The organism is Agrobacterium genomosp. 2 str. CFBP 5494, from assembly GCF_900013495.1.
Taxonomy (GTDB): Bacteria; Pseudomonadota; Alphaproteobacteria; order Rhizobiales; family Rhizobiaceae; genus Agrobacterium; species Agrobacterium pusense.
The window spans coordinates 1,080,690-1,311,375 of the sequence record NZ_LT009719.1 but is presented as its reverse complement, the minus strand read 5'-3'; the positions used below and the strand labels follow the sequence as shown (position 1 = coordinate 1,311,375).

Below are 230,686 nucleotides of genomic sequence, written 5' to 3'. Positions count from 1 at the left end.
TCAAAAAGGCCGCCTAAACAAAAAGCCCCGGAGCGGATCGCTGCCGGGGCCTTTTTTAGGAACGTGAAAACGTCAGGCGGAAAGCTTGGCGAGAATTTCTTCCGACACTTCGAAGTTCGAATAGACGTTCTGCACGTCGTCATCGTCTTCGAGGTTGTCGATGAGTTTCATCAGCGACTGTGCCTTTTCTTCATCTACCGGTACCGTGTTCTGCGGCTTCCAGATGGCCTTGACGCTTTCGGCTTCGCCCAGCACGCCTTCCAGCGCCTTGGACACCTCGTTCATCGCTTCGAAACCGCAGATGATGATGTGCCCGTCTTCGGAAGATTCAACATCGTCCGCACCGGCCTCGATGGCCGCTTCCATCACCTTGTCTGCATCGCCGACTTCCGCCTTGTAGGAAATCTCGCCGACACGGTCGAAGGAGAAGGAGACCGATCCGGTTTCACCCAGCGCACCACCAGCCTTGGTGAAGATGGATCGTACATTGGAGGCAGTGCGGTTACGGTTGTCGGTAAGCGCCTCGACGATGACGGCGACGCCGCCAGGGCCGTAGCCTTCGTAGCGGACCTCATCATAGTTCTCGCCTTCGGCACCCGCAGCCTTCTTGATGGCACGTTCGATATTGTCTTTCGGCATGGACTGGGCCTTGGCGTTCTGGATGGCCAGACGCAGGCGCGGGTTCATGTTCGGGTCGGGCATGCCCGTCTTGGCCGCAACGGTGATTTCGCGCGCAAGCTTGGAAAACATTTTGGACCGCACGGAGTCCTGCTTGCCCTTGCGGTGCATGATGTTCTTGAACTGTGAATGACCAGCCATGGAAAACCTGATTTATCGTAATTTGGAGATTGCGGGCCTTATAAGTGCGATAGGCTCATCGTTCAAGCCCGCAGGCGCTTTCTCTTGCCGCAACAACAGAAGGAACTGATTTATCCGCTCTTCGTTCTGATCATGAACGCGACGGAGAAGGCCATCTTGTCCACTCCGCCGCAGCCCCAAACCGGAAGGAGAAGACATATGGTCAGCCTGACTGAAGCAAGAGAAGCCCCGGCCCGCCAGCTCTGGGACGAGATCAATTCCGTCCATGCCGGCATGCTCGGCCTTGAGGGCCTGCACAGTCACATGCAGCCTATGGCGCCCCACGCTGACCCCAAGACCAACACGATCTGGTTTTTTTCCAAAAAAGACACGGATCTGGTAAAATCGCTCAAATCCGGATCCCGTGCGCATTTCTGCCTTGTGGGGAAGGATCATGATTATCACGCCTGCCTTTCGGGCGTACTCGAAGCGCGCGATGACAAATCAAAGATCGACGAATACTGGAATTCAGTCACCGCCGCCTGGTACGAGCACGGCAAGAGCGATCCGCAACTGACCATGCTGGCGTTGCATGTCGATGATGCCGATATCTGGGCTTCGACGGACAGTACGCTGAAATTCGGCTGGGAAATCGCCAAGGCAAACATGTCGGATGACAAGACGCCCGACGTCGGCGTTCGCCAGCACCTCACCTTCGCCTGAGAACCCGCTCCCCGAGCCTTTCCCCGCCCGTCGCCATTTACATGCCTTTCGGCACCAGTATCTGCGGCTGGCGAGGAAGGTTTCTCATCGAGACCCGGATGACCGGATCGCTTGCATAGGCGATAGCGAAATTTTCGCCAAACATGGTCAGAAACTGCTCCAGCGGCGGGCCGGTGCGATGCATCGGCAGGATCAGCGCAGAGCGCAGGCGCTTGACCACCCTGCTCATGCTGTCGGCCCCCATGGTCAGACCACCATCGACAGGCACCATCAACACATCCAGGCGGCCGATCTCGGCATAATGCGTGTCCGTCAACTCATGATGCAGATGGCCGAGATGGCCAATACACAGCCCGGCAACCTCGAAGATGAAGATGGAATTGCCGTTTTCCTGAAAAGACTCATAATCTCCCCAGCGGTTGCGGATGTCGGTTGAGACATTGCGGATGTAAACGTCGCCCACGAGCACCTTGTGCTCGGCTTTTTCTCCCGGCGTATCGCTCCAGCCATGCAGCACATATTGAATGGCCGGGTCCGGATTGAGGGTGAAATGTGTTGAATGCGCCCGGTTCATGGTCACCACCGTCGGCATGACGGGAGGGCGATAGACGCCGTTATAATCCGTGGCAATCGTTACCCCGCCGGGACTTTCGATCAGGTAGGTGGAGTGGCCGATGAAGCTGATTTTCACCTCTTCCTTCGCCGTGGCCTGAGCCAACTGAACATTGCGCGCATCGAAGCGCGCGAACATCACGCCCGGAATGGCGCTGGCGATCGCCTGGCACTGGCTGACGGGAGGACGGCTCGCCGACTGGGAAAAGGCCGCTCCCGAACAGGCGATCAGTCCTGTTACTGCAAGCATTAGCACGCGCAACATCATGCCACTCCCCTGAACTTGCGAAGCTGAGAGGATGGGACAGGTTTTGCCGAGCGTCCAGTTACATCAGCAACTGAAGGCTAGCACTCTCGTCATTGTGAACGCTTCGGCGGGATCAAACCCAGAAGGAAGGCAGCGTTTCCGAAAGTCGTGGCCCGATGCGCAGTGGCGCAATTTTTTCCGCAAGCCCAGTCCGGTCGGAAATCTCCACCCCGACACCGCAGATCGTGGCAGGCCCGCTCGCTGCCTCAAAGCGGCCCTTCGGCATCTTGGAGATAAAGCGGTTGATCGGCTCTTCCTTGTCCATTCCGAGTGAACTGTCATAATCGCCGCACATGCCCGCATCCGACATGTAGGCGGTTCCGCCGTTCAATATCTGTGCGTCAGCCGTCGGAACATGGGTGTGGGTGCCGACGACGAAGCTTGCACGGCCATCCACGAAATGTCCGAAGCACTGTTTCTCGCTGGTCGCCTCGGCGTGAAAATCGAAGATGATGGCATCCGCCTGCTCCTTCAGCGGGCAGGCAGCAAGAATGCTTTCCGCCGACTTGAAGGGGTCGTCCAGCTCCGGATGCATGAAGACCCGCCCCATGATGTTGGCGACCAATATGCGTGCGCCGTTGCGTGCATAAAAAATGCCCGAGCCCTTGCCCGGCGTACCCTCGGGGTAATTGGCGGGCCGCAGGAACTGGTCATGGCGCTCGCAGAAGGAAACCGCCTCTTTCTGATCCCAGACGTGATTGCCGGTGGTGACAACATCGGCACCGGCATTGATGGTCTCGAGATAGATATCCTCGGTGATACCGAAACCACCAGCAGCGTTCTCACCGTTGACGATGACGAAATCCAGCTTCAGATCGGAAATCAGCCCCGGCAATCGCTCCCAGACAGCCGTGCGTCCGGTCTTGCCAACCATGTCTCCGAGAAAAAGAAGCCTCATTCACCCGCCCCGATCTTGCGCATGTTTCGATATTTCGTCCCCTCTAACGGGTAATCCATCTTTTAAAAAGTGCTAAAGCGCCTTTTGCTCACTATCGGAGATCGACAACGGGGCTGAAAACCAGCGCAGACCGCTTTCTGTCAGAATGGCGTGAAGCGAGACATCGTGCGGTTCCGCGGGGATGTCTGCCACTTCCTGGCAGTCAAAGGCGACACCGATGAGAACGGGCTGCTTGCCCTTGGCGTGCAACCGCGCGATGGCGCGGTCATAATGGCCTGCGCCATAACCAACCCGTTGCCCGTGTCCGTCGAAGACGGACAGAGGTACGAGCAGTATATCGGGATCGAGAAGCTCCGCATCCTCACCCGGACCGGTCGTGCCGAAGCCGGTCTTCACCAGCGGCGTATCCCTCTCGAAAGCCCTGAAGACAATGGTTTCACGATCCAGCACAACGGGAAGGACGAGACGTCCACCCCTTGCCCGCAACGCTTCCATCAGCGGACGGGTATCCGCCTCCGAGCGGATCGGCATGAAGCCGGAGATGACGGTCCCCGGCACAAGGGGAATATCCCCGGCACCGTGGGCGGTAATGAACCGGCTCTTCTCGTGCCGTTCCGCCAGTGTCAGAGCATCTCGCGCGGCGAGCCGTTCGCCGCGCAACCTTGCTTTTTCGGCAACGTCACCGGGCATCAGGCGGCCCGGCTCACGAGAACCTTGTCGATGCGGTGACCATCAAGGTCGATGACCTCGAAACGCCAGCCGTTGCGGGTTACATGTTCACCCAGTTCCGGCAGGCGACGGAACTCGTCCAGGACAAGTCCGGCGACGGTCTCGAACTCGGCGTCCTCATTGATCTGGAAGCCCATGCGATAAGCGAACTCATCGGCAGGCATCCAGCCGGCAACGAGGAACGAACCGTCCTCGCGCTCGACCATGGCCGGCTCTTCGTCGTCATCTTCCTGAAAGGCACCGGTAATGGCCTCCAGCACGTCGCCGGAGCTGATGATACCTTCGAAATGGCCGTACTCGTCATAAACGAGGACCATGTGCACGGTGGAGCGACGCAGCGACTGGATGACGTCAACGGCGCTCGTCAGGTCGGACACGACGGGCACCTCGCGCAGAAGCTCACGAATGTTGAGCTCCTTGCCGGAGGCCAGCGCATCAAAGGCGTCCTTGGCGAAAAGCACGCCAAGAATTTCGTCGGACGCGCCGTTGCGCACCGGCAGACGCGAACGCTGCGTCCCGCGAAGCTGCTCGCGGATTTCTTCGGCGCTGTCTTCGATATCGACCACTTCCACGTCGCGACGCGGCGTCATCAGGCCGCGCGCGTTGCGGTCAGCAAGGCGCATGACGCTGGTGATCATCGCCGATTCTTCGGTCTCGATCACGCCGGCGCTATGGGCTTCGGCCAGGACAGTGCGAATTTCATCGTCGGTAACCGACGCGTTGGATTCGCCACTATGGCCGAGAAGCGCCAGAATGGCCTTACCCGACCGGTCGAGCAGCCACACCAGCGGCGCGCCGACCTTGGACAGTAGCATCATGGTAGGCGCAACACGCGCGGCAATCTTTTCAGGGTCGCGCAACGCAATCTGCTTTGGCACCAGTTCGCCGACGATCAGTGACAGGTAAGTAATGGCGACGACGACCGAGCCGACGCCAATTGCATCGGCCGCACGGTCAGGAACACCCTGCTCCAGAAGCCACGCCGTAAAGCGGGCACCGAGCGTGGCGCCGGAAAATGCGCCCGAGAGGACGCCGACCAGCGTGATGCCGATCTGCACTGTAGAAAGAAAGCGTCCGGGGTTTTCGGAAAGGCTGAGCGCCTGTGTGGCGCCCTTGCTGCCTTGCGTGGCAAGCACCTTTAGCCTCGCCGGTCTGGAGGAGACAACGGCAAGCTCGGACATGGCAAGCACACCGTTCAATACGGTGAGCAGGACCACGATCATAATTTCAGTAAACAAGTTTAGCTCTTTGGGCTGTTGAACGGCACGTCGCGGTTTTGGCCGCAGCGCCCCTTTTTAAAGGGCATGACAGACATACCAATCCGGATAATAGGGAATTGTTCCGCCATTGCAATGACAGGAATATAAAAAAGCCGTGCCCGGCAGTTATGAAAAATGACTGTCGACTATATCGAGGGTACAGGGAAGCATCGGAATTGTCCCGAAACTTCAAGCGCGTTCCACGGCGACCGATGGAGATTTACGATCCTGGGTGCCTACAAAAGTAGGTGGGCACCGTGTGTCCAGCCCCACGGGACTGGCCAGGGACAGCTCCCTTTGGATCGAGTATGGCCCCAGGGATTGTGGTTCCTGTCGAGAAGCGCAGAACGCATTCAAGATATAGGACGGATCGGGAAAAACCGCCAGAGGCGCAGAGCGAAATTTTATCGCTTCGGATTCCGGATGATCAGTGTGCCGCCGGTTTTGGGCGGTCCAGCAATTTTTCGGTAATGCCGTTCAGCCGGTCGGCCAGATCGCCGATGGCAAGCGCCACCATCTCATCCGACTTCGCCTTGTGCTCGGCCATGCCATCGCGATTGCGGGAGAGGGATGCGACCTCACCTTCCAGCTTCTCGATCTTGCGATTGAGCTCGGAAAGCTCGTCCATCACCATGATACCGGCCATCACAGTTAGCCTCAGGTCGCCGATTTCTCCGAACTGGCTCTTTAGATGCCCCACATACCGGTCGAAACGGGTGGCAAGGTCGGTCAGGTGGTCTTCCTGGCCTGCTTCGCACGCCATGCGATAGGCCTTTCCGTCGATCATAACAGTAACTTGCGCCATGATACCGCTCCTATCGATCCAGCACCGCGCGGATCGTCTCCATGGCCGTCACCAGCCGGCGCGAAACCTCGCGATTGACTTCTTCAAGACGGTTAGCGCGAAACTCGGCCTGGTCCAGTTCCTGCGCCAGTCTGGCGCGGTCTACATGGACGCGCTTCACCTCGTTATCGATCTCGCCGGTCTCTCTCTGCCGCTCGATACGCATATCGATGGCATTTTCGAGATTTGTGATGGCAGCATTCAGCTCCGTCAGCGCAGATTGTAAGGTCTTCTCAGCCGACATCGTTTTTTCCAACTCGCACGCCACCGGCCGAATCGTCCGGTTTCAGGCCATTTAAACGCTAACGAGGTTATTACCCGATTTACCATCCCGTCAATCAAACCAGTGCATTGTGGCGTTTTGCTCTGTGGATGAACGAAGAAACCGGGCCGGGCGGGACACGAAATCCGTTCCAGCCCCCGCTTTGCGAAACGATTTTTATCGACCGCAGAACCGCAATTGCCCGTCGATTTATTGACTTGCCTGCCTCACCTGCTATGGATCAACCCGCTTTTTGGATAGTTGCGTAAAACTATCTCCTTTCACCCGGAAACAGACGGAAAAGCCATGATTTCTCGCGACAAACACAACCGGATGGCAAATGCGATCCGCTTTCTTGCCATGGATGCAGTGGAGAAGGCCAATTCAGGCCATCCCGGTCTGCCGATGGGCGCCGCTGATGTCGCCACCGTTCTCTTCACCCGTTATCTGAAATTCGATCCCAAGGCGCCGCTCTGGCCGGATCGCGACCGTTTCGTGCTGTCGGCAGGTCATGGTTCGATGCTTCTTTACTCGCTGCTCTATCTTACGGGCTACGAGGACATGACGATCGACGAGATCAAGCGTTTCCGTCAATTCGGTTCCAAGACCGCCGGCCATCCTGAATATGGCCACGCCACCGGCATCGAAACGACCACCGGTCCGCTCGGCCAGGGCATCGCCAACGCCGTGGGCATGGCAATCGCCGAACGCAAGCTGGAAGAGGAGTTCGGCTCCGACCTGCAGAGCCACTTCACTTATGTACTGTGCGGCGACGGCTGCCTCATGGAAGGCATCAGCCACGAAGCCATCGCGCTTGCCGGCCATTTGAAGCTTAACAAGCTCGTTCTCTTCTGGGATGACAACAACATCACCATCGACGGCGAAGTTGGCCTCTCCGACAGCACCGATCAGATTGCCCGTTTCCAGGCGGTTCACTGGAACACCATCCGTGTTGACGGCCATGATCCGGATGCGATCGCCGCTGCCATCGAAGCCGCACAGAAATCGGACCGCCCGACCTTCATCGCCTGCAAGACCGTCATCGGTTTCGGCGCGCCCAACAAGCAGGGCACCCATAAGGTTCACGGCAACCCGCTCGGCGCAGAAGAAATCGCTGCGGCCCGCAAGAGCCTGAACTGGGAAGCCGAAGCTTTCGTCATTCCGGAAGACGTGCTGGATTCATGGCGTCTTGCCGGTCTGCGCTCCACCAAGACGCGTCAGGACTGGGAAGCCCGCCTCGAAGCCGCTGAAGCCGGCAAGAAAGCCGAGTTCAAGCGCCGCTTCGCCGGCGACCTGACGGGCAATTTCGATAGCTCGATCGATGCTTTCAAGAAGAAGATCATCGAGAACAACCCGACCGTTGCGACCCGCAAGGCCTCGGAAGACTCGCTCGAAGTCATTAACGGCGTGCTGCCGGAAATGATCGGCGGTTCTGCCGACCTGACGCCGTCCAACAACACCAAGACCAGCCAGATGAAGTCCATCACGCCGACGGACTTCTCCGGCCGTTACCTGCACTACGGCATCCGCGAACACGGCATGGCTGCTGCCATGAACGGCATCGCACTGCATGGCGGTCTCATTCCTTATGCGGGCGGCTTCCTGATCTTCTCGGACTACTGCCGTCCGTCGATCCGTCTTGCCGCGCTCATGGGCATCCGTGTCGTCCACGTTCTGACGCATGATTCCATCGGCGTTGGTGAAGACGGCCCGACCCACCAGCCGGTGGAGCAGATCGCTGCCCTTCGCGCCATTCCGAACCTGCTCGTCTTCCGCCCGGCGGATGAGACCGAGACGGCGGAATGCTGGCAGCTGGCGCTGGAACAGAAGCATCGTCCGTCTGCGCTGGCCCTAACCCGCCAGAACCTTGCACCTTCGCGCAAGGAATATGAAGAGAAGAACCTGTCTGCTTACGGCGCCTACGAACTCGTTTCCGCCAGCGACGCCAAGGTTTCGATCTTCGCTTCCGGTTCGGAGGTCGAAGTGGCTCTGAAAGCGGCCGCAACGCTGAAGGACAAGGGCGTATCCGCCCGCGTCGTTTCCGTTCCCTGCTTCGAACTCTTCAAGGAACAGCCGGAAACCTATCGCAACGCCATCATCGGCAAGGCTCCGGTCAAGATCGCGGTGGAAGCCGCCATCCGCCAGGGCTGGGATTATTTCATCGGTAACGATGGCGCTTTCGTCGGCATGCACTCCTTTGGAGCGTCCGCGCCGGCGAAGGATCTCTTCAAGCACTTCGGTATCACGGCAGAAGCTGTCGTCGCCGCAGTCGAGGCAAAACTTGCGTAAGGGCTTCCCAAGCCCTCACCATTCAGCAAAGACCAAGCCCATTCTTGATCGGGAGACTGTAAATGACTGTAAAAGTTGCCATTAACGGCTTCGGCCGCATCGGCCGCAATGTTTTGCGCGCCATCGTCGAATCCGGCCGCACCGATATCGAAGTCGTCGCCATCAACGACCTCGGCCCGGTTGAAACCAACGCTCACCTGCTGCGCTACGATTCGATCCACGGCAAGTTCCCGGCCGACGTCAAGGTCGAAGGCGACACCATCATCGTTGGCGGTGGCAAGCCGATCAAGGTGACGGCCGTTCGCGACCCGGCAACGCTGCCGCACAAGGAACTGGGCGTCGATATCGCGCTTGAGTGCACCGGCATCTTCACGGCCCGCGACAAGGCTGCTGCCCATCTGACGGCCGGCGCCAAGCGCGTCATCGTTTCGGCTCCCGCTGACGGCGCCGACCTCACCGTCGTCTTCGGTGTCAACCATGACCAGCTGACGAAGGATCACCTCGTCATCTCCAACGCATCCTGCACCACCAACTGCCTCGTGCCGGTCGTGAAGGTTCTCGATGACGCCGTTGGCATCGATCATGGCTTCATGACCACGATCCACTCCTACACCGGCGACCAGCCGACGCTGGACACCATGCACAAGGATCTGTACCGCGCCCGCGCCGCAGCCCTGTCCATGATCCCGACCTCGACAGGCGCCGCAAAGGCTGTTGGCCTCGTCCTGCCACACCTCAAGGGCAAGCTTGACGGCACGTCGATCCGCGTTCCGACCCCGAACGTGTCGGTCGTCGACTTCAAGTTCGTGGCCAAGAAGAGCACGACGGTTGCCGAAATCAACGCAGCCATCAAGGCGGCTTCCGACGGCCAGCTGAAGGGCATCCTCGGCTATACCGACGAGCCGCTGGTTTCCCGCGATTTCAACCACGACAGCCACTCGTCGATCTTCGCCAATGACCAGACCAAGGTCATGGAAGGCAACTTCGTGCGCGTCCTGTCCTGGTACGACAACGAGTGGGGCTTCTCCAACCGCATGTCGGATACGGCTGTCGCCTTCGCGAAGACCATCTAACGAATACCCATCAGTCGATGCATTCCGGCGGGAGCGATCCCGCCGGATTTTTTATTCCCGGTTTTCCTCTACAGTGCCGCCATGTTTTCAATTTCCTGCCTTTGTCTGGTCCATTTTGAAACGGACAAGGGACTCAGGGATAACGGTCGTGCGCAATGCACTTCGGCCCTGCCGCATCTTTCGATACACCCCGCCTTGCGTTACCTTTCAACGCCGCCGACCGAGCGCTGACAGACCGCAACCCGTGGCGCATTGACTGCGAACGTGCAGAGCAATCATTGCGGTGGCCAGCGCGGCGTGAAAGAGGCGGTGGACGTGGAATCATTTTATCTGTTGTTGCTGGTGGCAACTGTTCTTGTCCTCGTCGCCGCCTTCTCGAGCCTCATCGCCTACCGCTTCGGCGCGCCGCTGCTGCTGCTTTTCCTTGTGATTGGACTTGCGGCGGGTGTGGACGGACTCGGTATCGAATTCACCAACAACCCTCTCGCCTATATGCTCGGTTCGCTGGTACTTGCCGTCATCCTGTTCGACTCCGGGTTTGGCACGTCGATCCAGTCTTTCCGGCTTTCCGCGGCACCGGCAACGGCGCTTGCCACGGTCGGCGTTATTCTCACATCCGTCTTTTTCGCGGGCGCAGCCGCCCTCCTGCTCGGGCTCTCCTGGCTAGAGGGCCTGCTGCTCGGCGCCATCGTCGCCTCCACCGATGCGGCAGCGGTGTTTTTCCTGCTGCGCATCGGCGGCATCCACATCCGCGATCAGGTGCGCTCCACGCTGGAGGTCGAATCCGGCACCAACGATCCAATGGCCATCTTCCTCACAGTCGCCCTGGTCGAGATCATCGCCAAAGGACAGGGCCTGGCCGGTATCGACAGCGGTTTTCTGCTGCTTTTTGTTGAGGAAATGGGCCTCGGTGTGATCGTCGGCGTGCTGGGCGGTCTCATGATCGCCGCCGTGGTCAACCGTTTTGCCGCCGATCGCGGGCTGGCGCCGATCTTTGTGCTTGCGCTGGCGCTGCTCGTGTTTTCCTTCACCGGCACGATTGGCGGCAGCGGCTTTCTGGCGGTCTATGTCGCCGGCATTGTCGCCGGCAATCGCAGGATCTTCGCCAAGGAAACGATCCGTCGCTTCCACGAAGGGCTGACGTGGCTGGCACAGATTATCATGTTCCTGATGCTCGGCCTGCTTGCCACGCCGTCGCAGTTTCCTGCAATCGCAATTCCAGCCATCCTGCTGGCGCTGTTCCTGATCTTCGTCGCCCGTCCGCTCGCGGTCTGGCTCAGCCTCATGCCGTTTAACTACACCCAACAGGAAACCTCTTTCGTCGCCTGGGTGGGCCTGCGCGGCGCCGTCTCCATCCTGCTTGCCATCATGCCCATCCTCGGCGGACTTGATGACGCCCAGATCTATTTCAATGCCGCCTTCATCATCGTGCTGGTATCGCTCCTCGTGCAGGGCTGGACCATCAAACCGGTGGCAACAAGGCTGGGGCTGATCGTGCCGCCGCGCATGGGCGAGGTGGACAAGCTGGAGGTTGACCTTCCCGGCACGGCCAATCACGAACTGATTTCCTACCGCGTGGCAAAGGGCAGCGCCATCCTGCAGGGCGAGCGCATTCCCCGCTGGGCGATGCCTTCGCTGGTGGTGCGTGACGGCAAATCGATTCGCTACCAATATGCCGGGCGGCTGCGTGAAAATGATCTTGTCTATCTCTTCATCGCCCCCGGTTATTCCCGCCTGATCGACCGGCTCTTCGCGAGCGCCCTGCCCGTCGCCGATGACGACGCCGATTTCTTCGGCACCTTCGCGATCTCTCCCGCCCGGCCGGCGAAGGAGCTTGATGCCGCCTATGGTCCCGGCCTGCTTGCGCCAGCAGAACAGGCAATGAGCATCGCAGAACTCATCGAGACACGTCTTGCCGGACGGGCCGATTATGCCGACCGCGTGCGCCTCGGCTCCATCGTCCTGATCGTGCGGACTTTGGACGAACATGAGGCGATAGCTGGTGTCGGAATTTCGCTGGAGCCGGTCGAACCGGCTACCACCCTGCCGATCTTCATCAGCTTCTCGGAAATTTTCAAACGGGTGCGCGACTATCTGGCGCAGCGGCGTCAGTCGCGTTCCACCGCTACCGCACAAGACGTGGTCGCACCTTCAAACACCGTGAGAGAAAATGAAGCCTGACCGGCTTGCGTCGGCAATCAGGCATAGTATGGTCCCTGCCGAACTCGCAACAAATCAGGATCGACCTATGCCCGCTTTCAAGACCATCGATGACCTCAACGACATTGCCGGAAAGCGCGTTCTCGTCCGCGTTGATCTCAACGTGCCGGTCGCGGATGGCAAAGTTACGGACAAGACCCGTATCGAGCGGGTCGCGCCGACCATTCTGGAACTTTCTAAGAAGGGCGCAAAGGTTATTCTGCTTGCCCATTTTGGCCGTCCGAAGGGCGAACCCGTGGCTGACATGTCGCTTTCCCAGATCGTACCAGCAGTTGAGGAGGTGCTGGACCATGCCGTCTCGTTCGCGTCCGACTGCATCGGCGCGCCGGCGGCGAAGGCCGTTGCGAAACTGAACGACGGCGACATCCTGCTTCTGGAAAACACGCGCTTCCACAAGGGCGAAGAAAAGAACGATCCCACCTTCGTCGAGGCTCTGGCGGCCAATGGCGATATCTATGTCAATGACGCCTTCTCCGCCGCGCATCGCGCCCACGCCTCCACCGAGGGCCTCGCCCGCCACCTGCCCGCCTATGCCGGCCGCACCATGCAGGCAGAGCTTGAGGCTCTGGAAAAGGGCCTCGGCCAGCCGGTGCGTCCCGTCGTCGCCATCGTCGGCGGCGCGAAGGTTTCAAGCAAAATCGATCTTCTGATGAACCTCGTGAAGAAGGTCGATGCCCTCGTCATCGGCGGCGGCATGGCCAACACCTTCCTCGCCGCCCGTGGCGCCCAGGTTGGAAAATCGCTCTGCGAGCACGATCTGGCCGAAACCGCAAAGCAGATCATGATCGAGGCCGCGACTTCCGGCTGTGCCATCGTGCTGCCGGAAGACGGGGTCGTTGCCCGCGAATTCAAGGCCGGTGCGGCCAGTGAAACGGTCGACATCAATGCCATTCCCGCTGACGCCATGGTGCTCGATGTCGGCCCGAAGTCGGTTGAAAGCATCAAGGCCTGGATTTCACGCGCGGAAACGCTGGTCTGGAACGGGCCGCTCGGCGCCTTCGAAATAGAACCCTTCGATGCAGCCACCGTGGCTGCCGCAAAACATGCCGCCGAATGCACGAAGGCCGGCAAGCTCGTCTCCGTCGCAGGCGGCGGCGACACCGTGGCCGCGCTCAACCATGCCGGCGTTTCCGAGGATTTCTCCTATGTTTCGACCGCCGGCGGCGCCTTCCTTGAATGGATGGAAGGCAAGGAACTGCCGGGCGTTGCCATCCTGACCGCCGCCAAGTAAACTTATCTCACTTGCCTGACACGAGGCCGGACAAGCGATGCTTGTCCGGCCTCGTCTTTTGGTAAGTGCACGCGGGAGGAAAAGTTTCAAACGATTGAAATCATTTCAATCGTTTCAATGAGTTAGCGTGCCATTTCCCTGCCCTGGAACTTCTGTTATCGGAAATTTATTGTGCCTTGGGAGAATAGCAAATGACCGAACGTCTCGAAGACATCGCAATCAAAATGGTCGCCGACGGCAAGGGCCTGCTCGCCGCCGACGAATCCACGGGAACGATCAAAAAGCGTTTCGACAGCATCAATCTGGAGTCCACCGAGACCGCCCGCCGCGACTATCGCGAGATGCTGTTCCGTTCCGACGACGCCATGAAGAAATATATCTCCGGCGTCATTCTCTATGAAGAGACCCTGTTCCAGAAGGCTGCCGACGGCACACCTTTCGTTGATATCATCAAGGCGGCTGGCAGCCTGCCGGGCATCAAGGTGGATATCGGCGCCAAGCCGATGGCCTTCCACCCGCATGAATTCATTACCGAAGGCCTCGACGGTCTTTATGAGCGCCTGCGCAAGTACCACGAAGCCGGTGCGCGCTTCGCCAAGTGGCGTGGCGTCATCACCATCGGTGAACAGCGCCCGAGCTGGGGTTCGATCAAGGCAAACTCCCAGTCGCTCGCCCGTTATGCCGCTCTCTGCCAGCAGGCGGATATCGTGCCGATCGTTGAGCCTGAAGTCCTGATGGACGGCGAGCCGGGCACGCACGACATCGACCGCTGCGCGGAAGTCACGCAATGGGTTCTGCAGACCGTCTTCGCGGACCTCTTCGACGCCCGCGTGAACCTCGAAGGCATGATCCTCAAGCCGAACATGATCATCGACGGCAAGAAGGCCCGCAAGGCTTCCGTCGAGGAAGTGGCGGAAAAGACCGTGAAGGTCCTGAAGGCGACCGTACCTTCCGCCGTTCCGGGCATTGCCTTCCTTTCCGGCGGCCAGTCCTCCGAAGAGGCAACGGCGCATCTCTCCGCCATGAATTCCGGCTATGACCTGCCCTGGTCTCTCACCTACTCCTACGGCCGCGCGCTTCAGGATACGGCCCTCAAGACCTGGGGCGGCAAGCAGGAGAATGTCGCTGCCGGCCAGCGCGCCTTCACGCACCGCGCCGCCATGAACAGTCTGGCGGCCAAGGGCAACTGGAAGCAGGAACTCGAAAAGGCAGCCTGAGGCTTCGCTCCAGAGCTTTGGTGAATGAAAGCCGCCTCCCGGGGCGGCTTTTTCTTATGGGCGCAGAAGCAGCGTTACCGACCAGATGACAAAGGCGGTAACCGCTATCTTCCAGCAATCGCCCCGTTTCTTCAGCCCCGGCAGGCCGAGCGGCCGGATAATCTGGACGGCCATGGCCAGCAGTAAAAAAAGGCCGATCGCCTTCGTCATTTATTGAGCCTTTTCTTTATTTCTGCATCGTCACAGGCTGGACATTTTTACCGTTCACCAGAAGAGTGCAACTCATTCGGGTAACTCCCGTTGTATGACCTGTCCGACCGTCCGTCCGAACGCATGAGAGTGTTGTCATGAGCAGAAATCTTCTACCCGTATTCGCTCTTTTATCCAGCACTCTGTTTCTCTTTCTCGGCAACGGTCTTCAGGGCCTCGTGCTGCCAGTGCGTGGCTCGGCAGAAGGTTACTCCAACGAGATCCTCGGTTTCCTCGGAACCTCTTGGGCTGCGGGCTTCGTTGTCGGTTGTTTTGTCGCGCCGGCCATCGTGCGCCGTGCCGGCCATGTGCGGGCTTTTGCGTCTTTCGTCGCATTGGTATGCCTGACCGTGCTCATGACCGGTCTCATCGTTGATGACGTCTGGTGGATTACGCTGCGTGCGCTTACCGGCTTCTGCACCGCCGGCACCTCAATGATCATCGAAAGCTGGCTGAACGAGCGCGCCACGAACGAAAGCCGCGGCATGATCTTTTCGTTCTATATCGCCATCACGCTTCTGGGTGTCGTGGCAGGACAGATGATCGTGCCGATGGGAGATATCAGCAATACTTCGCTGTTCATGATCTGCGGCATCATTTATTGCATCGCCATTCTGCCGGCAACGCTTTCAAAGGCGGCCAGTCCACAGCCTTTGCAGAAGGTGAAACTGGATTTGCCGGCGCTCTATCGCAACTCCCCGGTCTCCTTCGTCGGCATTTTGATGATCGGCATCGCCAACGGTGCGTACGGCACGCTCGGCGCCGTCTTCGGTGCCCGGGCAGGCCTGGATCCGACCATGATCGCCATCATGGTGTCCGTCACGATTTTCGTCGGCGCATTGGCGCAGTTCCCGGCGGGTCGCCTTTCGGACAGGATAGACCGTCGTTACGTGCTGGCCGGCCTCGCGGGGCTTGGCGCCGTCGCGGGACTTGCGGTCGCAGCCGTGCAGCCGCATCACGTCTACGTTCTAATTCCGATGATCGCCGTTTACGGTGCAGCCGCCAATGCGCTCTATCCCATAGCCGTGGCGCACGCCAACGACTTTGCGGCGTCCGAGGATTTCGTCAAGGTTTCAGGCGGGTTGCTGTTGCTTTACGGCGTCGGCACCATTATCGGACCGACGCTCGGCGGCGCTGTCATGACCTATTCCGGGCCCTATGCGCTGTTTCTGGTCACAGCCGTCGCCCATATTTTGATTACTGCCTATGCCATTATCAGAAGCCGCAGGCGCGCCGCGCTTTCAACCGACGAGAAGGACAATTTCTCGACGATGATGCCGACGACGCCTTCGCCGCTGGTGACACCGGAGAGTATTGCGCTTGACCCGCGCGCGCCGCAATATCCTGGCGAGGATGGGGACTACGTGGAAAAAGGAGCAGGCATATGAGCCTCTTTGACGACGACCGCCCGCAAAAACCCGCTGCACACCAGATTGGCAGCGATCTCAGCCTCCTCTCCGTGGACGAACTGGACAGCCGGATCGAGCTTCTCCAGGCCGAAATCACCCGACTCGAAGAGGAAAGAAAGCGGAAATCCGCGGGAAGACAGGCGGCGGAGAATCTTTTCCGATCCTGATGCGCGGTGACCAATAAACCCGGCCCGCACGTGCCTAACGGCAGAATCGGTTAAACGTACGTTGCAAAATAAGAGGTTTTGGGTCAGTCTTTCGTTTACCATTAACCAAAAATTAAGCTTTCTGAGAGATTACTATACATGTCCAGTTCTTCTGGATTTCAGGCATCTTCTCCATTCGGCGAATTGGTCTGATTTTTCTCCCTGTTTTACCTTGAGAGCCGCTTTCGCGGCTCTTTTTTTGCCGCCGCCGGCTTCGGTAAAACTGTGGGTATTAACCCTTCTTTAATAATTGCCTTGCGCATTTCAGGTAAAGATACCATCCTGAAAACACTAAAGGCCGGAACAAAATATCCGGATCGTCGTTGCCTGACAGTGTGGTTCGTGAGCAGGGATTTAAAGAAATGTCGGAACAGGTTTTAAATACCATAAGCTTTGCGGGGCGCGCGGCTGCTTCCAACCAGTTCAAGACCCTCTATACCGAAGGCATGACCCTGGTGGAGGAAACTGCAAGCTATCTCGACGGCGCCGGCCGGGCCGCCTCGAAAGTTTTGCCGCGCATGGCCTCAGTGCTTTATGCCGCGGAATCGATGCGCCTCACGACTCGCCTGATGCAGATGGCCTCCTGGCTGCTTCTCCAGCGCGCCGTCAACAACGGTGAAATGACCCGCGATCAGGTTTTGAGCGAGAAGAATAAGGTTCGCCTCGACAGCTTCAACGTCGACCGCAACGCGCCCGGCTGGAACGACCTGCCGGAGTCCTTCCGCGATCTTATCGAGCGCTCGCTGCGTCTCCAGAACCGTATCGCCCTGCTCGACCGCGAAATCTATCGCCCCTCCGAAGCCGCGAAGGTGCCGGACAATGAGAACAGCGTTCAGGCGCAGCTCAACCTTCTGCGCACGGCTTTCTCGATCAACTGAGAAAACACCACATTGAGTGGACAATTTGAAAGCAGGCTCACCGGCCTGCTTTTTTTGTTTCAGCGGTCATGCGCGTAGATGACGTCGCCAAAACAGCGCAACAAAAAAGCCCGGTAAAACCGGGCTTTTTTAACATCCGTCCGCAAGGGAATCAGAGGCCGAGGCCGCCGAAACGCTTGTTGAACTTGGAAACGCGACCACCGCGGTCCATAAGCTGCTGGTTGCCGCCCGTCCATGCCGGATGGGACTTGGGGTCGATTTCAAGGTTCATGACGGCGCCTTCCGAACCCCAGGTAGAGCGGGTTTCGTATTCGGTGCCATCGGTCATGACCACCTTGATCGTGTGATAATCGGGATGGATATCAGCCTTCATGACAATCTTCCTGGTTAAGTGACGTGCGGTCCATTTGCCGCAATTGCGTCAACTGAGCCAATTCAATAAATGAAGCCATAGTCCAGATGGGCTATGGCTTCCCAATTCGATGCGGAGCCTATACATGAAGGTCGCCGAGATAACAAGAGCCTGCTATCCCCTTGTGAAAGGAGATGGCTGCCGGGCAGGAATTTTACCGCAGACCGGAAATTCGCCCGCAAAAGGCCGAAAAATGGCGAAGAACGAGGAGCATAGAGGACGTGGCAGACATCGAACAGCATAAAGCGGTGAAACAGAGAAGCCTGAAACCGCTCCTTGGCCTGTTTCCTTATCTCAGGCGTTATCGTCGCTTGATGGCTGCGGCTCTTTTTGCACTTGTTCTGTCTTCCGCCACGACTCTCGCCTTGCCGCTCGCCGTTCGCCGCATCATCGATCACGGTTTTCAGACGCCTGATGGCGGTATGATCAACAGCTACTTCGCCATGCTTTTGGCCATTGCGGTTGTTCTCGCGCTCGCCAGCGCCATGCGTTATTATTATGTCATGACGATCGGCGAGAGGGTCGTCGCCGATCTTCGCCGCGATGTGTTCGCCCATCTCACCACGCTGTCACAGCAATTCTTCGATGCCAACCGCTCAGGCGAGCTCACCTCGCGACTGACGGCCGACACGGTGCAGATCCGCTCCGCATTCGGCTCATCTGCGTCGGTGGCGTTGCGCAACATCATCATGTGCTGCGGCGCCGTGGCGATGATGATCTATACCAGCCCCGGTCTTTCCGGACTCGCGCTGCTGGCCATTCCCTTTATCGTTTTTCCCCTGATTGCCTTCGGGCGCTCGGTTCGCGCCCGCTCCCGTACGACACAAGACACATTGGCCAACTCCGCCGCTTATGCTTCCGAGACGATTGCGGCGAGCCGCACCGTACAGTCCTTCAATGCCGAGACGCTGGCGAATGCCCGTTATGGCGCTTCGGTGGAAGCGGCCTATCAGGGCGCACGCGCCGCCATCGGCGCACGCTCCATCCTCACCGCCGTCGCCATCACGCTCGTCTTCGGCAGCGTTGTCGGCATTCTCTGGTATGGGGCGCAAAGCGTCCTGTCCGGTAGCATGACCGCGGGAACGCTCGGTCAGTTCGTGCTTTATTCGGTCATCGCGGCCAGCGGCCTTGGCCAGCTCTCGGAAGTCTGGGGAGAACTGGCGCAGGCCGGCGGCGCGGCGGAACGGCTGTCCGAACTGCTGGACGAGCGCTCGCCGGTTCTCGATCCCGTCGCGCCCGTCACTCTGCCCCAGCCACCGCGTGGCGAAGCCGCATTCGAGAATGTCGATTTTGTCTACCCGCTCGCGGCAGGACGGGCGATCGTCTCCGGCCTCTCCTTCAAAGTCAGTGCCGGCGAAACCGTCGCCATCGTCGGACCCTCCGGTGCGGGCAAGAGCACGGTCTTTTCGCTGCTGATGCGATTTTACGATCCGCAGCAGGGCCGTATCACCATTGACGGCGCTGATATCCGCGACGTCAAGCTCGCCGATCTGCGGGCGCGTCTATCCATCGTCCCGCAGGATGTGGCGATATTCGCCTCCTCCATCCATGACAATATCGCCTTTGGACGGCCTGACGCGACACGGGAAGAAGTGCGCGCCGCCGCCATCGCCGCGCAGGCCGACAGCTTCATCGAACGCCTTACCGACGGATATGACACCCAGGTGGGAGAGCGCGGCGTGACGCTTTCCGGCGGGCAGCGCCAGCGCATCGCCATTGCCCGCGCCATCCTGCGCAACGCACCTATCCTGCTTTTGGACGAGGCCACCTCGGCGCTCGACGCGGAAAGCGAGACACTGGTACAGAAGGCTCTCGATGAGCTCATGAGCAGCCGCACCACCATTGTCATCGCCCACCGCCTTGCCACCGTTCTCAAAGCCGACCGCATTCTGGTGATGGATGAAGGCCGCATCATCGAGGAAGGCACGCATCAGAGTCTCATTCGCCAGAACGGTCTCTATGCCCGGCTCGCCCGTCTGCAATTCCAGACGGGGCCCGAAGAACTGCGCGCACAGGCCTGAGTTACGTCAGCACGCTGCGCCCCGCAACGCGCCCGGAAAACAGGCATCCTCCAAGGAAAGTGCCTTCAAGCGCGTTATATCCATGCATGCCGCCACCGCCGAAACCAGCCACCTCGCCAGCGGCATAAAGCCCCGGCACCGGCTCACCGCCGGCGTCCAGCACCCTCGCCTCAAGGTCGGTGTGCAGGCCACCCAGGGTCTTGCGCGTCAGCACATGCAAACGCACGGCAATCAAAGGCCCCATGGCAGGATCGAGCAGGCGATGCGGTTTCGCCGTTCGCATCAGCCGGTCACCGAGGTAACGGCGCGCACCGTGGATCGCCGTTACCTGCGTATCCTTGCTAAAGCCGTTTTCAATCTCACGGTCGCGCGCTTCGATCTGCCGGCGGATGTGGTTAGTGTCCAGACGATCATTTCCGGCGATGGCGTTCATCGCAGGCACCAATTCTTCCAGCGTATCACGAACGGCGAAATCCTCGCCCCGTTCCATGAAAGCCCGCACGGGTCCAGGCGGCTCCTTTCCCAACCTTTTCAGCAACAGGCGCATATTCTTGCCCGTCAGATCAGGATTCTGCTCCGAACCTGAAAGCGCGAACTCCTTCTTGATGATCGCTTTGGTCAGAATGAACCAACTGTAACCGCTGCCACGTTCACCCAGCATCTTCAGTGTGCCAAGCGTATCAAAGCCAGGCATGGCCGGCGCATGAAGCCGGTCACCATTCGCATCGCACCAGAAGGACGAAGGACCAGGCAGAATGCGTATGCCGTGACCTGGCCAGATCGGGTCGTGGTTTTTGACACCCTCGGTGTAATGCCACATGCGGTCACGGTTGATGACCCCGCCACCCGCCGCCTCGGTGATGGCGATCATGCGGCCGTCCACATGCGCCGGCACACCGCAAACCATGTTTTGCGGCGGCTGGCCCAGTCGTTCCACGGGCCAGTTGCGCCGCACCAGCTCCTGATTTCCGCCGATGCCGCCGGAACTGACAATGACCGCAGCAGCGGAAATACTGAATTCGCCCTGCTCTTCCCGGCTGCTCTCCTCTCCGCGTTGCACCGGATCGCTTGCAAGAACCGCGCCTGAAACGCCGGTCACCCCGCCATCAGCGATATCCAGCCGATCAACCCGGTGGCGGAAGTGGAAGGATAGTCGCCCATCTGCCGCGATAAGCTTTGCCTTTTTAACAAAGGGAGCAAGCACCCCGGGGCCTGTGCCCCAGGTGACATGGAAGCGTGGAACAGAATTGCCATGGCCATCGGCCAAACCGCCGCCACGCTCGGCCCAGCCGACAACGGGAAACCAGCGCATACCCATGCGGTACAGCCATTTCCGCTTCTCACTGGCAGCAAAATCGAGATAGGCCTCTGCCCAGCGACGCGGCCAGTGATCTTCCGGGCGATCAAAACCGGCCGAACCGAACCAGTCCTGCCTCGCAAGGTCGAGACTGTCTCGCACGCGCATCCGACGTTGTTCTGGGCTATCGATGAAAAACAGGCCGCCAAGCGACCAGAAGGCCTGTCCGCCCAGGTTCCGCTCACCCTCCTGATCAACCACGCAGACGCTGAGACCTCGCTCGGCAGCCTCCGTTGCCGCAACCAGCCCGGCAAGCCCCGCCCCGACAACGATCACATCATAGCGTTCCATCAGCCCCTCCCAGATATGACGGAATTACTTTTACGCGAACGTAAGTTTACTTTCGCCGGAAGGCAACCGCCCAGATGCGGTCCGCGATTTCAGCGCTCGGTCAGCTTGAGTTCGATACGGCGGTTCTGCTGCCGTGCCTCCGGTGAGTCACCTTCTGCAATCGGCTGATATTCTCCAAAGCCGGCAGCGACCAGACGGTTTGCCGGCACGCCCTTGGAGATCAGGAACTTCACAACCGAAGTGGCACGGGCCGAGGAGAGTTCCCAATTGTCGCGGTAGCGGCCGGAGCCGGACAGCTGGACATTATCCGTATGGCCATCGACGCGCAGGACCCAGTTGATCTCCGCCGGGATTTCCTTTGCGAGATCAAGCAGCGCGGTTGCGAGCTTCGCCATTTCCGCTTGCCCTTCCGGATTGAGTTCATTGCCGCCGGAAGGGAAGAGCACTTCGGATTGGAAGACAAATCGGTCGCCGACGATGCGGATGTTTTCACGATCGGACAGAATTTCGCGCAACCGCCCGAAGAAGTCGGACCGATAGCGGTTCAGTTCCTGCACCCGCTGCGCCAGCGCGACATTGAGGCGGCGGCCGAGATCGGCGATCTTGACCTGAGAAGAGGCATCCTTGGCTTCCGAGGCCTGCAGCGCGGCTTCGACTGAGGCAATCTGCGCCCTCAGTGCCGCAATCTGCTGGTTGAGCAACTCGATCTGCGCGGAGGCGCGGGAATTGGCCTGCCGTTGCTCGTCCAGTTCACCGGTGAGACTGCCGATACGGGCGTTGGCGCTGGCATTGTTGCCCGAGCCGGCGTCGAGCAGTGCCTGCAGCCGCGACCGTTCATTCTCAGACGCGGCAAGAGTGGATTGCAGGTTCGCCAAGGCGTCCTCTACATCCTGCTTGTTGCCCTTTTCCATGGCCAGAAGTTCGGTCAATTCGGCAATCTGGCTGTTGAGACGCGTCAGCACCTCGTCCTTGCCGGTAATCTCACGCGACAGCACGAATTGCGCGAGCACGAAGACCGTCAGCAAAAACATGATGGCCATCAGCAGCGTCGACAGCGCATCGACGAAGCCCGGCCAATAATCCACACCCCTGTCGCGGCGGCGGTTGCGCGCAAGCGCCATGGCTATTCGCTCCCGTTATCGTGCCGGGTGCGTCCGGAAGACTTCGTATCGCTGTCAATCCGCGCCGAAAGCCGGTCGAGCGTGCGGCGGAGCGATTTGGATTCCTCCTGTTGCGCCTCGATCCAGTCGCGCAACATCTGCTGTTCGCTGCGCATGTTCTTGACCAGACCCTGAATGCCTTCGGCAAGACTGGTCATGGCCGCGAGCGAACGCTCGGTGCTCACCACGGCCCCTGCGTCGCCCCGGGACTCCCTTGGGGCGTCCGTCGTATCCGTCACCGAGGAAAGCCAGTTTTCGAGCTGGGTGTAGAAACGGTTCTGGGCGCGGCCGGCCTGAAGATCGAGAAAACCGAGAATCAGCGAACCGGAGAGACCAAGCAGTGACGAGGAAAAGGCCGTTCCCATACCCGCCAGCGGCGCGGTGAGACCGGCCTTAAGCGAACCGAGAATATCATTGCTGTCACCGGCGCTTGGGTCGAGAGACTGGATGACGTTGCTGATGGCGCCAATGGTGCCGATAAGGCCCCAGAAGGTGCCGAGCAGGCCGAGAAATACCAGCAAGCCGACGAGATAACGCGAAGTATCACGCGTCTCGTCGAGGCGCGTTGCGATGGAATCGAGGATCGTGCGTTGCGTAACGGCAGAAAGGCGGACTTCACCGCGATTGCCGATCAGCGTGCTCATCGGCGCAAGCAGTTTGGGCGCGCGACCGACCTTTTCGACGCTGCCGGCGGCACGAAAGGCGTTGAACCAGCGGACTTCCGAACGCAGGCTCATCGTCTGCGTAAACACCAGAATGATGCCGATGGCGAGCACGCCGAGAATGAAGCCGTTGAGCCCCGGATTGGTCATGAAGGCGGTGTGCGCCTGCCGATAGAGAATCGCTGCCAGAAAGCCGACGAGGATCAGAAACAGAACCATAGTCCAGAGAAACGGTGTGGGGCTGGACAGCTTGTGGCTGTATTCCCGTGTGGTCACCGGTTTCTCGACGCCAAGATCGAGCAGCTCCGAATCCGCCATAACGTTCGCATTCCCTTTGGTCAGCTATCCAGCGGAAGCTATTTGAAAATTGCGACGATTTGAAGCGAAAAGCCGGTCTTTCGTCACAGGCCTTTCACGAAAAAAGGCACGGAGCCGGGCGAGGGAAAACAAAAACGCCCGGCGAACATTCGCCGGGCATCGAAAACTTGCAGAAAACGGCAGGTTTTCTGCTGAAAACCAATCAGCGGCCCGGAATAGGGCGGTTGGCCACCTCAACGAGCGCCTTGTGGATATATTCGTTGCCTGCAGCAACGGAACTGCTGCCGAAGATATCCGTGCCGCCCTTGATGTCGGAGGCGAAACCACCGGCTTCCCGAATCAGCACGAGGCCGGCCGCCATGTCCCATGGCGAAAGATCGGCTTCCCAGTAACCGTCGAGACGGCCAGCGGCGACATAGGCGAGATCGAGCGACGCCGCACCCATGCGACGGATGCCTGCAGCCTCCCCCATGACGTGACGGAGCTCGACCAGGAACTTGCCGTGGTTGCCGCGGCCGAGATGCGGCACGCCGCAGCCGATGACGCAATCCGTCAGCGCCTTGCGCGCGGCAACGCGGATGCGGCGATCGTTGAGGAACGCGCCGCCGCCACGCTCGGCGGTGTAGAGTTCGTCGGTGGCAGGATTGAAGATCACACCGGCGACGACTTCGCCGTTACGCTCAAGCGCGATGGAAACCGCAAAATGCGGAATGCCGTGCAGGAAGTTGGTTGTGCCATCAAGCGGATCGACGATCCAGCGATGTGCACCATCGGTTCCCTTTTCCTCGCCGCCTTCTTCACCCAGGAAATCATAGGTCGGGCGCGCCTTCATCAGCTCCTCGCGCACGATCTTCTCGGCCTTCAGATCCGCCTGCGAAACGAAGTCGCTCGGTCCCTTGACCGAGACCTGCAGGTTCTGCACTTCACCGAAGTCACGCGACAAAGACTTACCCGCCTTGATGGCGGCCTGAACCATGACATTGAGAAGGGCTGAACGGGCCATCGATGTTTTTTCCTGGAAAGCTTGCGAACCGCCCGGAAGCTCACCGGGCAGGCACGTCATTATTTTCTTGAATTGAAAGTTTGCGGTTCAAGACCACAAAACGCGCGGAAATTCAAGGTAAAAAGCCCATGGGTCAACCCCGGTCAGGGAACGCAACCCTTCCATTAGGTCGGACGGAAACGATTTGCGGCCTCGATCGCCTTCTTCTGCTGCTCGTCATTGATGCCGAGATAGAAGTCCTCGAGAGACGGATCCTTCAATCCGGCGCGGCGGGAAAGCACGTACCATTTGGCTGCCTCAACCGGATCAGGCCGGGTACCGAGTGCCTGAATATAGAGATGCGCAACCTTGTTCTGCGCCACGACATTACCGCGCTGTGCTGCGCCATAGAGCCAGCGGAAGCCTTCGTCGAGATTACGCTCGCCACCAAATCCGTTGACCAGCCAGATACCGAGATCGACCTGTGCAGTGTCATAGCCGGCCTTTGCGGCGCGCATCAACCAGTCGCGCGCCTTTGCCTTTTTCTCGGCCGGCACATCCTTCAAGGACCAGTAAATTTGCGATACCGCATATTGCGCATCGGCAATGCCCTGTTCGGCGGATTTTTCATAGAAGGGCAAAGCCATCAGCAGACCCTTGGCGCCCGGATTTTCCGAAACCAATATCTGGCCCCAGTTGAACTGGGCAGAGGCGTTGCCGGCTTCCGCTGCACGACGCATGAAATCATCGGCCTTCGCCTTGTCGCGCGTAACGAATTTTCCTTCCATCAGGATAAGGGCAAATTTGAACATGGCGACGGGATCGCCGCCCTGTGCGGCCTGCTGATACCAGAACGCGGCTGTTTTCTCGTCACGCGCAATGCCAAGTCCGCGCGACATCATTTCCGCCACCAGCGTCTGGGCGGGTGCGTCACCGTTCTGCGCGCGGTTCAGCGCCTTATCAAGCGCCTGCACATATTCGCCGCGCTGGAAATGGCCATAGGCCTCATCCACCCGGCCCTTGAATTCCTTCTCAGGCGGCAGTGCCGGCAGATCCGCACCCATGCGCTGATAGACGTTCACGCCGGCTGAAGGCTGCAAGTCCTTCTGCTCTTCGGATTGCACCCTGCCCTGACGGGTCGGCTGAGCCTCATTTTCCAGCTGTCGGGAAAGCGCATTGTTTTCACTCTGCGGCCCGGATTGAGCAAGAGCGACACCCGCCGACGCGCCGAAAGCAAACGCCAGCAGCGAAACTGAGAGGCAGAAATGAAGCGAGCGCATGATCATCGCCTGTATCAACCGTCAAACCGTGGCGCTTTTTCGTCAAGCAAAGCGTTGATTTCAGAAACGGCCTGGGCGGCGCCACCGACATTATCGAAAACACCGCTGCGCATAGCCACGAACTCCACGCCCGTCTCCGCCACGGCAACCACGGACGAGAGGTCCGTGCCGCCCATGACAATGGCGGGGATTTCGATCATCGACGCCCACCACTCACCGAGCGCCAGGTTCTTGGGATGCGCCTCGGGCTTGATGTCGCCTTCGAGCTTCCCGAAAAACACGTAATCCGGATTGGCCTCGCCCTGCTCCAGCGCCTTGTGGCGGTCATCGGCATTTCCGCCGCCGACGATCAGTTTTGGGGTGAATTTTTCCACAGCCTCCGAAAGCGCCTCGGCGTTACCGACCACATGCAGCCCGTCCGCCTTCACCCGGCCGGCGACACGGCTGTCACCGGCAATGAGCGCTGCGGCACCCGACGCCTGGACGAGGGGTACGATCAGTTCGGCGCGTTTCTGGAAAGCGGCGTCATCCAGACCGTATTGCGGAATGATGACCGAAGCGACATCGCCTCCCCGCAGCGCGGCTTCCACATCTGCCGCCTGCTTTTGCGCATCGTCCGATTGCGGGACGATCAGGACAAGGCGGCAACGGTCTTCAACAATGCTCATCGTTTCGTCCATTTCAGGCAGACGACGCTTCCGGCGCGATCTGCACTCGTTTTCATATGACAAATCCGATAAACCGGACCGGCGAAAGGATCAACCATACATCCATGCTGACCGATTTTCATTTTTATCTCGTCGCCATTCCCGCAGTGGTTCTCGTCGGCCTTTCCAAAGGGGGACTGGGCGGCGCGCTGGCGCTGATGGGCGTGCCACTGATGGCGCTTGCCGTATCGCCCGTACAGGCGGCGGCGATATTCCTGCCGATCCTGATCGTCATGGATATTGTCGCGCTCTTCGCCTGGCGGCACCACAACCATCGCCAGACGCTCCTTGTCATGCTGCCGGGGGCTATCGCCGGCATTGCGCTCGGCTGGGCAACTTCGAGCATGATCTCCGCAGATGCCATGCGTCTCGTCGTCGCCTCGGTCACGATCCTGTTCGTGTTGCGTTACTTTTATGAGAGTTTCAAAAGCCGCAACGGTCAGGAAATTCCGGCAAAACCGCAAAGGCCGGCCGCCGCCACGCTCTGGTCCAGCCTGTCCGGTTATGCGAGTTTCGTGGCCCATGCGGGTGGACCGCCCTTCCAGATCTACGTTCTGCCGCTGAAACTCGACCCGAAGACCTATACCGGCATGAGCGTGCGCTTCTTCGCCATCATGAATGTGATCAAGCTCATACCCTATTTCGCACTTGGCGCGCTCGACGCCACCAACCTCAAGACATCGGCAAGTCTGCTGCCCGTCGCGATGCTGGCGACGCTGGCCGGTGCAAGAGTGGTGAAATACCTTAAACCATCCGTGTTTTACCCGCTGATGTATGCAATGGCGTTGATTGCGGCACTGAAACTGCTGTGGGACGGACTGCCGTTCTAATACGGCAATGAAAAAGCTCTGGCAGCAGGTTTTCGCCGCCAGAGCTCGAAAGGGTCACACCGCCGACCCCTCATTCATCGAGGGCCAGCGATCTGCCATAAATCAATGTCTTGTGGAGGCTTTGAGCCTCTGGAGTTCATCCTTCAGGCGCAGTTTACGACGTTTAAGGTCCGCGATCTCTCTATCGTCAGACGACGGGGAAGCAAGAATACTTTCGAGCTCCTCCTCCAGAGCACCGTGTTTCTTTTCGAGCGATGCAATATGAGCCTGAATGGTCATGCGGCACGTCCTTCCTTTTTGAACCTACCTCCAGCTCTCCATCGCTGGAGTTTCAGGTTTGCGACGACAATGTGACACGGATCGGTCGGCTTGTCGAAGGCGAAATGAAGGCAATAAGTGGGCAATTTGGTCGCAACGGATAACTTCCCGTTACCGCGATTTGATGATAGAGGCTCGTGAACGATCACATACGCGCCGGAGGCTATCCGGCTGGCATAAAATGGGGATGACAAGATGCCCGATCAGGACCAGGCGGACATCAGGCTCACGCTGGCGCGGCTGCGCCAAGAGCATGAGGATTACGACGCGGCGATCAATGCGATGATCCAGACCAGCTGCGACGCGCTGCGGATACAACGCATGAAAAAGAAGAAGCTGGCCGTCAAGGACAAGATGACCCAGCTGGAAGATCAGGTCATTCCCGATATCATCGCCTGAGCCCGGAGACATTACGTGACAGCAGAAACGCCCCCCGTCGCCATCATCATGGGCAGCCAGTCCGACTGGGAGACCATGAAGAACGCCGCCGACACGCTGGATGCGCTCGACATCGAATACGAAGCCCGCATCATTTCCGCCCATCGCACCCCTGACCGGCTTTACGATTTCGCCAACGGCGCGAAAGACGAAGGCTTCAAGGTCATTATTGCGGGCGCCGGCGGCGCTGCCCATCTGCCGGGCATGACAGCTGCCATGACGCCGCTTCCGGTCTTCGGCGTTCCGGTCCAATCGAAGACCATGTCCGGTCAGGACAGCCTCTATTCCATCGTGCAGATGCCCGCCGGCATCCCTGTCGGCACGCTCGCCATCGGCAAGGCCGGCGCGATCAATGCGGCCCTTCTCGCGGCCGCGGTGCTGGCGCTTGGCGATGAAGACCTTGCCGATCGTCTGGACGCCTGGCGTGCGCGCCAGTCGGCGGCTGTCGCGGAATACCCCATGGACAGCGCCCAGTGACGACACACGACATGGCAAAGACAACCAACCTCACCATCGGCATCATCGGTGGCGGGCAACTCGGCCGCATGCTGGCGATGGCCGCGGCGCGTCTCAACCATCGTACCATCGTGCTGGAGCCGCAGGCGGATTGTCCCGCGGCACAGGCCTGCAACGACCAGATCGTGGCAGCATATGATGACGAAAACGCACTTGCGCAACTCGCAAGCCGCTGTGATGTCGTGACCTACGAATTCGAGAACGTGCCCGTTGCCGCAGCAGAAAAACTCAGCGCCTCGGTTCCCGTTTATCCGCCGGCACAGGCGCTCAGCGCCTCACAGGATCGCTTGACGGAAAAACGCTTCCTCAACGATTGCGGCATTCCTACCGCCGATTTCCGCGCCGTGGATAGCCAGGAAGAGCTGGAAGCCGCGCTGGCCGCCTTTGGCGGCAAAGGTGTGCTGAAAACCCGTCGCATGGGTTATGACGGCAAGGGCCAGCGCCTCTTCCGGGGTGGCGAAGACCTCGCGGGCGCGTTTGCAGCGCTTGGCGGCGTGCCGCTGATTCTTGAAAGCTTCATCGCCTTCGAACGCGAAATTTCGATCATCGCCGCCCGTTTCCGGGACGGGACCGTGACCTGTTACGATCCGGCCGAGAACGTTCATCTGAACGGCATCCTGCACACATCCACCGTGCCGGCCGCACTTTCGGATGCCGCAAGGGGTATTGCCGTGAAATCGGCGGAAAAGCTCCTGGCGGCTCTGGATTACGTCGGCGTTATCGGCATTGAGTTTTTCGTCCTGCCGGATGGATCGCTGGTCGCTAATGAAATGGCGCCCCGCGTACACAATACTGGCCACTGGACGGAGGCGGCCTGTGTGATCTCGCAATTCGAACAGCATATCCGAGCCGTATCGGGCCTTAACCCCGGCAACACGGATCGCCATTCCGACTGCATCATGACTAATCTGATCGGCGACGACATCAACGATGTACCGGCATGGCTGTCGAAAAAAGATTGTCTCGTGCACCTCTACGGCAAGACGGAAGCACGGCCGGGCCGCAAGATGGGCCACGTGACGCAGCTTCTGCACACAGGAAAAGCCTAGTCTTTTAAGGCAAAGACGCGGGCAAGTGTTGACAGGCAGGGCTCAAACAGGTATCTGCCTGCCAACCGAAAAGAGCGCGCCCCGTTGCGCGCTTTTGATTGTTTGAATAGCACGGCACAAACCGTGCAAAACTGCGGACCAGTAAAATGAAGATCAAGAATTCGCTTAAAGCGCTTAAGGCCCGTCATCGCGATAACCGCCTGGTTCGCCGCAAGGGCCGCGTCTACATCATCAACAAGCAGAACCCGCGCTTCAAGGCTCGTCAGGGCTGATTGACTGCGACTGCGGTTCGCGATCAGATCGCGGATCACTTTGTTGACAGACCAGAAGTTTGCATTTGATATTGGGCGCAGTCGGGTTAAGCTTTAACCCATGCGCCCAAATCGTTTTTGCACCGCTCTCATTATTGCTCAGGGCTTCATGGTCTCAAGCCTCGCGTTTGCGGGAACGGCTGCTGTTGCCCAAGCGGCAGACGGAAAGCCAGCTGTTGCTGTCGAATCGGCGCCATCACCCGCCAAGACAATCGACACGCTTTTCGCTTCGCTGAAAAAGGAACGGAATGCGGTCAAGGCGCGCAGCATCGTCAACCAGATCGCCTCCGAATGGAATGATTCCGGCAGCGCAACGATCAATCTCCTGATGCAATGGGCAGGCGAAGCTGCCGACGAAAAGCGCAACGCCGCCGCTTATGATTTTCTCGACCAGGTTGTTTTGCTCGATCCCGACTATGTGCAGGCGCCCTATCGCCGCGCGATGGTCCATTTCGCCGATGGCGACACCCGCAAGGCAATGGCGGATATCAACCTGACGCTGGAAAAAGAGCCGCGCTATTTACCTGCGCTTGCAAGCCTGGCCAACATCCTCGAAGCCTCCGGCCGCGACGAGCTGGCGCTGAAAGCCTGGGAGCGTTATCTGGCGCTTTATCCTGCAGACAAGGATGCCCGCAAGGAAGCCATCGACCTTTCAGAAAAGCTGGCTGGCACGCGCGGCTGATGTCGAGGGCAGTTTAAACAAAAATCGCCGCAGAAGCGGCGATTTTTCCATTGAGGCATTTTCAGCCGATCATTCCATGCCGAGCGCGGCCATATAAGTCTGAAGAATCGTTTCTTCCTCGATGCGCTCATTGGCATCCTTCTTGCGCAGGCGGATGATGGTGCGGATGGCCTTGGTATCGTACCCACGCCCCTTCGCTTCGCCCATGACATCCTTGATATCACCCTGAATAGCAGCCTTTTCTTCTTCGAGGCGCTCGACGCGCTCGATGAACTGACGCAGTTCGGCGGCGGCGACGGTTTCGGTGGTGCTGGTTTCGTCCATCATATCATCCTTCATTGGCGGCCCGCAGGTGGGCCTTGTTCATTCAAACTGGCAAGGCGTTCGCCGGTCGCTGCCAGCAGGCAGCAAAATTCAGGCCTGTGAACTGCCCACTGAAAGGCGTCCCGTCAAGTCGATTCCGTCGGTGAAGACTTATTCCTTGGGCCGGTTCTGCTCGAAAGCGGCTTTCTGGTCGCCACTCGCTTCGCCCTGGTATTTCTCTTTCCAGTCCTCATAGGGCATGCCGTAGACGATTTCCCGGGATTTTTCCTTGCTGAGCGAAACACCCGCTTCCTCGGCCGCTTCACGGTACCAGTTGGAAAGGCAGTTGCGGCAGAAGCCCGCGAGATTCATCAGGTCGATGTTCTGCACATCGTGGCGTTCGCGAAGATGTTTGACGAGACGCCGGAATGCGGCCGCCTCAAACTCGATCTGCCCGTTGTCGTTCTCATTTGTCATGGCGAAACTCCAGGCTCAATAGGGGCCGGTGCGGGAAGCGAACAGCTGATATTCATGCAGAACCGGATCGTCATTCATTGCGGCAAAAATGGGAGCGAGCCGGTCTGACCATTCGGCGATCCCCTCCTCGTTCCCGATCAGATCCTGCCTGACCTCCAGAAGTGCGTGCGGTATACCCTTCGCCATACAATGACGATACATGGTATCGCCCTTGAGTGCTCCGTCATAGGGTTCGTTGTCGCCGACGAGAATGTCGCCGGTAGCGCGCAGATGCGCCAGCAGCGGATCGACCGCGCGATGATCCGTATCCCACAGAACCGCCGCATGCCATGGCCTCGGCGTTTCCTTCCAGAACGGTGTATAGGAATGCAGTGACAGGACGAGCGGCGCTTCTTCCGAGGCCTCGGCCACACGGGTCAGCACGCTGTCCACGGCATTGTGATAAGGCCGATGAAAAGTCTCGATCCGCTTTTGCCATTCCTCGTCGGAAATCGGATGGTTTCCGGGGATGATCGCTCCGTCCGAGATTTTCATGATGAGAGTTGGATCATCCTCACCACGATTCGGATCGATCAGCAGCCGCGAGAAACGCCCGAGCACCGCCGGCACGCCAAGGCGCGCAGCCAGCGAGCGCGTTAGCCCCTCTATACCGATATCAAATGCGATGTGGCGATGAAAAGCGGTTTGCGGAAGACCAAGATTGCCGTAGTGTGCCGGCAGAAGGTTCATGGCGTGGTCTGCCAGCAGAACCATGCCTTTGTCATAATCGCCTTCTATGATTTCATAGGGTATGAAGTCGTTCATCGATGATTTTTCTGGGGCAGCATTGAGGAGAGAAACTTGATGGCATGGCTTGAGGCCGGGCGCAAGTTACGGCGGAAGAACAGCCATCTACCTTATCGCACTCACGATCCCACGAACAATATAATCGATTAAACTCGCGTTGACTTTCTTGGGCGGCCACGCCAAGAAGTGTGTTCATTATAACCATGGAATCCGGATGGAAGCCGTGACTCAGTCATCTCTCGCTCGTCCCCGCCACATCAGGCACCTCGCCCGTCTTTTTTCCATAGCGGCATTGTTTCTGACCCCTTTCATGATCGCGGCGCCCGCGTATGCGGATTTTCGCGTCTGCAACAGCACGCAGAATCTCGTGGGGGTCGCAATTGGCTATCGGGCACAGGAGGGCTGGGTCAGCGAAGGCTGGTGGCAGGTCCCCGCCTCGACCTGCGCGACGCTGATCGAAGGTGAACTGCAGTCACGTTATTATTATCTCTATGCCGAGGATGCCGCTCATGGCGGCCGCTGGACCGGTGACGTCAACATGTGCGTGGCGGAAAACGAGTTCAAGATCACCGGTGTGGATGATTGTTATGCCCGCAGCTTCCAGAGAATGGGTTTCAAGGAATATGACACGGGCAGACAGGGCAGCTGGATGGTCCAGCTTTCCGATACGCCAGGCACACAGGGAAATCAAAACTGATGAAGCGTAACCGCAAAGTCAAAATTCTTGCAACTCTCGGCCCTGCCTCCTCTGATGAGGCCATGATCGAAAAGCTGCATCTCGCCGGCGCGGATCTTTTCCGGATCAACATGAGCCATGCGAGCCACGACCTGATGCGGACGCTCATTCAGCGCATCCGTTCGGTCGAGAGCCGCAACGGCCGCCCCATCGGCATTCTGGCCGACCTGCAGGGTCCCAAGCTGCGCGTCGGAAAATTTGCGGAAGGCAAGGTCGAGCTCGTACCTGGCCAGACCTTCACCCTTGATAACAACGACGCACCTGGCGACAACACCCGCGTTTTCCTGCCGCACCCCGAAATTCTCGAGGCGGTCAAACCGGGCCATCGCCTGCTGATCGATGACGGCAAGCTGCATCTGCGCGCTGAAAAGAGCGACGGCAAGAGCATCGTCACCACGGTCATTTCCGGCACGCGCATTTCCGACCGCAAGGGTATCAGCCTGCCCGACACTCTGCTCGGCGTCGGCGTTCTCACCGACAAGGACCGCGTCGACCTCGATGCCGTGCTGGAAACCAACGAGGTAGACTGGGTCGCGCTTTCCTTCGTCCAGCGTCCTGAGGACCTGGCTGAAGTGCGCAAGATCGCACGCGGCCGCGTCGGCCTTATGTCCAAGATCGAAAAGCCGCAGGCGGTCGAGCGCATCGAAGAAATCATCGAGCTTTCTGACGCCCTGATGGTTGCCCGTGGCGACCTTGGCGTCGAAATGCCGCTGGAAGCCGTTCCCGGCATTCAGAAGCAGCTGACCCGCGCCTGCCGCCGCGCAGGCAAGCCGGTCGTGGTTGCCACGCAGATGCTCGAATCGATGATAACAGCGCCTGTACCGACCCGCGCTGAAGTGTCCGACGTCGCCACCGCCGTCTTCGAAGGCGCTGACGCGATCATGCTCTCTGCCGAGTCTGCCTCTGGCGATTATCCGGTCGAAGCCGTTTCCACCATGGCCTCCATCGCAAGCACCGTGGAACAGGATCCGCATTATTCCAACATCATCTACGCGCAGCGCGCCCAGCCGGAACCGACAGGCGCCGATGCGATTTCGCTGGCCGCCCGCCAGATTGCCGAAACCCTGAAGCTTGCGGCGATCGTCACCTACACATCTTCGGGCACGACAGGTCTGCGCGCGTCGCGTGAGCGGCCGCAGGTTCCGATCATCGCCCTTTCGCCGATCATCCAGACCGCACGCCGACTGTCGGTTGTCTGGGGTCTGCACTGCGTCGTCACCGGCGACGCCAGCGATCTGGACGACATGGTGAACCGCGCTTGTCGCATCGTCGTTTCCGAAGGCTTCGGCAAGCCGGGTGACCGTATCATCATCTCCGCCGGCGTTCCGCTCGGCACACCCGGCGCGACCAACATGGTGCGTATTGCCTATATCGGCTCGGACGGCCAGAGCGGCGTCTGACGGACAGATATCAGGAACAAAAAAACCCGCCGTCACCGGCGGGTTTTTTATTGGCCTCTCGGGCCGCATTGGCAATGAAGGCTCAGTGCATCTTGACCGGCGTGCTGAAGCGGCTCGATTCGATGGCGACCGCGCCCGGCTTGAAGCTTGCCGACGTCGCGGAAGCCGACATATCGTGGCTCAGCATGCGGTTGGCGACAACCCGCGGCGCCTTGACCGAACGCCCGGTCGTGCCCTTGTTCTGATTGAGCGCCCAATCCGAAATCAGGTCCTGTGTCAGACGCCCGCCGCCGACCATGGCCTGGTGGGAAACCGCAGCATCCTGCTTGCTCGGGCGTGCGCCCTTGGTCGGCAGGCCGGCAGTGAGACCGCTATTGATGGCAGGTTTCAGATCAAAAGCGTCACCGAAGCCGGGCTGTGGTTCTGCCTTGGCCGTTTCAGCAGGTGCGACCGTGACCTTGTGATTGACGGCAGCCGGGAAAGGAGCGGCTGTCGGCGTGACGGCTGACTGAACCTGCGACCGGGCAGCCTGACCGCTCTGTTCCAGAGCTGCGACCACCGTTGGTGAAAGGGTGTCCTGCTGCGTCTCGGCGAGGTCGTCTTCACCCTCCGGATCGGCATTCGCGGCCGCCAGCAGGGCTTCCGCAACAGCCGGACGGTTGGCGGGGACCGGAACAGAGGCCAGTTCGCCCGTTGCTGCGGGCGTTGCGCCTTCAGCGGAAGCGGTGAGAACAGAACCCTCGGCATCCCCCTTCATGCCACGCGGCCCGAGAAGCGTCGGCACCGGAACTGAAACCTCGGCGAGATCGGCAAATTGCTGACGCTCGGCAGGCGCGGATGTGGGCGTCGGTGTGGTCGCTGCCTGCAGCGCATCCTGGGCTGCGTTACGCGCCGGCGAATAAAGCGCGGTCGCAAGGCCGGTATTGGCAGGCGGCTGGTTGCCGAATGCGGGACGGGCCGTGGGCAACGGGGCATCGGTCACACCCGGAAGTGCCTGGGCCGAAGCAACGGCGATTGTCGGTTCGGGCTCAGGAGCCGCCTGCTGCGGAGCTGCCGGGCGAGCAACCGCCGGACGTTCGGCGGGCTCGGGCGCTGCGATGCTATCGGGATCTTCATCCTCGTCACCGCCGCCAAACAGGGCCTGCAACAGGGTCTTGCGCTTGCCGCCGCCCGAAGAGGCCGGACCGGCACCGGCACTGGAAGCAACTTGAATGGAAGAGGAACTGACGCGCTTCTTGTAATCGGCAAGCGCCTGCTCATAACCGGGAAGCGGCTTGCCATCGGAAGGAAGATGCAGCGTATTGCCATTCGGGAAGATGCGGACAAGTTCCTGGCGGCTCATGCGCGGCCAGGCACGAACGCCGCCGACATCCATATGCACGAAAGGAGATCCCGATGTCGGATAGAAACCGACGCCGCCGATCTGCATCTGCATGCCGATCTCGCGAAGCCGGGAAAGTTTCACGCCGGGGATATAAAAGTCCATGGCCTTGCCCAGCATGTGCTGGCTCTTCTCTGCGACACCCTTGGTGCGCGTGCGCAGAAGACCATTGGTTTCAGGCGAGCGGAAAGCCGACACGACGTTGATATAATCGGTGGCACCGCTGCGGCGATAGACTTCCCAGACGAGATCGAAAAGGCGCGGGTCCATGCGTGTCGGCTGGTTGCGACGCCAGTCGCGCAGGAACCGGTTCAGCTCCTGCAGACCCTTCTGGTCATATTTTCCATTGCGCTTGAAGGTGATGACCGCCTTCTCGCGTGTGTGGATATAATACAGCTTGAGACTGCGCGTTTCGGCGGCGGCTTCCGTCGCCGAAACACCAACGAAAGGCATTGCGGCGAGCATCAGGCAGGCAAAGGTGACAGCGCGTGCCGACAGCTTCGTGCATATATCCTTGATCAAGCCGCGCGCCATCTTGCCTGAAAGCGCGTTATTCCGATGCAGATATGGCAATTCGATCCCCGCCTGGAAGACAATTTCTGTCACATTGCCTCAAATGAACGTCAAATACGGTGACACGATGGCAAAATTGCCACACACATACAACCTTCCTCTATATAGTGAATCAGCCACTAACAAGAGGTTTATAGACGGTAAGCGGATATCCTTGCTCAGAAGTTAACGAATTTTACGATCTGCCCTCGAATAAGTGCCTTGCGCGATCATGCGACGTCTCGAAGCGGATCATCGGGATCGATGCCGTAATCCTTCAGCTTGCGATAAAGTGTCGAGCGGCCGATGCCGAGCTTTCTGGCGACCTGACTCATCTGCCCGCGATAGAAACGCAGGGCGAAACGAATAAGCTCTTCTTCGATCTCCGCCAGCTTGCGGATGTTGCCCGTCTCATCCGTGCTGGAGATCAGGCTTCCTCCCCGGTAGATGGTGGTGGAAACATCGGCCGGTTCATCCGTGACGACATGGTTTTCGACGGCTGGTGTTGGCGGCGAATAGGCTGCGAGCTTCAGTGACGATCCGGATGGCGAGCGGATGACATCCTCTGCGTCATCGCCTGTCGAGAATTCCGGCAGTTGCAGCGCGATCTGCGGAAAATCGGCATCCGACAGTTCCCCGCCCTGCGACAGCACGACGGCGCGGAAGACGGCATTTTCAAGCTGGCGAATATTGCCGGGCCAGTCATAAGCGGTCAGCAGCGCCAGCGCGCTGGCATCCAGGCCGACGGGATTGGGCAGCTTCTGCTCCGCGGAAAAACGTTCGGCAAACACCCGTGCGAGGTGGGGGATATCTTCCTTCCGGCGACGCAAGGCGGGAATGGTAATCGGAAAGACGTTGAGGCGATAATAAAGATCCTCGCGGAAGCGGCCTTCCTTGACCTCCTCGATGAGATTCTTGTTGGTGGCCGAGATCAGCCGCACATTTACTTTCTGCACCCGAGCGGAACCGACGGTTTCTATTTCGCCTTGCTGGACGGCGCGCAGCAGCTTGACCTGCACATCCAGCGGCAGATCGCCGATCTCGTCCAGGAACAGCGTGCCACCATCCGCTTCCATGAATTTGCCGACGTGCTTTTCCGTCGCGCCGGTGAAGGCGCCCTTCTCGTGACCGAAAAGAATGCTTTCCACGAGATTATGGGGAATAGCGCCGCAATTGACTGTAATAAAGGGCTTGTTCGCCCGGTCGCCGGCGGACTGGATGGCCCGGGCGACCATTTCCTTGCCCACGCCCGACTCACCCTCAAGCACCACGGGAATGCTGGACTGGGCGGCGCGCTGCGCCAGTTCGATCACCCTCAGCATTGCGGGGCTTGCGGAAACGATATCGGTAAAATTCACTGCATTGCTCCGTCCGCGCCTGCCCGTGCGGGCCTTTGCCTCTCTTCTGTCGAGCTTGAGCGCATTGGAGATGGCGGCGCCGATCCTTTCCGGTGAGACCGGCTTGACGACGAAATCGAAGGCGCCGGCGCGCATTGCCTGCACCACCGTATCGATGCCGCCCTGCCCCGTCTGGACGATGACCGGAACGTCGACGCCCAGTTCACCAACGGCTTTCAGAAAACCGAGACCATCCATCTCCGGCATCATGAGATCGAGGACGACGACATTTATTTCACCGCTATATTGCTTGAGGAGCTCCAGGCCGGCCTTGCCGTTCTCGGCAAGCAGGGCCAGGTGCCCATAACGTTCCACCGCATTTTTGAGCAGGCGGCGCTGGACGGGATCGTCGTCTATCACAAGAACATGCGCGGTCATTTTTGGCTCCGGTTTCCGGTTTATGGACCTGCGTCATGCGGTCCCTTGTGCCGCACTCTGGCACGGGAGACTTGAACATCCAGTTTTGAGAATTGCTTGCATTTTATCCATTGCCGCGGGAAACAAAGGCCCCATATGCTGCGCAAAGCATAATCAGAAGGACATATCCGATGACCCTCAACCAACCCGTTCCGCAGCCTGTCTTCGCCCTCGCCGAAACAGCCGCCCCAGTGCTCGGCGACCTGCCCGGCTGGAAGCTTTCGGACCTTTATCCGTCGGGAGATTCGGCCGAATACAGGGGTGACCTGGAGAAAGCGGCGTCGATGGCGGCTGCTTTCGAGCAGAAATGGAAGGGCAAGCTTGAGGCCGCCGCAAAGGCGACGGGCGAAAAGGGCATCGGCGCGGCGCTGAAGGAATATGAAGCGCTGGACGATCTTATCGGCCGCATCGGCTCTTTTGCCGGTCTCACCTATTTTTCCGACACATCCAATCCGGCAAACGGCAAACTCTACGGCGACGCCCAGGCGAAACTGACGGATATTTCCTCCCACCTCCTGTTCTTCACGCTCGAACTCAACCGCATCGACGACGCCGCGATGGACGCCTGCATGGCGAATGATGCAGCTGCAGGGCATTACCGCCCCTGGCTCGTGGATTTGCGCAAGGACAAGCCGCACCAGCTCGATGATCAGCTCGAACAGCTTTTCCTTGAAAAATCGATGACCAGCGCGGCGGCGTTCAACCGCCTCTTCGACGAGACGATGGCAGATCTGCGTTTCGACATAGACGGTGCAAGCCTGCCGCTGGAAGTGACGCTCAACATGCTTCAGGAGCCGGAACCGGAAACCCGAAAGAAGGCGGCGGAAGCGTTGAGCGCCACCTTCAAGGCCAATCTGCGAGTCTTCTCGCTCATCACCAACACGCTCGCCAAGGACAAGGATATTTCCGACCGCTGGCGCAAATTCGAGGATATTGCCGATAGCCGCCATCTGGCGAACCGCGTCGAGCGCGAGGTTGTCGATGCGCTTGCGGCGGCAGTCAAAAAAGCCTATCCGCGCCTTTCACATCGCTATTACGCCATGAAGGCGAAGTGGCTGGGCATGGAGCAGATGAATTATTGGGACCGCAACGCGCCCCTTCCCGATACGTCGAACACGATCATTTCGTGGGATGAGGCAAAGGATACCGTACTTTCCGCCTATGGCGACTTCGCGCCGGAAATGGCCGATATTGCCCGCCGCTTCTTCGATGAAGAATGGATCGACGCCCCTGCCCGCCCCGGCAAGGCGCCGGGTGCCTTCGCACATCCCACCGTGCCCTCGGCCCATCCCTATGTGCTGGTCAACTATCTCGGCAAACCACGCGACGTGATGACGCTTGCCCATGAGCTTGGCCATGGCGTGCATCAGGTTCTGGCCGGCGAACAGGGGGCCCTGATGTGCGCGACGCCTCTCACTCTGGCTGAAACGGCCTCGGTGTTCGGGGAAATGCTGACCTTCCGCAAACTGCTCGATGACACGAAGGATGTTCGGGAACGCAAGGCCATGCTCGCCCGCAAGGTCGAGGACATGATCAATACGGTCGTGCGCCAGATTGCTTTTTATGAATTCGAGCGCAAGCTTCACACTGCGCGCAAGCAGGGTGAACTGACCTCCGAGCAGATCGGCGACTTGTGGCTTTCCGTTCAGGCCGAGAGCCTGGGTCCGGCGATCCGGATTTCCGAAGGCTATGAAACCTGGTGGACCTACATCCCCCATTTCATCCACTCGCCCTTCTATGTGTACGCCTATGCCTTTGGCGATTGCCTGGTAAACTCGCTTTATGCGGTTTACCAGAAGGCCGAGTCGGGCTTTCAGGAGAAGTATTTCGAGCTTCTGAGGGCGGGCGGCACCAAGCACCATTCGGAACTCCTGAAGCCCTTCGGCCTTGATGCGACCGATCCCTCCTTCTGGGACAAGGGGCTTTCGATGATCGAGGGGCTGATCGACGAGTTGGAAGCGCTGGATAACAGGCAGGCTTAATCTCATCCACCGGCAGGGCTATCCTGTTCCGGATAAGCTTTGCCGGTTGATGGTGCCGGCACAGGATGCCGGTCATCAATTTCGGACGACGAGCACAGGCCATGAAACGCAAACCCGCCGATCTGACCTTGAGGGAAACGCTGCGCTGGGAGCAACAGACCGGCTTTCAGCGCATTGACCAGCATATCCGCCGGCTGCTGCGCTCTGCCGACGCGCTCGGTTTCCGTGCCCCGGCCAATGCGGTTCAGGCGCTGGAAAAGGCGGTGGGCGGCGACAAGCCGCTCTGCGTCAGGCTGGTGATGAACTACAAGGGGGAACTGGACATCGAAACCACCGCGTTCGAGCCCCTGCGACAGGATACGGTCTGGCGGGTTCGTATCGCCCGGAACGTCAAACTCGATTCCACTGATACCTTCTATCGCCATAAGTCCTCGCGCCGCGAACCCTATGACGCCGCCCGTGCTGAATTTTCAGCCGGAGAGGCCGACGAGGTACTGCTGCTCAACGAACGCGGCGAATTGTGCGAGGGATCATCGACCAGCATTTTCGTGGAAATGCCAGATGGGCAATTGCTAACGCCGCCGCTCGACAGCGGCATTCTGCCGGGCGTGCTGCGCGCCGATCTGATCCGCGAACGCAAGGCGCGTGGACAGGCACTGAGGCCGGAAGACATTGCCGGCCGCAGGCTCTTCGTCGGCAATTCGCTGCATGGGCTGGTTGCGGCGGAACTCATCTAAACCGTTACCGCCAGAAGCCGGTCGCGGCCCTTCTCCTTGGCCGCATAAAGGGCCTGATCGGCACGCGTGAAAATATCGTCCGCGCTTTCCGCCGTCCGATAGGCCGTCATGCCGGCCGAGCAGCTGTAGGAAAAATCCGGAAAATCCGCGAGAGGTCGCGAAAGCCGAACTCGCTGCAGCAGCCGCTCTACAATGTCCCGCCCCTCGGCAAGAGACGTTCTCGGCAGGACGAGCATGAATTCTTCACCACCGATCCTGCCGAAACAATCGACCCTGCGGATGACGGAATGGGCGACGCCGACAAAATCGCGCAGCACCGCGTCACCGCACTTATGACCGAAACGATCATTGATCTGCTTGAAAAAATCGATATCGAGCGTGCAAAGGCAAAAAGAGGCCTCCAGCCCCTTTGAGACCTGCTCGACCTGCAACGCCAGCTTGGCGAAGACGAAGCGACGGTTCGCCGTTCCCGTGAGTTCGTCCGTCTGGGAGGCGCGTACGGCCAGATCCCTGTCCTGCCTCAGCGTTCTGTAACCCTGGCGCAATTCGGTGACATCGCTTGCAACGCACAGCATCCAGCCATCCTGCTGCACCGTTTCCGTCATCCAGAACCAGCGGCCGTCATACATGTCCATCTCAAAGGCGCGGTAAGGCAGCTTGCCGCGACGGGACTGCGCCGACAGCAGCCATCCCTCGAAATCATTGTTGCGAATGACGACACCGGTCCGCAGCCGGTGGTTCAGCCACATGATATCCGCCCAGGTCGGAAAATCATCTTCGGCAAGCCTGAAGCTCTCCCGAAACGACGGATTGGCATGCCGCAACCGATCGTCGGAATCATAGAGGGCGATCAAAACGGGGGTGGCACTCTGAAGCGCTGTTACACGCGCGAAAAGATCACTCAACAGCCAACTCCTGTGATGGAGAAATCCCTCCTCCATCATCCGGTCAAGCCCCCCGAGCCTTGGTCGATGGCGAAAAGAAGAGTTCAATTATAGACGCGCCCTCCAAAATGCGAAGAGGCAGAATGAAGGGAAGAGAAGCTGAACCGACCTTGCGGGCAGCACCGTCATATGTCCGTCATCTGCCTGCCCTTTATTGTGGCACGCTTTTGTGATCTAGCTTACTTATTGGCTGAAAAAGGAAAATTGACGAATGACGGACGCAAACCACCCGATTTATGGCGATATCGATGGCCCAATCATCATGATCGGCTTCGGCTCCATCGGGCGCGGCACTCTTCCGTTGATCGAACGTCATTTCAATTTCGACCGGACCCGCCTCGTCGTCATCGATCCGCGCGCAGACATCGCCCCGTTTCTGGCCGAGAAGGGCATCCGTCATATCCAGACACACCTGACAAAGGAGAACTATAAGGAGGTTCTCAAGCCGCTTCTTAAAGGCGTGCGGGGTCAAGGTTTCTGCGTCAACCTTTCCGTGGATGCCGCATCCGTCGATCTCATGCGGATTTGCCGTAAACACGGCATGCTCTACATCGACACCGTCGTGGAGCCATGGCCCGGCTTTTATTTCGATGCCGATGCCGACAATGCCGCGAGAACGAATTATTCGCTGCGCGAGACCATGCTCAAGGAAAAGGCGCGCAGACCCGGCGGCACGACGGCCGTTTCGACCTGCGGCGCCAATCCGGGCATGGTCTCGTGGTTCGTGAAACAGGCACTCGTCAATCTCGCAAAGGATATCGGCGTCGACATCGAGGAGCCGCAGTCCCATGACCGGGAAGGCTGGGCGAAACTGATGGAGCGGCTTGGCGTCAAGGGTGTTCACGTGGCTGAACGCGACACCCAGCGGGCGAAAGAACCCAAGCCCTTCGGCGCTTTCTGGAACACGTGGTCCGTCGAAGGTTTTATCGCGGAAGGTTTTCAGCCGGCAGAGCTCGGCTGGGGAACGCATGAGAACTGGATGCCGAAAAACGCAAAAAAACAGAAGAAGGGCAGCAAGGCAGCGATCTATCTCGATCAGCCGGGCGCCAACACAAGAGTACGCACATGGTGCCCGGGCCTTGGGCCGCAATATGGATTTCTCGTCACGCACAATGAGGCGATTTCGATTTCGGATTATTTCACCGTCCGCAACGAAGGTGGCGACGTGACATACCGACCCACCTGTCATTATGCCTACCATCCCTGCAACGACGCGATTCTCTCCCTGCATGAACTCTTCGGCAATGGCGGCATTCCTCAGCCGGTTCAGCATGTGCTGGGCGAAGACGAGCTTGTCGATGGCGCCGACGAGCTGGGCGTCCTGCTCTATGGTCACGAAAAAAACGCCTATTGGTATGGCTCCCGGCTCAGCCTGCAAGAGGCGCGGTCGCTTGCCCCGAACCAGAACGCGACCGGACTGCAGGTCAGTTCGGCGGTGCTGGCCGGCATGGTCTGGGCGCTCGAAAATCCTCAGGTCGGCATCGTCGAAGCCGACGAGATGGACTATCGCCGCTGCCTTGAAGTGCAGCGCCCCTATCTCGGCCCGGTCGAGGGTCATTATACCGACTGGACACCGCTTGATGGTCGTCCCGGCCTGTTCCCCGAAAATCTCGACAAGTCCGATCCCTGGCAGTTCCGCAACATCCTCGTGCGCTGATGGAAGAGTCTCATATTTGCCACGCCGGGACTTTCCTGAATGACCTCAGGAACCGGGGAGAGCGAACAACGTTGCCTTGAAATAAAGAACGCTTCACGGCATGGTCGAAGCAAGAAGCTTTTATCGAATCGCAGGAGAACAGGCTCATGAACTTCAAGACAAGCGCGGCTTTGCTTTCAGCCGCCATCGCGGTGTCTTCATGCGTCGCGCCGGGTCCATCGCAGCAAACCTCGATGGCGCCGTCCCTGTCCCGCGGGCCGGCTGTCGACGGCCGCTGGATCGACCGCAACGGCATCGTATCGACCTTCCAGAACGGCGCCTTCTCCACCCGGTCGACCGACACCAACACGCTGCTGGCCTCCGGCACCTATGTCACCATTTCGCCGACGCTTTACGAAATCAATATGACGTCGCTGGTGCGCAACACGCAGTCGCGCGTCAACTGCGCCCTCGTCTCCCCGTCACAATTGAACTGCACGACGGACACAAACAGCCAGTTCTCGCTCACGCGTCAGGGCTGATAATATCACCTATTCAATAAGATAAACCCCTCAGACGCACGCCTTTGGCGTGCGTTTTTCTTTATTGCCTACCTGTCATAATTTCGCTTGCGGCGACTGCCGCTAAATGGAAACATCCGGTTTTCGAAAGACTGACATGTTTTCGGACTAAAGAATGAGCGCGGTCGGAGAATGATCAACCGGCCAGGGCTTCCGCTTTGAACAGGAGAGAGGGACCATGAAGAAAATTTTGGGACTGGGCATGCTGAGCGTTTCGGCGATAACGCTTTCCGCCGGCGCGGCTCTGGCCGATTACGAGCTCAACATTCTTCACATCAACGATTTTCACTCCCGTATCGAATCGATCAACAAATTCGACTCGACCTGCTCTGCGGAAGAGGAAGGCAAGAATGAATGCTTCGGCGGTGCCGCGCGCCTGCTGACAGCGATCAACCAGACAAGGGATGCCCTGAAGGCCGGGGGAAAAAACGTCCTGCTGCTCAATGCCGGCGATAATTTCCAGGGCTCACTGTTCTACACCACCTACAAGGGCACGGTGGAAGCGGAAATGCTGAATGCCATGAAGTTCGACGCGATGACCGTCGGCAACCATGAATTCGACGATAGCGAGGACGGGCTCGCCGGCTTCCTCGACAAGGTTCAATTCCCCGTCGTAACCGCCAACGTGGTGGCCACCGCCGCCTCTAAAATCGGCGACCGGGTAAAGCCGTCCATCGTGCTCGAGGTCGGCGGACAGAAAATCGGTATCGTCGGCGCCGTTGCCAACGATACGGCCGAACTGGCAACACCTGGTCCCAACATCACCATTGCCGAAGATGTCGCGAAAATTAGCGAACAGGTACAGAAGCTGAAGCAGGACGGCGTCGATAAGATCATCGCGCTCACCCATGTCGGCTACCCGCGCGATCTGGAATTCATCGCCAAAATTCCCGATGTCGATGTTGTGGTTGGCGGCCATTCGCATACGCTGCTGTCGAACACCGACCAGAAAGCCGAAGGCCCTTATCCGACGCTCGTTGACAATCCCGGCGGCTACAAGGTTCCTGTCGTGCAGGCCGGCCAGTACAGCAAATATCTTGGCGACCTCAAAGTCGTCTTCGACGACAACGGCGTGGTGAAGGAAAGCAAGGGAGACCCGATCCTCGTCGATTCCTCCTTCAAGCCCGATGAAGCCACGCTGAAGCGTATCGATGAACTGAAGGCGCCGATCGAAGCCCTGAAAGCCAAGGTGGTCGGCACTTCTGAGGGCCCGATCGAGGGCGACCGCAAGATTTGCCGCGTGAAGGAATGCTCGATGGGCAATCTGGTGGCCGACGCAACGCTGGCCCGTGTCAAGGATCAGGGCGTCACCATCGCTTTTGCAAATAGCGGCGGCCTGCGTTCCTCCATCGATGGCGGCGATGTCTCCATGGGTGAAGTGTTGACGGTTCTGCCGTTCCAGAACACCGTCGCAACCTTCCAGCTCAAGGGCGAGGATATTCGTGCCGCCCTCGAAAACGGCGTCAGCCAGATTGATGACGGTGCGGGCCGCTTCATGCAGGTTTCCGGCATGAAATATTCCTTCGACCGCTCGAAGCCGGCCGGCAGCCGCGTCGTTTCCGTCGAAGTCAAGGAAGGCGATGCCTTCGTGCCTCTCGATCCCGCCAAGACCTATATCGTGGCGGCCAATAACTACGTGCGGACCGGGGGTGACGGCTTCAAGGTTTTTGTGACCAAAGCCATCAACGCTTATGATTTCGGCCCCAATCTCGAGGAGGCCGTTGCGGCCTATATTACCGCCAACAGCCCCTATAGGCCCTATACGGATGGCCGCATCGCCGAAGTGACGCCCGCAGGTTACGTCGCCCCGGCGAAGCCCGCAGCACCCGCGCCGGCAGCGACGACAGCCGCTCCGGCCGCCACGCCGGCACCCGCGCCTGCAGCCCCTGCCACCCCCGCACCGCCCACAACGACGCCTGCTGCAGCTGCTGCAGCCGCCAGCAAATATGTGGTGGAAAAAGGCGATTCGCTCTGGAAAATTGCTGCGGAGAAATATGGCGACGGCGCGCTCTGGCAGAGAATTGCCAAGGCAAACACGCTGAAGCATCCGAACCACATCGAAATCGGCGAGGAGCTGGAACTGCCGGCTCAATAAGCGGGGCTGCAGCAGACAGGGCAATATGCCGCAGACACGAAGCCGGCCCTCGGATTTCTGGGCCGGCTTCTTTTTTATAATGAAAAACAGTTACTTACGAGAATAATTTTGCCGCCTGAAGGCATGTGCCTGCCGGAATGGCGGAAATAGCCGGTGGCGGTGGTTTAATCCTGAAGAATTTCGTCTAGAACACGATGAACAAAGTAACGCCACGGGCGTATAGCTCGGGCACGTCCGGCCAAACTTCATTGCTGTTTGCGTTGGGGTCAATAAACAGACGATGGAACGTTTCCAGCCTTTATCCGGGGCGGAGCGTCCCTCGCACAACCAGTTCGAGTTTCAGGGTATCATTCATGGTGACAGAACTATCCGCACTCCCCGCGAACCATCCCCGTGTCGCATTTGGCAAGGTGGGCGTGCTGCTCGTCAATCTCGGCACGCCCGATGGTACGGATTATTGGCCGATGCGCCGTTATCTGGCGGAGTTCCTGAGCGACAAGCGCGTGATCGAATGGTCGCGCCTCTACTGGTACCCGATCCTTTACGGCATTGTCCTCAACAAGCGCCCGCAGAAGGTTGGCAAGGCCTACGAGGAAATCTGGAACCACGAGCGCAATGAAAGCTACCTGCGAACATATACGCGCAGCCAGGGCGAGTTGATGGCGCAGGCATTGAAGGATTTGCCCAACGTGGTTGTGGACTGGGCAATGCGTTACGGGCAGCCTTCCATCGCCTCGAAGATCGACGCGCTTAAAGAACAGGGCTGCAAAAAAATCCTGCTTTTTCCGCTTTATCCGCAATATGCCGCGTCCACCACGGCGACCGTGAACGACAAGGCGTTTGAACATCTGATGAAACTGCGCTGGCAGCCGGCGATCCGCACCGTGCCGCCCTATCATGACGATCCCGCCTATATCGAGGCGCTCGCCGCCTCCGTCAAAAACCATCTGGCGACGCTGGACTGGGAGCCGGAGATGCTGATCACCTCCTTCCACGGCATTCCGCAATCCTATTTCAAAAAGGGCGACCCCTATTATTGCCATTGCCAGAAAACCGCCCGTCTGCTGCGGGAGGCTCTGGGCTTGACGGAAAAGAACTTCATGATCACGTTCCAGTCCCGTTTCGGACCGGAAGAGTGGCTTCAGCCCTATACCGACAAGACCGTGGAAAAACTCGCCTCGGAAGGCATCAAACGTATAGCCGTGATGAATCCCGGCTTCGTATCGGATTGTCTTGAGACCCTGGAGGAAATTGCCGGTGAAGCCGGAGAAATCTTCCTGCATAATGGCGGCGAGAAATTCACCCACATCCCATGCCTGAATGACAGTGCCGAGGGCATGACCGTTCTCGAAAAGGTTGTGCGGCGGGAGTTGCAAGGCTGGGTGTAATCTTGCCATAACGATACGGGGGTAAACCCTGATCATGATGTGCTGGAGGGTAAAGTGATGATCGCATTGGGCGGTTTCGACATCGTCGTCTTGGCAGCCGTGGTTCTGGTCATTCTGGTGCTGTTTGCCGGCATCAAGACCGTGCCGCAGGGATACCGCTATACGGTGGAACGTTTCGGGCGCTATACGCGCACGCTCGAGCCTGGCCTGAACCTCATCGTACCCTTCTTCGAGCGCATCGGCGCCCGCATGAACGTGATGGAGCAGGTGCTCGACATCGCCACACAGGAAGTCATCACCCGCGACAATGCCAGCGTTTCCGCCGATGCGGTGGCGTTTTATCAGGTTCTGAATGCGGCGCAGGCTGCCTATCAGATCGCCAATCTGGAAAACGCCATCCAGAACCTTACCATGACCAATATCCGCTCGGTCATGGGTTCGATGGACCTCGATGAATTGCTGTCGAACCGAGACGCCATCAACGACCGCCTTCTGCGCGTGGTGGATGAGGCCGTGGGACCTTGGGGCATCAAGGTCACCCGCATTGAAATCAAGGATATCGCGCCGCCGAAGGATCTCGTCGATTCCATGGCGCGGCAGATGAAGGCGGAGCGCGAAAAACGCGCGCAGGTGCTGGAGGCGGAAGGCGCCCGCAATGCCCAGATTTTGCGCGCGGAAGGCGCAAAACAATCCGCTATTCTGGAAGCGGAAGGCCAGCGCGAAGCAGCGTTCCGCGACGCCGAAGCGCGCGAACGTCTCGCCGAGGCCGAAGCCAACGCCACCCGGATGGTGTCGGAAGCCATTGCTGCTGGCAATGTCCATGCCATCAACTATTTCGTTGCTCAAAAATACACTGAAGCACTTGCCGAGATCGGCACAGCCAAGAATGCCAAGATCGTGCTGATGCCGATGGAGGCCTCGGCGCTGATCGGCTCTCTCGGCGGTATCGGCACGATTGCGAAAGAGGTCTTCGGCAACGACGGAGACGCGCCCACTGCTCCCGCCGCCCCCGCATCCTCCCGCTCCGTGCCGCCGACACGGGCTTCGGGCCAGACGATTAACGTCACGGCTCCCGGCAATCCCTTCGGTTCTTCCTCGGAGAAGTGACGATGCTGCAAGGGCTTGCCACGGAACTTGGACCATGGAGCTGGTGGATCGTCGCTTTCGTGCTGCTCGCTGCCGAACTCATCGCCCCCGGCGTCTTTCTGATCTGGATCGGCCTTGCCGCACTGGTCATCGGTGCGCTCTCCCTGCTCCTTTGGCAAACAGCGTTTTGGGCGTGGCAATTGCAGTTAGTGATGTTTGCCGCGCTCTCCGTCGTTTTCGCTCTGCTCGGCCGGAAATACTTCGGCAGAAACCGGGCGACAAGCGACGAGCCCTTCCTCAACCAGCGAGAGGCAAGCCTTGTCGGCCGCACATCGACGCTTCAGGAACCGATTGTCGAAGGGCGGGGCCGTATCAGGCTGGACGATACCTGGTGGCCGGTCAACGGTGAAGACCTGCCGGCGGGAACCCGGGTGAAGATCGCTTCCGCCCGGGGACGAACGCTGACAGTCGAGCCGTTAGAGCGATAGGTTTCAGGATCAGCCTTCTCAGGATCGGCTGGCCTCAGGCCACGCCGATTCTCAGCAGATCGTGGAAATGCACCAGTCCTATCGGCCGGTTATCGTCATCGACCACGATCAATGCGCCGATGTGGAATTTTTCGAGCGTTGCCAGCGCACCCGTTGCCAGGACCGATTTTTTGACCGTCTTGGGCGTCCGGGTCATGATATCGTCCACAGTCAATTCGGCAAGATTGCGCGACAGGTTGCGCGCCATGTCCCCCTCGGTGACGATGCCGCACAGACGCCCGTCCTCATCGAGAACGCCGACGCAGCCGAAATGCTTGCGGGAGAGAACACCCACGGCTTCCGGCATGGCCGTTCCCCTTTTGACCAGCGGCACACGATCGCCGGTATGCATTATGTCGCTGACCAGCGTGAGACTGGCGCCCAGCTTGCCGCCGGGGTGAAATACCTTGAAATCGCCGGCCGTAAAATTGCGCGCTTCCAGCAGCGCAACAGCAAGGGCATCACCAAGTGCAAGCTGCATCAATGTGGAGGTTGTGGGCGCAAGGCCAAGCGGGCAGGCTTCCTGCTCATTGGGAACCAGCAATACGATATCGGAAGCCTTCGCCAGAGATGATGTCTCGGAACAGGTGAGCGCGATCAGCGGAATGGAAAAGCGGCGCGAATAATTGATAATGCTGCGCAATTCGGCACTTTCCCCACCCTTGGAGATGGCGAGAACCACGTCGTCGCCGCCGATCATGCCCAGATCGCCGTGATTGGCCTCCGCCGCATGGACAAAAAATGCCGGCGTTCCAGTGGACGCAAAGGTGGCCGCCAGCTTCGCACCTATATGCCCGCTTTTGCCCACACCGGTTATGATGAGACGGCCGTTCGACTGGCCGATTGTTTCGATCGCCTTGCAGAAGGGGACCGAGAGACCGTCTCGCAGAGCCGTCTCGAGGGCGGCAAGGCCCGCCCGCTCCATCGAAATCGTCCGTACGGCGGATTCGATGGCATTGTCTTCGACCAAGTTGACGGCGCGCGTAATCATGGCCGACTGTTACTCTTTCAGCCGGAATAAGTCCACTCCCTGCCGGAAACCGCCTGCTTCAGTGGCGCAGATCCGGCGGAGAAATTTCCTCCATGGTTCCCAGCCGCTTAAAGGGAATGTTTTCTTCATCGACGAGATATCGGCCAGCGGTCCTCACCCAGGAAACCGAACCGTCGGTGCGGCGCACGGCATATTCCTGATTGTAGAAGCTCGCATCCTTCAGGGTGTTCAAGGCGGTCTCTATAACCCGATTCCGATGATCCAGATCCACTTTTTCGAGTATCTGGAAAATACTGATGCCCTGCATTGCCTGTCTTAGTGGAATTCCGAGTAGTTCAGCGCACACTTCATCCAAATAGAAGCGGTCATTGGTAATATCCCAACAATAGAAACCGACCTGTTTGATATTCAAAACGGCTTTCATGAAACTACACCGTCACACAAAATAAAATTCAATACGATTTGCCGGGCAATGGAAGGTCAACTTTCGTTAATCATAGGGCGATTCCGTGCCAAATTGAAACGTTTTAATCTTTTCATATTAGGAATTTGCATTTGCGAACAGCCCCGCTGCCGCCAGCTCTGACCGGTGCGCGCAGGTAACGGGAGTGGACGGTACTCCAGGACGCCTCCCCGTGACACCAGGAAATTCCGGCGATCTTTATCAACTGTTAACCATAAAAAACCTATTGTTAAAGCGATGTTAAAACTTGCGTCGACTGTTTGGTCCCTGGTTTGTCCATGTCGTTTCGTCGGCCTTTCTGACTGGGGCCTGCGGCAATGTATTGGCGGACTGTCGGTCCGGCATTCGGCCCATTCGCCGGGTGAAAAGGAATGACTGTGAAGGGCACCGCCACACGTCTGCCGACGTCGCGGAAAGCAGCAACCCTGCTGCTCGCCTGCACGCTTTTTTACCACCACGAAGATGCTTCTGCACAGACGGCGACTGCCGCCCCGGCAATGCCGGGCGCCGCTACCACGACCGATGGCATTGGCTCCGCCGCTCCCGCACCGACCCCCGGGACAATGGCGGGTACGGCCCAGGCCACAACGGCACCTGTACCCACGCCCCAACTCTGGCGTCCCTCAAATAATCCTGGTGACGCGATTTCCGAGCAGCAGGACGAAGCGGGGCAGCCCTATGCCGACGCAGACAACCCCTATGAGCCGACCGTGGACGGGGGCGAAAACCCACGCGTTGTTACCGAACCCGGACAGACTCCGGGAATTCGGCTGGGCACCCTTCTGCTCAGGCCTTCGATCAGTCAGACCATCAACACGGAAAAACAGAGAAATACGGGTGGTCCCTCGCGACGAAACTATCTGACGACAGGCATACGCGGAACGCTCACCAGCGACTGGTCCCGCCATGCTTTGACCGTCACCGGAGACGGCGCGTGGGAGAAAAACTTCGGTGATAAGGACGGAGAAGAACCAAGGGCGCGGATAGAGGCCGATCTGCGTCTTGACCTCGGATCAGAAACAACCGCCAACCTCAAGGCCGGTTACGAATTCAGCCGTGAAGACACGACCGATCCCAATGCCTTGACCGGCGCCGCCGTGCAGGGTGGCGAACACCGTTTCAGCGCCGGAGCATCGATAGAGCGGGATTTCGGCAAGCTGCGAGGTCTGGCCGCGCTTGACCTGTCCCGTACGGTGTATACCGACGCGAAGGGTCTCGATGGCCGGCCGATCAGCCTCAGTGACCGTGACCAGAATGGTGCGAATCTGCGCGGACGCCTCGGCTATGAGCTGTCACCAGCGCTGATCCCCTTCCTCGAACTGAACGCCGGCACAACGAAATATGACAGCCGCCTCGACAATTCCGGTTATGCCCGTTCATCCAATGCCTATGGGGCGAAGATTGGGGCAGAGGTCGATCTCGGCGAAAAGACCCGTGGCGAAGCCGCCATCGGTTATCTGCGCAAACAATATGACGATGATCGCCTTGCGTCGATCGGCGCGTTGACGCTGGACGGCGAACTTAACTGGTCACCCCAGCGCGGCACGAATGTCAATCTTGGCCTGCGCACGACAATAGAGGATTTCGCCGGCGGCCCGCAGGGCGGATGGGTTTCCTATCGCCTGGATGCCGGGCTGACCCACGAATTGCGCAGCAATCTGGTAGCGCGATTGACCGGCCAAATCGTGCATCGCACATTCCCCTCCTCCGATACGGAGGACGCCGTGGAATATACGGCGGGAGCCGGCCTGACCTGGGGTCTCAACCGTTATCTCGATCTGACTGCCGATGTCAGCTACCAGTGGACACCGGTTTATGACAGCAGCGAACTTCGCGTCGGTGCAGGGCTTGTCCTGAAGCGATAAGCGCCAAATAAAAATCCCGGCGCGAAGGCCGGGATTTTGTCATCTATTCTCTGGTCTCTCACTTCAGCCCGTCGATCAGGGCCTTGATCGGCTCTTCGATTGCCGGACGGATATCGCCGCGCTCGAGAGCGAAAGCGACATTGGCCAGAATGAAGCCATCCTTGGCGCCGCAATCGAAGGTCTGACCGCGGAAATGATAGCCTGCAAACTCTTGCGACTTGGCAAGCGTCAGCATGCCGTCCGTCAACTGGATTTCATTACCGGCGCCACGCTCCTGATTTTCGAGAATATCGAAAATCTCGGGCTGAAGAATATAGCGACCGTTAATGTAGAAATTCGAAGGCGCTGTACCCTTTGCAGGCTTTTCAACCATTTCGGTGATCTTGAAACCCTCACCCACGGTCTCGCCAACGCCGACGATACCATATTTATGCGTCTGGTCGGGAGCGCATTCCTGCACGGCGATGACGTTGCCCTGGGTCTGGTCGTAAAGTTCGACCATGCCCTTCAGGCAGCTTTTCTGTGAATGCATGATCATGTCAGGCAAAAGCACGGCGAAGGGCTCGTCGCCGACGATATCACGGGCGCACCAGACCGCATGGCCCAGGCCGAGCGGCACCTGCTGGCGCGTGAAGCTTGCGGTGCCTGCCTTGGGCAGAAGGCCAGCCAGCAGTGTCAGCTCGGCATTCTTGTTGCGCTCGCGCAGCATTTGTTCAAGTTCAAATTGAATATCAAAATAATCTTCGATCACCGCCTTGCCGCGGCCGGTGACAAATACAAAATGCTCGATACCCGCTTCTGCCGCTTCATCGACGACGTACTGAATAACCGGCTTATCTACGACGGTGAGCATTTCCTTTGGAACTGCTTTGGTTGCGGGCAGAAAGCGCGTGCCGAGACCTGCGACGGGAAATACGGCCTTCCGAATTTTCTTATGTTCTACCACATATTCCTCCTGAGAGATAACACTTGATCACAATCCCCGCACGCTGTTGTTATTTCAAAAACAACAACGTTTTGTAAAGGGTGACGCTACCATCTATTAATGGTAAAGAATTTGTTGACGTTCTTTTGTTATCCATGATGACGCCCGATGCGTTTTCGCAATCGAAATGACATTCGAGAGAACGAAAGACAGACGATGACAAAGATGATCCTTTCAGATGTCCGCAAATTCGGCTGCATGGTGGCTGCTGGCCTCGTAATCTCACTGGCGCCGGTTTCGGCCCGCGCCGATGCGGGATTCCGTCAGTGGATCAACCAGTTCTATGCAACAGCCGCGAAAGAAGGCATTAGCAAGGCGACCTATCAGAAAGCCTTTGCCGGCGTTAGCGAGCCGGATCCCGACGCGTTGCGCAAGGCCACTTTCCAACCGGAATTCACAACGCAAATCTGGGATTATCTCGACTCCCGCGTCAATCCGTACACGGTGCGGATTGGCCGCGAAATGAAGATGAAGCACGCGACGACCCTCAACTGGATCGAGCGCAACTTCAACGTCGACAAGCACATCATTCTCGCCATCTGGTCGATGGAATCGAATTACGGCGCGGTTCTCGAAAAGCCGGAGCGTCTGCACAACATCCCGCAGGCACTGGCAACGCTCGCCTATTCCGATCCCAAGCGCGCCAAATTCGCGCGTACGCAATTGATTGCCGCGCTCAGGATCCTTCAGGCGGGTGACGTCACCCCCAAACAGCTGACGGGCTCCTGGGCCGGCGCGATGGGCCATACACAGTTCATCCCGACAAGCTACCTGCTCTACGCGGTAGATGCGGATGGCAATGGCAAACGGGACATCTGGCATTCCGTCCCGGACGCTCTCGCAACTGCCGCCAATCTTCTCGCGAAAAACGGCTGGGAGCCCGGCCGGACATGGGGTTACGAAACCGCCGTTCCGCGTGGCGGCGCGCGGTATGAAGGCCAGACGAAGACCATCGCTGAATGGGCAAAGCTTGGCTTCACCCGCCCCAACGGCAAGAATTTCACCCGTGGCTCCGACCGCGCGATGCTGAAACTACAGGGCGGGGCAAACGGCCCGGGCTTCCTGATGATGAAGAACTTCTTCACCATCAAGAAATACAACGCCTCCGACAGCTATGCGCTCGCCGTCGGACTGCTCGCGGATGAAATCGCCGGTTACGGCGGCATGCAGCAGAAGTGGCCGCGTCCGGACGGTACGCTGGATATTCGCGAAAAATTCGAACTCCAGACCCGCATGAAGGAACTCGGCTATTATGACGGTGAAGTCGACGGCAACTTCGGCTCCGGTTCCAAGGCCGCCATCAGTGCCATCCAGTCACGCATGGGGATGGACGCGGACGGCCAGCCGTCGCAGCGGTTGCTGAGAGCCCTTCGCAACTGATAATGTGCCGGCGAGTTCGGCGGCAATTACGAAACGCCGCCGAAATATCCGGAAGGGCCGATGTCATGAGTACGAAACCTGCGGAAAAAACTGGAAGAACCGGCTGGCGTTTCTGCGCTGTCCTTCTTTCCGCTGTTCTTGCCATGCCGCTCGTTCCCTCCGAGAGCTTGGCACAGGAACAGCGGCGCACCCTGTTTGAAATGCTCTTCGGCAGGCCGGTGGGCCGCGATGGCGGATCAGGCCGCGAATACCAGCCCCGCAACCGGCGCGATTTTCCATCCGCGCCGCGTGAAAGATCGGTTACCCGCCCGCAACCAGCAAGGAAAGCGCCTTCGGTGGTGCAGATGCGAACCGCTAAGCCGGAGCCTGCCGCCAAGCTTGAAAATGCCAGGCGCGTCCTTGTTATCGGTGATTTCCTCGCCGGCGGAATGGGGGAAGAGCTGGTCAATGCCTTTGCCAGCTCGCCGGCAATCGCGGTAGATGTGCGTGCCAATGGCTCTTCCGGCCTGGTGCGCACCGATTATTACGACTGGTTCAAAAACCTGCCGCAGTTCATAAGCGAGACCAACCCCGCCACCATTGTCATCATGATGGGCTCGAACGATCGCCAGCAGATGCAGATCGGCGATATCAAGGAAAAATTCGGCACGGAGGTATGGCTCAAGGAATATGAGAGGCGGATCGATGAGCTTCTCACCCTCGCCGGCCGTCCGAAAGTGCCGCTATTATGGGTGGGTCTGCCCGCCTTCCAGTCTCCCTCGCTTTCTGCGGATCTCGTTGGGTTCAACCGGCTTTACCGCAGCCATGTGGAAAAATTCGGCGGCGAGTTCGTGGATGTCTGGGACGGTTTTGTCGACGAAGCCGGCAAATTCGTCATCACCGGTTACGACATGAACGGTCAGCAGGCCCGCCTGCGTGAGGCCGACGGTATCGGCATGACGCAGGCCGGAAAGCGCAAGCTTGCCTTTTACGTCGAGAAATTCGTCCGCCGGCACCTCGACGGCGCCGGACCGGACCTTGTGAAACTGGACGGCAGCAATCTGCCGGCACTCACCTCCCTGCCGGCACTTGGCATCGATGCGGGACAGGTGCGCACCCAGTCGATCAGCCTTACCGATCCCGCTCTCGATGGCGGCGACAAACTGCTCGGGGATGTCCCTCTTTCGGCCGCGCCAACACGCGTCTCCGTTGTGGAATCCCCGCGCGAAAGGCTGACCAAGCGTGGCGAAATGGCCGATGCGCCGGCAGGCCGCATCGATGACTATCGGATTACGCCCGATACCACACAGGCAAAGCAATAGAAGCTTGCCCGCCGTCTGCCGCCCAGTCGGTCGGCGTAATGTTCAGGCAATCCCACGATGACAGGATAGCTGCAGCTTTGCAGGAATGCGGAGATCGGCCACAAACCTCCGCCGCTCCACCGATTTCGCATGGCGAATGTATTCGACGGCGACGCGTCGCTTGCCATGAGCGTCAACGGCACCGTCGTTTTTGACTCCATGTGTACGCTTCACCCTAAGCGTGCAGACAATGCCGAGACGAATTCATGCGCCTGCTGCTTGTTGAAGACGAACGTGAGATGGCAGCGGCCCTGTCTGCCGCGCTCCATCGGTTCGATATTATCGTGGATACGGTCGGAACACTGGATCTCGCTCGACACGCCATCATGGATGGTGTCCACGATCTCGTTGTGCTGGACCGGCAACTGCCCGATGGTGACGGCATCGAACTGATAGAAAATCTGCGTCTGCTGCCGGTCACCCCACCCGTCATAGTGTTGACGGCCCAGGGCGGGCTCGTGGATCGGGTGAAGGGCCTGAACCTCGGTGCAGATGACTATATGGCCAAGCCTTTCGCTGTCGAGGAGCTACTTGCCCGCATTCGCGCCCTGATGCGCCGACCCGCCGGAACCGTGGCGATGACGGCAAAACTCGGCAGGCTGGAGTTTTGTTTCGAGACGCGCGAAGTGCGTATCAACGGCGCGTTTCTTCCGCTGACGAGAAGGGAGTTGCTGATTCTCGAAGCCTTGCTGCGACGACAGGGCAGAACAGTGCTGCGCTCGCTGCTCGAAGAGGCCGTCTATAACTTTGACGATGAAATCCAGTCCAATGCGCTCGATTCCCACATTTCCCGCTTGCGGCGCAAATTGCAGGCTGCGGACGCCGCCGTGGAGGTGCATGGCATTCGCGGCGTGGGATATCTTTTGAGGGCGACGGGATGAGATTGTCAAAGAGAAAGTCACTGAAGCGGCGATTGACCATTCAACTGCTCCTCTTCCAGATCGGCAGTCTGTTGATCGTCAGCGTCGCGTTCTTTGCCTATCTGTTGAGCGACGGCGTCGGCAGCGCTCTTCTTAGCTCGGAGGCGGCGCAGATAACTGCAAACGCTTTGATCCGCGATACGGATGGGAAGCTTACGCTGAACGAGACAGCCGAATATGCCAAACTCCGGGAAAAAATGCCCGATTTCTGGTTTGTTGCGCTGAGCGACAAGGATGAGCTCATCCAGGGTGGCCCTGTGCCCGAGGCCTACAGCAACATGGAGAAGGAGTTAAACGACATCAAGATTTCGAACATTCGCGAAGCCGGGATGTCCTACTCCTATTTTGCCGTTCTTTACCTTGCGGTCGTTCGCCGTGCATCCGGGCCAGCCGGAGAGTTCGTGATGGTCGGAAAAGGCGATCTTTTCAGCATGACGCTCCCTGTTCTGCTGTTTTCCAACATCATGATTTTCCCGGTCCTCGTCCTCATCTCCATTGCGACCACGATAGCAATTCCCTTGATCATCCGCAGGGAATTTCGGGCACTCTCGACGATTGCCAAAACCGCGGAAGCGATCGATATCGACAGACGCGGATATCGCTTGCCCGACAATGATATTCCACGGGAAGTGCAGCCGCTGGTGCACGCCGTCAATGGTGCACTCAAGCGCCTGGACGATGGCTATGAACGGCACAAGCGCTTCATTCTCGACGCCGCGCACGAATTGCGCACGCCGGTCGCCATTCTACAGACGCGTGTCGAAACTCTGCTGGAAGGGCCCGCACGCAGCCGGATTTTGGCGGATGCCAACCGTATCGGCGTGCTGGCCGAACAATTGCTCGATCTGCAGCGTCTCGGCGGCCAGAAGGCGCCATTGGTGCCGCTCGATCTGGTCAATCTATGCAGATCGGTTGTTGCCGATATGGCACCGCTTGCCATCTCGCAGGGTTATGAGCTCTCATTTGAACCGGAGGAAGAACCGATCCTTGCACTTGCGGACGACCCTTCCCTGCGGCGAGCCCTGATGAATATCGTGCAAAACGCCATAGAACACGGCGGCAACCGCGGAACCATAACGATGACAGTGGCGGCCAATCGGGTGATAGAGATCGCCGACGAAGGCAACGGCATTCCTGAAAAGGAGCGGGAACTCGTCTTTGATGCCTTTCATCGCCTGCAACCTAGAGACCGGGGCACGGGCCTCGGGCTTAATCTCGTGCAGGAAATCGTGCGGTATCACGGCGGAGATATTACTATCGGCGATTCATCCAGCGGTGGGGCCTGCTTCCGGATTACGCTTCCCTATTGCTGAAAAAGAAGCGCTCGTTTTCTGACATCAAAAAAAGGCCTGTTGCGGGTGCGACAGGCCTTTCCATTTTTATCCATTTGCCGGCTTAGCGCGGAAGAACGGTCGCGCCCATCAGCGCTTCATCGATAGCACGCGCCGCCTGACGGCCTTCGCGGATCGCCCAGACCACCAGCGACTGGCCACGGCGCACATCGCCCGCCGCCCAGAGCTTGTCGACAGAGGTCCTGTAATCCGTCTCGTTGGCGACGACATTTGTGGAGCCACGGCGGTCCGTGTTGAGTGTCAGCTTGCCGTCCATTTCCTTCAGAACGCTGTCCGTGAAGGGACCGGAAAAGCCGATGGCGATGAAGGCGAGATCGGCCTTGATGATGAACTCCGTGCCGGCAATGGGCTTGCGTCGGTCATCCACCTGGCAGCACTTCACACCTGTCAGCACGCCGTCTTCGCCAACGAATTCGAGGGTCGCCACCTGGAACTCGCGGATGGCGCCTTCGGCCTGCGAAGACGAGGTGCGCATTTTGGTTGCCCAGAAAGGCCAAACCGCCAGCTTGTCTTCCTTTTCCGGCGGCATCGGGCGTATGTCGAGCTGGGTGACTTTAACAGCACCCTGGCGGAACGCCGTGCCAACGCAGTCGGATGCAGTATCGCCACCGCCCACAACGACGACATGCTTGCCGCCCGCGAGGATCGGATCGGCCGGCCAGCCAACGCTGTCAATGTTTTCACGACCGACGCGCCGGTTCTGCTGCACTAGATAGGGCATGGCATCATAAACGCCATGCAGATCCGCACCGCCGATGCCGGCCGGGCGTGGGGTTTCCGAGCCGCCGCAATAAAGCACGGCATCGTGGTCGGCGAGAAGCGCCTCCACCGTCACATCGACGCCGACATTGACGCCACAATGGAAGGTAACACCTTCGCCCTTGATCTGCTCGACACGGCGGTCGATGAAGTTCTTTTCCATCTTGAAATCGGGGATGCCGTAACGCAGCAGGCCGCCGGGCTTGGATTCACGCTCATAGACGTGAACCTCGTGGCCGGCGCGGCCAAGCTGTTGCGCCGCCGCCATACCCGAAGGACCGGAACCGATGATGGCGACCTTCTTGCCGGTGTGGACCGTCGCCGGCTTCGGCACGATGAAGCCCAGCTCATAGGCCTTGTCGGCAATAGCCTGTTCGACGGTCTTGATCGCGACCGGCGCATCCTCAAGATTCAGCGTGCAGGCCTCCTCGCAGGGGGCGGGACAGACGCGACCGGTGAATTCGGGGAAGTTGTTGGTGGAATGGAGGTTGCGGATCGCCTCCTCCCAGTTGTTATTGTAGACCAGATCGTTCCAGTCGGGGATCTGGTTGTGCACGGGACAGCCTGTCGGGCCGTGGCAATAGGGAATGCCGCAGTCCATGCAGCGCGCCGCCTGCTTCTGCACCTCGGCATCCGACATCGGAATGGTGAATTCGCGGAAGTGGCGGATACGATCCGATGCGGGCTGATACTTGCCCACCTGCCGGTCGATCTCCAGAAAACCTGTAACCTTGCCCACGTTTATGTCCTCACATCAAAGCGGAGCGCCTGTCGGGCCCCAGTACCAGGTGGCGAAACCCAAAGCCGCCCCAGCACGATGAACTCAAATCCGGTCTCGCCGCCCGTCCAAGTGGTCGCCACGAATGGCGACCGCTGTTATCAGCGAGATCAGGTGGTGTAGTGTCCTCACGCGGCGGATTACTCCGCCGCCACGCCCATGCGCATGCGCTCCATTTCCTCAAGCGCACGACGGTATTCAACCGGCATGACCTTGCGGAACTTCGGACGGAACTCGCTCCAGCGATCGAGTATATCCTTGGCACGCGACGAGTTCGTGTAATGGAAGTGGTTGGAGATCAGCTGGTAAAGACGCTCCTCGTCGTGGCGAGTCATGTCTTCGGAAACGTCGACACGTCCCTTGTGCATGAGGTCGCCGCCGTGATGGTGCAGCTTTTCCAGCATGTCGTCTTCTTCCGGAACCGGCTCCAGCTCAACCATGGCCATGTTGCAACGCGTGGCGAAATCGCCCTTCTCGTCGAGAACATAAGCCACGCCGCCGGACATGCCGGCCGCGAAGTTGCGGCCGGTCTCGCCAAGAACGACCACAATGCCGCCGGTCATATATTCGCAGCCGTGGTCGCCGACACCTTCGACAACCGCAACCGCGCCGGAGTTACGCACCGCGAAACGCTCGCCAGCCACGCCACGGAAATAGCACTCGCCGGTTATGGCGCCGTACAGCACGGTGTTGCCGACGATGATCGAGTTTTCCGCGACGATACGGGCGTTTTCCGGCGGGCGCACAATGATGCGGCCACCCGAAAGACCCTTGCCGACATAGTCGTTACCGTCACCCACCAGATCGAAGGTGATGCCTCGAGCGAGGAACGCGCCGAAGGACTGGCCCGCCGTGCCGCGCAGCGTCACATGGATCGTGTCATCCTTCAGACCCTTATGGCCCCAGCGCTTGGCGAGCGCGCCGGAGAGCATCGCACCGGCGGAGCGGTCTACGTTTCTGATCGGCACTTCGAAGACCACGGGTTCGCGGTTTTCCAGCGACGGCAGCGACTTTTCGATCAGCTTGCGGTCGAGAATGTCATCGATCGGATGCTTCTGGCGTTCGGTCCAGAACGTCGCCTCCTTGGGTGCCTCGACCTTATGGAAGATGCGGCTGAAATCCAGACCCTTCGCCTTCCAATGCGCCAGCATCTCATCCTTCTCGAGCAGTTCGGAAGCGCCGATGATCTCGTCCAGCCTGGTCACGCCAAGCGAGGCAAGGATTTCGCGCACTTCTTCGGCCACGAAGAAGAAGTAGTTGATGACATGTTCCGGCGTGCCCTTGAAGCGCTTGCGCAGAACCGGGTCCTGCGTGGCAACGCCGACAGGGCAGGTGTTGAGATGGCACTTGCGCATCATGATGCATCCCGCCGCAATCAGCGGCGCGGTGGCGAAGCCGAATTCATCCGCACCGAGCAGCGCGCCGATGATGACGTCGCGGCCGGTCTTCAGACCGCCATCCACCTGCAGGGCAACGCGCGAGCGGAGACCGTTCAGCACAAGCGTCTGCTGGGTTTCGGCAAGGCCGATTTCCCAGGGCGAACCCGCGTGCTTGAGCGACGTCAGTGGTGACGCGCCCGTGCCGCCATCAAAACCGGCGACGGTGATATGGTCTGCACGCGCCTTGGCGACACCGGCCGCAACCGTTCCGACGCCGACTTCCGACACCAGCTTCACCGACACATCGGCTTCCGGATTGACGTTTTTCAGGTCGTAGATCAGCTGCGCCAGATCTTCGATGGAATAGATATCATGATGCGGCGGCGGCGAAATGAGGCCGACGCCCGGGGTGGAGTGACGGGTCTTTGCAACCGTCGCATCCACCTTGTGGCCGGGCAGCTGGCCGCCTTCGCCGGGCTTTGCGCCCTGCGCTACCTTGATTTGCAGCATGTCGGCATTGACAAGGTATTCCGTCGTCACACCGAAGCGACCGGATGCGATCTGCTTGATGGCGGAGCGTTCCGGGTTCGGCTGGCCGTTCAACAGCGGCATGTAGCGGTCGGATTCTTCTCCGCCCTCACCCGTGTTGGACTTGCCGCCGATGCGGTTCATGGCAATCGCGAGCGTCGTATGCGCCTCGCGGCTGATTGAGCCGAAGGACATGGCCCCGGTCGAGAACCGCTTGACGATATCGGCTGCCGGTTCGACCTCATCGATGGAGACTGGCTTGCGACCGAGTGCTTCCGCCGACTTGACCTTGAACAGGCCGCGAATGGTGTTCATGCGCAGCGCCGTTTCGTTCACCATGCCGGCGAATTCGCGGTAGCGATCCTGGCTGTTGCCACGCACGGCGTGTTGCAGCGAGGCGACGGCGTCCGGCGTCCAGGCATGGCTTTCGCCGCGCATGCGATAGGCGTATTCGCCGCCGATATCGAGCGTGTTGGCAAGGATCGGGTCCTTGCCAAAGGCCGCTGTGTGGCGCGCCACGGTTTCTTCGGCGATTTCGGTCAGGCCGACACCTTCGATGGAGGTAGCGGTGCCGAAGAAATATTTCTCGACGAATTCCGAAGACAGGCCGATGGCGTCGAAAATCTGCGCGCCGCAATAGGACTGGTAGGTGGAGATGCCCATCTTGGACATGACCTTGAGGATGCCCTTACCCACCGCCTTGATATAGCGATAAACGACTTCATCATCAGACACTTCCTTCGGGAAGGCGCCGTGCTTGTGCATGTCGAGCAGGGTATCGAAAGCGAGATAGGGGTTGATCGCCTCCGCACCATAACCGGCCAGAAGGCAGAAATGGTGGATTTCGCGCGGCTCACCGGTTTCGACGACGAGACCGACCGAGGTACGCAGGCCCTTGCGGATCAGGTGGTGGTGCACGGCGGCTGTCGCCAGAAGTGCGGGGATCGCGATGCGATCCGGGCCAAGCTGGCGGTCGGACAGAACGATGATGTTGTAACCGCCGCGGACGGCGGATTCGGCCCGCTCGCAGAGGCGGTCGAGCATTTCGGGCATGCCTTCGGCACCGCGCTCCACATCATAGGTGAAGTCGAGCGTCTTGGTGTCGAAACGGTCTTCCGTGTGACCGATGGAACGAATCTTCTCCAGATCGCCATTGGTCAGGATCGGCTGGCGCACTTCCAGACGCTTGGCGCGGGCAGCACCTTCGTGGTCGAGAATATTCGGACGCGGGCCGATGAACGACACGAGGCTCATGACCAGCTCTTCGCGGATCGGATCGATCGGCGGGTTCGTGACCTGCGCGAAATTCTGCTTGAAATAGGTGTAGAGCAGCTTCGACTTGTCGGACATGGCCGAAATCGGCGTATCCGTGCCCATGGAGCCGATGGCTTCCTGGCCCGTCGTCGCCATCGGCGACATCAGGAGCTTGGTGTCTTCGCTGGTGTAACCGAAGGCCTGCTGGCGGTCGAGCAGCGACACGTCGCGGCGCAGCGCGCGTGGTTCGACAGGCTTCAGCTCTTCAAGGATGAGCTGCGTGCGATCAAGCCAGCTGCGATAGGGATGCTTGGCGGCAAGCTCGTGCTTCACTTCCTCGTCGGAAATGATCGCACCCTTTTCCATGTCGATCAGCAGCATCTTGCCAGGCTGCAGACGCCACTTCTTGACGATGCGCTCTTCCGGCACTGGCAGCGTGCCGGCCTCGGAGGCCATGATGATGCGGTCGTCATCAGTGACGAGGTAACGGGCCGGGCGCAGGCCGTTGCGGTCGAGCGTCGCGCCAATCTGCTTGCCGTCGGTGAAGGCAACGGCGGCGGGACCGTCCCACGGCTCCATCAGGGCTGCGTGATATTCGTAGAATGCCTTGCGTTCGGCAGACATGGACTGGTTACCGGCCCAGGCTTCCGGGATCAGCATCATCACGGCATGGGCCATGGAATAACCGCCGCGGACGAGGAACTCGAGCGCGTTGTCGAAACAGGCCGTGTCCGACTGGCCTTCATAAGAAATCGGCCAGAGCTTGGAGATGTCGTCACCGAACAGCGCGGACGAAACCGATGCCTGACGCGCCGCCATCCAGTTGACATTACCGCGCAGCGTGTTGATTTCGCCGTTATGGGCGACCATGCGATAGGGGTGCGCCAGCTTCCACGACGGGAAGGTGTTGGTGGAGAAACGCTGATGCACGAGCGCGACAGCCGATTCGAAACGCGGGTCCGAAAGGTCCTTGTAATATGCGCCCACCTGATAGGCGAGGAACATGCCCTTATAGACGATGGTCGAGGAAGAAAGGGAAACGGGATAGAAATCCTGCGTTTCCTTGCCGCCGCCTTCGTCATAGATGCGGTTGGAGAGAACCTTGCGGATGAGGAACAGCTTGCGCTCGAAATCGGCATTGCTCGCGGCATCGCGGCCGGCGCCGATGAAGACCTGCACGTGGTGCGGCTCTGTCGCTGCGATATCCGGCGCCTTGGAAAGCGAGGAGTTGTCGACCGGGACATCACGGAAGCCAAGGAACTGCTGGCCCTCTTCGCCGATGACGTCGACGATGACCTTCTTGTAGTGCTCGATGCGGGAGGGATCGCGCGGCATGAAGATATGACCGACGGCGTATTCGCCAGCCTTCGGCAATGTCACGCCCTGCGCGGCCATTTCCTCGCGGAAGAAGCGGTCGGGAATCTGCACGAGAATGCCCGCACCATCGCCCATCAGCGGATCTGCGCCGACGGCGCCGCGATGGGTCAGGTTTTCAAGGATGAACAGGCCGTCCTTGACGATCTGGTGCGACTTGACGCCTTTCATATGGGCGACAAAGCCGACGCCGCAGGCATCATGTTCATTGGCGGGATCGTAAAGACCCTGCCTTTCCGGCAAGCCGCCCGCGAAACGCGCTTTCGCAGAAACGGGTGCAGCCGCAGCCGCGGTGGGACAGTCAGTGGTCAGGGTTGCGGCGGCGATATCCGCCTGCGGCTTGTTCGTCATTTTTGTCCCTCCTGCAAATTACTTGCACGGTTTCATGCGAAGGTCCGGCGCGACGCAAATTTCGCTCTTTGGCAAAATCCGCATTCTCGCCGGCTGGATCAAATTTAGGACAGTAAGACTGTCTCAATTCCCGAGGATTTTGGCAGAAACCGGCGGAATTGGCAAGGGCGCGAATCCAATTAGTGAGACCGTCGTTTTATAGCGAAGTTTCGATACTGACCTATTGTGCGAAACTTTCTGTCGCAAATCCCGCCTCCCCATTGCTTTCATTGCCGGATTTGCCAATCGCGGAGTTAGGTCCTAGAACTTTGCCAGTCGTCGCTCCATGCATTTCCCAATCAGAACCCCAGCTATCGGAAAGCCTTCAGAGATGTTTTTTGCTTCAGACAATTGGGCTGGCGCCCACCCGGCCGTCAATGAACGGCTTTCGCGGGAATCCACCCGGTTTGCCTCCGCCTATGGCACCAGCGAACTCGATCTCTCCATCGAAAAGCGCTTCAACGAGATATTCGAGCGCGAGGTTGCGGTGTTTTTCGTCGCCACCGGCACGGCGGCCAATTCGCTTTCGCTGGCCAGCATCGCTCGCGCCGGCGGCCTCACCTTCTGCCATTCGGAAGCCCATGTGATCGAGGACGAATGCGGCGCGCCGGATTTCTTTTCCGGCATGCGCATGGTCGCAGTCGAAGGGCCGAACGGCAAGATGCTGCCGGAAAACCTGATCGAGCGCATTGCCCGCTATCCGCAGGATGCCGTTCACCACGGCCGTGCCGCCGCCATCACCATGACGCAGGCGACCGAAGCCGGCACCGTCTACACACTCGACGAAATTGAAGCCATCTCCAAAATCGCCAAGGAAAACGGCCTGCCGCTGCATATGGACGGCGCGCGTTTTGCCAATGCGCTGGCCGCGCTTGACACCACGCCGGCTGAAATGACCTGGAAACGCGGCGTTGACGTGCTGTCTTTCGGCGGCACGAAAAATGGCTGCTGGTGCGCGGAAGCGATCGTTTTCTTCGATCCTTCGCTCGCTCGGGATTTCTCGTTCCTGCGCAAACGCACAGCGCAACTGTTTTCGAAGTCACGTTTCATAGCAGCGCAGTTTGAAGCCTATCTGCAGGATGATCTTTGGCTCGGTCTCGCCAGCCATGCCAATGCCATGGCTAACCGGCTGCGCGCGGGCTTCGGCTCGCTGAACAGCGCGCGCCTCGCCTGGCCGACCCAGGCCAACGAAGTTTTCGCCATTTTGCCAAAGGCAGCCGCGCAAGCAGCGACGGAAAAAGGCGCAAGGTTCTATGACTGGCTGGAACCGCGCGACATGCCGGAAAAAGTCGGCAAGGACGAAGTACTGATCCGCATGGTCACCAGCTTTGCGACGACCGAGGCCGATGTAGATGAATTCCTGTCCATCTGCGCTGCCGTCTGAGATATCGGAGGGCGTCGCCTTGCGGCGCCCTCAAACCTCCTGCAACCGGTAACCCACCCCGGTTTCTGTCAGGATGTAACGGGGCTGGTCGGGGATTTTTTCGATCTTCTGGCGCAATTGGCGCACATAGACCCGCAAATATTGCACGTCGGTCAGTTCATCCCATACGTGCTCCAGCAGGAAGCGGTGCGTCAGCACCTTGCCTGCGTGCTGAACCAGCACCCGCAGAATATCGTATTCCTTCGGGGAGAGCTTCACCTCCCGGTCCTCCACCCTGACGATACGCCGGACAAGATCGACCGAAAGATCGCCGGTCTGAAAGACAGGCCGTTCACCCTGGCTCTGGAGCCGGTGGCGCAGCGCGACACGGATGCGGGCGACGAGTTCGTTCATGCCGAAGGGCTTTGTAATGTAGTCGTCGGCTCCCAGTTCGAGTGCCTTGACGATACCTGCTTCATCGGTTCGGCTGGACAGGATGATGACCGGCAACGCCACCCCCTCGCTGCGCCATTTCGCCAGAAGATCGTGTCCCGACATATCCGGCAGGCCGAGATCGAGAATGACGAGATCGGGCTTGTCCTGCTCGACCAGCTCCATCGCCACCTTCGCATTCATCGCCTCGCTTACCGTATAATCCTGCGTCGACAACCCCACCCGCAAAAGCTTGCGGATCGGCGGTTCATCGTCAACGATCAGAATGTTAACGGCGGAATTGGTCATTCCAGGGTCTCCTTTGGCGGCGTAGTGGGAGCGGGGTCGCCATTTCGGCTCAGGCGGCGCCCTTTTCATGATCTAGCACAGGCGCGTTGGCGGGAACGGGCAAAGTTACCGTGAATTGCGCACCTCCCCGACCCTGCCTGTTCTCCGCACGAATCGAACCACCCATGGCCTCGATGAAACCCTTGCAGATGGATAGCCCCAGTCCGGTTCCCGCCTGCACCTGATCGGTCTTGCGCACCCGGTAGAAGCTGTCGAACACCCGCTCCGCATCTTCGGGAGGAAAGCCCGGCCCCTCATCGGCCACGGACAGGAAGACGTGCCTTCCCTGCCGCCAGCCACGAAGTTCGATGACCGTGTGTCCGGGAGCATATTTGGCCGCGTTGTCTATGAGGTTGAACAGGACCTGTTCGAATAGCACGGGATCGACCCTAAGCATCGGCAGATCAGGCGGAATATCCAGGACAACCTCATGCCGCACAATGATTTTCGCGGCACGCGAAAGCGCTGTCCCGACCATGTCGCCAAGGAAATGCAGCCCGTAATTCGGCTCCATTGCACCCGATCCGATCCGCGTCATATCGAGAAGATTGGAGATGAAGCGGTTCAGCCGTTCGGATTCCTCAACGATCGTCGAAAGCAGATCGGCGCGCGCATCGGGCGGGATGTCCTCGGCAAAGTCCTTCAGCGTTCCGGCCGAACCCAGAATAGCCGCGAGCGGGGTTTTGAGGTCGTGGGAAATGCAGGTGAGGAGTGCTGTGCGCAGTCGGTCGGTTTCCGCGGCCAGCCTTGCCTTGTCGACATCCGAGGCAAGCTGGATACGTTCGATCGCGAGTGCAGCCTGGTCGGCCAGCGCATCAAACAGGCGCTGTTGTTCAGGTGTCAAAAGCGGCCCGCTTCGGTCATCATCCAACCCGACGACGCCGACGGCACCGCTGCCGGTGCGGAGCGGCAGATAAAGCCGCCGGGCGCCCGGCAATGTGTCTGCGCCGCGACCAGCCGCCTTGTCGTGTTCCCATGCCCATTGCGCGGCCGCGATATCGGCATCCACCAGCGTGTCATCGGGCGGATAACCGGCCTTGACGGCAATGGCGTTGTTCTCAGGCAGAAGCAGCACCACCCTCACCTTCAACATCGAAGCCATCTGGTAAGCGGTAGCCCACAACACATCATCCAGAGTGGCCGTTCCGGCAAGCTTTTTGGAAAACAGATAGAGATCTTCCGTCGTGCGCGCCCTTACCCGCGCCGAGGCCGCCTGCCGTTGCACCGCAACCGTGAGGTTGGAGGCAACAAGCGCCACTCCGAGATAAAAAAGCAACGCCAGAACGCTGTCCGGCGCGCTGACCGTCAGCGTGTATCGTGGTTCCAGAAAGAAAAAATTGAATGCGACGGCGCCAAGCAGCGAGGCATATAACGCAGGTCCAAGTCCTCCGCGAACAGCGGCCGCCAGCACGGCCATGAGAAAAACGAGCGCCAGATTCTGAACGTCGAGCGTCCGGTCAAGCACGATGCCGACAACGATGGCGAGCGCTACGAACAGCGTGCTGTTGAGATAGGAGCCTATCGACCAGCGCGAGCGGGACGGTGCGGCCTTCACGGATTGCGCCGGCTTCTCTTCATTCTTGTCGCCGGAAATGACGTGCACACTGATATCGCCGGCATGGTCGATCAGATCATGCGTCAGCGAGCGCTGAAAAATTCGCTGCCACCAGGATTTTCGCGGGCGACCGATGATGATGTGGGTGAAATTGTTTGTATTGGCGTAGGAGATGATCTCCCGCGTCAGGTCTAGCGCCGGCAGGGTTACCGTCTCGCCGCCAAGCTGCTGGGCAAGCCGCATGGTGCCGGCCAGCCGGTCCTTCTCCGCCTCCGACAATTGCTGCGACCGCGGCGTGTCGAGATGCAGTGCGGTCCATGGTGCGCGCAGCCGGTCCGCCTGCCTTCGGGCATAACGCACAAGACCGGGGCCGTTGCCGCCATGATCAAGACAGACCAGAACCCTGTCTCCGGCCGCCCAGGGGCCAGAGATGGCATGGGATTGCATGTGATTGAGCAATTGCTCATCCACCCGCTGCGCGGTGCGCCGGAGCGCCAGCTCGCGCAATGCCGTCAGGTTACCGCGCGAAAAATAATTCTCGATGGCGCGCCGTGCCGTACGGGGCAGGTAAACCTTGCCATCCTGCAGCCGCTTGATGAGGTCGTCAGGCGTAATATCGATGATTTCGACATCATCGGCCCGGTCGATGATGCTGTCGGGCACGGTTTCACGAACACGGATGCGGGTGATCTGCGCCACCACATCATTCAGGCTTTCAACATGCTGGATGTTCAGCGTTGTATAGACGTCGATGCCCTGCCCGAGGATTTCCTGAACATCCATATAACGCTTGGGGTGGCGGCTGCCTGCAGCATTGGTGTGAGCAAGTTCATCGACCAGAACCAGGGCGGGACGACGCGCGAGGATCGCGTCGATATCCATCTCCTCCAGCATCTGGCCGCGATAATCGATACGTTTGCGAGGGACGACCTCCAGCCCCTCGACCAATGCCTCGGTCTCCCTGCGGCCATGCGTTTCCACGACGCCGATAATGGTGTCGACGCCATCCGCAAGCTTCGCCCGGCCTGACATCAACATTTCATAGGTCTTGCCGACACCGGGTGCGGCGCCCAAAAAAATCTTCAACCGGCCCCGCGCCTCGCGCCTGGCGTTTTCCAGAAGCGCATCGGGCGACGGCCGGCCGGGCATGTTGCTGATATCGTCAGGCATTTAACCACCAGTGGTCGAGGCTATGGCTTGCGAACAAGCCATAGCCATTTCAATTCATGAGCCGGCCGCGTCAAGAGCCATGTTGAGCGCAAGAACGTTTACAACGGGCTCGCCCATGAAGCCGAGTTCCGGAGCTTCGACGTGACGCTCAACGATGGCACGCAATGCCGCTTCATCCATGCCCCTCGCTTTGGCGACACGCGGAACCTGGAAATAGGCGGCTTCCGGCGAAACATGCGGATCGAGGCCGCTGCCCGAGGCCGTCACCAGATCGGCCGGCACCGACGAGGCCGGATTTTCAGCTTTCGCGGCCTCGTAATCCTGTTTCACCCGGTCGATAAGCTTGGCGCTCGTCGGCCCGAGATTGGAGCCGGAGGACGAGGCCGCATTATAGCCATCGCCGGCGGCGGAAGGACGACCATGAAAATAAGTCTCGCCAGTGAAGGCCTGCCCGATCAATTGCGATCCGACCACCGTGCCATTTTTTTCGATCAGGCTGCCATTGGCCTGCGCGGGAAAAAGCGCCTGCGCCAGGCCCGTCATGCCGAGCGGATAGGCAAGGCCGGTGATGGCCGTGGTAGCGAGGATCAGCACCAGTGCGGGACGAAGCTGTCTAAACATTGTCTTTACTCCTCAGGCGAGACCGAGCGCCGTGATGGCGAGGTCGATGGCCTTGATGCCGATAAAGGGAACGATGATGCCGCCGAAGCCATAGATGACCAGATTGCGCGATAGCAGCGCACCTGCACCGATCGGGCGATATTTGACGCCCTTCAGCGAGAGCGGGATCAGCGCGATGATGATAAGCGCGTTGAATATGATGGCCGAGAGGATGGCGCTCTGCGGCGTCGAAAGTCCCATGACATTCAGGACGCCAAGCTGCGGATAGAGCGCCAGGAACATTGCCGGAATGATGGCAAAATATTTGGCGATGTCGTTGGCAATCGAGAAGGTGGTCAGTGCACCGCGCGTCATCAGCAACTGCTTGCCGATTTCGACGATCTCGATGAGCTTGGTCGGATCGCTGTCGAGATCGACCATGTTGCCCGCCTCGCGGGCGGCCACGGTACCGGTGTTCATGGCAACGCCGACATCGGCCTGCGCCAGCGCGGGAGCATCATTGGTGCCGTCACCGCACATGGCGACGAGCTTGCCCTTCGCCTGCTCCTCGCGGATAAGCTCCAGCTTGTTTTCCGGTGTCGCCTGGGCGAGGAAATCATCGACACCCGCTTCCGCAGCAATTGCGGCGGCGGTCATCGGATTGTCGCCAGTGATCATGACAGTGCGGATGCCCATGCGGCGAAGCTCCGCAAAACGCTCGCGAATGCCGCCCTTGACGATATCCTTCAGCTGCACGACGCCGAGAAGCTTGCCATCCCGAACAACGGCGAGCGGCGTGCCCCCGGTCTTGGCAATTTCTTCGGCAATTGTCCTTATGCCGCGCATGGCATCCGTTTCGGTTTTGACGGCAAGCCCCACATTGCCCTGTTGCGAAGTGCCGCCGTCAACATAGGAAAGAACGGCGTCGACCGCCCCCTTGCGAATGGAGGAGCCGTCGAAATCGACACCGCTCATGCGGGTTTGGGCGGTGAAGGGGACGAAATTGGCATGCAGCTTCTGCATGTCACGGGCGCGAATGCCATATTTCTCCTTCGCCAGAACCACAATGGAGCGACCTTCAGGTGTTTCGTCAGCAAGGGACGCAAGCTGGGCCGCATCGGCCAGTTCCTGCTCGGAAACGCCGGGGACGGGGCGGAACTCGGTCGCCTGCCGGTTCCCGAGCGTGATCGTGCCGGTCTTGTCGAGCAACAGCGTGTCCACGTCGCCAGCAGCCTCGACGGCGCGGCCGGACATGGCAAGCACGTTGAAACGCACCAGCCTGTCCATGCCGGCGATGCCGATGGCCGACAGAAGCGCGCCGATGGTGGTGGGGATAAGCGTGACGAACAGCGCCACCAGCACGATGATCGGGATCGAACCGCCAGCATAGGCCGCGAAACTCGGTATGGTCGCGGTGGCCAGAACGAAGATCAGCGTCATGCCTGCGAGAAGAATGTTGAGCGCAATCTCGTTCGGCGTTTTCTGGCGTTCAGCACCTTCGACCAGGGAAATCATCCGGTCGAGGAAGGTGGAGCCGGCAGCAGCGGTGATGCGGACCCTTATCCAGTCCGACAGCACCTGCGTGCCGCCGGTGACGGCAGAGCGGTCGCCACCGGATTCGCGGATAACCGGGGCGGATTCGCCTGTTATCGCCGCCTCGTTTACCGAAGCAACACCTTCGATGACCTCACCATCGGAAGGGATGATATCGCCTGCCTCTACAAGAACGACATCGTTCACCTTCAGGCTGGTGCCCGCCACCATACTGTATTGGCTACGGTCATCGCCGGTGAGCAGTTTCGCCTGGGTTTCTGTGCGGGTCCGGCGCAGCGAATCCGCCTGCGCCTTGCCGCGCCCTTCGGCGACGGCTTCGGCGAAATTGGCGAACAGCACGGTGAACCAAAGCCAGAGATTGATCTGGAAGGAGAACCCCAGATTGGCGCCGCCCGTGATGAGATCACGGATGAACAGCACCGTGGTCAGCACTGACACCGTCGCGACAACGAACATGACCGGATTGCGCGCAAGAGTGCGCGGGTTGAGCTTTTTGAATGCGGCGGCGATGGCCGGCACGAGAATGCGAGAATCTAGGATGCTCACTTGTTTGGACTGGCTCATGAAGAGGCTCCAGCGTTTGAACAGGGCGACCGATGAGGGTCGATCAGCCCGTGATAACTTCGAGAGCGACAACGGCGGCGAACAGAGCCGCCATCATCGCGAGAATGAGATTGGAGGCGCACCAGCCGCCGGGCGTGGCGCCGCCTCTGACGGGAGCGCCGTTGCGGGCGGGAACGATGCGGCGATGTGCGGATTTGCCTTCGTTCATGACATCACCTCAAAAAAGCTGACCTGCCGCCATGACAAGATGTTCGGCAACCGGGCCGAGCGCCAGCGCAGGCAGGAAGGTAAGGCCGCCGACGATCAGGATCGTGCCGACCAGCAGGCCAACGAAAAGCGGGCCATCCGTCGGGAAGGTGCCCGCAGAGGCCGGAACGGTCTTCTTGGTGACCAGCGAACCCGCAATGGCGAGTGCGGGAATGATGACCAGAAAGCGGCCCATCAACATGCCGAGACCAAGCGTGATGTTGTACCAGGTCGTGTTCCCGGTCAGGCCGCCGAAGGCCGAACCGTTATTGGCGGCCGCCGAGGTGTAGGCATAGAGGATTTCGGAAAAGCCGTGCGGGCCCGCCGTCCCAATCGATGCCACAGCCGAGGGCAGGATGGTGGCCGTGGCGGTGAAGACCAGCATGGCGAGCGGGAGGCAGAGAATGGCCAGAACCGCCATCTTCATTTCCTTGGCCTCGATCTTCTTGCCGAGATATTCCGGCGTGCGCCCGACCATCAGCCCTGCCACGAAGATGGCGATGACGATGAAGAGCAGAATGCCGTAAAAGCCCGCGCCGACCCCGCCGACGATCACCTCGCCCAGCTGCATGTTGATGAGCGGGATGAGACCACCCAAGGCCGTGAAGCTGCCGTGCATGGCATTGACCGCGCCGCAGGACGCAGCCGTTGTGATGACCGCGAAGAGCGACGAGAGCGCCAATCCGAAACGGACTTCCTTGCCTTCCATATTACCGCCTGCAAGACCGAAGCTGTGCATCAGCGGGTTTCCGGCTGCTTCCGCCCAGTAGGTGACGGCAACGCCGGCGATGAACAGCACGCCCATGGCCGCAAGGATAGCCCAGCCCTGGCGCTGGTTGCCGACCATGCGACCGAAGACATTGGTGAAAGCTGCGCCGATGGCGAAGATCGATACCATCTGGATCATGTTGGAAATGGCATCGGGGTTTTCGAAGGGATGCGCCGAATTGGCGTTGAAGAAGCCGCCGCCATTGGTGCCCAGCATCTTGATCGCGAGCTGCGATGCGACGGGGCCGACGGCAATCGTCTGCTGCGCGCCTTCCAGCGTCTGCACGTTCACATAGGCGCCGAGCGTCTGCGGCACGCCGAGCCAGACGTAGACGAGCGTCAGCACGATGCAGAGGGGTAATAGCACGTAGAGCGTGGAGCGGACCATATCCACCCAGAAGTTGCCGATCGCCTTGCCGGAAGCGCGCGAGAATGCGCGGATCAGGCCGATGGCGATTGCCATGCCGGTTGCGGCGGAAACGAAGTTCTGCACGGTGAGACCGGCCATCTGGGTCAGATAGGAAAGCGTGCTTTCGCCGCCATAATTCTGCCAGTTGGTGTTGGTGACGAAGCTGACGGCCGTATTGAAGGACAATTCTGGTCCGACGGCCGCCATTCCCTGCGGATTATAGGGTAGCACGGCCTGAAAGCGCATCAGGGCATAGAGCAGGGCGAAACCGAGAAGATTGAAGAGAAGCATCGAGACCGCATAGGTCGTCCAGTGCTGCTCCTCCCGGTCACTTGTCCCGGCAAGGGCGTAAAGTCCGCGCTCGACCGGCACAAGAACCGGCGACAGCAGCGTGCGCTCGCCATTGAAGACACGCGCCATATAGAAGCCAAGCGGCTTCACCAGCGCAAAAATGATCCCGCAGAAAAGCAGGACCTGGAACCATCCATTGAGGGTCATGGTATCAAACTTTCAACAGCCGCCGCTTCCCGATCAGAAACGTTCGGGGCGAATGAGAGCATAGGTGAGATAGGCAGCGATAAAGACCGTGACGGCGCCGCTCAGGATATAATCAAACGTCATCGCAGCCTCCGTCTAAAGCCGGTCGCAGGCGCGCGTGTAGGCAAAGCAGAGGGCGAAGAACACCGTGGCTGCGCCGATCAGAACAATATCCATCATTGATGGGACTCCTTTTTAATCGAGGAGCCGGACAGGAAGAAAAGCGCCGTCATGTGGGACGTCGCTTTTCATTCTTTCTGGCTGGGAAGAAACACCATCCCTTCCCGCACAGAAGAATGCACCCGAACCGCATAAAGGTTCGAGACGGCCACAGGGGCAATAAAATAGGAATCCTATAGGAATTTCGATGCCCGCTGACCGGACATCGCTTCCGCCAATCAAGTCAGCTGTTGTCACCGAAAGCGGAAACGATGGTTTCCGCCGGACTTTTCTCCGCCAGCAGCGCGGCCAGCAAAATGCGCGCCTGACCCGGACGAAGTGTGGCTGAATGCACGGCGCCCGCTGCGACGAGATCATGTCCACCGCCGCCGCCGCCGTAACTCGCCACGAGCCGCCCTTCCGGCACGCGGCTGGAGACGACGACCGGAAGGCCGCGTTCGGCGCAGCGCTTCACGGCTTCGGCGATACGCGGATTGGCATTCCCGGAACCAAGTCCGGCAAGAACGATGCCTTTCGCGCCCGCCTGAAGGCTTGCATCGATATGGGTGGCATCACAGCCAGGATGAATGGCAACGATATCGACGCGCTGATCGGCCACCGGGGCGGCAAGCAACGGTGTTCGGGCGGCAGCCAGTGGCCGGGTCGAGCGGAATGCGTCTGCCTCGTCCGCGCTCAGCTTGTAGAGCCCCCAGGCCGAGAGACAGCGACCGCCGAAGGAGAGAAGCACACCCTTAGCAGCATTCGCCTGATCGAGCGCTGTTTCTATGGCTCGAGCCAGATTTGCCGGTCCGTCTGCGTCCTTATGGTCTGCCGTAAACTGTGCGCCGGTGAAGACCACCGGCTTCGTGATGGCGTGCTGCAAATGCACGAGTAGCGAGGATTCCTCCATTGCATCGGTTCCGTGCAGAACCACGATACCCGCCACTTCGGGATCGTCGAGTTCGATACGAACGGCATCGCTGATGGTCTGCATGTCGGCAAGCGTCAGGCTGGACGAATCCTTCGCCATGAGGTCCACCGGCTTCAGCCGGGCGCTGATTTCCGGTACCAGCGCAAGCAGATCTTCACCGGAAAGGCTGGGCGTGCTGGCACCATCGGCACCGCGCCGACTGGCGATGGTGCCGCCGGTGGCGATGACCGCCACCAGAGGTATCGCGCCCTGCCCGCTCAATGCGATGCTCCCGCGCGTTCAGCCGCGAGGCGATAGATGCGGTCACGCAGCAGATACCAGCCGATGACGAGCGCCGGGATGATAATCAGCAGCGAAGCGATGGTCCAGGAGCCGACGGGATAGTCGAAGGCCATCAGCACCAGCACGCCGAACAGAAAAACGAGCGTGAGGATGCCGGTATAGGGCGCGCCGAACATGCGGAAATCCGGACGCACCAGTTCACCGCGCTGCGAAAGCTGCCAGAGTTTGAGCTGGCAGAGCACGATGACGGCCCAGGCGCAGATGATGCCAAGCGCTGACAGGTTGAGGGCGATTTCGAACGCGGCGGCGGGGACAACGGCGTTGAGTGCGACGCCGAACACGGTAACGACGGCAGTGACCGCGATGCCACCATAAGGCACGCCATTCTTGTTCATCTTCGCCAGCGCTGCCGGGGCCGAGCCGGAGACAGCCATGGAGTGAAGGATGCGGCCGGTGGAATAGAGCCCGGCATTGAGCGAGGACAGGACGGCGGTCAGAACAACAAGGTTCATAATGACATCGGCACCCTGCACGCCGATGGAGCCGAAGAAGGTAACGAAAGGGCTCTCACCGGCCTTGTAGGCCGTGTAGGGTAAGAGCAGCGTGAACAACAGCACCGAGCCGACGTAAAACACGACGAGACGCAGGACGACGGCGCGGATGGCGCGCGGCATAACCTTGCGCGGGTCCTCGGTTTCGCCTGCTGCCGTACCGATCAACTCGATCGAGGCATAGGCGAATACCACGCCCTGGATGATGACGAAGGCTGGAAGAATGCCATTCGGGAAGAAGCCGCCATTGTCAGTAATGAGGCTGAAGCCGGTAACGTGGCCTTCGATGGGCGTACCGAAAATGACGAAATAAACGCCGACGACGAGGAAGATCGCGAGCGCCAGCACCTTGATCAGGCTGAACCAGAACTCCAGTTCGCCGAAGACCTTCACCGACAGCATGTTCATCGCCAGCACGACCACCAGCGCCGTCATCGCGAATACCCACTGATCGATGCCCGCAAGCCACGGTACGTATTGCTTGAAGAAATTCATATAAAGCGCAACGGCGGTGACATCGGCCACCGAGGTCATGGCCCAGTTGAGCCAATACATCCAGCCGGCCGCAAAGGCCATCTTCTCACCGTAGAACTCGCGGGCATAGGACACGAAAGAACCGGAGCTGGGGCGATGCATGATCAACTCGCCGAGCGCACGCAGCACGAGAAACGCGAAGAAGCCGCAGAGTGCATAAACGAAAACCAGAGCCGGACCGGCCTGTGCGAGACGCCCGCCGGCACCCAGAAAGAGACCCGTGCCGATGGCGCCGCCGATGGCAATCATCTGAATCTGGCGCGGCTTAAGGGCTTTATGGTAACCGAGATCCTCTTCGGCGAAGACCTCACGTTCGGCGGGTGCCGTTTTTCCAGAATGCATGGATTTATCCTCCCGATAAAACGCTTGTAGTCGGCAATTAGCCGGAAATCAAAGTGGAACTGGCGTCGTCCCCAAGGCTGGAAATATGGCCAGCGAATGCGCTCATGCTGTAAAGCTGCATGACAGATTTTTGCCGTCATAAGTCGAGACAATGGCTTTCGTCAAGAGCTGTTCGCCAATATTGACCTTCCTCCCCCGCAGGCATATGGTCATTAAATCTGTAAGACAGCTTTACAGATTTTGCAACGCTTGAAGCCAGTGGAGGAAGAAGTGAGCGTGACGCGCAGTGAGCATGATTTGCTCGGGTCGAAGGAAATTCCGGCGAATGTTTATTGGGGCGTGCACACCGCGCGCGCGGTGGAAAACTTCAAGATCACCGGGGTGACCATTGGCCATAACCCTTACCTGTTAAGGGGTTTGGCCTATGTGAAAGAGGCGGCCGCACGTGCAAATCACGAACTTGGCCTGCTCGACAGGGATCGGATGGAGGCGATTGCGGAAGCCTGCCGCGAAATCCGCGCCGGCGCTCTTCATGAGCAATTCGTTGTGGATGAAATCCAGGGCGGAGCCGGCACATCCACCAACATGAACGCCAATGAGGTCATCGCCAACCGCGCGCTGGAACTGCTTGGGCACGAAAAGGGCGATTATGCCCAGCTTCACCCGAACGATCACGTCAATCTCAGCCAGTCGACCAACGATGCTTATCCGACCGCGGTGAATGTGGGCCTGATCGAAGCGATTGACGACCTGGCCGCCTCGATGGGCGTTCTGAAGGACGCCTTCGACTGCAAGGCGCAGGAATTTGCCGGCTTCATCAAGATCGGGCGCACGCAATTGCAGGATGCGGTACCGATGACGCTCGGCCAGGAGTTCCGCACGTTCGTGGTGATGCTGGGCGAAGACCAGGCGCGTCTGATCGAATCCGCCGCTCTGCTGCATGAGATCAATCTGGGCGCCACCGCCATCGGCACCGGGCTCAACGCACCGCGCGGTTATGCCGAGCTTGCCTGCCGGCATCTGGCGGAACTGACCGGCCGGCCGCTGGTGACGGCCGCAGACCTTATCGAAGCCACACAGGACCCCGGCGCCTTCGTGCACCTCTCCGGCGTGCTGAAACGCGTCGCCGTAAAGCTGTCGAAGACTTGCAACGACCTTCGCCTGCTCTCGTCAGGCCCGCGCGCCGGGATTGGCGAAATTACCCTTCCCTCCGTTCAGGCGGGCTCCAGCATCATGCCGGGCAAGATCAATCCGGTCATTCCCGAAGTGGTCAACCAGGTGGCCTATGCGGTGATCGGCAACGACATCACCATCACCATGGCCGCCGAAGCCGGGCAGCTGCAGTTGAACGCCTTCGAGCCGATCATCGTGCGTGCGCTCTCCCAGAGCATCAGCCAGCTAAGCGCCGCCTGCCGCACACTGGCAGAGCGATGCGTGGACGGCATCGTCGCCAATCCAGCCATCATGGCGCAGCGCGTGGAAGAATCAATCGGTCTCGCCATGGCGCTTAACCCGCTGATCGGTTATTATGCGGCGACGGAAGTCGCCAAGGAAGCGCTTGCCAGCGGGCGTACCGTGCCGCAGGTGGTTCTTGAACGTGGTTACATGACAGAGGCCGAACTGCAGCAAGCGCTCAGTCCACGGCACCTTGCCAATCTGCCAGAGGTCACGGCTGGCGAAGCCGATCTTCGCCAATGATCGTCGTCACTACCTGCTTCACCTGCCCGAGGTGAAGCTCCATTGCCTCACGCGCCTCAGGCGCTGAACCGCGCCGGATCGCCTCGACGATCCGGCGATGCTCCAAATTGGAAGCGACACGGCGACCGGCCATAAGGTTCACCATCTCTGATTGCTGGGCGACGGCCTCGCGGGCGTCCGCCACCACCTTGGCAAAGAGGCGGTTGGCGGAGGCCTCCGCGATGGCGCAATGAAACTGGCCGTCCAGCAATACCCAGGGATGCGGCCTTTCCTCGGTTTCCATGCGATTACAGAGATCGAGCAAAACCTGCAGTTGGGCGTCCGTGCGACGCAAGGCGGCCCACCCTGCAGCCGGCACTTCGATGAAGGGGCGGGCCTCGATTAGGTCGCGTGCGGAATAGGCACCGTAATTCAGTTCCGATGGCGGCGTCGGGGTCATCACATACGTGCCGCTGCCTGTGCGCGTCTGCGTCAGGCCGAGCGTCTGGAGAGACCGCAGGGCCTCGCGAATAATCGGCCGGCTGACGCCGTAACGCGTTGCGAGATGTGCTTCCGAAGGGAGCCGGGTACCAACCGCAAGCTGGCCTGTCGTGATGGCGGAGCGGATATCATCGAACACCGCTTCCGCGGCATTCTTGCGATTGATCGGCTGTCCATCCGCGAGCCAATCCGACAAACCGCCCATTTTTAAATCCTCCGCACTCTCAATATGTCCGCGATATCGACGCAACCGCCCAAATACAAAAGGACGGCTGCCGCTCTCGCGGCTAAGCCGACCTTCCTAACATCATCCTGCACGCGGGAACAACGACGGTGGATATTTTTATTGGAGCGAGGAGGCAGTGCAGCCACCACCTCGCCCGGCATCCGATATCACGCCTGGATTTCTGCGCCCCCCGGCTTCTCATCCTCGCGCGGAATACGAAACCAGGCAACGTAGAGCGCCGGCAGAAAAAGCAGGGTAAGCGCCGTGCCGACCACAATGCCGCCCATCATCGCATAGGCCATCGGCCCCCAGAAGATTTCCCGGGATATGGGGATGAGGGCAAGCGTTGCCGCCGCCGCCGTCAGCATGATCGGCCGCATGCGGTGTTCGGTCGCCTCAATGACGGCACGCCAGGCCGAGACACCTTCGCTTCGCAGATGCTCGATCTGCACGACGAGGATGACCGAGTTGCGGATGAGGATGCCGATCAGCGCCAGCACGCCGAGAATGGCGACGAAGCCCATTGGCGCATTGGAGAAGAGCAGCGCCACCACCACGCCGATCAGGGCCGTGGGCGCCACGGCGAAGACCAGGAACAACCGGCTGAAGCTTTGCAGCTGAACCATCAGGATCGTCGCCATTGCAAACAACATCAGCGGCACCACGGCGACGATCGGCGCTTGCGAATCCGCGCTGGATTCCACCGAACCGCCCGTCTCCACCTTGTAACCCACAGGAAGCGTTTTCTCGAAAGCCTCTATTTTCGGCTTCAGCTGCGTCACGATCGTTGCGGGCTGCGTCGGGCCGATGATGGCAGCCTTGACGGTGACCGTCGGTATCCGGTCGCGACGCCAGATGGTCGGTTGCTCCAGCTCGTAGCGGAAATTGGCAATGGCCGAAAGCGGCACGGCCTTGCCGTTGGTCGCCGGCAATTGCAGATTCTGCAAGGTTTCGATGGACCCGCGCTCCGACAACTGCGCCCGCGCCACCACGTTCACGAGGTAGATGTCGTCCCTGACCTGGGTGACCGTAGATCCCTCGACAATGCTGTTCATGGCGTTGGCGATATCTTCCGAGGAGACGCCGAGCTGGCGGGCCTTGTCCTGCAGCACATCCACCTTCACTACACGTGTCGGTTCGTTCCAGTCCATGACCATGTTGGACAACAGCTGGTGTTCGCCGACAATGCCCGACAATTGCTGCCCGAGCTCACGGACCTTCTGGATATCCGGGCCGCTGAGGCGATATTGCACCGGCTTACCGACCGGCGGGCCGATATCGAGCAGTTTCACGAAGGCGTCAGTGCCGACGAATGTACGGTCCAGATATTCCTGCAATTCGGCGCGCACCTTGTCCCGCACGTCCAGCCCCTTGGTGACGATGACGGTCTGGCCGAAGGTGACATCAGGAGTCTGCACGTCGAAAGAGAGGATGAAGCGCGGCGCGCCTTCACCGACATAGGTCGTCCAGTGGTCAATATCCGGATTCTTGGCGAGCATTTCCTGCTCGAACTGCGCCATCTGCCGGTTGGTTTCGGCAATCGAGCTGTTCTGCGGCAGGTTCCAGTCAACGATGAGCTCCACACGGTCCGAGGACGGGAAGAACTGCTGCTGCACGAGGCTCATGCCACCCACGGACAGGCCGAACAGGGTTATGGTGAGGATGATCGTCACCCAGCGCCAGCGCAGCGCCCGGCCGAGAAGCCAGGAAAAGGCCGAGGCGAACCGGCCCTTCTTCTCGTGGTGAGATTTCATTGTCTTCGGCAGAATCGTCACGCCGAGCAGGGGCGTGAACAAAACCGCGACGATCCAAGACACGATCAGCGAAACTGCAATCACCACGAAGAGTGTGAACGTAAACTCACCCGCTGCGCTGTTGTTCAGGCCGACAGGAATAAAGCCGGCAACGGTGACCAGCGTACCGGTCAGCATCGGGAAGGCAGTGGAGGTGTAGACATAGGTCGCCGCTTTTCTGAGATCGTCTCCGACCTCAAGCCGCGCGACCATCATTTCGACGGCGATCATCGCATCATCCACGAGAAGCCCGAGTGCGATGATGAGAGCACCGAGCGAAATGCGTTGCAGCGAAATGCCTGTGTATTCCATGTAGACGAAGGTTATCGCCAGCACGAGCGGAATGGAAACCGCCACCACCATGCCGGCCCTGAGGCCAAGGCTGATGAAGCTGATGACAAGGACGATGGCGATGGCTTCGAACAGCGCCGAGGTGAAGCCCGACACCGCCTCATCGACGACGGCAGGCTGATCGGACACCCGGTGCACATCGACGCCAACTGGCAGATCCGCCACCACGCGCTTCATCTGCGCATCCAGCGCCTCGCCGAAATGCAGCAGGTTCGCGCCGGTTTTCATGCCGATTGCGAGGCCGATGGCCGGCTGGCCGTTGAAACGGAACAGCGAGGACGGCGGATCGACATAACCGCGCCGGATCGTCGCTACTTCCGTCAACGGGAAAAAGCGGTTGTTGACGCGCAGGTTGATCGCCCGCAGACTGTCTTCAGACGTAAACTGGCCGCTGACGCGCAGCGCCACGCGCTCAGGTCCTGCATTGACGAAGCCGGACTGGGTGACGGCATTCTGCGATTGCAATGTCTTGATGATGGACTGCTGATCAATGCCGAGCGCCGCGATCTGTCGCGTGGAAAATTCCAGATAGATCGTCTCGTCCTGTGCGCCGATGACATCGACCTTGCCGATATTGTCGACGGTCAAGACCTTGGCGCGGGCATCTTCCACCAGGTCACGCAATTGCCGCTGGCTGAGACCGTCGCTGGTGAAGGCGTAGATATTGCCATAAACGTCGCCGAAACGGTCATTGAAGAAGGGGCCGACCACGCCGGATGGAAACTCGCCCTTGATGTCGCCGATCATGTTGCGCACCCGCACCCAGGTCGGCTCGACATTGCGCGCCTTGGTTTCCGGCACCAGCTCCACAAAGATCGTCGTGCGGCCCGCCACCGTCTGGCTGCGCAGATGATCGAGATTATCGAGTTCCTCGAGCTTCTTCTCGATCCTGTCGGTCACCTGCCGCGCCACTTCCTCCGCCGAGGCGCCGGGCCACTGGGCACTGATCACCATGGTCTTGATGGTGAAGTTCGGGTCTTCCTCGCGACCGAGGTTGAGATAGGAAAAAACGCCGGCGAGAACGAAAACCAGCATGAAATACCAGACAAGCGAACGGTGTTCGAGCGCCCAGTCTGAAAGATTGAATTTCTTCACTGACGGACCTCCTGATCGATCCTGATGGCCTGTCCATCCTTAAGCTTGTGAACGCCGGCGCTGGCAACGCGCTCGCCGGGTTTGACGCCGCCGGTGATGCGCACGCTGCCGCCTTCGGCAGGTTCACCCTCTATCGTGACCGGGCGCGCCGTGACGGTCGCCGTGTCGGCATTAACGATCCAGACGGACCAGCCGCCCTCCGTTTTCAGCAGGGCCGATGCCGGCAGCATGATCCGCGGTTCGGAAGCAGCAAGCACGGAAGCCGTGACGACGGAACCGAGGCGGAATGCCGCCGGCGCATCCTGCAGACTGATCTTGGTCCGTCGTGTGCGCGTTGCCGTTTCGGCTGCGGGGGCGATTTCCCGCACCACGCCGGTGGTTCGGATTTTTGGATCGAGCTGCAGGGCGATCTCGAAGGTCGAGCCGATATCCAGACGCTGCGCCGCAAATTGCGGAACATCCACCACTACATCGCGCACTTCCGGGCGGGCGATGGTGACGACCGTCTGGCCGGCGGAAACAACCTGGCCGATTTCACCCGATGTGGCCGTGACAACACCGTCGAATTCCGCATGGAGCTGCGCGTAACCCAGCTGTTCTTCCGCCTTGTCCAGGTTTGCACGGGCCTTGGCGACGGAGGCGTTGGCGGTGCGCGTCGCCTGTTGGGCTTCCTCCAGCGCCGCCTCGGTGCCGCTACGCGCCTCCGCCAGCACACGCTGGCGCTGTTCGGTGGTCACGGCATTGGCGAGCTGCGCTTCGGCATTGGAAAGATCCGACTGCGCGCTCTTCACCGACAGTTCAAGCGCGAGCGGATCGATCGAGGCCACCACATCGCCCTTCTTGACCAGATCGGCGACATCGACGTTCCGCGCTATGATCCGCCCGAGGACGCGAAAACCGAGATCCGTCTGAATGCGCGATTCCACCGTTCCGGTGAGCTGCAGCGCATCCGCCGACTTTTCCTCGACCACCACCGAGAGCACCGGTCGCGGCGCCTCGGCGGCGGCCTCCTGCTTTTCCTGACAGGACGAGAGCGCCATCGCGGACAGCAGCAAAAACAAGCTTCTGTTTATCCTGAACATTATTGTGCCTGCCCCTTTTGATAGGCGACCTTTTCACCGGTCCGGAGGAATTTTGTCCCGCCCGTGACCACGAGATCGCCGGGGTTCAGCCCCGCCGAGACGACGAATTGACTGGTCTCATAATCCGCAACCTCGATCGGCCGCATGGAGACTTCGGAGGATTGCGGATCCACCACCCAGACGGCGGGTCGGCCTTTTTGCGACGTCATTGCCGACCATGGAAGCTCGATGGCATCCACCTGCCTGAAGCGGAAATGGCCGGATACCGGCGCACCAAGCGGCATGGTCAGATCGCCGTTAAGACCGACCTTCACCCTTATCGTACCATTGTCCGGATCGATCGTCGGAGAGATTTCCCGCACGGGGGCCGCCACGGCGCGGGCGGGATCCGAAAGGAGGCTGACATTGACGAGATTGTCGATGTCGCGCTCCAGGAAAAGAGATTCGTAGACATCAAACACGGCGTCGCGCGGCCCGTCATGCGCCAGCGTGAACACGAGCTGGGCAGCCTGCGCCACCTGGCCTACTTCGACATTTCGCGCCGTGATCACGCCATCCGCATCGGCCCTGAGTTCCGTATACGACAGCGCGTCGCGCGCCGTATCGAGCTGCGCCTGGGCCGATCTGACCGCGCCCTGCGTGGTAAGCAGCGTCTCCTGGGCCTTGTCGACGGCCGAGCGCGAGGTGACCTGCGTCCGGAAAAGACTTTGCTGGCGATCGAATGCCAATTGTGCCTGCGTCTGTTGTGCTTCGGCCGATTGCAGATTGGCAAGGGCAACATCGATGTCGGCCTTCTGCTCCTCCGGATCGATGCTGGCGAGCAGTTGCCCTGTCGTCACACGCGCGCCCACATCCACCAACCTTTCGGTGATTTTGCCACTGACGCGAAACGACAGGTCCGTCTGAACCCTCGCCCTCACTTCGCCGGTGATGATGCTGCCATGGTCGATCGGCTGCTTCTCAGCCTTGACCACATCGACAGTTCGCAGCGGCTTTTCGGCCGGCGGCTCTTCATTGCTGCAGGATGACAGGGCAAAAACGCCGCCCACCGCCCATGCGATAAGAATGGTTCTCATGCTGACCTCTTGATCTTCGCCCTCATCCATAATATTTGACTGACTGTATAGTCAATGAAATTCTTATGCCGTCGCTCTGGAAGCTGTTCGGGGTATCCCTCCCCTAGAGAAGGATCATTGCAGACTGCCCGACGCATTCGCTGGCAAGTAACGGCATATGTTGACATACGGAGCATCAAACCACCTGCAGAAATCGGTTCCGGTTTTTGCACTGGTGCGATAGGCAGACCACCTGTTATTTCCGCCGATCACGACGGGTAGAAGGGCACGCGCCGACAATATGTAAGGATCCGGGGTAATGGCGAAAACGAAACTCTCACGTGCAGAACAGAAGATACAACGTCCGCTGCAAATTCTCGACGCCGCATTTGAGGAATTTACCAAAAGGGGATTTACGGCAACGCGGGTCGAAGACATTGCCGACCGGGTGGGAGTGACGAAAGGCACGGTCTATGTCTATTTCGAAACCAAGGAAGCCCTTTTTGCCGCGATGATCGAGCACGTCGGCAGACCGTTCCAAGAGGCATTCGAAGCCTACGAACGCACCTCCGACGATCGGGTCGAGGAGCTTCGCCTGCTTCTCGAATTCCTGTTCGAAACGCTGGTGGATGACCGGCGTATGCGGGAACTCTTTCGTTTCGTCGTGGCCGAGGGAGCCAAGTTTCCGGATCTGATAGACCACCACCATGATATTCTGATGGCGCCGGTGCTCGCCCGCATCAATGCTATCCTGGACAAAGGTGTCGCGAAAAAGAGATTCAGGGCCAACGCGCCCGAACTTGCGCATGTCGTCATGTCGCCAATGGTCGGAACATTGGTTTTCAGGCTGATTTTCGACGACCGGCGCAGTCTGGAAAAGGAGGCCGTCATCAAGGTTCACCTCGACGTGCTCATGAACGGCCTGCTCCCGTGAGCAGCCAAAACATCGTGCCCGCCGCGGGCTGGATGGAACCCCACCTGGCTGACCTACGATACCGGACCTGGATCGCTCTCCCCCGCCACGAGCACCATCGGCCATATGCAATGGCGGGCCTGGGCGGGATAAAATGGCGCATAGGCCGGCATTGTCGACAAAAGAGTCTGCGCCACCGTAACGCCGAGATCATGCAGCGACATGCGGAAGCTTGTCAGGCGCGGTTCGAGAAACTGTCCGCGCGGGCCGTCACGAAATCCGATGACGGCGAGATCCCGCCCCGGTTCGAGCCCCGCTTCCGCAAGACGACGATAAAGACCGACGGCCATCAACTCATAGATCAGCACAATCGCCGTCGGCCGAGGCCGCATCTGCAGCCATTCGCTGGCGGCGTGATAACCGCCCTGCTCGCTCGATTTCGCCCGGATGACCAAAGAGGAATCATAAGCGATGCCATTATCGTCCAGCGCACGCCTGTACCCATCAAGGAACACATGCCCGAGATTGATATCGCTGTCGGGCGCGGCTACCGCGATCGAACGATGCCCGGAGGCCACGAGGCGATCGATCGCGCTTTTCGCGACGCCCTCGAAATCGAGATCCACCCAGGCATGATCCGTACTGGAGGCGGTCCGCCCGAGCGCTACGAAAGGAAGCCGATTCTGCTTGAGAAAATCGACACGCCTGTCGATTCGCCGGGTGGCGGAAATGATCATCGCATCGACCATGCGGCGCGCCACCATACGCTTGAGATATTCGTCGGGGTCCTCTTCTCCCGGGCAAGGCAGAACGATGAGATCGAGGTTGTGACCGGAAAACACGCTTTGCAGGCCATCCGTCAAGCCGAGAAAGAAGTTATCGGCATTCTCCACCGTCTGCGCGTCGCTGCCCGTCATCAGGCCAATGACATTGGTCGTTCCCTGCCGCAGGCTGCGGCCTGACTGGTTGGCGACGTAACCCAGTTTTTCCGCAGCCGCGAGAACGCGGCGCCGTGTCTCTTCGTTCACGTCGGGCTTGCCGTTCAGCGCACGGGAAACAGTGCCGATCGATATCTCGAGGTAATCGGCAAGCTGGCGAATTCCTTTCATGCGCTCCCCTCCAAATCCCGGCCCGCAATCTGCGCGCCACTTGATGGTCTTGACATATCTAACATCATCGGCATAGTCTCGTAAACGTTTACGACACTCTGCGCAAAGAGGAGTTTGCGAAAGAGTCCGGGGAGATGAGATGACTTTTAATGCCGTTTTATGCGGGTGCGGAGCTATGGCCAAAGGCTGGCTGCGCGCCATCCAGTCCTCGCCGGAAATCGCCGGCGAAATCAGGATCGCAGGTCTGGTGGACCTGAACGAAGGCACGGCCCGCGCGCTTGCCGAGGAATTCGCCCTCGCTGGCGCGGTTATCGGCACCGATCTTCGCGCGGTTCTCGCCGAAACGAAAGCCGACATTCTTTTTGACATCGTCATCCCCCAGGCGCGTTTTGCCGTAGTCGAAGCCGGTCTCGCAGCTCGATGCCATGTGCTGAGCGAAAAGCCGCTTGCAGCCTCGATGGAGGACGCCGCGACGCTGGTGGAACTGGCGAAAAAAGCCGGCAAAATTCACGCCGTGGTGCAAAACCGTCGATTCGTGGCCGGCATCAGACGTCTACGCCGCGCGTTGGAGGACGGCGTCATCGGTGATCTGACCGCCATCCACTGCGATTTCTTCTTGGGGCCGCATTTCGGGGGGTTTCGCGAGGAGATGAAAAACGTCCTGCTTCTCGATATGGCAATTCACACCTTCGACGCGGCCCGTTTCGTCGCCAATGAAAAGCCGCTCTCCGTCTTCTGTGTGGAGAAGAACCCGGCGGGCTCATGGTACGCGCATGGGGCCAGCGCCAACGCGATTTTCGAGTTCTCCAACGATGTCGTCTTCACCTATCGCGGCTCGTGGTGCGCTGAAGGCGAGCGGACAAGTTGGGAAGCACGCTGGCGGCTGATCGGCTCCAAAGGCATGATTCTCTGGGATGGCGAAGACGGTTTTTCCGCCTCGGTGGCTGGCAACGAACAGGGTCTTCTGCGTGGCTTCAAGACCGTAAACGTTTCCGATGTCGTGTCAGACAAGGACACGCGCGGCCATGCCAGCGTCATTCTATCATTTCTCGAATCCATACGTACCGGCGAGATGCCGGAAACAGCCTCCTTCGACAACATCAACAGCCTCGCAATGGTGATGGGCGCGATCGAAAGCGCGCGTCTCGGCCAGCGCGTTTCCATTGCAGCATAAGGACCGACAGACGTGAGCAATCCGGCAACATCCATCCGCATCGGCACCATGATCAGCGCCACCAAGGGTCAGGCGGCCGAACGTATCGGTCAGATCGCCGATCTCGGCTTTGAAAGCTTCGAACCCTTCTTCTGGCAGACGACCAACGGTCAGGACCTTGCCGAACTCGGCAAGCGCTGCCTTGACGCAATTGGCGACCGCGATATCACCATCAGTACGCTCGGCATGTTTGGCAATCCGCTGGAAGAAACCGATATCGACCTTCAGACATTGCAGGGCTGGAAGGATTGCATCGACAACGCCCATCATTTCGGTGCGAATTGCGTGGCAGGTTTCACCGGCCGCCTGCGCGGCAGGCCGCTGCCGGAGAGCCTGCCCAGATATAAGGAAATCTGGAGCGAGCTTGCTAGGCGTGCCGCCGACAAGGGCATAAAGATCGCTTTTGAAAACTGCGCCATGGACGGCAACTGGCAGACGGGCGACTGGAACATTGCGCATAATCCCGATGCTTGGGAACTGATCTTCAACGAAACGCCGGACGAGAATATCGGCATCGAGTGGGAACCCTGCCACCAGATGGTTTATCTGATCGATCCGCTACCGCAGATCCGCAAATGGGCGAAGAAGATTTTCCACGTGCATGGCAAGGACGCGACCATCCGCTGGGACGTCATCCGCGAGCACGGCATTTTCGGCAAGGAGAAGTTCGTCTTCATGCGCACGCCGGGTTTCGGCGACAGCAACTGGACCGACATTATTTCCGAGCTGCGCCTCGCCGGCTGGTCCGGCTCGATCGATATCGAAGGCTGGCATGATCCGGTCTACCGCGATGCGCTGGAAATGACCGGACAGGTGCATGGCCTGAACTATCTGAAAAAATGCCGAGGCGGCGATTTCGTCGTCGATCCGACATAACGGAAACCTTTTGGGAGAAGGTTCCCGAGATTGCAGAGACGATAACCAAGAGGAGGAGATTATGGGTATCGCAAAATGCATGATGGCCGGCGCGTTTCTGTTGGCGGGCGTGTCCGCCGGCGCGATTGCGGCACAGGCAGAGGACGTGACTTTGACCTTGTGGTCGCTGGACCGGGATATCCAGCCTGCTCCAAATCTCATCAAGGAGTTCAACGCGCTCAATAACGGCATCAAGATCGAATACCGGCAACTGCAGTTCGATGACGTGGTGAGCGAATCCATGCGCGCCTATTCGACCGGCAATGCGCCCGACATCATCGCCATCGACAACCCCAACCACGCCATGTTCGCCGCACGCGGAGCCTTCCTCGATGTGACCGACATGATAGCCAAGTCCGATGTCATCAAGACGGAGAATTATTTCCCCGGCCCGCTGAAATCGGTAATGTGGGATGGAAAATATTTCGGCGTCCCGAAGGCGACCAACACGATCGCTCTTTATTACAACAAGGATCTGTTCAAGGCCGCCGGGCTGGATGCGGCAAAGCCGCCGCAAACCTGGGATGAGCTGGTTGACGCGGCACGCAAACTGACCAACCCTTCCAAGAACGTCTATGGCATCAGCTTCAGCGCCAAGGCGAATGAGGAGGGCACATTCCAGTTCCTGCCCTGGGCGCAGATGGCTGGCGCCACCTACAAGAACATCAACACCGAGGGAGCCGTGAAAGCGCTCGAGACGTGGAAGCTGATGCTGGACGAAAAACTGGCTTCGCCCGATACGCTGACACGCAGCCAGTGGGATTCTACCGCGACCTTCAACGCCGGCAACGCCGCCATGGTCATTTCGGGCCCATGGGAAATCGACCGCATGCTGAAGGACGCGAAGTTCGACTGGGGCGTCACGCTGCTGCCGGTTCCGGCGCCCGATGCGCCGCGCTCATCGGCCATGGGGGACTATAACTGGGCGATCTTCTCGAAGACCAAACATCCTGAAGAGGCCTTCAAGGCGATCGAGTTCTTTGTCTCGCAGGACAAGGACATGTTCAAGAATTTTGGCCAATTGCCGGCGCGTTCGGACATTCCCGTACCGCCCACCGGCAATGCGCTGAAGGATGAAGCGCTCAAGACCTTCGTCGAGCAGCTCAAATATGCACAGCCGCGTGGCCCCTCGCCCGAATGGCCGAAAATCTCGAAGGCCATTCAGGATGCCATTCAGGCCGCGCTGACGGGACAGATGTCTCCGAAGGACGCACTCGACCAGGCTGCACAGAAAATCAAGCTCGTCGATGGTTGATCAGGGAGGCGGCCGGCATGTCCGGGCCCATCCGCAGGGTTCCTCCCGGTGGGGTCGCTTGCCGTGATAAGCGGCGGCGACCCCGAGCGGAGCTTGCGAGGATTTCTTATGAAAAAGCTGCTTTCCAGCATCAGCGATGGTCGCGGTTTCGATATCGCCCTTGTCGCCTTTCCTTTGGCTTTCCTCTTCGTGATGGCGGGGTTACCCCTGCTTTACAACATCGTCATGAGCTTTCAGGAAGTCGACATGTTCAGTCTGGGCACCTTCGTGCGCCCGTTCGTCGGTTTCAAGAACTATGTCGATCTGTTCCGACAGCCGGAAACCTGGCCCATTCTGATGAATACGGTAACCTTTGTCGTCGCTTCCATAGCGGGGCAATTTGTCATCGGCTTCGGTCTGGCTCTGTTTTTCTGGGTCAATTTCCCCGGCGCCACCTGGCTGCGGGGCCTGTTCCTCGTTTCATGGGTCATGCCCGGCCTCGTTGTCGGTGCCATCTGGAACTGGATTTTGTCCGGCGACTTCGGGGTTCTGAACTTCTTCCTGCGCGAAAGCGGACTGATATCAGGCAATATTTTCTGGCGTTCGGATGCGAATTTTTCGCTCTGGGCGGTTGTGATCGCCAATATCTGGCTCGGCACCTCCTTCAACATGATCCTCCTTTCCGTCGGCCTCGCCTCCATTCCCGGCGATCTTTACGAAGCCGCCGAGCTTGATGGCGCCAACGCCTGGCAGCGCTTCTACACCATCACGCTGCCCATGATGCGCTCCACCATCGGCGCGATCATCTCGCTCGGGCTGATCTTCACCTTACAGCAATTCGATCTATTTGCCGCCATTACCGATGGCGGACCCAATAACAGTTCCAACGTGGCGCAATATTGGGCCTGGGATCTGTCCTTCCGGCAATATGACTTCGGCAAGGGCGCGACGATTTCAGTCATCATGATCGTTTTCGTCATGCTGGCCTCCATCGTTTATGTGCGCTCCACACGGCATGAGGTACGCGGATGAGCATCAACAACCGTAACCGCCTGATGCTGGCAATCGCCATCATTCTTGCCATCATCTACCTTTTCCCGCTCTACTGGATGTATCTGACCTCGCTCAAAAGCGGCTCGGAGATGTTCGCCAATCCCCCCTCCTTCTGGCCTGGTGAACCACAATGGCAGACCTACGCCTATGTCTGGAACAGCCGCAACATGGGCCGTTACCTGTGGAATTCGGTGCTGATCGCTTCGAGTGCGGTGTTTTTGATCACCATCCTCGGCGTCGGCTGCGCCTATGTGCTGGCCCGTTATCGCAATGTCTGGGTGGATATCGGCCTGTTCCTCATCCTGATGCTGCAAGTCCTTCCAGCTTCATTGATGATCACGCCGATCTTCGTCGGTTTCTCGCAATTCGGGCTTCTGGATTATCCACGCCTGTCGGTCATCCTCGCCATTGCGGCGAAAAGCATGCCCTTCTTCGTTGTGCTGGTGCGCGCCACCTTCATGGCCGTGCCGCAGGAACTGGAGGAGGCAGCGCTCGTAGACGGCAATTCGAGGGTCGGCGCGTTTTTCAATATCGTGCTGCCGCTTGCCAGAAACGGCATCCTCGTCAGCGCCATTCTCATCTTCATGCAGGCCTTCGGTGAGTTCGTTTACTCCAAATCGATGATCCAGGCGGCGGAACTGCAGCCCGCCAGCGTCGGTCTCAATTCCTTCATGGGGCCCAACACCAGCGAATGGAACAACATCATGGCCTATGCGACCATGTATGTGACGCCCATTCTCGCCCTCTTCATTCTCTTGCAGCGCCGCATCGTATCCGGCCTGACATCAGGAGCGCTAAAATGACCCTTCAGATCGAACTATCAGGCGTCAACAAATATTACGGCGCTTTCCATGCCCTGAAGAACATCAACCTTTCCATCAAGAAGGGCACCTTTGTCGCCCTTGTGGGACCATCCGGCTGCGGCAAGTCCACGCTTCTGCGCTCGCTCGCCGGCCTGGAGAGCATCTCGGCCGGTGACATGCGCATTGCCGGCACGCTGATGAACGGTGTGCCGCCGCGCAAGCGCGATGTGGCGATGGTATTCCAGTCCTATGCGCTCTACCCGCATATGACGGTCGAGGAAAACCTCACCTATTCGCTGCGCATGCGTGGTGTCGCCAAGGCAGAAGCCCGCAAGGCCGCGGAAGAGGTTGCCGCCACGACGGGGCTTTCCAAGCTCATGAAGCGTTATCCCCGAGAACTCTCTGGCGGGCAGCGCCAGCGTGTCGCCATGAGCCGGGCGATCATCCGTAATCCGCAGGCGTTCCTGTTCGATGAGCCGCTCTCCAACCTCGATGCGGCCCTGCGGGTTCACATGCGCAAGGAAATCCGCGCCCTCCACGACCGCCTGCATGCCACCTCGGTCTATGTCACCCATGACCAGATCGAGGCGATGACCATGGCCGATCATGTCGTCGTGATGCGTGACGGGGTAATCGAGCAGCAGGGGACACCGCTGGAGCTCTATGACCATCCCGTCAACCGCTTCGTCGCAGGCTTTATCGGCTCCCCAGCCATGAACTTCATCCCGGCGACCGTGAGTCCGGATGGCGCATCGCTCCAGCTGCGGTTCGGCGACGGTGAACCCCTGCAGTCGATCAGAAGCCCCGCCCCCCTGCAGCCGGGCAAACATCTCATCGTCGGCATCAGGCCCGAACATATCAGCCCCGCTACTGCAACGGGAGCGGCGTTGACACTGCCCGTCTCCGCTGTGGAGACAACGGGCTCGGCAACTTTCCTGACACTCGGCACATCCACGGAACTGGTGATTGCGATACAGGGCCGCAGCCCGGTCAAGGCCGGCGAGGTCATCGGCCTCGACGTTGACCCGTCCGATATGCATCTCTTCGATGAAGAGACAGGCGCTGGGCTTGTAAACCGGTGAACCGCAGCGAAGCGGGACGCCGATCATCTTCGGTTTAACGATCCCCGATCGTCCAGCTCCAGAACTCGAAGCTCTGCCGTGTAATGTCGGAAAGGCCATGGCCCACATCGCCGGGACGGTTCAAAAAAACGGGGCAGCCAAATGGCTGCCCCGCTGGATTTCAGCTACCTCGGCCTCATGCAGGCCGCTCTTCGCCTGCGTTGGGCCTCCACGTGATCAGCCTTTTCTCTGCGACATCGAGAATGAGGTCGATGATGAGGACGAAGACCGCAAGGATGATGATGCCTGCGAAAACGCCGACCGCATCGAAATTGCCTTCCGACCGGGCAATGAGGTAGCCGAGGCCTGCAGAAGCCCCAAGATACTCTCCGATGATCGCGCCAACCACCGCAAAGCCGACGGAGGTGCGCAGCGACGACAAAATCCAGCTCGCCGCAGCGGGAAAATAGACATGACGCAGCAGATCCGTGCGCCGCGCCCCGAGGATGCGGGTATTTGACAGCACGACCGGATTTACTTCGCGCACACCCTGCATGGCGTTGAAAAAGGTGACGAAAAAGACGAGTGTAACCGCAAGGGCAACTTTCGACCACAGACCGAGGCCAAGCCAGAGAACGAATATCGGAGCCAGGACGACGCGGGGAATGGCGTTTACCGCCTTGATGAACGGATCGAGCACGCGGGCGACGAAGGGGCTGAGGCCCAGCCAGACGCCAGCGCCCACCCCGAGACCGGTGCCGATGAGATAACCGAGCACGGTTTCGCTGAGGGTAATGCCGACATGCTTGTAGAAGCCGGCATCCGCAACCCAGTCGATCACCTGCCTGACGATATCGTAGGGTGCGGGAAAGAAGAAGCGATCAATGGCGCCGGAGGACACACCGAGTTGCCATCCGCCAAGAAGCACGACCAGGAGAACGACCTGGATGATACGAACATTAACGGCTTGCATAGCTTTTCTCCACTTCGCCGCGCAGGGACGCCCAGATATCGCGATAGAGCGTCATGAACTTCGGATCGAGTTTGATTTCAGCGACGTTGCGGGGTCGTTCGAGATCGACGGGAAAGCTCTCGATGACACGGCTCTTCGGACCCGCAGCCAGAACGACGACCCGATCTCCGAGCGCAATAGCCTCCTCCAGATCATGGGTAATCATGACCACCGCCCGGCGATCCTCCTGCCACAGGCGCAGCAATTCGTTCTGCATGAGATGGCGGGTGTGGATATCGAGTGCCGAGAAGGGCTCGTCCATCAGGATGACCTTCGGCTCGGTAATCAGCGCCTGCGCCATCTGTACGCGTTTACGCTGCCCGCCGGAAAGCTGATGCGGAAAACGGTCGCCAAAACCCTTGAGGCCGACTTTTTCAAGCCATGCCATGACCTTGGCACGCCGCTCGTCCTCGGCAACGCCCCGGAACATCAGACCAAGCTCGACATTTTGAAATGCGGTCTTCCAGGGAAGGAGGGCGTCCTGCTGAAACAGATATCCGATATTGTTCTGCACGCCCTGGACCGCTGAACCGTCGATGGAAACCGTGCCCTGCGCGGGCTTCAGCAAGCCAGCAATGGCATTGAGGATGGTCGACTTTCCGCACCCGGTGGGCCCGACAATGGAAAGAAACTCGCCATCGCCGACCTTGAGGTTAACGTCCTGGACTGCAACAAACGCACCGAATGCCATGGTGACGTTCTCGATCGCGACCATGGGCTGTGGTTTGAAGTCCGCCACTGGCTCTAGCTTTCTGACTGGGGATGACATGGCGGCCTCTCAGTTTGCAGCCTTCGAAGCCGCGGCTTCGACGAACTTGTTGGTATAGGTGGTGTTGAGGTCGATCGACGCCTTTGCCACTGCCTCGTTGAAGGTCTTGAGAACGGCAAGCGGCGTTTCGAGATCGCCGGGCTCGAATTTGCCGTCTTCCGAGAAGATAGCCTTCGCGGCTTCGACGGCCTTGATGTAGGTTTTCTTGTCCCCGGACACGAAGTCGTCAGGAAGCTTCTCGACGATTTCTTCCGCCGAATGCTGCTTCATCCAGTGCAGCGCCCGTACCGTCGCATTGGTGACCTTCTGGATCACTTCGGGATTCGCGTCGATATACTCCTGGGTCGCGTAAAGCACGGAGGTCGGATAGATGCCGCCATAAACATCCTTTGCGCCCTGATCGCTGCGTGCATCGATGAGGATTTTGCCCAGCCCGCGTTCGACGACAATCGTGGCCGCCGGGTCATAATTGACGAGCAGATCGATCTTGCCCTGCTGCAGGGCCGCAACGGCGGCAGCACCCGAGCCGACGCCGATGATGGAGATATCGTTGTCGCTTAAATTGTGCTGCTTCATATAGTAGCGAATGAAGAAGTCCGAGGAAGAGCCTGGCGAGGTGATACCGACCTTCTTGCCCTTGATCGTCTCAGGCTTTGCGGGATCGAAGTCAGTATCGTTCTTTCCTGCAAGAACCAGACCCGAGTTGCGGGCGAGCTGAACGAAGCCCACGACGTGCTTGTTCTGGGACTGCATCTGAATGGTGTGGTCATAAAAACCGACGGCGACGTCCGTGGAGCCGGCGACGAGCGCCTGTAGCACCTTCGAGCCTCCCTGGGCAAAGTTCTCGGTCGTCACATCAAGCCCCTCTTCCTTATAAAAGCCGAGGCTGGCCGCAACGGGGAAAGGCAGGTTGTTGAGGTTGTATGAGCCGACGCTCATTCTGACAGATTCGGCATTGGCGGTTGCCGCCAGCGCACAGAGCGCAGCCGTTGCAAGCAGGTATTTACGCATGAGGGTCTCCTCCCGTTTCGCGATATTTTAGCCACTATGGCCTTGTCTATGCTGCGTCTTCAATCGCAGCCATCGGCTTGGCGAAGGCAAAGCCTTCGAACAGCCTGCGCGCCGTCCTTACAAGTCCGGCTGTTATGGCTCCGTTTCGCATTTCCAGCTGTACATCCAGACGGCCTGCGGGATGTTCGATTCGGATCTGGGTCGGCACGGAAAGCCCTCCTGCCGCACTATAGGCGACGGTGCCTTCCGTTACGGCCGCCGTCGCGATGCCGACAGCGCCGGTTGTCGCGAGGGCAGGATGGCACTCGTTCGGCATGAAATACCTGACCGAAAACGTTCCACCCCGCCGCGCCGGCGCAATGAGCACCGGCTTTGGAATGACCATATCCCGAACGTCTCCCATCCCCATCATCTTTCCAGCCTCGATGCGTATGCGGGTCATCCGTTCAATCAGGTCTCGATTGGCGGAGAGCGATTGCGGATCTTCGTAGCCGGTGACGCCGAGATCAGCTGCCCGCATGAGAACCATCGGAATGGCGCAATCTATCGCCGTTACATCCACCCCGTCTATCACATCGACGGGTTTTCCGGTCGGCAACAGCCTGCCGGTTTTCGCGCCGGCTGCATCCATGAATGTCAATGCGATAGGTGCCGCAAGACCCGGAACACCGTCTATCGATGCGTCACCAAGATAAATTACCTCGCGGCCCCGCGTCGGCACCTTCGCCTCGATCAGTTTGCCGGTATTCACGTTGTGAATCCTGACAAGCGTATCGTTACCCTGCGCCGGCACGAGCCCCGCCTCAATCGCGAAGGGACCGACGGCGGCCAGCATATTCCCGCAATTGGGGGAATAATCGACATGCTGCCTGTCGGTGCGCACCTGTGCGAACAGATAATCAATATCGGCGCCGGCGACCGTTGAAGGTCCGATGATCGCCACCTTCGACGTAACCGGATTGCCCCCGCCGATACCGTCGATCTGCAGCGGATGGCCTGAGCCCATGATGGACAGCAGAGCCGCATCCCTTGCCGCCGGATCTCGGGGCAAATCGGAAGCCAGAAAGAACGGTCCGCGAGACGTTCCGCCGCGCATCAGCACACAGGGTATCTTCATCAGATCGTTCATGATTAGCCTCAATCTTGCATTTTGCGGATCAATGCGCCGCGTTGTTGCAATATGGGCAAAAGAGTCTAATCTGTTAAATGCAATGTTTTGGAGGTTTATTGCGAAATGAGCATCAATTGCGAACTACTGGATTTGCGCGCATTTCAATCCGTAGTTGAGCTTGAGAGCTTTCACAGGGCAGCGGAGGCGCTGCATATCTCCCAGCCGGCGCTCACCCGCCGCATCCAGAAGCTGGAGCAGGCCATCGGCGCACCGCTTCTGGAGAGAACGACTCGACATGTCGCTCCCACCGCCATGGGCCAGGAGGTGATGCCGCTTGTCCGGCGTATGCTGGAAGAATTCGATGGGTCGCTGTTCGCCATGAAAGATGGCGCGCAACGGCGCGGCCTCATCACGATGGCCTGCGTTCCCACCGCCGCTTTCTACTTTCTTCCCACGGTTATCAAGACCTTCAGTCAGCAATATCCAAACATCAGGCTGCGCATCAGGGATCTCACGGCAAATGAGGGGCTGCAGGCGGTTGCGAGAGGCGAGGTGGAATTCGGCATCAACCTGATGGGCAATTCCGATCCCGAACTGTCATTCGAACCGCTCATCGATGACCCGTTCGTGCTGGCGATGAGGAAAGATCACCCGTTGGCAAATTTCGAAACAATTGAATGGAATCAGCTGGAAGTCTATCCGCTCGTCGTCGTGGACCGTTCGAGCGGAAACAGGACCCTTCTAGACGGCGCGCTTGCGAGACACAATCTAAAGCTGAACTGGTTTTATGAGGTGACTCATCTCAATACGTCGCTCGGGCTGGTCGAAGCCGGACTGGGCATTTCCGTTCTGCCGCGGCTGGCCACGCCGCAGGACGAACATCCATTTCTCATCACCAGGCCGATCGTCAATCCCGTCGTCTCCCGTACGATTGGCATTGTACAAAGGCGAAGCAGTGCCCTTTCGCCCGCCGCGGAAAAATTCGTCCGGCTGCTGCTGGAGACCTGGAAGACACAGTAGTCACCTGATGGGTCGGGGATGCCCGGGAGGGCCCCTGACCCCGCAATCCTGATCTCCTGAAGTCTTGGAAAGGTTTTTCGCCGTCAGGTTTCTTCGAAGCCGACCGTGCCTCGCACAATCCCGTCGACAGCCTTTGCCGGCACGTCCTGCTGTGGCCACCGCTGCAAAGCTTCGTGTCCGGCCTCTGTCAGACCGTAGACTCCCCGGTCGAGTCGTTCGAACCAGCCATAAACATTCGAAAGCAGTATCTTCCCGGCATCGGGTATATTGGACCTGACCTCACGCACGCGCATCGGACCCGACGCCAGCGCCACGGCGCAGCCAAGCGCCTGCTGGCGATACGCTGTCATTATTGGCATGCGCGTGCTCCCACCCGCCGTGGGATCGCCCCGCCGCCTCTGATGTTCCCGCATGAGCCGCGACCGCCGTTTCGGATTGGTTCGCGGCATCGGCGAAACGGCGCCGACGATGATGCTGACGTCACCGGCATCGGAGATTCCCAGCATACCGATCCCGAGCCTGCGGCAAAGATCGCGGTAACGCCTGTCAGCCTCGCGGCCCTTACCCCTGGCAGAGACCCGGGCGGCGATCCACACCTCATCTGCGATAGCTGCGCGATCGACAGCCTGCAAAATGAGCTCCAGATTGAAGCTCAGCTTTAGCTCGCAGATGACGACGACGGGGGGATCGTTATCGCTCAAGCCAACAAGATCACAGCCGCCGACTTCGCCCTTGACGGTATAACCCGCCTCTTCGAGGAAATCTTTGACGGGCAGATAAAGCGAAGTTTCCATATGCCTGAAGGTTCACGTGACTATACTACCCCCAGATATATCGATCCGCCTGCACAGGACAACCTCTTGGTTGGCACGTGAAGCGTCAGACCTGATCCAGTGAAAGGGTCAGGTCGGCGATAAGATCGTCGGGGTGTTCGATGCCGATTGACAGCCGGATCGTGGAATCAAGCACACCGATACGCTGACGGACATCGGCAGGAACGCCTGAATGCGTCATCGTTGCGGGATGAGAAGCAAGGGATTCCGTGCCGCCAAGGCTTACCGCAAGTTTGAATATGTTGAGCGCATTGAGAAATTTGAAAGATGCGGCCTGCCCGCCGACAATGTCGAATGAGAAGGTGGATCCTGCCCCCGAACATTGGGCGGCAAACACCTTGCCAACCGCGGATGCCGGATCGCTGAATGGCAGGTAGTGGATTTTTTCGACCTTGGGATGGGCATTCAGGAATTCAGCCACAAGCCTGGCGTTGCTGTCCGCCCGTTCCATCCTGATTTGCAGCGTCTCCAGGGAACGTCCGAGCATCCAGCACGAGTGCGGATCGAGCTGCGTGCCGATCGCCCCACGTAGGGCCTTCACCTGCTTCATCACATCCTTGCGCCCCAGTGCCGCCCCGGCGATAAGATCGGAATGCCCGCCAACATATTTTGTCAGCGAATAGAGCGAAATATCGGCGCCATGTTCTATGGGCCGCTGGAATACAGGACCAAGAAGCGTGTTATCGCAGGCGATGATCGGCCTGTGCCCCTGCCTTTTGCCAATCACCTCGGCGACTCGGCCTATCATGGCGATGTCGACAATGCTGTTCGTCGGATTGGCGGGGGTCTCGATCAGGATAACGGACACCCTGCCTTTCGCCATCGCCTCCTCTGCCGCCGCCATGACCGAGGTTTCGCTGACACCATCGGCGAAACCCACTGCGGACACGCCGAAATTATGAAAGGTCTTCGCGAGAAGCGTTTCCGTGCCGCCGTAAAGGGGCTGGGAATGGAGCACTGTATCGCCGGGCCGCACGAAGGCGAAAAGCGTCGTCGAAATCGCGGACATGCCCGAGGAGAAGAGCGCACAGCTCTCCGTCCGTTCATAAACTGCAAGACGATCCTCGACGATCTCGCTGTTTGGATGGTTGAAACGCGAATAAACGAGACCGGCGCCTCTACCCTCCGGCGGCTCCTTGCGCCCGGAGACATAATCGAAGAAGTCGCGACCATCTTCTGCCGACTTGAAAACGAAGGTGGATGTCAAGAACACCGGAGGCTTCACGGCGCCCTCCGACAACTCCGGATCATACCCGTAATTGAGCATCTGGGTTTCGGGATGAAGAGCATGGTTGCCGATATGGGTTTTGGACGGATGCGGCGCAGTCATTTCCGATGATCCCTCAGCTGGCGTTGAACTTCCTGCAGGTTACACGCAATGAAGTCGAAATGCCTTGCATTTTGGAGCGTTTATATGCCCCATAAAGCAATATATTGCGGAGAATTGTAATTTATGTCGCAGAAAATTGCAGACCCGATCGACCGGCGGATACTTCGGGAATTGTCCGCCGATGCACGGATCACGAATAACGAACTCGCCGAGCGCGTGGGGCTGTCGGCATCCGCATGTCTACGCCGGCTTCGACGCCTGGAAGAAATGGGTGCCATCAAGGGATATTCCGCCATCATCGACCCGGCGATCGAGGGATGGACCATGACAGCTCTCGCATCCATTCGCCTCAGCCGCCAGCACGATGATGAAATCCGGATGTTCGAGGCGGCGGTTCTTGAGTGGGACGAGGTTCTCGAATGTCATCTTGTCACGGGCACGAAGGATTACATGCTGAAGGTCATGTGCGGCGGACTGGAGGATTACGAGCGTTTCATCAAGGACAAGATCGCGAAGCTGAAATGCGTGGACACCATCGAGACCAGCTTCGTCATGAACACGATCAAGACGCGGCGCATCTGGTCGGCGTAACGCGCGGACAATGTCGCGCTGGCTGCATGCCGTCCGCACCTTCCGGGGGAAATTTTGATCCGAATTAGGGTCGTGGCGGGTTGAGATGATGTACGGCAAAGGGTATCAGGTGCCCCATTCTCGGGCGGCTCTTCCGCAAGCAACAAGGCACATCCTGACATGAACCCGGACTTCCTCGTCACCCATTCCGGCGGCTTCCATGCCGATGAACTTCTGTCGAGCGTTGTGCTGACACGGCTTTTCCCGCAGGCCCGCCTCATCCGCAGCAGGGCACCGGAATGGCTCGCTGCCGGTGCGGACCGCATCATCTACGACGTGGGCGGCGCCTACGACGCAGCAAGAGGAATGTTCGACCACCACCAGCGCGGCGCGCCGTTACGCGATGACGGACAGCCCTACAGTTCGTTCGGGCTGATCTGGAAGCATTTCGGCCGCGATTATCTTGCTGCCTTCGGCGTTCCAGAACACCACATCGAAACCATTCACGCTTCTTTCGATGCCGGTTTTGTGTTGCCTGTTGACCTTGTTGACAATGGGGCGCTCAGCCCCTCGACCGCCGGACCGCTCGCCGGGCTGACCCTGCCCGTCCTGCTTGAAACTCTGAAACCCGTTTTTGATGACACCGATCCCGAAGCGGACAATCGCAATTTCCACGCGGCGCTGGGCATTGCCCGCAGCTTCGTTGAGGCAAAAATAACCAACAGTGCCGCAAAGTTGCGCGCCGAAGCGCTTGTGAAGCAGGCTATCGTGGATGCTGGCGAAGGGCATATTCTCGAGTTGCCGATGGGAATGCCGTTCCGGCCCGCCATCGTGAAGGCAGGCGCCGATAATCTGCTCTTCGTCGTTCATCCGCGTAACAACGACTGGTGCCTGACCGGTATCCGGCGCGCCGACGAGGGCTTCGCGTTGCGGGCGGATCTGCCGGCGGCCTGGGCAGGCCTGACTGACAAGGATCTGGAAGCGGTTTGTGGCGTGGAAGGCGCGAGCTTCTGCCATAACGGCCGGTTTGTCGCAGCTGCAAAGACCCGCGACGCCGCGTTGGCCATGGCAGAACTGGCGGTGAAAGAGGCTCTCTCCTTCAGCAACAAAGCACCGGCGACAGAGCCGTCAAATGGCGGGACCTGAGCGCCTGGCTGCTGATGCGGTTCGGGCGGGGCAAATCCGCGATCCTGTCTGCATTTTTTAAAACGCGGTTCTCCGCATAGCGTCTGGACGCAAATTTCTGCGGAACAATCTGTAGATGTTGAAGTTACCCTTCGTGAGGAGGAGGACCATCTATGACCAGCAGAGCCATTTTTGCGGGGGCAGCAACTGCCCTGTCGATGCTTTTTTCCACCGCCGCACTGGCCCAGACCGACCTGACGATGTGGTATCACGGCGCAGGCAATGTTGAAGAACGCAAGATTCTGGCCGGTATCATCGAGGACTTCAACTCGTCCCAGTCGGACTGGCGGGTCTCGCTTCAGGAATTCCCCCAGAATGCATATAATGAATCCGTCACCGCTGCTGCGCTTTCCAACAAGCTGCCGGACATTTTGGATGTCGACGGTCCGAACATGCCCAACTGGGCGTGGTCCGGATATTTGCAACCACTGAAGATCGACGAGACAAAGCTTGCGAATTTCCTGCCCGGCGCCGTGGGCCGGTGGGGAGACATGCTCTATTCGGTCGGTCTGTGGGACGCTGCCGTGGCGGTTTTCGCCCGGAAATCGGTGCTCGATGAAAACGGTATCCGCATTCCAACTCTTGAACAGCCGTGGACCGGCGAGGAATTCAACGCAGCCCTTGAGAAGCTCGCTGCCAGCGGCAAGTTCGAATATGCCATCGATCTCGGCATGGCCGATAAAACCGAATGGTACAGCTATGCTTTCAGTCCCTTTCTGGAAAGTTTCGGCGGCAGCCTGATCGACAAGGCGAATTATCGAACCGCCGAGGACTTCCTCAATGGAGACAATGCCGTCAAGTTCGGGGAGTGGTGGCAATCCCTGTTCGCCAAGAAGCTTGCCCCCGGGACATCGCAATCACCCGCCGACCACGAAACCGGATTTGTGGAAGGTCGCCACGCCTTGCAATGGATGGGCAACTGGGTTGCGGTGAAGGCTCTGGAAAAATATGGAGACGATCTGCTTTTCCTGCCTGCGCCTGATTTCGGGCAGGGTCCGAAAATCGGCGCGGGGTCATGGCAGTTTGGCGTTTCGGCCACCAGCAAGCATCCCGAAGGCGCTTCCGCCTTCATCGAATTCGCCATCCAGGACAAATATCTCGCGCAGTTCTCGGATGCGATCGGTCTTATCCCGGCCACGCCCTCGGCAGCCCAGATGACGAAGAATTACAAGAAGGGCGGCCCGCTCGAAGTTTTCTTCGAACTATCCAGACGCCAGGGTACGTTGCGTCCTGTCACTCCGGCCTACGCCTTCATCTCGCCGGTCTTCTCCAAGGCTCTTTCCGACATTGCCAACGGTGCGGATGTGGCCGATACCCTCGATAATGCAACGGACGAGATAAACAACAATCTGGAACGCAATTCCGGTTACCAACCCAAATAGGGGCGTGATCGATGGCGCTCTTTTCTTCACAGAGAAAACCGGCCCGGGACGGCTTCACGGGCTGGTTCATGGCCGCACCGGCGGTGGTGCTGATCGGGCTCTTCCTGATCACACCATTTCTGCTGGGGCTGGGTTTTTCCTTCACCAACCAGCGGCTCACATCTCCCAACCCGACGGAGTTCGTCGGCTTTGAAAACTACAGCCGGCTGCTGGGCGTCGGTGTGCTGACGCTCAAGCCGGAAAGGCAGGCCAATGGAAGCATCAGCCGGGATGCGGATGGCTCCATCTCCTATCCGAGAATTCGTAATTTCACCCGCAACAACTCCGACTATCCTCATCTGGACGGAATGCGGGAATATAAGAACTTCAGCTGGGGCGAGAACCGGATCGTCATTCTCGCACGCGACGTCGTATTTCTGACCGCCGTCGTAAACACCCTTTCCTTCGTGGTCGTGGTCGCGCCGGTTCAGGCGGCGCTAGCGCTGTTTCTTGCCCTGTTGGTGAACCAGAAAATCCCCGGCGTCACGATTTTTCGTGCGATCTATTTCATGCCGGTGGTCTTGTCGGTGGTCGTGGTGGCGCTTCTCTGGCGGTTTATTTATGCCGCCGATAATGGGCTCTTGAACAGCCTTCTGAGCTATATGAGTTTTGGGCTCTTCCAGCCCGTCGACTGGCTGGGCAGAACCGATACCGCCTTATGGGCCATTCTGGTGATGTCAGTCTGGCAGGGCGTCGGTTTCCATATGGTCATCTGGCTTTCCGGCCTGCAGACTATCTCGCCCGATCTCTACGAGGCAGCGGACATTGAAGGCGCGAGCCGCTGGCAGAAGTTCCGCATGATAACCTGGCCGCTGCTGCGCAACACGGCCGTACTCGTTATCATCGTTATTACCATGCAGGCTTTTGCGCTTTTTGCGCAGATCGATGTGATGACCAAAGGCGGGCCTCGCGACTCTACGCAGAGCATCGTCTATCAGGCGGTTGAGCGAGGATACCGCCAGCAGGACATAGCCGCGGGCTCCGCAATTTCTGTCGTCCTTTTCCTGCTTGTCCTGTGCATTTCGCTCACCCAGCGCTACCTGACAAGGGAGAAGCAATGATGCAGGCCGGACGCCGCAAAAGTCCCGTTTTTCTCATCGGCAATTACGCGCTCATGCTCGCCTTCGCGGGGATCTTCATCCTACCCCTGTTGTTCATGGGGTTCTCATCGCTAAAACCGAACGACCAGCTGTTGAGCGATGCGACTTCGATACGAGCCTTCCTGCCGGTGGGAGATCTTTCGCTCGAAAACTATACTGCGGCTTTCGCCCGGGCGCCGATTGCAACCTTCATATTCAATTCCGTTGTGGTAACTGGCGTCACCGTATTTCTCGCCCTGCTGCTCGGCTCGCTTGCCGCCTTCGCTTTTACTTTTTTGAACTGGCGCGGCAAGGACGTTCTCTTCTCGATCATTCTCGCCACGCTCATTATTCCGTTTGAGACGATTGCAGTGCCGCTGCTGCTGGAGGTTAACAATCTGCCATGGATCGGCAGCGGCGGGTTTACCTGGGGTTGGCTCAATTCCTGGCATGTGCAGATCATTCCATGGATCGCGGACGGATTGACGATTTTTCTCTTCGTCCAATATTTCAAGGATCTGCCGAAGGAATTACTGGAGGCGGCACGTATCGACGGAGCCAGCTGGCTGCGTATCTACGCACAGGTGGTAATGCCGCTCAGCGGGCCGGTGATCGCAACAGCTGCGATCTTGAAGTTTCTCGTCATGTACAGCCAGCAGTATCTATGGCCGCTTCTCGTCACGCAGTCCGAGGCTTACCGGCCGGTTATGGTGGGGCTGCAGTATTTCTTCCAGCTCAATACGCCCTGGGGTGAAGTCATGGCCTATCTCACCATTATTACCCTGCCCGTGCTGATATTTTACCTGTGTCTGCAGAGACTTTTCATCTCCAGCATCGCAGCAAGCGGAATAAAGGGATAGCGTTTTGGAGGCTGCCCGACATCTTAAACCGCCAGGCCCGCCGCCATCCGGTCTTCTCGCGATCCCACGACAATAACATCCTCCTTACCCCCTGCCGGGACGGGTATAATTCCGACAGGGACGCGTGCAACTGCTCTCTCTCAAAAACGGGTTCCAGTCTTTCGCCGCCAGGATTGCCCAGGCAGTAGCGCCGACATGCGGCAGTCTGAAATATTTGAAATCGGCAGAGGTCGAGGCAGGCCCGATCATCAGCCCCGTCGTCAACTCCGGCCCGACAGTGGCATAGACCAGACCATCGGGCGATACCTCAACATCAATGGTGGCAAGCAGGGCTTCGGCGCGCCCGGCGTGGCCTGCATGCTGAAACGCAAGCGCTGCCTGCGCCGTGCCTTCCAGCCAGATGCCGTCCCGGTCATCGTTGAAATCAAAGCCTTCCCCGACCGCATAGTGCCGGTCGATCCATTCCAGCACGCGCTCGGCGCGGCCGCGGAATTCCGGAACGGCGAGGATGGGCCAGAGTTCGGAATCTATTCCCGACTGGGTTAAATTGGGCCGATCGCTGCCGGGCAGGCTACCAACATAAAAACGACCCTGCTGCTCATTCCACATGGCGTCGAGGAACTTGCCTGCCCTGTCCTGCATCGTCCGCCAAGTTTTATCGTCCCCACTCTCGGTGAGCCAGCTGGCAACGGCGTAAACGTCAAGATTGTGCTCCGTCGATTTCCAGTCGAGTTTCACCGGAGACGGTTCGTGGCCAAATGTGCCGCCTGTGTAACCGATGTCGCTGTCACCCTTGGTATATGCATCGATCCAGCGCATGATTTTTGCCGCGGCCTGCAAATAGGCTGGATTGTCGGAGCGCTCAGAGGCGGTAAGCAGAGCAAGGGCCGCCCAGGCGAGATTGCCTGTCGCACTGCCGACCTGATAGCCGTCTTCGACCCAGGCATTGCTGGCGGCATTCCAGAAACCGGGCAGGAGCATAACCTCCGTTTTGCTGACGACCGGGCCGGAGCGATAGGCGTTGCGCAGGCGGCCATCACTGTAACGGCGGTCACGGTTCACGGCCAGCAGCAGCGCATCGGCAACCCTTGTTGCTTCTGCGTCTTTCCCACATGCAAAAAGAGCGATGGATGCCAGCGCATTGTCATAGGTGAAACCCGTATTTGAAAGCGCCGGATCGAGCGCCTTGCCACCTGGCGCAGGCTCGAAGCTGCGGAACACGAAGGGCGCGGGAGAACCATCCATCTTCCCGGCAAGACCCGCGCATAAGCGCGAAGCGAGCATATCGCGGACGGATCCGGATGCAGCGCGCCCGTCACCTCCAGCCAACACTGTCATGACACAGGACATCAGGATCGCAGGGATGATCGATCTGAGAGGCATGAGCGCAATTCCCGTTTGATCGAAACCTTTCAAGGCGGCAGCCGGCCATCGGGACCGTGTTGTGTCCGGCAAAGTCCTGTTCAATCGCCCCCTGATTAGCTGAAGGCCCTTGCGAGCAACATCTGCATGGATTTTATCAGGTCGCCCTGTTCCGCCACATTTTCCGGTGCAGTGCGGAAAAGCAGCCGCAGGATAGCCCGATGCTGCTCGGCGGTTGCAGCAAGGCAGAATTTTCCGGGTATTAGCTGGTCTTTTGTTGCATCGATCTGCAACCAGCCCACCTCCGGCACGAATATGGCCTGCGCTTCTGTAGAAGAAGTGAAACCCGCAAGCGTCACGGTTTCAGTCGACAGTGCCACGATCTTCACCCCTGTCACCGCATTGCCCTGCCGTAATTGTCCGCCAAGGTTTACGCTGATCGGCTCCTCCCTGTCGAAACGCGGCAATTCGATGCAGCAGATAAGGCTGATGAAGGCAATCACCATGGCGACGGCCGACCAGATAAGGTTGAGACAATCGCGCGCCGAAAATTCCACGGGTGCGTCCCATCCATAAACGGCAATCAGCACGGAGATGGCCGAAGTGAGGGTTACAAGGGCAAAGAATAGCGCCGTCGGGCCGTGAACGCGCACCTGTGACCTGTCTCCGCCCTTTTCCGTGACCTTGAAAGGGCGTCCGAAAGGTTTTCGCATGGCCTGAAAAAGCGTGATCGTGATCGGAACGGCGGTCAGTGCGTGTGTCACCTCGGTGAAAAGCGGCAGTGTGCGCTTTCCCGATATCCAGGTGGAATAGGCCCAGAACAGCGCAAGCGATGACAGACCGAGTTGCATGAACATCAACTCATCGGCCTGGAGCGCGGAAACGCCGGTCAGCCAATAGATGGAAGGCGCGAGCAGCAGGCAAAGGATGAAGGGTTTCGAAAGCCAGCAGAACAGGCCGTGCAGATAATGCAGCCGCTGCGTCAGGGTGAAATCGCCGCGCCACAGCGGCCCGGTGCGCAAAAGTCCAATCTGGATGGTGCCGAGACACCAGCGCGTGCGCTGCGTGATATACTCCGGCAGGCCTTCTGCCGATAATCCGACGCTGAGCTTTTCATTGAGCCAGCGTGTCACATACCCCCGTTCCATCAACCGGTAGGTCAGCAGCATGTCTTCCGAAAGTGCATCATGCGGGAAACCTCCGAGTTCGTTCACCGCTGCCCGCCGCAGAACGAAGCTCGTTCCGACGCAGAACGCACAACCGACCGCGTCCTTTGCAGGCTGGAATACGTCGAAGAATACCCGTTGATCATCCACGAAGGAATTGCGGACACCGAGATTATGCTGGATGGGGTCGCTGTTGAAATAAAATTGCGGTGTCTGCACCACGGCCACTTTGGGATCGGCAAAAAGTCCGGTCACGCGTGACAGGAAATTGGCCTGCGGCGCAAAATCAGCGTCGAGAACCATGATGAAATCTGAAACTTCCGACAACGCATTGGTGTGGACAAGCGCATTGTTCAGGTTCCCCGCCTTTGCGTGGTTATTGTCCGGCCGCGTCACGTAATTGACGCCGACTGTTTCGCAATAGTCCCGAACCTCGGACCTGCGCGTATCGTCGCAGACGAAAACGCGCAACCGCGGATATTGCATTGCCTGCGCCGCGACAATCGATTTTTCAAGCACGTTCAAAGGTTCATTGTAGGTGCAGATGAACACATCGACCAGCGGCGCATTGGGATCGCCCGTAATCCCGGCTTCGGCTTCGTCTGCAATGGAAGACCAGTCCGTTCGTCTTGTCAGGATCAGGATCGATCCCATCGCATAAAGCACGGAGATCAGTTCGAAAGTGAAATAGATGTAATTCCAGGCGGTTTCCAGCGAAAGCTCTAAGGGAGGCAGCGTATCGGTGGCGCGCCACAAAATATAGACGCTGAGCGAAAGCAGCATGATGGTGCTGAACGCCAGCCGGTCCAGCGTTCGCCGCGGGTCGGCAAGCATGGTGAACAGGATCGCGCAGAGGGCGATGATGAGATTGACATAAAGGACGGACTGAACATCGCCCTCTGAAGTGAAATACATCGCTTGTCCTCATGGTTGACCGGATACGTCCCAAAAGCCGCGCCCGATAGCGTGCGCGAATGAGGCTGCTTCGACTGTGTGAAACAGGTGGGTCGCCCTGCGGGCGTCGTGGACGCGCCCGCAGGGGCTTGCCCAATCCATGCGGGTGTCAGGATTGGGTGCGCGGTGCTTTCGCGGTGGCATCTGCACCGCTGATCGCATGCTGCGTGATGATATCCGGCTTTGTAGTGTGCGCCGCTATTCCCGGCGGCTGTTGCGGCTGCCCGCCCATGCCCATCTGCTCGAATATTTTCTCTCGTGATGTCTCGATGAGCGTCCAGGCGGCCTGCCTCACGTCGGGCATTTCGCTGGCGGATGCCTGCGCAAACTGGAAGAGGCTTGCCGATGCCTCATGAACATATTCCCGGGTCTTGCCGAGCCATTCGCGCGGTAGACTTACACTCACCCAGGTACCGACCGAACAGACACCGTTTTTCATAAACTGGCTCTCGGATGTCCCGGCCATGCGGATATAAGCGTAAAGCTCCCGCCGCTCCGTGGGGGGAAACGGTACGGCATAATCGAGGTCGACGCGTTCGGTGGTTCGGGGCACCAGCCGCTCTACCACCCCGTCAGCCTCCTGCGCCCAGGCATCGGCATTTACCTTTACCCTTGAACCCACGGAAAGGGCCTGCGCCTGACGTTCGGAAAAAATTGCCACGACGAAAGCGTTGCGACAGTCGAGCGCCTCCGCCAAGGTGTCGCCGGCCACCACTTCACGTCCCGTCACGGCAACCGGCTTATAAAGCGTCGTGCCCGGCGGAATGGCGAGATCGGCGCGGGTCAGTCTGTCGATACGCGCGGCCTCCGCGGAGGCAAGCGCTTCGAGTTCGCTTTTTCGCGTCTGCATGGTCGTCATCTGCATCTGGATTTGCAGCAGATCAGCGGACCTTGTGCGGATTTCCTGCTGAAGATTTTGCAGGGATTGCAGATCGGAACCGATATAGATGCCCTGGCGCGCGAAGCTCATTTCCTTGTTCAGCTTGTCGACGGCAACTTTCGCGGCCTGCAGTTTTGTATCTTCAAGTTGTATCGTATCGGCGATGTCGTCGCCAATTCCGAAATAAACACCCTTGGCAACCAGCTTCTGTTTGCGCACCGCTTCTGCTTTCGCGATGCGGGTCGAATAGGTCACCATCTGCAAAGCAGCCTTTGCCGCTTCAAGGTCGGATTCTGTTCTCTGCAGTAAAGCCGCTTGCTGGCTGAGAAGATCATTGTTCAGATTGTCGACCCGGCTAGCATAATCGCCGATAATCGCGTTTTTCTGGCGAAGTTCATTGTCGAGCGCCGCCAGTTGCACTTTCAGGCCGATCAGAGTGGTGTTGTCGACCTTGTCGTTTTCAACAGCCGCCCTGCCGTTACCGGATATTTTCACCACGCCACTGATGGGGGTCGTCAGCGGAATGACGGGAGCATTGATCAAGGCGCGGTTTGTCTGCGAAGTGAAGACAGGTGGAAACACGGAGGAGGAAAACACTGTGGCGACAACACCGAGAACAGTATATGAGGCCAGCCTGACCGAGGCGCCTTGAGGTTTTTCTTTATCTCTATTGCGGAACAGCATGGCACGAACTCCTGTTTTGTTGAACAGCATTTCCTCCCGCAGTATTAAAATAGTCCATCAAGTTTTTTTGCAGCGCAACATCGTTAAGATTGCATTAAGACATTTTCCGAAATTGCCGAAATACTATGCATCTGCCGGCTTTATGGACGCAAAATTTCACCCATGAAAACTTCCTGGGTCAAATTTCAGTGGTTCCATATTAGCTGTGCCTTTATAGCGGCAGCCGGCACCCGCCTTGTGCACTTTGCTCGACCGGGGTGCACAACCTGAGAATGTACCGCGTTTCCACTATGGCAGAGAGAAAATTTTAAAGAATCGCTTTGGCGGCAGGTCGCTCTGCTCTGAGCGCCGAAAGCGGCTTCACTCTTCCGTGCTTCGGGCAAAATATTTTGACCATTCGTTCGCGCTGAAGGCTATGGGGACGGCCAGGAGGTCCAATCGCTCTCCGCTAGACAGCCGTTATATCGAGATATAATCGCGAGGCACGGCGGCCATGCCGTCACCGTTCATTCCATATCATCGAGAAACGGGTGCCTTTTTTGAGTTCCGGGTGCGTGTGCGTCTGCTCGACCCGGGCGCCAATATTCTGCGCCATCGCCATGATCAGCTTGGTGCCGAGACCGGTGCCGCGAGGGGCTGAATCCGGTTTCACACCGACGCCGTCATCCTCCACAACAAGAATGAACCGGCCGTCCTGGGCGGACAGGTTAATGCGCACTGTGCCTTCTTGATCCGGATAGGCATATTTGAGCGCGTTTGTCAGAAGTTCAGTGACGATGACACCGAGCGCAACGGCATGGTCGGCGTTCAGATCAACCTCACAGAGCGACGTTTCGACCGTGATGGAGGAAGAGCCCGGAACAGCTTGGAACAGGTCGCTTATGATCGAGGTGAGATAAGAATTCAGGGATACGAGACCCACATTCGCTGTATTGTAGAGACTGCGATGAACGCCGGCGATCGCAGAAATCCGGCTCTGCGTCTCCAGCAACGCCGTTTCTGCTTCCTGGGACTTCAGCGTATTGATCTGCAGCCGGATCATGGCGGAAACCAGTGAGAGACTATTCGCGATGCGATGGTTCATCTCTTTCACCATCATTTCCGCATGCTCTTTGGCCTTTATCAGCAGACGGTCAGCTTCCTCTTTTGTCTGGCGCAGGCGATGGTTTTCAAGCGCCTGGTTGATGGCTGCCAGCAACAGCGGAAAAAAGTCGTCTCCAACATTCTTGATGACGTAATCGGCGGCACCTGCCTTGAGCGCGTCTATGGCGATCTGGGCCTCGTTGGACCCCGTTACGTAAAGAACGGGAACCCGGGCCGGCACCGTCTCGATCGCCGCCAGAAACTCCATTCCCGTCGCCGTCTGAAAATAGTGATCGAGAACGACGACATCGAACTGCCCGTTTTGGAAAAGCTCAAGCCCGGAAGCAACGGACGCGGCATGGACCACCTCCATTCCGTGGCGACCAAGGACGCGGCTCGCAAGCCGCGCCAGAGCCGGGTCGTCATCGACATACAAAACGTGCAGAGCCATCATGCCTTCAAGGTATCTGTATTACGGAAAAGAAAAGGCCGAGATTTTTGATGGCATTCGCGAAGCCCTCATAGTCGACCGGCTTTGTTATATAAACATTCGCACCGAGATCATAGCATTTCTGAATTTCGGTTTCGTCATCAGTGGTCGTCAAAACCACGACAGGCAGACGGCGGGTGTATTCATTGCTTTTGATCTGCTCGAGAATGCTGATGCCGGACATGTCGGGGAGATTGAGGTCGAGCAAAACGAGCAGATAGCGATCCTTGCTGACGAGCCCGTCCCGGCTTTGGCCCAGGATATAATCCAGCGCCTTTGCACCGAGTGTGAACGGCACGATCTCGTTGTTGACACCTGCTCTGCGCACATTCTTCTCGATCAGACGGGCATGTCCCTCGTCGTCTTCGATCATCACGATCGTTACTTCCTGACCGGTCGCTTTCATTTGTCGCCTTCCTTCGTTACTCTTCTGAGGTCACTCGGAAGCAGCAAGATAAATGTGCTGCCTTCCCCGAGTCGCGACTCCACCCTAATGTCACCTCCTAAATTTCTGATTAGCGAACGGACATGTGCGAGACCTATTCCTTCACCGGGCTGGTCCTGTTCGCCCGCCCGACGAAACAGTTCGAAGACACGCTCAAGATCCTGCTCACCGATACCGCGCCCGTTGTCGCCAATTTCAATGGCGATCGCGCCGCGCCCGGCCGGATAGGCGCGTGCCGTTAACCTCAGAGGGCGCCCAGGCATCTGATATTTCACCGCGTTATCGAGAAGATTACCTAGAATCTGGTCGAGAGATATGCGGTCCGTCACGACTGTCAGCTTGGGCGTGTCGACATGAATCTCGCCTCCATTGGCCGTGATCTGGTGGCGCACGGTCTCTGAAAGCGAGGAGAGCAAAGTTTCGATATCGACTTTCTCCGGCTGAAGCTTGCGCTGGCCGTCACGGGATATCTTCAGAATGGCGTTGATCAGCTGGTCCATCTTGCGGGTCGATGAACGGATAAACCCGATGGCTTCGGGTATGTCTTCCTCAACCGCCAGCCGCGCCTCTCGGATCACGTCCTGCGTCAGCGTTTTTCCATCTGCCAGGACATAGTTGGTGACCGGCTTCAGCGACGTATCGAATTCAGAAAGGAAGCCCATGATGTTGACAAGCGGCGCCCTCAGATCATGAGTAACGATATAAGCGAAGCGCTGAATTTCCTGGTTGGCCCGGCGAAGATCGCGTGTTCTTTCCTCGACACGCTCCTCAAGATGGCGATTGAGTTCGTCCACATCCTCCCGCGACCTGTTTAGCGCGCGAATATAAGTAAAGACGAGCAGTATCGACCCGCCGACCACGATGAGAATTGCAACGGCACCGCCAATCGTTACCCAACGAAGTGTATTGGCGGCGCCCAGTTGATCCGCAACGATGACGCGCAGGCGATCGTCGGTATCCGACTGAAGGTCCGACAGAACACTCCTGATCTCATTCATGAAGCGTTTGCCGTCGTTATTTCGAACGACCTCGGCTGCCTCGGTAATGCGACCCGCGCGCTGCAAATCGATGGTTTCGCGTGTCTCGGAGAGCTTTGCGTCGATCGCCTGCTTCAAGCCAGCGAGAGGTTGCTTATATCGCTCTTCCCCTTTCAGAAGATCGAGAAGTCGCGCCTGGCGTTCGGGCAAGCCCTGAAGGGCCTCTTCGTAAGGCCCCAGATATTCGCGATTGTTGGTAAGCAGATATCCCCGCTGGCCGGTTTCGACGTCCTGCATCGTCGTCAGCACATCCAGAATTGCGGCACGGACACGGCGCAGTTCCGCCGTTTCCTGGGAATAGCGATTATTCACCTGCACCAGCCACAAAGAAGTGGAGACCATGCCAATCAAAATTGCAACGCCAACAGCAAGCATCAAAAGGCTTCGCTGGGCAAACGGTGAAAAACCAGTCACAGCAGTAACATTCCCGGTAGGCAGTTAGTTCGCGGCACAAACTAGAGTACGCAAGCGACGGATGCGAATGATTTCTTTTTACACAAGAGTGGAACCACCTCGATCTTCAGGCGTTCAGCGCTGTTGGTAAAATGTCCGGGCGCGCCTGCGACCATGTGAATGCGGTAAGCTATGCAATATGATTTTCAGGGAAAGCATATCCTCGTTCTGGAAGACGACGCCCTTCTGGCAATGGATATGGAGGACTTTCTGTCCGACCTCGGTGTCGACGTCATCGGGCCGGTTTCCGATATAGCCGCAGCGCTGGAGAAAATAAGCGCAACCGATCTGGATGGAGCGGTCATCGACCTCAATCTCAAGGGCGAGTTATCCTTTCCCGTGATCGAACGACTGAGGGCCGAGAGCATACCTTTCGTCATCTGCAGCGGATATGCCGAGATACCCGGTATTCGCACGCAATTGACAGGGCTGACGATCATTTCCAAGCCGTGCGATTTTGATAATCTCCCGAATGTTCTGGCGACCGAATTCGCGCATACCGGCTAGCGGGAAAATACCGCAACGTCCGGTAACGCTGATAGGCGAAACTTCAGTCCAGAGGGAAAATCACCCGATATTTCAGGCCGTCGCGATCATAGCGGATTTCACTGTCGCCCTGCAGCTCGTACTGGGCTCCCCTTGTAACAAGGGTCGTTCCGAAACCGGTCTCCAGCGGAGCGGAAATGGGCGGGCCACCGCTTTCATGCCAGCGCAGCTCGATAAGGTCCCGGCCTTCATCGTTACGAAGCCTTTTCCAGAAGACCTGCACCTTCCCGGTTGCTTCTGAAAGCGAACCGTATTTCTGCGCATTCGTCACCAGTTCATGTAAAATCATGCCAAGCGCCAATGCGGATTTAGGCGATACGCTAACCCCGTCAGGACCGTCGAGCTCGACGCGGCTGGCAAAAGTGTTATGGGGTTCAATTGCCCGCTTCACGACATCCTTGAGATCGGTTTGTCCCCAGTTGCTCTGGAAAAGCAGGGCATGACTTTCGGCGAGCGCACTCACGCGGGCCACGAGCCTCTCTTGATAATCCTCTACGGATGAACTGCCTTTTGCAGTGCGCCGAATGATGGAAATGACCATCGCCATCGTGTTCTTGACACGATGGCTGAGTTCGCGGACGAGCAGCTCCTTGTGCATTTCCGCCCGTCTCCGCTCCTCCTTTTCCCGTGCTTCCGCGAGAGCGCGACCGACTGCGGAGGGCAGCCTCGCCAGTCGCTGCTTCAGGACATAATCAGTGGCGCCGCGCCTGAAGGCATCGATCGCCGCGTCTTCGCCGAGAACACCGGAAACGAAAATGAAGGGCGTGTCGGGTCTCGTTTGCATGACGACATCAAGCGCAGCCATGCCGTCAAAGTCCGGCAGGGAAAAATCTGCGAGAATGATATCGAACTGCTGATTTTCCAGAGCCTCGATGAAGGAAGTTTTACCCACCGCCCTGGTCACGACAGGGGGCGGAGAGATCCGTGAAAGCTGATCCTCGATCAGTTCGGCATCAACCGAGCTGTCTTCGAGAAGAAGAAGCTTGCTTTGCTCCATCTGCGGCATCGCCTCAAGCACCATTGCGGCGCGCGCCCGGCGGCGGTTCGTTCAGCAGGGCCCAGAACACGCCAAGATCCTGTATCGCCTTAAAAAACTGATTGAACTCCACCGGCTTCACCACAAAGGCGTTCACGCCGAGTTCGTAGCTCTTTACGAGATCCTGTTCTTCACGGGAGGAGGTCAGCATGACGACCGGAATATGCTTGAGGTGATCGCTGCCCTTAACGGTCTGGAGGACCTCGAGCCCGTCAACTTTCGGCAGCTTGAGATCAAGAAGAACCACGGTCGGATCACCGGCAGGCCGGTTGTGGAAGCTACCCGAGGCGTTGAGATAATCAAGCGCTTCGGCACCATCACGCGCAATGACGACCTCGTTCGCCAGTTGACATTTTTCCAGCGCAGTTAGCGTCAATTCCAGATCGCGTGGATTATCCTCCACGAGAAGAATAGGTCTGAGTTCAGGCAATTTTTTCCTCTTCAACTTTCGTAACCGGCAATGTGAAGGAGAACGTGGCTCCCTCTCCCACAGTTCCCTTAGCGCTGACCGAACCGTGGTGGCGTTCAACAATTCGTCTTACCAGCGCAAGTCCAATTCCCGTTCCCTCAAAATCCTCTACCCGCTGCAATCTCTGGAACACACCAAAAAGCTTGCTGTAATAGGCCATGTCAAAGCCGACACCGTTATCCTCGACCGAGTAGGTCACGCCACCTTCGGTTTCTGCCGCGGAAATGGTGATAATCGAAACGGGTTTCTGGCGGGAATATTTGATCGCGTTGTCAACGAGGTTGTACCACACCTGCCGAAGCAGGGTCGGATCTCCGAGCGATACGGGCAGATTGCCGATATGCCATTCGATCTGCCGATCAGCGATGGAATGAGCGAGGGAGCGGCGAACCTCGTTCACGACTTTCTCCATGTCTACCGGCACCATTGTGATTTGGGTGCGGCCGAGCTGCGAGAAATTCAGAAGATCATCCACGAGCCTGCCTGCGCCGAGTGCCGCTTCGGAGATCATCTGCAGATAGTGGAGCGATTTTTCATCCAGGGCGTTGCTGCGTTCGCGCAAGAGCTGAGCGAAACCGACAATATGACGGAAGGGCGCGCGGAGATCATGCGAAACCGAGTAGGAAAATGCCTCCAGCTCCTTGTTGGTCCTCTGCAATTCTTTCGTCAAATCCGCCATTTCCTCCGCCTTGCGCAGGACGATGCCGATGATCGCGCCACGCAACTCCCGCGCCGCTGCAAGCTCGGGCGCTGACCACGGTGAAGCTGTGTTGCGCACCTGCTCTTTCCAGGTTTCGAACGATTTGCGCGGATGAATGCGCCCGCTCTCATGCACTGTCTTGTGCGGATCCCCGCCCCAGCGCACCGTCTTTACGACTTCCGGCCGAAACCAGATCAGCCAGCTTCCGTGCAATTCCGAAACCCGCATCGCGATGATCCCGCTCGCCACGGACGCAAATGCCGCAGCAGCGGGATAATCGCCGGCAAGATTGTCTGTGGCAAATAGGTCTGCAACCTCGCGCTCGCCAAGCCAGCGGATCAATCCTTCGACCTGCTCCTGCGAGGGGGTCTTGCCCACGAGATGATATTCATCGCCAAAAAGGAGTGCCGCTCCCTCAGCCCCCACCTGCTCCAGCAGATCGTCCTTTTCGCTCTCCCCGCCCAGGAGGCCGTCAACCCATCTTTGTGCCGCCGCCATCCGCTTGAGCAGGCGAGCCTGGACATGACCAAGTTCCAGCCGGCGCGAAGCATCCTGAGAACTTTGCTCCATTGCGATCCGCATCGAAAGGAGTTGGGCGGCGAAATCGCAGGCTTCGCGCACGGCGAGCGAGACGGAGTGCGGGGCGGCGTGATGGCATGCGATCAGCCCCCACAATTTGCCATTGACGATGATTGACACCGACATCGAGGCCGCCGTCGCCATGTTACGCATGTATTCCAGATGAACGGGCGAAACGCTGCGGAGCTGTGAAAGGCTCATATCGAGCACTGCGCCCGTTTCCGAGTTGACCTGCGGCATGACAGGCACGGGCCTGTAATCGACGTCCGGGATCATACGCAGACGGTTGACCGTATAAAGCTTGCGCGCCTGTGGCGGGATGTCGCCGGCCGGGAAGCGAAGCCCGATATATGAAGGTAACGCCCCGCTGCCGGCTTCCGCCACGACATGACCGCTCCAGTCGGGACCGAAGTCATAAATAAGGGTCCGGTCATAACCGCTGATCGAGGAAACAAGCTGTGCAACTCGAGACAGTGCGTCGCCCAGCGACGGCGTGTTGTTGAGATATTGGGCGAGGCCTGTCAATTCGCTCATCAGCGCTTCGGCGGATGCGCCCGGGCCTGTTCTCTCAAGCTCGACGATGATCACGCTTCCCGACCGATGCGCCGAGACATCGAGTTTTTTTTCGGTCCAGACATATCTGAAGCTGCTGTCGTCACCGGAATACCAAGCCGGTAACGCCTCGATAAAAGGCAATGTTCCCCGGTCTGGAATCACCCCGATCGATAGAGGTGCATCTAGAAAATCCTGCAGGTTATCGCTCGCCTGCACGACGGCCAACTGACGCGCGGACAGCACGAAGAGTGCGCCATGTTGCTGGATAGCGCCGGGAATGTGGATGGGCTCGGCGCCGCAACTATCCAGCTTCGGCGTGACTGAGCTCATGACTTTCTCCAGCCGCTCTGTGATCGACGGCCTGCTCAAAACGCGGCCAGCCTAGCCATTATTCTACGGATGTAAACGTTTGCTTACGCGAAATTGTTTCGCCGTCGGCCACGTCCCTCTCAGGTTTCGGCAACAATTGCGGGCTTCATGAGATAATGACCCACACCCCAGACGTTACCGTCCTCGTGACCAAACAGCCCGGCCGTTGCGAGAAAAAACAGACGCCAGCGGCGTTCCCATAACCGCGCGTCAGCGCCATAAACCCGCTGCAGGATCGGCCTTATGTGGCCGATTTCCCGATCGAAATTCTCAAGCCAGGCGAGAGCGGTGCGCCGATAATGCGATCCCGGCCAGTTCCATTCCCTTTCGACGGTAAGAACCTCGCTGAAACGATGGGGAAGATCAAAAGCGGGCATGATGCCGCCGGTGAAAAAATGCCGGGCAATCCAGTCGGCGGGGTTGTTGTGGTCGAAACGATAGGATCGGCTGCGGTGGTTGAAGACATGGAGGAAAAACTTGCCATCTGGTTTCAGCCAGGCACGAACGCGTTCGAAGAGCACCTGCCAATTCGACATATGTTCGAACATTTCGACCGATACGACGCGATCAAAGTGATCGCCGGTCGCAAAATCGTTCATGTCTGCGGTCACCACGGAAAGATTGGACAGCCCGCGCTCACGCGCGCGGCCGAGGATGGATTCCCGTTGCGATGCGGAATTGGAGACCGACGTGATCCGCGCATTGGGAAAACGCGCTGCCATATAAAGCGACAGCGAACCCCAACCGCAGCCGAGTTCGAGAATGTCCATGCCGTCCTCCAACTCGGCATGGTCTACCGTCTCGGCGAGAGCAGCTGTCTCCGCTTCATCGAGACTTGTCTGGTTATGGGGATAATAGCAGCAGGAATATTTCCGCTGGGCTCCGAGAACCAGTGCGAAAAATTCAGCGGGGACTTCATAGTGTTGCCTGTTCGCCTCGTGGGTATGGCTGGCGACGGGGAATTTCGCCATATCCGCCGCAAAAGCCGCCTCGGCATCCGGCGGTATTTTTGCGAGCCGCCGTTTCGTTCTTGCGCAGAGCATATCTATTCCGGCGAGTGTAACGCTGTCGTTGAGCGCCGCGCGTTCTGCGGCATTGATGGCAAAGGCGAGCATATTCATGGCGTTTCCTCGTTTTTGCGCGGCCCCGGAAAGAAGGCGTTGACGCGGCGTTGCAGGGCACGGAATTTTTCTCCGCGCGATTTCAGCATGTGCTCTTCAAGCGGCGGAATGCCGGAGACATGGACGAGCAGCCAGTACATCATGACGGGCGCGGCAAGCGACGCCCAGGACAAGCCGTGCGCCTGAAGGGCCAGCAGCGGCAAGCTGCACCAGAAAAGCCATTCGAAGAAATAATTGGGATGGCGTGAATAACGCCAGAGACCGGTTTCACATATACCGGTTTTCGCTTCGGGGGTTTTCCTGAATTTCGACAGCTGGGCGTCCGAGAGCGCTTCACCTGCCAGTGCAACAAGCGCAACCATGGTGGCGAGAAGATCTATCGTGCGCGGGAAAATCCGGTCGTTGCTGGCGGCTAGATAAACAGCCAAAACAAGCACGAAGGCGGCAACCGCCTGTATTTGCAGGAAGAAGAAAAGCCGCCGGGGACCGGTTTCGCCCCATTGCTCCATGAGTTTTCCATAACGCGGATCTTCCCCGCCACCCCGCGTGCGCAGGCCTATGTGTCCAGCAAGCCGCAGGGACCATACGACAACGAGACAGAATACGATACTGCGCCGCCCGCCATCGCCCTCCGCCAGCAACACAGCCAAGATGCCGCCGAGCCCGACGCTTGCCGACCAGACGGTGTCGATCCAGCCGCTCGAGCCGGTCGCTCTTTGTAATGCCCAGGCTCCTGCCATCAGCAGCGACATCAGAATGGCAAGCGTCAGAATCACGGAAAACATCACTACTTCGCTCACCACTTTCAATCGATCGAGGCCTGGTTTCGTGATGGCAAATACGGCCTAACCAGCAAAAGAGTTTCAGGGTTCGAAAAAAATTCGAAAAACCACCTACCGCTGAAACTTATCAGACGGCTGCCTCGTATCTGCGCTGTCCAAAGACAATTTCTACAATGCGATAGCGAGGATCGATGACCGACACCGAAACAATGCGACGAGACAACCGGCGCCGCATCGCGATAGTGGGAACGGGAATTTCCGGTCTGTCAGCAGCCTGGCTCTTGTCGCAAAGGCACGATGTCACGGTCTTCGAGGCGGCAGACCGCGTCGGAGGCCACAGCAACACGGTGACATTCGATACGAAGAATGGCCCGATGCATGTCGATACGGGTTTCATTGTCTATAACGACTGGACATACCCCAATCTGACCGCGCTTTTTCGAAAGCTGAACGTGCCGACCGCAGCCTCGAACATGTCGTTCGCTGTTTCCCTTGATAATGGCGGCTTTGAATATTCCGGCGGAAACGGGTTTGGCCTGCTCGCACAGAAGAGAAATGCTCTAAAACCCCGCTTCTGGTCGATGCTTGCGGACCTCCTGCGATTTTATCGCAACGCCCCGCGTGACCTGCACTCGATGGCTGACATGTCCCTCGACGATTATCTGACGCGTAATCGCTATGGCGCAGCGTTCCGCGACGATCATCTCTACCCGATGGCTGCGGCCATATGGTCCACACCGGCCATGGAAGTAGGCCGTTATCCGGCAGCGCATTTCATCAAGTTCTGCCGCAATCACGGTTTGCTGTTGCTGCGCAACCGGCCGGTCTGGCGCACCGTCGTTGGGGGCTCGCGCGAATATGTAAAACGCCTCACGGCACCGTTTGCAGACAGAATTCGCCTGTCAACGCCAGTGACGCGTATTCGCCGCCTGCCGCACGGCGTCGAAATTACAACTGCGCAGGGTGAGATTGCCGGCTTCGATGACGTGGTCATCGCGACGCATGCGGATCAGGCGCTGGACTTGCTGGCGGATGCGACACGTGTCGAAAAGCGCATTCTCGGTGCCTTTGGTTATACGCGAAACCGGGCCGTGCTTCACACTGACAACACCTTCATGCCGCGCCGCCGCGCGGCTTGGTCAAGCTGGAATTATGTGGCCGACACGCGCACCGAAGCGGGCCAGCCCAGCATCACATACTGGATGAACCGGCTCCAGCCGCTCGGCGAAGCCGAGGATATTTTCGTGACCTTGAACCCGGTGCGGGAACCGCATCAAGGAAAGATCATCGCCGAAGAGACCTATCACCACCCCGTCTTTGACGCCGGAACCGAACAGATGCGCCAGGAACTATGGGCCTTGCAGGGCTTGCGAAACACCTGGTTCTGCGGCGCCTATTTCGGTTCCGGTTTTCATGAAGACGGCCTCCAGGCTGGGCTTGCCGTCGCTGAAGATCTCGGTGGCCTGTCCCGCCCATGGAAGGTGGCGGACGACAGCGGCCGGATCATCCGCCTCGATTTAGAGACGATTGCCACGGACACGCGATCCATGGAGGCGACGGCATGAAGCCTCCCCTCGTCTCTGCGCTTTTCCCTGGCCATGTCACCCACGCCCGGTTCAAGCCGAAAACCCACAAACTGGACTATCGAATCTATTCGCTATTTCTCGATCTCGATGAGTTGGAGACGCTGGACCGGAAATTGCGGTTTTTCTCGGTGGACCGGTTCAACCTGTTTTCATTTCATCGCAGGGACCGAGGCAACGGCAGCGGGCTTGGGCTGCGCCAGCAAATAGATGCCGCAATGACGGCGGCAGGCATGACAGCGGATGGAGGGCCGGTGCGCCTGCTTACCATGCCGCGTTTGCTTGGCTGGGCCTTTAATCCGCTCAGCGTGTTCTTCTGCCATGGCCGCGACATGGAACTCAAAGCCATCCTCTGGGAAGTGGACAACACTTTCGGCCAACGGCATTCCTATCTGATCCCCGTAGAGGCCGGCATGGGCGCGGAGATCGTACAGCGCTGTGACAAGGCTTTTTATGTCTCGCCCTTCATGGACATGAACCTTCACTATGTTTTCCGCGTCATCCCGCCTGGGGAGAGACTGAAGATCGTCATTGAAACATTCGACGAAGATGGCGCCGTCCTGACCGCCAGGCATCTTGCCCGAAGGGTCGAACTGACCGATCGAGCCTTGCTGAGAGCCTTTGTCACCATTCCTTTCCTGACCCTGAAAGTCGTTCTCGGCATTCACTGGGAAGCGCTGAAAATCTGGCTGAAGGGGGTGGGACTGAGAAAGCGCCCGCCGCCACCCGCACAGCCAATATCCTTCGTTCACCCTTCATCGTCGCAAATCGAGGCCAGAATTCATGACCCCGTTTGACAATCTTTCGGAATTACCGGTGCAGAACACCCGCGTCAGCGGCCGTATGGGCCTCGGCACTTGGCTCATCACCCGGCTGCTGAACAATATTCACCGCGGCCGGCTTCGCATCACCCTCCCCGGCGGCGGAACCATCGAAAAATCGGGGACATCGGAAGGCATCGACGCCATTCTCGTTCTGCATAACTGGCGGGCAATCCGCCGTCTGTTCGTCAATGGTGATATTGGCTTTGCGGAAGGCTTCATTGAGAACGACTGGTCCACACCGGACCTGACCGCGCTTATCCGTTTCGCCGCGCAAAATCGTGATGCTTTCACGAAATCAATGCGCGGCAGCCTGCCCATGCGCCTCATCAACCGGCTTGCGCACGGGCTGAACGCCAATACCAGACGTGGCAGCCGACGCAACATCGAGGCGCATTACGATCTCGGCAACGAGTTTTACCGGCAATGGCTCGATCCCTCGATGCTTTACTCATCGGCGATTTTCGACCTGATGACACCAACCCTCGAGGCAGCGCAGCAGAAGAAACTCGAGCGTATTGCCGAAAAGTTGCAGTTGACCGGCGACAAGGATGTGCTGGAAATCGGCTGCGGCTGGGGCGCGCTCGCCATTCACCTCGCCACGCAGCACAATGCCAACGTGACCGGCATCACCCTGTCGCCCTCTCAGTTGCGCTGGGCGGAAAATGCTGCGGAAAAAGCAGACAAGACTGACCGGATCAAACTGAAGCTGCAGGACTACCGCGACGTCAAAGGTCAATTCGACAACATCGTCTCCGTGGAAATGTTTGAAGCTGTCGGCGAAGCCTATTGGCCAAGCTATTTCGGGACGCTGAAGCGCTGCCTGAAACCCGGCGGTCGGGCGGTGCTGCAAATCATATCTATTGAAGAAAACCGCTTCGATAGGTATCGGCGCAAGGCCGATTTCATTCAGAAATACGTGTTTCCTGGCGGCTTCCTGCCCTCCGATTCAGCTCTGGAAAAAGCCGTGGGGCAAGCCGGCCTCAAACTCACGGAAAAGGAGCTTTTCGGCCAGTCCTATGCGCTCACACTGGCGGAATGGCGCCAGCGTTTCCATGCCCGGTGGCAGACTATTTCCCTGCTCGGCTTCGACGAGCGCTTTCGGCGGATGTGGGAGTATTACCTCTGCTATTGCGAAGCAGGTTTTGCCGAGGGAACCATTAATGTCGGGCTGTACACAATAGAACACGGATGAGGCGGGACAAAAAAACGGAGAACCACGATGAAGATTCTTGGATTGGCTATTGCATCCGCCCTGTCTCCGTTGCTGGTAGGGACAAGTGCGACCGCAGCCGATATCAACGGCAACTGGGCGCGGGGCGACGGCAAGGCGAAAGTGCTGATCGCTCCCTGCGGCGAGAAAATATGTGCGACAAACACATGGATCAAACCCGGCACCCAGAAAGAAAAGACCGGCGACCGCCTGATCATGGACATAAGGCCGGGCGAGACGGGCAATTACACCGGCACGGCCTTCGACCCGCAGCGGGATAAATCCTACAAGATAACGGTGACGGTGGCAGGCAACAACATGACTACGAAAGGCTGCATCATCGCCGGTCTGCTGTGCAAGGGCATAAGCTGGACCAGGATCGACTAGCCACGTCCCAGATCCTCCCCCTCTTGTCAACCAGACTAAAAAGTCGCCTGATCAATGGCAAAGGAAAAAATCGATGAAGACATATCTTGCCGCCTATTTCTTCACCCTGGTTGCCTTTCTGGTGATCGATTTCATCTGGTTGAGCACCATGGCGTCACGACTTTATCGACCGGCCATCGGCGATCTTCTGGCGGAAAATTTCCGTCTCGCTCCGGCGATCATCTTTTATCTCATCTACGCCGCCGGCCTTACTTTTCTCGCCGTGCGTCCGGCACTTATTTCGGGACAATGGAGCACGGCGCTGCTTTACGGCGCTGCCGTGGGCTTCATGGCTTATGCCACATATGATCTGACCAATCAGGCGACGCTGAAAAGCTGGTCGACGACCCTGACAGTTGCCGATCTGCTGTGGGGCACCTTCGTCTCCGCGGCAGCGGCCGTCATCGGCTTTCTTGTCACGGTACGCATCATTGGCCCGTTGGAAAACTCGGCAGGCTGGCCATGATGACCGTCGCCTCCTGCAGCCTGCGCCCGATGATCACAGGGCGTGTCCGGAACGAACTTCCCAAGCATCTCTTGTCTTCCTTCGAAAGACGATCCTATAAAGGAAGAATAGCAAGGAAGGTTCGAATGCAGGGCACAGAGATCGCAAGCCTTATCCACCGCGTCGGCATGGGTGATCGTTCAGCATTCGTCTCGCTTTACCGGGCAACAAGCCCGAAGCTTTTTGCGATCTGCCTGAAAATCCTGCGGGACAGAACGGACGCCGAGGAGGCGCTGCAGGAAATTTATATCAAGGTGTGGCAGCGCGCCCGCACATTTGCCGCCAGTGCCGGCAAACCGGCGACATGGCTCGCCACCATCGCGCGCAACCACGCCATAGACACGATTCGCGCCCGCAGACCTGCTGGCGATGACATTGACGAGGTATATGACCTCGTCGACGAAAGCGTTCGCGATCCTGAACAGCATGTTGTTCTGGCGGATGAAGGCCGCAGGATCGACGACTGCATGCGGGAACTTGAAACTGTGCACGCACAGGCAATACGCCGGGCCTATGTCGAGGGTCTGAGCTATCTCGAACTCGCCGACGAATTACGGGTGCCACTGAATACGGTTAGAACCTGGCTGCGGCGCAGTCTTATCAAACTCAGAGAGTGCATGCAGCGATGACGACGGGCGACCACAGCGGCGGAATGCACTCGCGCGATGAAATACTCGCAGGCGAATATGTGCTTGGTGTCCTGCCGCTTGAAAAGCGCCGCGAAGTGGAACAGCGTATCCAGGAGGACAGGGTCTTCGCGCAACTGGTGCAGCGCTGGGAGACCGAGTTTTCAGACTTTAACGCCGATTACCAGGAAGAGACGCCCAGCGCCGCTATTCTTGCCCGTATTCAAGAGCGTCTGTTCGGCAGCAGAGCGGTCAACACGAATGGCACCTTGTGGAACTCCGCATCTTTCTGGCGCTGGATATCTGTGGCCACCAGCGCAACCGCCGTGGCTGCCGTCGTTTATGCCGCGTTCCCGGAACAACGGGACGGCACAAGCCCGCTTGTGGCCGAGCTTGCGACAACCGACAGCCAGGTCAATCTCCTCGCGTCCTACGACGCGGAATCGGGCCGAATGCGTATCGTTCCCGTGGCGACCGGAAAGACGGACGAAAAGTCACTGGAACTGTGGCTCGTCATGGACAGCGGCAAGACCCGCTCGCTCGGCGTTTTCCAGCCCGGCACGAATGGCGACCTCGTCATTCCCGCCGACATGCGTGGCAATATAAAGGAAGGTACGACTTTCGCGATCAGTGTCGAACCATTCGGTGGTTCACCGACCGGTCAGGCAACCGGTCCGGTCATTGCTGTCGGCACCGCCCGGTGGGGTTGATGCCCCGCTGGGCCGTCTCCAGCCATGGTATTGTCATGCTGCCGCTGGAAAAGAAAGACGCAATTCCGTGTCCAGCATGGTGCAGAACCCAGGACTGGCAAGGGTGATCCGCCGTATCTGAAGCGGAACGCCGCGCTGCTGCGGCCGATCTCAATTTTACCGCCACCGCCATCCGTCTTTTCGCAACGTGCTGCAGCCCAACACGTAACCCACACCCGCGGCCAGGCAAAGTGAAGCCCAAGGACTTCTGCCGATCGCGCTACGTGCGGCACGGCGATTGATCCGGGCAACCGCATTTACAGACACCAAAGCCCGTGAAGCGGTTTCGCCAGCACGGACTTTCAAACTGTCGATCTCGGCGCGCAGTGCGTTTATCTCATCGCTCAATTGCGCTGCAAGGCTGTCATCGCGTTCCGCTACCTCTGCAAGCGCCGCGTCAACGAGGGGAGCGTCGGAGATTTGCGGCTGGACACCCGCGGGGTTCGGCTGTCCGTTGCCCTCTGATGCCGCGGGAACAGAACTGCCATGTTGTTGAAAGGTATTTTGGTTCATCGAAGCCTCCTTGATCAGCATCTAACCCGCGCCTCTCTCGGATGTTCCAGGACGAATGATTGCTTTGCGTCGCGTAAAGCCCTGGCCGGTGGGTCTTGCGAACACTTGCTTCAGCTATCGCACAACACCGGGACCGCGCCTCCTCAGACGCCGCCAACAAATGGGTCTAACTGTCGAAGGTTCTTTAGAGGCCGGCGACGCGAGACAAGACACATCGCAGACAGGGAATCGGTCTTGAATCCGGATTTGCCAGCGACGGCGATCGGGGGTGAAACTTTTTTGAGCGCGACGAGTTTGGTTCACGAGCAATGAAGCTCGCATTTCCCACAGCATGCAGTCATCCGCCATGCGGAGAATCTGCCCCCTTTCGGAGGAGATACCGTGAACTCTATCATTTACCTAGTCGGGCTGGTCGTGGTCGTCCTGTTCATTCTCTCACTGTTGGGGTTACGCTAATGGTTGATCCAATCGTTACTGACGCCAATCGGAGCTACGTCGACTGGCCTGCCATTTTTGCCGGTGCGTTTATTGCCTCCGGGGCAATGGCGGTTCTCACCGCGTTTGCCAGCGGATTGGGACTGAGTTCAATCTCGGCGGACAATGGCGGTGAGATCAGTTCAGTCTGGCTGATCATAACCGGCCTCTTCGTCGTCGTTTCTATGGTCGGCTCTTACATGCTGGGCGGTTACATCACCGGCCGGATGCGCAGACCCGCAGGGCAGGCGGACCGAAACGAATTGACCGTTCGTGACGGCCTGAATGGGCTGGTGGTTTGGGGGATTGGAACGGTCGTCTCGGCATTCCTGGCCCTGGGCGTTCTTTCAGGTGGTGCAAGAGCTGTTGGAAGCGCCGCCCAGACAGCAATTGAGGCAACCGGAACGGCGGTTGGTGGAGCGGCGCAAGGCGTCGGACAGGTCGCCGGGGGAATCGTTTCAGGAGCCGGCAGTGCCGCTGGCGGTATCGCGCAAGGGGCCGGGCAGGCAGCAGCGCCCAGCATCGAGCAGATGCTTCCGCAGGGCCTCAGGGCCAATCCGCTCGATTATTTTACCGATACGCTGTTGCGAACGGATGGACAGGCAGCGTCGCCGCAGGCCGATCAAACCGTCGGTGACTACCAGCGGCAAATAAGCGGCATCCTGGGAAATCTGCTGTCGACAGGCGAAATTTCCGACGCTGACAGAAACTGGCTCACGACACAGATTGCTACGCGTACCGGCATCAGCCAGACCGATGCCCAGAACAGGGTCAATCAGACGGTGGAGCGGGTGCAGGCCGTACGGACGGAAGCGCAGCAAAAAGTCGATGAGGCCCAAAAGCGCGTCGACGAAATGAAGGCGCAGGCAGAGAAAGCGCTGGAGGATGCCAAGAGGCAGGCGGCTGACGTTGCGGAGAAAGCACGAATCACCGGCATTCTGACCGCATTTTTATTGGCGGCTTCAGCAATCGTGTCCTCTGCAGCAGCTTACATCGGCGCTGTTCACGGTGGTCGACATAGGGATGAAGGAAGAATCTGGGGCGGACTCGCCTACAGGAGATAGCCCTTCATATCTGCAGAGGAGTCCCGCCCGTCTCGGGCGGGGCCCCGATCATAAGCCAATACGCGCTCTTCGGCCTCATTACGCCGCGCCATCATCATCCTTCGACATTTCCGCCTCAATGACGCAGATCACACCGCTCTTCTCATAGACGAATTTCGTCTCGCCTTTCAATTCGGCGGACAGAAGCCGCTCGATGAGGGTCGAACCGAAACCCCTGCGCCGGGGCGGAGCAACCTCCGGCCCCCCTCGCTCCTCCCACACAATCCGCAGGCGGTTGTCTGCAAGAGGCTCGAATTGCCACGAGATGGATACCTGGCCGCCAGGCGCGGACAGTGCACCGTATTTTGCCGCGTTGGTCGCCAGTTCGTGGAGAGCAAGGGAAAGTGACACGACCGCTCTCGGGGGCAAGGGAACGCTAGGCCCGCCAATCTGAAAGGCGTCGACGGGATAAGGTGACAAGGCCTGCTGCATGACGGCCTTGAGATCTGCGTGCTGCCAGTCGGCGTGCACCAGCAGGTCCTGCGCTCTGCTCAGCGACGCCAATCTGCTGGTGAAGGCTTCCACCTCCTCGTGGTTTGCCTTGTCGCGACCAAGCGTTTGTCTCGCAATTGCCGTCACAGTCGCAAGGACGTTCTTGACGCGATGATGGAGTTCATTGACGAGAATGGATTTCAGCCGCTCTGCATCCTTGCGGGCGGTGATGTCGTGCGCCGTCTTGGAGGCGCCTATAACACGTCCGTTGGCGTCGCGGATCGGCGACACGCTGAGAAGCACCTCGACAAGCCGCCCGTCCTTTCGACGACGCTGCGTCTCGTAGGGTTCAACGAAACGGCCTGCCCTGACCTCCGTGAGGATCCTCGGCTCCTCTTCCTGCCTCCCATCCGGCACCAACATCAGCACCGACCGGCCGACGACTTCATCCTGCGAATAACCATAGAGCTTTTCCGCAGCTGCGTTCCAGCTGGTGATCTTCATATCGAGATCGATGCCCATAATCGCGTCATTGGAAGAGGCGATCATCGACGCGAGGTGTTTCTCGATCTCCTGCGCGTGTCGTCTCTCGCCGATATCGACCGAAATGGCGACAGCTTGCAACATGTTTCCCCCGTCATCGCGGATTGCGGAGACCGAGTTCGCGACCCACACCAGACTTCCGTCACCACGGACGTAGCGCTTTTCTATCTCGAAGCTTTCACCGGTCTGAACCATGTGCTGGAACAGGCGCTGGTTTTCGGGAAGATCGTCGGCAAACGTAATCTCCTGCATGCGGATGCCGATCAGCTCGTCCCTCGGCCGACCGACGATCCGACAGAAATGATCGTTCACGCTGAGGAGTTTTCCGGTCAGATCGCCGAGGGCTATGCCAGCGGCCGACTGCGCGAAGATGGCCCTTAGACGCTCCTCGCTCTCTCGCAAAGCCGCATCCGCCTTCACCCGCTCGGTCGTTTCGTTGACGATGCAGGACACACCACGCACGGTGCCATCCTCATCCGCGACCGGAGAATACGAAATGTCGAAGTACACCGTTTCGGGGTAACCGTGTCTTTCGATATAAAATGGCCTGTCTTTTGCGGCGACCGTTTCTCCCTTCGCGAGGACGCGCTGCAGCAGCGGCTCAAGGTCGTCCCAGAGTTCGTTCCAGTATTCTCGGGCGGGTCTGCCGAATGCGTGTGGGTGCTTATTGCCTATGGTTGGCGCGTAGGCGTCGTTGTAGAATGCGACAAACTCCGGTCCCCAGAACATCACGATCTGCGCCTGTGAGGGAAGCATGATGCCGATGGCGGCATGCAGACAGGCAGGCCATTCCGATTTCGGGCCAAGTGGCCCTGATGCCCAGTCCACTGTGTCGAGGAGGCTGGATACGGGAACTGCGAGCGTGTTAACCTTGTCCAGGACGACGATCTCCACCTGAGGATTTATAGAAGCAGCCTATAGAACTTTCGGGTGCGAGCAAAGTGTCTGTCACGGTTGCGGCATGTTTCCTGTGTCCGACCGTCGATATCAGCCGAAAGTCATCATGGCCGATCGTATCTCAATCAAAGCCCCATATATCTCAATCCGAGCGGCCCACCCCCGATCACCTCCGCCTGGCTCTTGCAGTCCAGAGTCCTTTTTGGTGTGTCACTGGACCGTCTCGCTGCACTGCATGAACACACGCATGAAGGAGCGAGATGAAACTGCTTGCAAGCTATTTGGCCCGGCTTAAGAACGATACGCGTCACGTCAGCGATAACCGCGCTGCCTTTTAAATAAACCTCCGTGCGGCACCGGAGTGCTGCCAAACCGTATTATGATTGGCTACTTCGCCCCGAACCGCGGACGATACCTGCCGGGCCCCGTCACGAAATACAAAAACAGGGCCCCAACGATAGCCAGATTCTTGAAGAATTGCCCCTGCTGGGCAGAGCGCGCCTCTTCCGGGAAAGACGAGAACGCATGGCTGAGCAAGGTGGCGACATAGGTAAAAGCCAGCAGTATCGCACCTGTTTCCCGGGCCCTTACCCCGAATATCAAGGCAGCGGCACCGAGGATTTCTACCAAAATCACAAGATATACGACGAGGCCGGAAAAAGGCACGCCCTTTGCGGCCAAAGAACCCGCAAAGCCGAAAATTTCGAAGAGCTTGCCGACACCGGCCTGCAGCGCGCTGATCGAAAGGCGCCCAAGAAGAATTATCGCATCATTTATCTTTGCAGTCATTGGAAGTTGCTGTTGAATCTTGCTTCGGCACTCTCGGCAGATTTATCATCGCGCCGCGCCTGTGGGCGCTACGAAGCGGCATGATCCATGCCGCCTTCCCTTCACGGCGCGGGCTGCTGCCATCCGTACGCGCGCTTCTGGACTTTCTGGCGGATGAATATACAAGACTTTCGGCTTTCGAGAGAAAGCAAATTTTACCGTGAACCCCGCACAGGTGACCGTTGAACGCGCACGCTGGTTTCTGCGCACGTTGCGTAGTCAACGGTCAAACGGCCCCAATCCAGTATCAGTTTCTCCCGATCCTCACCTTTAGGCTGCTGCCTGGACGCCGCTTGCAGCTATCGATCAAGTTCCGCCGACCGAATGGAATGGCGTTGTTGTCGCCCGCGCCAACCATACGCAAGATAAGGAATCGTGCACCGAACCGGCAGCCACGTGCCGCTACGTATCAGGCCCTTGCGATTTGCCATACAGCGATCGCAGCTATTGCAGCCGGTATTGTGACGACAATCACGAAGATGGGCAGTTCCAGCATCACCGTGTAACCCGCTTTGGTCACGCCCACCCACAGGTTGACCAGCGCCATCGCAAGCCAGAGGGGAATGAAAGCTTTCGCGGCGACAGCCCCACTTGCCGAATCCTCGCCCCACAGCCAACCGAACAGGCAGAATACACCGAACAGGGCAATGCCGCCCAGAATCACCAACATCATATGCATGATGCCAACCTTTCATGCCTCGCAGGCGAGAAAGGGCGCTGAAGCCCGTTCCCCCGGTCGTTACTTGGTCGTATAGCCGCCGTTGACGAGAATGGTTTGGCCCGTCATCCACCAACCATCCGAGACCATAAAACGGATGTAGGGGACGATGTCCTCGATGTCGGTAAGTCCCGTCTTGGAGAAACCGGAGAGCGCCGCCGCGGTCTTGTGGTAGGCGACGGCATCCGCTCCCTCGGCGGGATAGAAAAACGGGGTGTCCATCGGGCCGGGCCCGATCGCCGTGACCGAGATGCCGCGCTGACCGAACTCCTTCGAGGCTGCGCGGGTGAAATGCTCGACCGGCGCCTTGGTGCCGGCATAGCTCGCATAGAAAGGTGTGAACGCGCCGAGCAATGAGGTCACCAGCGTTACCAGCTTGCCATTGTCATTAAGGTGCCTACCGGCTTCCTTGATGAAGAAGAATGCGGTTTTCGCGTTGACGGCACTCATTTCATCATATTCGGCTTCAGATATCTCCAGGATTGGCTTCTTAAGGACCTTACCCACCGTGTTGATTGCAATGTCAGGGCGGCCGATGGCAGCGACAGCCTCGCCGAACAGCTTTTCGACGGCGCCCGCCGTTGTCAGGTCGGCTTGCAATGCCACTGCCTCGGCACCGGCCGCCTTGACTGCGGCCACTGTTGCATCCGCCTCCCGTTTGGTGGCAGCGCTGTTATAATGGATCGCGATTGCTTTTGCGCCGTGTGAGGCGAGATCGCGTGCTATCAGCCCGCCCAAATTCTTGGCGCCCCCGGCGATGATGACGGTTTTACCCTTGATGCTGTGATCGGTCATGGATGGCCTCCTTTTGCAGATGGGCAGCCGCATCTGCGCCCGCCGTCGCCAGAGTATCGTCTGGATTTTCGTGATAAAGTCATCCATTCTGGTTTCACTTGTTTGAAACCCCGCACAATCTGAGGCTCTTGTGGATCGCATCGACCTCTTTCGTGTGTTCGCCCGCGTTGTGGAGTGCTCAAGCTTTACACGTGCAGCAGACACACTCGGCCTGCCACGGTCTACGGTTTCGGCTGCCGTTCTGGAACTGGAGGCGCGCGTCGGCGCCCGCCTGCTGCACCGGACCACCCGCAAGGTTTCAGCAACGCAAGATGGGTTGGCTTTTTACGAGAGGTGCGAGCGCATTGTCTCGGATGTCGAGGACACCGAGAACATCTTCCGACAAACCATCTCACGGCCATCGGGCAGGCTGAGGATCGACGTTCCGGGCCGGATCGGCCGGTTGATAATCGCGCCCGCCTTGCCGGATTTCCTTCATCGATTCCCTTTGATCGATATCGAGCTGGGGGTTACCGACCGCGCAGTCAATCTCATTGAAGAGAGTGTGGATTGCGTTTTGCGGGTCGGTGCATTGACCGACTCCGGTCTGATCGCGCGACAGATAGGCAGGCTGCCACTCATCAACGTCGGCAGCCCAGCCTATTTTGCCGCGCATGGCACACCTTTCGCCCCGGACGATCTGTCGCAACATTGGGCAATTAACTACGCATCTCCTTCCACGGGGAGAATTGAAAGCTGGGAATGGCTGGAAAACGACACCGTTCGCTCGATGTCTATGCGTGCCCGCGTGACGGTCAACAGTGCAGAGCCCTATATTGCATGTTGTCTGGCAGGAATGGGTCTTATTCAGATACCTGCCTACGACGTCCGAGATCACTTGCAAAACGGCGCCCTGATCGAGGTGATGCCGGATTACAGGGCCCAATCCCTGCCCATGGCGCTGCTCTATCCACACAGGCAGCACCTCTCCCATCGTTTGCAGGTCTTCATAGACTGGTTGGAGGCACTGCTTAAGCGGGAGCTCCTGAGCGACGCCATTCTTCTTGAGGATTGACCTGGGGCCGAGACCAAAATGAGATTGTCCGGCAGCGGACCGATCACGCAAGACAACTGACACCCAGGCAAATCACCACCGCGATAATGCTGGCGGCGAAGGCTCCATGACGCGCCCTCAACGCATGTGTCACCTTCCGGCATGATGGACACAGGCCGAAACAGTCATCATAGTGCAGCAATATAGCGACGCCACCGTCCGTCAGTGAATGGCGTCACGGGCAGAGACCGACTCTTTCCGAGAGCGAAGAGAAAGTTCGGGCAACCATCCCTGCCTCGGCCATTATGGGATTCACTGGCCTGCCGGCTCAGCTGGATGCTCTTCTCATGTTAACGCGGTGCGCCGCGCTGGAGGACAAGGCGAATGAAAACGAGATTTCTCGGTGGAACTGTCGTCGCTTTGGTGCTCTCCACCGCAATTGCCTCCGCTCAGCAGGCCTCTGACACTGTCGCGCCCGAAAAAGCGACGGGAGCTGCAACTGCCAGACGTGTCGAGTCAAAGAGCTTCATGGTCGCCGCGGCCAATCCGCTCGCGGCTGAGGCGGGACGCGAGGTGATCGCAGCGGGCGGAAACGCCATAGATGCGATGGTGGCGGTGCAGACCGTGCTGGGCCTTGTCGAACCGCAGAGTTCCGGTCTCGGCGGCGGTGCCTTCCTGGTTTATTACCATGCAAAAAGCGGCAAGTTGACGACGTTGGACGGCCGCGAGACGGCGCCCCGGGAAGCTACGCCGAAGCTCTTCCTGGATGATAAAGGTCAGCCGCTTAAATTCCTGGACGCAGTCATTGGCGGCCGTTCCGTTGGCACGCCGGGAACGGTGCGACTTCTGGAGGAAGCCCATAAACGGTATGGAGAAGCGGAATGGGCGAGCCTTCTGAAGCCTGCCGAAAAGCTGGCGACCGAGGGGTTCAAAGTATCACCGCGTCTTGCCTCCCTCATCGCTTCGGAGGGCGACCGGCTGAAGAAATATGCAGAAGCCCGGTCATATTTCTTCGACGCCTCAGGGGCCGCCCTGCAAACCGGTGCAGTGTTGAAGAACCCGGCCTATGCCGAAACGCTTGCCGTGCTTGCCAAAGGCGGTGCCGACGCATTTTACAAGGGGACAATCGCCGAGTCGATCGTCAAGACCGTGCGCGAAGCCGCCGACAATCCGGGCGTCTTGTCGCTGACCGACCTGTCCAGCTATCGTGTGATCGAGCGCGCACCGGTCTGCTTCAATTATCGCGCTCTTGATGTGTGCGGGATGGGACCGCCGTCTTCGGGTGCCGTCGCCATCGGTCAAATACTCGGCCTGTCGGAGAATTTCGACCTGAAGAGCCTGGGGCCGAAGAATGTCGAAAGCTGGCGCATTATCGGCGATGCGCAACGCCTCGCCTTTGCCGACCGCGAGCGTTATGTCGCTGACGCCGATTTCGTAACCCTGCCGATCACGGGCCTGCTGGACAAGAGCTACCTAAGCGAAAGGGCAAAGCTGCTCGATGGCGACAAGGCGTTGGCCAAGGATGCCGTCAAGGCCGGCGAGCCTGAATGGGACCACGCGCTCCTTTTGGGCCGGGATGCCGCGCTCGAGTTACCCTCTACGAGCCATTTTGTCATTGCCGACAAGGACGGCAATGTGGTCTCTATGACGACGACAATCGAAAACGGCTTCGGCTCGCGTCTGATGACGAATGGTTTCCTGCTCAATAACGAGTTGACAGACTTCTCGTTCAAGACTCACGACGGCGGCCTGCCGGTCGCCAACCGCGTTGAGCCCAGTAAACGGCCGCGCTCGTCGATGGCCCCGACTATCGTGATGAAGGATGGAAGACCCCTGCTCGCCATTGGTTCACCCGGCGGCAGCCAGATCATCGGCTATGTGGCACAGGCGCTGATCGCCTACATTGACTGGGGCATGCCCGTTGAGGCGATCGTCGCCCAGCCACATCTCATCAACCGGTTTGGCACATACGATATCGAGGCCGGCACCAGCGCAGAAGATCTGGTGGGATCGCTCAAGGCGCTGGGTTACGAGGTAAAACCGGGTGAAATGAATTCCGGTTTGCATGCCATTGAGATGACCCCCAAGGGGTTGGCCGGCAGCGCCGATCCCCGGCGCGAGGGAGCCGTTGTCGGAGAGTGAATGCGTCACGGCCACGAGCACCAGAACAGCGTGGAGGGTGTCTATCCGCCAAGATTGCAGGCACGAGGCGACAGTTCCCCTATGATCTGGATACCTGACTAACGCCGCAGCCCATCCATGACCAGCCGGACGATCCTGTGCGCGCGGTCACGCCAATCCGGCCCTTCCGGTATGGAATAGATGCCGAAGAGCGCGTTCAGGACATCCGCACCTGCGATGTCTCCCTTTACGGCGTCAGCCTTGACGGCATTGTCGAGTAGCTCCTCGAACGCCGTATGCAACAGCTTCGAGCCCTCCGCAAAAAGGGCGGAGTTGGAGGTGAACAGGAGTTTCAGACTGTTGGCCATGCCCCTTTTTGCCGCCATGTAGCTAACAAACCGGTTCATCCATTCTTCAACGGCTTTCGCGGGCTCTTCTTCCCGGACCAGGTCGCGCGCGGCCGTCGCAAGAATTTCCAGCTCGCGCCGATAGACGCCCTCCACCAGATGTTCGCGCGTCGGGAAGTGCCGGTACAGCGTCCCTATGCCAACGCCTGCACGCCTGGCAATATCTTCCAGCGAAGCCGCCGCGCCCTGCTCTGAAAATGCCAGCGCCGCGACTTCAATCAGCTTTTCCCGATTTCGCCGGGCGTCTGCACGCAAAGGGGCCGGTTCAACCGGAGGCGTTTGCTCCTTGGGCACGTGAAAGGCCGCTCCATTAAAAAATAGCTTGACGGACGACTGCAAGCCACTAAGTTAAACGGAGGCGCCTCCGTTTATGGGTGCGCCATTCGCTTCTTTAAATCAGATATGAGGCGGATGTCATGCCGAAATCAACGATTGGCGCTGATGAGCTCCCGACAACTCCAGAGTTCCTGAGGAACTTAACCTTCTGTCGCTCATTCTGATGTCACAATGCGGGAGGCACTTATGACACGATCGGCCGATAGCATCAGACATAACGATAATCCCGCAGATTGGTTGCGTCGCAGTGCCGATGCCTCAATCTTGGCAACACCGCAGCAAGCTTTTTCCACTGACAGGGCCTACGACGTCCTGAACTTTGCCATCGAGACCATGAAGGCAGGGCTCGAGGTGGCGCTGTGCACCTTGGTGGAAATACGCGGAGGCTCGTCCCGGCCGCTTGGCGCGCATATGGCGGTCGCTGAGGATGGAAGGTACTGCGGATATGTTTCTGGCGGATGCACGGAAGCGGCTATCGCAGCCGAAGCCTTGCAAGCCATGAAGAGCGGCCATGATCGCTTCGTCATGCTGGGCGAAGGCTCGCCGTTCTTCGATATCGTGCTGCCCTGCGGAGGCGGTATTACGGTTGCGATTCATCTTGTCAGGAACGTTGAACCGCTCTGTTCCACCAACATGCAGGTCGATCACCGGCAATGCGCATCGCTTTGTTATGCACCGGGTCTCGAGCAACTTTCGCCCGGCCTCCAGAGCAAGCCGACCGGCTGGGATGGCGATGTCTTTGTCACCCACTATCGGCCAAAAGTACGGACGGTTTTTTCCGGGCGCTCGCTCGAAGTGGAAAACGCCGTCAGCGTCGCGAGAGCTGCAGGATACGACGTTGTTCTCCTTGAGGATTCGCCGGGAACCAACATCGATGCATCGTTGATTGATCCCGACACGGCCGTTGCAGTTCTCCAGCATGACCTGGATCGGGAAATCCCGTTACTTGAGGCCGCTCTGCGCGCATCCCCTTTTTACATTGGCGCACTCGGCAGCTCCCGCACTCATGAGAAACGCGTCGAGCGATTGCGCCAGAGGGGTCATTCGGATGAGTCAATCGCCCGGATCAAGGCTCCGATCGGCGTTTTCGGGCGGGCAAGAGACGCTCAGTCACTGGCGCTGTCGGTCATCGCCGACATCGCAGCGTCGCGACAGCTCAACGTAACAAACAGCTAGAGCAGAAGGTCGTCGCATCAACAAGCCGACGGCTGGTCACAGGCAAACCATTACCGTGAGTTCCATGGGTGCCGCGACAGATCCTCCAGCGCGGGCCTTCAGACGAGGGAGATGTCCAATGCGATTTAACATCAACGGAACGGCAGTGGAGGTCGAGGCAGACATCCGCACTTCGCTGCTTGATCTCATGCGCAACTATCTGGGATTTACCGGCACCAAGAAAGGGTGTGATCAAGGCGCATGCGGCGCATGCACCGTACTGGTGGATGGCGAGCGCATCAATTCCTGTCTCGCGCTCGCGGTCCAGTATCAGGGCCGTAACATCACGACTGTCGAGGGCCTCGCCGCAAACGGCAACCTTCATCCCCTGCAAAAAGCCCTCATAGAGCATGACGGCTTTCAATGCGGCTATTGCACACCCGGCCAACTCTGTTCCGCCGTCGGCATGGCGGCAGAAATTGAACGAAACATTCCGAGCGTCGTCACCGCCGATCTTTCGAGCGACAGCATCGCCGTCGACGACACCGAGATTCGCGAACGCATGAGCGGCAATCTCTGTCGCTGTGGAGCCTATAACGGCATCGTTGAAGCCATATCTGAAACGCTGGTGCAGCAGACGGCGGTACCAACCGATGAGAGGGCACGGGCATGAATATCTTCTCCTATCACCAGGCATCTGATGCTGGGTCGGCGATCGCGCTCAAACAGGCCGGGCCGGCGGCGAAATATCTGGGCGGCGGCACCAATCTTGTCGATCTCATGCGCGAGACGGTCGAAAGACCGGAAACGCTGATCGATGTCACGCGGCTATCGAGCAGCATCGAACAGCGCACCGATGGCAGCCTGCTGATCGGAGCGGGGGTGAAGAACACGGCGCTCGCGGCCCATGGCGCGGTACGGATCCAATTCCCGGTTCTCTCCCGGGCCATCCTGGCAGGAGCAAGCGCGCAGATTCGAAACGTCGCGACGGTCGGAGGCAATATCCTCCAACGCACCCGGTGTCGGTATTTCTATGACAATGCCGCCCATTGCAACAAGCGTGAACCGAGTTCGGGCTGCGACGCGCTGGAAGGTTTCAACCGCTACCACGCAATCCTTGGGGCATCTCAAAGCTGCATCGCGACCCATCCTTCCGACATGTGCGTTGCGCTCGTCGCACTGGATGCAATGGTGCACCTTGAGGGGCCATCCGGCACGCGCAGCCTGCCGCTGCGCGATCTTCACCGACTGCCGGGCGACACACCCCAGATAGAAACGGCACTTCATCCGGACGAGCTCATCACGGCCGTCGAAATCCCAGCGCTGCCTTTTGCAAAAAGATCCGCTTACCGAAAGGTCAGGGACCGTGCGAGTTACGCCTTCGCTCTCGTTTCCGTCGCCGCGGCGCTTGATGTCGATAGCGCAGGTAACGTGAACGACGTGAGGCTGGCGCTCGGCGGCGTCGCGCACAAGCCGTGGCGCGCTCTCACGGCTGAATCGCATCTTAAAAGCCAGCCGGCAAACGCGAAGAGTTTCCGCGCTGCGGCGGAGGCCGAACTCGCGGACGCTGTCGGTTTACGAGACAATGCTTTCAAGATCGAACTGGCAAAACGCACTATTGTCGCCGTTCTGGAAGAACTGAAGGGAGAAAACGCATGAGCGCTGATACCCACACGCTGCCGGAAGCGGGCAGACAAGGTCGCTGGCAACCTGCCGTTACGAAAGATCCGCTGCTGCGCAAACATGGCGCCCTCGGGCAATCCATATCGCGCATCGAAGGTCCCATGAAGGTTCAGGGCAGGACGCGATTTGCGGCGGAATTTCCCTATGACAACATCAGCTATGCGGCGCTCGCTTTCAGCACCATTGCCCGCGGACGCATCTCCGAGCTGAATGTGAGTGCAGCGGAGGCCGCGCCCGGCGTCATTCTCGTCATGACCTACAGAAACGCACCGAGGATGAAGGCGCCGTCGCTTATGATGTCGTCTCCGACAGCTGCCGGGGCGAGCAATCTTCCCGTCATGCAAAACGACGAAATCCACTGGAACGGTCAGCCGATCGCTCTGGTTCTGGCCGAAACGCAGGAACAGGCGGATTACGCTGCATCGTTGGTCACGGCAAAGTATGAACTGCTGCCGGCGGTCACGTCCTTCGATGAAGCCAAGAAATCGCCCAGGCAGCTCGAAAACCTGCTTGGTCAGCCTCCATTTGTTGAAATCGGCGACGCGGCAGCCGCGCTTGCAAATTCGGAGGTGAAGGTCGATCTCATCTACAGAACACCACGACACAATCACAATGCCATAGAACTGCATGCAGCAACCATCGTCTGGAACGATGATGAGCTGCGCGTTCATGACGCGAGCCAGCTGCTAGACCTCACCACAGGCCAGCTCGCGGATATATTCGGGCTCGATATCAGCAAGGTCCATGTAACCTCGCCCTATGTCGGCGGTGGCTTCGGTGGGAAATGTTTCTGGGATCATCAGATCTTGGCTTGCGCGGCAGCCAAACTTGCGGGGCGCCCCGTGCGCATCATGCTGTCGCGGGAAGGTGTCTTCAGGATCATCGGCGGTCGCACCGTAACCGAACAGCGCGTGGCCTTGGGTGCCAGGACCGATGGAACACTTAATGCGTTGATCCACACCGGAACCGCGGCGATGACGACGCACAATTCCTGTCCGGAACAATTCACCTTTCCGGCCCGCCATCTCTATGGCGCCAGAACGTTCCGCATCGGTCAGGATGTCGCCGATCTGGACATGCTGGCAAATACTTTCATGCGTGCGCCGGGCGAGTCCGTCGGGACTTTCGCACTTGAATGTGCACTGGATGAACTCGCGGAGAAATTGGAACTGGATCCCATCGAGCTGCGCCGGCGGATCGAGCCGGAAAAGGACCCGACGACCGGCAAGCCGTTCTCGTCGCGCTATCTCATCGAAGCTTACGACAAGGGCGCAGAGCAATTCGGCTGGGATAAAAGGAGCCGGACACCACGTCAAAGACGTGAAGGCGAATGGCTTATCGGCATGGGATGCGCCACCGCGACCTATCCTTACCATCGCTTTCCCGGCGGCGCGGCCCGGATCAAGCTGACAGCAGACGGCCATGTTACCGTGTCGACGGCCGTCCATGACATGGGTATGGGCACCGCCACGGCTCAGGTGCAGCACCTGGCGGCACGACTGGGGCTGCCGCTTGAGCATGTCACGTTCGAGTATGGCGACAGCAGACTGCCGAGAGGCGTGATCGCCGGAGGCTCCACTCAGACCGCCTCCATAGGCGGGGCGATCATTGCCGCAACCGAGGTCTTCATGGAAGAGTTGATCAAGCTTGCCGGGAATGACTCGCCCCTTGCGGGGCTGTCGCTTCTTGAAGTCGAGGCGAGAGATGGTGGGCTATCGCATGTGAACGATAGCAGCCGGTTTGAGAGCTACCAATCGATCCTCCAGAGGGCGGGTCGAGAAGAGCTCGTCTGCGAGGCAGAGGCACCAGCCCCAGCCGAAATGGAAGCTTTTTCAATGCATTCCTATGGTGCGCAGTTCTGCGAGGTGCGCGTCAGCGCACTCACCGGCGAGACGCGCGTCTCCCGCTTCCTGGGTTCCTTCGACGCCGGGCAGATCCTCAATCCCAAAATGGCGACCAGCCAGTTCAAAGGCGGCATCATAATGGGCATCGGGCTTGCCCTGACCGAAGAAACCTATTTCGATGAGCGGACTGGACGCATCGTGAACGCCTCCCTGGCGGATTATCATGTGCCGGTGCAGATGGACGTACCGCCTATTGAAATCCTCTACACCAACAAGCCCGACCCGCAGGCGCCGATGGGCGCTCGCGGCATCGGTGAAATCGGTATAACAGGGGTTGGCGCAGCCGTTGCAAATGCAGTCTATAACGCAACGGGTATTCGCGTTCGCGATCTGCCCGTCACCCTGGACAAGCTGATGGCCCGTCTCGACTGACGCGTCCGACAACATCAACGCCCTCAGCATTTCCGCCCCGGCCCAAACCGCTCGCCGCGACACGGAGCGCCAAAATTCGAGGTCCAGCTTGGACCTCGACCCCGCCTGCAAGCGACAGCAATGTCGGTAAACAGTCCACAAAATCTGTCTGCCTGGATGGGCATTAAGCCCTGCCCATCGGCAAAGAGCGCAGAGACCACCGGCATTACCCTTCGCCTACGGTTTTTGCGGTTTGCATACCGTCGAGTTGGCCGCTCTGGCGGCCTCCTTAGCGCTCCGGGCATGACCTACGGCATTCGTGTGTTCCTGGGCGGATCACGCGGCAGTCATAGCGAGAGGTTAGCCGTTGTTGGCTGCGCTGAGGACGGCACTGACCGAAGCCGTGGCGATGTCATCGTCGATGCCGATCCCGAAAACCGTGACGCCATCACGAGTGCGGCATTCTAGGTAGGCGACCGCTTGGGAATTCGCGCCGCGTTTCAGAGAATGTTCGTGATAGTCGAGGACTTCCAACGTCACCCCACAATCCTCCTCCAGCGCCGAGACCGCACTGGAGATCAGGCCATTCCCACGGCCTGTGATCGCAATCACACGACCTCTGTGACGGATGCGCCCGACAAAAACGCGTTCCTTCCCGGCGCTCCGACGGCTTTCATCCTGATAATCAACCAGTTCAAACGGCTGCGGCCCGGTTAGATGGTAAGCATCTTCGAAGATCGACCAGATCATAGCGGCCGTGATTTCGCTGCCGGTGCTCTCAGCGAACTCCTGCACACGGCGGCTGAGATCGATCTGAAGCGAGCGCGGCAGTTTCAAACCCTTGTCCTGTTCAATCACCCAGGCAATACCTCCTTTGCCGGACTGGCTGTTGACGCGGATGACTGCCTCGTATGTCTCGCCTATGTCCGCCGGATCAACTGGCAGATAGGGCGTTTCCCAGATACCGTCATTGCGTTTTCTGTGGGCCGTGAACCCTTTCCGGATCGCGTCCTGGTGCGAGCCCGAGAAGGCCGTGTGCACCAGTTCGCCGGCATAGGGATGGCGCGGGTGCACCGGCAGTCCGTTGCAATGCTCGACGGTATTCACGACATCGCGGATCGCGGGAAAATAGAGTTTCGGATCGATCCCTTGGGTGTAGAAATTCATTGCCAGCGTCACCAGGTCCACATTGCCGGTCCGCTCGCCATTCCCGAACAGGCATCCCTCAACACGGTCGGCCCCGGCAAGCAACGCCTGCTCGGCCGCCGCCACGGCCGTTCCCCTATCATTGTGAGGATGCACGCTGATAACCACCGCATCACGGCGCGAGATGTTGCGGCCGAACCACTCGATCTGGTCTGCATAAACGTTGGGTGTCGCGACTTCGACCGTTGCCGGCAGGTTGAGGATCGCTGGACGTTCGGAGGTCGGCTGCCAAACGTCCAACACCCGTTCACAAATCTCAAGCGCAAAATCAGGCTCGGTGAAGCAGAAGGTTTCGGGCGAATACTGAAAGGTCCAGTGGGTGTCGGGTCGCTTCAGGCTTTCCTCCAGCATCGCCGTGACGCCGGTGACGGCCAGATCGATGATCTGATGCCGCTCCATCCCGAAGACCACGCGGCGGAACAGCGGAGCCGTTGCGTTATAGAGGTGAACGATCGCCCGGCGCGTGCCCTCAAGCGCTTCGAAGGTGGGGACAATAAGATCTTTACGGGATTGGGTAAGCACCTGAATCGTTACGTCGTCGGGAATCCGATCTTCTTCGATCAGCGCACGGACAAAGTCGAATTCGGTCTGTGACGCCGATGGAAAGGCGATCTCAATTTCCTTGAAGCCTGCGGCGAGCAGCATGTCGTAAAAGCGTAGCTTGCGCTCCACATCCATCGGATCGGCAAGCGCTTGATTGCCGTCGCGCAGATCGGTGGACAACCAGCGGGGCGCTTTCGTCAGCCGGTTGGACGGCCACTTGCGGTCTTGCAGCTCGATGGGAGAGACGAAAGGGCGGTATTTGATTTCAGGATTGGTCAACATGGCGTGATCCGTTGCGATGCGTTTTGTGAAGGATTCGACACGGCCATTACGATCGCCGGGAAGCCGTCAGGCCCGACGATCGCCGGTAAGTCGCAACACGTCGCAAACCGTTAAACAGGCAAACGCATGGGCCGCGCGTCCAACGGCCACGCCGAGCGCCGCAGGACACGGCTCTTCGATGCAGTCAATAAGGCGGTTGCGGTCGGTCACCTGGCGAAAACTCTCTGCTGTTAGATGGCCTACCGTAGTGAGCGCGAAGCTGATATTCTAACGCCGGATGATCATCGATCGTCGCAAAAGGATCAGTTTTGAAAAGCGGCATAAACATTACCAACGAGATCGCCGTCATCACCCACGACGAAAACCGCTTTTCGGGGCCAAGGCACAGTCACGAAGAGGCTCAGCTTCTATATGCCGTCAGCGGGGTTGTATCGATCAGGACGGATCGCGGCACCTGGGTCGTTCCGCCAAGCCGGGCGGTCTGGCTACCGCCCAAGCCGGCGCACGAAACGTCGAGCCATGCAGGCGTGCAGTTCCGGTCACTTCTGATTGACACAAGCGGAATAGGGGGGCTTCCCGACGAATGCCTTGTGGTGACGATCACCCCTCTTTTGCGGGAATTGATTCTGAAACTTGCCGAGCTTGCCGAGAAGCCACAAAGTCGGGAGCAAGCGGACGCCGTCGTCAGGCTGCTCCTGATGGAACTTTCCTTTCAGCCAGCGCAGCCGCTCAACCTGCCGATACCGAAGCATTCCGGCTTGGCGCAAATGTGCGAGCAGGTCCGTACCAATTTGGCGGAAAATCTCTCCATCGAAGATGCAGCGACCAGGCTTCACATGAGCAGAGCCACCTTTATGCGGACATTCAGGCGTGAAACCGGCATGAGTTTCGGGCAATGGCGTCAACAGGCCCGGATGCTTGATGCCTTGACGATGCTGGCAGAAGGCAGAAGCGTCCTCGATGTCGCCCTTGAGTGTGGCTACAATAGCCCAAGCGCTTTTTCTGCCGTGTTTCGCCGATCACTCGGGTGCCCGCCCAGCACTTATTTTTAAGCCAGACCGGATTCTGGTCATCACCTCGTTTAGCGCATCGACTGCGCGTTTGCATGCCAGACGATCAAGCCTCCGCAATTCAGTTGCAGTCAATCCCGCATGAGGCTGAATTCGGCTTGTCGCGCTGATCCGTCCACCCCTGTGCAACCCGCATCGCCACCGCCAGTCAACAACTTGAACGCCGTAACGGGTCCGCCAAACCCGCGAGGTTAAACCGACAGACCGAACGGTTGCTGAGCGACGAGATGCACGACTTTCGCTCCCCGCGGAATCCAGCCATTGATCACGTCCATACGATATTGCAGGTTCCAGCAGCGCCTCGTCACAGAGGCTCATGGAAAGCCCGCAAACCATGGGAGGAAAACTGTGTCTAACAGAGACGACAATGAGCCGCCGCCCAACGAACGCCCTGTCGGACCCCGTGTTTTCGTTATCCTGCTCGCCGCAGGGCGTTCCAGTCGCATGGGAGAGACAGGTGCATCCAAGTTGCTTGCGGAATTTGACGGCGTTGCTCTCATACGACGTTCTACGCAGGTTGCGCTCGGTTCGACTGCCGACAGTGTGGTCGTGGTAACGGGGCACCGCCGGCTTGAAATCGAAGCTTCGCTTGATGGCCTGGAAGTCGAGTGTCTCGAAAACCCGCTATACGGCCGCGGCATGGCGACCTCGATTGCGGCGGGGGTCTCACACTGCCATGCTCGGGGAGCGGATGCAGTTCTGGTCCAGCTTGCCGACATGCCGGGCTTGGCAAGCGGCGATCTCGATCGGCTTATTGCGGCTTTTCGAACGACCGATGGTGAAGCGGTTGTACGTGCGACGGGAAACGGTAAGCCGGGGAATCCCGTAATACTTCCTAAATCGCTGTTTGAGGCCGTCACCCACCTCGAAGGCGATGTTGGGGCTCGTCGGATCATAGAAACATCCGGCCTACCCATCATTTATGTGGAGATCGGAGAAGGTGCGTTGCTCGACGTAGACACGCCCTATGCGATACACGCCGCGGGCGGAACGCTGAAAGGTTAGTCCCAGCGCCATCGTCGGTCACCGTAGCAAGACCCGTCGCTCGTTGTTCATCAGTGCAATGTCAGGGACCCTTACGAAGCCCTGTAGATTGACGATCTCGCCCTCTCCCATTTATAGTTCTTCATATAGTCGAGGAACGCACGCATGGCCGCGCTCGGAAGGCGGCGGCTGGGATAATACAGGAACCAGTGCGGCAGGGTCGGGCTCCAGTCGGGGAGTAACTCCACCAGTCGACCATCCTGAAGGTACGGCTTGGCGTAGTCATCAAAGACATGGGCGATACCTCTTCCCGCAAGTGCTGCCTGTAGTTCATTGTGCGCCGAACTGACCGTCAGGCGGCCGGTTGGGGTGACTTCAATTTCCTCGTCGCCCTCGGCAAATCGCCAGGTGACCAGCGTGCCGCCGGGAAAGCGGCGTTTGACACAGTCATGACTGACAAGTTCGTGCGGCGTCTGTGGTTGCCCGCACCTCTCGATGTAATCAGGAGAAGCAACGATTGCATAACGAAGTGCAGGACCAAGCGGCAGAGCGATCATATCCTGCGCCAGTTGCTTGCCGAACCTGACACCGGCATCGAAACCCTGTTCCACGATGTCTATGACGGCCGCGCCGCTGATAATTTCGATCTTCACCTCGCGGTATACCTCCATAAAATCGAAGACCAGTGGGCAGAGGAAGTGATCGACTGCAGGCGCAGGCGCGTTGATCCTGAGGGTCCCCGACGGGCTATCGCGTAATTCATCGACCTCTGCGATGGCGAGCCTGATGTCGCTCAACGCAGGCGCAAGACGCTCGAGAAGACGCTGCCCTGCCTCGGTCGGAGACACGCTCCTCGTTGTTCGATTAAGAAGCCGGATGCCCAGAGCTTCCTCCAGAGCATTCATCGTTTGGCTCAAGGCCGATGAAGAAACCCCCCGTTCAAATGCCGCGGCGCGGAAGCCGCCGCAGCGCACGATGGCGACAAACTCGTCGAAGCTGTCTAGCCGAACAGGGTCCATTGCTAAGTTTTTCTAATCAAGTTGATAAAGTTAATGCAGGTTATCAGATCAATGGCGCCATGTCATGGTTCCCTGAGTTAAGGCCTGCGCTCTGGTGCACCTCTGCCCATTGAGGGGCAAACCGAGGCAGTGCGCTCAATGAAAGAGGAAAGAAAGATGAACGCCTTCACTCTGAACAGACGTGCCATCATGCTGTCCGCGGTTGCAGGCGCGTCAAGCATGATCCTCCCAAGCCTGGGCGGCCCGGGCAAGGCCCGCGCCCAGCCAGCTTCAGCGGCGGCCGGCAATGCCGGTTATTATCGCTTTCGGGTGGGAGAGATCAGCGCAACCGTCTTGAGCGATGGAGTGATTGGTGGTCCGCCACGCATTTACGCCAGTGATGCCCCGGAGGCCGAGCTTCAGGATGTGCTGCGAAAGGCATTTCAGCCGACCGACCACATGACACTCAATCTCAACACGCTGCTGATCGAAACCGGTGGCCGGCGGATTCTGATCGAAGCCGGCGCTGGCAAGACCATGGGTCCGAACGGTGGCCGCATCTTCGATAACCTCGCGGCAATCGGTCTCGATGCCGCTGACATTGATGTGATCGTTATCTCGCATACCCACCCGGATCATGTCGGCAACTTAAGAACTGCAGACGGTGGCAAGGCCTTCCCTCGTGCCACAGTCTTTGTCCCGAGGGCGGATTGGGACTTCTTTGTCCGCACCGATCCGGACCTATCCTACATGCCTGTCCCGGAGGATTTCCGGACACGATTTGCGGCAAACATCAAGAACAGCCTCGAACCCTTCAGGAACGATGTTGAACTATATGAGGCCGGCGCCGAGATTGCGCCGGGTCTGGCGACGATCGTCGCGTCTGGCCACACACCCGGCATGGCGACCTTCCTCGTTCATTCCGGAAATGACCAGCTGCTGCTGACGGCAGACCTTGCCTATCACCCTGTCGTCAACGTCGACAGGCCTTGGTTGCCAGGCCCCGACCGCGATAAGGAAACAGCCCTTTCCTCCCGTCGTCGCATATTTGACAGGGCGGCCGCCGAGCGTATGCCGGTTCTTGGCTTTCATTATCCTTTCCCCGGTCTTGGCCGGATGCTGAAGACCGATGGCGGCTATGCCTGGGTCCCCGCCAACTGGCAGTTTTGACGTCAACAACAATCGAGCAGGAAATCTCCCATGGATCAGTCAAAGATCAATCGTCGCGGCTTTCTCGGCACGGTGAGTGCGGCGGCAACCGGACTTGCACTCGCCAGCAGCACTACCGCGCAGGCTCAAGGCACGAACGTGTCGTCGGCCGCATCTGCCTCGAACCCGGAGGTGCTGACCCGGACCTTGCCTCGCACCGGGGAACGGGTCACAGCCCTCGGTCTCGGCACCTTTCTGACATTTGATCTAAAGCCCGGGGATCGCCGCGATGCCCTGCGACAGGTCTTTGAGCGATACGTCGCTGCAGGCGGTCGCGTGGTCGACACATCGCCTCTCTACGGCTCGGCGGAGGTCAGCGTCGGTCAGTTCATGGGCGAATTTGAGGGATCGGATGAGATGTTCCTCGCCAACAAGGTCTGGTCGACAGGAGAATATCTCGGAGACGAAAGCCATGCCGTTGAAAGCTTCCGGCAGTCACGCATGCGGACATGGCGTGACACGATCAACCTGATGCAATGCCACAGCATCACCAATGCGCCGGTCGTTATTCCGCTGATGAAGGCATGGAAGAAGGAAGGTCTTATACGGCATGTCGGCGTGACCCATCACGAGTCGGCGGCACAGGACCAGCTGCTGGCGATTGTTCAACGCGACGATGTCGATTTCATTCAGACGAACTACTCGATCTTCAATCGCGATGCGGAGCGACGCCTCCTTCCAGCCGCCGCCGACAAGGGCGTTGGCGTCCTCATTAATCTACCGCTGGAAAAGGCACGTTTGATGAAGGTCGTCGAGGGGCAACCGCTTCCCTGGCTGGCAGTATCCGGACTCCGAACTCGAAAAGCTTAAAGACCCCTCGATCAAGATCTTTTTCTGCATCAACCCAAGCAACCCTCCATCGGTAAAGCTCGATCAACGGAGCCTGGAAAAGATCGCCGACATCGTCGACAATCATCGGCCAGACTTGATGATATTAACCGACGACGTCTACGGGACTTTCGCGGACGACTTCAAATCGCTGTTCTCCGTCTGCCCAAAAAACACGATCCTGGTCTACTCTTACTCGAAATACTTCGGAGCTACGGGTTGGCGGCTGGGAACCATCGCATTAAGACCGGACAACGTGATCGATCAAGCGATCAGGAACTTGCCGGAGGAAGACAAAGCGTCGCTCGACAGGCGGTATTCATCGATTGTCACAGACGTTTCCACATTGAGGTTTATCGACCGCTTGGTTGCTGACAGCCGTACCGTGGCGCTCAATCACACCGCAGGGCTCTCAACGCCTCAGCAGGTCCAAACGGTGCTGTTTTCGTTATTCGCGCTTATGGACGAAAACGACAACTACAAGAAAACACTGAAGCGACTTATCCGGCGTAGACAGGCAGCCCTGTATGCTGAGCTCGGCCTGGATACTCCTGACGACGAAAATTCGGTCGATTATTATACCTTGCTGGATCTTGAGAAGATTTCCCGCCGGCTTTTTGGCGACGAGTTCGCAGCATGGGTCAGACACGAATTTTCGCCGAACGAGTTGCTGTTCAGAATTGCCGATGAGACCGGAATCGTTTTGCTGCCGGGACGCGGCTTTGGAACCCAGCACCCTTCTGGTCGGGCGTCGCTTGCCAATCTCAACGAGTACGAGTACGCGGCGATTGGCCGATCGCTCCGTAAGATGGCTGACGAGTACTACGCGAAATTCCAGCAAACGCATCGATAACGCGCTTCCTGCCATCGTCCAGATGGCGGGACGCCTCTGTCGCCGACCACCCTGATGATCAAGAGAGTGTAAGAGTGCTCTCGCGGATCCTCATCGTGGACAACGGCTATGTCGTGCCAATCGTGATCATGAACAGGTTCATCGGCACGCCGCCAAACTAAATCTTAACCTCACAGCATGGACACGCCATAAGGAGAGTGAATTGCACGGTATACGATCCTCGCAAATTTGTCCGCGCCTCCTGGGATGCCACCCTGACCGATTTCGGCAATGTATGGGTTCTGAAACCCGTCGTAACCAGACGACGTCGCTTCCGTTCCGGCAACACCATTATGAGCCGAACTGCGAATGGTGACTTGGATGTCACATCGCAAGCTGTTATGTTCTTGTTTCGTTTCTATCCGCGAACTTGGTTGCAATGGACCTCACCACCGCCTCAGCCGTCAGGAAAATCATCCATGTCGACATGGATGCCTTCTACGCTTCGGTTGAGCAGCGCGACAATCCTGAACTGCGCGGCAAACCCCTCGCTGTTGGCGGAGCGGCTGCCCGTGGCGTCGTTGCAGCAGCAAGTTACGAGGCACGGGAATTTGGGGTGCGCTCGGCAATGCCGTCGGTCACGGCGGCTCGAAAATGCCCTGATTTGATCTTCGTGAAACCACGATTTGAAGTCTACCGCGCCGTCTCCCAGCAGATACGCGAGATTTTTGCGGAATATACGCCGCTCATCGAACCTCTGTCGCTCGACGAGGCCTATCTCGACGTCACCGAAAATCTCAAGGATATGCCAATTGCCACTGAAATCGCTCTGGAAATCCGCGCCCGGATCAAGGCGGTGACCGGGCTGAACGCTTCGGCCGGCATCTCCTATAACAAGTTCCTGGCCAAAATGGCGTCCGATCTGAACAAGCCGAACGGTCAGGCGGTGATTACGCCGAAGAACGGTCCGGCCTTTGTCGAACAGCTCGCAGTCAAGAAATTCCATGGCGTCGGCCCGGCTACGGCGGAAAAGATGCACCGGCTTGGTATCGAGACCGGAGCGGATCTGAAAGCAAAATCCTTGCCTTTTCTGGTTGAGCATTTCGGGAAGTCCGGTCCGTATTTCTATGGCATTGCCCGGGGCATCGATGAGCGGCAGGTCAGACCGGACCGCGTGCGTAAGTCGGTCGGCGCGGAAGATACATTTACCGCGGACATCGATGACCTCGAGCTCGCAACCAGGGAACTCCGGCCACTTGCGGAAAAGGTTTGGTCCTATTGCGAGGCCAAGGGTTTCAGCGGCAAGACGGTGACCGTGAAAATCAAATATTCCGACTTCACCCAGGCGACGCGGAGCAGGACAAATGCCATCCCCTATTCGAACGCCGAAGACATTCTAGACGCGGCCAATACCCTGCTGGCCGGTGTCTATCCATTCAGACGGCCGGTCCGGCTCCTTGGGGTAACGCTGTCGTCGCTCACCAATGACAAAGAGGCTGAATACGAGGACCAATCGCAGCTGGGCCTGGGTTTTTGATCAGAAGAATGTGCTTCGGGGCCTGAGTTGATTTAGGCGACGTGCGCGTCAGCTGGGTCGGCTTGATCGCGTCGCTGCCTCCGCAGGCAAAGCGAGGAAAGAGCAGTATCCGAGAAGCGGCGACCTTGATCGATCGCCCCCGGAGCGCCGAGGCGGCCGCTGATGGCGACCGGACGCCGGGCGGTCGTCACCACGCCACTGATGTTCATCAGCCTTCCGATGATGTCGCGAACGTCGCGACGAGCAGCCGCTTTGAACATCCAAAAACATCAATGGGTTTGGATTAAATGTTGCAATTCCAACATTAATATTGTTGGATTTGCCAATCATGATCAAAACGGGCGCGATAAATGTTGTATCATACAGATTTTCTTTCCAGGTTGGGACAAGGCCTCAAGGACCTCTCACCAGTATGGGGCGTCTCGCCGGATGCAACCCTGACGCTCCTGACGATTTCCGAGAACGCGACCTTCCGTATCGCTGATGAGACCACTGGAAGCGATCTGATCGTGCGTGTGCATCGCCCTGACTACCATACCCAAGCAGAGATACTGTCCGAGCTCGCATGGATTGATGCGCTACGGCAAGATGGGGTGGTTGTTACGCCGCGGCCAGTCACGGCAAACGACGGCAGCCTCCTTCAAGTCTTCTCGGACGGCGAAACAATGCGCCATGCCGTCGCCTTCGAATATATGGCGGGCAAGGAGCCAGATGCTGAGTCCGACCTTGTCCACTGGTACAGGACACTCGGTGAAATCAATGCGAAACTGCACGCCCACAGCCGCAGATGGACGCGACCGGAGAACTTCGTCCGCAAGACATGGAGCTTCAACCGAATTCTGGGGGACGGTGCCTATTGGGGTGACTGGCGTGACGCCCTCGGACTGACGCTCGGCGGCAAGTCCGTTTTAGAGAGAACGCACAAGCTGCTCGAAGCCCAGACCTCCGCCTACGGCTATGGTGAGGACCGCTTCGGCCTCGTTCATTGCGACATGCGCGCCGCCAACCTTCTGGTCGATAATGGCAGACTGGGAGTGATCGATTTCGATGATTGCGGTCTGTCCTGGTACGCCTACGATTTTGCAGCCTCGATCAGCTTCATGGAACATGAGCCTTTCATCCCCGACCTCAAAGCCGCCTGGCTCGAAGGCTATCGGCGCGTCACCGCTCTCGATGAGCAACATGAGGCGGCCCTGCCGATGTTCATCATGCTTCGCCGCATGCAACTCACCGCGTGGATCGCTTCCCATGCTGAAACGCCGACGGCCCAATCCATGGGCACAGGCTATACCGATGGTACCGTGGCGCTCGCGGAGCGCTATCTGGCCGAACACCGTTGAGGAGAGCCCGATGAGCGTCGCCACCAAGGAAATTTTAGATCTCAACCGTTTTGATGCGAGCCGTGCCGAGGGCTTCCCGGCTGAACTTACGCAGCGCGTCGCCAAGCGCCAGGCAACTTTTGGAGCGTCATCCGTGCTCTTTTACGAGCAGCCGATCGAGATGGTCCGTGCACAGGGCGCCTACCTGTATGACGCCGGCGGACGCAGATATCTCGACGTCTACAACAATGTACCGTCGGTCGGCCACTGCCATCCACGGGTGGTCGAGGCCGTTGCGCGCCAGATTGGCGAACTCAACATCCACACGCGCTACCTCAGCCGCGTCGTCGAGTCCTACAGCGAAGAGCTTCTGTCAAAATTCCCGGCGGCGCTCAGCAATGTGGTTCTGACCTGCACCGGCAGCGAAAGCAATGACCTCGCCATGCGCATCGCCCGCATCGGAACAGGCGCCGAAGGTTTCGTCGTCACCGAAGCAGCTTATCACGGAAATACTGCGCTGGTGACCGAGATTTCCCCCTCGTCCCTGCGCAAGCGCAAGCCCGCACCCTTTGTGGCGGTCATTCCGGCGCCGTCGCCCCGTGACGGCATGAGCGTTGCTGCAAGCTTTGCCGCATCTGTGGAACAGGCGATTAACGAACTCAAATCGCGCGGCATCAAGTTCGCCGCCTTGATCGTTGATACAATCTTCTCAAGCGACGGTATCTACGCCGATCCTGCCGGCTTTCTCAGGGAGGCGACAGATGTGGTGCACCGTGCCGGCGGCCTGTTGATCGCCGATGAGGTCCAGCCGGGTTTTGGCCGGACGGGAGGCAGTCTTTGGGGCTTCGAGCGCCACGGCGTGACGCCCGATATCGTCACGATGGGCAAGCCAATGGGGAACGGTTTCCCGATGGGTGGCGTCGTAACGCGACCTGACTTACTCCAGAGATTTTGCGAGGAAACCGGATACTTCAATACTTTCGGCGGCAATCCCGTGGCGGCCGCCGCTGGCCATGCCGTACTCAGGGTGATCGAGGAAGAAAATCTGATCGAACGTTCGGCCGCTGTCGGTGGTCATTTCCAGCAATCGCTCCAGGCTTTACAAACCCGACATCCGGTCATCGGCGGCGTGCGGGGGGCCGGCCTCTTTATCGGCCTCGATTTTGTCGACCCCGCCACGGGGGAGCCGGACACGGCGTTCGCAACGACAGTGATCAATAAATTAAAACAAAACGGTATCCTGATCGGGGCAGCAGGCAAGTATGGCGCAACGCTGAAGATCCGCCCGCCACTGTGTTTTTCGAATGAGGATGCCGATCTTTTTTCGGCTGCGCTGGACAGCATCCTGAACGCGCGTTGAGCCGCCTGAAATCTTTCAGGTACACCGGGCGACGATGTCGCCCGGACTTCTTCCGGTTTCAGCCCATCGCGTCGAGCGCTCCGAGCGATTCCGGAAGGGTTTGGCCGCCATCGACAACAATTGACTGACCGGTGATGTAGGCAGCCTCTTCAGATGCGAAGAACAGAGCGGCGTTCGCAATATCCGCCGGCGCGCCAAGACGACGCAACGGAACAGAGGCCGCCATCGCGGCGATATAGTCTGGGCCGTTGTCCTCAAGCCCCTCGGTCATGATATTGCCCGGCATGACCGCATTGATCGTGATGTTCTTCGGCGCCAGTTCGATCGCAGCCGTGCGCATGAAACCGAGCTGGCCCGCCTTGCTCGCCCCATAATGCGACCAGCCGGGATATCCAGTGATCGGGCCGGTAATTGATGAGGTTATGATGATACGGCCTGAGCCAGCCTCCGTCATTGCTGGCAAAACGGCGGAAACACTGAAAAAGGTGCTTTTAAGATTGGTCGAAATCACCTGGTCGAAGTCGGCTGCCGTCATTTCGCCCAGCTTAGCCGCCGGAAAGATGCCGGCATTGGCGCAGAGGATCGCGACGCCGCCATAGCGGGTTATGGCTGCATCGACCATCGCCCTGCAGCCCTCCTCTGTACTCACATCCGCGGCAAATCCCGAGCCATTGGCTCCGATTTCGGACGCCACCCTGTCGGCATCGACCTGGCTGCGCGAGACAACGAGGACGTTCAGGCCGGCCTCCCCGAAACGCAATGCTATGCCCTTGCCAATCCCCCGGCTTGCGCCGGTGACAATGACCGTTTTCCCTTGCAGTGACTTCAACATGTTCCACTCACTTTTTTGTTGCAATTTCCACAAATTCACGTGCCGCTACTGCTTTAATTTGAGGCGTCAGATTAAAACATCGGCACACTACCGGCGCTGCCTGCACAAAACAAATGCACAGTAATATTAGGCGTTTAGCACTCCGTTTTTGCAGAAGTCACGTTCGCCTCCGGGTGCTACCGCTCCAATCACGCTCCGCACCATGAAGCAGAAAATAGATGTTGTAAATCACACATTTTTACGACAAGATTCCAACATAAGCGATCCACGAGCCACGGAAGCGGCCAAGAAAAAGGGGAACAATTATGATGAAAATCTCCAGACGCAACATGATGCAGATGATGGGTGCGGCCGCTTTTACCGGCCCAATGGCAAGCGCGACCCGCGCTTTTGCGGGTCGCGAAAAAGAGCTCAATATCCTGTGCTGGGAAGGCTACAATTCCGCACAGGTCCTGGATCCCTTCCGATCCAGCCAGTCAGCGACCGTTAAGGCTGAAAGCCTGACCAACGACCCGACCATGATCAACCGCCTGCGCGCGGGCGAGACCAAAATCTGGGACCTGATCAACGTCAACAATCCCTGGGCCCGAAAGGTGATGGGGCCGGCCGGGCTGATAAAGCCGCTGCCGCGCGCCGAGTTCGAGCCCTATTTCGAGACCATGCTCCCCAACTTCAAGGCGCCTTATCGCTGGGCAATGAGCGACGACAGCAAGGACCTGCTCGGCATGGCGCAGCGCTTCGGGCCCTACAGCTTTGTTGTCAACACCGACAAAGTCAGCAAAGCAACGGCGGAGGAACAGGGCTGGGACCTGTTCAACGACGCCTCGATCACCGGCAAGTACGGCATACAGGAATCCGACGACTGGAACGTCTTCAACATCTTCCTCATCGCCGGAATTGACCCCTTCAGGGAGCACACGGAGGAGGAGTTCAAGGCCTTTGCCGAAACCGCAGAAAAAGTTTTCAAGGGCGCCAAGATGGTCGGGGACATGGCGTCACTCAATCAGGCTCTCGTCTCGGGCGAGATCGACCTTTATATGACCGGTGGCACTTATTCCGTCTCTCCGGCGCGTGCAGACGGCTATGCGAACTTGCGCGCCATTACGCCACTCAAGGGCCCGATGGATGGCAAGGGCGGTATTTCCTGGATCGAGATCACCTCGACGGTCAACAATCCCGAACTTTCGCCACTCGCCCTGGAATTTCTGAAATACGTCCAGGATCCGCACGTCGCCCACACCGTCGCCTTTGCTGAAGGCACATTCAACCCGGTCAGCCAGATGGGCAACCCGAAGTGCTACGAACTCTTCACCAAGGACGAGATGGAAGCCATCCAATGGGACAGCCTCGAGGAGGATATGGCGCGCTCGGCGCAATACGACATCGTGCCTGACTATGACAAGGCACTGGAACTGATGACCGCCGCCAGGCGCCTGCGCGGCTGAGCAAAGCCTGTCCCGACGGAGAACAGAACATGAGCCTTGCGATGATCTCGCCCACCCTATCCGACGTCTTGCCGAAAATCGAGGATCCGATCCATCCAACGCCGAAACCGGTGCTGCAACTTGTCGACGTTCGAAAGATTTTCGGCGATTTTGCCGCGGTAGATGGCATAAGTGTCGATATCAGAGAAGGCGAATTCGTCACCATTGTCGGACCCTCCGGGTCCGGCAAGACCACACTTCTGCGCATGCTGGCCGGCATGGAGTCACCATCAGAAGGCTATATCACGCTGCGCGGCGAAACGATCAATAACGTGCCGTCCGACAGGCGTCCGACATGTCTCGTCTTCCAGTCGCTTGCGCTTTTCCCGCACAAGAGCGTCGGCGAGAACATCGAGTTCCCGCTGAAGGTCCGCAAAATGCCGGCCGCAGAACGCAAAGCGCGCGCTCTCGAACTCATGCGCATGGTGCGCCTGCCGGAGAGTTACTACTCCAAGAACGTGATGCGCTGCTCGGGTGGTGAAAAACAGCGCGTGGCGCTCGCCCGCGCGTTTGCTTATGACCCCGACGTCTTGTTTTTCGACGAACCGCTATCGGCGCTCGACTACAAACTGAAGAAAGTTCTGGAAAAGGAGCTCAAGGACCTGCACCGCGAAAGCGGGAAGACCTTTGTCTACATTACCCATTCGCTCGAGGAAGCCATGGTCATGTCTGATCGCGTCGGGGTAATGAGTCGTGGCCGCCTCGTTCAGATTGGCACACCTGAGGAAATCTACACTAAGCCGGCAACGCGCTTCGTCGCGGAATTTTTTGGTGAGGTGAACAGTTTTGAAGTCAGGCGCGGCCACCAAGGCGTCTGGACGCTCGCCGACGCCAGGCCGATAACCATTGCCCCGGTTGCAGCATCCATTGGTGACACGGCAACCGTAATCGTCCGGCCCGAAACAATGCGCTTCGTCATCGGCTCGTCGAGCGCCGACAACCTGATCTCCGGCACGATCTACAACGAATACTCTCTCGGCTCGCGCATGCAGTATCAGATTCATTCCGGCGACCGGATCTATCTGGTCGAGGCCGCACGCGCCGCCGCGACCGGCATCACGTCGGGCGACACGGTCACTATCGGCTGGGATGCCCGCGACGCGATCGTGGTGGGAGACTGATATGGTAACCATGACCCATGCTGAAGCGGCCGGTGAACAAAGGCATTTTCCGTCTATCCCTGCAGGATTGCGCGCGGCCGCTCCTGTCACGATCCTGCTGCTGCTTGGCTTTCTGGCACCGCTTCTTACGGTAGCTGCCTATGCCTTCGCCACGCCCAAGAGCTTCGACGTGTTTCGCTCTTTTACCCTCGCCAACTTCACGGTGATCCTTAATCCTTCCAATACCGTTTGGATGTCGTTTGCCTGGTCGATCGCCTATGCCTTTGCGACAGTCATATTGCTTGCGATGATCGCCTATCCCATCGCCTACGGTCTCAATCGCATGTTCGGCAAATGGTCTGGCCTGGTCGGCGTGCTGTTCGTCTTTCCGCTGTTCGTCTCGGAAAACGTACGCCTCTACGGTTGGGTGCTGTTCTTTATCAAGAACGGGGTGCTCGACGGCGGCCTGAAGTGGCTCGGCTTCTCGGGCGGACCCGAGATACTTTACACACCCGGCGCCATCCTCTTCGGCATGACATATGTCTATCTGCCTTTCATGCTGTTCCCGATGTCGCTTGGCATTGCCATGATCCCCCGGGACCTTGTCGATGCGGCCCGCGACCTTGGGGCTAACAGGCTGACGATCTGGCGCGAGATCGAGCTCCCACTCGCCATGCCCGGTATCCTGATCGGCATGTTGCTCACCTTCGTGCTCGGCGCCGGCGCGATCGCCGAATCCAAGATTCTCGGCGGCCAGTCGGTCATTACCATCGCGCAGGATATCGAGGTTGCTTTCACGTATGCACAGAACTGGCCGCTTGGCTCGGCGCTCGCCCTCCTGCTCGTCGCGATCATCAGCGGGCTTGCCCTCTACGTTCTGTCCAAGCTCGATCTCGACCGCATTCTGGGAAAGAAGTGAGACATGGAAACCCGCTCGCAAATCCGCGCCCGAGCCTTCGTCAAGGTCTGGACATCCTTTGTCGTCCTTGCCGTTTACCTTCCTATCCTCTGCGGAGCGATGGCCGGCCTGTCCAGGGGACGCTATTTCGGCTTCCCGATTAACGCCTTTTCGACCGAATGGTGGGGCAAGACCCTTGGCTCGCTCGAGATTCAGGCTCTCGTGCAGAACTCCCTCCTGATCGCTTTCATCGTCACGCTTGTCTCCGTGATATTCGCCTTCTTCGGCGCGCTCGCCTTCGCCCGCTACGACTGGAAGGGGCGCAAGCTTTTCCAGAAGGCGATCCTTCTGCCAGTCTTCTTTCCGCAGCCGGTGCTGGGGCTCGCTCTCCTCCTGTGGTTCAACGCGCTTGGCATCAACCCGAGCTGGCAGACGGCCGTTATTGCGCATCTCGTCTGGATCGTTCCGGTGGTGACGCTCGTCATTGCCATCCAGGTCTATTCCTTTGATCCAACACTGGAAGAGGCTGCGCGTGACCTCGGAGCCGGCCGCTGGTTCATTCTGCGCGAGGTGACCCTGCCGATCCTGTGGCCGGGTATCTGGTCCGGCGCGCTCTTCGCGTTCCTGCTTTCCTGGGGCAATTTTCCGTTGTCGCTTTATACAGCCGGCGTCGACTCTACGATCCCGAAATGGCTCTATTCGAAGATGGTCGCCGGGTATTCGCCAATGGTGCCGGCGCTCGGCACGATGAGCACTGTATCGGCTGCCATATTGTTGCTGGCTGGCGGTCTCGCCATCATGCTGGTCCGCCGTCGTCAGGCGGATACATGAGGACGCCTCGATGAACTGGAAAACCGACCGCCGTTCCTTCTACTATCAGGGCGCTCCGGAACCCGACGATCCGACGCTTGAAAAGGGCAAGGTGGCGCTTCTCGTCATCGACATGCAGAACACGTATCTCGATCGCCCAGCTCCCGACACGCTCTCTGGTGATCATCTTGTCCGCTATCACGCTTGGACGCCGTTTCACGAGCGCATGCATGACACCGTCATCCCCAATACCCGGCGTCTCTTGGAACGGTTTCGCGCACTCGGCCTCGACGTGTTTTTCGCGCGAATTGCTTGTCTGCGCACCGATGGCCGGGATCGTTCGCTCAGCCAGAAGAAGCCGGGATGGAACAATCTTTTGCTTCCGAAGGATGAGCAAGCTTCGCAGATACTTTCGCAGGTTGCCCCCCAGGACGGCGAGATCGTTGTCACCAAGACCACAGACAGTGCGCTGACGGGCACGAATCTCAGGCTTTTGCTGACCAATATGGGCATCACCCACGTTGTTTGCTCCGGCATTTTTACCGACCAGTGTGTATCTTCCACCGTCCGCAGCCTCGCTGACGAGAGCTTCGACGTCATCGTCGTCGATGACGCGTGCGCAGCAGGCTCCATGGAACTCCACGTCAGTGAACTGACCAGACTGCACATGATCTATGCCAACGTGATGACCACGGAAGAGTTGATCGGCTATCTGCCGCAGCCAAAGCATGAAACAATCGGGGACGAACGGTGCCCCGGGCTTGTTCGCCCAGAGTGTTCCTGACACAACTTGGTCGATGAAAGCACTCGAAGCCCTTTATGCCGACAAGAATTCCTCCGTCTCTGCTGCAGTTGAACACGGCGCACTGAGCTGTTCCTCACGCGGCCGAGTTTTGCGCTGGAAAGCCATTGGGAGTGAGGCGCGATGAAAAAACCAAAAAGCGTGCGCCAGTCGCGCATCCTGACTGAACTTAACCAGGCACCGAGCCTGCGCGTTGCTGAACTTGCCCGGCGCCTAGACGTCTCGACAGAGACAATCCGGCGCGATCTGGACGAGATGACCGAACAAGGTCTGCTCAATCGCACTTATGGTGGCGCCGTGCGCTCGCTTTCCACCGAGCCTTCGGTGACCGAGCGCCATGCGCTCTTTGTCGGCGAGCGCGAAAGGATCGCCAAGGCGGCCGTCCAGATACTTAAAGGGGCTCAGGTGCTTATGATCGGCTCGGGCTCGACGACAGTGCACACCGCGCGGCGCGTAGCAGTCGAGATGAAGAACATCACTGTACTCACTCATTCCTTTGGTGTGGCGACCGTGCTTGCCATCAACCCGACAATCAAGGTGGTCATGCTGCCCGGCGACTATCACGCCACCGAGGGCGCGACGGTCGGTGCTTATGCGGTGTCATTCCTCAATTCCTTCTATGCCGATTTCGCCATTCTTGGCGCAAGCGGTCTGGGTCCAGACGGCCCCTCGGACGCCCTCTTGGAGTGTGGCGCGGTTTACAGCGCGATGGTCTCGCGCGCAGCGCGCACCGTCGTGGTCGCCGATCATTCCAAGCACGACCGCCTCTTCCCCGCGCGCTATGCCGCTTGGCGGGACATCACGCACGTCGTTACCGATAAGGCGCTGGGCGAAGATTTGACAGAAAGCCTGGACAACAACGACGTGAAACTGACCATTTGTTGAAAGCTGCCTGAAAATCGGAGGGACCAATGATCAGCGAGACGACCTCAGCAGGCAAAAAACGCGCGCGTGACTTCGGTATTGCCTTCGACGGCACGCCCGGCCCACTCAACGCCATCACCGACATCGCCGGTATCCATGTCGGCTTTTCGACGATCCGTGAAGAGATACCCCGCCCCGGTCGCAAGTTGCCGGTGCGTACCGGCGTGACGGCGATACTGCCGCACGCCGCAGCGGGCGAACCAGTACCGGTATTCGCTGGCATTCATCGTTTCAATGGCAATGGTGAGATGACGGGATCTCACTGGATCGAGGACGGGGGCTACTTTGTCGGGCCTGTCCTGATTACCAACACGCACAGCGTAGGTATCGCCCATCAAAGCGCCGTGCGATGGATGATTGACCGATTTGCATCGACCTACGAGGGAGACACCCACCTGTGGATCATGCCCGTGGTGGCAGAAACCTATGACGGCATGCTCAATGACATCAACGGCCAACACGTCGCGGTCGAGCACGTCCTGGAGGCATTGAACGCTGCCAGAAGCGGTCCGGTCGCTGAGGGCAATGTCGGCGGCGGCACGGGCATGATTGCTTACGGTTTCAAGGGCGGCACCGGTACGGCGTCGCGACTGATCGCCATTGACGACAAGGAGTTCACCGTCGCGGCGCTGGTGCAGGCCAATCACGGCCAGCGGGACAGGCTGACAATTGGCGGTCTACCCGTTGGCAAACTGCTGCAACAAGAAAACCCGGGGCTGTCCGAACGAGGCTCGATCATCGTTGTGATTGCCACGGACCTGCCACTTGCGCCGCACCAGCTGCGGAAGCTGGCGCGGCGCGGCGCGATAGGCATCGGCCGCAACGGCACAGTCGGCGGCAATAGTTCCGGCGACATTTTTCTCGCTTTTTCGACGGCCAATCCACACCCGATGCGCCATAAGGCCGGACCGTTGTTGAGCATCGACATGGTCAATGACGATGTGCTTGATCCGGTCTATCAGGCCGTGGTGCAGAGCGTGGAAGAGGCGGTGATCAATGCGATGGTCGCCGCGGAAACAACAGGTGGCACACCCCACGATCGATACCGCATCGAGGCAATAGACGCCGACGCGGTTGCCAGACTTCTGGCTCAGCGTTCACCCCGCTGATCCCATCGCCCCGCTTCCGTCCCGCCCGCTGGAAGCGCAGATGCAGCTCTGAACATGCGGCGACGGATGTTATCGCCTTAACACAGGCTAAGCCAAAACACGCCGGGAAAAACCAAAGCGGTGGAAGCAAACGCCGCGAGCGCTGCCGCATGAGAGATTACCGAAAGGATATCGCTCCCCGACTTTTGATTGCTCCGCAATTTCCTCATCCACAGCACAAGCAGGAAAAGCGATAAGCCGAACAGAGCAAGCAGTACGGATCGAAGGATCGAAACACCGGCCCAGGAGCGCGTATCCCACCCCCAGGCACAGCCGACGAATTGCACGGCATATAATGTGAGAAAGCACAGGGCCCAGGTGATGAAGGGCCCAGCAAGACTGAAGCCTGTTCGGTAGCGCATCTCAGCCTCCCTCCGTTAATGACCGTAGTGTCTGCAGGAAAAGAAACGATATGCCTGTCGCGAAAAGCAAGTGAACATGCCAGAGGGTGCCTATGCGAAGGTCGTTTCGGCGACGGTCCGAGACGTAGCCATTCGACAGACGCCAACACCCGAATGCCACAAGGATCAGGCCGACAAATCCGTGCAAAAGGAGATAAACGTTGACCGCAGTCGAAACGCCGTGGATTGCATGGCTTACCGCCGTGTATTCCGCCCGCAGCACCATTGCACCACAGACGATCGCCGCCACGTAGGCAATCGTGCTGATGATCGACATCGTCACAGCCGCTCTCAGATGTCTCGCCAGTGCGCCAAAGATGGCGGCTACAGCGGCGCTCAACGGGAAAACCGTCTGCAGTGATATCGACTGCGGCCAGACGATCTTTTCGCCACCAGCGGAAATCCAGAGGAAAAGCCCGCCGAAAAGCAATGAGGAAAAAAGCGTCGTGTCCGCAATCAGGGCAAGTTTCACCGCCATGACGGACGGAGCATCGGCGCATTCGTAATGAAGCGGAAAACGTTCTTCTCCACGCGCGACGACGGGTCCGCGTTCCTGTCTGGCATCATCGTTCGGCGTCCACGCCAGGAAGAGCAAAGCAATAATGACGAGAGCGAAAACCGCCACCGGATACGCCTTGAGAAGCAATGCGATGAAAAAGGCGGCCGTGGACATGGCAGTCAGCAAAGGAAGAAAGCTTGGCCCTGGCAACACGACGATCTGCAGCGGCGCACCGGTTACGGCATCCGTCCCCATGGTCTCCATTTTCCTGGATCTCACAAAGCCGAGGTACCCTTTACCCGCGGCGAGCGTCGCCGCGATCCGGTTGATCGGAAGGCTGTCCGCTCTAGCAGTCACTTCCGGCTGTGACGCAAAGGCATAGGCCGCTGGCGGGGTCGGCATGGCCCATTCAAGGGTACCGGCATCCCACGGATTGCGCCTGAAAGCGCGCCCGTAGCGAAACAGCAGCGCGAAGTCCAGCACCACCAGCATGAAGCCCGCGGCCATTATGAAGCTGCCAATTGAGGAGAGAAGATTGAGCCACTCCCAGGGGGAAGCCTCTGGATAGGAAAAAACACGCCTCGGCATGCCGAGCAGCCCGGTCAGGTGCATCATGAAGAATGTGAGATTGAAGCCGATGAAGATCATCCAGAACGCGGCCCTGGAAAGGTGCTGGACGGGCTGGCGCCCGCTGATATGCGGCACCCAGTAATAAAGCCCGGCGAGCATGGGAAAGAGAAATCCCCCGACCAGGACATAATGAAGATGCGCCACCACAAAATGTGTATCATGCGCCTGCTGATCGAAGGGTACCATGGCCAGCATGACGCCGGTCAGGCCGCCGATGACGAACACGCAGAAAAACCCGAGGATGTGGAGCATGGGAACGCTCATCGTCGGCTTGCCGCTTGCGATGGTTCCAAGCCAGGCGAATATCTGGATCGCTGTCGGGATGGTGACAAGCGCGCTCGCGGCAGAAAAAAACGACAGCGCCACATGGGGGATGCCCACCGTGTACATGTGGTGCACCCACAGTCCGAAGGACAGGAAAGCCATGGCGATCAACGCCGCAACGATGATGTTGTAACCAATCAGGCGCGTTCGTGCCAGAACGGGAATAATTGTCGACAGGGCTCCGGCCGCCGGCAGAAAGATGATGTAGACCTCGGGGTGGCCGAACAGCCAAAAGAGGTGTTGCCACAGAAGCGGGCTACCGCCGCGTTGCGGGTCGAAAAACGGGATATCGAAGGCCCGTTCAGCCTCCAGCAATATCGAACCGAGGATCAGCGGCGGAAAACCGATCAGCATCATCGCGGCGACAACGAGCATGTACCAGGCGAAGACCGGCATCCTGTCGAGGGACATGCCGGGTGCACGCAACCTCAGGATCGTCACGATGATTTCGATCGCCGCGCTGATAGCGGAAATCTCCACGAAGGTAATGCCAAGAAGCCAGATGTCGGCATTGATCCCGGGACTGTATTGCGATGACGACAGCGGTGTGTACATGAACCAGCCCCCCGCAGGGGCAGCCCCGCCAATAAGGGCAAAAATCAGCATTCCGCCGCCGAAGAGGTAGCACCAGTAGCCATAGGCGGACAGGCGGGGAAAAGCGAGGTCTCTGGCGCCGATGAGCTTCGGCAGGACGTAGATCGAAAGTCCTTCAAAAAAAGGAATTGCGAACAGAAACATCATGATCGTGCCGTGCATCGTGAAGACCTGCGCATATTGCTCGGCATCCATGAAGGCGTTTGATGACGTGGCCAGTTGTGTCCGGATGAGCATGCCCAGGAACCCGCCGATGGCGAAGAAAGCAAGCGCGGTCACCATGAAGCGTTTGCCTATGACGGTGTGGTTGACCGCTGCGAGACGCCGAAATCCGGTGCCCGAACTCCAGACCTCATTGAGTTCCCGGTGAAGCCTTAATGACGAGTGTTTCTTCGGTGTGCGCACATCATTCATCAGCGTTGTCCCAAACCCCCGATCACCTTTGAAAACTCGCTCTCCGTGTGAGCAACAACGCGGAAACTCATGCCGGCATGGCCGGTACCGCAATATTCCGCGCAGATGCCGCCGAAAGTGCCGGCCTGATCCGCCCTGAGGGCAATCTTGTTGGAAAGTCCGGGAATGGCGTCGATCTTTCCGCCAAGCCTTGGAACCCAGAAGCTGTGAATGACATCGTCACTTGTGACCTCTACTATGACATCACGGCCCACCGGCATATGCATCACGTCGGAAATGCGGACTTCTCCGGTCGGTGTTTCGTAAGCAAACTCCCATTTCCACATGCGTGAAACCGCATATATGCGAAGCGGATCGCTCCCGGACTGTGGCAGGAGGGATTCTCCTTGCATGAATGAAAAAGCCACCAGGGCCGTCAGGATCGGTATGGGGAACCCGATGCCGCCGCCGATCAGCCAATGGTGCGTTTTCACCCGAGCAAGGGAGGCCGGGCTGAAAAAGACCACCGCCAGCAGAACGGCAATCAGCATGAAGATTGCGCAGGCGCCGCCCAACATTACCCACCACAGCAGCGCGACCTTGCGACTGGCCGGGCCTGCCGGCGCCAGTGTCGAGAGGTCACCGGAGCAAGCGGAAACCAGCAAAAGCAGAGGAATGAGCGCTATCAAACGGAACCCCGCGCTTCTCCCGCAGGTTAGCGCTCGAAAAGGAAACGTCAGATGGAAAAAAGCGACACACCCAACCCGGTCATCTCCAAGGTGGAGGAGAAGACGACGGACTCCGCAATCGCCGTTGCCGGCCATCCACTGCACGCAATGACCGTTCATTTCCCTATTGCCCTTGTCATCACGACATTGGCTTGCGACCTCCTTTATTGGTGGTCCGCAGACGAGTTCTGGGTTCGCGCCGGAGTCTGGGCATCGGGAGGCGCTTTTTTCAGCGGCGTCGCAGCCGGCATCATCGGCACGGCGGAACTGCTTCTTGTCGCGGGAATTCGCGCCCGGGTTGCCAGCTGGGCGCATGGTGTGGCCGCAATAGCGCTGATCTCCGTGGCAGGCGCCAATTGGGGAGGGAGGACATTCGGCATGATCGAGATTTTGCCGCATGGGCTCGGCCTGTCCCTCCTTGCTTCGGTCCTTACTGCGCTCGCGGGCTGGCACGGCGGAAAGCTGATATTCGATCACGGCATCGGCCTCATGGTGTCTCCCAAGGAATGAGGGGGGCGATGTTACGCTTTAGTGCCCCAGGCTCATGGAACCAGTCAGGCAGCAGTGCGGGTATCTCCGGTTTTGCGAGCGCCAGATAGACGATGCCAACGGCTATGATGCTGGTGAACGCCGTGACGACAATGAAACGCCACACAGGATAGATCTCGCCGTCGTTAAAGAGACGGAGAATGACCAAGCCCGTAAGCACGTGTAGAAACACGAGAATAGCCACAAGGGCGAGCTTTGCGCTGAACCATGATAAATACGTGGATTGCAGGAAAATAAGCGTGGTTCCGGACGCGACTGCGAAAAAAGCGGCTGGCGACAATACCTTTACATAGGAAAACCGCACGATCTTTTGCAGGCGGAAACGATCGTCATCCTTTTGGACATGCGCACGTTGCACGTAGAGACCGGGAAGACTGATAAGGCCTGCGATCCAGACAGAGATCGCTAAAAAATGGACAAACTTGAAGAGCGCGATCATTGCACCCCCCGCCATGCAGTCATCTGCAGCATGGTCCGGATGGAGGAAAGCGCAACGACGAGATAGGGGACAAGACCGAATGTCCACATGATCAGGCCCGAAAGCTGCTGATCTTCGAGCGCTGTCATCCCATAAGACTCGGTCGTGAGCAGATGCTCTGCAAAAAGCGGATAAGGAGCAAATGTAAGGATGGCTGCGAGGAAGCCCATCTGCGCCATCGTTGCAAGTGCGAGCGCAATTCTCCTTCCCGGTCCGGCAGAGACGAGCATCGTCCTCCATAGCCAGACAGCGGTTACAATCAAGGCGAGCTGCATGCCCCAGTAAGCAAGGGAGTTTGAAAGCGCGAATGAATAACCCGGCGGCAGATGCCAGGCCCAATAGACGATGGTATGCGCGAGAAACGGAATTTCTGGCAGGACTGGGAGCCGCCAGGGTAAGCGCGGCAGGCGTCCTTCAAGGTTTAGCGCAAGCAATGGCGCAAGGACGGCAATCAATATGAAATGATGGAAAACCCGTGCGGAGAAAAGGGCCGTCGTCAGCGCACAAAGCGGCGATACGAACGCAACGACAAGAATGCAGATTATGGCGGAACGCTGCAAGAAGGGCCCCTGTCGGGTCGCTGTCCCAAACAGCAGAACGGTTGCGAGCGCTATCATCGCGATGAGAACCGGATCGAGGTTCCATGCATATGCAAGGTCGGTGAAATCAGGTGCTGGTCCGCAGTACGGAACAGTTGTTTCGCTCAAAGTCTCGAGCCCCCATGTCAATTCTACCCCTCACCCAACTCCGCTTGCGGAGATGCGTTCCCCTCTTTGCTCACGATCGGGACAACAACCCGTGATCAATGTGAAGGAACGATGAGGCACGCCCGTGGTTCACCATCAGGCCGGGACGCGAGGAAGGAGGAAACAATGCCAATCGTTACGGGACTTTTTGAAGACGAAGAAGGCGCCAAGCGCGCCGTCCAATATCTCGAGAACATCGGCGTGGATCGCCGCATCATTAAGGTCAAAACCTACGATCAGGGATCGGAGGAAAACGCCGGCCATACCCCTGAAAATATTGACAAAGGCGGAATTGAGCAGGGCTTGATTGTCCGCGCCGACGTCTCACATAAGCATCTGGTGAGGGCGTCGGAAGCCTTCCTCAATCTGGCAAGGAAGAAACAGCCGTGATGGGGAACTCATTTTGTCCCATCTTTACCGGAACGTCGCCGCCGCAAGTTTCGGAAGCATGAACCGGAACGCGATGCTGCGGGCGCCCTGAAACAAGAGAAGCGAAATCCACAGGCCGTCATTGCCGTAAAGGGGCTGCAGGACCGCCCAGGCGGCGAAATAGATGATCAGGGATGCCACCATGAGGTTGCGCATTTGCCGAGACCAGGTGGACCCGATATAGACGCCGTCCATCTGAAACGCGATGATGCCGACAACAGGCAAGACCACCACGTAAATCAGGTAGGTATCGGCCAGTCTCGCAACAGCGTCGGAGGGCGCCGTCAGCGCAATCACCCAATCCCCGGCAGCCAGGAAGGCCAGGGAAACCAGCGCTGCGAAAATCAGGCCCCAGAATGTCGTCAGCTTGATCGTGCGGTCAAAGGCCGGCCGATAACGTGCACCGACAGCGCGGCCGGCAAGCTGTTCCGCCGCCGTAGCGACACCGTCAAGGAAGGCGACCCCGAAGAAATAAAAACGCAGCAGAATGGTGTTGGCGGCAAGCACGTCGATCCCGAGGAAGCCGCTCTGGCGTGTGAAGAAGGACAGGCCGATCAGCAATGCGAACGAGCGGATCATCATGTCGCCGTTGACCGCAAAGGATCGTCTGATCGCCGGTATATCAGGAAGCCGCCAGGAGGAGCGATCGGTCTTGGCCAGGATCAAAGCTGCGCCTGCCACAGCGGTCACGGCTTCTGCAACCAAAGTGGCGATAGCAACACCTTCCACTCCCCAGCCGAGCCCTATGACCCAATGAACGCTGAGGGCGGCATTCAGGCCATTCAGCAGCGTCTGGAGGATCATGCTCCACATGGCCTCACCGCGACCAATGAGCCAGCCGAAGGCGACAAAATTGAAGAGAACGAAGGGGGCCGACCAGATTCGCCAGTGGAAATAGGTAGAGGCGGCTTCAGCGACAATCCCTTCTGCGCCCATGACGCTCATGCCAAGCGCACCGATCGGGCCCTGGAGCAGCAGCAACAACAGACCGGCCACCAGTGCGATGATAAGGCCGCTCAGCAACATCCGCTGTTCACCTACCCGGTCGCCGGCACCCATTGCCTGTGCCGTAAAGCCGGTGGTGGCGCCGCGCAGGAAATTGAAGGTCACGAAGATAACGTCGAAGATCACGGAGGCCAGCGCCACCCCGCCCACCAGCGCCTCGTTTCGCATATGCGCGATGACGCCCGTCGCCACAAGACCCACAAGCGGGGTCGACAGATAGGCGATCATCATTGGTATCGCGATTTTGAGGACATCGCGATGCGCGACGCCGAACGGGCGGACAGCTGCCTCGGTCCCCGTGATTGCCGTTGCCTTCACTTATTCTTTCCGATGTGGTTCACCCAACGTATGCATCAGCCGGTTCGCCCAGCCGAAGATGGCGATGGAATGGATGAGGTCGAGAATTTCAAGATCATCCAGACCGATTTCCCGCAAGTGATAAAATTGGTAGACCCCCACATTGTCTGGATGGGCGGTCAGATCGACACCGAAATTGAACAGCGCCTGCTCGAAATCAGGAAGGTCCGCATCCAGCCCGTTCTTGTATATTTCGTCCACGACCTCGGGCCGTTTCTCCAGCTGGATATAGCGGTTGGCGTGAACAGCGGCGCAGTAAATGCAGTGATTGACGAAGGATGCCGCCAGCGCACCGATCTCGCGCCCACCGCGTGACAATCCGCCTTCACTATACATGATATCGTTGAAGAGCGGGGTGCGCTCGTTCAGCGCCTCCGCCTCGTTAGCGAGTACGAGGACATAGGCCGATACCTTGGTATTGGAAGGGGTGACCTTCAGGGCCGACAATTGCTCGGGGGTCGCGTTTGCAAGGTCCACAGGCTGGACGTAAGGATGCCAGTCAAGCGCATCGAGGGTGAATTCATGGACGGGCTGTGACATATTAATTGTCCCTCATCATCTTGAGGCCGGCAACGACCAGCACCTGATAATTCACATAGGCAATCAGGCCGGCGAGCGTGACGATATCGCGGTCGTCGAGACCAACGGCATAGAGTTTCTCAATGTTTTCCCGGGTCGCGTTCTTCGGCGTAAGGGTCACGAGATCGACGTGGTTCAGGATGGCTTGCAGGCGGGAATCCGCGTGCTGAAGGACCGATGACGGATCGGCGACTGATGCGTGGTCGGAGCCTCCCTCCTCCTCGGCAAGCCGCTCGATGTAGTGCGCATGGAGTTCTTTCGCCTTCCACAATGCGGACATACGCGCGGCAAGTGCCGCCCGCAGGGCGTAGGAAAAGTTGCGTGGCTCTGCCGGCCGCAAAGCCGCAAGATAGCTGGTCTGCGTCAGGTGTTTGAGCTTAGAGCGCCGCTCGCGGAGTTTCAACAGATCGGAGCTGGCATCAAGGCCGAGGACGCGGTCGATCACGTCTTCTGGAGGTGTAGCTGTCATTGTTTTTTCAATCCTCGGAAAGAGCGTCATCCAGAAAGGTCAGGCGGTCCTGCCCCCAATAGAGCGTGTCGCGGTAAATCCAGGTGGGGGTTCCAAAGACACCACGCGCCTGCGCTTCGGCGTGGCTGTCATGCCAGGCCGCCATGATCTCGGGCGTGTCTTCGAGCGCACGCAGCGCACGACCATCAAGACCCAGGCCGTTTGCCACGGCGATGCGAACGTCCGGATCGGTCACGTCCTGCTCCTCCGCCCACAGTGCCCGCAGAAGCGCATGACTGAGTTCCAGTGCAGGCAAACCCTGTCTGTCGGCCGCAATCACCATGCGCGCGGAAAACTCGTTGTTGGTGGGATAATATCTGGGCTTCAGCACCAACGGCATACCCAGACGTTTGCGCCAGCGCTCCAGTTCGACGGCGTGGTAGTCCTGCCGCGGCTGCGGTCTGGAACGAAGTGGAACACCACCGTTTTCGGTGACGATGCGGGTAGGGCGGACGACGACATCGAGATCGTGCTTTTCAATCAGCGCCTTGAACTGTGGCCAGCCCAGATAGGCCCAGGGCGAACTGAGCGCATGGTAATAATAAACGGTTTTTCTGCTCATCGCCTTAACCTCAGGCTGTCTTCTGCATGGTGGGGTCGGCATCCGCATCGGTCCATTCGGATCCATCGAGTTCAGGCTTTTCGTAAGCCTTCAGCGCCTCCCAGTGATGATCGATGTCGGCGATGAACAGCGAAGCGGCGATACCTCGCGCAAGCCAGAGCGCACCTTCGCTGATGGCCGGAATATCGCCGCTGACTTTGCCCAGACTGACCGATGAACCGTAATTGAAACAATGGATCTGCTGCAGCCAAGGGGCGGTACCCGGCTCTTTCTCGGTGAAAGAGAAGTCGTCTTGCAGCCAGGGGAATCGCCCGAGCCCAGGGTTTTCCTCACCTGGTGGCGGCGTGTAGCGGTCGTCCCAGCAGGCGATCTGCCCGTTGAACATTTCGAGTTCGGGACGACTGACGGGGTCGATTGAGAATCCCGTTCCCAAAATCACGAAATCGGTCCGAAAAACGCGGCCGTTGATTGTGGTGATCACAACCTCGCCGCCCTCTTCCTTCATCGATTGGATACCGCAGCCGAAATGGAAATAGGCGTTGGGATGTCGGCTCACCCTCAGCGTTGAATTGTGTGGCGCGGGGGTCTGCTGCTTGACGGAATAATCCATGAGACGCCAGCGCCACACAGGGTCAATTTTCGCGAAGCCGGCGGTGACACCGTATGATCCGATGCCCATCAACTTGTTGATCGTCGGCATTGTCTTGCGTCTGGCAAGGAGACGCACTTCACCGGCCCCCTGCTCGAGCGCTTCCGCTGCATTGTCCACAGCGGACGCCCCTACCCCGATGACAACGACTCGTTTTCCCTTCAGACGCTGAAAATCAATCATGTCGGCGGAATGCGCCCAGCTGACGTTACGTTGCATGCCCTTCACAAAATCCGGGATCGTCGGTTCTCCCAGGCCATCACGGCCTGTTGCCATCACCAGTTTCCGCGTGATGATCGGGTCAGCCTTCCCGCCGTCGATCTCAAGCTCCAGAAGCCCATCGGACCGTGGTATGACGCGGGTGACGTGGATGTTGTTTTCAACCGGGATTTCCATCACCTGCCGGTACCAGCTCAGATATTCCATCCACATCGGTCGCGGAATGCGGAAGAGTTCTTCCCAGGCCTCTTCGCCAAAGCGGGCGGTGTACCAAGCCCTGAAGGTGAGCGATGCCATACCGAGCGCTGGCCCGAGCAGGTTCTTGGGCGAGCGCAGGGTTTCCATGCGCGCGTAAGTCACCCAAGGCCCCTCTTCACCTTTTGCGGCGCGGTCCACAATCCGGATATTGGCGATCCCTGCCCTTGTCAGGGCATGCCAGGCGACGAGGCCGCACATGCCACCGCCGATGATCACGACATCGCTGGCAAGCTGACCGTCTGAGGTCGAGACCGGTTTCGACCAGTTTGCTGCGGGATAATTGAGGTAGGACAAATCCTGCCTCACCCGGGCGTTGAGCGCAGCTAGTCTCTGCTGCTCGGTCCGGTCTTGCTGTTCTAAAGTCATCAGGTGATCTCCTGAAATTCACTATTGCCCATCGGCACCGACGGGCATGAGGATTAATCGGCGAGCACTACGGCGTCGCGATCGCGCCAACCCACCCAGACCGTCTCGCCATCAAGATGCGAGAGCGCCACGGGATCGAGCTGGGCCGACAGGAGTGCGCCGTTGTCGAGGCGGATCGTCAACGTCGTATGAGCGCCCTTGAACACGCGCCGCTCGATCTGGCCCTTGAGGGCAAAACGATCACTCGGCTGCTCGGGAAGACAGAACAGGGCTTCCGGACGCAGCGCGATCGTGACGTGGCTGCCAACCGCGTGATGGTGGCCGTTAAGATCGGCCCGGATCGGACTGCCCTGCCATTCAGTTGTTGCAACATCGCCCTCGGCAGACACCAACCGGCCTTCGAGAAAGTTGCTCTGACCGATGAAGTCGGCGACGAAGCGGCTACGGGGGCGGGCATAGAGATCATCAGGCGCTCCCATCTGCTCGATCCGCCCCTTGTTCATCACCACCACGACGTCAGACATGGTCAGGGCCTCTTCCTGATCATGGGTGACGAAGATGAAGGTCTTGCCGGTCGTCTGCTGGATTGACTTCAACTCGATCTGCATCTCATGGCGCAGCTTGGCGTCGAGCGCCGATAGCGGCTCGTCGAGCAGCAAGACGTTCGGGTCCGGCGCCAGCGCCCGCATGAGGGCCACGCGCTGGCGCTGACCGCCCGACAGTTGCTCAGGCATTCGCCCGGCAAAATCCTGCAGCTTGACGAGACCGAGGAGTTCCATGACCCGGCGGTGGATGGACGCCGAATCCAGCCCCTTCAGTTCAAGTCCGAAGGCAATGTTGCGCTGAACTGACAGGTGCGGAAACAGGGCATAGTCTTGAAAGACGATATTGACGTTTCGCCTGTTGGGCGGCAGATGCGAGATCGGCTGCCCGTCGAGGTAGATTTCGCCGGAAGATGGCGTTTCGAACCCTCCGAGCATTCTCAGCGTCGTGGATTTGCCGCAACCGGAGGGGCCAAGCAGGGTAACGAATTGGCCCGGCGCGACCGCCAGGTCCAGATCATCGACAGCAAGAGAAGCGCCGTAAGACTTGTTGACGTTTTTAAAATGAACAACCGGCTGCATAACTCAGTTCCTCGAACGGCGGGTGAAGTGCTCGGCATAAAGGCCGACGGCGGCGGTGACGATGAGGACGATGGTCGCCATCGCATTGATCTCTGGCGACATGCCGCCCTGGACTTTGGCGAAGATGAGCATCGGTAGCGTCGGCTTGTATCCACCCAGGAAGAAGGTGCGCACGAAATCGTCGATGCTGGTCAAAACACAGAAAATCATGCCGCCGATCAGGGCCGGCAGGATGTAGGGGACCGTAACGCGCATGAAGGCGATAAATGCGTCAGCCCCGAGGTCTCTTGCCGCATCCACGAGATTGGCGGGCATGGAACGCAGGCGCGTCAGCACCATGATCACGACAAACGGCACCGCATGGACGGTATGGGAGAGGATAATCGCGAAGGTGCCCGTGGGGATATCGACCGTCCGGATGAATATCCGCATTGAGATGGCGTTGATGAGACCGGGAACGACGGCAGGCAGGCAGGCGAGCGCAAAGAGAATGGCCTTGCCGCGGATGCCCTCGGTCGAAATCAGCAGGGCAATCCACACACCGATAACGGTCGCTCCGATCGTGGTGGCAAACGCTATCCCGACCGAATAAAGCGAGGCTTCGATGAACTGCTTGTCCTGAAGTACCTTGCCATACCAATCCAGGGTCCAGTTACTGATCGGAAAGGCGATGAAGTTTGCATCCTTGAAGCTCATCGCCATCATCAGGGCCAGCGGCAAAAGCAGATAGATAACGAAAATGGCATAACAGGCGCCAAGTGCCGTCTTCGGAAGGTCGTTTAAGGGGGACCGCATCATCATCTCCTACATCAGCCGGACAGAGCGACCGCCAACGACGCGCATGAAGAGACCAACCGTTGTCAGCGACACGGCGAGCATCAGCATGGCGAAGGCAGCGCCTTCAGGCCATTTGTCGTTGGAGGAGTGGAAGAGCGTTGCGATCACCTCCGGAAAGATGACGGCGTTCGGCCCGCCGAGCAGCAGCGGAGCGGCGAAGACGCCGACGGCGGTGAGGTAAACCAGGCTGCATCCGGACACGATACCGTCTTTCGACAGCGGCAGGATAACGCGGCGGAAGCGTTGGAAAGGGCTTGCGCCAAGATCGGCAGCGGCATGCACCAGCTGTACCGGGATCTTTTCTATGGCTGAATAAAGTGGGAGCAGCATATAGAGCGCCAGGAGGTAGATAACGCCGAAGCTCAGCGAGAAGGACGTGTAGAGCATCGGGATGGGCCGATCGATGATGCCGATCTCGCGCAACAGGACGTTGACGGCTCCCCGATTGGCCAGAAGCATGATGACCGAGAAGGTCCGGATCAGTTCTCCGGCCCAGAATGGGATGAGCAGGAGCAGCAGCGCCCGCATACGCTGCTTCGGCTGAAGCACCTTCGCCACGTAATAGGCAACCGGATAAACGATAACTAGGGTCGACACGGTAACAACGGCGGCAAATACGAGGCTGCGTATGAAGGGCAGCACGTAAATCGAATCCGAGAAGAACAGGGCATAGTTGGCGAGCGTATAGCGCGTGGCCTCGTTCGGTTGAGGCGGATAGTTGTCCGTGAAGCTGATATTGGCCATTTGCAGGATCGGCCCGACATGCAGGACGAAAAGCCATATCACGGGTATCCCGGCAAGGAGTGCGAGGCGCGCATGGCGACTGTCTGCCAGCCGGCCTATGGTGGTTCGGTAAAGGGCTGAGCCTGTCACCTTGCCAATCCATCCGGAATAATGCGCCGGGGCTGGCGCGCCTTCCTCTCGCAGTTCAGTCATTGTCGTGTTCACCATGATCGTTCCCAGCTCTGGACAAGCTTTTTATTGGGGTCCTGCGAACCCGGCCGAGGTCGGGTTCGCATCGCAGCCGTAACTCAGGCAGCCTTGATTTCGGCAGCTGCCTTGTCGATCATCGCGTTCTTCATGGCCCGGTTGACCGAGCTGAAGAACTTGATGCGCTCCATCTGGTCCTGTGGAAGCGCCATGGCGGCCCGTTCGCGGTCGTTGAGCAGCTTGTCGACGCCATCAAAGGCCGAGGCGAAGCCCGACTGCCGAACCATGGCAGCCCCGATTTCCGGCGAGGCGAGGATAGCGTCCAGGAAGGTATAGGCAGCGTCCGCATTCGGACCGTTCTTCACCACGTTGAAGGAGTAGAGGAACCCGTAGGTGCCTTCCTTCGGAACGGACAGCTGGATGGGGTGACCGTCCATGATCAGCTTGGACGTCGGACCGGACCAGGCCTGCGCGACATAGATGTCCTCGTTCAGGAACATCTGCTGCACCTCGGAGCCCGCATCGTAGTATTTGCGAACCTTGTCCTTTTGGCTGATCAGGAAGTCGCGCGCCTTGTTGGTGGCTTCCTGGGCAACGGCTTCCTTGCCTTCATAGGTGACATAATCGCCGTCATTGCCCTGATAGAGCATGGTCAGCGAAAGGAAGTCCGAAATGATGTAGGATGTCAGGCCCTTGTATTCATCGTCGAACATCATGCCCCAGCTATCGGAAGGCTTGGTGTACTCCGTGTTACGGGCCAGACCTTCAAAGCCCGCCAAAAGCGGAACGCCGTAGGTGGAGCCGTTGATGGTAAGCTGCGGTGCGCCTTTGTAAGCTGCTGCCAGCTTGTCCCAATTCTTCAGTCGGCTGGTATCAAGCGGCGAAAGGAGGTTGGAACCGATGAACTGGGAGAGCCGGTGGCCGGTCACCGTCACGATATCGGTCGATGGTGTGGCGCCTTCGGCTGTCAGAATGTTATATTGCTTGCCCTGATCGTCCGTCAGACGGATGCGGATCTCGATCCCCGTGTCCTTCTGAAACTGGTCGATGAAAGACTGCGGCACGAACTTGTCATATGTCGTGATATTGACGACCTTGCCCTGCGCGTGGGCGGAGCGCATCAGGCTGGGCGCCGCCAGGATGCCAGAGCCGGCAGCGAGCAGCTTGAGGGTGGAACGACGGGTCGCTTTAAACTCTTTCATGGCAATCTCCTTGTTTTTGTTTGACCGGTTTGATAGGCAGAGCACTTGCATTTTTAGGGAACGTCTCCTTCGACGGTTCCCCCATAGGTGACATCCGCAACACGTCCTGATGCGCCAGGATCGTGAGCGGTGAAATCGGGCATGCGTGCGGAAGCAACACGGATGATCAACTGGATCAGCTCCTGGGCAGTGGCCGACAGCGGGCGCGCTGTTGCCGAGAAGATTCCCCAGAGGAACGGGATGTCGACGTCGAGCGGTCGCACAGTCACGCCCGCGGTCAGGGGACCGTAAGCGGTTGCCGGTTCGACAATCGCAATCCCCATCCCGGTCGAAGCGATCTGCACCGCACTCATCGCCGCGCTCGTCGCTATGATCCGTTGTGCGCGAACATTTGCCTCCTGCAGAGCCTTGTCCACCCGGCGACGCAGACGGAACGGATTAGCAAGCGTAATGACTGTTTGGCCGGCCAGGTCGGCGACGGAAATGACATCCTTGGCGGCCAGCGGATCGTGAACGGACAGAACGGCTGCACAGCGGCCCTGAAAATATCCGTGCGCTTCGAGGCCGGGCTGTTCGGCCGGGAGCGACGTCACACAGAAATCGGCGGTACGCCCCAGCACCGCCTGAACGGCGGCTTCGGCAGGCATGCTTCTTAAAAAGACCGTATGCGGAAGAAGGGCTTCCGGTAGCTCGGCGAGAGCAAGCGGCACCATACCCGTGGCAAAAGCAGGCGTAGCGGCGATCTCGACCGGTTCGGGCTCCTTGAGACTGATCCTTTGCGCTCGATTGCGCAGATGCTCGATGCCGCTGATGAAGCGTTCCGCTTCAGAATGAAAAGCAATCCCCTTGTCACTCGGCGTTATGCGCGGGCCATTGCGATCAAACAGCGGAAATCCAAGCGACGTTTCAAGGTCCTGAATAAGACGTGTGACCTGGGATTGCGAACGGTCAAGCAGGCGCGCAGCACCGGTGATGCTGCCTGCGGACATAACCGCAAGAAATGCCTCCAGTTCGCGTATCTCCATCGCTATCATGCATCCTTTGCATTATGACAAATTTAATGTGCATTAAACGCATGATGTCTGCTAGTGACAAAAGAGAATTTTTCGTTTGGGACGCGGAAGATGAAAAAGATGGCTTGCTGACTTCGAACTGTGCAGAAAATTAAGCCTCGGGACGTGGCTTTTGGTCGTGCAGCACATGCATTTACTGGAAGGAGCCAGAATTTGCTGAGGGCGTAGGCAGGCGCGCAGATAAATGAGGCAGGGGAACCGCAAACACAGCTCTGGCGCGCCAGAAAAAATGATGCATTTGCGCAACGATCGGCAGGCAATGTACAGAACCGGTTTGTGTTCTACGCGAAAGATAGAGACCAGAGGGTGGCGCCATGTCCACTCCTACAACCGAAAGGACAGATGACATGCGGATAGCCATTCTCGGTGCGGGTTCGATTGCTTATGGCATGGCGGCTTTCCTCGCCAATGCGGGGCATCATCCGTGCCTATGGTCGCCCTCCGGCCGCAGTGCCAAGCCGTTGTCGGAAGGCGAACCGCTCATCGCTACCGGTGCGTTGGACTTCGTCGGTCCGGTCGAGGTCGCGGCAACCTGCGAGACCGCCATTGCGGATGCAGATGCGGTCATCATCGCAATGCCCGCAAACGGTCATCGTGCCGCCATCGACGCGGCGCTGCCGCATTTGCGGTCGGGACTGACCGTCATCATCAGCTCCCATAGCTCCTTTGGAGCGCTCTATCTGTCGAAGCGGCTTTCCGAACGACAACTCCGTCTGCCGATCATTGCTTGGGGGACCACGCTTCTGACGGCCCGCCGCCAAACCGACGGGCGCAGCGTCGTCGTCAACACCATCCGCCAGAAGGTGGACTTTGCCACCCTGCCGAAGTCGGCAGCCGCTGAGGGTCGGAGCCTGTGCACTGAACTCTTCGGTGATCGCTTCGTCGAACGTGACGGTTTGCTTGCCATCGCGCTCTCAAACCTCAATCCTCAAAATCATCTCGGGATCGCATTGCTCAATCTAACAAGGATGGAAAAGGCGGAGAGTTGGGGACAGGGCGAACATGTCACACCGGCGGTCGGTCAGTTGATTGAGGCGCTCGACGCCGAGCGACTGTCAATTGCCGAGAGCTTCGGCCTGGAGGTCAAAACAGTTCGCGAACACTTTTCTCTCTCCTTCCACGTGCCCCTCGCCTCTGTTTCCGAAATGAACCAGCAGATGCATCGTGAAGGACGAGGCGGAATGGGCCCTTCCTCCATCGAAAGCCGCTACATTTTCGAAGATGTGCCGTTCGGTCTACTCCCAACCGTGCTTCTCGGCCGCATAGTCAACCGGCCTGCGATCCTGCACGAGGCAGGCGTTCGCATCTTTACCGCATCGGTCGCACACAATCTGGAGGCAGACAATGACCTGCTGCCGGAGCTTTCACTTGATCATCTCGGTCCGAGCGAGCTGCGGGAGCTTTGCGAGAGCGGATTTTAACGGAGCAGAGGAGCCGCCCGTGATCCCGAGCGGCAGGAGCCGAGGGCCTTTCAGCGAGCCTTTGGCAATCCGCAGATCCTGAGAGAGATCGGCTTCCTGCAACGGCGGGCTGGCACGCGAGCCGCAGTCCTGGATCGATTACATGAGCAGCTGGGCAGGCTCAGTCATCGTTACGGCATAGCTAAGTGAGCGCTTTCCGTCATGGCTGTAATTGGCCCGACGCGGATGTTGCCGGTTATTCACGAGGCCACAACTCTATTGCGTCCTTGTGCCTTGGCGAGCAGAAGGGCCGCATCCGCCCGTGCCAGCAGCGTGTCCAGCGGCCCGGCCTCGGGCGAGGTTGCCACACCCACGGAAATTGTTACGGTTCCAAGAAGTTTCCCGGCATGGGAGATGGCTGTAGCACTTACTGCTGTTCTGACTTTTTCGGCCAAGCCAGCAGCGTCGCCCTTGAGCATCCCCGGCAAGAGCGCGGTAAATTCCTCTCCCCCATAACGGTAAGCCTCACCGTGATCGCCCAGCGTGTCACGAAGCGTTCGGCCCACATACTGCATGACCTTGTCGCCGGCATCATGACCATATTCGTCATTAAAACGCTTGAAGTGGTCGATATCGATCATCAGGCAGGCAAGTGGTGTCTTTAATTCGTCGCTTGCGAAACGTTGCACCCTTTCATCCAGATGCCGGCGATTGAACAACCCGGTCAGAGGGTCTTCGATAGCCATCAGCGTCAACTTCTCACGCAGCTGCAGATTGGCGATGGCAAGCCCGACATTTTCGGCAATCAGTTCGAGATAAAGCCGTGACGCATCGAGGTGCAGCGCCTGCCCTTCTTTTTCTTCCAGGTAAAAAAGCCCGATCATGTCGCCTTGCGCGGTCAACGGGACGCAAAGAGCGATAGCATCCGGATCATCCAGATGCTGACACGGCACATCGGTGTCGGAGAACCCGTTGGCGTGCGCCCGCCCGCGGCGCATCCCCCAGCACGCAGACGCAGGAAAACTGTCTCCGGCATTGTCAGGCGCTAGCCAGTCCGAACTGCGGTTGAGGATATTCTTGCTTTCGTTCAGGATATAAAGGCCGCCGGCAATGCCGGGAAAGATTTGCGGCGCAAAGCGCGCGACGATGCTGGCAAGCTCGCCCTGGTTCTGGCAGGCCTGCAGGCGGTGCATCATCTGCAGGATGAGGTCCTTGGTCTGTTGGTCTGCCCGTCGTTCCGCGTCGAGCCGATCGCGCTCGATGCCGCTCGCCCGGAAGATTTCAATCGCGGTGTTCATCTCGCCGATCTCGTCCCGGCGACTGTCGGGCAGCACCTCGACGGAATAATCCTGCTTTGCAAGCCGATCGATGATCCCGCTCATTCGCACCAATGGCATGGCGATCCGGCGTCTCAGGATGAAATAGAGCACCGCCAGGAACAGCCCTCCCGTCAGCCCCAGCATGATCTTGGCGATGACGCTCCACCAGTCGCTACGCGCTCGCGCCGCGGCCAACTGCGATCCGGTTCTTGCGGCTGTCAAATCTCGAAAATGCGCGACAGTCGCCAGAAGATCCTCTTGCAGTCTTTCATGCTCGGGGCCGAACAACGTGGACTGGGCAGCGCTCTTCTCACCGCGCTGAAATGCTTCGACCGCCGCGATCTCGAACTTGTCGAGTGCGTCCGCATCCGTTTCGATCTTTCGCAGTGCATCGACCTCGGCCTTCGGAAGCACTTTCGACAAGAGCTGGTCAACTGCGGCTTCCCGGCTTCGCTCGCTTCCATCTTCGGCCCGGAACGCGTTGAGATGACGTTCTTCGCCACGCATAACAAACAGCCTGGCCTCGTCGGACCGGACCTCTGCGCCAAGTGCGAGGTCTTCCGCCAGACTATCCAGCGTCAGATGCTCTTCCACCGCGACACGCTCTTCGACGGCGCTGCGAGACGACATGATGAAGGCCGCGCCAGACAAAGCCGTCAAGACGACTGTCACTCCGTAAGCCCAGTTGGTGATCGCGCTTATTCTCATTCTCTAATACTACACACCGCTGCTTGCGGGAGGATTAAGACGCCGGTTGTGATTGCATGGTGCGTGCTCGACATTGCCGGCGCCGGCAGGCTCAGAGTTCAGCAAGCTGGCCGAAGTTGACTGGACAGTCAACGAGAGCGCCACGGAAATCATTCATTCCGTCCCGCGCGGAGATCGAGGTTCCAAATGATGTCCGGCATTCGCCGAAGCATTGGTCACACTGAACAATTGCGGCTATGTTATTGTGGCAGATCACGGGAGGCGGCCTTCGAGGGCCGGTGATTGATGGGTTTTACGGACCACGTTAAGGAAATCGAGCGGGTCGGACAGGGAACCAACACGGGCCGCGACGCCGTTGTCCTGGAGTCCTGGCGGCGCTGTCTGGACGCCTACCAGCTCGACCCGGCGCAGGCGCGCGAGGCAGTGATCGTTTCGGAAACACGGCTGCGGGAACACCGTCAGCAGGCGGAAGATCTGGTACACATCGCCCGCTCCGGCCTCGAGCGGCTCTATCGGCAGGTTGCCGAACAGAATTACGTGTTGCTGTTGTCGGATCGGCTTGGTGTCACCGTTGAATTCCTGGGTGACCCCTCCTTCAACAACAATCTGCGCAAAGCGGGGCTCTATCTCGGTTCCGAGTGGTCCGAGCCCCGGGCCGGCACCTGCGCGGTGGGCGCCTGCATTGCCACGGGCGAGGTCCTGACGATCCACCAGACCGACCATTTTGACATCACCCACACACCCCTGTCCTGCACGGCAGCCCCAATCTATGATACGCAAGGATCATTAGCGGCCGTTCTCGACATTTCACTCCTCAGTTCGCCAATCCTGAAAGCCAGCCAGAACATGGCGCGTCATCTCGTCTCGTCGACGGTGCGGCGGATTGAGCTTGCCAATCTCATGGCAAACAGCCGTCACGATCTGGTCCTGCGCTTTGCGGGAGCGCCGGAGTTTCTCGACGTCGATCCGGAAGCGGCGATATCCGTAGACGGTGCGGGGCGCATCACCGGCATGACCCACGGCGGCGCCCGGCTTCTTGCCGCGTCGCGCGGTCTCGACTGGCGCACGCCCGGGCTTCTGATCGGCCAGCCTGTTACGGACTTCTTTCATGCGGGGCTCGACGAGTTAGCCTCGCTGACCCGCGCCAGCCTGCCCCAGGAACGGCGGATCGCCGTTCGAGACGGCTCGCTGCTCTTTGCCCATGCCATAGAACCGCAGCAACGCACAGGCAACGTGCCCTCTGCCCGCACTTCCGGCCGATCGCCGGCGATCAACAGGCTCGGCGGCAATGTGCCGGCGATCGACGACCTCAGGCGCAAGGTAGTCAAACTTGCACCCAGCAGACTGCCGATATTGCTGCAGGGAGAGACCGGGACGGGCAAGGAATATCTCGCCCGCATCATTCATGAGATGAGCGGGCTTTCTGGCCGCTTCGTGGCAGTCAATTGCGCCGCCATTCCGGAGCAGCTGATCGAGAGTGAACTTTTCGGTTACGTCCCGGGGGCTTTTACCGGGGCACTGGCCAAGGGGAAAAAGGGGTTGATCGAGGAGGCCGAGGGCGGAACGCTCTTCCTCGACGAGATCGGCGACATGTCCTATGCCGCCCAGAGCCGGTTGCTCAGGGTTCTCGCCGAGGGCGAGGTGCTCCCCGTCGGCGGCTCGGTCGCGCGCAAGGTGGGTTTCCGTGTCGTCTCCGCTTCGCATCGATCGCTGGCCAACATGGTCGCGGCAGGCGGGTTCCGCGAAGACCTCTATTATCGGCTCAACGCCGCCGTCCTGTCGCTAAAGCCGCTCCATGAACGCGAGGATCTGCCTTGGCTCCTCGAGCAGCTGCTCCATAAACACAATACGAAGGACGGCCGCCTGACGTTATCGGGCGCAGCGAGGCTGCTGCTTCTCAACCATCGCTGGCCAGGCAATATCCGCGAACTCGACAATGCCATCGCCTTTGCCGCAGCACTGTGCGACGATGGTGTGATCGAGATCACGGACCTGCCGGATCATTTGTCGCAGCCTGCCAGCGTGCGCGTCGGCGAAAGCGTCGAAGCAGACCTGCGTGCCGTCCTCACGAGTTGCAAGGCCAACGTCTCCGAAGCCGCCCGCCGTCTTGGTATCGATCGCACAACGCTCCATCGCCGGATGAGACGGTTCGGTATAGAGCGTCCGCACTGAGCCATTCATTGCGGCATCCGCCACACCTGTTGCGCCACAGCTGTGGCGCAATCGTCATCACCCTCCTTGAAAACGCTGTGATTTCCAGCCCTCTCGACGGTCGGCTCGGCTGGCACGGCGGTTGCTCCTCCTGATGGCATGAAAAGCAGCCTTAAGGAGGAAACATGCGCGCCCTCAGATTTCACGCCGCAAAGGACTTGCGGCTCGAGGACATCCCCGAGCCGAGACAGGCGGGACCGGGCCAGGTCATCGTCCGCAACCGCTTCGTCGGAATTTGCGGAACGGATCTTCACGAATACAGCTATGGCCCGATCTTCATCCCGACCGAGCCGCATCCGTTTACCGGCGCCCACGGCCCGCAGGTCCTCGGCCACGAGTTCGGCGGCGTTGTCGAAGCCATCGGTGAAGGCGTGACCTCGGTCGCCATCGGCGACCGCGTCTCGATCCAGCCTCTCGTCATGCCGCGCTCCGGCGACTACTTCGCCGACCGCGGCCTTTTCCATCTCAGCCCGCAACTCGCACTCGTGGGTCTCAGCTGGAATGGCGGAGGCATGGCTGAAGCCGCGCTGGTTCACGAATATAATGTCCAGAAGATCCCAGACGAGATGACCGATGAAGAGGCCGCACTCGTCGAGCCGACGGCGGTTGCCGTCTATGCCTGCGACCGTGGCGGCGTCACCGCCGGTAACAGCGTTCTCGTTACGGGTGCCGGCCCGATCGGCATGCTGACGCTGCTGGCGGCCCGAGCGGCCGGTGCCACCAAGCTGTTCGTCTCGGACCTGAACGATGCCCGCCTCGAGCTTGCCAAGAAAGTCCTGCCCGACCTTGTCGCCATCAATCCGAAGCGCGAAAAGGTTGGCGACGTCGTCCGCGCCCAGACCGAGGGCCAGGTGGGATGCGACGTTGCGATCGAATGCGTCGGCAACGAACACGCCCTGAAGGCATGCGTGGATGCTGTGCGCAAGCAGGGCGTCGTCGTTCAGACAGGCCTGCATCCGCATGAGAATCCGATCGACTGGTTTCAGGTCACGTTCCGCGATCTCGAGGTCAAAGGCTCGTGGGCCTATCCGACCCATTACTGGCCGCGTGTCATCAGCCTGATCTCATCCGGCCTCCTGCCGGCGACGAAGATTGTCACCAAGCGCGTCACGCTTGAAACGGCCGTGAAAGAGGGCTTCGACGCCCTCCTCGATCCGGCTGGCACCCACCTGAAGATCCTGATCGATCTCTCAAAATAAGCGTCTCGGCCAAGGCCTGAAGGGAGAGGAGCCCTGAAGGCGGCGGTTTGGAGGCTTTGACGGAACGCCCGGCAGCGGCGTTCCGTGACCCTCACCAAGCAATCATGGAGGAGAATAAATGCTCGATATCAGCCCCGGAACCAAGATCGACACGGCCCTTGCGAAGCTCGAAGGAGCGCTGGCGAAAGGCGACGTGGACGCCGCCGCCAACCTGTTTCAGGCGGATTGCTACTGGCGAGATCTGGTGACCTTTACCTGGAACCTGAAGACCCTCGAAGGCCGCGAGCAGGTCCGCGACATGCTTTCCAGCCAGCTTGCCGCAACCAAACCGTCCAACTTTGTGCAGGACACCAGGGAGGCCGCCTCCGAAGCGGGCGGCGTTACCGAAGGCTGGTTCGAATTCGAAACGGGGGTTGCCCGCGGCTATGGCCATATCCGTTTGAAGGATGGTCTGATCTGGACCCTATTGACCACCATGACCGAACTGAAGGGCCATGAGGAGCCGAAGGGCTTCCGCCGCCCGATGGGGGCGGAGCACGGCCATGACAGAAACCGCACGACCTGGAAGGAAAAGCGCGAAAGCGAGGCGGTGGAACTCGGTTACACGTCCCAGCCCTATGTCGTCATCATCGGTGGCGGCCAAGGCGGCATCGCGCTCGGCGCACGCCTTCGCCAGCTCGGCGTTCCGACGATCATCATAGAGAAGAACGAGCGGCCCGGTGACAGCTGGCGCAAGCGCTACAAGTCACTCTGCCTGCACGACCCTGTGTGGTACGATCACCTTCCTTACATTCCCTTCCCGGAAAACTGGCCGGTATTCACCCCAAAAGACAAGGTGGGCGACTGGCTGGAAATGTACACCAAGGTGATGGAACTGAATTACTGGGGCTCCACGACCTGCAAATCCGCCCAATACGACGAGAAGACCGGCGAATGGACCGTCGTCGTCGATCGCGACGGCAGAGAGGTCGTCCTCAAGCCGAAGCAGCTCGTGCTGGCAACCGGCATGTCGGGCAAGGCCAATGTGCCGAAATTCCCCGGTCAGGACATCTTCAAGGGCGAGCAGCAGCATTCTTCCCAGCATCCGGGTCCGGATGCCTATGCCGGAAAGAAGGTGGTCGTCATCGGCTCCAACAACTCGGCCCACGATATCTGCGCAGCGCTCTGGGAAGCCGGCGCCGATGTCACCATGCTGCAGCGCTCGTCGACCCATATCGTCAAGTCGGACTCGCTGATGGAGATCGGCCTTGGCGATCTTTATTCCGAGCGGGCGGTTCAGGGCGGCATGACGACGCGCAAGGCCGATCTGATCTTTGCGTCGCTGCCCTACCGAGCTCGCAAGGACAATTGAGGCCTGATTACTCGAAGAGTAAATCGGACGGAGGCAGATTGCTGGTCATCGGCCTCCGCCCGTCTTCCTGTGTCACATTTCGGGAAGAACAGCGATGTCGCGGACTTCTTTGTCCGTGCCGGTGATAGCGCCTACTTCGGTAGCGTTGCCGGTGTCGAGATTAACGGTGTAAAGCATTTTGTTTGCAGCGAGATAGGCAGTGTTCTTTCCGGCTTCCGTGCCCTGAATGTCAAAAGCATAGGTGGCTGGCTTGTCTTTGAAACCCAGCTTGCCAATTGCTTTCAAAGTGCCGTCATTCGGCTTGGTCTGCTGGATCAAGGCGCCAATCGTCGCATCGATATTGTACATTGCGGTCTTTTCAGGCTTGCCGATGGAGTTGGTATAGGCGGCTGCGACAATGTTCGGCGTCTCGCCCTTGTGCATGTCACCATCTTCGAAGGCCAGGACCCCGTCGACCGTCTCTGCACCGGTGTCAGGATGGACACGGTGGTTGGTGGTGCCAGTCATGAAACGAAGACGATCAGCCACCGGATTGAAATCGACGACGATCGGAGCCTGTGTCACCGTCAGCGTCTTGTCCATTTTTGCGAGATCAGTGGCAGCACCGCTTTCAAGGTTGATGGTAACGATACGATGGTCCGCAGTAACACCGATCACCGTCTTGTTGGCGGGGCGGTAATCAATGCCGACGAGCTTATCGACGCCGGTTACTTCCATGGTCTTTGTAACGGCGGGCTTCGCGGTATCGAACATGACAAGTGTTTTGTCACTCGTCAGCCCGAGAACGGGTGCCGAAAAGGCTGTCGATGCCATGGCAGCAAAGGCGGCGGATGCGGTCAGTGCGAAAAGGATGGTCTTCATGTCTTTCTCCCGTGCGTTTAACATTCGAGAAGGCGTCAGGCACTCGGCGCTTGACCCTTCATCATTGAAGACACCGCAAGGGAGACGAATGGATGCAGGTCGTAAAAATAATTCTCAGGATGCATCCATTTGATCGCCGGATGGGTATAGTTCGTGAAAGCTGACGATTTTCACCGCTGGATCATGGAAGGATATTAATGGGTTCCGGGCCGGACGATCTGGATAAGGCGCTTGCTGCCTGCGCTAAGGGTGACCGTTCGGCATTACGCCGAATTTTCGATCAGGAGGCTGGGCGGTTGGTCGCCGTGGCGCAACGCATCGTTGGACGTCGCGAACTTGCCGAAGAGGTCGTGCAGGAAGCCTTTATCCGAATATGGACCCACGCTTATCAATACAGTGCGGACCGTGGCTCCGCGCGCGGATGGATTTATGCCATTGTTCGAAACAGAGCGCTCAATCTCCTGCGGGATGGCAAACTTGAACATTCGGTCGAAGAGGTAGAAGCACTTCAGGAAGCCGAACAGGCAGACGCGATCATGGGTGCGTGGCACCGCATGGACACACAATCGCGCCTGCGCGAATGCCTGGGATCGCTCGATGATACAAAGCGGCGCGGTATTCTGATGGCCTATGTTGGAGGCTATTCTCACGGCGAGATCGCCGGAAGGTTGCGCGTTCCACTTGGCACAGCGAAATCCTGGATCAGGCGCGGGCTTCTGACGCTTCGGGAGTGCATGGGATGATCTACGACCGCAAGGATATACCGAACCTCGCTGACGAGTATGTGTTGGGCTTGACCGAAGGCACCGCCGCCGCGGAAATCGAGGACGCCATGGAACGAGATACCGAACTCAAGGCCGCGATTGCTGCAAGCCGTGAGCGTTTCCTGCCGCTCGACACCGCTATCACACCGGCAACCGTCAACGAGAGCCTGTGGCATCGCATTGAATCTGGGCTGACTTCGCAGCCTGCGACCGGCTACATGTCTGTTTCCACGCTTGCGAATGACAATAACAGCAAAGGCTGGAAGATCGCTGCGCTTTCGTCAATTGCCGCCGCATTGTTGCTTGCCATCGGTCTTGGATACAGCCTCATTCACAAGGCGGAGCCGCTTGTCGTCGCCGTTTTGATCAATGAGGCTGGAGATATTCAGGCGGTTGTCGAGGACTTTGGCGATGAACGGGCGATGATCCGTATACTGGCCGACTTTGCGGTGCCGAACGATAAGACGATAGAGGTATGGACGCTTCCGTCTCGAGAAATTGGGCCTGTTTCGCTCGGATTGCTGAAAGGCGTTCGCTCGGCTCGCCTTGATGGACCCGCATTGCCCACCCCGCGTGACAACCAGCTATACGAGATCACGCTCGAACAAGCGGGAGGATCGCCGACAGGCAGACCGACCGGACCGATCTTGGCCAAAGGGCTGGCGAAATTTCCGCGATGAAATCCACCGTCTGAGCGTTGCTTCAGCGCCTCATCCGACGGGCGATTTTTGTCCCATCTGCTTGCTTTCCAAATTTCCAGGAACATTGGCCCTGGTCTGTGGTTCGTCGTGGCACCAACCTCATGAACTGACAGGACGGATTATGGCGGATGTATTTTGGCTGGTTGTTGTCGCTGGAGGCCCATTGCTGCTGGGTGCCGTGGTCGTTTATGTCCTGCTGCGTCAGCGCAGGTTATCCGCCAAGGAGCAACAAGAACAAGCTCGCAAGGTTCATAAGCTTTACGACGGACAGTAACCGGAAGCGGAGACTGATATGAACTATAGAACCATATGGCCCTTGGTAGGGGCCGCGGCTGTGGCTCTCGCGCTGATCGTGGCCGTCTACTTCGTCAGGACGACTCCGGATACAGCACCGTCAAATTCACCAGACAGGGGGCAGACGGAAGACCAAGCACCTGCGGGGCCTGCTGACAGGAATGCGCTGCCGGGCAGCCAGAACACAACGCCCTGACCACAATAGTCATTGAGGGAGAGTTTAACATGAAGCCATTCCATGCCTGCTGCGCCGCTCTATGTCTTTCGATGTTAATGCCCGCTTTCTCGAACGCGCAATCACCCGCGGACTTCACTGCCGAGGCGGCTTCCTTCAATCAGTTTGAAGTGGAGGCGAGCAGGCTGGCGCTTAGAAGCGCGCAGGATGACGCGACGAAAATGTTCGCTAATGACATCATGCGCGACCATCAGAAAGCGCTCGTCGATCTCGCCGATGCTGCGAAAAAGGATGGTACCTCGGTCCCGACGGACCTGAGCGCCGAATATGCCGAGAAGATGAGAGCTTTAGAAACCGCTTCACAAAGTGAGTTCGACCAGGCTTACCTATCGACGCAGGTTTCGGTCCTTGAAGATGCGAAGACGATGTTCGAAGCCTTCATCAAAACCGGAATTGCAGGCTCGCTACGTGCATACGCTGAAAATCAGCGCGGCACCGTACGAACCTATAATGTGCGTGTTCAGGGCCTGACAAATCCGTGAAAGCGACCGGATCCACTCCAGCTCAACATTCGGAATTTGAATCACCATCGACAATTCAGCGGCGAGCTGTATTGACCCAGCTTGTCTGCGCCCGGCCGGCAAACGTACTTACGTTAAACCGGCCGATCGATGAAGATACTTGATCTAATCCACCCTATGCCACCGCGACGATCAATACGTAACTTTTCATCGGGTTAGTATATATATAACTCTCTGACGAGGCGCAGGCGCGCGGGGCCGTTATGATGCGTCCCTTAACCCACGCCATCCTCCCAGTAGGGCGGGTCCCCGAACGACGCTTTCAAGTGAGCCGCCAGTGCGCGCAGTTTTGCCGAAGGACGGCGACCCTCGGGGTGCGCAAGAAAGACGAATTCCGCGTCCGGCCGAACGCCGACATCGACGATCTTGAGCTTCCCATCGCGAATGTCCGGTCCTGCGATGAAGAGCGGAAGGAGTGCAATACCGAGACCGGCGATCGCCGCATCTCGCAGCATGTCGCCGTTGTTCACTCTGAATCCAATGCGTGCACGAACGATTTCAATGCCTCCAGGCGTAAGGAAACTCCAACGGCTTGCAACAATCGTCCGGACGCCTCCAGATTTGCCCCGTCCAGAACCGGATGAGAGGCCTCGACGACCTCTATCCGACCGCAGGATGCCCCTGTGCCGCGCTTCGTCACCACGACACCCTCGAGCGAGCCCTCCAAAGAGTATCAAATGCCCGTGCCATCGCCAGCGATGCCTTGCCTGCTCCCACGACGACAGTGCGACCTTTCGGCTGCTGCGGAAGGTTTGCCTTGATCGCTTCGTCAGGATCGGCCGCAGCAACCGCAGCGCGGAACAATTCAGACAGGAACGCTCCGGTGTCCGCGACTGCCGCCATGATCAAGCGGCCAAGCGGTCGCTCAATTTAAGATCAGCCTCAGGCTTCTTCTTCCTGAAACGCTTCTTCGCGTGTTTTGCGGAATGACGGCAGGATCATCAGCAGAAGCACGCCGGCTGTCGCGATCAGCAGGACCAGACTGATCGGCCGCTCCACGAAGACACTGGGGTTTCCGTGCGAAATTGTCAGGGCGCGACGGATGTTGGTTTCCAACAACGGTCCCAGGACGAACCCCAGAAGTAGCGGACCCGGCTCGCACTTGGCCTTGCGGAAGGCATAGCCCAGCAGGCCGAACCCGGCAGCCAGTACCACGTCGAATATGCGGTTGTTGATGCTGTAGACACCGACGCAGCAAAAGAGAAGGATTGCCGGATACAGCAGACGATACGGAACCGTCAGGAGCTTCACCCACACGCCGATCAGTGGCAGGTTAATCACGACGAGCATCAGGTTGCCGATCCACATGCTGGCAACGAGTCCCCAGAAGATTTCCGGCTGGGTTGCCAGTACCGTCGGTCCCGGGGTGATGCCGTGTATGATGAACGCACTCAGCATCATCGCCATCATGTTGTTCGATGGGATGCCCAGGGTCAGAAGCGGGATAAACGAGGACTGTGCGCCGGCATTGTTGGCAGCCTCCGGTCCGGCGACACCCTCAACGGCACCCTCGCCGAACTCCTGGGGACGCTTGGATACTTTTTTCTCGACCGAATAGGCGCAAAAGGAGGCAAGAGTGGCTCTGCCGCCCGGAAGTACGCCGAGAAACGTCCCGACACCCGTGCCGCGAAGGACAGCCGGCCAGGCCCGTTTGAAGTCCTCTCGCCTGCGAGATGAACACCGGGCTGAGCGCGGCACCGGTGGGTTTGGCAGCCGCCGTGGCATGAACCTGCCCTGGCTTGGAAGCTATTCCCGCAAGGTCGGCATTGTCGGTGCCTCCCGCATCGGGCGACTGGTCATCGATATGCTGACACGGGGCCGTTTCGAAATCGGCGTTTATGACCCATTCCTGTCCGCGGTTGAGGCAACGGAACTTGGCTCGACAAAAATGGAACTGCATACGCTTCTCGCATGGTCCGACATCGTCTCGCTGCATGCACCGATCCTGCCGCAAACCCGTCACATGATTGGTGCGCAAGAGCTTGCGTTGATGGCCGACCATACGGTGTTCATCAATACGGCGCGTGGCTGGCTGGTCGATCACGAAGCACTGTTATCAGAGGCGCGATCCGGTCGCCTGCGGATCCTGATCGATACGCCGGAACCCGAACCGCTACCGGTCGACAGCCCGTTTTACGACTTGCCGAATGTCGTGCTGACCCCACACATCGCCGGTGCGTTGGGCAATGAATTGCGCGCGCTTTCTGATGTCGCAATCACTGAAATCGAGCGCTTTGTTGCGGGTCTTCCACCGCTCTACCCCGTTCGCAAACATGACATGGAGCGCATGGCATGAGGGCTTTCAACTATTGTTTTTCCACGCTTGGCTGCTCTGAACTCAACCTGCATGAAACCGCTGACCTGGCGAAACGGCACGGTATTTCGTCCGTGGAATTGCGCACGCTTTGCGGTTCCGTCGACCTGATTTCGGCACTGGAGGGTGAGTTTGGCAGCCCTTCAATCTTTGCTGCGTTTCTGGCGCAACGTGACCTCAAGGTCACGGCCCTCAATACATCGATCCGGTTGTTTGATAGCGACGATATGTCTGCCGTTGAGCCCTTCATTGCGTGGGCGGAAGCGGCAGGCATTGCACATCTCAGGATATTTGACGGCGGAAATCGGTTAACGACCGGCGAGATGACACGTGCAGGTGCAGTGCTCGATCAATGGCAAGTCGACCGGCAATCACGGGGGCTGAATGTCGATCTGATGATCGAAACCCATGATGCTCTAGCGGATGCAACGCAACTCTCTACCTTCATCAGGCTTGTGCCAAATGCCCTGATATTATGGGACACCCATCACACCTGGGCCAAGGGTTCCGATATCAAGCGCCTTTGGCCTGATATTGTCGACAATGTCGTTCATTTACATGTCAAGGACAGCAAGATGGGAGACGACGGCCGACGCCATTACGTGCTTCCAGGCCAGGGTAACTTCCCCATGGCGGATCTTCTGTCGCTTGTCGGATCGAATGACCGACACCTCCCTCTCAGTCTCGAATGGGAGCGCCACTGGCATCCCGAACTGCCACGTCTGGATGACGCGTTGATCGCAGCGCGCGCCTGGTGGCGATAGGAGTACTTATGCGTATTGCCGACATTCAACTAACGCCGGTTGCCATTCCCGACAAACCATTGCTGAACTGCAAGGGTGTTCACCAGCCTCACGCCCTGAGAACCATCATTGAAGTCACCTGTGATGACGGCACCGTTGGTTTGGGAGAGAGCTACGGGAGTATCAAAGCACTGGACGGTCTAAGACGTGCGGCTCCATCATTGATCGGTCTCGATCCGTTTCACCTTCACGAATTGAAGGCACGGGTCCTTGCCGCTTTGCCAGGTGGTGGTGGCATCAATGCAAAAAGCGCCGTTGCCGACCACAAACTGACGGACGTTGTCGCCTCGGCGTTTGAAGTTCCATGCCTCGATATTCAGGGCAAGCTGCTCGGGCGACCGGTGTGTGACCTGCTTGGTGGTGCGGTTCGCGACAGGGTTCCCTTCAGCGCCTATCTGTTTTTCAAATTCGCCGCTCATATTGGAGAAGAACCGGACGAATGGGGGGAAGTGCTGACGCCAGACCAGATGGTCGGGGAAGCCCGACGGATGGTGGATAAATACGGTTTCCAGTCACTGAAGCTCAAAGGGGGTGTTTTGCATCCCGATCTCGAAATCGAGACGATGCTGAAACTGCGCGAAGCCTTTCCAGATCACCCTTTGCGGATCGACCCCAATGGGGGGTGGACCATCGACACCGCTATCTACATAGCGCGCAAATTGGAAGGCGTTCTGGAGTATCTCGAAGATCCTGTCATCGGTATGGACCAGATGGCACAGGTCGCAGCGGCCACGTCAATTCCGCTCGCCACCAACATGATCGTCCTTGAGTTTGACCAGATTGCTCGAGCCTTCCGAAAGAACGCCGTTCAAATCGTCTTGTCCGATCATCACTATTGGGGCGGTCTTCGTGCTTCAACGCATCTCGGCAAAATCTGCGAGACATTGGGGCTCGGAGTGTCGATGCACTCCAACTCGCATCTTGGGATCACGCTCGCTGCTATGACCCATGTCGCTGCGGCGACACCCAATCTAAGCTACGAGTGCGATACGCATTTTCCCTGGACTGGTGTTGATGTGACTGAAGGAGTCCCTTTTGTCTTCGAACGCGGCAGCCTGGAGGTGCCAAAGAATCCAGGATTGGGGATATCGTTAGATCGACACAAACTGTCAGTATTCGCTGGTTTGTACGAACAGACGGCCATGAAAGAGCGGGATGACACGGCCTACATGAAGCTCTTTGAACCAGATTACGAACGTCGCGTGCCGCGGTGGTGACTGCCCAAATGTTGAGCGACATCTGATCCGCATGGCGGTTTCCGGACTGTGGCTTTGCACTGCGACCGTTAGCGTCGCAAGCACGCCATGGAGTAAGCCAAGAATTCGAACTGTTGTCTCGGCAATCAATCAGGCGGCGACGTAGGGCGGACCATTGATGACGAGCTCGCGTATCCTGGCAAATCTACCCACGCGCCCACTGGCAGGAAAATAAGCGTCGTTTTGACCCCGCCTTCCGGATCATCTTGTGATTGACGATGTTGAACCTGAACAGACGCCAAGCGGCTTGAGCATGGTGAATTCCAGGGGCATGGCGGAGTTACGCAACGTCTGGCAGGCCCCCAATAAGCTTGTCCAAGGTCATCGGATAGTGTCGCAGGCGGATGCCGGTTGCGTTATGAATCGCGTTCGCGATCGCTGCCGAAACTCCGCATAGTCCGAGTTCGCCAATACCCTTCGCCTTCATTGGCGAGGAAACTGGATCAGTCTCATCCATGAACACGACTTCCTGGTACGGGATGTCCGCGTGAACCGGCACCTCGTAGCCAGCGAGGTCGTGGTTGACGAAAAACCCGCGACGGGTGTCGACGGCAAGTTCCTCTGACAACGCCAGACCGGCGCCCATCGTCATCGCACCAATCACCTGGCTGCGGGCCGTGATCGGATTGAGAATGCGGCCGGCGGCACATACCGCAAGCATCCGGCGAATCCGCGTCTCGCCCGTGGCAACGTCGACGCCCACCTCCACGAAATGCGCTCCGAAAGTCGATTGCTGATGACTGTCTGAAAGCTTTTCCCACTCGACCGTGTCTTCGGCGACGAGCCCTTCGGAACCCGCCACTTCGGCCAGCGGAACCGAACGCGAACCGGAACGGACCTGACCATCTTCGAAGACGACGTCCTGTTCGTTGAAGCCCAGCTTCTTGACGATAGCGTCCCGAAGCTTGACACAGGCTGCGTAGACGCCTGAGGTCGAGCAGTTCGCGCCGAACTGCCCGCCGGAGCCTGCAGATACGGGAAAGCGAGAATCGCCAAGCTGCACGGCGACCTTATCAATCGGTAGGCCCATCATTTCCGACGCGGTTTGGGCGATGATCGTGTAGCTCCCCGTGCCTATGTCCGTCATGTCGGTTTCGACGGTGACGACCCCTTCCTTGTCCAGACGGACGCGAGCGCCCGATGGCACCAGAAGGTTGTTGCGGAACGCAGCCGCAACACCGGAACCGATCATCCAGTTGCCTTCGCGACGAGAGCCGGGTTGAGCTTGCCCCGGCCAGCCGAACCGTTCTGCTCCGAGCTTGAGACAACCGACAAGATCGCGATGCGAAAACGGACGTCCGGGCTTTTCCGGATCCACTTGTGTGTCGTTGAGGATACGGAACTGCACTGGATCCATTCCGAGCTTTTCGGCCATCTCGTCGATGGCGATCTCGAGCGCCATCAGTCCGGGTGCCTCCCCGGGTGCGCGCATGGCGTTGCCCTCGGGAAGGTGCAGCGTCGCCAGCCGCATCGCCGTCATGCGGTTTTCACCGGCATAGAGAAGCCGCGTCTGCATGGCAGCCGTTTCAAGCTGGCCATCGGGCTGATCGCCCGACCAGCTTTCATGGGCGATTGCCGTTATTTTTCCATCGCGAGCTGCACCAATGCGGATGCGCTGGATCGTTGCTGGACGATGCGTCGTGTTGTTGACGAGGAAAGGCCTCGGCAGCGCCACCTTTACAGGCCGCCTTGCTGCCTTCGCGCCGAACGCGGCCAGAACAACGTCGGCACGCAGGAACAGCTTACCGCCAAAGCCGCCGCCGATGAACGGCGACATGAGGTGGATTTTCTCCTTGTCGACACCAAGCGTCGTTGCAAGGTCGGACCGCCACCAGTCGATCATCTGGCTGGAAGTCCAGACCGTCAGCTCGTCACCATTCCAGGCAGCGATGGAGGCATGCGGCTCCATCATCGAATGTGACTGGTCCGGCGTTGTGTAGGTTTCGTCCAATGTCACCTCGGCGGACTTGAACGCCCCTTCGAAATCTCCAACGGCGGTATCGGGTGGAGCTCCGCCTGCGTCTTTTGGCTTGACTGCCGAACCCATTGCCTCGGCGAGATCGTAACTACCCTGTTCTTCCGCGTAATCCACCTTTACTAGAGCTGCCGCTGCGCGGGCTTGTTCGAAGGTTTCGGCGACGATCACGGCAATCGCCTGATGATAGTGCTGGATCTCATCGCCACCGAAAAGTATCGCAGTATTGTACTTGCCCTTCTCAAGTTTGCCGACGTCAAGCGTCGTTACCACGGCAAGCACGCCCGGCGAGCGTTCGGCAGCTTCGATATTCATCGAGATGAGGCGGCCCTTGGCGATGGTCGATCCGACGGGGTAACCGTAGGCATAGACCAGGTTCGGATCATGCCACTCATAGGCGTACATGGCCCGCCCCGTTGTCTTGAGCTCACCGTCGATGCGGTGAACGGGCTGACCGACGATTTTCAGCTGGTCGATCGGATTGGTCGTTGCGGGTGTATCGAACTTCATGGCAATTACCTCCTCGCTTCGGCGATCACGGCGCCGAGTGTGCGCTCCACCAGATCGATCTTGAACTTGTTCTGCTCGGTCGGACGAGCACCGTTGAGGAGAGCTTTCGCTGCGACCTTCGCTCCCTTTGAGAGTTCGTCATCCGCAGCTTCCACGCGCCACGGCTTATGAGCAATGCCGCCGATTGCCACCCGGCCAGTACCATCAGGCTGGATGACTGCACCCACAGAGACCAGAGCAAACGCGTAGGAAGCGCGGTCGCGGACCTTGCGGTAGATCTGTTTTCCTCCAGTTGGCGGCGGTAGCACCACTGCGGTGATAAACTCACCCTTTTCCAAAACCGTTTCGATCTCAGGGGTATCGCCCGGCAAGCGATGGAAGTCGGCGATTTGGATTGATCGGCGGCTACCATCGACCTTTACCGTCTCGATAACGGCATCGAGTGCGCGCATGGCAACGGCCATGTCACTGGGATGCGTGGCGATACAGCTATCACTCACACCCACCACGGCGTGCTGGCGACTGAAGCCGCCGATGGCGGAACAGCCACTTCCCGGCGAACGCTTGTTGCAGGGCTGTGCGGTGTCGTAGAAATATGGACATCGTGTTCGCTGCAAGAGGTTACCCGCGGTTGTTGCCCTGTTGCGAAGCTGGCCCGAAGCCCCTGCAAGCAAGGCGCGCGACAGGAGCCCATAATCACGTCGAACAATTGGATCGGCGGCAAGGTCGGTATTGCGAACCATCGCTCCTATGCGCAGGCCTCCCTCAGACGTCTTTTCTATTGTATCGAGCCCGAGACCATTCACATCGATCAGATGTGTCGGCGTCTCGATCTCCAGTTTCATCAAATCGAGGAGATTGGTGCCGCCTGCAATGAACTTTGCTTGCGAGTTCGAAAAGGCGGACCTGGTTGCAGCCTCGATAGATGAGGCCTTTTCGTAGGTGAAGGCTTTCATGCTTTTGTCCCCGCAACTTCGACGATGGCCTCGACAATGTTGGAATAGGCGCCGCAGCGACAGATGTTGCCGCTCATCCTCTCATGAATTTCGCCCTCACTCACCGATGTCTGCGCGTTAAGATCCAGCGTGACATGGCTCGGAATGTTTGCCGCGATCTCCTCAAGCACCGCCACGGAGGAACAGATTTGTCCCGGTGTACAGTAACCACACTGGAAGCCGTCATGCTTGACAAACGCCGCCTGCATCGGGTGCAGATTGCCGGGCTGTCCCAGTCCCTCTATCGTCGTCACGTCGTCACCGTCATGCATCACGGCAAGCGAAAGACACGAGTTGATGCGGCGTCCACCGACCAGCACGGTGCAGGCCCCGCATTGCCCGTGATCACAACCCTTCTTCGTTCCGGTCAGGTGAAGGTGTTCGCGCAGTGCGTCGAGAAGGGACGTGCGATTGTCAACATCGAGGTCTCGGACCTGTCCGTTGACCTTCAAGGATACGCTTGACGTGTGTTTCATGATTTCTCCTCCTGACTGGGCTGCCGCTCCCCTGGTGACAGTGGTGGCAGCGACGGTCGCGGCCGACGATATAAGTAAGTTTCGGCGTGAAAGTTCAAATATGCCGGTGCCTGGCATGGCCAGTTCCACTTCATCGATTGGAGAAATCAAAGGTTTCGCATCAAGGGGCGAGAACGCGGATCATTGAAAACTGACCCGTGAACGAATGAGTAGCAGAAGGAGTTCCCGATAGGCCTTGTTCATAGCGCGAAAGGACCGGCTAGGAGATCGACGCTCCTTGCCGATTGTGGGGCGGGTCTGGACATCGGTTCTTGACACCAGATCCTGGAAGAACGGTTTTAGCCGTCGTCCCGATCGAGCCGCATGCTCTTGCTTCCTAGGCCGTTCCCGTTAATCTCTGGCAATCGCACTGGCAGATCGAGACCCCTTGTGGAGCGGTCTCGGCCTAATGGGTGATCCTCTTGCATTGCATGCGTCACCCATGTGCATATAAGGGCGTTTGGAGAGCTACTCACGCCTCAAGTGCCTCTACGTTATCAAGCACCCGCCGAAGCAAAGACACCAGTGTGTCCACCTCTTCCCGCGATAATCCCTTGGTCATGTCCCGCATTGCCCTGGCGCAAAAAGCGCGGCCAGCTGGCAACCGCGCAAGTGCCGCCTGCGTCAATGATACCAGACTGGACCGCTTGTCTCACGGATGGGGCTCACGCTTGATCAAGCCATCCCGCTCCATCCGCGCCATGGGGCATCAGCTGCCAAGGACGAAACGGGAGAATGCCAGGGCATTGCGCGCATCCTCGTCCATTTTCGCGAGACCGGCGCCGCCGCTCAGATCGCGCCACACCTTGATGTCGGAGCCGATCGTGCCGCCGGTCTTGACGAAAGGCTCCATGACCACCGCGCCGGTGTAATTGATATCGCGCAGGGCGAGGCCAATTTCGTGCCAGGGCATCCTGCCCTTGCCCGGTACGCGGCGATTACTTTCTCCGGTATGGAAATGCCCCAGCAACGGGCCAGCCGTGCGGATGGCCTCGCCAAAGCTGTCTTCCTCGATATTCATGTGAAACGTATCCAGCATGACTTTCACGTTGTTCTTGCCGACATCCTTGACGAAAGCGACGCCTTCGGCAGCCGTATTGAGCACGTGGTTTTCAAAGCGGTTGAGGACTTCGATGCAAAGGTTGATGCCGAGTTCATTGGCGAAATCGGCAATGCCGTGAATACCTTCCACGCCGCGCGCATAATCGCCTGCCTTGTCGACCGGCTGCGAGTAGTCGATCGGCCAGTAGGAGTGCAGCCCGCCGCCAATCGTATGGATGTCGAGCTTGGCGACATTGGTAAGGGTGCGTTCAAAGAACGCCTTGCCAGCTGCGCGAACCGCGGCATCCTCTGACGACAGGTTTTTCGTTTTCGAAGGGCCGATACCGGCAGTGAGTATGATGCCGTTATCTTCCTACCGCACTCCCACGAGGAAGCTGCGCGAGCTGTTCCTAAAATCAAGACCTGCGTTGATCGGCCTTGAATGCGCCGTGGTCTTCGAAGACCCCACTGGCTCCACGCTGTTGCAAGACGTACCGACTTTCAGCAAGTATTTCGCGATACCTCTGGACCTTTGCGGCGCCCATCCTGCGCAAATCGACCCTCGATGGAGGTGCTGACTGGACTGGAAAAATGGCTTCGTTTTCCAGAAGGTCCAGCAGAAGATTACGCATGACCGCATTTTCCTCTCGCAGCTTCGCCAGTTCGATGACCTTTCCGCTCGATTCAAACCGCCTTGCGATGGCTTTGTCGATTTCGCGTTCGACAAGGAGAGCCTTGGCGGCGAAATACCGACAGGCAAAGAATGTTACCGCGAGCGCGCACAACGCGAAAATAACGTAGATCATTTCGACCTCCAGGTTACCCCTGAAATCGATACTCTGCCGCCGGTTTTCAATACGGATTCGGGCCACTCGACTGAAAAATCACATGCTCCTGAAATCCGCAACTTGTGAATTACGAAGACGGCCTCGCTCCGAGGTTGCAACCCTCAGGCGCTCCGCCGTCAGACGTTTCGTGATCTCGTCACCATGAAAGGTAGGTCGCTTTTCTCACAGGATATGCGAAAGGCTCACCATTCTCAAAAACGAAACCCTTGCGATACATGCAACTGCGCACCTGGGCGGAGCCATAGGCACCTGCATAGAAACCCACGTCGCCATATGATGGGTAACGTTCGATACTGCATCTGTCGAGGGCTGCCTGATAGGCCATCTCCAGTACATGGTGACCCGTCACCGGAACGGTGCCGTAAAGATGTAATTGGGTCCGCGCTTCCGCCGCTGCCGCCGTAAAGGTAACGCTTAGAACCACGCTTAAAGCCAGCTTGAGTCTCATGACGCGCCTCCAAAGAAATTATTTTGACGAGCAACGGGGATTTTGCCCTGTTTGTTCCCTCAATCAGAAGTTTCTCCCACATTGTGGTGGGGCGGCTTCCATTATGTCCCGGCCGGAAGTCTATGCCACCTTCCATTCCGCGAAGGTCGACCCAGGCCCGCGCCACGATTAATGCTGCGTGATAACAACAGAACGTTCCGTAACGCTGGAGGGACAGCCTCTCGAAATCGCTAGAGGCACCACGTTTGGCCCGATTGCCTACCGAAGGAACCCATCCCGATCGAACTCTCCCCATCCACGAAGGTCGGCCGCACCTTCGTCAACCTTTTGACCCGTCTTGTCTCCCGGCGTCATCTTCTTTTTGAGCGATCGAGCCAGCCGCCTCTGATAGGCCGCTTTCTGTCGTTTCTCTGCCTTCGCCTCGGCGTCCTCCACCCGCCACTCTTCCACGACCCCGCGATCGAGAAGGTCCTCGACCACCTTCGGATCGAAGACATGGAAGGTGATCCGCCGGGCACGGCCGTTCAGCCGCACGGTTCTCGTCCCGACGCTCTTGAGACGCCCATCCGCGAGCCAGCGATGTCGCTCGCTCGTCTTGATGGCGAGGATGTCCTGTATCTCGCGCGGGATCACCGGAAGAGTTTCGGCTTCCATCATCACGCCTGCCACGGTCCTCGCAGCGGCGTCGAAGGCGTTTTTGTCGCGGGCTGGCATCGTGAGCGTGATCTCGTTGCCCTCCAGGCTGATCGCTTTCTTCAAAGCCGCAGGCAGTCGGGCCTGCATTTCCTGCAGAATGCCTTTCGCTCGCACGGACGATCCCAGCGTCATCGCAGGCGACAACATCCACGTCCTGATCAGTTCGATATCGCTCTTCTCGAGTTTCCGCATCTCTTCTAAATAGTGCCGATCTCCTTTCGTTCAACGAGGTGAACTGTTCGGCGACCGCAGATCCGAACCAGCCTACGATTATCGGAAAGGTCCTGCTTAGCCGGGGTATGGCTCTCCGGTTTAAAACGACGAGCCTTCCGGCCAGTAGGTGCTCAAGCGGCCATCGCGATATCAGCGATGATTTGCCCTGTTGTCATAAAGCAGCGCAGCGGCCTCGACCTTATCGCCATTAGCTACTGCCCATGAGCACAGGGCCTCAAACGGTTGCCGCAGAGAATGGCCCAGCGGGGTGATCGCATATTCCACACCCACCGGCTGGGTCGGCAGGACGGTCCTCGTCACAAGACCGTTCCGCTCAAGCCTCTTTAGAGCATCGGCCAAGGCCTTGTGGGTGATACCGTCGAGACGGCGCTTGATCTCGTTGAAGCGCGAGGGCCTGGGACAAATCACCGTCAGGATCAGGATTGTCCATTTGTCCGCGATCTTGTCGAGCACGGGGCGAACCTGCGCCATGTCTCTAAGGGCGCACTGAGAAAGTGCTTCAAGGTCAGTATACTCGTCCATATCTAGGCTACTTAAGGTGCGTAATTGATAGCAGATATCTAATGTATATCATGCAGCGACCATCAATTGAAAGGACTTACGATGGCTCGGATGAGTAACAAGGTTGCCCTGATTGTCGGGGGCGCCAAGGGTATCGGCTTGGCAATTGCAGAGCGGCTTTCGGCCGAAGGAGCGATGGTCTTCATCACCAGTCGCCGAAGCGAAGATGCCGAAAAGGCGGCAACTGCCATCGGTCATAGTGCGGTCGGCATTGTCGCCGATGCCGCGCTCCCCGAAGATATGCGGGAGGCGGTCGAAAAAGTGAGAAGGGAACACGGCCGTATCGACGCGCTGGTCTTGAACGCCGGTCTTTCCGAGCCCGCCCAGATCACGGAGATAACGCCTGAACACTTTGACCGCCACTTCGACGTTAATGTTCGAGGAATGGTCTTCGGCTTCCAGGCGGCTCTGCCGGCGATGAGGGAATGCGGCTCGGTCGTCCTCGTCGGGTCAATTGCAGACAGCGGCGGCTATGCTTCCTATGGCACATATGCTGCGACCAAGGCAGCCGTGCGTTCCTATGCACGAACCTGGACTGCAGAACTGGCATCCAAGGGTATACGCGTTAACGTCGTCGCACCGGGTCCAACCGATACGGAAATGATGGCTGCGGTTCAGCCAGACATGCGCGCGGCCATTGTCGCTCCGATTCCCATGGGACGGATGGCGCGCCCCGCCGAAGTGGCTGCAGCTGCCTTGTTCCTGTTAAGCGATGAGGCGAGTTACATCGCCGGTGCCGAACTGTGCGTCGATGGCGGCTTGCGGCAGGTCTGAGCCAGAATTCGAAGCGCTGTACCCGATCTGGAATGACCGGGTACAGCAAAGGCTCGACAGAGAAGCGACGGATCGCAATTTCGCTGATTACAGGCCCGCCTCAGCCATCCATAGCGCTGCGTCTGCACCTGCCGGTATGCGCAGTGGCGCAGACGGATCGGTGGCAGCCTTCCAGATCGCTTCCGCGACATCGCGCGCGTGGGTCACAGGGCCCTTGTCGTCCTGAACATTCCTGACGAACTGCTGCAAAAGAGGCGCATAGTCCGCATCGTCCATGCCGCGCAGGTGTGGGCGGGCACTGGCGCCGAAACTCGTTTCCGGCGAACGTCCGGGCAAAACGATGTGGACGCGAACGCCGAAAGGCTCCATTTCAATCGCAAGGGACTCGCTGAGCGCATTCACTGCGGCCTTGCTGGCGCGATAAACCCCAATGACCGGTAGCGGTTTCAGTGTGACCGAGGACGTAACGTTGATAATGACGCCAGCCCGGCGACGACGCATTTGCGGGCCGAGGGCCTGGATCATCGCCAGAGTGCCTATCGTGTTCGTCTGAAATAGTGCCTGTGCGGTCTGGGATGCAGTCAGTTCGACAGGAGATGGTGCTCCGAACCCGGCGTTATTGACGAGCACATCGATTTGACCCGTTGCCTTCATAAGCTGTGAGATGCTGTCCGGGACGGTGACATCGAGTGCTAGAACACGCAGACGCCCGGACGCAGGGAGTAAGCTCTCGTCGGGCGTTCTCATCGTGGCGATCACGTCCCAGCCTTTTTCAAGGAACAGTTTTGCAGTTTCCAGGCCAAAACCCGAGGAACAACCGGTTATCAGAATTGCGGGCATTATTTTCTCCATAAGTGGCTGTGTCATTATGGTAGCGACCCGAAGGAAGACTTTATATATTCCAAGCTACTCATTTCTTTAGTAATAGTCCTGGATATGACAACAGACCCGCTCACCGAGATCGTCACACTCCTGCAACCCGCCGCGCGGGCTTCGAAACTGGTGGAGTGCGCCGGTGCATGGCGTATACGTCGTGAGGGCACAGGCGAGCCGTTTTATTGTGCCATCCTGGAAGGGCAATGCCGGGTCACTTTCGGTGGCCGACAAACGTTTATCCTGCAGGCCGGAGACTTCATTCTCGCGCCTGCCATGCGCGATCTCGTCAATGAAAGCTCCGACGCCACAGCCGACTTGCCGGCAACGGTTCCGACAAAGATCAATGAGGGACATTTTCGTGTGGGACCACATGACGGCCCACCCGCACTACGAATGCGTATCGGACATTGCAGCTTCGGCACGCCGGATGCGGCCCTGCTCGTTTCTTTGTTGCCGGACGTGATTCTGGTTCGCGACAAACCCCGGCTTGCGACGTTGATGCAGTTGATCGACGAGGAGACGCAGGAACGGCGCGCAGCGCGCGAACCGGTTCTGGAACGACTTATCGAGGTGCTGTTGATTGAGGCACTACGGTCCTCAACCGACACCAATTCTGCACAGGGCCTCGGCAGAGGGCTTGGTGATGAGCGCCTTTCGGCGGCACTTCGGGCTATGCATGACCGTCCCGGCCATCCCTGGACCGTCGTTGATCTGGCGAAAGAGGCGGCGCTCTCCCGTTCGGCATTTTTTGCGCGCTTCAACCGAATAGTCGGGGTTGCGCCGATGGAATACCTGCTGACATGGCGTATGGCGTTGGCGAGGCAGCTCTTGCGGAGTGGTGATCTCGCAATCGACGATGTAGCCGAGCGGGTGGGATATGGATCAGCAAGTACGTTCAGCGTGGCTTTTGCCCGACGCACCGGCATCCCTCCTGCTCGATACGCCCGTATGGCCGCGCAGAACGGCGAGGCAGGAGACAACCGATTGCTACGGCCACTGACAGAATTATAACAATGCAGTTGGCCTATCGACAATACGCCCGACCAGCGCTTTCAAACTGGCGCAGCGATTCCAACGATCATCGACTGAACTCCGGACTCGGGTGGCTGACACCCGCCGAGTTCTTCGCTCAGACAATCAACCCGCGACGTGACGTGATGCGGTGCTGCGCAGCCGGAATGGCTCCGCACCGCAACCCGCCGTTACCTCCCAGAATACAGCAACCCAAAAACGTTGGAGCAAACCCAACACTGGATAAAATTTGGGGGGCAAGGTCAAAGGTCATGGAAGCTGGCGAGATCGACACGCAGCAAAAACAAAAAATGCTCCTCGACGGCTACGCGGAGGAGCTTTTTGAGAAGCGACTTGAATGGGCGAATTTGCAAGTTTCAGTGCGGGTGCTTGTGCGTGAAGGGTGGCTTTGGGTGTGGTTTATCTGTTTTGTTTTGGATTGTTGTTTTGGTTGCGGGGGCGTGATTGCACGGAGATTTGTAAATGCGGCTGGATAAGTCCCGCGTTGGCGGGAATCATTTTCTTCTCCACCATCAAGGTCGGCCCGAAATCCGGATAACGTTCGCAAACCAGCTTCATAGCATAATCCCGAACCCCGTCGCTGATCCGATTGTTCGATGGCCGGCCGACCGCCTTGCGCCGGATCGACGCCGCACCGCCAGTTCGTATCCGCTCCAGCAGCCGTCGCACCTGGAACGTGTTCAGGTCAAGCACATGTGCCGCTGACACCATGGTCATCCGGCCGGCGATCACTTTTGATAAAATCTCGATCCGCCGCAGATCGCGCTCGCTCATCGCCATCAATCCCATCCGCAATCTCCCAGGCATCGTCCAAACCCGGGGAGCGTGACATTCCGCCTTTGCGGCATGCGCTTATGTTGCCTTCATATAGGCTATAAATAGAATAGCGAAATTCGACGTTATAAAACGCACTGACTTGCGCCATTTTGACCTCCGCCAGAAAGCTGAAGGGAGGCGCATATGCTTATGATCAATTCACAGGAAACGGCCGGTCTTTTGCCGTTTGACGGGCTCATCAAAGCGCTTGCTTCCGCCTTCGCGGAAGGTTGCGAGATGCCGGTCCGGCACCATCACACGATCGATGCGCCAGATGAGGCCGCCGCGACACTGCTGTTGATGCCCGCCTGGCATGGCTCCCAGCGGTCCTCTCGTTATCTGGGGATCAAGATCGTCACCGTTTTTCCTGGAAACGCAAACAGAAACCTGCCGGGACTGACCTCGACCTATATGCTTTACGACGCACAGACCGGCATCCAGCTTGCCACGCTGGACGGCAATGTTATTACCGGCCGCCGCACTGTTGCGGCGTCGGCGGTTGCAGCGGATTATCTGGCGCGCAAGAATGCCAGCCGGCTTCTGGTACTGGGCGCCGGCCGCGTCGCGAGCCTCATTCCCGACGCGTATCGGGCCGTCAGACCGCTCGAGCAGGTGGCGGTCTGGGATATCGATCGCGGCAATGCCGAGCGGCTGGCGCAAACCATCGAGGCATCGGGGCTTGCCGCCGCGGTGGTCGATGATCTGGAGAGGGCGGTTGCCGAGGCGGATATCGTCAGCGCCGCGACGCTCGCCACCACCCCGCTCATCCGGGGCGCGTGGCTGCGCCCCGGCACGCATGTCGATCTCATCGGCGGCTTCACGCCCGGCATGCGCGAAGCGGATGACGAAGCCATAGGCCGCGCCTCGGTCTTTATCGATACGGTGGAAGCGCTGCACGAAGCGGGCGATCTCGTTCAGCCGATCGAAGCGGGCCTGTTTTCTGAGGAGAGCGTCAGGTCAACGCTTGCCGGACTTTGCTGGGCAAACCGGTTTGCGCGCAGTAGCGATGATGAGATCACGCTTTATAAGGCTGTCGGAACCGCGCTCGCCGATCTTGCGGCGGCCACCATGGTTTATGAGGCCGCAACGCTGAACGGAAAAGGATGAAAGACATGGCCAAACGCGAAATCCTTGAAGTGCCGGTGGTTTCAGAGGTGATCCGCCGGCTGGGCGCGCCTACCTCGGCGCTTGTCCGCTCCGGCAACATCGTCGCCACCTGCGGCATGCCGCCCGTCGATCTTGAGACGGGCGACATCGTCAGGGGCGATATCGCCGCCCAGACCCGGGCCTCGCTGGAAGCCCTGCGTTGTGATGGAGGCTTGTGGCAGCGCCCATTATTGGGCCAGGCAGATGCTACGGTTTGGCCATGAAGTGAAGTTGATCCCACCGCAATATGTCCGGCTTTTCGTCAAGCGGCAGAAGAACGACGCGGCCGATGCCGAAGCGATCGTTGTCGCGGCACAGCGTCCAGAAATGCGTTTTGTCGAGATGAAATCGCCAGAGCAGCAGGCCAATGCCGTGCTGTTTCGAGGGCGCGAGCGTCTGGTCCATCAGCGCACGGAGTTGGCGAATTCTCTACGTGCGGTACTCTATTGATACGGTCACATCGTTCCACAGGGGCTCGTCCAGCTCAAGCGCATCGAGGAAATCCTGGCTGATCGGGACAGTGAGCTTCCTATGCTTGTACGAGAGGAGTGCCAGGATCTTCTGGAGCAGATCGCAGGGAAGACAGTCCGGATAGACACCAAGACGCGTAAGGCAAAGAAACTGGCTCGGCTCACCAATGTGGCGCGTCGGCTGCAAACCATGCCGGGAATTGGGCCACTGACCGCATTGGCCGTCGAGGCATTCGCGCCGAAAATGGCGACCTTCGCGCGCGGCAGAGACTTCGCGGCGTGGCTGGGGCTTGTGCCAAGGCAACACTCGTCGGGCGGCAAGGAAAGGCTTAGACGCATCTCAAAGGCCGGACAGGCTGATATCCGCCGGCTTCTGCTTATTGGGGCGATGTCGCGACTGAGCTGACAGGGGCGAAGGTAAAATCGAATGGGTATTGGCTGGCGCGGATGCTTGGCAAGGAAACCGAGGATGCTGGTCGCAATCGCCTTGGCCAATAAGATGGCGCTGGCGATCTGGGCTATGCTGACGAAGGGAGAGGATTATCGGAGTCCGGCGGTGGCCGCGGCTGCATGATGGATATGCAGCAGATCGGCTAACGGCGGTGAAAGGGGTGTGAGAAGTCGATGACCTGAATGGGCGCAATGATTGAACAGATCTGGAGCCAGGACAAAGGAACGAGCGAAAAGCTCGCTGTTCAGATTTGGCCCTGTTCTGCAGATCACCATACCGGCCGGCGGCTTCTGAAAGTGCCGCAGATCAAAAAGGCCTGACAGAAGACTACACTCGATCACACGCTTATGAAGTGAGAAACTACTTGCACCAGGGGCGGCAACCACAGAAGACCTTTGTGGGAGCGGTGCTCGACACCGGGCATGACCTCTCGTCTTGCGGCGTCATAAGATCGGAGCTTGTCGGTGACATCACGCGCGCCGCCAGCATGTCTTCAACCATCCGCAAGCTCAGCGGAAAGCGGAAATAGAGCCACACCGCGTGGGCAATGATCTCAGCTGGGAAACGGTGGCGGCGGTAGAGCGGATCACGGTCTGACATACCCATTCATCGCATATCCAATTCCAAGTCCGGTTAACTTTACGATGCCCAAATTACAATCCTTTCGCGATTGCTCACTTTAACGTGTTGACTCGCGAAAAAAATAATGCAGCATAACGATGCTCTCTTGTAAATGAATAAATCTTATGGATGACGATCGACAGTCTTTGGCGGAAGACTGACGATCCTTTTAATATTTTCTGTTGGTAGAAAGTTTTAACTTCTATGATTGATCAGAACAGGCTCCGCGTTGCGACGGTCGGAGTAAATAGAGAGACTGTAAAAAGACTTTGCGACAATGTTTCACTCAGTGGAACCGCGATTTTTGTCGATGAAATACGTGAACTCGAAAGAATAAGCGACTTCATCGTCAGAACATTGCCGAATATCGTTGTCGTCGGTATCAATAGTCAGGTATCGGAATTCGACGCTCACATCGTCAGGGGCAGCCTACGCAGCGCGCGGACGGATGCAGCGGTGATCTGCGTCGCGACAGACGAACTCATCGATAAAGTGCCGGAGATCTATGAAGCGGGCATCCATAACATCCTGCTGGAATCCGACATCGCCATGGAGTTTTCGCGCGCGATTACCATCATCGCAGGCGGTGGAAACTACATCAGCCGCCGCATATTCGGCCTCATCCGAGAACCCAATATCCGCTCCTTCTATTCAGCCCTCAACACCACTCCGGCAAACGCGAAAGATATGGAAAGCGGCCCGCTCAGCCACCGGGAGGAGATGGTCCTGAAATTGTTTGCCTTTGGCTTCAGCACCAAGGAAATTGCTTCCGAACTCAAAGTCAGCACAAAGACCGTCGAGACATATAAGGCACGCGCATCAGAAAAACTCGACCTAAGATCTCGTGTGTCAATAGTCAAATATGGATGCAGAAGCGGCTGGTTCTCGGTTCTACTCAATTAAAATTCAGAAATTTTTAAGATTTTTACCACCCGTACGCATTACGTAGCGGAAGCTTTACTGTTTTTGACATTTATATAGTTAATTTAACCTTAAGATTTCGCTTTTTCCTGACTTGCGCCGGATTTTCCCTGACATAAAGTTGGACACACGCCGAACGCGAAAAGAGAGCCGTGTTCGGTGCGTGTTTCGAACCAAGATCTTCAACAGGAGAATTCTCCAGATGGCACGTGTCAGTATTTTTGGCATCGGGTATGTGGGAGTGGTGTCAGCCGCGTGTCTTGCCAGTGATGGGCATGATGTTGTGGCGATAGACGTCGATCCCAACAAGGTCAACAAAGTCAGCAGTGGCGAAACGCCGATCGTCGAACCGGGCCTCGATGTCCTCATCAAAAAAACGGTGGAACTCGGCAAGCTGAGTGCAACGCTCGATATCGCCAAGGCAATCGCCGACACCGACGTTTCCTTCGTCTGCGTGGGTACGCCGAGCGATCCGGACGGTGCCGTAGGCCTCGCCTACGTCAAGCAGGCCTGCATCCAGATCGGCAAGGAAATCGCGGCCAAGGGTCGTTTCCATTCAGTGGTCATCCGCTCCACCATCGTTCCGGGAACGATGGAATCTGTCTGCATCCCGCTGCTGGAACAGGCATCTGGCTTGGTTGCAGGCGTGGACTTCGGCGTGGGTTACTACCCGGAATTCCTGCGTGAGAGCACGGCCATCGAAGACAACTACAACCCGGGCCTCATCGTCTTCGGTGCGCTGGATAAACCAACGCTCGACGTGCTGAAGGAAGTGAACGCAGGACTGCCCTGCGAGCTCAGTATCGTCTCGCTGGCGACGGCTGAAATGATCAAATACACAAGCAATTCATGGCGTGCAACCAAGGTCACCTTCGCCAACGAAATCGGCAATATCGCCAAGTCTCTGGGTATCGACGGCCAGCAGGTCATGCGGGTTCTGTGCTCCGATCACAAGGTGAACATGTCGCCGTACTTTATGCGTCCGGGCTTTGCCTTCGGCGGTTCCTGCCTACCGAAAGATGTGCGGGCGCTGCGTCATCTGGCTGCGGCCAAGGCCACCAGCACGCCGCTTCTCGATGCCGTTCTCGTCGCAAACGCCCGCCAGATCGAGCGCGCGGAAACGATGATCGAAAACACCGGAGCAAAGTCCGTCGGTCTCGTCGGTATCAGCTTCAAGGCTGGCACGGACGATCTGCGTGAAAGCCCTCTGGCCGATCTCGCCGCCCGCCTCATCGCCAAGGGTTACGACCTCAAGGTCTATGATCCGAGCGTCCGGGAAGCTTACGAGCATCAGATGACCGGTTCCGGGCGTGGCAACGACTCCATTCCCGACCTGCAGGATCGTCTCGTCGGCGGCATCGGCGAACTGATCGATACGTCGGACGTGCTTCTGATCGGCAACCGCTATGACGAAACGGTCGACTCCCTGAGCGAAGCCGTGACCGAAAAGTCCTGTGTCGATCTGGCTCGGCTGACGGCAGGCCTGCGTTCGAACGGGCGCTACGAAGGCATCTGCTGGTGAGGCCCCGACAATGATCGGACATGCGCTCTATCTCGCGACGGTCACCCTTCTGGTACTGTCTCTGCCATTCGAGGAACTCTCGAAACATATCGGCCTTGCGCTGACGATCGGGTTCATCGGAACCTGGCGGTATAGCTGGGGAGCGATCAACTTCGTCAGAGCGCATGTCTTCATCCGTTTCGTTCACCCGCGCCGTCGCGCAACGGCGGAGCGGTTGTACGGGCAGCAGAACATACCGACGCACGCTTTCTTTCTCGCCACCAGCTACAAGATCGAGCCGGAAATTTCGAGCGCGGTCTATCGTTCCATCTTTGCAGCAGCAAGGGAATCCCGGGGTGGATCGACCGTCGTCGCTTCAGTCGTAGAGGCAGCTGACGAACGTCTGATCCGCAGCATCTACGATCTCACACCCGGCATGGAGCGGGTGAGACTGGTCATCGACCGTATCGCCGGGACCGGCAAACGCGACGCGCTTGCAACATCCTTGCGGATCATCGCCCGCGAGTGTCCGGGCGAGCGAGACATCGTCATCTTCGTGGACGGCGACAGCTGTCCGCCGATCGACATCGTGGAGAAATCTGCCCCTTTTTTCTGCGATGGAAAGGTCGGCGCGCTGACGACGGACGAGCGTTGCGAAGTTCCCGATCCGGGCCTCTTCCGCGACTGGTTCAACCTCCGTTTCACCCAGCGCCAGATGATGATGTCCTCCATGGGGCTATCGCGGCGGATACTGACGCTGACGGGTCGGATGTCTGTGTTCCGGGCGACGCTCGCCTGCAACGGCGATTTCATTCGCATGGTGGAGCGGGACAGCATGGATCACTGGCGGCTTGGTCGGGTGACCTTTCTGACCGGCGACGACAAGTCGACATGGTTCTGGTTGCTGAAGAACGGCTGGCATATGCTCTACCTGCCCGATGTCAGCAGCCTATCGATGGAAACGCAGCCGAAACCCGGCTTCGTCCACTCCGCAGTGGTGCTGATGGTCCGCTGGTTCGGCAACATGCTGCGAACAAATGGACGCGCTCTGGCACTCAGCCCGGGCAGAATCGGTTACTTTACCTGGTGGTCGCTTCTCGATCAGCGCGTATCGATGTGGACGACGCTACTTGGTCCTGCAACGGTTCTGGTTTCGGCCCTGTTCCTTCACCCGCGGATCCTCGCCGTCTACATCGCATGGGTCATGTTCACCCGTTACGTCTACTGCCTGGCGATCATGAGCTTCCGACCCAGCTTTCCGATCACCTACCCGTTTCTGCTCTACTTCGGACAGCTGGTGGGCGCCGCCGTCAAGACTTACGTGCTGTTCCGTCTCGACCGGCAGAAATGGACGCGCCAGTCCGCGAGCAAGGGTGCCGCGAAACAGCCGCTGTCGCTTCGCCTGAAATCACTGACGTCCCTCTATCTCCACGCAGTCGCCACTGGTTGGCTGCTTTTGACCGCAATCGCCCTGAGTTGAACCCAAACAACAAGGAAAGCGCACATGTCCAATATCGAGCAAGTCGGCCCTGAACGGGCAGCAGGCAGCTTTTCACCAATCACTTCGGACCTGCACGCCGGAAACGAGCATCCGTCGATTAACCTGCCGTTCAGCGTCGTCATCGAAGGGCGCAGCTATGAGGGCATATGCCTGTCCATGGCTGCGGCCAAGATCAATGGTCTCGCAGCACCGGGTCTGACGCAGGGAACGCGAATGGCAATATTCCGATTCAACTTCGGAGCATTCCTGTTTTCGCTCCCGATTGCCGTCATCGTCGATACCGCGAACGCCAATACAGGCGAACTCGACCTCACCTTCGCGGAACCGACCGGTCCGCACATGCCTCAGCTTCGCTATTTGCTGAATGCGTGGCTCGCGGGCGATGTCGTCAATCTGCACGATATTCTGCAAGCAAAATCCCGGCTGCCGAAAGCATCCGGCAACCAGCAGGCCCACGTCTCCCCCGGAAAGCTCGCGACCCGATTGGTGGGCGGGGCGATTTCGGCTGCGGCATCCGTACTATTCGTCTTCGGCGCGACAGCACTGATTTCCAGTCGTCTCTACCAGCACGATGTAGAGGGCCCGTCCGTTGCGGTCTGGAACGGATCGGTACTCCGGGCCACGACATCGGGACAGTTGTCCTTCTTCGCCCAAAACCCGGCAAACCGGCAGCCGCTCTACACCATCGAAAGCGCCTCTGGCTCTTCGGTGACCACACTTATGCCGTGTGACTGCTCAATTCGCGAACGGTATGTCGATCAAGGCGCGACCGTTCTTGCCGGGGAGCCAGTCGCTCAACTGGGTGACGGCAATGGGGCGCTGGTCGTCGAAGCACGCCTCTCCTCGGCGGACTTCAACGCCCTGTCAGACACAGCGACCATCGTGATGACGGCTGCGGACGGCACCGTTCATCGTGCGAATCTAACCGACATGAAGTCCAGGAGCGCCGGGACAGATCCCTCGATGGCCATACTCGTGACCCTCGAACCCGACGTGGCCTTGGCACCTTCCAACGCCAAGAAGCCAGTGCGCGTCACAATCGACACCACACCGCCCTTCATCGCCGCAATCAACGATGCGGGCGCCCGAGCGCTTTCGCTCCTTACAAACTGGAAACAATGACCATGAAGAGCTCCAAGATTTACCCTTTGATCCTCTGCGGTGGTTCGGGAACCCGTTTGTGGCCCATGTCCCGCGAGACGCAGCCCAAGCAATTCCAGCCAATCGAGGGCAAAGGTTCGCTGACCTTCTTCCAACAAACGGTGCAGCGTCACCGTGGCGGCATCTTCGCACGTCCCATCGTCTCGGTGGGTGAACGTCACCTGGAAACCGCCTCGCGGCAACTGGGCGATATTCAGTGCAAGGCGCATATCATCACCGAGCCGATGGCCCGCAACACCGGTCCTGCCGTGCTTGCTGCGGCGATGTATGTGGCAGGTGCCGAACCGGATTCCCTGATCGTCGTGCTTCCTTCGGACCATGTCATTCAGGGTGATCTCAACGGCGTCATCAATCAGATGCAGAAAGCCGCGCTCGACGGCATGATCGTAACCTTCGGCATTCGCCCGACCTTTGCCGAAACCGGCTATGGCTACATCATGGATGGCGGTAGCTTCGACAGCTATCCCGGCCTTCATCGTGTCGAACGCTTTATCGAGAAGCCGGAGCTGAGCATCGCTCACTCCCTGTTCGAAACCGGTTATGCCTACTGGGCGTCCGGGATCAGCATGTTCCGCGCCGACAAGCTGGTTAGCGAATATCGCCAGCACGATCCCGCCACCTATGCCGCAGTGCGCGGATCGCTCAACGATGCGCAACCGCTCTGTGGAAATCGGGGCATCTCGCTTTCAGGGAAGTCCTTTATTAAGGCGATCAGCCTGCCGACGGAAAAGGCGATCTTCGAGCGCACGATGGATATCGCTCTCGCGCCGGCCGACATCAAATGGGACGATGTTGGAGCATGGAACGCTCTGCACTCCATCAGTCGCAAATGCGAAAACGGTAACGTCACGTCCGGCGATGTGGTGCTGCACGATACGCAGGATTCGCTTGTTCGCGGCGGCGACAGGCTGGTTGCCGTGGTCGGCATGACGGATGTAGTTGTTGTCGATACCGACGACGCCCTGCTGGTAACATCCAAGCAGCGGGCGCAGGACGTCAAGAAAATCGTCGAGAAACTCGTTTCCACCCAACGACCGGAGGTCAGCAGCCACCGTAATCAGTATATGGAATGGGGAACCTTCAAATCCATCCATACCGCCAACGGCGTCACCATGAATCTCATGACGATTGCGCCGGGCAAACAGGCACGCATTCTCGGCGGTTCGGACAGAAGCCACATCGTAACGGTTCTGAGCGGCACGGTGCATCTGAAGTCCGGCGCGATGGGAATGCCGGTCCACGCCGGTAGCGCGGAAATGTTTCTGAGCGCGGATTATGCGCTCGTCAGCAACTATTCGGATTTGCCTGCTGAACTCATCGAGATCACGTGCGAAATCCGGCCAGCCATACCGCAGGTTTCGCATATCCAGATGCCCGTCGTGGCCCTGCAACAGGCAATCGGGGACGAAGATTATGCCTAGACCGGCAGTGCGCGCAGCACTTCTTTCCCTTTGCCTGGCAAGCGTTCTGCCACTGGCGTCTTTCGCACAGGATGCAGCGGGAAAACTCGCGGCTCCTCTGGAAGCGCAACGTCGGCTCATCACCGCGAAATTTAGCACCATGGTGCCGATCGCGACGATCGGAGCCGGGGAAGGTCTGCTGGCGGAACTCGAGAAGAATATCGGCCCCGATGTGACCGCTATCGTCATCGAAAGCGGCTCCTATACCCTTTCGGATATACTCGCCTCAGCATCCAAAAAAGGGCTGGGCCGGCTCATCGGGAAAAGCGGAAGCTCCGTCACTATTGCGGCACCTCTAGTCGTCTGGAAGGGCGCCGAACTCAGGATCGGCGCGGGAGAGCATGTCGTTCTGGACCGTTCGCGGTATGCGCTGATCCTCAATGCCGGCACGCTTTCCGTCATCGATGCCACGATTGAGGGAAGTGCTTTTGCGGATGCGCAAACGCCTTTCCGGCCCTTTCTCCTGACTGTCGTCGATGGTGAGGCCGTTTTCAAGGGAAGCGTGATCCACAATCTCGGTTTCGGCACATTCGCAGAAACATCGGGCCTTTCTTTTCTTGGACGAGGTTATTCGCTGGGCTCTCCCAATATCGAGGTCAGCGACAACGACATCTCGGATCTGGTTTCCGTCAGCTTCATCCGGTCTTCAAACAGCACCGTGACGGGCAATCGCCTGACAGGGATGCGGTCTTCCGGGATCGTCCTGCAGTCCGCCTCGAACGCGAAGGTGAAGGGCAATTCCCTGCTGTCCGCCACTGGTCACGGTATCAGGATCACCAGCCAGAGCCAGAAAATCGATCTGCAGGACAATACTATCGTCAACGCCAGGAGCCACGGTGTGTTCGTCGATGACGGCTCGGTTCTGGTGGCGATGAGCAGAAACCGGATCGAAAAAAACGGTTTGTCCGGCATCGTGCTCAAGAAAAGCGGATGCAACGCTGTTTCCAACAACACTTTGGCGAACAACGCCCTTAGCGGCATTCGTTTAGAAGCAAGCTTTGGGATTACCATCGTCGGCAATTCCATCGTCGAGAACCGTGACGGCATTACGCTCGAGGGGCAGACCAGCTCCGTTGCGACAGAGGTTCACGACAATCTCTTCTCACGCAACCTCGCTGGCATCCGCTCCGACGCACATGGCGATCTAAACATCGCCAGAAATGACTTTTCCAAGCAATGGACCCGGCTTTTTGCGGGCGCGATCGCCAGCTCCACGGGCCGATATCTCGCGTCTCAAGATGCTGGGCGCAATTCCGAATTCGTGCTGAAGGGAGAAGCGAAGACGGCCAGCGTTCAACTGGCATCCTTTTCCGCCTTCGGTCTCGCAGACTGCACCTCCAAGAAATAGGCACCCAAGATGGTCTTTTCGTCCGAAATTTTCCTCTTCATGTATCTGCCATGCTTTCTGATCGCCTATTACCTGACGCCGCCCCGGTTTCGTTCGCTCACGATCCTGATCGGCTCGTACATCTTCTATGCTTGGTGGCGGGTCGATTTTCTCGGGCTTCTCTTCGCAACGACGGTGTGGGTCTACAGCTTCGCCATCCTCATCGAGAAGAACCTCGATAAGCCGCTGGCGAAAACACTGATGATCGTGGGGATAACCGGCTGCCTTCTGGTGCTTGGCATCTTCAAGTACCTGAACTTCTTCATGGACAGCATCGCTGCCGTATTCGGTACGACGCCCGCCGAGATGGGTTTCCACTGGCGCCTCATCCTGCCGATCGGTATTTCTTTCTACATCTTCCAATCCGTCAGCTATCTCATCGACGTTTACCGTCGGGATACACTGGCGACACACAACTTCATCGATCTGGCAGCATTCAAGGCACTCTTCCCTCAGCTTGTGGCCGGTCCGATCCTGCGCTTTCGCGACCTTGCCGACCAGTTTAAGTATCGTGAACACAGCCTCCAGAAGTTTGCCGATGGCGCCGCACTGTTTACGGTCGGCCTGGCAAAGAAGGTGTTGATCGCCGACAGCATCGCGCCCCTTGCCAATGCGGTCTTTGCAGACCCCTCGCCTACCCTTCTGGAATCCTGGACCGGCGCAATCGCCTATATGCTCCAGCTTTACTTCGACTTCTCCGGCTACAGCAACATGGCCTGCGGTCTGGGCCTGATGATCGGATTCCAGTTCGTCAAGAATTTCGACATGCCGTACACCAGCCGCAGCATCACCGAATTCTGGCGCAGATGGCACATCAGCCTCTCCACCTGGCTTCGCGATTACCTCTACATTTCGATGGGCGGCAGCCGTCTCGGTCCAGCCCGCACCTACATCAACCTCTTCCTCGTCATGCTGCTGGGCGGGTTGTGGCATGGCGCGAACTGGACGTTCGTGATCTGGGGAGCGTGGCACGGTGGGCTTCTGGCCGTGGAGCGCGCAACTGGGTGGGACAAGAAGGCGCAACACCACTGGGTTTCGCTTCCCCTCACGCTTCTCCTAGTCCTGATCGGATGGGTGGTGTTCCGCGCGGAAAATCTCTCCATTGCCGCCAATGTCTATGCCGGGATGCTCGGCTTCAACGGTCTGGAACGGACGCCCGTGCTCAATCTTGCCTTCACGCGGGAAGCCATGCTGATGATGATTGTGGCGACGTTCGTCGCGGCCTTCGAGCCATGGCTGCAAAACGCCTTCCAGTCTGATCAGAATGTCGTCATCCGGCCCGATGGCACCATGGTCATGGAGACATCCGTCGCGTTGCCGCTGATCATCCTGCTTCTCTGCGTGATTACCGTGATGAAGCTCGCCGACAGCGCCTATTCACCCTTCCTCTACTTCCAGTTCTAAGGAGCCAGATCATGACGGCAGTTCGCTCGACGCTCGCCATCCAGCTTCTGATACCAGCCGCCCTCTTTGGTTACGCGGCCATCGCAAACTTCAGCATACCGGGTAGGATCGCACCCGCCCAATCAGCGGAAGAGCCATCGCTCGCCTCCTATTTCAACGGGGGTGTGACCGTTCATCTCGAGAAACTCTATCGGGATGGCCTGCCGCACCGTCAGCTCGCCGTCGAGATGGTCGGTGCCGCCCGGTACCTCCTTCTGGGTGAAGGAAGACGTGGCGTGGTTGCCGGGGAAGATGGTTATCTTTTTACCGACGAGGAGTTTCGTTCACCTGCCCATCTTGAAGCATCTATGACGGCGTCCGTCGATCAGATCTCCAGCATTGCCAAAACGCTGGCAGACAGGAACATCCGGCTCATCATGGTCCCGCTGCCGATGAAGAGCGATGTCTATCACGATGAACTGCACCAGCCGGCGGCTTCGGCCATGGCCAAGGAAATCTATGAGAATTTCCGGGCCAAACTCGTGGAGCGCGGCATAACGTCCGTCGATACCCGCAGCGTACTTGTTTCGGCCCGCAACGGCCAGCAGGTTTTTCTGAAAACGGACACTCACTGGACGCCCGCTGGCGCACAGGTCGTGGCAGATGCGGTGGCCGCACAAGCGCTCGGCGAAAAGCCGGATATGTTCGAAATGTCTCAAGGCGCGGATCAACAGGTCGAGGGCGATCTCGTCAAATACGTGACAGGCGGAGTTTTCGCTCGTTTCGTCGGTCTGGGAACGGAAACGGTCACGCCCTATACGGTGACGGCCAAGGCCGATACGTTTCAGATAAACGACCTGTTCGGAGATGCGACGAGCATTCCGGTGGCGCTTGTCGGCACCAGTTACAGCGCCAACGAACTCTGGTCTTTCGCACCTCTCCTGTCTTTCGAGACAGGGCTCGACGTCGCCAATGCCGCGCTCGTCGGCCAGGGCCCTGTCGCGCCGATGCGCAAGTATCTCGCATCGCTGAACGAAGCTGCCGCTCAGCCGCAGAGCGTTGTCTGGGAGTTTCCCGTCCGCTTTCTGACCGATCCCCATCTGTGGGGCGAAGCGCCTGAAAAGAAGGAGGCCGGTCATGGCTCGCACTGACTCTAACGTATTTCGTTTTTGTGGAGCCGCCGTCATGGGGGCGGTTCTGGTTCTCTCCGTTGCGGGCGATGCCTCGGCGGCAGCGCGCAAAAAGAAGAGTTTCATCTCCGGCATCACCAGAACGGATCAACTGCCGACACAGGAACTGCGGGATGCGCGCAAGCGCATGGTCAGTAACAAGCGCATTCCCTACCGGCAGATGCAGGCACTGGCGGACCACGGCGATAGCTTGGCGGCGCTTCTAATTGCCAAACAGCTTTATGAAAAACCTGAGCTGTCCAATGACGCCCTTCACTATTTCACGATGGCAGCCTCGGCTGGCCGAGCCGGGGCCGTGAAGCCGCTGGTGGCGCTGGTGCATAAGGCGGAGCCAACCACCAGCAACAGGAAGCGTCTGGAGTCGGCGGAAGCAGCACTCAAGGCACATGCCGCACGGGGCGACGAAGCCGCGTTCGAAGGGTTGATGTCAGCATACCGCTCAGGGACGCCTTTCGATAACAGCTCGGAAAAATATGCCGACTTCCGGGCGAAAGCGGCGCTCAGGGGCAATTCTGTCGCTGCACTGGAAGAGGCAATCAGCCTGATGTCGCTGGGCGATGCAGCGACCAAGAAAAAGGAGATCGAAGCCTATCTCGTCGTTGCGGAGCGCGCAGGCGACCTGAAAACGCAAAGCGTGGCGGGCGCGCTTCGTCGCAAGCTCGCCTCCAACGATGTCACGGAAAACCATAAATCTGGGGACGTTGATGATTAGCATCCGCAATATGCATTTACCATTCGCCCCATGTGGGGTCTGGATGGCCATTTTTTGTTTACCCGCCATTGCTTCAGATTTCGGTTGCTCGCGACTGGAGAACGACCCGCTGGTCGCCTCCGTGGAGGGGAAGCAGGGCTATTTTTATCGCGTTCTAGCCGATATTCGCATGCAACACCAGCTGAGCGACCACACCGCCAAGCAGCTCGCCGAGGTGGCGAAAGCGCTGGAGGCAAATGGTACGACGCTGGTATACGTTCCCATTCCCACCAAAAGCCTGACGATGCCGCAGTTCTTGCCTGACCGGACCTACGAGCTCGGCTTCAACTACGATATCGCCAAGGCGGCCTATGATGACGCGCTGGCAAAATTGCGCCACAACGGCGTTCTCACCGTCGATGTGCTCAGCGCGCTTCGCAGCAATGATAAGTATCATCCACCCTTTTTGCAGGCGGATTTCCACTGGACGGCGTGGGGCGCTCAATCTGCGGCAAAAGAAGTTGCGGCGACGATCAAATCTCTTCCGGGAGCCGACACGCTCCAGACGGCGTCTTTCGAAACCAAGCCGACCAATCGGCAGCAGATCATTTCTACCATGCGGCGTTTTCTTCAGGCTTCATGCCTGTCCTCTCTGCCACTTGCGGAAATGGATTCTTTCGAGACTACGGAAGTTTCAGCACCGGGCGACGCTCAACTCGATATCTTCGGCAGCGACGACGCCGGTGATCAGGTCGCGCTGGTCGGGACGAGCTTTTCCGATCTCGCACCGGCCAACTTCGCAGGCTTTCTCTCCCAGGAAATGCAGACGCCGGTCAGCAATTATGCGGTGTCAGGCGGCAACCAGTTCGGTTCCATCACCTCTTACATCACCTCGGCAGCCTTCGCCGAAAAGCGTCCCAGGTTTCTGATCTGGGAAAATCCTATCTACAACAACCTTGGCAAGTTCGGCGATGCGCCGTTGCGAGAGCTGACGGCTGCCGCCACTAAGACATGCGATCTCGTTCCCACACCTCTTGTTTCCGCACTTGAAAGCAATGTCCTCGATCTCGCTTTGCGGCCTGAAATTCTCAATAGCCCTTCCGTTATTCTGGCTGACGCCGGAAACGAGAACAGTCGGCAAGCCATACTGCGCGTGGCACTTGAAGGGGGCGATGTCATCGAAACACAGATTTCGAGACCTGCCCGTGCCACATCAAGCGGGCGCTATTACTTCCCGTTCGATGCCCATTCAAAAAACGTGACGAACGTACAAATCGTTTTCGACACCCTGTCTCCCGAAAGGGCCGGTGTGAGCATTTGCCACTCGGCAAGCGTAAAGGAAAACTGACATGAAGCTTCTATCAAAAGTACTTCCGTTTGCAGTCTTCGCCGCCAGCGTTACGGCCTCCCTCACCGCGCATGCGCAGGACGCGGGACTTTATGGCAGAGCGGACGATCCAAATGCGTCCTTCGTGCGTGTGGTTACCTTCGATCAACAGACGGCAACGATTGGCGGCAAGCCGGTTTCGCCCGATAAGGGTGTGTCGGCATATGTGAACGTCGACCCCGGCTCCGTGGAGGTTTCATCCGGCGGCAAGAACGCCGTCGTGAAAGTCGAGCCCGGCAAATATTATACGATGACCATCGGGGCTGACGGCGAACGCGTGTTCAGCGATATCGTCAAGAACGATCCGGCGAAAGCCCAACTGTACCTTTACAATCTAAGCGACATTCCGAATGTCGACCTGTTTGTGCCGGCAGCAAAGGCGCTTGCCCTGAAAGGCGTGGCGAAGGGCGAAAGCAAGGACGTTGCGCTGAAGGCACCGCTTTCCTTGGCCTTCGAAGTCCAAAAGGACGGTGCGGCAGTCGCAAGCATCGAACCAATCGATATCAAGCGGAAAGCCGGATATTCGATCGTGATCAGAGGGACGAACGGTCAGTACAAAGCCGTCGCGCTCGAAAACAATCTCCTACAAAGATAAGGGGAATACGCCATGTTGCGTGCATCCAGAACATTCAAAGCCGCAAGCAGCGCTCTATCCTCGGCAATAGTCGTTTTCGCAGGCACGGCTGCATTTGCCGCCACTTCACAGCAACTCAAAATCGAATTCCTGCCACCGAAGGTCGAGCCTGCCAAAATATGTGTTCAGCGCGCGACCGATGAGGATATCGCGACGCGCTGGACGGCGTGGGATCGGCAAAAACTGCCGGACGCCAAGGAATGGGTAATCCTGCGCGAGGCACAGAGACTTCGCGATCTGGACGCGGTGCGCAATTTCGATCTTGTCCAAACGATCATCGATCGCCTCGGTGAACGCTCCGACCTGACGCCAAACGATGTCGTTGCCGAGAAAATTCAGCTGCATCTACGCGCCAGCAAGCTCAATGAACTTGAGAGCAGCGGTCTGCTGACCAAGCTCTTCGCTGTCGGAAACGCCATGTCGGCGAGGGAAATGAAGCTCGCCGCCGACCTGATCCTCACCGGTGTGACAAAAAATCACGGCGGAGAGGCAGAGGCAGAACGTCTGCTGGTCCGCGCCGCTTCGAATGGTCACGCCGATGCCCTTCTGACCCTTGCCAAATCGCAGCTCAGCGGCAAGCCGGTGCCGGGTTGGAAAATGGAGCCATCGCTCGCCATAACAATGGCGCTGGGTTCGATGGTCGGCAAGCTGGACGACCGGATATGCGAGCGCGTATCGCGTATCGCCCGCGAATTCGAAAAGGGTGAGGCCGTAGCGCCGGACCGGCGGATTGCAGAGGCATGGCTTCGCGTCGCCGCAGATCTGGGCGATGGCGCTTCCGCATGGAAGGTCGCCCGTTATCACCTCGAAAGTACGGCGATCGAAAAGGACAACGAGACCCTGTTACGCTATCTCAAAATGGCGGCAGACAACGGCGTCGTGCCGGCGATGGTCGAATTGGCCAAGATTTACAACACCGGTGCCATCGTGGAGAGAAACGAGACGCTGGCGCGCGAATATTTCATAAAGGCTGCCGACGTTGGTAATAAGAGCGGCTTGACACATCTGGCCGCGATTTACCGCGCAGATAGCGACAATCTTCAGTCGCTACAGGCATATGAAGACACATTGCGCGAGCTTGCAAAGCTGAACGATGCGCCTGCCTGGGTGTTTTCGAGACTGGGGAACCTCACCCTGGAAAAGCAGGGACAGTGGGCCGGGGAAGCCGAAGCGACCGCCTTCTTCGAGAAGGGGGCCAAGCTTCGCGACATTTCGTCCATGAATAGTCTGGCCGAAATGCGCTTCAGACATGTCGATGAACCCGGTCGCTTCAATGAAGCCACAAACCTTCTCCGCGCAGTTCTGGAGAATTTTGGCGTCACCGGCACCGTAAACGACCTAAAAGCGGCGTATCTATGCAGACGACCGGGCGGCCCGGATTTTGTAGAGGCCGCAAAATGGGATGAGATGAGCGATGAGGAAGTCGCCTCCAACTGGCCATTGTGGCGGATCGTCAAGCTGTGGCGTCGACCGGATGCCGTTGAAATTGCGGCCTTGCAGTCGGAAGCGCTCTACGGTCGCTCCGATGCACTTGCGGCCTATCTGTATTATCTGAAACTGACGGCTGCAGAGCCTGCAACCATGCGTGAATGGACCGCCAAGGTCAGCGCAAACGGCGACGCCGGGGTTGGCCATGCCAAGCTGTTGCTGTCCGCAGCAACCAACGACAGCATGAAACAGGAAGCTCTCCAGCTTTATCTTTCCGCAGCCGAAACGGGGTCCGTCGCTACGCAGGTCGCATCAGCAATTGCAGTGATCGCCAACCTTCCTGACAATGAACAGCTTCGGAAACTTGCACTTGGCTATCTCGAAAAAGCCAGCGCAGAAGGCAATGGCCGCGCCATGCGGGCGCTGGCGTCGCTTCGTGGACAGGAGGAAATCTATCGGCAATACAAGGACGTCATCGCAAGCGACGGCGATTCAACGGCTCTGATGTTTGCCGCAGAAAGCGAGAACTCAACACGCGACCGGGCCCGGCTTCTTTCCATGGCGTCTTCCATCATGGACTGCAATTTCGAGAATGCATTTTCGCTGGCAAAGGCATATGCTCCTATCGATGCGGCGAAGTCACAAAACTGGATCACAATCGCGCAGACCGTGTCCGAACAAAGGGGCTGGCGCTTCCGGCTTCTCGCCGAGTTCGTTGCCCAAAATCAGGGAAGCGATGCGGCACAGAAATCCATCGCTCTTTATGAAGATGCTGTTCGTCTGGGCGACATGAAAGCGGAAATGGTTCTGTTGAGCCATTATTCAGATCCGACAAAGAAGACTTACTCTAAGGACAAGGCCGCCGAAGTCGTTCTCTCCTCGATCAGCAACACCACGCCGGACCAGCTTTATGAGCGTGTTGCGCGTATCAAGAAAATGAACGATCCGATCCGATCACTGGTTCTTTCCAAGGTAAATCTGCACGATCTTTACAAATCGGCAGCGGAGAGCGGAGATCCCGGTGGCATGCGCGAATATGCGAAATATGTGATGACTGAACCAAGGCCGGGTGAAGGCGTGGAACAGGTGCAAACATTGCTGACAACAGCCGCGAAATTCAACGACGTGCCTGCTATGCTCATTCTCGCCCGCAACCACGCCTATGGCATCGGTGGCCCCGTGTCTCTGGACGAGGCGAGAGGCTGGCTGCGCAAGGCATCCGCTCTTGGAAGTGACGAGGCCGCAGAAATGCTGACCGGCATGAACGCCAAAATGAACTGAAAGGTGGGAATGTGACCGTTTCTTTTCTCAAATGTGCCGGAATTGTCTTCAGCCTGGTGGGCTTCCTGTTTGCAGCCAATGCGCTTGCTGATGACAAGTGCCCGCAACCGCTAAACCCGGTGGTGAATGTGGATCTACCGTCGCGGTACAAGGACGACGATAAATCCCGCTCGGAAATCGACGAAAAACTGAATGCCGAGGTGGAAAAATCTATTGCCCCTATCGATGGCTTTATCCGCGATCTGGCCGAAGTCGCAAACAGGACCATGGACGAAAAAAAGGCGGATGAAGCAGCCGACTGCATTTTCGCCAATCTTGCGGTCTGGGCTACGGCTGGAGCGCTGACGCAGGCCGAAACGATGAATGCACATCTGGCTCTATCGTCCCGTATAGCCGGCATCGCAGCAGCTTACGCCAGAGCTATGACCGTGAAAACGCCGCCGACAGAAGCGGGAACGTCGATTGAAAACTGGCTTGGGTGGCTGGCTGAAAAGCAAGTCCTGTTTTTCGATACCGAGGCCCCGCCCATTGCTTCTCGCAACAACCACCGCGCATGGGCAGGGCTTGCTGCCGCACAGGTCGGGGCAATCACCAATCGCCAAAACCTTCTGGACTGGGGGGCGCGGACGAACGAGATGCTGATCTGTTCGGCAAACCCCAATGGCAGCCTGCCTGAAGAAATGAAGCGCAAGGACAAGGCGCTGCATTATCAACTACACGCTGTCGCCCCCCTCGTCGTTACGGCACTGCTTCTATATCCATCCCGCCCGGAAACGTTGGGGGTCTGCGAAGGGAAGCTGGACAAAATCGTGGACTTCACTATCACCGCACTTGCGGACCCCGCTATGGTTTCCGACCTTGCTGGTGCGAGGCAAAGCTTTCAAACAAAAAAGGAAAAACTCCGCGGGTTCCAGATCGCGTGGCTCGAACCTTACCTATACCTGCAGGGTGGCGACACGGCAGCCACGGATCTCGCAAACACTTATCGCCCTCTTTCAAACTCGTTCCTTGGAGGCAATCTCACCGAATATTACAAGGATGTCGAATAAAAATTTAACGTGGCTGTGTTCGTCGCACGGAGATTTTCGACAGCGCTGATGCTGATTGACGCTACGAGCCTGCTTGGTCGTTCGGCACGCGGGAATGTGCCATTCTTGCCGGATAATGGCCTCTTTTCTGCGCTGATAGCAGCGATTAAGCCGGAAACGCCAATGAGAGTTGCGGGTTTCGGTAATTCGCGGACAGGGATTCCATTAAATCCCGGACAGCGATTTCACTAAATCCGGGACAGCATTTCCGCTAATTCCCGGACAGCGATTCCGGTAAATCCCGGACAGTCTTTCGGCAAAAAGATCGACTTTCGCACGCGCCGTTTTGCCATTCTGGACCTCGATTTGAACGAGGGGCTGATGAATGGCGAGACGGAAGCAGGTGAGACTTACTGACGTGAAGGACATTCGATCGATATTGCGACTGACGCACGAACAGGGGCTTTCGGTTCGTGCGATATCGGAACGGCTGAAGATCAGCAAAACGACCATTTCGACCTACCTGCTGCGGGCGCGTGAGGCCGGGCTGACGGGCTGGCCGTTACCGCCTGGGCTGGACGATGATGGCATTCTGCAGCGCCGCCTGTTCCATCGTCGCGGCCGTCCGCCCCAGGACATGCACGAACCCGACTGGGGCAAGATCGCCAGTGAATTGAAGCGGAAGGGCGTGACACTGACGCTGTTGTGGCAGGAATATCGCGAACGGCACCCCAACGGTTACGGATACACGTGGTTCTGCGAGCGGTTTGCCGCTTTCGAGCAGCGCGCCAGCGCCACCTTCCGCAATCGCCACACTGCCGGCGCGGCGATGCAGACCGACTACGCCGGCCAAACCGTCCCGGTGATCGATCCGGTGACGGGCGAAATCCGGCTGGCGCAGATTTTCGTCGCGGTTCTGCCAGCCTCCTTGTACACCTTCGCCTATGCAAGCTTCACTCAACGGTTGCCCGACTGGATCGAGGGTCAGCAGCTGGCGCTGGGTTTCTTCGGTGGCGTGACGAAAGCCATCGTCTGCGACAACCTCAAGGCCGGCGTTGCCAAGCCCTTGTGGTTCGAGCCGACCATCAACGCCACTTTTGCGGCATTCGCCGAGCATTACGACACGACGATCCTGCCGACCCGTCCGAAACGGCCGAAGGACAAGGCCAAGGTCGAAGGCAGCGTTCTCATCGTCGAGCGCTGGATCCTGGCGCGGCTGAGAAACGACCGTTTCTTCAGCCTTGTCGATCTCAACGTGCGGATCAGCCAGCTTCTCGACGATCTCAATAGCCGGCCGATGCGCCGGGTTGGCAAATCCCGCCGGCAGCTCTTCGAGGAGATCGAGCAAGACGCGCTTGCGCCCTTGCCGGCAACGCCATTCGAATATTCCGAATGGAAGTCGGCAAAGGTTCATCCCGACTACCATGTCGAGGTCGACAAGGCCTTCTATTCCGTGCCGCACCGCCTGATCGGCCGCCAGGTCGATGTCCGGCTTACAAGCCGGATCGTCGAGATCCTCCATGATCACCAACGTGTCGCCAGCCACCGCCGGACGTCGCAGCGGGGCGGTCATGTCACCGTCAACGAGCATATGCCGAAGACACATCAGCATTATGCCAACACGACGCCTGCGAGCCTCATCAAGCAAGCTGCAAAGATTGGCCGCAACGCTGTAATCCTGATCGAGCGGCTGATGCGCGATAGACCTCATCCTCAGCAGGGATACCGCGCCGCTCAAGGCGTTCTATCGCTCGCGCGCCGGTACGGCCCCGAGCGTCTGGAAGCGGCGTGCGATCGGGCACTGACGATCAATGCGCTCAGCTATTCCTCCGTCAGCACCATCCTCAAATCCGGTCTCGATCAGGCCCCGCCTGGTGCTGAGCCAGTCAAGCCCACCCCGATGCATGGCAACATCCGCGGCAGCTCCTATTACCAGTGAAGAAAGGAAGATACTCACATGCTCACACATCCAACCCTCGACCAGATGCATGCGCTCGGCCTATCCGGCATGGCGGCAGCATATCGCGACCTGGCCAATCAACCTGAGGGCAGCGATCTCAACCGCGATGAATGGCTCGGCCTGATGCTTGATCGGGAGATGGCCGTGCGCGGCGACAAGCGACTGACCAACCGGCTTGCAATCGCCAAACTGCGTTTCCCCGATGCTTGCATCGAGAACATCGACTTCGCCGCCCCTCGCGGCCTCGACCGCCGACAGCTCCTCTCGCTTGCCCAAGGCGAATGGCTCAAGGCCCATGAGCACTTGATCCTGACCGGACAAACGGGAACGGGCAAAACATGGCTCGCCTGCGCCATCGGACGGCAAGCGGCCCGCCTCGATTATTCCGTTCTCTATGTCCGCATGCCCCGTCTCTTCGAGGATTTGGCGCTAGCGCGCCTCGACGGGCGGTTTCCCCGATTGGTCGACAAGCTCGCGCGTGTTCAATTACTCATCCTTGACGACTGGGGAACCCACGCGCTCAGCGATCAGCAGCGGCTCGATCTCCTGGAAATCTTCGAAGAGCGCTACCGCCGGAAATCCACTCTGATCACCGCCCAGCTTCCCGTCGCGCAGTGGCACGAGATGATCGGCGAACCAACGATCGCTGACGCCATCCTCGATCGTATCGTCCATAACGCCCATCGAATTGCGCTCGAGGGAGACAGCATGAGGAAGCAAAAACCAAGACCGCTCTTGACCGAAGCGTAAAACGCCGAAATCAATAACCAATGACATCAACCAGGCGAACGAAAGTCAATCCCGCGAGACTGTCCGCGATTTAGTGAAACGACTGTCCGGGATTTACCGGAATCGATGTCCCGTTAATCTGAAATCCGCAATGAGAGTGATGGCTCTTCGAATGAGTTTCGTTTTCCTTGCGTTATCCAACTTGTCTCCCTCAGCGCAGTAAGCAGACTGATGGAGCTGCAGATCAAAACGATGCCTCCCATCGTCACTTCTAATCACTGGCATGGTGCTGGCGGCGACGAAGCCTTGTAAGTGACTAGATGCGAAAAGTTAAACCGGCAGCACTTTGATTGTCCGACATCAGCGCCCATGAGACAGAACCGGTGATTAGGCATGGAATAAGGACCCTGCACATGGGGTGATCGGCGTCCAAACGGGGCTCTGACTCACTTTTCATGAAATCAAGTGCTGGCTGATGTTGGTTTCACGCAAGGAATCAATACCATGGGCCATTCGCTCAGATCGTCGACGCTCGTCCCTCGCGGCTTTATAGTCGACAATACAGCCATTGATGACGACGTCATGTTGATCGCAGTCCGGCCGACGAGCAAAGCAAGCTTTTGCCCAATCTGTGGAACAAGGTCGGAACGAATCCACAGTCGATATCAACGACGCCTGGCTGACCTGCCCTTGGTGGGAAAGCCCGTTCGGCTTGTCATTGAAGCGCGCCGGTTCCACTGCGATGCACTGCTATGCGGTCGGCGAATCTTCGCCGAGCGCTTCGACGGAGACATTCTCGCGCCTTCGGCGCGGCGAACCGCCAGGCTTGACCACATCGTCCATCATCTCGGACTTGCACTGGGTGGCAGGCCAGCGGCCACCTTTGCCAAAAGGCAGATGTTGCCGGTCAGCAACGATACGCTGCTGCGCGTCGTGCGGCGACGCGGCAGTCCGCGCTTTGTCCCACCCACCGTGATCGGTATCGACGACTGGGCGTGGCGACGAAATCAACGCTATGGGACCATCATCTGCGATCTGGAACGGCGCAAAACCATTGCTCTCCTGCCGGATCGGGAGCCGTCGACGGCCCAGGCCTGGCTCTCGGACCAACCTCAGATCAGCATCGTCGCTCGCGACCGCGGCGGTGGTTACGCGACGGCTGCAGCCAAGGCGTTGCCACACGCCACCCAGGTCGCTGACCGCTGGCACTTAATGGAGAACGCCAGCCGGGCATTCCTCGATGCGGTGCGCAAATCGATGCGCCAGATCCGAACTGCGATCGGAGCGGCCACGATCAACCCCGAACTGCTGACGGCCGCCGAGAGGATCCAGTACGAGGGATTGTTGGTTTCCGCGGAGAAGTGAGCCGGTTAGGCGCATAAGGGGGTGCGGATAAAAAGTTGGACTGTTTTAAATGCTCAGGCCGAGGCTCTTACGATATTCGACCGGGCTGAGTGATCCCAGTGAAATTTTGATGCGCGTTTCATTGTACCATCGGATGTAGGCGTCCACCTCTGCCACGAACTGCTCGATCGTGATGACCTTCCAGTCTCGTGGATAGAAGAGCTCGGTTTTCAACCGACCGAAGAACCCTTCGCACGCGGCGTTGTCTTGCGAGCAACCCTTTCGAGACATCGAGCGAACCAGTCTTGCTTCGCTGATACGGGTTAACCAGCCGGGCCATCGATAATGGGCTCCGCGATCAGAATGGATGATTGGCCGTTCCTCGCCGTTGGCGACGGTTTCGATGGCTGCATCCAGCATGGTGTTGACGAGACCTGCATCCGGTTGGGTTCCGATGGACCAGCTGATGACCATGCCGTCAAAGCAGTCGATGATGGGCGAAAGGTACACCTTGCCTGCTGGGATCTGGAACTCGGTGATGTCTGTCAGCCACTTCACGTTCGGCGCTTCTGCATGGAAGTCGCGATTGATCAGGTTCTCGGGCGCTGGACTGATCTCTCCCAGATAGGATCCAAACCGCCGTCGACGCGGCTTGGCAACGACCAATTGCTCCTGCTTCATCAATCGCTGGACAACCTTTTCCGAGATTACCACGCTTTGTCTGGCCAGCGACGCCTGCAGTCGTCGATAACCGTAGCAACGACGGTTCGTTTCAAAGATCTCAGCTAGGCTGTGGCGGACGGCGGCATACTTGTCTGCCAGGCACATGCGGGCGCGATGGTAGAAGTAGGAGCTGCGGGCAATCCGAAGCTGGGCAAGCAGCTCTGGCAAGCGATAAACTTCCTTAAGGGCGTCAATCAGTTGGGTCTTCTCCCGATTACTCAGGATCTGCAGATCGACGCCCAGGTCTTTTTTTAGGAGTTCGTTGGCCTTCTTCAGGAGATCATGCTCGAGTTGTAACTGGCGGACATCACGCTGGAGGGCTTCAAGCTGTCGCTCGAGCTCTTCACGTTCAGGCAGCTTGGGGTTGGATTTGCGGCGTTTCATGGATGAGGGAGCCTCGTGACCGAGTAGCTGATCTTTCCAGCTGTACAATGTCGGCCTTGAGACGCCCAGTCGGTCAGCTACCTGTTGAGCGCTTTCATCTCCACTGCATAATCCGATGACCCCCGCTTGCCGGACCTCTTCGGAATAGCCAGGGTGCCACGATCGACCGACCATCGATGTCCGCGCCTCCGGAAACGCCTCACGAACCCATGCGGTTAGAGTTCCTCGACCGGGATAGCCGAGCGCCCTCATCGTCGCAGAGATGCAACGATCATGGGTGCGAAAGTGCTCAAGTGCCGCCTGCCTCTGAGCCTCTGAATATTTTGGCGCTCGCGCTACCGGCTGAGTACGCAGGTCGAGATGCTGTAGGTACTCGCGGTACCAGCCTCTCAGCGCATTCTTGGTGGGATATCCCAGCTGGCGAATGGTCGCGTTAAGCCGCTTGCCAAGCCGGATATAGAGCTCAACCGCTCGAAGTCTGTCTGCGTAGGAATACATGAACTACCTCCTTGGTGGTCCAAGTTTTCGTCCGCACCCCCACCGGCTCACTTCTGCGCGGAAACCAACAAAGGAAGGCATCCCCGGCCCGCGTGGCCGCAAATGGCGCGACACCGCAATCCGTGGCCATGTTGGCCGGGGCAGCGGCATCCTCAACAACGAGAGCTATATCGGCCGTATCGTCTGGAACCGGCGCCAGTACCGAAAGAATCCGGAGACGGAACGACGTACCGCCCGCGCCAACGACGCCGCCGAGTGGGTGTTCAAAGAAGTCCCCGAGATGCGTATCGTGTCGGACGAACTGTGGCAGCGCGTCAAGGGCCGGCAGAGGGTAGTGGGCGATCTATTCGACTTCGGGCAGAGCAACCGGCTCAACGCGACACACCGGCCGGAATATCTGCTGAGCGGCATGTTGCAATGCGCCGAGTGCGGCGGCCCCTACGCGATCTCCGGCAAGGATCGCTATAGCTGCACAAACCGAAAGAAGCGCCTGCCAGTCGATGACCTCGGCGGCGCCTGCTGCGGTAACAGCAAGACAATCACTCGCCACGAACTCGAAGAACGCGTGCTCAACTGCCTCCCCGTTTCCTTCTACTCGCTCGATATCTTCGACCGCATTTCCGAGAAAATGGTCGCGCACGAGACGACCAAGCTGAAGAGCGCCCCTTCCCGAAGAGACGCATTGGCGGAAGAGCTTTCGACCATCAAGTCAAAGCAGGCTAGCCTCATGCAGCAGATCCAGGACCGGCATGCCGAAGGCCGGCCGCGCCTCGCCATCCTTGACGACCAGCTCGATGAGCTGGAAGTTACGCGCGAGAAGCTGGTCAAGGAGCTCGCCGGCACGGCCGAAGAGCCGGCAGAGGATTTTCACGAGAAGATTGCGAAGCTGAAGGCGCAGTTCAATCCAGCCAACACGGAGCTCGCCATCCGCGAGCTGATCTTCCTCGCCCGCAACAATGCCGACGAGCAGGCTAAGCGCCGGCTGATGCCGATCGTCCGTGATCTCATCCAGGCGGTCGTGATCGGCAAGACTCCCGGCCACCAGCCAGCAGTCCTGCAGGTTCATGGCGACATCGCCAACATCATGGCGTCTATGGATGTGATCGACATCATGCAGCAGCAGTTTGTGGCGGCTGCGCAGAACGATATGATGGCCCGCATTGCATCAGGCGAGATCGACACGGAGGCAAAAAAGGAAAAGCTCCTCGAGGCTTACGCCGAGGAGCTTTTGCGGAAGTCTCCAGAGTGGGAGAATTTGCAAGTGTCGG

202 protein-coding genes, 1 other RNA gene and 12 pseudogenes (1 of these 215 running past the window's edge) are annotated in these 230,686 nt (G+C 58.6%); 114 read left to right on the top strand and 101 right to left on the bottom strand.

All coding sequences use genetic code 11. The annotated features are described in order from the left end of the window. Positions 1-17, top strand: partial view of an LLM class flavin-dependent oxidoreductase gene (locus AGR2A_RS20860; protein WP_072493293.1) — the 3' end only. It extends 985 nt beyond the left edge of the window; only the last 17 of its 1,002 coding nucleotides appear in the window; the start codon falls outside the window, past its left edge; the stop codon is at positions 15-17. 55 nt (positions 18-72) lie between these two features. On the opposite strand, the gene AGR2A_RS20855 is transcribed toward AGR2A_RS20860, so the two are convergent. After that, positions 73-819 carry a YebC/PmpR family DNA-binding transcriptional regulator gene (locus tag AGR2A_RS20855; protein WP_004445751.1) on the bottom strand — a complete coding sequence of 249 codons (747 nt, stop codon included), beginning with the start codon at positions 817-819 and terminating at the stop codon, positions 73-75. 198 nt (positions 820-1,017) lie between these two features. Between AGR2A_RS20855 and AGR2A_RS20850 the strand changes: the two genes are divergently transcribed. Continuing rightward, positions 1,018-1,521: a pyridoxamine 5'-phosphate oxidase family protein gene (locus tag AGR2A_RS20850; protein ID WP_004445753.1), complete on the top strand. Its 504-nt coding sequence runs from the start codon at positions 1,018-1,020 to the stop codon at positions 1,519-1,521. Between the two features lie 37 nt (positions 1,522-1,558). Here AGR2A_RS20850 and AGR2A_RS20845 read toward each other — a convergent pair whose 3' ends face one another. From AGR2A_RS20845 to AGR2A_RS20810, 7 genes are all read right to left on the bottom strand, one after another. Further along, positions 1,559-2,401: an MBL fold metallo-hydrolase gene (locus tag AGR2A_RS20845; RefSeq protein WP_072493294.1), complete on the bottom strand. Its 843-nt coding sequence runs from the start codon at positions 2,399-2,401 to the stop codon at positions 1,559-1,561. A 112-nt stretch (positions 2,402-2,513) separates the two neighbouring features. Next, complete coding sequence (locus tag AGR2A_RS20840; protein WP_004445757.1) at positions 2,514-3,338, bottom strand: TIGR00282 family metallophosphoesterase; 825 nt, start codon at positions 3,336-3,338, stop codon at positions 2,514-2,516. Between the two features lie 72 nt (positions 3,339-3,410). Next, positions 3,411-4,028 carry a 5-formyltetrahydrofolate cyclo-ligase gene (locus AGR2A_RS20835; protein ID WP_072493295.1) on the bottom strand — a complete coding sequence of 206 codons (618 nt, stop codon included), beginning with the start codon at positions 4,026-4,028 and terminating at the stop codon, positions 3,411-3,413. Beyond that, complete coding sequence (locus AGR2A_RS20830) at positions 4,028-5,290, bottom strand: hemolysin family protein (protein WP_004445761.1); 1,263 nt, start codon at positions 5,288-5,290, stop codon at positions 4,028-4,030. Before AGR2A_RS20830 ends, AGR2A_RS20835 begins: the two co-directional genes overlap by 1 nt. 229 nt (positions 5,291-5,519) lie before the next feature. Next, positions 5,520-5,678, bottom strand: a non-coding RNA gene (gene ssrS / locus AGR2A_RS20820) — 6S RNA. Between the two features lie 75 nt (positions 5,679-5,753). Further along, positions 5,754-6,131, bottom strand: coding sequence for a cell division protein ZapA (locus AGR2A_RS20815; RefSeq protein WP_004445763.1), 378 nt, complete (start codon positions 6,129-6,131; stop codon positions 5,754-5,756). Between the two features lie 10 nt (positions 6,132-6,141). Continuing rightward, positions 6,142-6,414 (bottom strand): DUF4164 domain-containing protein, encoded by a 273-nt coding sequence (locus AGR2A_RS20810; RefSeq protein ID WP_004445765.1) that lies wholly within the window; start codon positions 6,412-6,414, stop codon positions 6,142-6,144. A 324-nt stretch (positions 6,415-6,738) separates the two neighbouring features. Between AGR2A_RS20810 and tkt the strand changes: the two genes are divergently transcribed. From tkt to AGR2A_RS20785, 5 genes are all read left to right on the top strand, one after another. Then, on the top strand, positions 6,739-8,721 hold the full coding sequence (tkt, locus tag AGR2A_RS20805) for a transketolase (RefSeq protein ID WP_072493296.1): 1,983 nt from the start codon (positions 6,739-6,741) through the stop codon (positions 8,719-8,721). A gap of 62 nt (positions 8,722-8,783) precedes the next feature. Beyond that, a complete protein-coding gene (gene gap, locus AGR2A_RS20800; protein WP_004445768.1) occupies positions 8,784-9,794 on the top strand; it encodes a type I glyceraldehyde-3-phosphate dehydrogenase in 1,011 nt (336 codons plus the stop codon). A 315-nt stretch (positions 9,795-10,109) separates the two neighbouring features. After that, positions 10,110-11,975, top strand: coding sequence for a potassium/proton antiporter (locus tag AGR2A_RS20795; protein ID WP_072493441.1), 1,866 nt, complete (start codon positions 10,110-10,112; stop codon positions 11,973-11,975). Positions 11,976-12,042: 67 nt separating this feature from the next. Beyond that, the gene (locus tag AGR2A_RS20790) at positions 12,043-13,245 is read left to right on the top strand and encodes a phosphoglycerate kinase (protein WP_072493297.1); all 1,203 of its coding nucleotides are present in this window, start codon (positions 12,043-12,045) and stop codon (positions 13,243-13,245) included. Between the two features lie 191 nt (positions 13,246-13,436). Then, positions 13,437-14,462 (top strand): class I fructose-bisphosphate aldolase, encoded by a 1,026-nt coding sequence (locus AGR2A_RS20785; RefSeq protein ID WP_004445772.1) that lies wholly within the window; start codon positions 13,437-13,439, stop codon positions 14,460-14,462. Between the two features lie 54 nt (positions 14,463-14,516). Here AGR2A_RS20785 and AGR2A_RS29680 read toward each other — a convergent pair whose 3' ends face one another. Next, positions 14,517-14,672, bottom strand: a complete 156-nt coding sequence (locus AGR2A_RS29680; RefSeq protein WP_167378234.1) for a hypothetical protein — start codon at positions 14,670-14,672, stop codon at positions 14,517-14,519. A 137-nt stretch (positions 14,673-14,809) separates the two neighbouring features. On the opposite strand from AGR2A_RS29680, the gene AGR2A_RS20780 reads away from it, so the two are divergent. The 3 genes from AGR2A_RS20780 to rcdA all read left to right on the top strand — a co-directional run bounded on the left by AGR2A_RS20780 (position 14,810) and on the right by rcdA (position 17,204). Then, positions 14,810-16,099: an MFS transporter gene (locus AGR2A_RS20780; protein WP_072493298.1), complete on the top strand. Its 1,290-nt coding sequence runs from the start codon at positions 14,810-14,812 to the stop codon at positions 16,097-16,099. Continuing rightward, positions 16,096-16,287 carry a DUF1192 domain-containing protein gene (locus AGR2A_RS20775; protein WP_004445779.1) on the top strand — a complete coding sequence of 64 codons (192 nt, stop codon included), beginning with the start codon at positions 16,096-16,098 and terminating at the stop codon, positions 16,285-16,287. The genes AGR2A_RS20780 and AGR2A_RS20775 overlap by 4 nt, the downstream gene beginning before the upstream one ends. 401 nt (positions 16,288-16,688) lie before the next feature. Further along, on the top strand, positions 16,689-17,204 hold the full coding sequence (rcdA, locus tag AGR2A_RS20770; RefSeq protein ID WP_003506184.1) for a protease adaptor protein RcdA: 516 nt from the start codon (positions 16,689-16,691) through the stop codon (positions 17,202-17,204). 151 nt (positions 17,205-17,355) lie between these two features. Here the strand turns inward: rcdA and rpmE are convergent, their stop codons facing one another. Beyond that, positions 17,356-17,577: a 50S ribosomal protein L31 gene (rpmE, locus tag AGR2A_RS20765; RefSeq protein WP_003497640.1), complete on the bottom strand. Its 222-nt coding sequence runs from the start codon at positions 17,575-17,577 to the stop codon at positions 17,356-17,358. A gap of 260 nt (positions 17,578-17,837) precedes the next feature. Here rpmE and AGR2A_RS20760 point away from each other — a divergent pair, with 260 nt between their 5' ends. Then, positions 17,838-19,637 (top strand): ABC transporter transmembrane domain-containing protein, encoded by a 1,800-nt coding sequence (locus AGR2A_RS20760; RefSeq protein WP_080823446.1) that lies wholly within the window; start codon positions 17,838-17,840, stop codon positions 19,635-19,637. A gap of 1 nt (position 19,638) precedes the next feature. Here the strand turns inward: AGR2A_RS20760 and AGR2A_RS20755 are convergent, their stop codons facing one another. The 6 genes from AGR2A_RS20755 to AGR2A_RS20730 form a co-directional block, all read right to left on the bottom strand. Continuing rightward, positions 19,639-21,285, bottom strand: coding sequence for an FAD-binding dehydrogenase (locus AGR2A_RS20755; protein ID WP_072493299.1), 1,647 nt, complete (start codon positions 21,283-21,285; stop codon positions 19,639-19,641). Between the two features lie 89 nt (positions 21,286-21,374). Next, complete coding sequence (locus tag AGR2A_RS20750) at positions 21,375-22,406, bottom strand: peptidoglycan -binding protein (protein ID WP_072493300.1); 1,032 nt, start codon at positions 22,404-22,406, stop codon at positions 21,375-21,377. A gap of 2 nt (positions 22,407-22,408) precedes the next feature. Beyond that, complete coding sequence (locus tag AGR2A_RS20745) at positions 22,409-23,425, bottom strand: flagellar motor protein MotA (RefSeq protein WP_072493301.1); 1,017 nt, start codon at positions 23,423-23,425, stop codon at positions 22,409-22,411. Positions 23,426-23,627: 202 nt separating this feature from the next. Then, complete coding sequence (locus AGR2A_RS20740) at positions 23,628-24,428, bottom strand: inositol monophosphatase family protein (protein ID WP_004445792.1); 801 nt, start codon at positions 24,426-24,428, stop codon at positions 23,628-23,630. 164 nt (positions 24,429-24,592) lie between these two features. Then, positions 24,593-25,693, bottom strand: a complete 1,101-nt coding sequence (locus tag AGR2A_RS20735) for a tetratricopeptide repeat protein (protein ID WP_072493302.1) — start codon at positions 25,691-25,693, stop codon at positions 24,593-24,595. 8 nt (positions 25,694-25,701) lie between these two features. Next, positions 25,702-26,355 (bottom strand): thiamine phosphate synthase, encoded by a 654-nt coding sequence (locus AGR2A_RS20730; RefSeq protein ID WP_034497636.1) that lies wholly within the window; start codon positions 26,353-26,355, stop codon positions 25,702-25,704. Positions 26,356-26,459: 104 nt separating this feature from the next. Between AGR2A_RS20730 and AGR2A_RS20725 the strand changes: the two genes are divergently transcribed. Beyond that, the gene (locus tag AGR2A_RS20725) at positions 26,460-27,224 is read left to right on the top strand and encodes a sulfite exporter TauE/SafE family protein (protein WP_072493303.1); all 765 of its coding nucleotides are present in this window, start codon (positions 26,460-26,462) and stop codon (positions 27,222-27,224) included. Between the two features lie 102 nt (positions 27,225-27,326). Here AGR2A_RS20725 and AGR2A_RS20720 read toward each other — a convergent pair whose 3' ends face one another. Continuing rightward, on the bottom strand, positions 27,327-27,503 hold the full coding sequence (locus tag AGR2A_RS20720) for a YdcH family protein (protein ID WP_003506164.1): 177 nt from the start codon (positions 27,501-27,503) through the stop codon (positions 27,327-27,329). A gap of 234 nt (positions 27,504-27,737) precedes the next feature. On the opposite strand from AGR2A_RS20720, the gene AGR2A_RS20715 reads away from it, so the two are divergent. The 5 genes from AGR2A_RS20715 (at position 27,738) to AGR2A_RS20695 (ending at position 30,538) form a co-directional block, all read left to right on the top strand. Then, positions 27,738-27,941, top strand: a complete 204-nt coding sequence (locus tag AGR2A_RS20715; RefSeq protein ID WP_003497661.1) for a YdcH family protein — start codon at positions 27,738-27,740, stop codon at positions 27,939-27,941. Positions 27,942-27,989: 48 nt separating this feature from the next. Next, positions 27,990-28,457 (top strand): 5-(carboxyamino)imidazole ribonucleotide mutase, encoded by a 468-nt coding sequence (gene purE / locus AGR2A_RS20710; protein ID WP_034497641.1) that lies wholly within the window; start codon positions 27,990-27,992, stop codon positions 28,455-28,457. Positions 28,458-28,468: 11 nt separating this feature from the next. Continuing rightward, positions 28,469-29,545 (top strand): 5-(carboxyamino)imidazole ribonucleotide synthase, encoded by a 1,077-nt coding sequence (locus AGR2A_RS20705; RefSeq protein ID WP_072493304.1) that lies wholly within the window; start codon positions 28,469-28,471, stop codon positions 29,543-29,545. Positions 29,546-29,691: 146 nt separating this feature from the next. After that, positions 29,692-29,817 (top strand): type B 50S ribosomal protein L36, encoded by a 126-nt coding sequence (gene ykgO / locus AGR2A_RS20700; RefSeq protein ID WP_003497670.1) that lies wholly within the window; start codon positions 29,692-29,694, stop codon positions 29,815-29,817. A 100-nt stretch (positions 29,818-29,917) separates the two neighbouring features. After that, positions 29,918-30,538 (top strand): tetratricopeptide repeat protein, encoded by a 621-nt coding sequence (locus AGR2A_RS20695; RefSeq protein ID WP_072493305.1) that lies wholly within the window; start codon positions 29,918-29,920, stop codon positions 30,536-30,538. 69 nt (positions 30,539-30,607) lie between these two features. Here the strand turns inward: AGR2A_RS20695 and AGR2A_RS20690 are convergent, their stop codons facing one another. The 3 genes from AGR2A_RS20690 to AGR2A_RS20680 form a co-directional block, all read right to left on the bottom strand. Beyond that, positions 30,608-30,865 (bottom strand): DUF2312 domain-containing protein, encoded by a 258-nt coding sequence (locus AGR2A_RS20690; RefSeq protein WP_006314683.1) that lies wholly within the window; start codon positions 30,863-30,865, stop codon positions 30,608-30,610. A 147-nt stretch (positions 30,866-31,012) separates the two neighbouring features. Further along, a complete protein-coding gene (locus AGR2A_RS20685; RefSeq protein WP_072493306.1) occupies positions 31,013-31,318 on the bottom strand; it encodes a DUF1244 domain-containing protein in 306 nt (101 codons plus the stop codon). 15 nt (positions 31,319-31,333) lie between these two features. Then, on the bottom strand, positions 31,334-32,122 hold the full coding sequence (locus AGR2A_RS20680; protein ID WP_004445811.1) for an N-formylglutamate amidohydrolase: 789 nt from the start codon (positions 32,120-32,122) through the stop codon (positions 31,334-31,336). 292 nt (positions 32,123-32,414) lie between these two features. Here AGR2A_RS20680 and AGR2A_RS20675 point away from each other — a divergent pair, with 292 nt between their 5' ends. Then, positions 32,415-32,801 (top strand): DUF1036 domain-containing protein, encoded by a 387-nt coding sequence (locus AGR2A_RS20675; RefSeq protein ID WP_318252556.1) that lies wholly within the window; start codon positions 32,415-32,417, stop codon positions 32,799-32,801. Continuing rightward, positions 32,801-34,240: a pyruvate kinase gene (gene pyk / locus AGR2A_RS20670; RefSeq protein ID WP_004445813.1), complete on the top strand. Its 1,440-nt coding sequence runs from the start codon at positions 32,801-32,803 to the stop codon at positions 34,238-34,240. The genes AGR2A_RS20675 and pyk overlap by 1 nt, the downstream gene beginning before the upstream one ends. An 82-nt stretch (positions 34,241-34,322) precedes the next feature. On the opposite strand, the gene AGR2A_RS20665 is transcribed toward pyk, so the two are convergent. Together AGR2A_RS20665 and AGR2A_RS20660 are read right to left on the bottom strand one after the other, a co-directional pair. Next, entirely contained in the window at positions 34,323-36,227 is a 1,905-nt protein-coding gene (locus AGR2A_RS20665) for a DUF882 domain-containing protein (protein WP_072493307.1), read from the bottom strand. A 176-nt stretch (positions 36,228-36,403) separates the two neighbouring features. Further along, on the bottom strand, positions 36,404-37,948 hold the full coding sequence (locus AGR2A_RS20660; RefSeq protein ID WP_006697184.1) for a sigma-54-dependent transcriptional regulator: 1,545 nt from the start codon (positions 37,946-37,948) through the stop codon (positions 36,404-36,406). Between the two features lie 170 nt (positions 37,949-38,118). Here AGR2A_RS20660 and AGR2A_RS20655 point away from each other — a divergent pair, with 170 nt between their 5' ends. Both AGR2A_RS20655 and AGR2A_RS20650 read left to right on the top strand, forming a co-directional pair. Continuing rightward, a complete protein-coding gene (locus AGR2A_RS20655) occupies positions 38,119-39,969 on the top strand; it encodes a M3 family oligoendopeptidase (RefSeq protein WP_072493308.1) in 1,851 nt (616 codons plus the stop codon). 101 nt (positions 39,970-40,070) lie between these two features. After that, positions 40,071-40,706 (top strand): aminotransferase class IV family protein, encoded by a 636-nt coding sequence (locus AGR2A_RS20650; protein WP_072493443.1) that lies wholly within the window; start codon positions 40,071-40,073, stop codon positions 40,704-40,706. Here AGR2A_RS20650 and AGR2A_RS20645 read toward each other — a convergent pair. Next, a complete protein-coding gene (locus tag AGR2A_RS20645; protein WP_072493309.1) occupies positions 40,703-41,611 on the bottom strand; it encodes a sensor domain-containing diguanylate cyclase in 909 nt (302 codons plus the stop codon). The genes AGR2A_RS20650 and AGR2A_RS20645 overlap by 4 nt on opposite strands. Before the next feature lie 250 nt (positions 41,612-41,861). On the opposite strand from AGR2A_RS20645, the gene AGR2A_RS20640 reads away from it, so the two are divergent. From AGR2A_RS20640 to AGR2A_RS20615, 6 genes are all read left to right on the top strand, one after another. Further along, positions 41,862-43,307 (top strand): homospermidine synthase, encoded by a 1,446-nt coding sequence (locus tag AGR2A_RS20640; RefSeq protein ID WP_072493310.1) that lies wholly within the window; start codon positions 41,862-41,864, stop codon positions 43,305-43,307. Positions 43,308-43,453: 146 nt separating this feature from the next. Continuing rightward, a complete protein-coding gene (gene omp10, locus AGR2A_RS20635) occupies positions 43,454-43,828 on the top strand; it encodes an outer membrane lipoprotein Omp10 (RefSeq protein ID WP_003506132.1) in 375 nt (124 codons plus the stop codon). A 217-nt stretch (positions 43,829-44,045) separates the two neighbouring features. Then, positions 44,046-45,962, top strand: a complete 1,917-nt coding sequence (locus AGR2A_RS20630) for a 5'-nucleotidase C-terminal domain-containing protein (protein ID WP_072493311.1) — start codon at positions 44,046-44,048, stop codon at positions 45,960-45,962. 353 nt (positions 45,963-46,315) lie between these two features. Then, on the top strand, positions 46,316-47,350 hold the full coding sequence (gene hemH / locus AGR2A_RS20625) for a ferrochelatase (protein WP_072493312.1): 1,035 nt from the start codon (positions 46,316-46,318) through the stop codon (positions 47,348-47,350). A 57-nt stretch (positions 47,351-47,407) separates the two neighbouring features. After that, a complete protein-coding gene (locus tag AGR2A_RS20620) occupies positions 47,408-48,457 on the top strand; it encodes an SPFH domain-containing protein (RefSeq protein ID WP_022563068.1) in 1,050 nt (349 codons plus the stop codon). Positions 48,458-48,459: 2 nt separating this feature from the next. Continuing rightward, positions 48,460-48,924, top strand: coding sequence for an NfeD family protein (locus tag AGR2A_RS20615; protein ID WP_006697192.1), 465 nt, complete (start codon positions 48,460-48,462; stop codon positions 48,922-48,924). Positions 48,925-48,958: 34 nt separating this feature from the next. Here AGR2A_RS20615 and AGR2A_RS20610 read toward each other — a convergent pair whose 3' ends face one another. Both AGR2A_RS20610 and AGR2A_RS20605 read right to left on the bottom strand, forming a co-directional pair. Continuing rightward, complete coding sequence (locus tag AGR2A_RS20610) at positions 48,959-49,954, bottom strand: KpsF/GutQ family sugar-phosphate isomerase (protein ID WP_006697193.1); 996 nt, start codon at positions 49,952-49,954, stop codon at positions 48,959-48,961. A gap of 58 nt (positions 49,955-50,012) precedes the next feature. Next, positions 50,013-50,378 (bottom strand): PAS domain-containing protein, encoded by a 366-nt coding sequence (locus tag AGR2A_RS20605; RefSeq protein ID WP_035208590.1) that lies wholly within the window; start codon positions 50,376-50,378, stop codon positions 50,013-50,015. Positions 50,379-50,788: 410 nt separating this feature from the next. Between AGR2A_RS20605 and uppP the strand changes: the two genes are divergently transcribed. Beyond that, on the top strand, positions 50,789-52,282 hold the full coding sequence (gene uppP, locus AGR2A_RS20600) for a polysaccharide biosynthesis protein UppP (RefSeq protein WP_072528473.1): 1,494 nt from the start codon (positions 50,789-50,791) through the stop codon (positions 52,280-52,282). 58 nt (positions 52,283-52,340) lie between these two features. On the opposite strand, the gene galU is transcribed toward uppP, so the two are convergent. After that, positions 52,341-53,228, bottom strand: coding sequence for a UTP--glucose-1-phosphate uridylyltransferase GalU (gene galU, locus AGR2A_RS20595; RefSeq protein WP_004445838.1), 888 nt, complete (start codon positions 53,226-53,228; stop codon positions 52,341-52,343). Between the two features lie 195 nt (positions 53,229-53,423). Here galU and AGR2A_RS20590 point away from each other — a divergent pair, with 195 nt between their 5' ends. The 4 genes from AGR2A_RS20590 to AGR2A_RS20575 all read left to right on the top strand — a co-directional run bounded on the left by AGR2A_RS20590 (position 53,424) and on the right by AGR2A_RS20575 (position 58,220). After that, positions 53,424-54,647 (top strand): lytic murein transglycosylase, encoded by a 1,224-nt coding sequence (locus tag AGR2A_RS20590; protein ID WP_004445839.1) that lies wholly within the window; start codon positions 53,424-53,426, stop codon positions 54,645-54,647. Between the two features lie 65 nt (positions 54,648-54,712). Then, positions 54,713-55,948, top strand: a complete 1,236-nt coding sequence (locus AGR2A_RS20585; protein WP_072493314.1) for an SGNH/GDSL hydrolase family protein — start codon at positions 54,713-54,715, stop codon at positions 55,946-55,948. 245 nt (positions 55,949-56,193) lie between these two features. Further along, a complete protein-coding gene (locus AGR2A_RS20580; protein WP_004445841.1) occupies positions 56,194-56,868 on the top strand; it encodes a response regulator transcription factor in 675 nt (224 codons plus the stop codon). After that, the gene (locus AGR2A_RS20575) at positions 56,865-58,220 is read left to right on the top strand and encodes a sensor histidine kinase (RefSeq protein ID WP_072493315.1); all 1,356 of its coding nucleotides are present in this window, start codon (positions 56,865-56,867) and stop codon (positions 58,218-58,220) included. Before AGR2A_RS20580 ends, AGR2A_RS20575 begins: the two co-directional genes overlap by 4 nt. 82 nt (positions 58,221-58,302) lie before the next feature. On the opposite strand, the gene AGR2A_RS20570 is transcribed toward AGR2A_RS20575, so the two are convergent. Next, positions 58,303-59,757, bottom strand: a complete 1,455-nt coding sequence (locus tag AGR2A_RS20570) for a glutamate synthase subunit beta (RefSeq protein ID WP_072493316.1) — start codon at positions 59,755-59,757, stop codon at positions 58,303-58,305. Positions 59,758-59,936: 179 nt separating this feature from the next. Beyond that, on the bottom strand, positions 59,937-64,682 hold the full coding sequence (gene gltB, locus AGR2A_RS20565) for a glutamate synthase large subunit (RefSeq protein ID WP_006697197.1): 4,746 nt from the start codon (positions 64,680-64,682) through the stop codon (positions 59,937-59,939). Positions 64,683-65,052: 370 nt separating this feature from the next. Here gltB and AGR2A_RS20560 point away from each other — a divergent pair, with 370 nt between their 5' ends. After that, positions 65,053-66,105 (top strand): low specificity L-threonine aldolase, encoded by a 1,053-nt coding sequence (locus tag AGR2A_RS20560; RefSeq protein WP_004445845.1) that lies wholly within the window; start codon positions 65,053-65,055, stop codon positions 66,103-66,105. Positions 66,106-66,135: 30 nt separating this feature from the next. Here AGR2A_RS20560 and AGR2A_RS20555 read toward each other — a convergent pair whose 3' ends face one another. From AGR2A_RS20555 to AGR2A_RS20520, 9 genes are all read right to left on the bottom strand, one after another. After that, entirely contained in the window at positions 66,136-66,825 is a 690-nt protein-coding gene (locus tag AGR2A_RS20555; RefSeq protein ID WP_006697199.1) for a response regulator transcription factor, read from the bottom strand. A gap of 49 nt (positions 66,826-66,874) precedes the next feature. After that, positions 66,875-69,589 (bottom strand): sensor histidine kinase, encoded by a 2,715-nt coding sequence (locus tag AGR2A_RS20550; RefSeq protein WP_072493318.1) that lies wholly within the window; start codon positions 69,587-69,589, stop codon positions 66,875-66,877. Between the two features lie 54 nt (positions 69,590-69,643). Beyond that, positions 69,644-70,210: a potassium-transporting ATPase subunit KdpC gene (kdpC, locus tag AGR2A_RS20545; RefSeq protein ID WP_072493319.1), complete on the bottom strand. Its 567-nt coding sequence runs from the start codon at positions 70,208-70,210 to the stop codon at positions 69,644-69,646. Positions 70,211-70,222: 12 nt separating this feature from the next. Next, positions 70,223-72,307, bottom strand: a complete 2,085-nt coding sequence (gene kdpB, locus AGR2A_RS20540) for a potassium-transporting ATPase subunit KdpB (protein WP_072493320.1) — start codon at positions 72,305-72,307, stop codon at positions 70,223-70,225. A gap of 43 nt (positions 72,308-72,350) precedes the next feature. Continuing rightward, on the bottom strand, positions 72,351-72,515 hold the full coding sequence (locus AGR2A_RS29675; protein WP_167378233.1) for a hypothetical protein: 165 nt from the start codon (positions 72,513-72,515) through the stop codon (positions 72,351-72,353). 9 nt (positions 72,516-72,524) lie between these two features. After that, on the bottom strand, positions 72,525-74,228 hold the full coding sequence (kdpA, locus tag AGR2A_RS20535) for a potassium-transporting ATPase subunit KdpA (protein WP_072493321.1): 1,704 nt from the start codon (positions 74,226-74,228) through the stop codon (positions 72,525-72,527). Positions 74,229-74,261: 33 nt separating this feature from the next. Further along, a complete protein-coding gene (gene kdpF, locus AGR2A_RS20530) occupies positions 74,262-74,351 on the bottom strand; it encodes a K(+)-transporting ATPase subunit F (RefSeq protein WP_003506089.1) in 90 nt (29 codons plus the stop codon). Between the two features lie 319 nt (positions 74,352-74,670). Further along, complete coding sequence (locus AGR2A_RS20525; RefSeq protein ID WP_072493322.1) at positions 74,671-75,618, bottom strand: asparaginase; 948 nt, start codon at positions 75,616-75,618, stop codon at positions 74,671-74,673. Beyond that, on the bottom strand, positions 75,615-77,066 hold the full coding sequence (locus tag AGR2A_RS20520; RefSeq protein ID WP_004445858.1) for an amino acid permease: 1,452 nt from the start codon (positions 77,064-77,066) through the stop codon (positions 75,615-75,617). Before AGR2A_RS20520 ends, AGR2A_RS20525 begins: the two co-directional genes overlap by 4 nt. Before the next feature lie 270 nt (positions 77,067-77,336). On the opposite strand from AGR2A_RS20520, the gene AGR2A_RS20515 reads away from it, so the two are divergent. Further along, complete coding sequence (locus tag AGR2A_RS20515) at positions 77,337-78,764, top strand: aspartate ammonia-lyase (protein ID WP_234797334.1); 1,428 nt, start codon at positions 77,337-77,339, stop codon at positions 78,762-78,764. Here AGR2A_RS20515 and AGR2A_RS20510 read toward each other — a convergent pair. The 4 genes from AGR2A_RS20510 to AGR2A_RS20490 form a co-directional block, all read right to left on the bottom strand. Then, entirely contained in the window at positions 78,733-79,449 is a 717-nt protein-coding gene (locus tag AGR2A_RS20510) for a FadR/GntR family transcriptional regulator (RefSeq protein ID WP_072493324.1), read from the bottom strand. The genes AGR2A_RS20515 and AGR2A_RS20510 overlap by 32 nt on opposite strands. A 188-nt stretch (positions 79,450-79,637) precedes the next feature. Then, on the bottom strand, positions 79,638-82,709 hold the full coding sequence (locus tag AGR2A_RS20500; protein WP_034497346.1) for an efflux RND transporter permease subunit: 3,072 nt from the start codon (positions 82,707-82,709) through the stop codon (positions 79,638-79,640). Continuing rightward, complete coding sequence (locus tag AGR2A_RS20495; protein ID WP_037092034.1) at positions 82,706-83,791, bottom strand: efflux RND transporter periplasmic adaptor subunit; 1,086 nt, start codon at positions 83,789-83,791, stop codon at positions 82,706-82,708. The genes AGR2A_RS20500 and AGR2A_RS20495 overlap by 4 nt, the downstream gene beginning before the upstream one ends. Continuing rightward, positions 83,791-84,867 carry an efflux RND transporter periplasmic adaptor subunit gene (locus AGR2A_RS20490; RefSeq protein WP_072493444.1) on the bottom strand — a complete coding sequence of 359 codons (1,077 nt, stop codon included), beginning with the start codon at positions 84,865-84,867 and terminating at the stop codon, positions 83,791-83,793. The genes AGR2A_RS20495 and AGR2A_RS20490 overlap by 1 nt, the downstream gene beginning before the upstream one ends. 298 nt (positions 84,868-85,165) lie before the next feature. On the opposite strand from AGR2A_RS20490, the gene AGR2A_RS20485 reads away from it, so the two are divergent. Beyond that, positions 85,166-85,780, top strand: coding sequence for a TetR/AcrR family transcriptional regulator (locus AGR2A_RS20485; protein WP_072493325.1), 615 nt, complete (start codon positions 85,166-85,168; stop codon positions 85,778-85,780). A gap of 53 nt (positions 85,781-85,833) precedes the next feature. Here the strand turns inward: AGR2A_RS20485 and AGR2A_RS20480 are convergent, their stop codons facing one another. Then, entirely contained in the window at positions 85,834-86,868 is a 1,035-nt protein-coding gene (locus tag AGR2A_RS20480) for a LacI family DNA-binding transcriptional regulator (RefSeq protein ID WP_080823324.1), read from the bottom strand. A gap of 139 nt (positions 86,869-87,007) precedes the next feature. Between AGR2A_RS20480 and AGR2A_RS20475 the strand changes: the two genes are divergently transcribed. From AGR2A_RS20475 to AGR2A_RS20450, 6 genes are all read left to right on the top strand, one after another. Continuing rightward, positions 87,008-88,042, top strand: a complete 1,035-nt coding sequence (locus tag AGR2A_RS20475; protein ID WP_080823323.1) for a Gfo/Idh/MocA family protein — start codon at positions 87,008-87,010, stop codon at positions 88,040-88,042. A gap of 12 nt (positions 88,043-88,054) precedes the next feature. Continuing rightward, complete coding sequence (locus AGR2A_RS20470) at positions 88,055-88,957, top strand: sugar phosphate isomerase/epimerase family protein (RefSeq protein ID WP_037092039.1); 903 nt, start codon at positions 88,055-88,057, stop codon at positions 88,955-88,957. Positions 88,958-89,018: 61 nt separating this feature from the next. Next, complete coding sequence (locus AGR2A_RS20465) at positions 89,019-90,251, top strand: ABC transporter substrate-binding protein (protein ID WP_006697214.1); 1,233 nt, start codon at positions 89,019-89,021, stop codon at positions 90,249-90,251. 108 nt (positions 90,252-90,359) lie between these two features. Further along, the gene (locus AGR2A_RS20460; protein ID WP_006697215.1) at positions 90,360-91,262 is read left to right on the top strand and encodes a carbohydrate ABC transporter permease; all 903 of its coding nucleotides are present in this window, start codon (positions 90,360-90,362) and stop codon (positions 91,260-91,262) included. Then, complete coding sequence (locus AGR2A_RS20455; RefSeq protein ID WP_004445880.1) at positions 91,259-92,086, top strand: carbohydrate ABC transporter permease; 828 nt, start codon at positions 91,259-91,261, stop codon at positions 92,084-92,086. Before AGR2A_RS20460 ends, AGR2A_RS20455 begins: the two co-directional genes overlap by 4 nt. Next, positions 92,083-93,168 carry an ABC transporter ATP-binding protein gene (locus tag AGR2A_RS20450; RefSeq protein ID WP_004445881.1) on the top strand — a complete coding sequence of 362 codons (1,086 nt, stop codon included), beginning with the start codon at positions 92,083-92,085 and terminating at the stop codon, positions 93,166-93,168. The genes AGR2A_RS20455 and AGR2A_RS20450 overlap by 4 nt, the downstream gene beginning before the upstream one ends. 175 nt (positions 93,169-93,343) lie before the next feature. On the opposite strand, the gene AGR2A_RS20445 is transcribed toward AGR2A_RS20450, so the two are convergent. The 4 genes from AGR2A_RS20445 to AGR2A_RS20430 are packed head-to-tail and all read right to left on the bottom strand — an operon-like array spanning position 93,344 to position 97,068. Continuing rightward, entirely contained in the window at positions 93,344-94,120 is a 777-nt protein-coding gene (locus tag AGR2A_RS20445; RefSeq protein WP_004445883.1) for an ABC transporter permease, read from the bottom strand. After that, positions 94,107-94,928: an ABC transporter ATP-binding protein gene (locus AGR2A_RS20440; RefSeq protein ID WP_077985811.1), complete on the bottom strand. Its 822-nt coding sequence runs from the start codon at positions 94,926-94,928 to the stop codon at positions 94,107-94,109. Before AGR2A_RS20440 ends, AGR2A_RS20445 begins: the two co-directional genes overlap by 14 nt. A gap of 9 nt (positions 94,929-94,937) precedes the next feature. Next, positions 94,938-95,939, bottom strand: a complete 1,002-nt coding sequence (locus AGR2A_RS20435; protein WP_022563095.1) for an ABC transporter substrate-binding protein — start codon at positions 95,937-95,939, stop codon at positions 94,938-94,940. Between the two features lie 46 nt (positions 95,940-95,985). Beyond that, a complete protein-coding gene (locus AGR2A_RS20430; RefSeq protein WP_006697219.1) occupies positions 95,986-97,068 on the bottom strand; it encodes a 4-oxalomesaconate tautomerase in 1,083 nt (360 codons plus the stop codon). Between the two features lie 105 nt (positions 97,069-97,173). Here AGR2A_RS20430 and AGR2A_RS20425 point away from each other — a divergent pair, with 105 nt between their 5' ends. Further along, positions 97,174-98,070, top strand: a complete 897-nt coding sequence (locus AGR2A_RS20425) for a LysR family transcriptional regulator (RefSeq protein WP_072493328.1) — start codon at positions 97,174-97,176, stop codon at positions 98,068-98,070. A gap of 83 nt (positions 98,071-98,153) precedes the next feature. Here AGR2A_RS20425 and AGR2A_RS20420 read toward each other — a convergent pair whose 3' ends face one another. Further along, entirely contained in the window at positions 98,154-98,864 is a 711-nt protein-coding gene (locus AGR2A_RS20420) for a DUF2161 domain-containing phosphodiesterase (protein WP_072493329.1), read from the bottom strand. An 85-nt stretch (positions 98,865-98,949) separates the two neighbouring features. Further along, entirely contained in the window at positions 98,950-100,233 is a 1,284-nt protein-coding gene (locus tag AGR2A_RS20415) for a cystathionine gamma-synthase family protein (protein ID WP_004445895.1), read from the bottom strand. A gap of 123 nt (positions 100,234-100,356) precedes the next feature. On the opposite strand from AGR2A_RS20415, the gene AGR2A_RS20410 reads away from it, so the two are divergent. The 5 genes from AGR2A_RS20410 (at position 100,357) to AGR2A_RS20390 (ending at position 105,348) form a co-directional block, all read left to right on the top strand. Next, positions 100,357-100,824: an Lrp/AsnC family transcriptional regulator gene (locus AGR2A_RS20410; protein ID WP_044459110.1), complete on the top strand. Its 468-nt coding sequence runs from the start codon at positions 100,357-100,359 to the stop codon at positions 100,822-100,824. 159 nt (positions 100,825-100,983) lie between these two features. After that, complete coding sequence (locus AGR2A_RS20405; protein ID WP_072493330.1) at positions 100,984-101,949, top strand: MYG1 family protein; 966 nt, start codon at positions 100,984-100,986, stop codon at positions 101,947-101,949. A 152-nt stretch (positions 101,950-102,101) separates the two neighbouring features. After that, a complete protein-coding gene (locus tag AGR2A_RS20400; protein WP_072493331.1) occupies positions 102,102-103,370 on the top strand; it encodes a sugar ABC transporter substrate-binding protein in 1,269 nt (422 codons plus the stop codon). An 11-nt stretch (positions 103,371-103,381) separates the two neighbouring features. After that, complete coding sequence (locus tag AGR2A_RS20395) at positions 103,382-104,470, top strand: carbohydrate ABC transporter permease (protein ID WP_072493332.1); 1,089 nt, start codon at positions 103,382-103,384, stop codon at positions 104,468-104,470. Beyond that, positions 104,467-105,348, top strand: a complete 882-nt coding sequence (locus tag AGR2A_RS20390) for a carbohydrate ABC transporter permease (RefSeq protein WP_080823321.1) — start codon at positions 104,467-104,469, stop codon at positions 105,346-105,348. Before AGR2A_RS20395 ends, AGR2A_RS20390 begins: the two co-directional genes overlap by 4 nt. A gap of 84 nt (positions 105,349-105,432) precedes the next feature. On the opposite strand, the gene AGR2A_RS20385 is transcribed toward AGR2A_RS20390, so the two are convergent. The 6 genes from AGR2A_RS20385 to AGR2A_RS20360 all read right to left on the bottom strand — a co-directional run bounded on the left by AGR2A_RS20385 (position 105,433) and on the right by AGR2A_RS20360 (position 113,824). Continuing rightward, positions 105,433-106,731, bottom strand: a complete 1,299-nt coding sequence (locus tag AGR2A_RS20385) for a hypothetical protein (RefSeq protein WP_072493446.1) — start codon at positions 106,729-106,731, stop codon at positions 105,433-105,435. Between the two features lie 95 nt (positions 106,732-106,826). Continuing rightward, complete coding sequence (locus AGR2A_RS20380; protein WP_080823320.1) at positions 106,827-108,791, bottom strand: glycosyltransferase family 2 protein; 1,965 nt, start codon at positions 108,789-108,791, stop codon at positions 106,827-106,829. Between the two features lie 148 nt (positions 108,792-108,939). Further along, positions 108,940-110,394 (bottom strand): HlyD family efflux transporter periplasmic adaptor subunit, encoded by a 1,455-nt coding sequence (locus AGR2A_RS20375; RefSeq protein WP_072493447.1) that lies wholly within the window; start codon positions 110,392-110,394, stop codon positions 108,940-108,942. 499 nt (positions 110,395-110,893) lie between these two features. Beyond that, positions 110,894-111,931 carry a sensor histidine kinase gene (locus AGR2A_RS20370; protein WP_072493334.1) on the bottom strand — a complete coding sequence of 346 codons (1,038 nt, stop codon included), beginning with the start codon at positions 111,929-111,931 and terminating at the stop codon, positions 110,894-110,896. 4 nt (positions 111,932-111,935) lie between these two features. Beyond that, on the bottom strand, positions 111,936-112,373 hold the full coding sequence (locus AGR2A_RS20365; RefSeq protein WP_004445914.1) for a response regulator: 438 nt from the start codon (positions 112,371-112,373) through the stop codon (positions 111,936-111,938). After that, positions 112,370-113,824, bottom strand: coding sequence for a sensor histidine kinase (locus tag AGR2A_RS20360; RefSeq protein WP_072493335.1), 1,455 nt, complete (start codon positions 113,822-113,824; stop codon positions 112,370-112,372). The genes AGR2A_RS20365 and AGR2A_RS20360 overlap by 4 nt, the downstream gene beginning before the upstream one ends. Before the next feature lie 210 nt (positions 113,825-114,034). Here AGR2A_RS20360 and AGR2A_RS20355 point away from each other — a divergent pair, with 210 nt between their 5' ends. Further along, entirely contained in the window at positions 114,035-114,409 is a 375-nt protein-coding gene (locus AGR2A_RS20355; protein WP_006699868.1) for a response regulator, read from the top strand. Positions 114,410-114,452: 43 nt separating this feature from the next. Here AGR2A_RS20355 and AGR2A_RS20350 read toward each other — a convergent pair whose 3' ends face one another. The 5 genes from AGR2A_RS20350 to AGR2A_RS20330 all read right to left on the bottom strand — a co-directional run bounded on the left by AGR2A_RS20350 (position 114,453) and on the right by AGR2A_RS20330 (position 120,062). Beyond that, positions 114,453-115,445, bottom strand: a complete 993-nt coding sequence (locus AGR2A_RS20350; RefSeq protein WP_042936693.1) for a sensor histidine kinase — start codon at positions 115,443-115,445, stop codon at positions 114,453-114,455. A 13-nt stretch (positions 115,446-115,458) separates the two neighbouring features. Next, on the bottom strand, positions 115,459-115,914 hold the full coding sequence (locus AGR2A_RS20345) for a response regulator (protein WP_037092067.1): 456 nt from the start codon (positions 115,912-115,914) through the stop codon (positions 115,459-115,461). Further along, a complete protein-coding gene (locus AGR2A_RS20340; RefSeq protein WP_072493336.1) occupies positions 115,907-118,117 on the bottom strand; it encodes an ATP-binding protein in 2,211 nt (736 codons plus the stop codon). Before AGR2A_RS20340 ends, AGR2A_RS20345 begins: the two co-directional genes overlap by 8 nt. Positions 118,118-118,236: 119 nt before the next feature. Continuing rightward, positions 118,237-119,277 (bottom strand): SAM-dependent methyltransferase, encoded by a 1,041-nt coding sequence (locus AGR2A_RS20335; protein ID WP_072493337.1) that lies wholly within the window; start codon positions 119,275-119,277, stop codon positions 118,237-118,239. Next, positions 119,274-120,062, bottom strand: a complete 789-nt coding sequence (locus tag AGR2A_RS20330) for a DUF1295 domain-containing protein (RefSeq protein ID WP_072493338.1) — start codon at positions 120,060-120,062, stop codon at positions 119,274-119,276. The genes AGR2A_RS20335 and AGR2A_RS20330 overlap by 4 nt, the downstream gene beginning before the upstream one ends. 188 nt (positions 120,063-120,250) lie before the next feature. On the opposite strand from AGR2A_RS20330, the gene AGR2A_RS20325 reads away from it, so the two are divergent. The 7 genes from AGR2A_RS20325 (at position 120,251) to AGR2A_RS20295 (ending at position 125,943) form a co-directional block, all read left to right on the top strand. After that, entirely contained in the window at positions 120,251-121,624 is a 1,374-nt protein-coding gene (locus AGR2A_RS20325) for an NAD(P)/FAD-dependent oxidoreductase (RefSeq protein ID WP_006699863.1), read from the top strand. After that, positions 121,621-122,439 (top strand): DUF1365 domain-containing protein, encoded by an 819-nt coding sequence (locus AGR2A_RS20320; protein ID WP_006699862.1) that lies wholly within the window; start codon positions 121,621-121,623, stop codon positions 122,437-122,439. Before AGR2A_RS20325 ends, AGR2A_RS20320 begins: the two co-directional genes overlap by 4 nt. Then, complete coding sequence (locus AGR2A_RS20315; protein WP_072493339.1) at positions 122,426-123,658, top strand: SAM-dependent methyltransferase; 1,233 nt, start codon at positions 122,426-122,428, stop codon at positions 123,656-123,658. Before AGR2A_RS20320 ends, AGR2A_RS20315 begins: the two co-directional genes overlap by 14 nt. A gap of 27 nt (positions 123,659-123,685) precedes the next feature. After that, positions 123,686-124,063 (top strand): DUF2147 domain-containing protein, encoded by a 378-nt coding sequence (locus tag AGR2A_RS20310; protein WP_072493340.1) that lies wholly within the window; start codon positions 123,686-123,688, stop codon positions 124,061-124,063. A 73-nt stretch (positions 124,064-124,136) separates the two neighbouring features. Next, a complete protein-coding gene (locus AGR2A_RS20305; protein WP_004445929.1) occupies positions 124,137-124,568 on the top strand; it encodes a DUF2177 family protein in 432 nt (143 codons plus the stop codon). A gap of 125 nt (positions 124,569-124,693) precedes the next feature. Next, positions 124,694-125,236, top strand: coding sequence for a sigma-70 family RNA polymerase sigma factor (locus AGR2A_RS20300; RefSeq protein ID WP_072493448.1), 543 nt, complete (start codon positions 124,694-124,696; stop codon positions 125,234-125,236). Next, the gene (locus AGR2A_RS20295; RefSeq protein ID WP_072493341.1) at positions 125,233-125,943 is read left to right on the top strand and encodes an anti-sigma factor; all 711 of its coding nucleotides are present in this window, start codon (positions 125,233-125,235) and stop codon (positions 125,941-125,943) included. The genes AGR2A_RS20300 and AGR2A_RS20295 overlap by 4 nt, the downstream gene beginning before the upstream one ends. Before the next feature lie 156 nt (positions 125,944-126,099). Here the strand turns inward: AGR2A_RS20295 and AGR2A_RS20290 are convergent, their stop codons facing one another. Beyond that, entirely contained in the window at positions 126,100-126,516 is a 417-nt protein-coding gene (locus AGR2A_RS20290; protein ID WP_072493342.1) for a hypothetical protein, read from the bottom strand. A gap of 434 nt (positions 126,517-126,950) precedes the next feature. Between AGR2A_RS20290 and AGR2A_RS20285 the strand changes: the two genes are divergently transcribed. Then, positions 126,951-128,033: a hypothetical protein gene (locus AGR2A_RS20285; protein WP_004445935.1), complete on the top strand. Its 1,083-nt coding sequence runs from the start codon at positions 126,951-126,953 to the stop codon at positions 128,031-128,033. A gap of 78 nt (positions 128,034-128,111) precedes the next feature. Here the strand turns inward: AGR2A_RS20285 and AGR2A_RS20280 are convergent, their stop codons facing one another. From AGR2A_RS20280 to AGR2A_RS20260, 4 genes are all read right to left on the bottom strand, one after another. Then, positions 128,112-129,941, bottom strand: a complete 1,830-nt coding sequence (locus AGR2A_RS20280) for a PAS domain-containing sensor histidine kinase (RefSeq protein WP_080823319.1) — start codon at positions 129,939-129,941, stop codon at positions 128,112-128,114. 390 nt (positions 129,942-130,331) lie between these two features. Then, positions 130,332-130,733 (bottom strand): DoxX family protein, encoded by a 402-nt coding sequence (locus tag AGR2A_RS20275; RefSeq protein WP_072493343.1) that lies wholly within the window; start codon positions 130,731-130,733, stop codon positions 130,332-130,334. Positions 130,734-131,181: 448 nt separating this feature from the next. After that, on the bottom strand, positions 131,182-131,451 hold the full coding sequence (locus tag AGR2A_RS20265) for a hypothetical protein (protein WP_072493344.1): 270 nt from the start codon (positions 131,449-131,451) through the stop codon (positions 131,182-131,184). 60 nt (positions 131,452-131,511) lie between these two features. Continuing rightward, positions 131,512-132,285 carry an SDR family oxidoreductase gene (locus AGR2A_RS20260; RefSeq protein WP_072493450.1) on the bottom strand — a complete coding sequence of 258 codons (774 nt, stop codon included), beginning with the start codon at positions 132,283-132,285 and terminating at the stop codon, positions 131,512-131,514. Positions 132,286-132,415: 130 nt separating this feature from the next. On the opposite strand from AGR2A_RS20260, the gene AGR2A_RS20255 reads away from it, so the two are divergent. Further along, positions 132,416-133,339 carry a LysR family transcriptional regulator gene (locus AGR2A_RS20255; protein ID WP_072493345.1) on the top strand — a complete coding sequence of 308 codons (924 nt, stop codon included), beginning with the start codon at positions 132,416-132,418 and terminating at the stop codon, positions 133,337-133,339. Between the two features lie 363 nt (positions 133,340-133,702). After that, positions 133,703-135,460 carry a gamma-glutamyltransferase gene (ggt, locus tag AGR2A_RS20250; protein WP_072493346.1) on the top strand — a complete coding sequence of 586 codons (1,758 nt, stop codon included), beginning with the start codon at positions 133,703-133,705 and terminating at the stop codon, positions 135,458-135,460. 98 nt (positions 135,461-135,558) lie between these two features. Here ggt and AGR2A_RS20245 read toward each other — a convergent pair whose 3' ends face one another. Beyond that, positions 135,559-136,140, bottom strand: a complete 582-nt coding sequence (locus tag AGR2A_RS20245; protein ID WP_072493451.1) for a TetR/AcrR family transcriptional regulator — start codon at positions 136,138-136,140, stop codon at positions 135,559-135,561. Between the two features lie 228 nt (positions 136,141-136,368). Between AGR2A_RS20245 and AGR2A_RS20240 the strand changes: the two genes are divergently transcribed. The 4 genes from AGR2A_RS20240 (at position 136,369) to AGR2A_RS20225 (ending at position 141,296) form a co-directional block, all read left to right on the top strand. Next, on the top strand, positions 136,369-137,358 hold the full coding sequence (locus AGR2A_RS20240) for an XdhC family protein (protein ID WP_022563125.1): 990 nt from the start codon (positions 136,369-136,371) through the stop codon (positions 137,356-137,358). A gap of 118 nt (positions 137,359-137,476) precedes the next feature. Further along, on the top strand, positions 137,477-138,010 hold the full coding sequence (locus AGR2A_RS20235; RefSeq protein WP_072493347.1) for a 2Fe-2S iron-sulfur cluster-binding protein: 534 nt from the start codon (positions 137,477-137,479) through the stop codon (positions 138,008-138,010). Continuing rightward, positions 138,007-138,996 (top strand): FAD binding domain-containing protein, encoded by a 990-nt coding sequence (locus tag AGR2A_RS20230; RefSeq protein WP_072493348.1) that lies wholly within the window; start codon positions 138,007-138,009, stop codon positions 138,994-138,996. The genes AGR2A_RS20235 and AGR2A_RS20230 overlap by 4 nt, the downstream gene beginning before the upstream one ends. Further along, positions 138,993-141,296 carry a xanthine dehydrogenase family protein molybdopterin-binding subunit gene (locus tag AGR2A_RS20225; protein ID WP_080823317.1) on the top strand — a complete coding sequence of 768 codons (2,304 nt, stop codon included), beginning with the start codon at positions 138,993-138,995 and terminating at the stop codon, positions 141,294-141,296. Before AGR2A_RS20230 ends, AGR2A_RS20225 begins: the two co-directional genes overlap by 4 nt. Positions 141,297-141,635: 339 nt before the next feature. Here AGR2A_RS20225 and leuA read toward each other — a convergent pair whose 3' ends face one another. Next, the gene (leuA, locus tag AGR2A_RS20220; protein WP_072493349.1) at positions 141,636-143,306 is read right to left on the bottom strand and encodes a 2-isopropylmalate synthase; all 1,671 of its coding nucleotides are present in this window, start codon (positions 143,304-143,306) and stop codon (positions 141,636-141,638) included. A gap of 308 nt (positions 143,307-143,614) precedes the next feature. Here leuA and AGR2A_RS20215 point away from each other — a divergent pair, with 308 nt between their 5' ends. Continuing rightward, positions 143,615-144,358 carry an AraC family transcriptional regulator gene (locus tag AGR2A_RS20215; protein WP_080823316.1) on the top strand — a complete coding sequence of 248 codons (744 nt, stop codon included), beginning with the start codon at positions 143,615-143,617 and terminating at the stop codon, positions 144,356-144,358. A 366-nt stretch (positions 144,359-144,724) separates the two neighbouring features. Beyond that, on the top strand, positions 144,725-145,381 hold the full coding sequence (locus AGR2A_RS20210) for a nucleotidyltransferase family protein (protein ID WP_072493351.1): 657 nt from the start codon (positions 144,725-144,727) through the stop codon (positions 145,379-145,381). Between the two features lie 71 nt (positions 145,382-145,452). Here AGR2A_RS20210 and AGR2A_RS20205 read toward each other — a convergent pair whose 3' ends face one another. Then, the gene (locus AGR2A_RS20205) at positions 145,453-146,379 is read right to left on the bottom strand and encodes a LysR family transcriptional regulator (RefSeq protein WP_072493352.1); all 927 of its coding nucleotides are present in this window, start codon (positions 146,377-146,379) and stop codon (positions 145,453-145,455) included. 156 nt (positions 146,380-146,535) lie between these two features. Between AGR2A_RS20205 and AGR2A_RS20200 the strand changes: the two genes are divergently transcribed. From AGR2A_RS20200 to AGR2A_RS20175, 6 genes and pseudogenes are all read left to right on the top strand, one after another. Beyond that, the gene (locus AGR2A_RS20200) at positions 146,536-147,528 is read left to right on the top strand and encodes an MBL fold metallo-hydrolase (RefSeq protein WP_072493453.1); all 993 of its coding nucleotides are present in this window, start codon (positions 146,536-146,538) and stop codon (positions 147,526-147,528) included. Between the two features lie 30 nt (positions 147,529-147,558). Continuing rightward, positions 147,559-148,347: pseudogene (locus AGR2A_RS29200) on the top strand (aldo/keto reductase); the annotation flags it as partial. A 40-nt stretch (positions 148,348-148,387) separates the two neighbouring features. Continuing rightward, positions 148,388-149,248: a bifunctional aspartate transaminase/aspartate 4-decarboxylase gene (locus AGR2A_RS20195; RefSeq protein ID WP_337442099.1), complete on the top strand. Its 861-nt coding sequence runs from the start codon at positions 148,388-148,390 to the stop codon at positions 149,246-149,248. Positions 149,249-149,666: 418 nt separating this feature from the next. Then, positions 149,667-150,764 carry a DNA polymerase IV gene (gene dinB / locus AGR2A_RS20190; protein WP_072493353.1) on the top strand — a complete coding sequence of 366 codons (1,098 nt, stop codon included), beginning with the start codon at positions 149,667-149,669 and terminating at the stop codon, positions 150,762-150,764. Positions 150,765-151,114: 350 nt separating this feature from the next. Beyond that, positions 151,115-152,104 carry a phosphotransferase enzyme family protein gene (locus AGR2A_RS20180; RefSeq protein ID WP_004445964.1) on the top strand — a complete coding sequence of 330 codons (990 nt, stop codon included), beginning with the start codon at positions 151,115-151,117 and terminating at the stop codon, positions 152,102-152,104. 10 nt (positions 152,105-152,114) lie between these two features. Further along, positions 152,115-153,443 (top strand): aspartate aminotransferase family protein, encoded by a 1,329-nt coding sequence (locus AGR2A_RS20175; RefSeq protein WP_072493355.1) that lies wholly within the window; start codon positions 152,115-152,117, stop codon positions 153,441-153,443. A gap of 58 nt (positions 153,444-153,501) precedes the next feature. On the opposite strand, the gene fabG is transcribed toward AGR2A_RS20175, so the two are convergent. Beyond that, positions 153,502-154,275, bottom strand: a complete 774-nt coding sequence (fabG, locus tag AGR2A_RS20170) for a 3-oxoacyl-ACP reductase FabG (RefSeq protein ID WP_072493356.1) — start codon at positions 154,273-154,275, stop codon at positions 153,502-153,504. Between the two features lie 305 nt (positions 154,276-154,580). Here fabG and AGR2A_RS20165 point away from each other — a divergent pair, with 305 nt between their 5' ends. The 7 genes from AGR2A_RS20165 (at position 154,581) to AGR2A_RS20135 (ending at position 161,402) form a co-directional block, all read left to right on the top strand. Further along, positions 154,581-155,720: an ABC transporter substrate-binding protein gene (locus tag AGR2A_RS20165; protein ID WP_072493357.1), complete on the top strand. Its 1,140-nt coding sequence runs from the start codon at positions 154,581-154,583 to the stop codon at positions 155,718-155,720. Positions 155,721-155,749: 29 nt separating this feature from the next. Further along, on the top strand, positions 155,750-156,880 hold the full coding sequence (locus tag AGR2A_RS20160) for an ABC transporter ATP-binding protein (protein ID WP_080823315.1): 1,131 nt from the start codon (positions 155,750-155,752) through the stop codon (positions 156,878-156,880). A 1-nt stretch (position 156,881) separates the two neighbouring features. Next, positions 156,882-157,778 carry an ABC transporter permease gene (locus AGR2A_RS20155; protein WP_072493358.1) on the top strand — a complete coding sequence of 299 codons (897 nt, stop codon included), beginning with the start codon at positions 156,882-156,884 and terminating at the stop codon, positions 157,776-157,778. A 3-nt stretch (positions 157,779-157,781) separates the two neighbouring features. Further along, positions 157,782-158,588 (top strand): ABC transporter permease, encoded by an 807-nt coding sequence (locus tag AGR2A_RS20150; protein WP_004445974.1) that lies wholly within the window; start codon positions 157,782-157,784, stop codon positions 158,586-158,588. 10 nt (positions 158,589-158,598) lie between these two features. Further along, complete coding sequence (locus AGR2A_RS20145; protein ID WP_072493359.1) at positions 158,599-159,351, top strand: cysteine hydrolase family protein; 753 nt, start codon at positions 158,599-158,601, stop codon at positions 159,349-159,351. A gap of 141 nt (positions 159,352-159,492) precedes the next feature. Next, positions 159,493-160,254 (top strand): DeoR/GlpR family DNA-binding transcription regulator, encoded by a 762-nt coding sequence (locus tag AGR2A_RS20140; RefSeq protein ID WP_004445980.1) that lies wholly within the window; start codon positions 159,493-159,495, stop codon positions 160,252-160,254. 26 nt (positions 160,255-160,280) lie between these two features. Further along, on the top strand, positions 160,281-161,402 hold the full coding sequence (locus tag AGR2A_RS20135) for a P1 family peptidase (protein WP_072493360.1): 1,122 nt from the start codon (positions 160,281-160,283) through the stop codon (positions 161,400-161,402). A 77-nt stretch (positions 161,403-161,479) separates the two neighbouring features. On the opposite strand, the gene AGR2A_RS20130 is transcribed toward AGR2A_RS20135, so the two are convergent. From AGR2A_RS20130 to coxB, 3 genes are read right to left on the bottom strand one after another with little or no spacing between them, the layout of a single operon-like run. Then, the gene (locus AGR2A_RS20130) at positions 161,480-161,803 is read right to left on the bottom strand and encodes a hypothetical protein (protein WP_072493361.1); all 324 of its coding nucleotides are present in this window, start codon (positions 161,801-161,803) and stop codon (positions 161,480-161,482) included. 1 nt (position 161,804) lies between these two features. After that, positions 161,805-164,303: a cytochrome c oxidase subunit I gene (gene ctaD / locus AGR2A_RS20125; RefSeq protein ID WP_072493362.1), complete on the bottom strand. Its 2,499-nt coding sequence runs from the start codon at positions 164,301-164,303 to the stop codon at positions 161,805-161,807. After that, positions 164,303-164,971 carry a cytochrome c oxidase subunit II gene (gene coxB / locus AGR2A_RS20120; RefSeq protein ID WP_072493363.1) on the bottom strand — a complete coding sequence of 223 codons (669 nt, stop codon included), beginning with the start codon at positions 164,969-164,971 and terminating at the stop codon, positions 164,303-164,305. The genes ctaD and coxB overlap by 1 nt, the downstream gene beginning before the upstream one ends. A gap of 51 nt (positions 164,972-165,022) precedes the next feature. Between coxB and AGR2A_RS20115 the strand changes: the two genes are divergently transcribed. Further along, positions 165,023-165,520, top strand: coding sequence for a DUF2231 domain-containing protein (locus AGR2A_RS20115; RefSeq protein ID WP_072493364.1), 498 nt, complete (start codon positions 165,023-165,025; stop codon positions 165,518-165,520). Here AGR2A_RS20115 and AGR2A_RS20110 read toward each other — a convergent pair. Both AGR2A_RS20110 and AGR2A_RS20105 read right to left on the bottom strand, forming a co-directional pair. Beyond that, entirely contained in the window at positions 165,498-165,998 is a 501-nt protein-coding gene (locus tag AGR2A_RS20110) for a CopD family protein (RefSeq protein WP_072493455.1), read from the bottom strand. The two genes, AGR2A_RS20115 and AGR2A_RS20110, sit on opposite strands and share 23 nt — an antisense overlap. Then, a complete protein-coding gene (locus AGR2A_RS20105) occupies positions 165,995-166,744 on the bottom strand; it encodes a cytochrome c oxidase assembly protein (protein ID WP_072493365.1) in 750 nt (249 codons plus the stop codon). Before AGR2A_RS20105 ends, AGR2A_RS20110 begins: the two co-directional genes overlap by 4 nt. A gap of 165 nt (positions 166,745-166,909) precedes the next feature. Here AGR2A_RS20105 and AGR2A_RS20100 point away from each other — a divergent pair, with 165 nt between their 5' ends. Then, positions 166,910-167,173: a hypothetical protein gene (locus AGR2A_RS20100; RefSeq protein ID WP_004445997.1), complete on the top strand. Its 264-nt coding sequence runs from the start codon at positions 166,910-166,912 to the stop codon at positions 167,171-167,173. A gap of 24 nt (positions 167,174-167,197) precedes the next feature. On the opposite strand, the gene AGR2A_RS20095 is transcribed toward AGR2A_RS20100, so the two are convergent. From AGR2A_RS20095 to AGR2A_RS20050, 10 genes are all read right to left on the bottom strand, one after another. Beyond that, a complete protein-coding gene (locus tag AGR2A_RS20095) occupies positions 167,198-168,535 on the bottom strand; it encodes an MATE family efflux transporter (RefSeq protein WP_072493366.1) in 1,338 nt (445 codons plus the stop codon). Continuing rightward, complete coding sequence (locus AGR2A_RS20090) at positions 168,536-169,114, bottom strand: peroxidase-related enzyme (protein WP_004445999.1); 579 nt, start codon at positions 169,112-169,114, stop codon at positions 168,536-168,538. A gap of 1 nt (position 169,115) precedes the next feature. Beyond that, complete coding sequence (locus AGR2A_RS20085) at positions 169,116-169,622, bottom strand: CMD domain-containing protein (RefSeq protein ID WP_072493367.1); 507 nt, start codon at positions 169,620-169,622, stop codon at positions 169,116-169,118. 7 nt (positions 169,623-169,629) lie between these two features. After that, a complete protein-coding gene (locus AGR2A_RS20080; RefSeq protein WP_022563159.1) occupies positions 169,630-170,223 on the bottom strand; it encodes a 2-hydroxychromene-2-carboxylate isomerase in 594 nt (197 codons plus the stop codon). Between the two features lie 10 nt (positions 170,224-170,233). Next, positions 170,234-171,715, bottom strand: a complete 1,482-nt coding sequence (locus tag AGR2A_RS20075) for an NAD(P)-binding domain-containing protein (protein WP_072493368.1) — start codon at positions 171,713-171,715, stop codon at positions 170,234-170,236. Positions 171,716-171,768: 53 nt separating this feature from the next. Next, positions 171,769-172,839: an ABC transporter ATP-binding protein gene (locus AGR2A_RS20070; RefSeq protein WP_072493369.1), complete on the bottom strand. Its 1,071-nt coding sequence runs from the start codon at positions 172,837-172,839 to the stop codon at positions 171,769-171,771. A 3-nt stretch (positions 172,840-172,842) separates the two neighbouring features. Next, on the bottom strand, positions 172,843-173,634 hold the full coding sequence (locus AGR2A_RS20065) for an ABC transporter permease (RefSeq protein ID WP_072493370.1): 792 nt from the start codon (positions 173,632-173,634) through the stop codon (positions 172,843-172,845). 9 nt (positions 173,635-173,643) lie between these two features. Beyond that, the gene (locus AGR2A_RS20060) at positions 173,644-174,627 is read right to left on the bottom strand and encodes an ABC transporter permease (RefSeq protein WP_080823312.1); all 984 of its coding nucleotides are present in this window, start codon (positions 174,625-174,627) and stop codon (positions 173,644-173,646) included. 80 nt (positions 174,628-174,707) lie between these two features. Continuing rightward, entirely contained in the window at positions 174,708-175,808 is a 1,101-nt protein-coding gene (locus AGR2A_RS20055; protein WP_072493456.1) for an extracellular solute-binding protein, read from the bottom strand. A gap of 53 nt (positions 175,809-175,861) precedes the next feature. Further along, positions 175,862-176,842 carry a LysR family transcriptional regulator gene (locus AGR2A_RS20050; protein WP_072493372.1) on the bottom strand — a complete coding sequence of 327 codons (981 nt, stop codon included), beginning with the start codon at positions 176,840-176,842 and terminating at the stop codon, positions 175,862-175,864. A 386-nt stretch (positions 176,843-177,228) separates the two neighbouring features. Between AGR2A_RS20050 and AGR2A_RS20045 the strand changes: the two genes are divergently transcribed. Further along, positions 177,229-178,302: an NAD/NADP octopine/nopaline dehydrogenase family protein gene (locus AGR2A_RS20045; protein WP_072493373.1), complete on the top strand. Its 1,074-nt coding sequence runs from the start codon at positions 177,229-177,231 to the stop codon at positions 178,300-178,302. Positions 178,303-178,541: 239 nt separating this feature from the next. Here the strand turns inward: AGR2A_RS20045 and AGR2A_RS20040 are convergent, their stop codons facing one another. Further along, the gene (locus AGR2A_RS20040) at positions 178,542-180,308 is read right to left on the bottom strand and encodes a diguanylate cyclase (protein ID WP_004446011.1); all 1,767 of its coding nucleotides are present in this window, start codon (positions 180,306-180,308) and stop codon (positions 178,542-178,544) included. Between the two features lie 285 nt (positions 180,309-180,593). On the opposite strand from AGR2A_RS20040, the gene AGR2A_RS20035 reads away from it, so the two are divergent. From AGR2A_RS20035 to AGR2A_RS20025, 3 genes and pseudogenes are all read left to right on the top strand, one after another. Continuing rightward, positions 180,594-182,480 (top strand): sigma-54-dependent Fis family transcriptional regulator, encoded by a 1,887-nt coding sequence (locus AGR2A_RS20035; protein ID WP_072493374.1) that lies wholly within the window; start codon positions 180,594-180,596, stop codon positions 182,478-182,480. A 164-nt stretch (positions 182,481-182,644) separates the two neighbouring features. Further along, on the top strand, positions 182,645-183,718 hold the full coding sequence (locus tag AGR2A_RS20030; protein WP_072493375.1) for a 2,3-butanediol dehydrogenase: 1,074 nt from the start codon (positions 182,645-182,647) through the stop codon (positions 183,716-183,718). 118 nt (positions 183,719-183,836) lie between these two features. Then, positions 183,837-185,051, top strand: a pseudogene (locus AGR2A_RS20025) (NAD(P)-binding domain-containing protein); the annotation flags it as partial. A 90-nt stretch (positions 185,052-185,141) separates the two neighbouring features. Here AGR2A_RS20025 and AGR2A_RS20020 read toward each other — a convergent pair. Next, complete coding sequence (locus AGR2A_RS20020) at positions 185,142-185,930, bottom strand: DUF4394 domain-containing protein (protein WP_107327393.1); 789 nt, start codon at positions 185,928-185,930, stop codon at positions 185,142-185,144. Between the two features lie 197 nt (positions 185,931-186,127). Between AGR2A_RS20020 and AGR2A_RS20015 the strand changes: the two genes are divergently transcribed. From AGR2A_RS20015 to AGR2A_RS20005, 4 genes are all read left to right on the top strand, one after another. Then, positions 186,128-186,673, top strand: coding sequence for a sigma-70 family RNA polymerase sigma factor (locus AGR2A_RS20015; protein WP_072493376.1), 546 nt, complete (start codon positions 186,128-186,130; stop codon positions 186,671-186,673). Next, a complete protein-coding gene (locus tag AGR2A_RS20010; RefSeq protein ID WP_072493377.1) occupies positions 186,670-187,374 on the top strand; it encodes an anti-sigma factor in 705 nt (234 codons plus the stop codon). Before AGR2A_RS20015 ends, AGR2A_RS20010 begins: the two co-directional genes overlap by 4 nt. A 142-nt stretch (positions 187,375-187,516) precedes the next feature. Continuing rightward, a complete protein-coding gene (locus AGR2A_RS29670) occupies positions 187,517-187,669 on the top strand; it encodes a hypothetical protein (protein ID WP_167378232.1) in 153 nt (50 codons plus the stop codon). Between the two features lie 245 nt (positions 187,670-187,914). Further along, positions 187,915-188,406, top strand: a complete 492-nt coding sequence (locus AGR2A_RS20005) for a DUF4142 domain-containing protein (RefSeq protein ID WP_072493378.1) — start codon at positions 187,915-187,917, stop codon at positions 188,404-188,406. Between the two features lie 254 nt (positions 188,407-188,660). Here the strand turns inward: AGR2A_RS20005 and AGR2A_RS20000 are convergent. The 3 pseudogenes from AGR2A_RS20000 to AGR2A_RS19990 form a co-directional block, all read right to left on the bottom strand. Then, positions 188,661-189,071: pseudogene (locus AGR2A_RS20000) on the bottom strand (LysR substrate-binding domain-containing protein); the annotation flags it as partial. Beyond that, positions 188,972-189,288, bottom strand: a pseudogene (locus AGR2A_RS19995) (DUF4147 domain-containing protein); the annotation flags it as partial. The pseudogenes AGR2A_RS19995 and AGR2A_RS20000, both read right to left, overlap by 100 nt. 39 nt (positions 189,289-189,327) lie before the next feature. Continuing rightward, positions 189,328-190,110, bottom strand: a pseudogene (locus tag AGR2A_RS19990) (tripartite tricarboxylate transporter permease); the annotation flags it as partial. Here AGR2A_RS19990 and AGR2A_RS19985 point away from each other — a divergent pair. The 3 genes and pseudogenes from AGR2A_RS19985 to AGR2A_RS19975 all read left to right on the top strand — a co-directional run. After that, positions 190,109-190,741 (top strand): annotated as a pseudogene (locus tag AGR2A_RS19985) (NAD(P)-dependent oxidoreductase); the annotation flags it as partial. The pseudogenes AGR2A_RS19990 and AGR2A_RS19985 sit on opposite strands and share 2 nt — an antisense overlap. Continuing rightward, positions 190,738-191,523: a sugar phosphate isomerase/epimerase family protein gene (locus AGR2A_RS19980; protein ID WP_072493380.1), complete on the top strand. Its 786-nt coding sequence runs from the start codon at positions 190,738-190,740 to the stop codon at positions 191,521-191,523. The pseudogene AGR2A_RS19985 and the gene AGR2A_RS19980, both read left to right, overlap by 4 nt. Positions 191,524-191,531: 8 nt before the next feature. After that, complete coding sequence (locus tag AGR2A_RS19975; RefSeq protein WP_072493381.1) at positions 191,532-192,779, top strand: glucarate dehydratase family protein; 1,248 nt, start codon at positions 191,532-191,534, stop codon at positions 192,777-192,779. A 319-nt stretch (positions 192,780-193,098) separates the two neighbouring features. On the opposite strand, the gene paoC is transcribed toward AGR2A_RS19975, so the two are convergent. From paoC to AGR2A_RS19930, 8 genes are all read right to left on the bottom strand, one after another. Beyond that, on the bottom strand, positions 193,099-195,303 hold the full coding sequence (gene paoC, locus AGR2A_RS19965; RefSeq protein WP_072493382.1) for an aldehyde oxidoreductase molybdenum-binding subunit PaoC: 2,205 nt from the start codon (positions 195,301-195,303) through the stop codon (positions 193,099-193,101). A 5-nt stretch (positions 195,304-195,308) separates the two neighbouring features. Continuing rightward, on the bottom strand, positions 195,309-196,259 hold the full coding sequence (locus tag AGR2A_RS19960; protein ID WP_072493383.1) for an FAD binding domain-containing protein: 951 nt from the start codon (positions 196,257-196,259) through the stop codon (positions 195,309-195,311). After that, positions 196,256-196,891 (bottom strand): aldehyde dehydrogenase iron-sulfur subunit PaoA, encoded by a 636-nt coding sequence (paoA, locus tag AGR2A_RS19955; protein WP_072493457.1) that lies wholly within the window; start codon positions 196,889-196,891, stop codon positions 196,256-196,258. Before paoA ends, AGR2A_RS19960 begins: the two co-directional genes overlap by 4 nt. Before the next feature lie 631 nt (positions 196,892-197,522). Beyond that, a complete protein-coding gene (locus tag AGR2A_RS19950) occupies positions 197,523-198,173 on the bottom strand; it encodes a D-psicose 3-epimerase (protein WP_234797346.1) in 651 nt (216 codons plus the stop codon). A 97-nt stretch (positions 198,174-198,270) separates the two neighbouring features. Then, complete coding sequence (locus AGR2A_RS19945) at positions 198,271-198,660, bottom strand: hypothetical protein (RefSeq protein ID WP_072493458.1); 390 nt, start codon at positions 198,658-198,660, stop codon at positions 198,271-198,273. A 178-nt stretch (positions 198,661-198,838) separates the two neighbouring features. Further along, on the bottom strand, positions 198,839-199,150 hold the full coding sequence (locus tag AGR2A_RS19940; RefSeq protein ID WP_072493384.1) for a hypothetical protein: 312 nt from the start codon (positions 199,148-199,150) through the stop codon (positions 198,839-198,841). Between the two features lie 258 nt (positions 199,151-199,408). Then, positions 199,409-200,038 (bottom strand): hypothetical protein, encoded by a 630-nt coding sequence (locus tag AGR2A_RS19935; protein WP_072493385.1) that lies wholly within the window; start codon positions 200,036-200,038, stop codon positions 199,409-199,411. Positions 200,039-200,209: 171 nt separating this feature from the next. Beyond that, positions 200,210-200,602 carry a winged helix-turn-helix transcriptional regulator gene (locus AGR2A_RS19930; protein WP_022563258.1) on the bottom strand — a complete coding sequence of 131 codons (393 nt, stop codon included), beginning with the start codon at positions 200,600-200,602 and terminating at the stop codon, positions 200,210-200,212. Positions 200,603-200,683: 81 nt separating this feature from the next. Between AGR2A_RS19930 and AGR2A_RS19925 the strand changes: the two genes are divergently transcribed. Beyond that, a complete protein-coding gene (locus AGR2A_RS19925) occupies positions 200,684-201,415 on the top strand; it encodes an SDR family NAD(P)-dependent oxidoreductase (protein ID WP_072493386.1) in 732 nt (243 codons plus the stop codon). An 87-nt stretch (positions 201,416-201,502) separates the two neighbouring features. On the opposite strand, the gene AGR2A_RS19920 is transcribed toward AGR2A_RS19925, so the two are convergent. After that, entirely contained in the window at positions 201,503-202,255 is a 753-nt protein-coding gene (locus tag AGR2A_RS19920; protein ID WP_072493387.1) for an SDR family oxidoreductase, read from the bottom strand. 96 nt (positions 202,256-202,351) lie between these two features. On the opposite strand from AGR2A_RS19920, the gene AGR2A_RS19915 reads away from it, so the two are divergent. Together AGR2A_RS19915 and AGR2A_RS19910 are read left to right on the top strand one after the other, a co-directional pair. After that, positions 202,352-203,302, top strand: a complete 951-nt coding sequence (locus AGR2A_RS19915; protein WP_072493388.1) for an AraC family transcriptional regulator — start codon at positions 202,352-202,354, stop codon at positions 203,300-203,302. A 23-nt stretch (positions 203,303-203,325) separates the two neighbouring features. Then, positions 203,326-203,549 (top strand): annotated as a pseudogene (locus tag AGR2A_RS19910) (IS3 family transposase); the annotation flags it as partial. 275 nt (positions 203,550-203,824) lie between these two features. Here the strand turns inward: AGR2A_RS19910 and AGR2A_RS19905 are convergent. Beyond that, positions 203,825-204,112, bottom strand: a pseudogene (locus AGR2A_RS19905) (helix-turn-helix domain-containing protein); the annotation flags it as partial. Between the two features lie 171 nt (positions 204,113-204,283). Between AGR2A_RS19905 and AGR2A_RS19900 the strand changes: the two are divergent. From AGR2A_RS19900 to AGR2A_RS30155, 4 genes and pseudogenes are all read left to right on the top strand, one after another. Continuing rightward, positions 204,284-205,246: an ornithine cyclodeaminase family protein gene (locus tag AGR2A_RS19900; RefSeq protein ID WP_072493389.1), complete on the top strand. Its 963-nt coding sequence runs from the start codon at positions 204,284-204,286 to the stop codon at positions 205,244-205,246. Beyond that, a pseudogene (locus AGR2A_RS19895) lies at positions 205,243-205,443 on the top strand (RidA family protein); the annotation flags it as partial. The gene AGR2A_RS19900 and the pseudogene AGR2A_RS19895, both read left to right, overlap by 4 nt. A 7-nt stretch (positions 205,444-205,450) precedes the next feature. Further along, positions 205,451-205,735 carry an IS110 family transposase gene (locus AGR2A_RS30160; protein ID WP_312608557.1) on the top strand — a complete coding sequence of 95 codons (285 nt, stop codon included), beginning with the start codon at positions 205,451-205,453 and terminating at the stop codon, positions 205,733-205,735. An 81-nt stretch (positions 205,736-205,816) separates the two neighbouring features. After that, on the top strand, positions 205,817-206,161 hold the full coding sequence (locus AGR2A_RS30155) for a transposase (protein ID WP_234797339.1): 345 nt from the start codon (positions 205,817-205,819) through the stop codon (positions 206,159-206,161). Positions 206,162-206,594: 433 nt separating this feature from the next. Here the strand turns inward: AGR2A_RS30155 and AGR2A_RS30455 are convergent. Further along, positions 206,595-206,681, bottom strand: a pseudogene (locus AGR2A_RS30455) (IS6 family transposase); the annotation flags it as partial. After that, positions 206,681-206,806, bottom strand: a pseudogene (locus tag AGR2A_RS30150) (IS6 family transposase); the annotation flags it as partial. The pseudogenes AGR2A_RS30455 and AGR2A_RS30150, both read right to left, overlap by 1 nt. Positions 206,807-207,031: 225 nt before the next feature. On the opposite strand from AGR2A_RS30150, the gene AGR2A_RS30145 reads away from it, so the two are divergent. From AGR2A_RS30145 to AGR2A_RS19805, 16 genes and pseudogenes are all read left to right on the top strand, one after another. Further along, the gene (locus AGR2A_RS30145) at positions 207,032-207,730 is read left to right on the top strand and encodes a response regulator transcription factor (RefSeq protein WP_080823310.1); all 699 of its coding nucleotides are present in this window, start codon (positions 207,032-207,034) and stop codon (positions 207,728-207,730) included. Positions 207,731-207,950: 220 nt separating this feature from the next. Next, positions 207,951-209,270 carry a nucleotide sugar dehydrogenase gene (locus tag AGR2A_RS19875; protein ID WP_072493391.1) on the top strand — a complete coding sequence of 440 codons (1,320 nt, stop codon included), beginning with the start codon at positions 207,951-207,953 and terminating at the stop codon, positions 209,268-209,270. A 10-nt stretch (positions 209,271-209,280) separates the two neighbouring features. Next, positions 209,281-210,729 (top strand): glycosyltransferase, encoded by a 1,449-nt coding sequence (locus tag AGR2A_RS19870; RefSeq protein WP_072493392.1) that lies wholly within the window; start codon positions 209,281-209,283, stop codon positions 210,727-210,729. A 24-nt stretch (positions 210,730-210,753) separates the two neighbouring features. Further along, on the top strand, positions 210,754-211,872 hold the full coding sequence (locus AGR2A_RS19865; RefSeq protein ID WP_072493393.1) for an HlyD family efflux transporter periplasmic adaptor subunit: 1,119 nt from the start codon (positions 210,754-210,756) through the stop codon (positions 211,870-211,872). Positions 211,873-211,874: 2 nt separating this feature from the next. Next, a complete protein-coding gene (locus tag AGR2A_RS19860) occupies positions 211,875-213,332 on the top strand; it encodes a mannose-1-phosphate guanylyltransferase/mannose-6-phosphate isomerase (protein WP_072493394.1) in 1,458 nt (485 codons plus the stop codon). Beyond that, positions 213,325-214,719: a right-handed parallel beta-helix repeat-containing protein gene (locus AGR2A_RS19855; protein WP_167378231.1), complete on the top strand. Its 1,395-nt coding sequence runs from the start codon at positions 213,325-213,327 to the stop codon at positions 214,717-214,719. Before AGR2A_RS19860 ends, AGR2A_RS19855 begins: the two co-directional genes overlap by 8 nt. Positions 214,720-214,728: 9 nt before the next feature. Then, a complete protein-coding gene (locus AGR2A_RS19850; RefSeq protein WP_072493396.1) occupies positions 214,729-216,162 on the top strand; it encodes an MBOAT family O-acyltransferase in 1,434 nt (477 codons plus the stop codon). Between the two features lie 11 nt (positions 216,163-216,173). After that, a complete protein-coding gene (locus AGR2A_RS19845) occupies positions 216,174-217,292 on the top strand; it encodes an alginate O-acetyltransferase AlgX-related protein (protein WP_072493397.1) in 1,119 nt (372 codons plus the stop codon). Next, entirely contained in the window at positions 217,279-218,043 is a 765-nt protein-coding gene (locus tag AGR2A_RS19840; RefSeq protein WP_139786392.1) for a hypothetical protein, read from the top strand. Before AGR2A_RS19845 ends, AGR2A_RS19840 begins: the two co-directional genes overlap by 14 nt. After that, positions 218,003-219,370: an alginate O-acetyltransferase AlgX-related protein gene (locus AGR2A_RS19835; RefSeq protein WP_080823307.1), complete on the top strand. Its 1,368-nt coding sequence runs from the start codon at positions 218,003-218,005 to the stop codon at positions 219,368-219,370. The genes AGR2A_RS19840 and AGR2A_RS19835 overlap by 41 nt, the downstream gene beginning before the upstream one ends. Before the next feature lies 1 nt (position 219,371). Then, complete coding sequence (locus AGR2A_RS19830; RefSeq protein ID WP_072493400.1) at positions 219,372-220,004, top strand: alginate O-acetyltransferase AlgF; 633 nt, start codon at positions 219,372-219,374, stop codon at positions 220,002-220,004. Positions 220,005-220,016: 12 nt separating this feature from the next. Continuing rightward, entirely contained in the window at positions 220,017-222,752 is a 2,736-nt protein-coding gene (locus AGR2A_RS19825; RefSeq protein WP_072493401.1) for an SEL1-like repeat protein, read from the top strand. A gap of 11 nt (positions 222,753-222,763) precedes the next feature. Beyond that, complete coding sequence (locus tag AGR2A_RS19820; protein ID WP_072493402.1) at positions 222,764-223,801, top strand: alginate lyase family protein; 1,038 nt, start codon at positions 222,764-222,766, stop codon at positions 223,799-223,801. A 364-nt stretch (positions 223,802-224,165) separates the two neighbouring features. After that, a complete protein-coding gene (gene istA / locus AGR2A_RS19815) occupies positions 224,166-225,719 on the top strand; it encodes an IS21 family transposase (protein ID WP_080823306.1) in 1,554 nt (517 codons plus the stop codon). An 18-nt stretch (positions 225,720-225,737) separates the two neighbouring features. After that, positions 225,738-226,490 carry an IS21-like element helper ATPase IstB gene (istB, locus tag AGR2A_RS19810; protein WP_027677343.1) on the top strand — a complete coding sequence of 251 codons (753 nt, stop codon included), beginning with the start codon at positions 225,738-225,740 and terminating at the stop codon, positions 226,488-226,490. Positions 226,491-226,973: 483 nt separating this feature from the next. After that, a pseudogene (locus AGR2A_RS19805) lies at positions 226,974-227,810 on the top strand (ISL3 family transposase); the annotation flags it as partial. A 69-nt stretch (positions 227,811-227,879) separates the two neighbouring features. Here the strand turns inward: AGR2A_RS19805 and AGR2A_RS19800 are convergent. After that, positions 227,880-229,418 (bottom strand): IS3 family transposase, encoded by a 1,539-nt coding sequence (locus tag AGR2A_RS19800; RefSeq protein WP_011983001.1) that lies wholly within the window; start codon positions 229,416-229,418, stop codon positions 227,880-227,882. Here AGR2A_RS19800 and AGR2A_RS19795 point away from each other — a divergent pair. Next, a partial coding sequence (locus AGR2A_RS19795; RefSeq protein WP_080823305.1) for a recombinase family protein occupies positions 229,417-230,686 on the top strand: 1,270 nt, incomplete at its 3' end. The two genes, AGR2A_RS19800 and AGR2A_RS19795, sit on opposite strands and share 2 nt — an antisense overlap.

Bases quoted from the DNA above. Each gene is read 5' to 3' on its own strand.
- AGR2A_RS20855 (WP_004445751.1), bottom strand. From the start codon at position 819: ATGGCTGGTCATTCACAGTTCAAGAACATCATGCACCGCAAGGGCAAG.
- AGR2A_RS20850 (WP_004445753.1), top strand. From the start codon at position 1,018: ATGGTCAGCCTGACTGAAGCAAGAGAAGCCCCGGCCCGCCAGCTCTGG.
- AGR2A_RS20845 (WP_072493294.1), bottom strand. From the start codon at position 2,401: ATGATGTTGCGCGTGCTAATGCTTGCAGTAACAGGACTGATCGCCTGT.
- AGR2A_RS20840 (WP_004445757.1), bottom strand. From the start codon at position 3,338: ATGAGGCTTCTTTTTCTCGGAGACATGGTTGGCAAGACCGGACGCACG.
- AGR2A_RS20835 (WP_072493295.1), bottom strand. From the start codon at position 4,028: ATGCCCGGTGACGTTGCCGAAAAAGCAAGGTTGCGCGGCGAACGGCTC.
- AGR2A_RS20830 (WP_004445761.1), bottom strand. From the start codon at position 5,290: ATGATCGTGGTCCTGCTCACCGTATTGAACGGTGTGCTTGCCATGTCC.
- AGR2A_RS20815 (WP_004445763.1), bottom strand. From the start codon at position 6,131: ATGGCGCAAGTTACTGTTATGATCGACGGAAAGGCCTATCGCATGGCG.
- AGR2A_RS20810 (WP_004445765.1), bottom strand. From the start codon at position 6,414: ATGTCGGCTGAGAAGACCTTACAATCTGCGCTGACGGAGCTGAATGCT.
- tkt (WP_072493296.1), top strand. From the start codon at position 6,739: ATGATTTCTCGCGACAAACACAACCGGATGGCAAATGCGATCCGCTTT.
- gap (WP_004445768.1), top strand. From the start codon at position 8,784: ATGACTGTAAAAGTTGCCATTAACGGCTTCGGCCGCATCGGCCGCAAT.
- AGR2A_RS20790 (WP_072493297.1), top strand. From the start codon at position 12,043: ATGCCCGCTTTCAAGACCATCGATGACCTCAACGACATTGCCGGAAAG.
- AGR2A_RS20785 (WP_004445772.1), top strand. From the start codon at position 13,437: ATGACCGAACGTCTCGAAGACATCGCAATCAAAATGGTCGCCGACGGC.
- AGR2A_RS29680 (WP_167378234.1), bottom strand. From the start codon at position 14,672: ATGACGAAGGCGATCGGCCTTTTTTTACTGCTGGCCATGGCCGTCCAG.
- AGR2A_RS20780 (WP_072493298.1), top strand. From the start codon at position 14,810: ATGAGCAGAAATCTTCTACCCGTATTCGCTCTTTTATCCAGCACTCTG.
- AGR2A_RS20775 (WP_004445779.1), top strand. From the start codon at position 16,096: ATGAGCCTCTTTGACGACGACCGCCCGCAAAAACCCGCTGCACACCAG.
- rcdA (WP_003506184.1), top strand. From the start codon at position 16,689: ATGTCGGAACAGGTTTTAAATACCATAAGCTTTGCGGGGCGCGCGGCT.
- rpmE (WP_003497640.1), bottom strand. From the start codon at position 17,577: ATGAAGGCTGATATCCATCCCGATTATCACACGATCAAGGTGGTCATG.
- AGR2A_RS20755 (WP_072493299.1), bottom strand. From the start codon at position 21,285: ATGGAACGCTATGATGTGATCGTTGTCGGGGCGGGGCTTGCCGGGCTG.
- AGR2A_RS20750 (WP_072493300.1), bottom strand. From the start codon at position 22,406: ATGGCGCTTGCGCGCAACCGCCGCCGCGACAGGGGTGTGGATTATTGG.
- AGR2A_RS20745 (WP_072493301.1), bottom strand. From the start codon at position 23,425: ATGGCGGATTCGGAGCTGCTCGATCTTGGCGTCGAGAAACCGGTGACC.
- AGR2A_RS20740 (WP_004445792.1), bottom strand. From the start codon at position 24,428: ATGGCCCGTTCAGCCCTTCTCAATGTCATGGTTCAGGCCGCCATCAAG.
- AGR2A_RS20735 (WP_072493302.1), bottom strand. From the start codon at position 25,693: ATGATCATGCGCTCGCTTCATTTCTGCCTCTCAGTTTCGCTGCTGGCG.
- AGR2A_RS20730 (WP_034497636.1), bottom strand. From the start codon at position 26,355: ATGAGCATTGTTGAAGACCGTTGCCGCCTTGTCCTGATCGTCCCGCAA.
- AGR2A_RS20725 (WP_072493303.1), top strand. From the start codon at position 26,460: ATGCTGACCGATTTTCATTTTTATCTCGTCGCCATTCCCGCAGTGGTT.
- AGR2A_RS20720 (WP_003506164.1), bottom strand. From the start codon at position 27,503: ATGACCATTCAGGCTCATATTGCATCGCTCGAAAAGAAACACGGTGCT.
- AGR2A_RS20715 (WP_003497661.1), top strand. From the start codon at position 27,738: ATGCCCGATCAGGACCAGGCGGACATCAGGCTCACGCTGGCGCGGCTG.
- purE (WP_034497641.1), top strand. From the start codon at position 27,990: ATGGGCAGCCAGTCCGACTGGGAGACCATGAAGAACGCCGCCGACACG.
- AGR2A_RS20705 (WP_072493304.1), top strand. From the start codon at position 28,469: ATGGCAAAGACAACCAACCTCACCATCGGCATCATCGGTGGCGGGCAA.
- ykgO (WP_003497670.1), top strand. From the start codon at position 29,692: ATGAAGATCAAGAATTCGCTTAAAGCGCTTAAGGCCCGTCATCGCGAT.
- AGR2A_RS20695 (WP_072493305.1), top strand. From the start codon at position 29,918: ATGCGCCCAAATCGTTTTTGCACCGCTCTCATTATTGCTCAGGGCTTC.
- AGR2A_RS20690 (WP_006314683.1), bottom strand. From the start codon at position 30,865: ATGATGGACGAAACCAGCACCACCGAAACCGTCGCCGCCGCCGAACTG.
- AGR2A_RS20685 (WP_072493306.1), bottom strand. From the start codon at position 31,318: ATGACAAATGAGAACGACAACGGGCAGATCGAGTTTGAGGCGGCCGCA.
- AGR2A_RS20680 (WP_004445811.1), bottom strand. From the start codon at position 32,122: ATGAACGACTTCATACCCTATGAAATCATAGAAGGCGATTATGACAAA.
- AGR2A_RS20675 (WP_318252556.1), top strand. From the start codon at position 32,415: ATGATCGCGGCGCCCGCGTATGCGGATTTTCGCGTCTGCAACAGCACG.
- pyk (WP_004445813.1), top strand. From the start codon at position 32,801: ATGAAGCGTAACCGCAAAGTCAAAATTCTTGCAACTCTCGGCCCTGCC.
- AGR2A_RS20660 (WP_006697184.1), bottom strand. From the start codon at position 37,948: ATGACCGCGCATGTTCTTGTGATAGACGACGATCCCGTCCAGCGCCGC.
- AGR2A_RS20655 (WP_072493308.1), top strand. From the start codon at position 38,119: ATGACCCTCAACCAACCCGTTCCGCAGCCTGTCTTCGCCCTCGCCGAA.
- AGR2A_RS20650 (WP_072493443.1), top strand. From the start codon at position 40,071: ATGAAACGCAAACCCGCCGATCTGACCTTGAGGGAAACGCTGCGCTGG.
- AGR2A_RS20640 (WP_072493310.1), top strand. From the start codon at position 41,862: ATGACGGACGCAAACCACCCGATTTATGGCGATATCGATGGCCCAATC.
- omp10 (WP_003506132.1), top strand. From the start codon at position 43,454: ATGAACTTCAAGACAAGCGCGGCTTTGCTTTCAGCCGCCATCGCGGTG.
- AGR2A_RS20630 (WP_072493311.1), top strand. From the start codon at position 44,046: ATGAAGAAAATTTTGGGACTGGGCATGCTGAGCGTTTCGGCGATAACG.
- hemH (WP_072493312.1), top strand. From the start codon at position 46,316: ATGGTGACAGAACTATCCGCACTCCCCGCGAACCATCCCCGTGTCGCA.
- AGR2A_RS20620 (WP_022563068.1), top strand. From the start codon at position 47,408: ATGATCGCATTGGGCGGTTTCGACATCGTCGTCTTGGCAGCCGTGGTT.
- AGR2A_RS20615 (WP_006697192.1), top strand. From the start codon at position 48,460: ATGCTGCAAGGGCTTGCCACGGAACTTGGACCATGGAGCTGGTGGATC.
- AGR2A_RS20610 (WP_006697193.1), bottom strand. From the start codon at position 49,954: ATGATTACGCGCGCCGTCAACTTGGTCGAAGACAATGCCATCGAATCC.
- AGR2A_RS20605 (WP_035208590.1), bottom strand. From the start codon at position 50,378: ATGAAAGCCGTTTTGAATATCAAACAGGTCGGTTTCTATTGTTGGGAT.
- uppP (WP_072528473.1), top strand. From the start codon at position 50,789: ATGACTGTGAAGGGCACCGCCACACGTCTGCCGACGTCGCGGAAAGCA.
- AGR2A_RS20590 (WP_004445839.1), top strand. From the start codon at position 53,424: ATGACAAAGATGATCCTTTCAGATGTCCGCAAATTCGGCTGCATGGTG.
- AGR2A_RS20585 (WP_072493314.1), top strand. From the start codon at position 54,713: ATGAGTACGAAACCTGCGGAAAAAACTGGAAGAACCGGCTGGCGTTTC.
- AGR2A_RS20580 (WP_004445841.1), top strand. From the start codon at position 56,194: ATGCGCCTGCTGCTTGTTGAAGACGAACGTGAGATGGCAGCGGCCCTG.
- AGR2A_RS20575 (WP_072493315.1), top strand. From the start codon at position 56,865: ATGAGATTGTCAAAGAGAAAGTCACTGAAGCGGCGATTGACCATTCAA.
- gltB (WP_006697197.1), bottom strand. From the start codon at position 64,682: ATGACGAACAAGCCGCAGGCGGATATCGCCGCCGCAACCCTGACCACT.
- AGR2A_RS20560 (WP_004445845.1), top strand. From the start codon at position 65,053: ATGTTTTTTGCTTCAGACAATTGGGCTGGCGCCCACCCGGCCGTCAAT.
- AGR2A_RS20555 (WP_006697199.1), bottom strand. From the start codon at position 66,825: ATGACCAATTCCGCCGTTAACATTCTGATCGTTGACGATGAACCGCCG.
- AGR2A_RS20550 (WP_072493318.1), bottom strand. From the start codon at position 69,589: ATGCCTGACGATATCAGCAACATGCCCGGCCGGCCGTCGCCCGATGCG.
- kdpC (WP_072493319.1), bottom strand. From the start codon at position 70,210: ATGTTTAGACAGCTTCGTCCCGCACTGGTGCTGATCCTCGCTACCACG.
- kdpB (WP_072493320.1), bottom strand. From the start codon at position 72,307: ATGAGCCAGTCCAAACAAGTGAGCATCCTAGATTCTCGCATTCTCGTG.
- AGR2A_RS29675 (WP_167378233.1), bottom strand. From the start codon at position 72,515: ATGAACGAAGGCAAATCCGCACATCGCCGCATCGTTCCCGCCCGCAAC.
- kdpA (WP_072493321.1), bottom strand. From the start codon at position 74,228: ATGACCCTCAATGGATGGTTCCAGGTCCTGCTTTTCTGCGGGATCATT.
- kdpF (WP_003506089.1), bottom strand. From the start codon at position 74,351: ATGACGTTTGATTATATCCTGAGCGGCGCCGTCACGGTCTTTATCGCT.
- AGR2A_RS20520 (WP_004445858.1), bottom strand. From the start codon at position 77,066: ATGCATTCTGGAAAAACGGCACCCGCCGAACGTGAGGTCTTCGCCGAA.
- AGR2A_RS20510 (WP_072493324.1), bottom strand. From the start codon at position 79,449: ATGGGCGGTTTGTCGGATTGGCTCGCGGATGGACAGCCGATCAATCGC.
- AGR2A_RS20495 (WP_037092034.1), bottom strand. From the start codon at position 83,791: ATGTTCAGGATAAACAGAAGCTTGTTTTTGCTGCTGTCCGCGATGGCG.
- AGR2A_RS20490 (WP_072493444.1), bottom strand. From the start codon at position 84,867: ATGAGAACCATTCTTATCGCATGGGCGGTGGGCGGCGTTTTTGCCCTG.
- AGR2A_RS20485 (WP_072493325.1), top strand. From the start codon at position 85,166: ATGGCGAAAACGAAACTCTCACGTGCAGAACAGAAGATACAACGTCCG.
- AGR2A_RS20480 (WP_080823324.1), bottom strand. From the start codon at position 86,868: ATGAAAGGAATTCGCCAGCTTGCCGATTACCTCGAGATATCGATCGGC.
- AGR2A_RS20475 (WP_080823323.1), top strand. From the start codon at position 87,008: ATGACTTTTAATGCCGTTTTATGCGGGTGCGGAGCTATGGCCAAAGGC.
- AGR2A_RS20465 (WP_006697214.1), top strand. From the start codon at position 89,019: ATGGGTATCGCAAAATGCATGATGGCCGGCGCGTTTCTGTTGGCGGGC.
- AGR2A_RS20460 (WP_006697215.1), top strand. From the start codon at position 90,360: ATGAAAAAGCTGCTTTCCAGCATCAGCGATGGTCGCGGTTTCGATATC.
- AGR2A_RS20455 (WP_004445880.1), top strand. From the start codon at position 91,259: ATGAGCATCAACAACCGTAACCGCCTGATGCTGGCAATCGCCATCATT.
- AGR2A_RS20450 (WP_004445881.1), top strand. From the start codon at position 92,083: ATGACCCTTCAGATCGAACTATCAGGCGTCAACAAATATTACGGCGCT.
- AGR2A_RS20445 (WP_004445883.1), bottom strand. From the start codon at position 94,120: ATGCAAGCCGTTAATGTTCGTATCATCCAGGTCGTTCTCCTGGTCGTG.
- AGR2A_RS20440 (WP_077985811.1), bottom strand. From the start codon at position 94,928: ATGTCATCCCCAGTCAGAAAGCTAGAGCCAGTGGCGGACTTCAAACCA.
- AGR2A_RS20435 (WP_022563095.1), bottom strand. From the start codon at position 95,939: ATGCGTAAATACCTGCTTGCAACGGCTGCGCTCTGTGCGCTGGCGGCA.
- AGR2A_RS20430 (WP_006697219.1), bottom strand. From the start codon at position 97,068: ATGAACGATCTGATGAAGATACCCTGTGTGCTGATGCGCGGCGGAACG.
- AGR2A_RS20425 (WP_072493328.1), top strand. From the start codon at position 97,174: ATGAGCATCAATTGCGAACTACTGGATTTGCGCGCATTTCAATCCGTA.
- AGR2A_RS20420 (WP_072493329.1), bottom strand. From the start codon at position 98,864: ATGGAAACTTCGCTTTATCTGCCCGTCAAAGATTTCCTCGAAGAGGCG.
- AGR2A_RS20415 (WP_004445895.1), bottom strand. From the start codon at position 100,233: ATGACTGCGCCGCATCCGTCCAAAACCCATATCGGCAACCATGCTCTT.
- AGR2A_RS20410 (WP_044459110.1), top strand. From the start codon at position 100,357: ATGTCGCAGAAAATTGCAGACCCGATCGACCGGCGGATACTTCGGGAA.
- AGR2A_RS20405 (WP_072493330.1), top strand. From the start codon at position 100,984: ATGAACCCGGACTTCCTCGTCACCCATTCCGGCGGCTTCCATGCCGAT.
- AGR2A_RS20400 (WP_072493331.1), top strand. From the start codon at position 102,102: ATGACCAGCAGAGCCATTTTTGCGGGGGCAGCAACTGCCCTGTCGATG.
- AGR2A_RS20395 (WP_072493332.1), top strand. From the start codon at position 103,382: ATGGCGCTCTTTTCTTCACAGAGAAAACCGGCCCGGGACGGCTTCACG.
- AGR2A_RS20390 (WP_080823321.1), top strand. From the start codon at position 104,467: ATGATGCAGGCCGGACGCCGCAAAAGTCCCGTTTTTCTCATCGGCAAT.
- AGR2A_RS20385 (WP_072493446.1), bottom strand. From the start codon at position 106,731: ATGCCTCTCAGATCGATCATCCCTGCGATCCTGATGTCCTGTGTCATG.
- AGR2A_RS20380 (WP_080823320.1), bottom strand. From the start codon at position 108,791: ATGTATTTCACTTCAGAGGGCGATGTTCAGTCCGTCCTTTATGTCAAT.
- AGR2A_RS20375 (WP_072493447.1), bottom strand. From the start codon at position 110,394: ATGCTGTTCCGCAATAGAGATAAAGAAAAACCTCAAGGCGCCTCGGTC.
- AGR2A_RS20370 (WP_072493334.1), bottom strand. From the start codon at position 111,931: ATGATGGCTCTGCACGTTTTGTATGTCGATGACGACCCGGCTCTGGCG.
- AGR2A_RS20365 (WP_004445914.1), bottom strand. From the start codon at position 112,373: ATGAAAGCGACCGGTCAGGAAGTAACGATCGTGATGATCGAAGACGAC.
- AGR2A_RS20360 (WP_072493335.1), bottom strand. From the start codon at position 113,824: ATGCTTGCTGTTGGCGTTGCAATTTTGATTGGCATGGTCTCCACTTCT.
- AGR2A_RS20355 (WP_006699868.1), top strand. From the start codon at position 114,035: ATGCAATATGATTTTCAGGGAAAGCATATCCTCGTTCTGGAAGACGAC.
- AGR2A_RS20350 (WP_042936693.1), bottom strand. From the start codon at position 115,445: ATGGAGCAAAGCAAGCTTCTTCTTCTCGAAGACAGCTCGGTTGATGCC.
- AGR2A_RS20340 (WP_072493336.1), bottom strand. From the start codon at position 118,117: ATGAGCTCAGTCACGCCGAAGCTGGATAGTTGCGGCGCCGAGCCCATC.
- AGR2A_RS20335 (WP_072493337.1), bottom strand. From the start codon at position 119,277: ATGAATATGCTCGCCTTTGCCATCAATGCCGCAGAACGCGCGGCGCTC.
- AGR2A_RS20330 (WP_072493338.1), bottom strand. From the start codon at position 120,062: ATGTTTTCCGTGATTCTGACGCTTGCCATTCTGATGTCGCTGCTGATG.
- AGR2A_RS20325 (WP_006699863.1), top strand. From the start codon at position 120,251: ATGACCGACACCGAAACAATGCGACGAGACAACCGGCGCCGCATCGCG.
- AGR2A_RS20320 (WP_006699862.1), top strand. From the start codon at position 121,621: ATGAAGCCTCCCCTCGTCTCTGCGCTTTTCCCTGGCCATGTCACCCAC.
- AGR2A_RS20315 (WP_072493339.1), top strand. From the start codon at position 122,426: ATGACCCCGTTTGACAATCTTTCGGAATTACCGGTGCAGAACACCCGC.
- AGR2A_RS20310 (WP_072493340.1), top strand. From the start codon at position 123,686: ATGAAGATTCTTGGATTGGCTATTGCATCCGCCCTGTCTCCGTTGCTG.
- AGR2A_RS20305 (WP_004445929.1), top strand. From the start codon at position 124,137: ATGAAGACATATCTTGCCGCCTATTTCTTCACCCTGGTTGCCTTTCTG.
- AGR2A_RS20300 (WP_072493448.1), top strand. From the start codon at position 124,694: ATGCAGGGCACAGAGATCGCAAGCCTTATCCACCGCGTCGGCATGGGT.
- AGR2A_RS20295 (WP_072493341.1), top strand. From the start codon at position 125,233: ATGACGACGGGCGACCACAGCGGCGGAATGCACTCGCGCGATGAAATA.
- AGR2A_RS20290 (WP_072493342.1), bottom strand. From the start codon at position 126,516: ATGCTGATCAAGGAGGCTTCGATGAACCAAAATACCTTTCAACAACAT.
- AGR2A_RS20285 (WP_004445935.1), top strand. From the start codon at position 126,951: ATGGTTGATCCAATCGTTACTGACGCCAATCGGAGCTACGTCGACTGG.
- AGR2A_RS20275 (WP_072493343.1), bottom strand. From the start codon at position 130,733: ATGACTGCAAAGATAAATGATGCGATAATTCTTCTTGGGCGCCTTTCG.
- AGR2A_RS20265 (WP_072493344.1), bottom strand. From the start codon at position 131,451: ATGCATATGATGTTGGTGATTCTGGGCGGCATTGCCCTGTTCGGTGTA.
- AGR2A_RS20260 (WP_072493450.1), bottom strand. From the start codon at position 132,285: ATGACCGATCACAGCATCAAGGGTAAAACCGTCATCATCGCCGGGGGC.
- ggt (WP_072493346.1), top strand. From the start codon at position 133,703: ATGAAAACGAGATTTCTCGGTGGAACTGTCGTCGCTTTGGTGCTCTCC.
- AGR2A_RS20240 (WP_022563125.1), top strand. From the start codon at position 136,369: ATGACACGATCGGCCGATAGCATCAGACATAACGATAATCCCGCAGAT.
- AGR2A_RS20235 (WP_072493347.1), top strand. From the start codon at position 137,477: ATGCGATTTAACATCAACGGAACGGCAGTGGAGGTCGAGGCAGACATC.
- AGR2A_RS20230 (WP_072493348.1), top strand. From the start codon at position 138,007: ATGAATATCTTCTCCTATCACCAGGCATCTGATGCTGGGTCGGCGATC.
- AGR2A_RS20225 (WP_080823317.1), top strand. From the start codon at position 138,993: ATGAGCGCTGATACCCACACGCTGCCGGAAGCGGGCAGACAAGGTCGC.
- leuA (WP_072493349.1), bottom strand. From the start codon at position 143,306: ATGTTGACCAATCCTGAAATCAAATACCGCCCTTTCGTCTCTCCCATC.
- AGR2A_RS20205 (WP_072493352.1), bottom strand. From the start codon at position 146,379: ATGGACCCTGTTCGGCTAGACAGCTTCGACGAGTTTGTCGCCATCGTG.
- AGR2A_RS20200 (WP_072493453.1), top strand. From the start codon at position 146,536: ATGAACGCCTTCACTCTGAACAGACGTGCCATCATGCTGTCCGCGGTT.
- dinB (WP_072493353.1), top strand. From the start codon at position 149,667: ATGGACCTCACCACCGCCTCAGCCGTCAGGAAAATCATCCATGTCGAC.
- AGR2A_RS20180 (WP_004445964.1), top strand. From the start codon at position 151,115: ATGTTGTATCATACAGATTTTCTTTCCAGGTTGGGACAAGGCCTCAAG.
- AGR2A_RS20175 (WP_072493355.1), top strand. From the start codon at position 152,115: ATGAGCGTCGCCACCAAGGAAATTTTAGATCTCAACCGTTTTGATGCG.
- fabG (WP_072493356.1), bottom strand. From the start codon at position 154,275: ATGTTGAAGTCACTGCAAGGGAAAACGGTCATTGTCACCGGCGCAAGC.
- AGR2A_RS20165 (WP_072493357.1), top strand. From the start codon at position 154,581: ATGATGAAAATCTCCAGACGCAACATGATGCAGATGATGGGTGCGGCC.
- AGR2A_RS20160 (WP_080823315.1), top strand. From the start codon at position 155,750: ATGAGCCTTGCGATGATCTCGCCCACCCTATCCGACGTCTTGCCGAAA.
- AGR2A_RS20155 (WP_072493358.1), top strand. From the start codon at position 156,882: ATGGTAACCATGACCCATGCTGAAGCGGCCGGTGAACAAAGGCATTTT.
- AGR2A_RS20150 (WP_004445974.1), top strand. From the start codon at position 157,782: ATGGAAACCCGCTCGCAAATCCGCGCCCGAGCCTTCGTCAAGGTCTGG.
- AGR2A_RS20145 (WP_072493359.1), top strand. From the start codon at position 158,599: ATGAACTGGAAAACCGACCGCCGTTCCTTCTACTATCAGGGCGCTCCG.
- AGR2A_RS20140 (WP_004445980.1), top strand. From the start codon at position 159,493: ATGAAAAAACCAAAAAGCGTGCGCCAGTCGCGCATCCTGACTGAACTT.
- AGR2A_RS20135 (WP_072493360.1), top strand. From the start codon at position 160,281: ATGATCAGCGAGACGACCTCAGCAGGCAAAAAACGCGCGCGTGACTTC.
- AGR2A_RS20130 (WP_072493361.1), bottom strand. From the start codon at position 161,803: ATGCGCTACCGAACAGGCTTCAGTCTTGCTGGGCCCTTCATCACCTGG.
- ctaD (WP_072493362.1), bottom strand. From the start codon at position 164,303: ATGAATGATGTGCGCACACCGAAGAAACACTCGTCATTAAGGCTTCAC.
- AGR2A_RS20115 (WP_072493364.1), top strand. From the start codon at position 165,023: ATGGAAAAAAGCGACACACCCAACCCGGTCATCTCCAAGGTGGAGGAG.
- AGR2A_RS20110 (WP_072493455.1), bottom strand. From the start codon at position 165,998: ATGATCGCGCTCTTCAAGTTTGTCCATTTTTTAGCGATCTCTGTCTGG.
- AGR2A_RS20100 (WP_004445997.1), top strand. From the start codon at position 166,910: ATGCCAATCGTTACGGGACTTTTTGAAGACGAAGAAGGCGCCAAGCGC.
- AGR2A_RS20090 (WP_004445999.1), bottom strand. From the start codon at position 169,114: ATGTCACAGCCCGTCCATGAATTCACCCTCGATGCGCTTGACTGGCAT.
- AGR2A_RS20085 (WP_072493367.1), bottom strand. From the start codon at position 169,622: ATGACAGCTACACCTCCAGAAGACGTGATCGACCGCGTCCTCGGCCTT.
- AGR2A_RS20080 (WP_022563159.1), bottom strand. From the start codon at position 170,223: ATGAGCAGAAAAACCGTTTATTATTACCATGCGCTCAGTTCGCCCTGG.
- AGR2A_RS20075 (WP_072493368.1), bottom strand. From the start codon at position 171,715: ATGACTTTAGAACAGCAAGACCGGACCGAGCAGCAGAGACTAGCTGCG.
- AGR2A_RS20070 (WP_072493369.1), bottom strand. From the start codon at position 172,839: ATGCAGCCGGTTGTTCATTTTAAAAACGTCAACAAGTCTTACGGCGCT.
- AGR2A_RS20065 (WP_072493370.1), bottom strand. From the start codon at position 173,634: ATGCGGTCCCCCTTAAACGACCTTCCGAAGACGGCACTTGGCGCCTGT.
- AGR2A_RS20060 (WP_080823312.1), bottom strand. From the start codon at position 174,627: ATGGTGAACACGACAATGACTGAACTGCGAGAGGAAGGCGCGCCAGCC.
- AGR2A_RS20055 (WP_072493456.1), bottom strand. From the start codon at position 175,808: ATGAAAGAGTTTAAAGCGACCCGTCGTTCCACCCTCAAGCTGCTCGCT.
- AGR2A_RS20050 (WP_072493372.1), bottom strand. From the start codon at position 176,842: ATGATAGCGATGGAGATACGCGAACTGGAGGCATTTCTTGCGGTTATG.
- AGR2A_RS20045 (WP_072493373.1), top strand. From the start codon at position 177,229: ATGCGGATAGCCATTCTCGGTGCGGGTTCGATTGCTTATGGCATGGCG.
- AGR2A_RS20040 (WP_004446011.1), bottom strand. From the start codon at position 180,308: ATGAGAATAAGCGCGATCACCAACTGGGCTTACGGAGTGACAGTCGTC.
- AGR2A_RS20035 (WP_072493374.1), top strand. From the start codon at position 180,594: ATGGGTTTTACGGACCACGTTAAGGAAATCGAGCGGGTCGGACAGGGA.
- AGR2A_RS20030 (WP_072493375.1), top strand. From the start codon at position 182,645: ATGCGCGCCCTCAGATTTCACGCCGCAAAGGACTTGCGGCTCGAGGAC.
- AGR2A_RS20020 (WP_107327393.1), bottom strand. From the start codon at position 185,930: ATGAAGACCATCCTTTTCGCACTGACCGCATCCGCCGCCTTTGCTGCC.
- AGR2A_RS20015 (WP_072493376.1), top strand. From the start codon at position 186,128: ATGGGTTCCGGGCCGGACGATCTGGATAAGGCGCTTGCTGCCTGCGCT.
- AGR2A_RS20010 (WP_072493377.1), top strand. From the start codon at position 186,670: ATGATCTACGACCGCAAGGATATACCGAACCTCGCTGACGAGTATGTG.
- AGR2A_RS29670 (WP_167378232.1), top strand. From the start codon at position 187,517: ATGGCGGATGTATTTTGGCTGGTTGTTGTCGCTGGAGGCCCATTGCTG.
- AGR2A_RS20005 (WP_072493378.1), top strand. From the start codon at position 187,915: ATGAAGCCATTCCATGCCTGCTGCGCCGCTCTATGTCTTTCGATGTTA.
- AGR2A_RS19980 (WP_072493380.1), top strand. From the start codon at position 190,738: ATGAGGGCTTTCAACTATTGTTTTTCCACGCTTGGCTGCTCTGAACTC.
- AGR2A_RS19975 (WP_072493381.1), top strand. From the start codon at position 191,532: ATGCGTATTGCCGACATTCAACTAACGCCGGTTGCCATTCCCGACAAA.
- paoC (WP_072493382.1), bottom strand. From the start codon at position 195,303: ATGAAGTTCGATACACCCGCAACGACCAATCCGATCGACCAGCTGAAA.
- AGR2A_RS19960 (WP_072493383.1), bottom strand. From the start codon at position 196,259: ATGAAAGCCTTCACCTACGAAAAGGCCTCATCTATCGAGGCTGCAACC.
- paoA (WP_072493457.1), bottom strand. From the start codon at position 196,891: ATGCCAGGCACCGGCATATTTGAACTTTCACGCCGAAACTTACTTATA.
- AGR2A_RS19945 (WP_072493458.1), bottom strand. From the start codon at position 198,660: ATGATCTACGTTATTTTCGCGTTGTGCGCGCTCGCGGTAACATTCTTT.
- AGR2A_RS19940 (WP_072493384.1), bottom strand. From the start codon at position 199,150: ATGAGACTCAAGCTGGCTTTAAGCGTGGTTCTAAGCGTTACCTTTACG.
- AGR2A_RS19935 (WP_072493385.1), bottom strand. From the start codon at position 200,038: ATGCGGAAACTCGAGAAGAGCGATATCGAACTGATCAGGACGTGGATG.
- AGR2A_RS19930 (WP_022563258.1), bottom strand. From the start codon at position 200,602: ATGGACGAGTATACTGACCTTGAAGCACTTTCTCAGTGCGCCCTTAGA.
- AGR2A_RS19925 (WP_072493386.1), top strand. From the start codon at position 200,684: ATGGCTCGGATGAGTAACAAGGTTGCCCTGATTGTCGGGGGCGCCAAG.
- AGR2A_RS19920 (WP_072493387.1), bottom strand. From the start codon at position 202,255: ATGCCCGCAATTCTGATAACCGGTTGTTCCTCGGGTTTTGGCCTGGAA.
- AGR2A_RS19915 (WP_072493388.1), top strand. From the start codon at position 202,352: ATGACAACAGACCCGCTCACCGAGATCGTCACACTCCTGCAACCCGCC.
- AGR2A_RS19900 (WP_072493389.1), top strand. From the start codon at position 204,284: ATGCTTATGATCAATTCACAGGAAACGGCCGGTCTTTTGCCGTTTGAC.
- AGR2A_RS30160 (WP_312608557.1), top strand. From the start codon at position 205,451: ATGGAGGCTTGTGGCAGCGCCCATTATTGGGCCAGGCAGATGCTACGG.
- AGR2A_RS30155 (WP_234797339.1), top strand. From the start codon at position 205,817: ATGCTTGTACGAGAGGAGTGCCAGGATCTTCTGGAGCAGATCGCAGGG.
- AGR2A_RS30145 (WP_080823310.1), top strand. From the start codon at position 207,032: ATGATTGATCAGAACAGGCTCCGCGTTGCGACGGTCGGAGTAAATAGA.
- AGR2A_RS19875 (WP_072493391.1), top strand. From the start codon at position 207,951: ATGGCACGTGTCAGTATTTTTGGCATCGGGTATGTGGGAGTGGTGTCA.
- AGR2A_RS19870 (WP_072493392.1), top strand. From the start codon at position 209,281: ATGATCGGACATGCGCTCTATCTCGCGACGGTCACCCTTCTGGTACTG.
- AGR2A_RS19865 (WP_072493393.1), top strand. From the start codon at position 210,754: ATGTCCAATATCGAGCAAGTCGGCCCTGAACGGGCAGCAGGCAGCTTT.
- AGR2A_RS19860 (WP_072493394.1), top strand. From the start codon at position 211,875: ATGAAGAGCTCCAAGATTTACCCTTTGATCCTCTGCGGTGGTTCGGGA.
- AGR2A_RS19855 (WP_167378231.1), top strand. From the start codon at position 213,325: ATGCCTAGACCGGCAGTGCGCGCAGCACTTCTTTCCCTTTGCCTGGCA.
- AGR2A_RS19850 (WP_072493396.1), top strand. From the start codon at position 214,729: ATGGTCTTTTCGTCCGAAATTTTCCTCTTCATGTATCTGCCATGCTTT.
- AGR2A_RS19845 (WP_072493397.1), top strand. From the start codon at position 216,174: ATGACGGCAGTTCGCTCGACGCTCGCCATCCAGCTTCTGATACCAGCC.
- AGR2A_RS19840 (WP_139786392.1), top strand. From the start codon at position 217,279: ATGGCTCGCACTGACTCTAACGTATTTCGTTTTTGTGGAGCCGCCGTC.
- AGR2A_RS19835 (WP_080823307.1), top strand. From the start codon at position 218,003: ATGTCACGGAAAACCATAAATCTGGGGACGTTGATGATTAGCATCCGC.
- AGR2A_RS19830 (WP_072493400.1), top strand. From the start codon at position 219,372: ATGAAGCTTCTATCAAAAGTACTTCCGTTTGCAGTCTTCGCCGCCAGC.
- AGR2A_RS19825 (WP_072493401.1), top strand. From the start codon at position 220,017: ATGTTGCGTGCATCCAGAACATTCAAAGCCGCAAGCAGCGCTCTATCC.
- istA (WP_080823306.1), top strand. From the start codon at position 224,166: ATGGCGAGACGGAAGCAGGTGAGACTTACTGACGTGAAGGACATTCGA.
- istB (WP_027677343.1), top strand. From the start codon at position 225,738: ATGCTCACACATCCAACCCTCGACCAGATGCATGCGCTCGGCCTATCC.
- AGR2A_RS19800 (WP_011983001.1), bottom strand. From the start codon at position 229,418: ATGTATTCCTACGCAGACAGACTTCGAGCGGTTGAGCTCTATATCCGG.